The 225778-nt window shown below is 62.8% G+C and carries 211 protein-coding genes, 3 tRNA genes, 1 other RNA gene, 1 riboswitch and 1 other annotated feature (2 of these 217 running past the window's edge); of the genes, 97 read left to right on the forward strand and 118 right to left on the reverse strand.

The window, feature by feature from the left end; genetic code table 11:
• The 4 genes from DEJ54_RS02920 to DEJ54_RS02935 form a co-directional block, all read left to right on the forward strand.
• Window positions 1-81 carry the end of a carboxypeptidase M32 gene (locus DEJ54_RS02920; protein WP_113153247.1) on the forward strand. Its footprint begins 1404 nt before the window's first position, so only the last 81 of its 1485 coding nucleotides appear in the window; its start codon lies beyond the left edge, outside the window; it ends in the stop codon at window positions 79-81.
• 83 nt (window positions 82-164) lie between these two features.
• Entirely contained in the window at window positions 165-878 is a 714-nt protein-coding gene (locus DEJ54_RS02925) for a GntR family transcriptional regulator (RefSeq protein WP_113153248.1), read from the forward strand.
• A 64-nt stretch (window positions 879-942) separates the two neighbouring features.
• Window positions 943-1632 (forward strand): nitroreductase family protein, encoded by a 690-nt coding sequence (locus DEJ54_RS02930; protein ID WP_113153249.1) that lies wholly within the window; start codon window positions 943-945, stop codon window positions 1630-1632.
• A gap of 322 nt (window positions 1633-1954) precedes the next feature.
• Window positions 1955-2443 carry a cupin domain-containing protein gene (locus DEJ54_RS02935; protein WP_204360850.1) on the forward strand — a complete coding sequence of 163 codons (489 nt, stop codon included), beginning with the start codon at window positions 1955-1957 and terminating at the stop codon, window positions 2441-2443.
• A 21-nt stretch (window positions 2444-2464) separates the two neighbouring features.
• On the opposite strand, the gene DEJ54_RS02940 is transcribed toward DEJ54_RS02935, so the two are convergent.
• Complete coding sequence (locus DEJ54_RS02940; protein WP_113153251.1) at window positions 2465-4282, reverse strand: ABC transporter transmembrane domain-containing protein; 1818 nt, start codon at window positions 4280-4282, stop codon at window positions 2465-2467.
• Window positions 4283-4486: 204 nt separating this feature from the next.
• Here DEJ54_RS02940 and rpmE point away from each other — a divergent pair, with 204 nt between their 5' ends.
• Window positions 4487-4708: a 50S ribosomal protein L31 gene (gene rpmE / locus DEJ54_RS02945; RefSeq protein WP_113153252.1), complete on the forward strand. Its 222-nt coding sequence runs from the start codon at window positions 4487-4489 to the stop codon at window positions 4706-4708.
• A 125-nt stretch (window positions 4709-4833) separates the two neighbouring features.
• Here the strand turns inward: rpmE and DEJ54_RS02950 are convergent, their stop codons facing one another.
• On the reverse strand, window positions 4834-5109 hold the full coding sequence (locus DEJ54_RS02950) for a SelT/SelW/SelH family protein (protein WP_113153253.1): 276 nt from the start codon (window positions 5107-5109) through the stop codon (window positions 4834-4836).
• Window positions 5110-5174: 65 nt separating this feature from the next.
• The gene (locus tag DEJ54_RS02955; protein ID WP_113153254.1) at window positions 5175-5924 is read right to left on the reverse strand and encodes a YebC/PmpR family DNA-binding transcriptional regulator; all 750 of its coding nucleotides are present in this window, start codon (window positions 5922-5924) and stop codon (window positions 5175-5177) included.
• A gap of 196 nt (window positions 5925-6120) precedes the next feature.
• On the opposite strand from DEJ54_RS02955, the gene DEJ54_RS02960 reads away from it, so the two are divergent.
• On the forward strand, window positions 6121-6939 hold the full coding sequence (locus DEJ54_RS02960; protein WP_113156040.1) for an MBL fold metallo-hydrolase: 819 nt from the start codon (window positions 6121-6123) through the stop codon (window positions 6937-6939).
• A 2-nt stretch (window positions 6940-6941) separates the two neighbouring features.
• On the opposite strand, the gene DEJ54_RS02965 is transcribed toward DEJ54_RS02960, so the two are convergent.
• From DEJ54_RS02965 to DEJ54_RS02985, 5 genes are all read right to left on the reverse strand, one after another.
• On the reverse strand, window positions 6942-7709 hold the full coding sequence (locus DEJ54_RS02965; protein WP_113153255.1) for a TerC family protein: 768 nt from the start codon (window positions 7707-7709) through the stop codon (window positions 6942-6944).
• 70 nt (window positions 7710-7779) lie between these two features.
• Entirely contained in the window at window positions 7780-8604 is an 825-nt protein-coding gene (locus tag DEJ54_RS02970; RefSeq protein ID WP_113153256.1) for a YmdB family metallophosphoesterase, read from the reverse strand.
• Between the two features lie 113 nt (window positions 8605-8717).
• Window positions 8718-9326 carry a 5-formyltetrahydrofolate cyclo-ligase gene (locus DEJ54_RS02975; RefSeq protein ID WP_245447678.1) on the reverse strand — a complete coding sequence of 203 codons (609 nt, stop codon included), beginning with the start codon at window positions 9324-9326 and terminating at the stop codon, window positions 8718-8720.
• Window positions 9327-9390: 64 nt separating this feature from the next.
• Window positions 9391-9547, reverse strand: a non-coding RNA gene (ssrS, locus tag DEJ54_RS02980) — 6S RNA.
• An 82-nt stretch (window positions 9548-9629) separates the two neighbouring features.
• Window positions 9630-10457 (reverse strand): MipA/OmpV family protein, encoded by an 828-nt coding sequence (locus tag DEJ54_RS02985; protein WP_222474119.1) that lies wholly within the window; start codon window positions 10455-10457, stop codon window positions 9630-9632.
• 196 nt (window positions 10458-10653) lie between these two features.
• On the opposite strand from DEJ54_RS02985, the gene DEJ54_RS02990 reads away from it, so the two are divergent.
• Entirely contained in the window at window positions 10654-11490 is an 837-nt protein-coding gene (locus tag DEJ54_RS02990) for a MoxR family ATPase (RefSeq protein ID WP_113153258.1), read from the forward strand.
• Window positions 11491-11603: 113 nt separating this feature from the next.
• The gene (locus DEJ54_RS02995) at window positions 11604-12050 is read left to right on the forward strand and encodes a GNAT family N-acetyltransferase (protein WP_113153259.1); all 447 of its coding nucleotides are present in this window, start codon (window positions 11604-11606) and stop codon (window positions 12048-12050) included.
• Window positions 12051-12134: 84 nt separating this feature from the next.
• Here DEJ54_RS02995 and DEJ54_RS03000 read toward each other — a convergent pair whose 3' ends face one another.
• A complete protein-coding gene (locus DEJ54_RS03000; RefSeq protein ID WP_113153260.1) occupies window positions 12135-12617 on the reverse strand; it encodes a hypothetical protein in 483 nt (160 codons plus the stop codon).
• On the opposite strand from DEJ54_RS03000, the gene DEJ54_RS03005 reads away from it, so the two are divergent.
• Complete coding sequence (locus tag DEJ54_RS03005) at window positions 12610-13800, forward strand: VWA domain-containing protein (RefSeq protein ID WP_113153261.1); 1191 nt, start codon at window positions 12610-12612, stop codon at window positions 13798-13800. The genes DEJ54_RS03000 and DEJ54_RS03005 overlap by 8 nt on opposite strands.
• Before the next feature lie 16 nt (window positions 13801-13816).
• On the opposite strand, the gene DEJ54_RS03010 is transcribed toward DEJ54_RS03005, so the two are convergent.
• The 6 genes from DEJ54_RS03010 to hemC form a co-directional block, all read right to left on the reverse strand.
• Window positions 13817-14602 carry a glutamine amidotransferase gene (locus tag DEJ54_RS03010; protein WP_113153262.1) on the reverse strand — a complete coding sequence of 262 codons (786 nt, stop codon included), beginning with the start codon at window positions 14600-14602 and terminating at the stop codon, window positions 13817-13819.
• Between the two features lie 4 nt (window positions 14603-14606).
• Window positions 14607-15071 (reverse strand): TerB family tellurite resistance protein, encoded by a 465-nt coding sequence (locus tag DEJ54_RS03015; RefSeq protein WP_113153263.1) that lies wholly within the window; start codon window positions 15069-15071, stop codon window positions 14607-14609.
• Between the two features lie 72 nt (window positions 15072-15143).
• Window positions 15144-16784 carry a heme biosynthesis protein HemY gene (locus tag DEJ54_RS03020; RefSeq protein ID WP_113153264.1) on the reverse strand — a complete coding sequence of 547 codons (1641 nt, stop codon included), beginning with the start codon at window positions 16782-16784 and terminating at the stop codon, window positions 15144-15146.
• A gap of 6 nt (window positions 16785-16790) precedes the next feature.
• A complete protein-coding gene (locus tag DEJ54_RS03025) occupies window positions 16791-18302 on the reverse strand; it encodes a phage tail protein (protein WP_113153265.1) in 1512 nt (503 codons plus the stop codon).
• A gap of 102 nt (window positions 18303-18404) precedes the next feature.
• Window positions 18405-19112, reverse strand: coding sequence for a uroporphyrinogen-III synthase (locus DEJ54_RS03030; RefSeq protein ID WP_204360851.1), 708 nt, complete (start codon window positions 19110-19112; stop codon window positions 18405-18407).
• Between the two features lies 1 nt (window position 19113).
• Window positions 19114-20043, reverse strand: a complete 930-nt coding sequence (hemC, locus tag DEJ54_RS03035; RefSeq protein WP_113153266.1) for a hydroxymethylbilane synthase — start codon at window positions 20041-20043, stop codon at window positions 19114-19116.
• A 93-nt stretch (window positions 20044-20136) separates the two neighbouring features.
• Between hemC and tsaD the strand changes: the two genes are divergently transcribed.
• The 8 genes from tsaD (at window position 20137) to DEJ54_RS03075 (ending at window position 26243) form a co-directional block, all read left to right on the forward strand.
• Entirely contained in the window at window positions 20137-21222 is a 1086-nt protein-coding gene (gene tsaD / locus DEJ54_RS03040; protein ID WP_113153267.1) for a tRNA (adenosine(37)-N6)-threonylcarbamoyltransferase complex transferase subunit TsaD, read from the forward strand.
• Complete coding sequence (locus DEJ54_RS03045) at window positions 21219-22241, forward strand: NAD(P)H-dependent glycerol-3-phosphate dehydrogenase (protein WP_113153268.1); 1023 nt, start codon at window positions 21219-21221, stop codon at window positions 22239-22241. The genes tsaD and DEJ54_RS03045 overlap by 4 nt, the downstream gene beginning before the upstream one ends.
• Window positions 22242-22257: 16 nt before the next feature.
• Window positions 22258-22554, forward strand: coding sequence for a YciI-like protein (locus DEJ54_RS03050; protein WP_113153269.1), 297 nt, complete (start codon window positions 22258-22260; stop codon window positions 22552-22554).
• On the forward strand, window positions 22554-22979 hold the full coding sequence (locus tag DEJ54_RS03055; RefSeq protein WP_113156043.1) for an EVE domain-containing protein: 426 nt from the start codon (window positions 22554-22556) through the stop codon (window positions 22977-22979). The genes DEJ54_RS03050 and DEJ54_RS03055 overlap by 1 nt, the downstream gene beginning before the upstream one ends.
• Window positions 22980-22987: 8 nt before the next feature.
• Entirely contained in the window at window positions 22988-23644 is a 657-nt protein-coding gene (locus DEJ54_RS03060; protein ID WP_113153270.1) for a methyltransferase, read from the forward strand.
• 57 nt (window positions 23645-23701) lie between these two features.
• Window positions 23702-24109: a DUF1761 domain-containing protein gene (locus DEJ54_RS03065; RefSeq protein ID WP_113153271.1), complete on the forward strand. Its 408-nt coding sequence runs from the start codon at window positions 23702-23704 to the stop codon at window positions 24107-24109.
• 102 nt (window positions 24110-24211) lie between these two features.
• Complete coding sequence (locus DEJ54_RS03070; protein WP_113153272.1) at window positions 24212-24484, forward strand: helix-turn-helix domain-containing protein; 273 nt, start codon at window positions 24212-24214, stop codon at window positions 24482-24484.
• A gap of 70 nt (window positions 24485-24554) precedes the next feature.
• On the forward strand, window positions 24555-26243 hold the full coding sequence (locus DEJ54_RS03075) for a SulP family inorganic anion transporter (RefSeq protein WP_113153273.1): 1689 nt from the start codon (window positions 24555-24557) through the stop codon (window positions 26241-26243).
• Between the two features lie 40 nt (window positions 26244-26283).
• Here DEJ54_RS03075 and DEJ54_RS03080 read toward each other — a convergent pair whose 3' ends face one another.
• The 5 genes from DEJ54_RS03080 to DEJ54_RS03100 form a co-directional block, all read right to left on the reverse strand.
• On the reverse strand, window positions 26284-26931 hold the full coding sequence (locus tag DEJ54_RS03080) for a septation protein A (protein ID WP_162742206.1): 648 nt from the start codon (window positions 26929-26931) through the stop codon (window positions 26284-26286).
• 2 nt (window positions 26932-26933) lie between these two features.
• On the reverse strand, window positions 26934-28658 hold the full coding sequence (ftsY, locus tag DEJ54_RS03085; protein WP_113153274.1) for a signal recognition particle-docking protein FtsY: 1725 nt from the start codon (window positions 28656-28658) through the stop codon (window positions 26934-26936).
• Between the two features lie 5 nt (window positions 28659-28663).
• Window positions 28664-29947: a tRNA (N(6)-L-threonylcarbamoyladenosine(37)-C(2))-methylthiotransferase MtaB gene (gene mtaB / locus DEJ54_RS03090; protein ID WP_113153275.1), complete on the reverse strand. Its 1284-nt coding sequence runs from the start codon at window positions 29945-29947 to the stop codon at window positions 28664-28666.
• Complete coding sequence (gene dapF, locus DEJ54_RS03095; protein WP_113153276.1) at window positions 29948-30829, reverse strand: diaminopimelate epimerase; 882 nt, start codon at window positions 30827-30829, stop codon at window positions 29948-29950.
• 101 nt (window positions 30830-30930) lie between these two features.
• Window positions 30931-31092 carry a DUF1328 family protein gene (locus DEJ54_RS03100; protein WP_009450858.1) on the reverse strand — a complete coding sequence of 54 codons (162 nt, stop codon included), beginning with the start codon at window positions 31090-31092 and terminating at the stop codon, window positions 30931-30933.
• A gap of 317 nt (window positions 31093-31409) precedes the next feature.
• Here DEJ54_RS03100 and DEJ54_RS03105 point away from each other — a divergent pair, with 317 nt between their 5' ends.
• From DEJ54_RS03105 to lpdA, 8 genes are all read left to right on the forward strand, one after another.
• Window positions 31410-31931 carry a protease inhibitor Inh/omp19 family protein gene (locus DEJ54_RS03105; protein WP_113153277.1) on the forward strand — a complete coding sequence of 174 codons (522 nt, stop codon included), beginning with the start codon at window positions 31410-31412 and terminating at the stop codon, window positions 31929-31931.
• Window positions 31932-31982: 51 nt separating this feature from the next.
• The gene (gene zapE / locus DEJ54_RS03110) at window positions 31983-33188 is read left to right on the forward strand and encodes a cell division protein ZapE (RefSeq protein WP_113153278.1); all 1206 of its coding nucleotides are present in this window, start codon (window positions 31983-31985) and stop codon (window positions 33186-33188) included.
• Between the two features lie 356 nt (window positions 33189-33544).
• Window positions 33545-34510, forward strand: a complete 966-nt coding sequence (gene mdh, locus DEJ54_RS03115) for a malate dehydrogenase (protein ID WP_113153279.1) — start codon at window positions 33545-33547, stop codon at window positions 34508-34510.
• Between the two features lie 14 nt (window positions 34511-34524).
• Window positions 34525-35721, forward strand: coding sequence for an ADP-forming succinate--CoA ligase subunit beta (gene sucC / locus DEJ54_RS03120; protein WP_113153280.1), 1197 nt, complete (start codon window positions 34525-34527; stop codon window positions 35719-35721).
• A 6-nt stretch (window positions 35722-35727) separates the two neighbouring features.
• Window positions 35728-36630: a succinate--CoA ligase subunit alpha gene (gene sucD / locus DEJ54_RS03125; protein ID WP_113153281.1), complete on the forward strand. Its 903-nt coding sequence runs from the start codon at window positions 35728-35730 to the stop codon at window positions 36628-36630.
• Window positions 36631-36738: 108 nt separating this feature from the next.
• Window positions 36739-39726, forward strand: coding sequence for a 2-oxoglutarate dehydrogenase E1 component (locus DEJ54_RS03130; RefSeq protein WP_113153282.1), 2988 nt, complete (start codon window positions 36739-36741; stop codon window positions 39724-39726).
• A 21-nt stretch (window positions 39727-39747) separates the two neighbouring features.
• Window positions 39748-41283, forward strand: a complete 1536-nt coding sequence (gene odhB, locus DEJ54_RS03135; RefSeq protein ID WP_113153283.1) for a 2-oxoglutarate dehydrogenase complex dihydrolipoyllysine-residue succinyltransferase — start codon at window positions 39748-39750, stop codon at window positions 41281-41283.
• Between the two features lie 32 nt (window positions 41284-41315).
• Window positions 41316-42728 carry a dihydrolipoyl dehydrogenase gene (lpdA, locus tag DEJ54_RS03140; RefSeq protein WP_113153284.1) on the forward strand — a complete coding sequence of 471 codons (1413 nt, stop codon included), beginning with the start codon at window positions 41316-41318 and terminating at the stop codon, window positions 42726-42728.
• 126 nt (window positions 42729-42854) lie between these two features.
• On the opposite strand, the gene DEJ54_RS03145 is transcribed toward lpdA, so the two are convergent.
• The 5 genes from DEJ54_RS03145 to DEJ54_RS03165 all read right to left on the reverse strand — a co-directional run bounded on the left by DEJ54_RS03145 (window position 42855) and on the right by DEJ54_RS03165 (window position 47889).
• Entirely contained in the window at window positions 42855-43073 is a 219-nt protein-coding gene (locus DEJ54_RS03145; RefSeq protein ID WP_113153285.1) for a hypothetical protein, read from the reverse strand.
• Between the two features lie 73 nt (window positions 43074-43146).
• A complete protein-coding gene (locus tag DEJ54_RS03150; RefSeq protein WP_245447680.1) occupies window positions 43147-44226 on the reverse strand; it encodes a TraB/GumN family protein in 1080 nt (359 codons plus the stop codon).
• Between the two features lie 66 nt (window positions 44227-44292).
• Window positions 44293-45234, reverse strand: coding sequence for a tyrosine recombinase XerC (locus tag DEJ54_RS03155; RefSeq protein WP_113156045.1), 942 nt, complete (start codon window positions 45232-45234; stop codon window positions 44293-44295).
• Window positions 45235-45426: 192 nt separating this feature from the next.
• Window positions 45427-47238, reverse strand: coding sequence for an ABC-F family ATP-binding cassette domain-containing protein (locus tag DEJ54_RS03160; RefSeq protein ID WP_113153287.1), 1812 nt, complete (start codon window positions 47236-47238; stop codon window positions 45427-45429).
• Window positions 47239-47241: 3 nt separating this feature from the next.
• The gene (locus DEJ54_RS03165; protein WP_113156046.1) at window positions 47242-47889 is read right to left on the reverse strand and encodes a thiamine diphosphokinase; all 648 of its coding nucleotides are present in this window, start codon (window positions 47887-47889) and stop codon (window positions 47242-47244) included.
• Between the two features lie 93 nt (window positions 47890-47982).
• Window positions 47983-48144, forward strand: a riboswitch (TPP riboswitch).
• A 37-nt stretch (window positions 48145-48181) separates the two neighbouring features.
• On the opposite strand from DEJ54_RS03165, the gene thiB reads away from it, so the two are divergent.
• From thiB to DEJ54_RS03185, 4 genes are all read left to right on the forward strand, one after another.
• Complete coding sequence (thiB, locus tag DEJ54_RS03170) at window positions 48182-49186, forward strand: thiamine ABC transporter substrate binding subunit (protein WP_162742207.1); 1005 nt, start codon at window positions 48182-48184, stop codon at window positions 49184-49186.
• Window positions 49187-49224: 38 nt separating this feature from the next.
• A complete protein-coding gene (thiP, locus tag DEJ54_RS03175; RefSeq protein ID WP_245447682.1) occupies window positions 49225-50823 on the forward strand; it encodes a thiamine/thiamine pyrophosphate ABC transporter permease in 1599 nt (532 codons plus the stop codon).
• Window positions 50820-51581 (forward strand): thiamine ABC transporter ATP-binding protein, encoded by a 762-nt coding sequence (gene thiQ / locus DEJ54_RS03180; protein ID WP_113153288.1) that lies wholly within the window; start codon window positions 50820-50822, stop codon window positions 51579-51581. The genes thiP and thiQ overlap by 4 nt, the downstream gene beginning before the upstream one ends.
• Window positions 51582-51737: 156 nt before the next feature.
• Window positions 51738-53225, forward strand: a complete 1488-nt coding sequence (locus DEJ54_RS03185) for a M48 family metalloprotease (protein ID WP_113156049.1) — start codon at window positions 51738-51740, stop codon at window positions 53223-53225.
• Window positions 53226-53251: 26 nt separating this feature from the next.
• On the opposite strand, the gene DEJ54_RS03190 is transcribed toward DEJ54_RS03185, so the two are convergent.
• From DEJ54_RS03190 to DEJ54_RS03220, 7 genes are all read right to left on the reverse strand, one after another.
• Window positions 53252-54109: an RNA polymerase factor sigma-32 gene (locus DEJ54_RS03190; RefSeq protein WP_113156050.1), complete on the reverse strand. Its 858-nt coding sequence runs from the start codon at window positions 54107-54109 to the stop codon at window positions 53252-53254.
• A 435-nt stretch (window positions 54110-54544) separates the two neighbouring features.
• Complete coding sequence (locus DEJ54_RS03195; RefSeq protein ID WP_113153289.1) at window positions 54545-55120, reverse strand: CarD family transcriptional regulator; 576 nt, start codon at window positions 55118-55120, stop codon at window positions 54545-54547.
• Between the two features lie 484 nt (window positions 55121-55604).
• Entirely contained in the window at window positions 55605-55943 is a 339-nt protein-coding gene (gene fdxA / locus DEJ54_RS03200) for a ferredoxin FdxA (protein ID WP_113153290.1), read from the reverse strand.
• 139 nt (window positions 55944-56082) lie between these two features.
• A complete protein-coding gene (locus tag DEJ54_RS03205; protein WP_113153291.1) occupies window positions 56083-56472 on the reverse strand; it encodes an RNA-binding S4 domain-containing protein in 390 nt (129 codons plus the stop codon).
• Between the two features lie 9 nt (window positions 56473-56481).
• Window positions 56482-59508: a helicase-related protein gene (locus DEJ54_RS03210; RefSeq protein WP_113153292.1), complete on the reverse strand. Its 3027-nt coding sequence runs from the start codon at window positions 59506-59508 to the stop codon at window positions 56482-56484.
• Window positions 59509-60174: 666 nt separating this feature from the next.
• Window positions 60175-60894: an acetoacetyl-CoA reductase gene (gene phbB, locus DEJ54_RS03215; protein ID WP_113153293.1), complete on the reverse strand. Its 720-nt coding sequence runs from the start codon at window positions 60892-60894 to the stop codon at window positions 60175-60177.
• A 106-nt stretch (window positions 60895-61000) separates the two neighbouring features.
• Window positions 61001-62185, reverse strand: coding sequence for an acetyl-CoA C-acetyltransferase (locus tag DEJ54_RS03220; RefSeq protein ID WP_113153294.1), 1185 nt, complete (start codon window positions 62183-62185; stop codon window positions 61001-61003).
• A gap of 383 nt (window positions 62186-62568) precedes the next feature.
• Here DEJ54_RS03220 and phaR point away from each other — a divergent pair, with 383 nt between their 5' ends.
• Complete coding sequence (gene phaR / locus DEJ54_RS03225; protein WP_113153295.1) at window positions 62569-63180, forward strand: polyhydroxyalkanoate synthesis repressor PhaR; 612 nt, start codon at window positions 62569-62571, stop codon at window positions 63178-63180.
• Window positions 63181-63222: 42 nt separating this feature from the next.
• A complete protein-coding gene (locus DEJ54_RS03230) occupies window positions 63223-63645 on the forward strand; it encodes an ACT domain-containing protein (RefSeq protein WP_113153296.1) in 423 nt (140 codons plus the stop codon).
• A 57-nt stretch (window positions 63646-63702) separates the two neighbouring features.
• On the opposite strand, the gene rpmF is transcribed toward DEJ54_RS03230, so the two are convergent.
• A complete protein-coding gene (gene rpmF / locus DEJ54_RS03235; RefSeq protein WP_007007560.1) occupies window positions 63703-63885 on the reverse strand; it encodes a 50S ribosomal protein L32 in 183 nt (60 codons plus the stop codon).
• A 153-nt stretch (window positions 63886-64038) separates the two neighbouring features.
• Complete coding sequence (gene mtgA, locus DEJ54_RS03240; RefSeq protein WP_113153297.1) at window positions 64039-64815, reverse strand: monofunctional biosynthetic peptidoglycan transglycosylase; 777 nt, start codon at window positions 64813-64815, stop codon at window positions 64039-64041.
• 141 nt (window positions 64816-64956) lie between these two features.
• Here mtgA and DEJ54_RS03245 point away from each other — a divergent pair, with 141 nt between their 5' ends.
• The gene (locus DEJ54_RS03245; RefSeq protein WP_113156051.1) at window positions 64957-65865 is read left to right on the forward strand and encodes a polyprenyl synthetase family protein; all 909 of its coding nucleotides are present in this window, start codon (window positions 64957-64959) and stop codon (window positions 65863-65865) included.
• Between the two features lie 271 nt (window positions 65866-66136).
• Window positions 66137-68611 carry a response regulator gene (locus DEJ54_RS03250; RefSeq protein ID WP_245447684.1) on the forward strand — a complete coding sequence of 825 codons (2475 nt, stop codon included), beginning with the start codon at window positions 66137-66139 and terminating at the stop codon, window positions 68609-68611.
• A 66-nt stretch (window positions 68612-68677) separates the two neighbouring features.
• Here DEJ54_RS03250 and ispG read toward each other — a convergent pair whose 3' ends face one another.
• Complete coding sequence (gene ispG / locus DEJ54_RS03255; RefSeq protein ID WP_113156052.1) at window positions 68678-69925, reverse strand: flavodoxin-dependent (E)-4-hydroxy-3-methylbut-2-enyl-diphosphate synthase; 1248 nt, start codon at window positions 69923-69925, stop codon at window positions 68678-68680.
• 198 nt (window positions 69926-70123) lie between these two features.
• On the opposite strand from ispG, the gene DEJ54_RS03260 reads away from it, so the two are divergent.
• On the forward strand, window positions 70124-70921 hold the full coding sequence (locus DEJ54_RS03260) for a 3-hydroxybutyrate dehydrogenase (protein ID WP_113153299.1): 798 nt from the start codon (window positions 70124-70126) through the stop codon (window positions 70919-70921).
• 14 nt (window positions 70922-70935) lie between these two features.
• Here DEJ54_RS03260 and DEJ54_RS03265 read toward each other — a convergent pair whose 3' ends face one another.
• The gene (locus DEJ54_RS03265) at window positions 70936-71553 is read right to left on the reverse strand and encodes a TetR/AcrR family transcriptional regulator (RefSeq protein ID WP_113153300.1); all 618 of its coding nucleotides are present in this window, start codon (window positions 71551-71553) and stop codon (window positions 70936-70938) included.
• Between the two features lie 299 nt (window positions 71554-71852).
• On the opposite strand from DEJ54_RS03265, the gene DEJ54_RS03270 reads away from it, so the two are divergent.
• From DEJ54_RS03270 to DEJ54_RS03280, 3 genes are all read left to right on the forward strand, one after another.
• On the forward strand, window positions 71853-72992 hold the full coding sequence (locus tag DEJ54_RS03270) for an efflux RND transporter periplasmic adaptor subunit (protein WP_113153301.1): 1140 nt from the start codon (window positions 71853-71855) through the stop codon (window positions 72990-72992).
• A gap of 115 nt (window positions 72993-73107) precedes the next feature.
• Window positions 73108-76269, forward strand: a complete 3162-nt coding sequence (locus DEJ54_RS03275) for an efflux RND transporter permease subunit (protein ID WP_113153302.1) — start codon at window positions 73108-73110, stop codon at window positions 76267-76269.
• A 133-nt stretch (window positions 76270-76402) separates the two neighbouring features.
• Entirely contained in the window at window positions 76403-76561 is a 159-nt protein-coding gene (locus DEJ54_RS03280; RefSeq protein WP_113153303.1) for a DUF3309 family protein, read from the forward strand.
• A gap of 11 nt (window positions 76562-76572) precedes the next feature.
• Here the strand turns inward: DEJ54_RS03280 and DEJ54_RS03285 are convergent, their stop codons facing one another.
• The 9 genes from DEJ54_RS03285 to DEJ54_RS03325 form a co-directional block, all read right to left on the reverse strand.
• A complete protein-coding gene (locus tag DEJ54_RS03285) occupies window positions 76573-77739 on the reverse strand; it encodes an MFS transporter (RefSeq protein WP_113153304.1) in 1167 nt (388 codons plus the stop codon).
• 126 nt (window positions 77740-77865) lie between these two features.
• On the reverse strand, window positions 77866-81333 hold the full coding sequence (pyc, locus tag DEJ54_RS03290) for a pyruvate carboxylase (RefSeq protein ID WP_113153305.1): 3468 nt from the start codon (window positions 81331-81333) through the stop codon (window positions 77866-77868).
• Window positions 81334-81595: 262 nt separating this feature from the next.
• Window positions 81596-82696, reverse strand: a complete 1101-nt coding sequence (locus tag DEJ54_RS03295) for a branched-chain amino acid ABC transporter substrate-binding protein (protein WP_113153306.1) — start codon at window positions 82694-82696, stop codon at window positions 81596-81598.
• A gap of 160 nt (window positions 82697-82856) precedes the next feature.
• Window positions 82857-83210 (reverse strand): DUF6867 family protein, encoded by a 354-nt coding sequence (locus tag DEJ54_RS03300; protein ID WP_113153307.1) that lies wholly within the window; start codon window positions 83208-83210, stop codon window positions 82857-82859.
• Complete coding sequence (locus tag DEJ54_RS03305; RefSeq protein WP_113153308.1) at window positions 83210-83944, reverse strand: ABC transporter ATP-binding protein; 735 nt, start codon at window positions 83942-83944, stop codon at window positions 83210-83212. Before DEJ54_RS03305 ends, DEJ54_RS03300 begins: the two co-directional genes overlap by 1 nt.
• Window positions 83941-85536: an ABC transporter ATP-binding protein gene (locus DEJ54_RS03310; protein WP_113153309.1), complete on the reverse strand. Its 1596-nt coding sequence runs from the start codon at window positions 85534-85536 to the stop codon at window positions 83941-83943. Before DEJ54_RS03310 ends, DEJ54_RS03305 begins: the two co-directional genes overlap by 4 nt.
• Window positions 85536-86927 (reverse strand): high-affinity branched-chain amino acid ABC transporter permease LivM, encoded by a 1392-nt coding sequence (gene livM / locus DEJ54_RS03315; RefSeq protein WP_113153310.1) that lies wholly within the window; start codon window positions 86925-86927, stop codon window positions 85536-85538. The genes DEJ54_RS03310 and livM overlap by 1 nt, the downstream gene beginning before the upstream one ends.
• Complete coding sequence (locus DEJ54_RS03320; RefSeq protein WP_113153311.1) at window positions 86927-87850, reverse strand: branched-chain amino acid ABC transporter permease LivH; 924 nt, start codon at window positions 87848-87850, stop codon at window positions 86927-86929. The genes livM and DEJ54_RS03320 overlap by 1 nt, the downstream gene beginning before the upstream one ends.
• A 371-nt stretch (window positions 87851-88221) precedes the next feature.
• Complete coding sequence (locus tag DEJ54_RS03325; RefSeq protein WP_113153312.1) at window positions 88222-89718, reverse strand: CoA-acylating methylmalonate-semialdehyde dehydrogenase; 1497 nt, start codon at window positions 89716-89718, stop codon at window positions 88222-88224.
• A gap of 145 nt (window positions 89719-89863) precedes the next feature.
• On the opposite strand from DEJ54_RS03325, the gene DEJ54_RS03330 reads away from it, so the two are divergent.
• The 3 genes from DEJ54_RS03330 to DEJ54_RS03340 all read left to right on the forward strand — a co-directional run bounded on the left by DEJ54_RS03330 (window position 89864) and on the right by DEJ54_RS03340 (window position 92766).
• Window positions 89864-90745 (forward strand): LysR family transcriptional regulator, encoded by an 882-nt coding sequence (locus DEJ54_RS03330; RefSeq protein WP_113153313.1) that lies wholly within the window; start codon window positions 89864-89866, stop codon window positions 90743-90745.
• Between the two features lie 87 nt (window positions 90746-90832).
• Window positions 90833-92395, forward strand: coding sequence for a serine hydrolase (locus DEJ54_RS03335; RefSeq protein ID WP_113153314.1), 1563 nt, complete (start codon window positions 90833-90835; stop codon window positions 92393-92395).
• A gap of 68 nt (window positions 92396-92463) precedes the next feature.
• On the forward strand, window positions 92464-92766 hold the full coding sequence (locus DEJ54_RS03340) for an alkylphosphonate utilization protein (RefSeq protein ID WP_113153315.1): 303 nt from the start codon (window positions 92464-92466) through the stop codon (window positions 92764-92766).
• 105 nt (window positions 92767-92871) lie between these two features.
• On the opposite strand, the gene DEJ54_RS03345 is transcribed toward DEJ54_RS03340, so the two are convergent.
• The 9 genes from DEJ54_RS03345 to DEJ54_RS03385 form a co-directional block, all read right to left on the reverse strand.
• Entirely contained in the window at window positions 92872-94038 is a 1167-nt protein-coding gene (locus tag DEJ54_RS03345) for a diphosphate--fructose-6-phosphate 1-phosphotransferase (RefSeq protein WP_113153316.1), read from the reverse strand.
• 190 nt (window positions 94039-94228) lie between these two features.
• Window positions 94229-95083 carry a universal stress protein gene (locus tag DEJ54_RS03350; RefSeq protein WP_113153317.1) on the reverse strand — a complete coding sequence of 285 codons (855 nt, stop codon included), beginning with the start codon at window positions 95081-95083 and terminating at the stop codon, window positions 94229-94231.
• 9 nt (window positions 95084-95092) lie between these two features.
• On the reverse strand, window positions 95093-96577 hold the full coding sequence (locus DEJ54_RS03355; RefSeq protein ID WP_113153318.1) for a SulP family inorganic anion transporter: 1485 nt from the start codon (window positions 96575-96577) through the stop codon (window positions 95093-95095).
• A gap of 72 nt (window positions 96578-96649) precedes the next feature.
• Window positions 96650-96705, reverse strand: a sequence feature (sul1 is cis-regulatory element that is thought to sense ions involved in sulfur or methionine metabolism; They are found in Alphaproteobacteria).
• Window positions 96706-96776: 71 nt separating this feature from the next.
• A complete protein-coding gene (locus DEJ54_RS03360; RefSeq protein WP_113153319.1) occupies window positions 96777-98573 on the reverse strand; it encodes a DEAD/DEAH box helicase in 1797 nt (598 codons plus the stop codon).
• Between the two features lie 168 nt (window positions 98574-98741).
• The gene (gene arsC, locus DEJ54_RS03365) at window positions 98742-99140 is read right to left on the reverse strand and encodes an arsenate reductase (glutaredoxin) (protein WP_113153320.1); all 399 of its coding nucleotides are present in this window, start codon (window positions 99138-99140) and stop codon (window positions 98742-98744) included.
• Between the two features lie 75 nt (window positions 99141-99215).
• On the reverse strand, window positions 99216-100295 hold the full coding sequence (gene arsB / locus DEJ54_RS03370) for an ACR3 family arsenite efflux transporter (RefSeq protein WP_113153321.1): 1080 nt from the start codon (window positions 100293-100295) through the stop codon (window positions 99216-99218).
• 12 nt (window positions 100296-100307) lie between these two features.
• Complete coding sequence (locus tag DEJ54_RS03375; RefSeq protein ID WP_113153322.1) at window positions 100308-100817, reverse strand: arsenate reductase ArsC; 510 nt, start codon at window positions 100815-100817, stop codon at window positions 100308-100310.
• A gap of 11 nt (window positions 100818-100828) precedes the next feature.
• A complete protein-coding gene (locus DEJ54_RS03380) occupies window positions 100829-101161 on the reverse strand; it encodes a helix-turn-helix transcriptional regulator (protein WP_113153323.1) in 333 nt (110 codons plus the stop codon).
• Between the two features lie 407 nt (window positions 101162-101568).
• Complete coding sequence (locus tag DEJ54_RS03385) at window positions 101569-102396, reverse strand: ferredoxin--NADP reductase (protein WP_113153324.1); 828 nt, start codon at window positions 102394-102396, stop codon at window positions 101569-101571.
• A 195-nt stretch (window positions 102397-102591) separates the two neighbouring features.
• Between DEJ54_RS03385 and DEJ54_RS03390 the strand changes: the two genes are divergently transcribed.
• Together DEJ54_RS03390 and DEJ54_RS03395 are read left to right on the forward strand one after the other, a co-directional pair.
• The gene (locus DEJ54_RS03390; protein WP_113153325.1) at window positions 102592-104676 is read left to right on the forward strand and encodes a hydantoinase/oxoprolinase family protein; all 2085 of its coding nucleotides are present in this window, start codon (window positions 102592-102594) and stop codon (window positions 104674-104676) included.
• Between the two features lie 118 nt (window positions 104677-104794).
• The gene (locus tag DEJ54_RS03395) at window positions 104795-106552 is read left to right on the forward strand and encodes a hydantoinase B/oxoprolinase family protein (protein WP_113153326.1); all 1758 of its coding nucleotides are present in this window, start codon (window positions 104795-104797) and stop codon (window positions 106550-106552) included.
• A gap of 515 nt (window positions 106553-107067) precedes the next feature.
• On the opposite strand, the gene DEJ54_RS03400 is transcribed toward DEJ54_RS03395, so the two are convergent.
• On the reverse strand, window positions 107068-107985 hold the full coding sequence (locus tag DEJ54_RS03400) for an esterase-like activity of phytase family protein (RefSeq protein ID WP_113156053.1): 918 nt from the start codon (window positions 107983-107985) through the stop codon (window positions 107068-107070).
• 50 nt (window positions 107986-108035) lie between these two features.
• Here DEJ54_RS03400 and DEJ54_RS23135 point away from each other — a divergent pair, with 50 nt between their 5' ends.
• Window positions 108036-108251 carry a hypothetical protein gene (locus DEJ54_RS23135; protein WP_162742208.1) on the forward strand — a complete coding sequence of 72 codons (216 nt, stop codon included), beginning with the start codon at window positions 108036-108038 and terminating at the stop codon, window positions 108249-108251.
• Between the two features lie 113 nt (window positions 108252-108364).
• Here the strand turns inward: DEJ54_RS23135 and cobT are convergent, their stop codons facing one another.
• The 4 genes from cobT to DEJ54_RS03420 all read right to left on the reverse strand — a co-directional run bounded on the left by cobT (window position 108365) and on the right by DEJ54_RS03420 (window position 112540).
• Window positions 108365-110278, reverse strand: coding sequence for a cobaltochelatase subunit CobT (cobT, locus tag DEJ54_RS03405; RefSeq protein WP_371685974.1), 1914 nt, complete (start codon window positions 110276-110278; stop codon window positions 108365-108367).
• Window positions 110275-110622, reverse strand: a complete 348-nt coding sequence (locus DEJ54_RS03410) for a GFA family protein (RefSeq protein WP_113156054.1) — start codon at window positions 110620-110622, stop codon at window positions 110275-110277. The genes cobT and DEJ54_RS03410 overlap by 4 nt, the downstream gene beginning before the upstream one ends.
• Window positions 110623-110833: 211 nt before the next feature.
• On the reverse strand, window positions 110834-111820 hold the full coding sequence (cobS, locus tag DEJ54_RS03415) for a cobaltochelatase subunit CobS (RefSeq protein ID WP_113156055.1): 987 nt from the start codon (window positions 111818-111820) through the stop codon (window positions 110834-110836).
• Window positions 111821-111922: 102 nt separating this feature from the next.
• Window positions 111923-112540 carry a J domain-containing protein gene (locus tag DEJ54_RS03420; RefSeq protein WP_113153328.1) on the reverse strand — a complete coding sequence of 206 codons (618 nt, stop codon included), beginning with the start codon at window positions 112538-112540 and terminating at the stop codon, window positions 111923-111925.
• A 145-nt stretch (window positions 112541-112685) separates the two neighbouring features.
• Between DEJ54_RS03420 and DEJ54_RS03425 the strand changes: the two genes are divergently transcribed.
• Window positions 112686-112967, forward strand: coding sequence for a BolA family transcriptional regulator (locus DEJ54_RS03425; RefSeq protein ID WP_113153329.1), 282 nt, complete (start codon window positions 112686-112688; stop codon window positions 112965-112967).
• Window positions 112968-112976: 9 nt separating this feature from the next.
• Here the strand turns inward: DEJ54_RS03425 and DEJ54_RS03430 are convergent, their stop codons facing one another.
• The 5 genes from DEJ54_RS03430 to DEJ54_RS03450 all read right to left on the reverse strand — a co-directional run bounded on the left by DEJ54_RS03430 (window position 112977) and on the right by DEJ54_RS03450 (window position 116725).
• Window positions 112977-113375 carry a type II toxin-antitoxin system VapC family toxin gene (locus DEJ54_RS03430; protein ID WP_113153330.1) on the reverse strand — a complete coding sequence of 133 codons (399 nt, stop codon included), beginning with the start codon at window positions 113373-113375 and terminating at the stop codon, window positions 112977-112979.
• Entirely contained in the window at window positions 113372-113611 is a 240-nt protein-coding gene (locus DEJ54_RS03435) for a type II toxin-antitoxin system Phd/YefM family antitoxin (RefSeq protein ID WP_113153331.1), read from the reverse strand. Before DEJ54_RS03435 ends, DEJ54_RS03430 begins: the two co-directional genes overlap by 4 nt.
• 107 nt (window positions 113612-113718) lie before the next feature.
• Window positions 113719-114984 carry an HlyC/CorC family transporter gene (locus DEJ54_RS03440; RefSeq protein WP_113153332.1) on the reverse strand — a complete coding sequence of 422 codons (1266 nt, stop codon included), beginning with the start codon at window positions 114982-114984 and terminating at the stop codon, window positions 113719-113721.
• Window positions 114981-116108, reverse strand: a complete 1128-nt coding sequence (aroB, locus tag DEJ54_RS03445; RefSeq protein WP_113153333.1) for a 3-dehydroquinate synthase — start codon at window positions 116106-116108, stop codon at window positions 114981-114983. The genes DEJ54_RS03440 and aroB overlap by 4 nt, the downstream gene beginning before the upstream one ends.
• Window positions 116105-116725, reverse strand: a complete 621-nt coding sequence (locus DEJ54_RS03450; RefSeq protein ID WP_113153334.1) for a shikimate kinase — start codon at window positions 116723-116725, stop codon at window positions 116105-116107. The genes aroB and DEJ54_RS03450 overlap by 4 nt, the downstream gene beginning before the upstream one ends.
• A 156-nt stretch (window positions 116726-116881) precedes the next feature.
• Between DEJ54_RS03450 and DEJ54_RS03455 the strand changes: the two genes are divergently transcribed.
• The 3 genes from DEJ54_RS03455 to DEJ54_RS03465 all read left to right on the forward strand — a co-directional run bounded on the left by DEJ54_RS03455 (window position 116882) and on the right by DEJ54_RS03465 (window position 119017).
• Complete coding sequence (locus DEJ54_RS03455; protein ID WP_113153335.1) at window positions 116882-117031, forward strand: histidine kinase; 150 nt, start codon at window positions 116882-116884, stop codon at window positions 117029-117031.
• An 8-nt stretch (window positions 117032-117039) separates the two neighbouring features.
• Entirely contained in the window at window positions 117040-117966 is a 927-nt protein-coding gene (locus DEJ54_RS03460) for a site-specific tyrosine recombinase XerD (RefSeq protein WP_162742365.1), read from the forward strand.
• A 100-nt stretch (window positions 117967-118066) separates the two neighbouring features.
• A complete protein-coding gene (locus DEJ54_RS03465; RefSeq protein ID WP_113153337.1) occupies window positions 118067-119017 on the forward strand; it encodes an acetyl-CoA carboxylase carboxyltransferase subunit alpha in 951 nt (316 codons plus the stop codon).
• A gap of 107 nt (window positions 119018-119124) precedes the next feature.
• Here DEJ54_RS03465 and DEJ54_RS03470 read toward each other — a convergent pair whose 3' ends face one another.
• The 3 genes from DEJ54_RS03470 to DEJ54_RS03480 are packed head-to-tail and all read right to left on the reverse strand — an operon-like array spanning window position 119125 to window position 121313.
• A complete protein-coding gene (locus tag DEJ54_RS03470) occupies window positions 119125-119859 on the reverse strand; it encodes an amino acid ABC transporter ATP-binding protein (RefSeq protein ID WP_113153338.1) in 735 nt (244 codons plus the stop codon).
• Entirely contained in the window at window positions 119856-120530 is a 675-nt protein-coding gene (locus DEJ54_RS03475) for an amino acid ABC transporter permease (RefSeq protein WP_113153339.1), read from the reverse strand. Before DEJ54_RS03475 ends, DEJ54_RS03470 begins: the two co-directional genes overlap by 4 nt.
• A gap of 39 nt (window positions 120531-120569) precedes the next feature.
• A complete protein-coding gene (locus tag DEJ54_RS03480; protein WP_113153340.1) occupies window positions 120570-121313 on the reverse strand; it encodes an amino acid ABC transporter substrate-binding protein in 744 nt (247 codons plus the stop codon).
• Between the two features lie 447 nt (window positions 121314-121760).
• On the opposite strand from DEJ54_RS03480, the gene DEJ54_RS03490 reads away from it, so the two are divergent.
• On the forward strand, window positions 121761-123011 hold the full coding sequence (locus DEJ54_RS03490; RefSeq protein WP_113153342.1) for a murein L,D-transpeptidase family protein: 1251 nt from the start codon (window positions 121761-121763) through the stop codon (window positions 123009-123011).
• Window positions 123012-123013: 2 nt separating this feature from the next.
• Entirely contained in the window at window positions 123014-123244 is a 231-nt protein-coding gene (locus DEJ54_RS03495) for a sulfurtransferase TusA family protein (RefSeq protein ID WP_162742209.1), read from the forward strand.
• Window positions 123245-123579: 335 nt separating this feature from the next.
• Here DEJ54_RS03495 and DEJ54_RS03500 read toward each other — a convergent pair whose 3' ends face one another.
• Together DEJ54_RS03500 and DEJ54_RS03505 are read right to left on the reverse strand one after the other, a co-directional pair.
• Entirely contained in the window at window positions 123580-124677 is a 1098-nt protein-coding gene (locus tag DEJ54_RS03500; protein WP_113156056.1) for a GTP-binding protein, read from the reverse strand.
• A 4-nt stretch (window positions 124678-124681) separates the two neighbouring features.
• Entirely contained in the window at window positions 124682-125809 is a 1128-nt protein-coding gene (locus DEJ54_RS03505; RefSeq protein WP_113153344.1) for a D-alanyl-D-alanine carboxypeptidase family protein, read from the reverse strand.
• 442 nt (window positions 125810-126251) lie between these two features.
• Between DEJ54_RS03505 and DEJ54_RS03510 the strand changes: the two genes are divergently transcribed.
• Window positions 126252-127415, forward strand: a complete 1164-nt coding sequence (locus tag DEJ54_RS03510) for a M20 aminoacylase family protein (protein WP_113153345.1) — start codon at window positions 126252-126254, stop codon at window positions 127413-127415.
• 114 nt (window positions 127416-127529) lie between these two features.
• Window positions 127530-127606 (forward strand) — tRNA-Arg (locus tag DEJ54_RS03515).
• Between the two features lie 42 nt (window positions 127607-127648).
• On the opposite strand, the gene DEJ54_RS03520 is transcribed toward DEJ54_RS03515, so the two are convergent.
• Entirely contained in the window at window positions 127649-128953 is a 1305-nt protein-coding gene (locus DEJ54_RS03520) for an FAD-binding oxidoreductase (protein WP_113153346.1), read from the reverse strand.
• Between the two features lie 159 nt (window positions 128954-129112).
• Window positions 129113-129694: a helix-turn-helix domain-containing protein gene (locus tag DEJ54_RS03525; protein ID WP_224873555.1), complete on the reverse strand. Its 582-nt coding sequence runs from the start codon at window positions 129692-129694 to the stop codon at window positions 129113-129115.
• Between the two features lie 192 nt (window positions 129695-129886).
• Between DEJ54_RS03525 and DEJ54_RS03530 the strand changes: the two genes are divergently transcribed.
• The 4 genes from DEJ54_RS03530 (at window position 129887) to DEJ54_RS03545 (ending at window position 134277) form a co-directional block, all read left to right on the forward strand.
• On the forward strand, window positions 129887-130669 hold the full coding sequence (locus DEJ54_RS03530) for an ABC transporter substrate-binding protein (RefSeq protein WP_113153348.1): 783 nt from the start codon (window positions 129887-129889) through the stop codon (window positions 130667-130669).
• A gap of 80 nt (window positions 130670-130749) precedes the next feature.
• Window positions 130750-131403 carry an amino acid ABC transporter permease gene (locus DEJ54_RS03535; RefSeq protein WP_113153349.1) on the forward strand — a complete coding sequence of 218 codons (654 nt, stop codon included), beginning with the start codon at window positions 130750-130752 and terminating at the stop codon, window positions 131401-131403.
• Window positions 131400-132134 carry an amino acid ABC transporter ATP-binding protein gene (locus tag DEJ54_RS03540; RefSeq protein ID WP_113153350.1) on the forward strand — a complete coding sequence of 245 codons (735 nt, stop codon included), beginning with the start codon at window positions 131400-131402 and terminating at the stop codon, window positions 132132-132134. Before DEJ54_RS03535 ends, DEJ54_RS03540 begins: the two co-directional genes overlap by 4 nt.
• Before the next feature lie 127 nt (window positions 132135-132261).
• Window positions 132262-134277 (forward strand): DUF4139 domain-containing protein, encoded by a 2016-nt coding sequence (locus tag DEJ54_RS03545; protein ID WP_245447688.1) that lies wholly within the window; start codon window positions 132262-132264, stop codon window positions 134275-134277.
• A gap of 47 nt (window positions 134278-134324) precedes the next feature.
• Here the strand turns inward: DEJ54_RS03545 and DEJ54_RS03550 are convergent, their stop codons facing one another.
• A complete protein-coding gene (locus tag DEJ54_RS03550; protein ID WP_113153351.1) occupies window positions 134325-134801 on the reverse strand; it encodes a MarR family winged helix-turn-helix transcriptional regulator in 477 nt (158 codons plus the stop codon).
• Between the two features lie 222 nt (window positions 134802-135023).
• On the opposite strand from DEJ54_RS03550, the gene ectA reads away from it, so the two are divergent.
• From ectA to DEJ54_RS03575, 5 genes are all read left to right on the forward strand, one after another.
• Window positions 135024-135626, forward strand: a complete 603-nt coding sequence (gene ectA / locus DEJ54_RS03555) for a diaminobutyrate acetyltransferase (protein ID WP_113153352.1) — start codon at window positions 135024-135026, stop codon at window positions 135624-135626.
• 78 nt (window positions 135627-135704) lie between these two features.
• On the forward strand, window positions 135705-136994 hold the full coding sequence (gene ectB, locus DEJ54_RS03560; RefSeq protein ID WP_113153353.1) for a diaminobutyrate--2-oxoglutarate transaminase: 1290 nt from the start codon (window positions 135705-135707) through the stop codon (window positions 136992-136994).
• Between the two features lie 5 nt (window positions 136995-136999).
• Window positions 137000-137392 (forward strand): ectoine synthase, encoded by a 393-nt coding sequence (locus DEJ54_RS03565; protein WP_113153354.1) that lies wholly within the window; start codon window positions 137000-137002, stop codon window positions 137390-137392.
• Window positions 137393-137488: 96 nt separating this feature from the next.
• On the forward strand, window positions 137489-138433 hold the full coding sequence (gene thpD / locus DEJ54_RS03570; RefSeq protein WP_113153355.1) for an ectoine hydroxylase: 945 nt from the start codon (window positions 137489-137491) through the stop codon (window positions 138431-138433).
• A gap of 21 nt (window positions 138434-138454) precedes the next feature.
• The gene (locus DEJ54_RS03575; RefSeq protein WP_113156058.1) at window positions 138455-139939 is read left to right on the forward strand and encodes an aspartate kinase; all 1485 of its coding nucleotides are present in this window, start codon (window positions 138455-138457) and stop codon (window positions 139937-139939) included.
• Between the two features lie 46 nt (window positions 139940-139985).
• On the opposite strand, the gene DEJ54_RS03580 is transcribed toward DEJ54_RS03575, so the two are convergent.
• From DEJ54_RS03580 to DEJ54_RS03595, 4 genes are all read right to left on the reverse strand, one after another.
• On the reverse strand, window positions 139986-140279 hold the full coding sequence (locus tag DEJ54_RS03580; protein ID WP_113153356.1) for a GNAT family N-acetyltransferase: 294 nt from the start codon (window positions 140277-140279) through the stop codon (window positions 139986-139988).
• Window positions 140276-140908: an alpha/beta hydrolase gene (locus DEJ54_RS03585; protein ID WP_113153357.1), complete on the reverse strand. Its 633-nt coding sequence runs from the start codon at window positions 140906-140908 to the stop codon at window positions 140276-140278. The genes DEJ54_RS03580 and DEJ54_RS03585 overlap by 4 nt, the downstream gene beginning before the upstream one ends.
• A gap of 3 nt (window positions 140909-140911) precedes the next feature.
• Window positions 140912-141844 carry a VOC family protein gene (locus DEJ54_RS03590; RefSeq protein WP_113153358.1) on the reverse strand — a complete coding sequence of 311 codons (933 nt, stop codon included), beginning with the start codon at window positions 141842-141844 and terminating at the stop codon, window positions 140912-140914.
• A 172-nt stretch (window positions 141845-142016) separates the two neighbouring features.
• The gene (locus DEJ54_RS03595) at window positions 142017-143093 is read right to left on the reverse strand and encodes a PRC-barrel domain-containing protein (RefSeq protein WP_113153359.1); all 1077 of its coding nucleotides are present in this window, start codon (window positions 143091-143093) and stop codon (window positions 142017-142019) included.
• Between the two features lie 226 nt (window positions 143094-143319).
• On the opposite strand from DEJ54_RS03595, the gene DEJ54_RS03600 reads away from it, so the two are divergent.
• A complete protein-coding gene (locus DEJ54_RS03600) occupies window positions 143320-144237 on the forward strand; it encodes a diacylglycerol kinase family protein (protein ID WP_113153360.1) in 918 nt (305 codons plus the stop codon).
• Between the two features lie 104 nt (window positions 144238-144341).
• On the opposite strand, the gene DEJ54_RS03605 is transcribed toward DEJ54_RS03600, so the two are convergent.
• The 4 genes from DEJ54_RS03605 to DEJ54_RS03620 all read right to left on the reverse strand — a co-directional run bounded on the left by DEJ54_RS03605 (window position 144342) and on the right by DEJ54_RS03620 (window position 146113).
• A complete protein-coding gene (locus tag DEJ54_RS03605; RefSeq protein ID WP_113153361.1) occupies window positions 144342-144851 on the reverse strand; it encodes a Dps family protein in 510 nt (169 codons plus the stop codon).
• Between the two features lie 89 nt (window positions 144852-144940).
• Window positions 144941-145129, reverse strand: a complete 189-nt coding sequence (locus tag DEJ54_RS03610; protein WP_113156059.1) for a hypothetical protein — start codon at window positions 145127-145129, stop codon at window positions 144941-144943.
• A gap of 189 nt (window positions 145130-145318) precedes the next feature.
• Window positions 145319-145765, reverse strand: a complete 447-nt coding sequence (locus tag DEJ54_RS03615) for a hypothetical protein (RefSeq protein ID WP_113153362.1) — start codon at window positions 145763-145765, stop codon at window positions 145319-145321.
• Window positions 145766-145774: 9 nt separating this feature from the next.
• A complete protein-coding gene (locus DEJ54_RS03620; protein WP_113153363.1) occupies window positions 145775-146113 on the reverse strand; it encodes a YqjD family protein in 339 nt (112 codons plus the stop codon).
• 120 nt (window positions 146114-146233) lie between these two features.
• Between DEJ54_RS03620 and DEJ54_RS03625 the strand changes: the two genes are divergently transcribed.
• Window positions 146234-147427: an AI-2E family transporter gene (locus DEJ54_RS03625; RefSeq protein WP_113153364.1), complete on the forward strand. Its 1194-nt coding sequence runs from the start codon at window positions 146234-146236 to the stop codon at window positions 147425-147427.
• Here the strand turns inward: DEJ54_RS03625 and DEJ54_RS03630 are convergent.
• The gene (locus DEJ54_RS03630) at window positions 147357-148106 is read right to left on the reverse strand and encodes a Crp/Fnr family transcriptional regulator (RefSeq protein ID WP_113153365.1); all 750 of its coding nucleotides are present in this window, start codon (window positions 148104-148106) and stop codon (window positions 147357-147359) included. The genes DEJ54_RS03625 and DEJ54_RS03630 overlap by 71 nt on opposite strands.
• Window positions 148107-148260: 154 nt before the next feature.
• On the opposite strand from DEJ54_RS03630, the gene DEJ54_RS03635 reads away from it, so the two are divergent.
• Window positions 148261-148650, forward strand: coding sequence for a response regulator (locus tag DEJ54_RS03635; protein WP_113153366.1), 390 nt, complete (start codon window positions 148261-148263; stop codon window positions 148648-148650).
• An 86-nt stretch (window positions 148651-148736) separates the two neighbouring features.
• Here DEJ54_RS03635 and DEJ54_RS03640 read toward each other — a convergent pair whose 3' ends face one another.
• Together DEJ54_RS03640 and DEJ54_RS03645 are read right to left on the reverse strand one after the other, a co-directional pair.
• Window positions 148737-149288: a sigma-70 family RNA polymerase sigma factor gene (locus DEJ54_RS03640; protein ID WP_113153367.1), complete on the reverse strand. Its 552-nt coding sequence runs from the start codon at window positions 149286-149288 to the stop codon at window positions 148737-148739.
• Between the two features lie 5 nt (window positions 149289-149293).
• The gene (locus tag DEJ54_RS03645) at window positions 149294-149500 is read right to left on the reverse strand and encodes a NepR family anti-sigma factor (protein ID WP_113153368.1); all 207 of its coding nucleotides are present in this window, start codon (window positions 149498-149500) and stop codon (window positions 149294-149296) included.
• A gap of 202 nt (window positions 149501-149702) precedes the next feature.
• Here DEJ54_RS03645 and DEJ54_RS03650 point away from each other — a divergent pair, with 202 nt between their 5' ends.
• The 3 genes from DEJ54_RS03650 to DEJ54_RS03660 all read left to right on the forward strand — a co-directional run bounded on the left by DEJ54_RS03650 (window position 149703) and on the right by DEJ54_RS03660 (window position 151227).
• Complete coding sequence (locus tag DEJ54_RS03650; protein ID WP_113153369.1) at window positions 149703-150497, forward strand: response regulator; 795 nt, start codon at window positions 149703-149705, stop codon at window positions 150495-150497.
• 132 nt (window positions 150498-150629) lie between these two features.
• Window positions 150630-150797 carry a DUF1328 domain-containing protein gene (locus tag DEJ54_RS03655; RefSeq protein WP_113153370.1) on the forward strand — a complete coding sequence of 56 codons (168 nt, stop codon included), beginning with the start codon at window positions 150630-150632 and terminating at the stop codon, window positions 150795-150797.
• 88 nt (window positions 150798-150885) lie between these two features.
• A complete protein-coding gene (locus tag DEJ54_RS03660; protein ID WP_113153371.1) occupies window positions 150886-151227 on the forward strand; it encodes a hypothetical protein in 342 nt (113 codons plus the stop codon).
• Window positions 151228-151310: 83 nt separating this feature from the next.
• On the opposite strand, the gene phoB is transcribed toward DEJ54_RS03660, so the two are convergent.
• The 7 genes from phoB to DEJ54_RS03695 form a co-directional block, all read right to left on the reverse strand.
• Window positions 151311-151997 carry a phosphate regulon transcriptional regulator PhoB gene (gene phoB, locus DEJ54_RS03665; protein WP_204360881.1) on the reverse strand — a complete coding sequence of 229 codons (687 nt, stop codon included), beginning with the start codon at window positions 151995-151997 and terminating at the stop codon, window positions 151311-151313.
• Between the two features lie 36 nt (window positions 151998-152033).
• Window positions 152034-152744, reverse strand: coding sequence for a phosphate signaling complex protein PhoU (gene phoU / locus DEJ54_RS03670; RefSeq protein WP_113153373.1), 711 nt, complete (start codon window positions 152742-152744; stop codon window positions 152034-152036).
• Between the two features lie 34 nt (window positions 152745-152778).
• Window positions 152779-153594, reverse strand: coding sequence for a phosphate ABC transporter ATP-binding protein PstB (gene pstB / locus DEJ54_RS03675; protein WP_113153374.1), 816 nt, complete (start codon window positions 153592-153594; stop codon window positions 152779-152781).
• 14 nt (window positions 153595-153608) lie between these two features.
• Complete coding sequence (gene pstA / locus DEJ54_RS03680) at window positions 153609-154928, reverse strand: phosphate ABC transporter permease PstA (protein WP_113153375.1); 1320 nt, start codon at window positions 154926-154928, stop codon at window positions 153609-153611.
• Window positions 154925-156397 (reverse strand): phosphate ABC transporter permease subunit PstC, encoded by a 1473-nt coding sequence (gene pstC, locus DEJ54_RS03685; protein ID WP_113153376.1) that lies wholly within the window; start codon window positions 156395-156397, stop codon window positions 154925-154927. The genes pstA and pstC overlap by 4 nt, the downstream gene beginning before the upstream one ends.
• 106 nt (window positions 156398-156503) lie before the next feature.
• On the reverse strand, window positions 156504-157541 hold the full coding sequence (locus tag DEJ54_RS03690; RefSeq protein WP_113153377.1) for a substrate-binding domain-containing protein: 1038 nt from the start codon (window positions 157539-157541) through the stop codon (window positions 156504-156506).
• Window positions 157542-158096: 555 nt separating this feature from the next.
• Window positions 158097-161408: a response regulator gene (locus DEJ54_RS03695; RefSeq protein WP_113153378.1), complete on the reverse strand. Its 3312-nt coding sequence runs from the start codon at window positions 161406-161408 to the stop codon at window positions 158097-158099.
• Window positions 161409-161675: 267 nt separating this feature from the next.
• On the opposite strand from DEJ54_RS03695, the gene DEJ54_RS03700 reads away from it, so the two are divergent.
• Complete coding sequence (locus DEJ54_RS03700) at window positions 161676-161945, forward strand: hypothetical protein (protein WP_162742210.1); 270 nt, start codon at window positions 161676-161678, stop codon at window positions 161943-161945.
• 121 nt (window positions 161946-162066) lie between these two features.
• Here DEJ54_RS03700 and DEJ54_RS03705 read toward each other — a convergent pair whose 3' ends face one another.
• The 3 genes from DEJ54_RS03705 to DEJ54_RS03720 form a co-directional block, all read right to left on the reverse strand.
• A complete protein-coding gene (locus DEJ54_RS03705) occupies window positions 162067-162396 on the reverse strand; it encodes a hypothetical protein (RefSeq protein WP_162742211.1) in 330 nt (109 codons plus the stop codon).
• A 550-nt stretch (window positions 162397-162946) separates the two neighbouring features.
• Window positions 162947-163022, reverse strand: a tRNA-Glu gene (locus DEJ54_RS03715).
• 99 nt (window positions 163023-163121) lie between these two features.
• The gene (locus tag DEJ54_RS03720) at window positions 163122-163496 is read right to left on the reverse strand and encodes a fimbrial protein (protein WP_113153382.1); all 375 of its coding nucleotides are present in this window, start codon (window positions 163494-163496) and stop codon (window positions 163122-163124) included.
• A gap of 26 nt (window positions 163497-163522) precedes the next feature.
• On the opposite strand from DEJ54_RS03720, the gene DEJ54_RS03725 reads away from it, so the two are divergent.
• Window positions 163523-164572, forward strand: coding sequence for an RluA family pseudouridine synthase (locus DEJ54_RS03725; RefSeq protein ID WP_113153383.1), 1050 nt, complete (start codon window positions 163523-163525; stop codon window positions 164570-164572).
• Between the two features lie 196 nt (window positions 164573-164768).
• Window positions 164769-165692, forward strand: coding sequence for an RNA polymerase sigma factor RpoH (gene rpoH / locus DEJ54_RS03730; protein WP_113153384.1), 924 nt, complete (start codon window positions 164769-164771; stop codon window positions 165690-165692).
• 110 nt (window positions 165693-165802) lie between these two features.
• Here the strand turns inward: rpoH and DEJ54_RS03735 are convergent, their stop codons facing one another.
• Together DEJ54_RS03735 and DEJ54_RS03740 are read right to left on the reverse strand one after the other, a co-directional pair.
• A complete protein-coding gene (locus tag DEJ54_RS03735) occupies window positions 165803-167269 on the reverse strand; it encodes a hypothetical protein (protein ID WP_113153385.1) in 1467 nt (488 codons plus the stop codon).
• Window positions 167270-167343: 74 nt separating this feature from the next.
• Window positions 167344-168642, reverse strand: a complete 1299-nt coding sequence (locus DEJ54_RS03740; RefSeq protein WP_113153386.1) for an adenylosuccinate synthase — start codon at window positions 168640-168642, stop codon at window positions 167344-167346.
• A 240-nt stretch (window positions 168643-168882) separates the two neighbouring features.
• Between DEJ54_RS03740 and DEJ54_RS03745 the strand changes: the two genes are divergently transcribed.
• Together DEJ54_RS03745 and serA are read left to right on the forward strand one after the other, a co-directional pair.
• Window positions 168883-170058, forward strand: a complete 1176-nt coding sequence (locus DEJ54_RS03745; RefSeq protein ID WP_113153387.1) for a phosphoserine transaminase — start codon at window positions 168883-168885, stop codon at window positions 170056-170058.
• 77 nt (window positions 170059-170135) lie between these two features.
• The gene (gene serA, locus DEJ54_RS03750; RefSeq protein WP_113153388.1) at window positions 170136-171734 is read left to right on the forward strand and encodes a phosphoglycerate dehydrogenase; all 1599 of its coding nucleotides are present in this window, start codon (window positions 170136-170138) and stop codon (window positions 171732-171734) included.
• Window positions 171735-171772: 38 nt separating this feature from the next.
• On the opposite strand, the gene DEJ54_RS03755 is transcribed toward serA, so the two are convergent.
• Window positions 171773-172666 carry a DMT family transporter gene (locus tag DEJ54_RS03755; protein ID WP_113153389.1) on the reverse strand — a complete coding sequence of 298 codons (894 nt, stop codon included), beginning with the start codon at window positions 172664-172666 and terminating at the stop codon, window positions 171773-171775.
• Between the two features lie 265 nt (window positions 172667-172931).
• On the opposite strand from DEJ54_RS03755, the gene DEJ54_RS03760 reads away from it, so the two are divergent.
• Window positions 172932-174296, forward strand: a complete 1365-nt coding sequence (locus DEJ54_RS03760; RefSeq protein WP_245447690.1) for a sugar transferase — start codon at window positions 172932-172934, stop codon at window positions 174294-174296.
• Window positions 174297-174390: 94 nt separating this feature from the next.
• A complete protein-coding gene (locus tag DEJ54_RS03765; RefSeq protein WP_113153390.1) occupies window positions 174391-175314 on the forward strand; it encodes a sugar kinase in 924 nt (307 codons plus the stop codon).
• Between the two features lies 1 nt (window position 175315).
• On the opposite strand, the gene pbpC is transcribed toward DEJ54_RS03765, so the two are convergent.
• The 13 genes from pbpC to DEJ54_RS03830 form a co-directional block, all read right to left on the reverse strand.
• Entirely contained in the window at window positions 175316-177385 is a 2070-nt protein-coding gene (gene pbpC / locus DEJ54_RS03770) for a penicillin-binding protein 1C (RefSeq protein WP_113153391.1), read from the reverse strand.
• 27 nt (window positions 177386-177412) lie between these two features.
• Window positions 177413-182875 (reverse strand): alpha-2-macroglobulin family protein, encoded by a 5463-nt coding sequence (locus DEJ54_RS03775; protein WP_113153392.1) that lies wholly within the window; start codon window positions 182873-182875, stop codon window positions 177413-177415.
• A 133-nt stretch (window positions 182876-183008) separates the two neighbouring features.
• The gene (locus DEJ54_RS03780; protein WP_113153393.1) at window positions 183009-183782 is read right to left on the reverse strand and encodes an aspartate/glutamate racemase family protein; all 774 of its coding nucleotides are present in this window, start codon (window positions 183780-183782) and stop codon (window positions 183009-183011) included.
• Window positions 183783-183786: 4 nt separating this feature from the next.
• Window positions 183787-185103 (reverse strand): TRAP transporter large permease, encoded by a 1317-nt coding sequence (locus tag DEJ54_RS03785; protein ID WP_113153394.1) that lies wholly within the window; start codon window positions 185101-185103, stop codon window positions 183787-183789.
• Window positions 185103-185600: a TRAP transporter small permease gene (locus DEJ54_RS03790; RefSeq protein ID WP_113153395.1), complete on the reverse strand. Its 498-nt coding sequence runs from the start codon at window positions 185598-185600 to the stop codon at window positions 185103-185105. Before DEJ54_RS03790 ends, DEJ54_RS03785 begins: the two co-directional genes overlap by 1 nt.
• A gap of 119 nt (window positions 185601-185719) precedes the next feature.
• Window positions 185720-186733: a TRAP transporter substrate-binding protein DctP gene (gene dctP / locus DEJ54_RS03795; protein ID WP_113153396.1), complete on the reverse strand. Its 1014-nt coding sequence runs from the start codon at window positions 186731-186733 to the stop codon at window positions 185720-185722.
• A gap of 72 nt (window positions 186734-186805) precedes the next feature.
• Window positions 186806-187789 carry a 3-hydroxybutyryl-CoA dehydrogenase gene (locus DEJ54_RS03800; RefSeq protein ID WP_113153397.1) on the reverse strand — a complete coding sequence of 328 codons (984 nt, stop codon included), beginning with the start codon at window positions 187787-187789 and terminating at the stop codon, window positions 186806-186808.
• Window positions 187789-188865: an NAD/NADP-dependent octopine/nopaline dehydrogenase family protein gene (locus DEJ54_RS03805; RefSeq protein WP_113153398.1), complete on the reverse strand. Its 1077-nt coding sequence runs from the start codon at window positions 188863-188865 to the stop codon at window positions 187789-187791. Before DEJ54_RS03805 ends, DEJ54_RS03800 begins: the two co-directional genes overlap by 1 nt.
• Window positions 188866-188924: 59 nt before the next feature.
• Entirely contained in the window at window positions 188925-189365 is a 441-nt protein-coding gene (locus DEJ54_RS03810; protein WP_113153399.1) for a RidA family protein, read from the reverse strand.
• A complete protein-coding gene (locus tag DEJ54_RS03815; protein WP_113153400.1) occupies window positions 189362-189886 on the reverse strand; it encodes a MarR family winged helix-turn-helix transcriptional regulator in 525 nt (174 codons plus the stop codon). The genes DEJ54_RS03810 and DEJ54_RS03815 overlap by 4 nt, the downstream gene beginning before the upstream one ends.
• Before the next feature lie 12 nt (window positions 189887-189898).
• Window positions 189899-191185, reverse strand: coding sequence for a TRAP transporter large permease (locus tag DEJ54_RS03820; protein WP_113153401.1), 1287 nt, complete (start codon window positions 191183-191185; stop codon window positions 189899-189901).
• Complete coding sequence (locus DEJ54_RS03825) at window positions 191185-191694, reverse strand: TRAP transporter small permease (protein ID WP_113153402.1); 510 nt, start codon at window positions 191692-191694, stop codon at window positions 191185-191187. Before DEJ54_RS03825 ends, DEJ54_RS03820 begins: the two co-directional genes overlap by 1 nt.
• Window positions 191694-192719: a TRAP transporter substrate-binding protein gene (locus DEJ54_RS03830; RefSeq protein ID WP_113153403.1), complete on the reverse strand. Its 1026-nt coding sequence runs from the start codon at window positions 192717-192719 to the stop codon at window positions 191694-191696. The genes DEJ54_RS03825 and DEJ54_RS03830 overlap by 1 nt, the downstream gene beginning before the upstream one ends.
• Window positions 192720-192926: 207 nt before the next feature.
• Here DEJ54_RS03830 and DEJ54_RS03835 point away from each other — a divergent pair, with 207 nt between their 5' ends.
• The 8 genes from DEJ54_RS03835 to DEJ54_RS03870 are packed head-to-tail and all read left to right on the forward strand — an operon-like array spanning window position 192927 to window position 201367.
• Window positions 192927-193892, forward strand: a complete 966-nt coding sequence (locus tag DEJ54_RS03835) for a PDR/VanB family oxidoreductase (protein ID WP_113156061.1) — start codon at window positions 192927-192929, stop codon at window positions 193890-193892.
• 36 nt (window positions 193893-193928) lie between these two features.
• Window positions 193929-195260 (forward strand): aromatic ring-hydroxylating dioxygenase subunit alpha, encoded by a 1332-nt coding sequence (locus DEJ54_RS03840; RefSeq protein WP_113153404.1) that lies wholly within the window; start codon window positions 193929-193931, stop codon window positions 195258-195260.
• Entirely contained in the window at window positions 195260-195742 is a 483-nt protein-coding gene (locus DEJ54_RS03845) for an aromatic-ring-hydroxylating dioxygenase subunit beta (RefSeq protein ID WP_113153405.1), read from the forward strand. Before DEJ54_RS03840 ends, DEJ54_RS03845 begins: the two co-directional genes overlap by 1 nt.
• An 11-nt stretch (window positions 195743-195753) precedes the next feature.
• Window positions 195754-197394 carry an AMP-binding protein gene (locus tag DEJ54_RS03850; protein ID WP_113153406.1) on the forward strand — a complete coding sequence of 547 codons (1641 nt, stop codon included), beginning with the start codon at window positions 195754-195756 and terminating at the stop codon, window positions 197392-197394.
• Window positions 197394-198578 carry a thiolase family protein gene (locus tag DEJ54_RS03855; protein WP_113153407.1) on the forward strand — a complete coding sequence of 395 codons (1185 nt, stop codon included), beginning with the start codon at window positions 197394-197396 and terminating at the stop codon, window positions 198576-198578. Before DEJ54_RS03850 ends, DEJ54_RS03855 begins: the two co-directional genes overlap by 1 nt.
• The gene (locus tag DEJ54_RS03860) at window positions 198575-199834 is read left to right on the forward strand and encodes an SDR family NAD(P)-dependent oxidoreductase (RefSeq protein WP_113153408.1); all 1260 of its coding nucleotides are present in this window, start codon (window positions 198575-198577) and stop codon (window positions 199832-199834) included. The genes DEJ54_RS03855 and DEJ54_RS03860 overlap by 4 nt, the downstream gene beginning before the upstream one ends.
• Window positions 199831-200634, forward strand: a complete 804-nt coding sequence (locus tag DEJ54_RS03865; protein ID WP_113153409.1) for a cyclase family protein — start codon at window positions 199831-199833, stop codon at window positions 200632-200634. Before DEJ54_RS03860 ends, DEJ54_RS03865 begins: the two co-directional genes overlap by 4 nt.
• 4 nt (window positions 200635-200638) lie before the next feature.
• Complete coding sequence (locus DEJ54_RS03870; RefSeq protein WP_113153410.1) at window positions 200639-201367, forward strand: SDR family NAD(P)-dependent oxidoreductase; 729 nt, start codon at window positions 200639-200641, stop codon at window positions 201365-201367.
• A gap of 12 nt (window positions 201368-201379) precedes the next feature.
• Here DEJ54_RS03870 and DEJ54_RS03875 read toward each other — a convergent pair whose 3' ends face one another.
• The 3 genes from DEJ54_RS03875 to DEJ54_RS03885 form a co-directional block, all read right to left on the reverse strand.
• Window positions 201380-202282 carry a LysR family transcriptional regulator gene (locus DEJ54_RS03875; protein ID WP_245447692.1) on the reverse strand — a complete coding sequence of 301 codons (903 nt, stop codon included), beginning with the start codon at window positions 202280-202282 and terminating at the stop codon, window positions 201380-201382.
• A gap of 6 nt (window positions 202283-202288) precedes the next feature.
• Window positions 202289-203728, reverse strand: a complete 1440-nt coding sequence (locus DEJ54_RS03880) for an SLC13 family permease (protein WP_113153411.1) — start codon at window positions 203726-203728, stop codon at window positions 202289-202291.
• Window positions 203729-203844: 116 nt separating this feature from the next.
• The gene (locus DEJ54_RS03885; protein ID WP_113153412.1) at window positions 203845-204957 is read right to left on the reverse strand and encodes a DUF418 domain-containing protein; all 1113 of its coding nucleotides are present in this window, start codon (window positions 204955-204957) and stop codon (window positions 203845-203847) included.
• A gap of 202 nt (window positions 204958-205159) precedes the next feature.
• Between DEJ54_RS03885 and DEJ54_RS03890 the strand changes: the two genes are divergently transcribed.
• The 3 genes from DEJ54_RS03890 to DEJ54_RS03900 all read left to right on the forward strand — a co-directional run bounded on the left by DEJ54_RS03890 (window position 205160) and on the right by DEJ54_RS03900 (window position 208021).
• Window positions 205160-205747 (forward strand): TetR/AcrR family transcriptional regulator, encoded by a 588-nt coding sequence (locus tag DEJ54_RS03890; RefSeq protein ID WP_113153413.1) that lies wholly within the window; start codon window positions 205160-205162, stop codon window positions 205745-205747.
• Window positions 205748-206048: 301 nt separating this feature from the next.
• Window positions 206049-206519 (forward strand): hypothetical protein, encoded by a 471-nt coding sequence (locus DEJ54_RS03895; RefSeq protein ID WP_113153414.1) that lies wholly within the window; start codon window positions 206049-206051, stop codon window positions 206517-206519.
• Window positions 206516-208021, forward strand: a complete 1506-nt coding sequence (locus tag DEJ54_RS03900) for a hypothetical protein (RefSeq protein WP_113153415.1) — start codon at window positions 206516-206518, stop codon at window positions 208019-208021. Before DEJ54_RS03895 ends, DEJ54_RS03900 begins: the two co-directional genes overlap by 4 nt.
• A 412-nt stretch (window positions 208022-208433) precedes the next feature.
• Here DEJ54_RS03900 and DEJ54_RS03905 read toward each other — a convergent pair.
• Window positions 208434-208523 (reverse strand) — tRNA-Ser (locus DEJ54_RS03905).
• A 248-nt stretch (window positions 208524-208771) separates the two neighbouring features.
• Between DEJ54_RS03905 and rplU the strand changes: the two genes are divergently transcribed.
• The 13 genes from rplU (at window position 208772) to DEJ54_RS03970 (ending at window position 220630) form a co-directional block, all read left to right on the forward strand.
• A complete protein-coding gene (rplU, locus tag DEJ54_RS03910; RefSeq protein ID WP_113153416.1) occupies window positions 208772-209392 on the forward strand; it encodes a 50S ribosomal protein L21 in 621 nt (206 codons plus the stop codon).
• Between the two features lie 79 nt (window positions 209393-209471).
• Window positions 209472-209741: a 50S ribosomal protein L27 gene (gene rpmA / locus DEJ54_RS03915; RefSeq protein WP_113153417.1), complete on the forward strand. Its 270-nt coding sequence runs from the start codon at window positions 209472-209474 to the stop codon at window positions 209739-209741.
• Between the two features lie 121 nt (window positions 209742-209862).
• Window positions 209863-210456, forward strand: a complete 594-nt coding sequence (locus DEJ54_RS03920; protein WP_113153418.1) for a GNAT family N-acetyltransferase — start codon at window positions 209863-209865, stop codon at window positions 210454-210456.
• 109 nt (window positions 210457-210565) lie between these two features.
• Window positions 210566-211603, forward strand: coding sequence for a GTPase ObgE (obgE, locus tag DEJ54_RS03925; protein WP_113153419.1), 1038 nt, complete (start codon window positions 210566-210568; stop codon window positions 211601-211603).
• A 7-nt stretch (window positions 211604-211610) separates the two neighbouring features.
• Window positions 211611-212765, forward strand: a complete 1155-nt coding sequence (gene proB, locus DEJ54_RS03930) for a glutamate 5-kinase (RefSeq protein ID WP_113153420.1) — start codon at window positions 211611-211613, stop codon at window positions 212763-212765.
• Window positions 212766-214052, forward strand: a complete 1287-nt coding sequence (locus DEJ54_RS03935) for a glutamate-5-semialdehyde dehydrogenase (protein ID WP_113153421.1) — start codon at window positions 212766-212768, stop codon at window positions 214050-214052. It begins immediately after the preceding gene.
• An 83-nt stretch (window positions 214053-214135) separates the two neighbouring features.
• Window positions 214136-214729 (forward strand): nicotinate-nucleotide adenylyltransferase, encoded by a 594-nt coding sequence (locus DEJ54_RS03940; RefSeq protein WP_113156063.1) that lies wholly within the window; start codon window positions 214136-214138, stop codon window positions 214727-214729.
• A 158-nt stretch (window positions 214730-214887) separates the two neighbouring features.
• Window positions 214888-215274: a ribosome silencing factor gene (gene rsfS / locus DEJ54_RS03945; protein ID WP_113153422.1), complete on the forward strand. Its 387-nt coding sequence runs from the start codon at window positions 214888-214890 to the stop codon at window positions 215272-215274.
• Window positions 215275-215333: 59 nt separating this feature from the next.
• On the forward strand, window positions 215334-215816 hold the full coding sequence (gene rlmH, locus DEJ54_RS03950) for a 23S rRNA (pseudouridine(1915)-N(3))-methyltransferase RlmH (protein ID WP_113153423.1): 483 nt from the start codon (window positions 215334-215336) through the stop codon (window positions 215814-215816).
• A gap of 212 nt (window positions 215817-216028) precedes the next feature.
• The gene (locus tag DEJ54_RS03955; RefSeq protein WP_113153424.1) at window positions 216029-217336 is read left to right on the forward strand and encodes a murein hydrolase activator EnvC; all 1308 of its coding nucleotides are present in this window, start codon (window positions 216029-216031) and stop codon (window positions 217334-217336) included.
• Window positions 217326-218651, forward strand: a complete 1326-nt coding sequence (locus tag DEJ54_RS03960; RefSeq protein WP_113153425.1) for a S41 family peptidase — start codon at window positions 217326-217328, stop codon at window positions 218649-218651. The genes DEJ54_RS03955 and DEJ54_RS03960 overlap by 11 nt, the downstream gene beginning before the upstream one ends.
• A gap of 252 nt (window positions 218652-218903) precedes the next feature.
• Entirely contained in the window at window positions 218904-220091 is a 1188-nt protein-coding gene (locus DEJ54_RS03965) for a divergent polysaccharide deacetylase family protein (RefSeq protein ID WP_113153426.1), read from the forward strand.
• Between the two features lie 17 nt (window positions 220092-220108).
• Complete coding sequence (locus DEJ54_RS03970; protein WP_113153427.1) at window positions 220109-220630, forward strand: RNA pyrophosphohydrolase; 522 nt, start codon at window positions 220109-220111, stop codon at window positions 220628-220630.
• Window positions 220631-220652: 22 nt separating this feature from the next.
• Here the strand turns inward: DEJ54_RS03970 and DEJ54_RS03975 are convergent, their stop codons facing one another.
• The 5 genes from DEJ54_RS03975 to atpA form a co-directional block, all read right to left on the reverse strand.
• Window positions 220653-221669: a M23 family metallopeptidase gene (locus DEJ54_RS03975; protein ID WP_113153428.1), complete on the reverse strand. Its 1017-nt coding sequence runs from the start codon at window positions 221667-221669 to the stop codon at window positions 220653-220655.
• Window positions 221670-221760: 91 nt separating this feature from the next.
• A complete protein-coding gene (locus tag DEJ54_RS03980; RefSeq protein ID WP_113153429.1) occupies window positions 221761-222165 on the reverse strand; it encodes a F0F1 ATP synthase subunit epsilon in 405 nt (134 codons plus the stop codon).
• Window positions 222166-222228: 63 nt separating this feature from the next.
• Complete coding sequence (gene atpD, locus DEJ54_RS03985; protein WP_113153430.1) at window positions 222229-223776, reverse strand: F0F1 ATP synthase subunit beta; 1548 nt, start codon at window positions 223774-223776, stop codon at window positions 222229-222231.
• A 23-nt stretch (window positions 223777-223799) separates the two neighbouring features.
• Window positions 223800-224675 carry a F0F1 ATP synthase subunit gamma gene (locus DEJ54_RS03990; RefSeq protein WP_113153431.1) on the reverse strand — a complete coding sequence of 292 codons (876 nt, stop codon included), beginning with the start codon at window positions 224673-224675 and terminating at the stop codon, window positions 223800-223802.
• Between the two features lie 12 nt (window positions 224676-224687).
• Window positions 224688-225778 carry the 3' portion of a F0F1 ATP synthase subunit alpha gene (atpA, locus tag DEJ54_RS03995; RefSeq protein ID WP_113153432.1) on the reverse strand. It continues 439 nt past the right edge of the window, so the window shows 1091 of its 1530 coding nt (coding positions 440-1530); its start codon lies off the right edge, out of view; the stop codon is at window positions 224688-224690.

Genomic DNA, 225778 nt, shown 5'->3' on the forward strand with positions numbered 1-225778 from the left:
GAGCTGATCGAACGGGCCACCGGCGAGCCGCTCAATGCCGCGCATTTCAAGAAACATCTGGAAGCGCGCTACGGCCAATAGGGCCAAAGGTTCGGTCCTGGCTTGAAAACGAACCGGTGAGGTCGGGCTTGTCAGGACCATTGCCTGCGCACACTCTGACGGACATGGAAGAAACCGATTCCCGTTCGACAGTAGAGACCGTGGCCGACGCGCTGACGGAAGCCGTGCGCGACGGGCGTCTGGTTCCGGGCCAGAGGCTGACGGAGAACGCCTTCACCAGCCGGCTGGGCGTTTCGCGCTCCTCGGTGCGTGAAGCCTTTCGACGCCTGACGGCAGACGGGCTTTTGACGGCGGAACCGCATCGCGGCGTGATGGTGCGCCAGCTCTCGCGCAGCGAGGTGGACAACCTCTTCCAGGTGCGCGGGGCGCTGGAAACGCTGGCGGTGAAGCTCGCCCTGCCAGTGCTTCACCAAGCACCCGAAACGCTTGTCGCGCTGCAGGCGGATCTGGACGCCGCAGCCGAACAGGGCGACATGAACCGGTTCTCCGAACTCAACGCCCGTTTCCACCGGCTGTTTCGCGAGACAGCGGACAATCCCCTTCTGAACGAGACGCTGACGCGGCTTTCCAACTCGCTCTACTGGTTGCAGTTTCGCGTGCTGGTGGACCGGCGTGATGTGTTCGACACCAACCGGCAGCACAGGCAGCTGACGGATTGCGTGGTGGCCGATGACACGGCAGGCGCGGAAGCTGCGATGCTCGATCATGTGGAGAATGCGCGGCAGCTCATCCAGTCGCTGCCTGACGATCATTTCGCCGCACCGCCAGCGCCCGCAAAAAGCAAAGCAAAGGGCAACCAGCGCAACGCCAAGGCTTGACGCCGGAACCAGCCCATCTAGATTGTCCGACAATCTTATCGGACAAAATGGAGGAGACGTCCGCATGAGCGAAAATGCCACACAGGAATACCGTCCGGTCCCACTTCCCGATTACAGGGAGCTTCCGGTCGAGGAGATGCGGGCCCGCGCCCAGGCCTTCTATGACGAGATCCGCACACGCCACACCGTGCGCGACTTCTCCACCCGCCCCGTGCCGCGCGACATCATCGAAACCTGCATCAAGGCAGCAGGCACCGCGCCCAATGGCGCAAACCACCAGCCCTGGCACTTCGCGGTGATCGGCAATCCGGCGGTAAAGAAACAGATCCGCGAGGCGGCGGAGGCCGAGGAGAAAGCGTTTTACGAAGGACGCGCGGGTGAAGAATGGCTTCATGCGCTGGCCCCGCTCGGCACCGATGCAAGCAAGCCGTTTCTGGAAGAAGCGCCCTGGCTCATCTGCGTTTTCGGCGAACGCCGCAGCCGCTCGGCCGATGGCGTGAAGCGCAAGAACTACTACGTTCCAGAGTCCGTGAGCATCGCAACCGGCTTTCTGATTACAGCCCTGCACAAGGCAGGTCTGGCAACTCTTACGCACACGCCGAACCCGATGAGCTTTCTAAACGAGCTGTGCGGTCGCGACCCGCATGACAAACCCTATATCCTGATGGTGGTCGGCTATCCAAAGGAGGACGCCACCATTCCCGAACACGCAATGGAGAAGAAGCCGCTGGAGGAAATCGCCACGTTCATCTGAGCGTCGCCTCCAACGCGTACAGGCATCGGACAACAGAGCCATTCGGGGCGTTTCGGCTTTCCCGAAAGGCTCTGAACGAACATGGGTCCTCTCTTTGAGGATGACGAAAAGCGACGTGCAGGCTTCGCATCGAATGGCTGGCAAGGGGCTCGTGCCAGCCGCTCGATGGAACGGTGCACATGCCGCCTTTCGCCATGCCCGGCATGTCCGGGCACCCATGACCTTCTCCAGAAACGGCCAGACACCGGAGCCGATTTCCACTTCTTTGCCCGATGCAATAGGGTCAGCCCGTTTCTACGAAGCAATTCTGGAGGGAATGGTTTTGAGCACGACATATCTCGTTAAAAGCAGCGAAATTGCCGAGATGGAGGGTTTGAAGAAGACCCACTTTCTAAACCCCAATGCGCAGCGTCTGAACAAGTCTCTTGGCGACCTCACGGGTCTGAGCGGCTTGGGATTCCACATCATCGAAGTGGAGCCCGGCTATGAAACGACGGAACACCACTGCCATTACCACGAAGACGAATGCGTGTTCGTGCTGGCGGGTTCCGCCACGGCCTTTATCGGCGATGAAGAGCACGCAATCGGCCCCGGAGACTTCATCGGCTACAGAAAGGGCGGGCTGGCCCATTCAATCAAGAACACGGGAAATGAAACGCTGCGCTGCATCGTCGCTGGCGAGCGGCTTGCGCATGATGTGGGCGATTACCCGAGGCTGGGCAAACGCATTTTCCGCGACAGGCAGATGCCCTGGGGGCTGGCCGACATCGACAGGATCGATGCGGTCGGCGGCAAGGTCGGCAAGAAGTAGAGCCGACCCCGCCCTCCGCGACTATTCCGCAGCGTCTCCGAGAGCCTCTGCGCCCGCCTGGAACTGAAGGCTGGCGAGTTCGGCATAGATGCCGCCCTTTGCCACGAGAGCGGCGTGTGTGCCCTCCTCGACGATGCGCCCCTCTTCCATGACGAGAATGCGGTCGGCCTTCAGAACCGTTGAGAGACGATGTGCGATGACGAGCGTGGTGCGGCCCTTCATCAGGTGCTCAAGCGCCTGCTGCACCAGCGTCTCGCTTTGCGAATCGAGGGCGGAGGTGGCTTCGTCGAGCAACAGGATCGGCGCATCGCGCAGGATCGCGCGCGCAATGGCCATGCGCTGCCGCTGACCGCCCGACAGGGTGACGCCGCGCTCGCCGACCGGCGTGTCGTAGCCTTCCGCCAGATCGGTGATGAAATCATGCGCAAGCGCGGCGCGGGCCGCAGCCTCGATCTCGGCGCGGGAGGCGTCAGGACGGCCAAAGGCAATGTTCTCGGCCGCGCTGGCGGCAAAGATCGTCACGTCCTGCGGAACGATGGCCATGCGTCCGCGCAGCGCCAGCGGATCGGCCTCGCGCGCATCGACACCATCGACGCGCACCGCCCCGGAATCGGGATCGTAATAGCGCAGAAGCAGCGAGAAGACGGTGGTTTTGCCCGCGCCCGAGGGACCGACAATGGCGACCGTCTCGCCCGGTTTTACGGTGAAGGACAATCCATGAAGCGCAGAGCGGTCAGGTCGTGTCGGATAGGCGAAGGAGACATTGTCGAACGCCACTTCGCCGCGCGCCGGCTGCGGCAGCGCCACGGGGCTGGCGGGCGCGGTAATGGCGGGCTCTTCCGACAGGAGCTCGCTCATGCGCTCGGCAGCGCCGGCGGCCTGCGAAAGCTCGCCCCAGACCTCTGACAGGGCGCCGAGCGCGCCAGCGGCCAGAACCGAGTAAAGCAGGAACTGACCGAGCGTGCCCGGCGTCATCTCGCCGGACAGAACGGCCCGCGAGCCGAACCAGAGAACGGCCACGACCGAACTGAAGGTCATGAAGATGGCGAAGAAGGTGAGGAAGGACCGCGCGAAGATGGATGCGCGTGCAGCAGAGAACGCCGTCTCGATGGCATCGGAGAATTTCTTGCGCACCACGTTCTCGCCGGTGAAGGCCTGAAGCGTGCGCACCGCGCCGATCTGCTCGCCCGCATAGGCGGTGGCGTCGGCCAGCGTGTCCTGCGCAAAACGCGAGCGACGGCGCACCGAGCGGCCAAAGGCGACCAGCGGCAGAACGATGACGGGGATGGCCGCCACCACGAGCAGGGAAAGACGCGGGCTGGTGACGACCATCATGCCGACAGCGCCAAGCCCCATGATGACGTTGCGCAGCGCTTGGGAAATGGTGGCCCCGACAGCCGATTTGACCTGCGTGGCGTCGGCCGAAATGCGCGAAACGATTTCACCGGACTGGACCGTATCGAAGAAGCCGGGGGAAAGGCGCGTGACGTGATCGAAGACATCGCGCCGCAGGTCGCTGACAACACGCTCGCCCAGCGTGATGACGAAGAAATAGCGCCCCGCCGAGGCGGCTGCGAGAACCGCAGCTATGACCACCAGCATCGAGAAGTAATTCGCGATGAAGATGGAATCGGAATGGGAAAACCCGTGATCGATCATGCGGCGCACGGCCAGCGGCAGCGTGAGGGTCGCGATGGCTGCGAGCACCAGGAAAAAGGCCGCGCCAAGCGCCAGACCGCGATAGCGGCCGATATAGGGAAAGAGGCGTTTCAGCGGCTTTAACGACCGCCGCTTCGCCGCCTGTTCCCGCTCTTCGGACGCCCTTTGCCTGCGCGCCATCGCCTGCCCCTTCTCAATTCTCGTTCGGGAGCGGCAAAATGTGCGCCGCTCAAGCCTTGTCTTGTCGTCGTACCTGATGTATAGGCTCGCCAACCAATTCCGAAGCCGTAGCCTTCCTTGGCCGCGGCTTCAAGTTTTCAAGATGGGTGCAATTGCCGCAAGTGCGGATCAGATTGCCATCCCGCCAGAACTCAGGACAAGACGATGAAAGCCGAAATTCATCCCGACTACCACATGATCAAGGTCGTCATGACGGACGGCACCGAGTACGAGACGCGCTCCACCTGGGGCAAGGAAGGCGAGACCCTTCAGCTCGACATCGACCCGTCCACGCACCCGGCATGGACCGGCAACCAGCAGTCCCTGATGGACCGCGGCGGCCGCGTTTCCCGCTTCAAGCAGCGTTACCAGGGCCTCGGCATCTAAGGTATCCTGCGGCCGGATGGCGTCATCCGGCATTTGCGGACACCGAGAGGCAGAGCCGACCGGAACGCAAAAGCGTTTTTACAGAGACCCGTCTCATCGAGGCGGGTTTTTTGTTGTCTGCTTGCCTACTTGTCTATGTGGCCAAGATCGCGCTCGGGATCGATCACGTCGCGCACACGCTGCTTCAGCGTCTTGGCGTCAGGAAAGCCGCCATCGTGCTTGCGCTCCCAGATGAGGATGCCGTTGCACGTGATCTCGAACACCCCGCCCGTGCCCGGACGCAGCGCGACTTCCGACAGTTCTGTGGAAAAAGTGGAGAGAAGCTCCTGCGCGAGCCATGCGGCGCGCAGGAGCCATTGGCACTGGGTGCAGTAGGTAATCGCGATACGATGCTGTTTCACGAGAACCTGTCCTTTGTTGCCAGACAGCCAAAAACTGCCGGGCCTGAAGCCCGGCAGAAGCGCAATCAGGCTGCGCTGAGTTTCGCGAGCGTTTCGTCGTCCACCTCGAAATTGGCGTAGACGTTCTGCACGTCATCGTCGTCTTCGAGGGTTGCAACGAGCTTGAGGATCGACTGGGCGCGCTCCTCATCGACCGGCGTGCCGGTCTGGGGACGCCAGATCGCCTTGACGGACTCGGCTTCGCCCAGAGCGCCTTCCAGCGCCGTGGTGACATCGCCGATATCTTCGAAGGCGCAGGTGATGACGTGGCCGTTTTCGTCCGACTGGACATCTTCGGCGCCGGCCTCGATGGCGGCTTCCATCACCGTGTCGGCATCGCCCTTGTCAGCCGGGTAAATGATTTCGCCAACGCGGTCGAACATGAAGGAAACGGAACCGGTTTCGCCAAGCGATCCGCCTGCCTTGGTGAAGGCGGCGCGGATGTTGGAAGCGGAACGGTTGCGATTGTCGGTCAGCGCCTCGACGATGACGGCGACGCCACCGGGACCATAACCCTCGTAACGCACCTCGTCATAGTTCTCCGCATCACCGCCCGACGCCTTCTTGATGGCGCGTTCGATGTTGTCCTTCGGCATGGACTGGGCCTTGGCGTTCTGGATGGCCAGGCGCAGGCGCGGATTCATCGCCGGGTCGGGCATTCCCATCTTGGCAGCGACTGTGATTTCGCGCGCCAGTTTGGAAAACATCTTCGAGCGAACGGCGTCCTGCCGGCCCTTGCGGTGCATGATGTTCTTGAATTGGGAATGACCGGCCATGGGGCTCCTTCTCACGGTCTTTTGAAAGCAATGGAATACCGGGGCCTTATAGTGAAAATGCCGGCCAACGTCCAGAACCCGCGCACTGCAGCGATGGGGGCGGACATGTCGAGAGACATGGGGCCGACATGGGGCGGACATGGCGCAGAGCCGCGCTTTGCCCTACCATGTGCTCTTGCACACACGGGAGATGCCGATGACCGCCTTCCGACTGACCGCAGCCATTCTGACTTTATTGCTCGCTCCGCTGCCTGCAGCCCTTGCACAGACAAACGGGCAGATCGAGCGACCAAGCACCTGCCTCGCCATGGCGCAGGCGCTGCCAGGCGTGATCTACGCCTCGCTGGTGGCACCGGTCGCTGCAAGGGCCGACCCGGTGACCATCACCTATGCGGGCCATTCCACCTATCTGATCGAGACGCCGGCCGGCGTGACCATAGCCACGGACTTCGCGGGCATTTATGGCGCGAACCCGCCACCGCGCGTCGTGACCATGAACAGGGCGCATGGCACGCACTTCACGCGCAATCCCGACCCCGCCATAGAGCATGTTCTGCCAGGCTGGAACGAAGAGGGCGGGCCGGTGAAACACTCTCTGCTGGTTGAGGACGTCTATATCCGCAATGTGACCACCGACATCCGCCGCTATGGCGCGATGGAGCCGGACGCCAATTCGATCTTCATCTTCGAGGTGGCGGGGCTGTGCATCGGGCATCTGGGCCATCTGCATCACCGGCTGGACGACAGCCATTATGCGGCGATCGGCAGGCTCGACGTGCTGATGGTGCCCGTCGATGGCGGGCTGACGCTGTCGCTTGACGGGATGAGCGAGATTGCGCGCCGGCTTTCCTCGTCGGTGATCCTGCCGATGCACCGGCATTCGACACCGCTCAGCGCCTTCACGGGCCGCATGGGCGGTGGGTTCGAACTGGATTTTCGTGAGGGACGGTCGATCACCGTGGCGCTGGATAACCTGCCACGGCGACCGACAATCGTTATTCTCGACGGGGTTTAGGGCTACTTGCCCGCCCCGCCCTGCAGCGCCTTTGCGCGCGCGCGCTTGCGGCGCGCCAGCATGTTGAGCGACTCGACCAGCGCCGAGAAACCCATGGCCGCGTAAATGTAGCCCTTGGGCACGTGGAAGCCCATGCCATCGGCGATCAGCGTCATGCCGATCATCAGCAGGAAGGCGAGCGCCAGCATGACCACGGTTGGGTTGGCCGCGATGAAGCGCGACAGCGGTTCGGCGGCGATGAGCATGACGGTCACGGCCGAGATGACGGCGATGAACATGATGGCGAGCTCGTTGGTCATGCCAACGGCGGTGATGATGGAGTCGATGGAGAACACCAGGTCGAGCAGCAGGATCTGAACGATCGCCGCACCGGCGGACATCGTGACCTGACCCATCATGTTTTCCTTACCATCGTCGGGATCGACCGAATGGTGGATTTCCTTGGTTGCCTTCCACACCAAGAAGAGACCGCCCGCGATCAAGATGAGGTCGCGCCAGGAGAACCCATGGCCGAACAGCTCGAACACCGGCTCGGTGAGCTGGACGATGATCGAGATCGTGCCCAGAAGCGCCAGCCGCAGGATCAGCGCGGCGCTGATGCCGATGCGCCGCGCACGCGCCTGCTGCTCTTTGGGCAGCTTGTTGGTGAGGATGGAAATGAAGATCAGGTTATCGATGCCGAGAACGATCTCGAGCACCACCAGGGTCACGAGCGCGACCCAGGCTTCCGGATGGGAGACAAACTCAAAGTGACCGGCAAGCCATTCCATGGCAGCACCCCTCGCTGGCAATTGTTCAAAATATAGCGTTTTGCAGAGTTATGCGCAGCCGCGCCCAGCGTCAACGCCAGAAGGCGGGAACGGTTTCCTCAAGGCGCGCACCAAGCCTGAGCGGGGCGATCTTCTCGCAGAGGCCCGTGCGGTCGGAGATTTCGAGCCCGACGCCGCAGATCGTTGCAGGACCGCTGGCCGCCTCGAACCGCCCTTTGGGCACCTTGGCGGTGAACCGGTTGAGGGGCTCTTCCTTGTCCATGCCAAGGGAAGAATCGTAATCGCCGCACATGCCGGCATCGGACAGATAGCCCGTGCCGCCGTTCAGGATCTGATGATCGGCCGTCGGCTGATGCGTGTGGGTGCCGACGACAAGGCTCGCGCGGCCATCGACGAAATGGCCAAAGCACATCTTCTCGGACGTGGCCTCGGCATGGAAATCGAGAATGACGGCATCGGCCTGCTCGCCCAGCGGACAGGCGGCCAGCACATCTTCGACACAGGCGAAGGGATCGTCGAGCTCGGGATGCATGAACACCCGGCCCATGATGTTGGACACCAGAACCCGCGCGCCATTGCGCGCGATGTAGACGCCGGAGCCACGACCGGGCGTGCCCTTCGGGAAATTCGCCGGGCGCAGGAAACGCTCCTCGCGCGGCGCAAAGGCCAGCGCCTCGCGCTGGTCCCACACGTGGTTGCCCGTGGTCACCACATCGGCGCCCGCATCCAGCGTGTTGCGGAAGATCTCTTCGGTGATGCCGAAACCGCCTGCCGCGTTCTCGCCATTCACGACCACGAAATCGAGCCGGAAATCAGAAATAAGGCCGGGAAGCTTTTCCCAGACCGCCGTGCGGCCGGCGCGACCGACCATATCGCCAAGAAACAAAAATCTCATGGGCCGCTTCTAGCGCATCGGTCTGAAAATCGGAATCGATTTTCGGGCCGTTTCGCAGATTCAACAAGGTAGAGCGTCCTTTGTGCGTCCGAATGGACGCACGGCGCTCTAGATCAATTTTTCTGCGCGTGAAAACCGGAAATCTGCCGCAGGCCGCTTTCGGTGAGCATCTCGGGCAAACGCTCGTCATGCGGCTCGTCGGGCACGCCCCCGACCTCCTGGCAATCGAAGGCGATGCCGATAAGCCGGGGCGAAAGCCCCCGCGCCTTCAGCCGCGCGATTGCCCGGTCGTAATAGCCCGCGCCATAGCCTATGCGGTGGCCCCGCGCGTCGAAGGCTGCAAGCGGCACGAGCATGATTTCGGGGTCAAGGACCGCCGCCCTGTCATCCGGTCCCCATGTGCCGAACCCCATATCGACCAGAGGCGCGTCGGGGCGGTATTCCCGGAAAACGATGGTGGTCCTGTCGAGGATGGCGGGCAGCGCGATCCGCGCCCCGCGCGCAGCCAGCACCGCCATCAGCGGGCGCACATCCATTTCAGAGCGCATTGGCCAGAAGCCCGAGACGACCGTGCCGGACCTGACTGCGATCCGCTGCGCCTGCGATGCCAGCGCCTCGGCCACTTCCGCACGCCAATCGGGATCGAGCGCGTTGCGGCGGGCCAGCGCCTCGCGGCGCAACTGCTTCTTCTGTGAGGCCTGATCGTTCATCATGTCGCTCATGCGGCTCAATCACCATGAATGAAGCACGGAAGGAAGCGTGCTGACGACATTTGAAAAAAGAAAGCTGCGATCCACGGCGACCGATGGAATGCACGATCCCGGGAACCTACAACGTAGGTGGGCGCCGTGTAACCAAGCCCACGGGCGAGGTCAGGGACAGCTCCCTTAAGGATCGATAAGGCCCCGGGGAAAAAGATTCCTGTCGGGAAGCGCAGATCGCTGCGCGCAATATAGGGACGAGCCCCGGCCCGCGCCAGAGATATTCTGACGCCGGGCGCACAAGTTTCACAACCAAGTGTGACTTCAGTCGAGCGTGAAATCGAAACGGTAGGTGGAGGACAGGCCGATCGTGAACTGGTTGCGCGAGCCGCGCTCGCGAACGAGGCTGGAATCGGCTGCCGCGCCCTTCAGGGAGGCGTATTCGGCAAAGACGCTGGAGGTGAAGGCGTCGGTCACCTTCCACGTCACCGCACCGCCCACACCGAGCGATTTGAGGCCGCCGCCATCAGGCTGGTACTCGCTCAGTCCGGAGGCCGCAGCCTCTCTGGCATTAACGCCGTAATAGGTCTCGAAATAGTCTTTGCTGGCGAACGAGGCGCGCGGGCCACCCGAGATGCGGATATGCGGGGTCACATCGTAGAAGGCGTCTGCCGCCACATCGGCAACGAAACCGCTATGGGCGCGGAAACCGTGGCGCAGCTCGCCACGCACCCGCAACCAGTCGGTCGGGTAGACCTCGGCGAAACCGCCGGCTTCCACGCCCCATTTGACCGGGTCGAGGCCCTTCAGGTCATTGGCGTCGTCCGCGTCGCGCTTGAAGAGAAACTTGCCGGTGAGGCCCGCCTCGAAGCCATAGCCCCCGAACAGGGCGAAGGAGCCATTGTCGTTGCGCGAGGAGAAACGCCTGTCATTGCCCTGACGGCCAACGGAGACCAGCGGCACCAGGCTGAAAAGATGACTCCTGGAGCCCTCGAACTCCGGCCGGAAAGCGCCACTTGCGCCAACGGTCACCGACCAGTCGCCCGACCAGAAATTCTTGCCGGACCCGCCTTCCTGTGCGGAAGCGGGGGCGAGAGCGAGGGACGCCGCAACCAGAGGCGCGGACAGAATGGCGGCTAAATGTGGACGCAACGCAGAACTCCGAGAACCGGGAAAGCCGAAATGCCTAAAATACCCTCTTTTGCGTAAAGACCGGCTTAACGCTCTGTGAACCCTTGTCGAAACCGGCGCGTGCAGCCGGTAGAGCGCACAGATTGGCCGGCCGATGCTTGCGCTTGCCATGCCGCGCCAATAGGTTCACTGCGCACGGGAACAGGGAAGAGATTGCATGCGCTTCGAAGGCACGGCGGATTATGTCGCCGACAGGGATCTGATGGTGGCGGTGAACGCGGCGATTGCGCTGGAGCGGCCGCTTCTGGTGAAGGGCGAGCCCGGCACCGGCAAGACCGAGCTTGCCAAGCAGGTGGCCGCCGCACTGGGGCTGGACCTGATCGAATGGCATGTGAAATCCACCACACGCGCCCAGCAGGGGCTTTATGAATATGACGCCGTGTCGCGCCTGCGTGACAGCCAGCTCGGCGACGAGCGCTTCAACGACATCAAGAACTACATCAAGCGCGGCAAGCTGTGGGAGGCCTTTGCGGCGGACCGCAGGACCGTTCTTCTGATCGACGAGATCGACAAGGCCGACATCGAGTTCCCCAACGATCTGTTGCAGGAAATCGACAAGATGGAGTTCTATGTCTACGAGACCGGCGAGACGGTGCGGGCGATCCATCGGCCCATCGTGATCATCACCTCGAACAATGAGAAGGAACTGCCGGACGCCTTTCTGCGCCGCTGTTTCTTCCACTATATCCGCTTTCCCGACGCCGAGACGCTGGCCGACATTGTCGAGGTTCACTATCCGGGTATCAAGAAGAACCTGGTGTCTGCCGCGCTCAGCCAGTTTTACGAGATCCGCGACGTGCCGGGGCTGAAAAAGAAGCCCTCTACCTCCGAGGCGCTGGACTGGATCAGGCTTCTCGTTTCCGACGATGTGCAGCCGGAGGATCTGCGCGGGGATGCGAAAAGCGCCCTGCCCCGCCTGCACGGCGCGCTCCTGAAGAACGAACAGGACGTGCACCTCTTCGAAAAGCTCGCCTTCATGGCGCGACGGCAATAGACGGGCGGCTTTACCAGGCGCAAAGCCTTCATTTTTCTGGCCCTTGCCGGCGAAACCGCTACGCCGAACAGTGCGGGGCCGGACTGTGCGGGAAAGAGGAGGACGAGACCCGAATGACCGAAATCACCATCCGCCCGCTTGCCAGAAGCGACGAGCCCGAATGGCGCAGGCTCTGGACCGCCTATCTGGAGTTCTACAAGACCAGCGTTCCCGAAGAGGTCTATGCGACCACATGGGAGCGGCTTTTCGACGATGGCGACTATGAGCCGAACGGGCTGATCGCCGAGGTGGACGGGAAACCGGTCGGGCTGGTGCACTACATGTTCCACCGCACGTGCTGGACCGTGGGCAACAATTGCTATTTGCAGGATCTCTATGCCGACCCCGCGATACGCGGCAAGGGCATTGGCCGGGCGCTGATCGAGGCGGTTTACGAGAAGGCGGATGCGGCGGGCGCCGCCAATGTCTACTGGATGACGCAGGACTTCAACGAGACCGCCCGCAAGCTCTATGACCGGATCGCGAAACTGACGCCGTTCATCAAGTACCAGCGGGGCTAGGACGCCGCGACTGGTTACGCTCCAACCCATTGAATCTGCGCATCGTGCTTTCCGAAAATCGATTCCGGTTTTCGGGCCGATGCTCTAGCCTGCAACGCGCCTTGAGCCGCGAGCCTTTTGAGCGATCAATTCGCTTTTTCGGAAATAGGCGAGGCCGGCCACAAACCAGAGATGGGCGAGCGGCCACTGGTTGCGGTGCTTCTTCATTCGTTTCTGATTGAAATATGGCCCCGACAGGAACTCCGGCAGCGACTGCTTACCCTTGGCCTGATTGCACTCCAGACAGCAAGGAAGGGTCAGCAGTCCGCTGGCGTGAACACGCGGAACCACATGATCGCGCGTTGCCTTGGTGGGTGGCAAACGGGTACCCGTTGCCGCCCGACGACGCATGGGAATGCCGCAATAGGCACACCAGTTCCTGCGGTCATCCTGCCACCAGAGACCGATAATGGACTCCGCCGAGCGAACGAGGGAATGCAGTTGGTCTGTTTCCATGACATCCCGTATATGAGAGACATTCCAATAGATCCCAAATGCAATCGGTAAGATTCTAAGCAAGATGTTCATCCCCTTCTTCCTTGAGCTGAAAGCCGCGCGCGTTCCGGTGTCGCTGCGCGAGTATCTTTCGCTGCTGGAGGGGATGGAGAAGGGGCTCGTCGCCTATGACGTGGAGGGATTTTACTATCTCGCGCGGGCGGCGCTGGTGAAGGACGAGCGGCACATCGACCGTTTCGATCAGGTTTTCTCGCAGGTCTTCAAGGGCGTGGAGGCGGTGTCGGGCGGCGATGGCGTCGACCCGCAGGCGATCCCCGGGGAATGGCTGAGGAGGCTGGCGGAAAAACACCTCAGCGACGAGGAGAAGAAGCTGGTCGAGGCCATGGGCGGTTTCGAGAAGCTGATGGAGACGCTGAAGGAGCGGCTGGCCGAACAGAAGGACCGCCACCAGGGCGGCAACAAGTGGATCGGCACTGCCGGCACCTCTCCCTTCGGGGCCTATGGCTACAACCCGGAAGGCGTGCGCATCGGCCAGCACGAATCGCGCCACCGGCGGGCGGTGAAGGTCTGGGACAAGCGCGACTTCAAGAATTTCGATGATGCGGTGGAGCTTGGCACGCGCAACATCAAGGTCGCGCTGAAACGGCTGCGCCGCTGGGTGCGCGAGGGCGCGGTGGAGGAATTCGACCTGCCCGGCACGGTGCAGGCGACGGCCGAGCACGGCTATCTGGACGTGAAGACGCGGCCCGAACGGCGCAATGCGGTGAAGCTTCTGATGTTCTTCGACGTGGGCGGCTCGATGGACGACCATATCCGCATTGTGGAGGAGCTGTTTTCGGCGGCGCGCGCCGAGTTCAAGCACATGGAGTATTTCTACTTCCACAATTGCCTCTATGAAGGCGTGTGGAAGGACAATCGGCGGCGCTATTCCGAGGTGACGCCGACCTTCGACGTGCTGCACAAATACGGGCCGGACTACAAGGTGGTCTTCGTTGGCGACGCCTCGATGAGCCCTTACGAGATTGCCTATGCAGGCGGTTCGGTGGAGCACTGGAACGAGGAAGCCGGCCATGTGTGGCTGAACCGCGTGCTCCAGCAATGGCCGAACGCGGTGTGGCTCAACCCCGTGCCGGAAAAGCACTGGCGTTACACGCACTCGGTCCAGATGCTTCAGGAGATCTTTTCCGGGCGCATGTACCCGATGACGCTGGCCGGGCTTGAAGCCGCCACGCGGGAACTTTCACGCAAGCACTGAGGTGGCGCGGCGTCGGTTAGGCGAGGCCCCGGCGGCCCACCATGCGGCGGCCGGCGGGGTGCTGGCCCGTGGCCTCGTCACCGCTGTGCAGAGCGCCTTTGCATTCGCAATCGAAGATCAGTTCCAGAAAATCGACCAGCCAGGTTTTCAGGTGCCGGTCCCAGATGAGACGGCCACCCAGATGATCGCGGCCCTGCTGTGCGCCGGGCATGACGAAACGCTGCGCGCCGCGCACCACCCAGCGCTGCATCATGGCGCGGGTCAGCTCGGCGTGGAACTGCACGCCCCAGGCGTTTTCGCCATAGCGGAAGGCCTGATTGGGATAGTGTTCGGCAGTGGCCAGAAGGGTTGCGTCCTTCGGCAGCGAAAAACCTTCGCGGTGAAACTGGTAGACCATCTCGGGCCAGTGCAGGAGCTTGCGCCCGGCCTCGGTGGCGCGCAGCGGATACCAGCCGATCTCGACCAGCCCGTCATCATGGCTTCTCACCTGCCCGCCCAGATGCCTGACAAGCAATTGCGCGCCGAGGCAGATGCCGAGAAAGGGCTTGTTCTCCCGCAGGGGAACGGACAGCCAATCCGTCTCGCGCCGCACGAACTCATCATGGTCGTTGGCGCTCATCGGGCCGCCGAACATGACGACGCCGGCGTGATTTTCCAGCGTTTCCGGTAAGGGATGACCGAGCGGCGGGCGGCGAATGTCGAGCGAAAAGCCGCTCGCCTGCAAAACCTGACCAACACGCCCGGCGCTGGACGTTTCCTGATGCAGGACGATGAGGATCTTGCGGCTCGGGTCTGTCTCCATGAGGCTAGGACTTGCTGTACTTCTCTTGCATTTCCTGGCGCAGAACCACCCGGTCGCGATTGTCGACGCCGATCAGCTCCGCAACGCGCCAGACGAGATTGTCTTCCAGCTCGTGCATCTCGCCATCGGCGAAGACGATGCCCCACATGAGACCGATGAAGGACTTGCGCGCATCGGCATCGAGATGCCGCTTCAAAACGCTGGTGAAGGCGTAGAGGTCGATGGCCTCCTGCTCGGCCTTTTCACCGGCTTCAAGGAGGTTTTCCAGCTCCGCGCCCGTGACATTGTAGGTCTGGGAGAGGGTCTCCTTGAGCTTCTCGACTTCGGAAGCCTCGCGGATGCCGTCTGCATCCAGCACGTGGAAGAGCAGCGCGGCAGCGGCGACGCGCGGGTCGTCCTCGGGCCTGAGGGTGGTCTGCCGGCTACCGCCGGGAAGGTCTTTCAGAAAGGACAGAATGCTGTCGAACATGAGCGTGATTGCGATCCGGTGCCTGGGAGAAGCGCGATCCGCCCCGCAAGGGCGAATCGCAGTGCATGATCATTAGAATAGGCGGAAGCGGCCCGACGTCGAGGCGTCCTTGTCATCCGGCTCCACGCCGGGGTCATCCGGGATGGGCGGTTTGACGGGCTCTTCGGCCTCCCCGGGCGCAGCTTTCTGCCCGTTGACCGGCGCTGGCTTTGCAGGCGGTTCGGGGGGCTGCGGCGGGGTTTTTGCCGTTTCCGGGGAAGGTTCCGAGGGCTTTTCCGGTTCCTGAGGCTTTGCGGCGGGTTCCGGCTTTACCGTTTCGGCTTCGATCACCACGGTTTCGGCTTCTGCCGTTTCAGGCTCTTCCTTCGGCGCGGGAATGGAAGGAGCGGGCGAGAAGTCCTCTTCGCTCTCCACGACCTGCGCCAGCCGCTCCATCGGCATGCGCCATTCGAAGGCGTCGAGCTTGCCGGTGACGGGCGAGATGGGCGCCCAGCGTTCGGCCACATAGCCATCGGCCACCCAGGCGGGATCGCGCGGCGCGCGCAGGGCCTTGGCGAGCCACTGGCGCACACGCCCCTGATCACCGGTCTCGGCCTCCTCGATGTCGGCCATCAGCAGATAAACGCTCTCGCGCGGGCCGAGACGGGCTGCGGCCTCGCAGGATTCGCGCGCAAGCTGGAACTCACCGGCATCAAGCGCAGCGCGGCCAACGATCAGCGCCGATTCGACATTGTTGCGCTTCAGCGACTGGAGTTTTTTGGCGCGGGCAAGACGGTCATGCGTGGAATCGCCGGGGCGCGCATGGATATAGACATCCGCGATTTCGGGATGCGGCTCCTTCTTCCAGACGGTCTCCAGAACCTTGGAGCCCTTGCGCAGCTCGTTCTGGCGGAACAGGGCCCTTGCCGCAGTGACAGCCGCCGGCACGAAATCGGGCCGAAGCTTGTGGGCTTCGAGAGCGGCTGTGCGGGCGGTCTGCGGATCGGCGTCAAGCACATCCATCGCCTTGGCGGTGAGGAGCACGGCGCGGCGGCTGGCGACGCTCTCGCGCTCGTCCTTGCCGGTCGCCTTGCGGCTGTCGAGCAGCTTCAGCGCGCCATCCCATTCGCCTTCGCCGGTCTTGCCTTCAAGCGCGGCATTGACGGCCCATTCGAGCTGCGGCGCGGCCTCGACGGCGCGCTCGGCATAGTGGCGCGCGGCATCGCGCTCGCCCAGCCGCTCGGCCTCAAGATAAAGCCCGCGCAGGCCCAGAAGGCGCATTTCGGGATCGTCCAGCATGGCGGTGAACTTGTCGCGCGCCGCCTGTCGGTCGCCATCAAGGAGGGCTGCCTGCGCATCGAGCAGATGGATGAGCGGTTCCTGATCGGCGGAAATGAGCTTGGCGGCCTGCTGGCTCATGCGACGGGCCAGACCGCCATCGCCGGCGCCTGCGGCAATCATGCCGGTGGAAAGCGCCTGATAGCCGCGGTCGCGACGGCGCACCCGGAAATAACGGGCGACGGTGTAAGGGCTCGTCCAGATGCTGCGGATCAGCCACCACAGGATCATCACCGCAGCGACGATGGCCACGATGCCGACCGCCGCCACCATGAGCGAAACCTCATAGCGGTAGCCGGAGAAGGTTATTGCCAGGTCGCCCGGACGCTCGGCCAGCCAGGCAAAGCCCAGCCCCAGAACGAAGACAACGACGAGGTAGAAGAGAATACGGAACATCTGCGCTTATGCTCCCTTCAGCGCATCGGCGAGCGCCTTGTTCAAGATCTGGTCGGCGGCCTGACGCGCCTGAAGCTTGTTGGCGAAATCCGCCGCAGCCTGCTTGCCGGCCTCCGGCAGCGTCTCGTATTCGGCGAGCGCCTTCGCATAATCATTGGCGACAACCGCCGCCTCCATGCGCGCGGCGATGGCGTCCGGGCCTTCACCTTCAACGCTGCCCACCGGGCGCACCACCACGAGCGAGCGGGCGCTGGCCATCAGATTGTCGATGATGCCGCCTCCGCCATCTCCGGCCTCACGGGTGACGGCGGCGACGATGCTGCTCGCCACCGCAGGCGCTTCTGCGGCAAGCGTGGCGCGGCTCGGCACGCCGGATGCGGCGTTCGCCTCAAGCGGCGCAAGCGCCTCGGCCTCGCCCGCCGGCGCAATGGCGGTGTAGGTTTCAAGTTCGCTGGCATAGGGCGTGCCGCGCTCGACCGCCGATTTGAGCGTGGTCGCAGCGATGACGAGCGCCATCCGTGGCGCAGCGTCCGCCTCCTGAACCTGCGCCTTCAGCGCATCAAGCTCGCTCTTGAGCGTGGATAGGGTCGTCGCATTGCCGGACGCCGACTGGTTTGCGGCGCGCGCCGCCTCGGCCGCGCCCTGAACGGCGGTTTCCATGGTGGAAAGCTGCGCGGTCACGCCTTCCAGCGCCGCACCGGCATCGCCGGACGCCGAAAGGCTGGCCGTCTGCTCTTCAAGCGCTGCAAGGCGCTGCGAAAGCGCTTCGAGCCCCGGCCCCTCGCCTGCCGCACCGGACGACATCGATTCGCGCAGGGTCGTGATCTCATCGCCCAGCTCGGCAAGGCGCTGCTCGGTCGCACCGGCGCGCGCACTGGCCTCACTCAAAGCGGCGGTGACGGCTTCGCTTTCGCCACCGGCGGCGGGCTGTTCGTTCAGCTTGCTCTCAAGTGCTGCAACCTGCTGGCGAAGCACCTCGACCGCCGGGTCGGGCGCATTGCTCTTCGTGTCGAGCGCGGGCAGAACGCCAGCCCATTGAAGGCCACCGGCAATGGCCAGCGCAACGACGCCACCGACAACGCCGCCGGCAAGCACGCGACCCGCGCCGCCGCCGCTCTTGGCCGGGGCGGGAGTGGCGGGGGTGGAGGCTTCAGGCTTTGCGGACTGCGCTGCCTGATCGTCTTGCCGTGCACCGGCATTACCGGTTTTCGCGTCTCGACCGAAACCGGCATCCTTCGACGCGGGCTTGTCTTTGGGCGAAGTGGAGGCCTTGTCGTCCTTCGCAGCAGCAGAAGAAGCCGGCTTTGCGGCAGCTTCGACCTTCGCGGCCTCCGGCTTTGCGCTGTCCCTGGCGGCGTCAGAAGGCTTCTGCGCTTCCGGTTTGGCTTCCTGCTTGCTGGTATCGCCGGGCGCGTCGGGCGTTTCCACCTTCTCCCGCTTTACCTGATCGGGATCCAGATCGATGGTCACCGGCTCCTTCTGGGTTTTGGAATGACGCGTTCTCGGCGTTTTGACCATCAGGCAACTCCGCTGCAAAAGGCTGTTCCTGCACTATGTGCAGTGCATATAAGTTCCTATCACACCCGCATGTGGTGAAAACAGGGGCGAGCGCAATTGACGTTACGTCTTTAGCAGAAGCAGCAAACGGTCTTCCGCCGGAAAATCCGCAATTCGGGCGGTTTTTGCGACATCAGGCCCCAAAGCTTCGGCAATGCGCTCGGAGAGGCAATAATATGTCGCAGCCGCTAATTTTTTCCCAACGCCCGACCGCGCCATGAGACGCGCAAGCTGGACGGCCCCATTGGCCGAATAAAGCAGCACATCATCGACCGGACGGTCGCCGATGAGCGACTGAACGGCGGCGTCGGAAGGCTCAAGCGGCAGCGTGTCGTAGATCTCGATCAGGCGCGGCCTGTGGCCGGCTTCCATCAGCCGCGTTTCGAGTACGTCACGGCGCACTCGGCCGCAAAGCACCGTCACATGACAGGGGGCGGCAAAGGCGGCGTCGATGCGCCGGGAAAGCCGTTCGGCGTCGCCCGCCTCATCATCCACCACATGGAGCCCGGCAGCACGTGCGGCATCGCCCGTGCGGCGGCCAACGGCGTAGACGGGCTTGCCCTTCAGCGCGTCGAAAACGGATTGCGGCGCATGGCGGATGGCATTGGGGCTGGTGACGGCCACCACATCCACCGCCTCGGCGTGAATGGCGGCATGAAGCGGCACGGTTTCGGTGAGCGGCAGAACGAGCGGCTCGAACCCCATTTCGGCAAGCCGTCTGGCTGTTTCCGATGCGCCCGGTTCAGGGCGCGTGACCAGCACCCGCCGCATTCTAGAGCCAGCTATCGAAGAACCGCGTGCCCGCCTTTTCGCGCACGGCGGCGCCGGCTTCCGCGCCGAGACGAACGGCATCCGCTGCCCGGCCTTCGGTCTCGATGTCATGCACCTCGCGCCCGTCGGGCGTCAGAACCAGACCGGAAAAGCGCAGCATGTCGCCCTCGATGCGGGCAAGGCCGGCAATGGGGGTGCGGCAGGAACCGTCCAGCGCGCCGAGAAAAGCGCGTTCGCAAAGAAGCGCATCGCCCGTTTGGGGATGATGGATCGCGGCGATCATCGGCCCGATGCGCGCATCGCCGATGCGGCTTTCAATGCAGATTGCACCCTGCCCGAGTGCGGGCGGGAAACGTTCGGGGTCCATGATTTCGGTGGCGATGTGCGGCACGCCCAGCCGGTTGAGCCCGGCAAGTGCGAGAAGCGTGCCCTCGGCAACGCCTTCATCCAGCTTGCGCAGGCGCGTCTGCACATTGCCGCGGAACATGCCGACTTCGAGATCGGGGCGCAGCCGCAGGACCAGCGCCTGACGGCGCAGCGAGGAGGTGCCGAGCTTGGCGCCCTGCGGCAGATCCTCAAGCCTGGCGATGGAGCGGCCGATGAAAACATCGCGCACATCTTCGCGTTCGAGAAAGGCGGAAATTTCGAGCCCGTCGGGCAGAACGGTGGGCATGTCCTTGGAGGAATGCACGGCAAGGTCGATCCGGCCATCGAGCATGGCTTCCTCGATTTCCTTGGTGAAAAGCCCCTTGCCGCCGGCCTGCGAGAGCGGGCGGTCCTGAATCTGGTCGCCCGAGGTGGAGATGACGACGATCTCAAACGCATCTTCGGGCAGGCCATGAGCCGCCATGAGGCGCGCGCGCACCTCTGCCGCCTGAGCCACTGCCAGAGCGCTTCCGCGCGTGCCGATCTTCACCACATCAGTTTGCATGCCGTCATGTCCGTGCTAACCCGCATCCGAACCGGATGCACCACACCCCTAACGGGGATTGGCGGCGACGGCAACATGAGCAGGTAAGGCTGAATGACGCGCATCCTTGGCATCGAGACGAGTTGCGACGAGACGGCAGCCGCCGTGATCGATGATCGTGGCGGCAAGACCGAGATACTTTCCAATGTGGTTTTTAGCCAGATTGCCGACCATGCAGCCTTTGGCGGCGTGGTGCCGGAGATCGCCGCGCGCGCCCATGTGGAAGCGCTGGACGGGGTGATCAAGGCGGCGCTCGATGAAGCAGGCGTATCGCTCACCGAGATCGACGCCATCGCGGCAACGGCGGGGCCGGGCCTGATCGGCGGGCTGATCGTGGGCCTGACGACCGCCAAGGCGATTGCGGCGGCGAGCGGCAAGCCGCTAGTTCCCGTCAATCACCTGGAAGGCCATGCGCTGACGGCGCGGCTGACGGACGGGATCGAATTTCCGTATCTGCTTCTGCTCGTTTCAGGCGGGCACACGCAGATCGTTCATGTGGAAGGTGTGGGGCGCTATCAGCGCTGGGCATCCACCATCGACGATGCGCTGGGCGAGGCGTTCGACAAGACGGCGAAGCTGCTCGGTCTGCCCTATCCCGGCGGCCCCAGCGTGGAAAAGGCGGCAGCAGGCGGCAACCCGAAGCGCTTTGCCTTTCCGCGCCCGCTGAAGGGCGAAGCGCGGCCCGACTTTTCGTTCTCCGGCCTCAAGACGGCCGTGCGGCGCGAGGCCTCTGCGCTGGCCCCGCTCGGCGAGGACGACATTGCCGATATCTGCGCTTCCTTCCAGCAGGCGGTGACGGAAACGCTGAGCGACCGGGTGAAGCGAAGTCTGGAACGCTTCCGTGAAACCCATCCCGACATCGAAACGCCGGCGCTTGTGGTGGCGGGCGGCGTGGCGGCCAATCAGGCAATCCGCACGGCGCTTGACACGCTGTGTGACAAAACCGGCTTCCGCCTCATCGCACCGCCGATCCGGCTGTGCGGCGACAATGCGGCGATGATCGCCTGGGCGGGTCTGGAGCGGCTCAAAGCAGAGCTTGGCGAGGACGATGCGCTCGGCTTCGCGCCACGCCCGCGCTGGCCGCTGGATCAGGCAGCGACACCACTTTTCGGCACCGGAAAACGGGGAGCCAAGGCATGAGCGAGACATCGTCCCAGACGTCATCCAAGTCATCGGCCCAGAAATGGACCATCGCCGTTCTGGGCGCGGGCGCATGGGGAACGGCGCTCGGCGCGACCATGCTGACCGGCGGCCATCACGCCCGGCTCTGGGCCCGTGACGAAGCGCTGGCGCGCTCGATCAATGACGATCACGTCAACAGAAGGTATCTGCCGGGGATCACGCTCGATGCCCGGCTTAAGGCGACAAGCGACATGCAGAGCGCGCTTGAGGGCGCTGACTGCGTGCTGGCGGTGACGCCGGCGCAGACGCTGCGCACGGTTCTCGCCGACGCCGCCCCGCATGTGGTAAAGGGTGTCCCGATTGTGCTCTGCGCCAAGGGCATTGAGCGCGAGACGGGCAGGCTGATGTCCGAAATCGCCGCCGAGGCGCTGCCGGGGAACCCGGTGGCCGCCCTCTCCGGCCCGAGCTTTGCCAGCGATCTGGCAAGCGGCCTGCCGACCGCCGTGACGGTTGCAGCACAGAATGCCGGTCTGGCGGTGACGCTCGCCGAACGGCTCTCCGCGCCGCGCCTTCGCTGCTATTCGACCGACGACCTGACCGGCGTGGAGATTGGCGGCGCGTTGAAGAACGTTCTGGCCATCGCCGCCGGCGCGACCCATGGCGCTGGCCTTGGCGCGAGCGCATCGGCGGCGCTGATCACTCGTGGATTCGTGGAGCTGCGGCGGATCGGCGAGGCTTTTGGGGCGCGGCCCGACACGCTGATGGGGCTTTCGGGCCTCGGCGACCTGATCCTGACCTGCGGCTCGGAACAATCGCGCAATTTTGCCTTTGGGGCAGCGCTGGGACGCGGGGAAAGCCTTGAGGGCCGACCGCTGGCCGAAGGCGCGCATACGGCGGGGATTGCCGCGCGCATCGTGCGCGAACGCGGCCTCGAAGCGCCCATTATCGAAAGCGTGACAGAGCTTCTCAAAGGCAGGCTGACCGTGCAGGCCACCATGGAAGCCCTGCTTTCACGCCCGCTCAAAAGCGAAACATGACACGGAGGGAAACACCATGATCTTCGCCATTATCTGCAAGGACAAGCCAGGCCATCTCGAAACGAGACTGGGTACACGACCCGACCATGTGGCGTATCTGAACGGGCTCAATGAAAACGGCGCGCTGAAGTTTGCCGGCCCCTTCCTCGACGCCGAGGGCAAGCCCTGCGGCAGCCTTGTGGCCGTGGAAGCCGAAGACGAAGCGGCGGCGGAGCTGATCGCCGCAGCCGATCCTTACGCTCTTGCGGGCCTGTTCGAATCCGTTGAAATACGGGCCTGGAACTGGGTCTTCAACAATCCGGAGAACGCATGATGGCCTATTGGCTGTTCAAGTCCGAGCCTTCCACCTGGTCGTGGGAGATGCAGAAGAAAAAAGGCGACGCGGGCGAGCAGTGGGACGGCGTGCGCAACTATCAGGCACGCAACAACATGCGCGAGATGAAGATCGGCGACCGCGGCTTCTTCTACCACTCGGTCAAGGAAACCTCCGTGGTGGGCATCGTGGAAGTGTGTGCGCTGGCGCATCCCGACACGACGACCGATGACCCGCGCTGGGAATGCGTGGACATTCGCGCGGTGGAAGAGATACCCCGCCCGGTGACACTGGCGGAGATCAAGGCCAATCCGATGCTTTCGGAAATGGTTCTGGTCAACAATTCCAGGCTTTCCGTGCAGCCGGTGCAGCCGGACGAATGGGCCGAGATCTGCCGCATGGGTGGCCTCAAGAAAATCCCCTGAGAACGCGCATGAGGCGAATCACTGCGGACAATGCGGCGGCGTTCATCCGCGCCAACACGGCGCTGACGCGACCGCCGCATGTGCCCGAGATCGCCCTTCACCTGGCCGACGAGGCGCACGACCTCTGGCAACGCACCGAAGAGGAGCTTGCCGAAATCGGTCTGCCGCCGCCCTTCTGGGCCTTTGCCTGGGCGGGCGGACAGGGGCTTGCGCGGTATGTGCTCGACCATCCTGAAACCGTGCGCGACCGCACGGTTCTGGACTTCGCCACCGGTTCGGGACTGGTTGCCATCGCCGCTGCAATGGCGGGCGCGAAACGCGTGATGGCGGCGGATATCGATCCGTTCAGCGCACCGGCCTGCGCGCTGAACATGGCGGAAAACAACGTATTGTTCGAAACCACGCAGGACGATCTCGTCGGCGCGGCTGGCGAATGGGACGTGGTGCTGGCGGGCGACGTTTTCTACGACAGGGCCATGACCGAGACGCTGACGCCATGGTTCGAACGGCTTTCACGGGCCGGCTCCACCGTGATTGTCGGTGATCCCGGCCGCAGCTACCTGCCGCGCGAGCGCCTTTCCGAACTGGCCGTCTACACCGTGCCGGTGACGCGCGCGCTGGAAGATGCCGAAGTGAAACACACCACAGTCTGGCAATTCACTTGACCACTCCGGGGGGCATGGGTTCAATCCCGGCTCAAGACATCGGAGGAGGAGGACACGATGGATTTTGCGGGGCTCAATTTTCTTGCCATTTTTGTGGCGGCGGTGGCCGCCTGCCTGTTCGGAGCGCTCTATTATCGCGCGCTGGGAACGGCATGGATGAAGGCCGCACGCATCAAGCCCGAAGAGGCAAAGATGACGCCCTCGCTCGTCATTGCCGCGTTTGTGGCGGAGCTGATCATGGCGTGGGTGCTGGCCGGGGTGATCGGCCATCTGGGCCTGGGCCAGGTGACATTCTGGAACGGCATTATCTCGGGCGCATTCCTGTGGCTCGGTTTCATGGCGACGACCGTGGTCGTCAACCAGCGCTATCAGGGCTTCGGATGGACGCTGAGCGTGATCGACGCCGGCCACTGGCTGGGCGTTGCGCTGATCATGGGCGGCATTATCGGGTTATCGGGCGCCTAGGGCCAGGGCTCCAAACATCATTAATTGATGTCAGAGCATCAAAAGTGATGTACTAGACATCAATAGTGAAAGATATTATATGCATCCCAAGACGGAGCGCCAATGATTACCGCCGCACAAATGCGCGCCGCCCGCGCCCTTCTGGGCATCGACCAGAAACAGCTGGCCGAGTTAGCGGGCGTTTCCCTGCCCACCATTCAGAGAATGGAGGCCAGCGAAGGCAATGTGCGCGGCGTGGTCGACACGCTGTCCAAGGTGGTCGAGGCGCTGGGCGCCGCCGGCATCGAGCTGATCGGTGACCATGCGCCCAGCCTCGGCACCGGACGCGGCGTGCGCTTCAGGGAGCCGACCCCGGCAAAGGTGAAATCCGTCTGAGACGAAATGCAACGGCGACCGCCTGCAAGACGCCGACGGCCTTCCGCTGCCGATGGTATGAGGCTTTCCCATGCAGGCGAGCGCCACGCGCCCCGGTTTCACTGCTCTTTTCACGCCCAAACTGCTGACCGTGCTGCGCGAGGGCTATGGCCCTGCCGCGCTCAAGGCCGACATTGTTGCCGGCCTGACGGTTGCGATCATCGCGCTGCCGCTGTCGATGGCCATCGCCATCGCTTCGGGTGTGCCGCCGGAGCGCGGGCTCTACACGGCCATTGTCGGCGGCTTTCTGGTTTCAGCGCTCGGCGGCAGCCGGTTTCAGATCGGCGGACCGGCGGGCGCGTTCATCGTGCTCGTTTTCACAACGGTGCAGGCGCACGGCATAGACGGGCTGATCCTCGCCACCTTCCTCTCCGGTTTCATCCTGCTTGCCATCGGCTTTCTGCGGCTGGGAACCTTCATCAAATATGTGCCCTACCCGGTCACGGTCGGCTTCACCTCCGGCATCGCCGTCATCATCCTGACGAGCCAGCTCAAGGATTTCTTCGGCCTGACGCTGTCGGGCGCGGAGCCCGGGCCTTTCATCCCCAAATTGCAGGCGCTGGCGGAAGCCGCGCCGACGGTGAACGCCGCAGCACTTTTGCTGGCGCTTGGCTCGGTAGCCGTGATCGTCGGGCTGCGCCGCTGGCGGCCGCACTGGCCGGGCTTTCTGATCGCCGTGGTGGCGGCCACGCTGGTCGCCTGGGCGCTGGGTCTGCCGGTGGAAACCATCGGCTCACGGTTCGGCGGCATTCCGCAAATGCTGCCCGCCCCGCATCTGCCGGACCTGAGCACCGAAAAGATCATGGCGGTTCTGCCCGCCGCTTTCTCATTTGCGCTTCTGGGCGGCATTGAAAGCCTGCTTTCGGCGGTGGTGGCCGATTCCATGACCGGCCGCCGGCACCGCTCCAACAGCGAACTGGTGGCGCAGGGCGCGGCCAATATCGGTTCGGCGCTGTTTGGCGGCTTCTGTGTGACGGGCACCATTGCGCGCACGGCCGCCAATGTGCGGGCCGGCGCACGCGGGCCTGTTTCAGGCATGCTGCATTCGCTGTTTCTTCTGGCGTTCATGCTGGTGGCCGCGCCGCTGGCGCGCTTCATCCCGCTTTCAGCCCTTGCCGCCATTCTGGCCGTTGTGGCGTGGAACATGGCGGAGAAGCACCAGTTTGCAGCACTGCTGCGCTCCTCGTGGGGCGACGCGGTGGTGCTTCTGGTGACGTTCCTGCTGGTGGTGTTCCGCGACCTGACGGAGGGCATTCTGGTGGGCTTCGGCCTCGGCGCGCTGCTCTTTCTGCACCGCATGTCGGAAGCGGTGCGCGTGGAGCACGGCGTTTCATCGCTGAGCGACCAGCCAGACAGCGGCGAAGGTCCCTATTCGGCGGCGAACGCGACGGATGACGATGTGGTCGTCTATCGCATTGCCGGCGCGTTCTTCTTCGGCGCGGCGGCTGCGGTGGGGGCGGCGCTCGACCGGATCGGCGGCCAGCCGAAAGCCTATGTCATCGATATCGGTTCGGTGAGCTTTCTCGATTCCACGGCGGCCGCGACCATTGAAGGTTTCGTGCGCAAGGCGCGCCAGCAGGGAACCAATGTCTATCTCGCGGGGGCGAGCCAGCCGGTGCGCAAACTGCTGCGCACCCACGGGATGCGGCCACCCGCACTCCGGTTCTACAGCCGGCTGGACGACGCCATCAGCGCCGCAAGGCGGGATGCCGCCGGCTAGAGCGCCGTGCTTTCCCCGATTTTCGGGCCGATGCTCTCGCTTACTTCGTGGGTTCTTCCAGCGAGTGCTTCATGATGAGCGGCATCTGGCTCATCGTGAAGAGAATGGTGATCGGCATGATGCCCCACACTTTGAAGGCGACCCAGGTGTCGGTGGAGAACATCCGCCACACCACTTCGTTGACCACCGCCAGGAAGATGAAGAACAGGCCCCAGCGCAGGGTGAGTTTGCGCCAGCCTTCCGCATCCAGCTTGAAAGCGGAATCGAACACATAGCCGAGCAGCGACTTGCCGAAGGCGAGACCGCCCAGAAGCACCACGCCGAACAGCGTGTTGACGATGGTCGGCTTCATCTTGATGAAGATTTCGCTGTGCAGGTAGAGCGTCAGCGCGCCGAACACGAACACCACAACGCCTGAAACGAGCGGCATGATGGGAAGGGTGCGCGTGAGGACCCACGAAACGGCGAGCGCAATGGCCGTGGCGGCCATGAAGAGCGCGGTTGCAACGAACAACGGGCCACCGAGCTCCGCCAGCGCGGGAAAGCGCCCGACCAGCCACTCGCCGCGCGAATTGGCGAAGAAGAACACCATGAGCGGCCCCAGTTCCAGCGCCAGCTTGAGGATCGGGTTGATCTCCTTGCGCTTGGGATCGGCGGGGTCGCGTTCAAAGATGTGTTTCTCGCTCACGCTTACTGAACTCCTGCAATCGCCTTGGCGAAATCACTCGCCGAGAAGGGTTCGAGATCGTCGACCTGCTCGCCGACGCCGATGAAATAGACCGGCAGCTTGTGCTTGGCGGCGATGGAAACAAGGATACCGCCGCGCGCCGTGCCGTCGAGCTTGGTCATGACCAGACCGTTCACGCCCGCAACATTGCGGAAGATTTCGACCTGATTAAGGGCGTTCTGCCCGGTGGTCGCGTCAACCGTCTGGAGGACGGTGTGCGGCGCATCGGGATCATGCTTGCCGAGCACACGCACGATCTTTTCAAGCTCCGCCATCAGCTCCGCCTTGTTCTGAAGACGGCCGGCGGTGTCTATGATCAGCACGTCGGAGCCGGCTTCCTTCGCCTTTTCATAGGCATCGAAGGCAAGACCCGCCGCATCCGCGCCGAGTTTTGATGAAACAACCGGCGAGCCGGTGCGTTCGCCCCAGATCTTGAGCTGCTCGATGGCGGCGGCGCGGAACGTGTCGCCAGCGCCCAGCGTGACCTTGAGCCCGCCCTCGGTGAGCTTTGCGGCCAGCTTGCCGATGGTGGTCGTCTTGCCGGTGCCGTTGACGCCAACCACGAGAATGACATGCGGCTTGTGCGAGAGGTCGAGTTCGAGCGGCATGGCGACCGGCGCCAGGACCTTCTCGATTTCCTCGGCCATGACGGTCTGCACTTCCTCGCCCGACACATCCTTGCCGTAGCGGCCCGACGCCAGCGCATCGGTCACGCGCATGGCGGTCTCAAGGCCGAGATCGGCGCGCAGCAGAACGTCTTCCAGATCCTGAAGCGTGTCTTCGTCCAGCTTGCGCTTGGTGAAGACGCCGGCGATGGAATCGCGCAGCTCGCGCGACGAGCGCGACAGCCCCTCGCGCAGACGCTGAAACCATGGCTTGCGCGGCTGCGGCGTTTCCTGTTCGGGAGCCTTCTCTTCCACGCGCTCGACGGCTTTGGAGACGGCGACCTTGCCGGCGGCAGCGGGTGACGCGGGCGTCGCGTCCGGTTCTTCGGCCTTCGGTTCCGGGGCTTCGTCGGCAACGGTCTCTTCCGCAACCTCAATAACGGGCTCCGCTTCCTTCTCCCCGCCTGCGGGGAGAAGGTGGTCCGAAGGACCGGATGAGGGGCGGGCGTCGTCGGTGGACGGTGTCGGCGCGGTTTCGGCGGCAGGCGTGATATCGTCAGCGTCGCGCTGCCCCTCATCCTCACCTTCTCCCCGTTCACGGGGAGAAGGGGTCGCAGGCGCTGCGTCCGGTTCTTCGACCTTTGGCTCTGGCTCTGGCTCTGGCTCTGGCTCTGGCTCTGGCTCTGGCTCTGGCTCTGGCTCTGGCTCTGGCTCTGGCTCTGGCTCTGGCTCTGGCTCTGGCTCTGGCTCTGGCTCTGGCTCTGGCTCTGGCTCTGGCTCTGGCTCTGGCTCTGGCTCTGGCTCTGGCTCTGGCTCTGGCTCTGGCTCTGGCTCTGGCTCTGGCTCTGGCTCTGGCTCTGGCTCTGGCTCTGGCTCTGGCTCTGGCTCTGGCTCTGGAACAACTTCAGGAGCAGCCGGCTCTTCCGTCAAGGGTTCAGACGGTTCGGAAGCCGGGGCGGCGTCAGCCGGTTGCGCAGCAGCGGCGGCGTCCGGCGTTTCGGTCTCGGTGACCTCTTCTGGCGGTGTCTCCCCGGCCTCTTTCTTGCCGAACGAGAAGACCTTCTTGATAAATCCGAATGCCATGCCTGCTACGCCGCTTCCTGTGTGACAGCGACCGCAGTGAGCCGCTCCCCGTCGTGGCCGGTGATCCGCGCCTCGACAATCTGCCCCGGCTGACCGCCTTCAAGCGCGGCCAGCGTGAAACCCTCTGTGCGGCCAAGCCCTGGCCGCTCGATCAAAATGCGCTGACGGGTGCCGTCAAGCGATGCGAGATGCCGCGCATAGGCGGCGTCGCCCACGGCGCGCAGACGCGCGGCGCGCTCCTTCACCAGCGCGCGGTCGAGCTGCGGCATGCGCGCTGCCGGCGTGCCCTCGCGCGGGCTGAAGGGGAACACGTGGAGATGCGTGAGCCCGCATTCCTCGACGATTTTCAGCGAATTCTCAAACATGGCGTCGGTCTCTGTCGGGAAACCGGCGATGATGTCTGCGCCGAACACCGCGTCGGGCCGGAGCGTGCGCACACGCTCGCAAAATGCAATCGCGTCGGCACGCAGGTGGCGTCGCTTCATGCGCTTCAGGATCATGTCGTCGCCATGCTGAAGCGAAAGGTGGAGATGCGGCATCAGCCGCTCCTCTTCCGCCAGGGCGCGCAGCAGCTCGTCATCCGCTTCGATGGAATCGATGGAGGAGAGACGCAGGCGCTCAAGCTCCGGCACTTCACGCAGAAGCGTGGAGACAAGCCGCCCGAGGCGCGGGCTGCCCGGCAGATCGGCCCCGAAACTGGTCAGGTCCACGCCGGTGAGCACCACTTCGCCATAGCCATTGCCGACAAGCTGGCGCACCTGATCGACCACCGCGCCCATGGGCACCGAGCGGGAATTGCCCCGGCCATAGGGAATGATGCAGAAGGTGCAGCGGTGATCGCAGCCATTCTGCACCTGCACGAAGGCGCGGGCGCGGCCCTCGATGGATTCGACCATGTGCGAGGCGGTCTCGCGCACTTCCATGATGTCGTTGACGCGAACCTTCTCGAACTGGTTCACGCCGAAATCCGGCAGGGCGCGGTAATTGTGGGCCTTGAGCTTTTCCTCGTTGCCGAGAACGAGATCGACCTCATCCATGGCGTCGAAAGTGCCCGGCTCCGTCTGTGCGGCGCAGCCGGTGACGATGATGCGGGCATCGGGGTTTTCACGCCGCGCCTTGCGGATCGCCTGGCGGGCCTGACGCACCGCCTCGCCGGTCACGGCGCAGGTGTTGATGACGACCGCGCCGCCCGCCAGCTCCTCAAGCCCGGCGTCTTTCGCCTCGCGCTTGATGACCTCGGACTCGTAGGCGTTCAACCGGCACCCGAATGTCAGAACATCCACCGCCATTCAGGCTGCTCCCTCGGTCTCGCGCTCCCAGGCCCCGGTGGCGGGGTCGAAACGGCCGGAGAATTCCCATTCGGCGGGGCCGGTCATGATGACGTGATCGTCTTCGCGCCACAGAATGTCGAGCGGCCCGCCCGGCACGGTGACGGTGACATGGCGACCGGTGCGTCCGGTGCGCGCGGCGGACACGGCGGCAGCGCAGGCGGCCGAGCCGCAGGCGCGCGTAAGCCCTGCGCCCCGCTCCCAGGTGCGCAGCGTCAGCGCGTCGTCGGAGGTGACCTGAGCGATGGAGATGTTGGCGCGCTCCGGGAAGATCGGGTGATTTTCAAGAAGCGGACCGAAGCGCGGCAGGTCGTAATCACTGACGTCGCCCTCGACCCAGAAGATCGCATGGGGGTTGCCCATGGAGGCGACGGAGGGCGAATGCAGCACCGGCGCATCAATGGGGCCGACCTGCAACTCGATCATGCGCGTGTCGCGAAACTCTTCGGCGAGCGGAATGTCCCGCCAGCCGAAGCGCGGCTTGCCCATGTCGACCGAGATCAGGCCGTCCTCATGTTCCTCGGCGTTGAGGATGCCGGCAACGGTCTGGAAGGTGAAGACCTTCTGTCCCGTTTCGGCAGCGAGCGCCTGCACGACACAGCGTGTGCCATTGCCGCAGGCCTGCGCCTGACTGCCGTCGGAATTGAGAATTTCGATGTAATTGTGCGTGCCGGCGACGCGCGGATCATGGATGGCCATGATCTGGTCGAACCGGGTCGCGGGATCGGCGTTGAGGGCGCGGGCGGCATCGGGCGAAACCCGGTCCGCGCGCCCGCGCATGTCGGCAACGATGATTGCGTTGCCGAGGCCGTTCATCTTCGCGAATGCTGCCTCAAGCGCCATAGTGGCTCCAAAACCCTGTGTCTCAGGCGCCTATATGGCTGATGACAGGCAAAATTACCAGACGAACGGCCCATCAATCGGCCCATCATTCGCACGCGGCGTCAGGCTATGACGACGATGCCCAACACGGCGAGAAGGAAGAGGATCAGCACCACGGCGATCAAGAGTTTTGCGCCGGTCATGGCTGCGCCCGCCAGGCTGTTCATGCCCAGCAGACCCGCGACGGCGGCAACGATCAAGAGAATGAGAATCCATTTCAGCATTTTCGGCCCTCCTTTTGCAGCGCCGGGCGGTCGCTTTTCTTCATGCGAGACCCGGCCTTCTGGCATGGTGACCGGCATGCAAAACGCTCCAGCGCCTGTTGAGCTGCATCAACGCGGGAAGGCCGGGGTGGTTCCCAGAGGGTTGAAAGAGGCCCGCGGATACTGTTGCCAATAAGAAACAGTTACAAACAGACATGCTCGAAACCGGTTCTTAACCATGGGTAGGCTGTTATAATCGCCAAACTTTGCCACGATCGGGCATTTAGATGGAACCGGTGTGGATGCTCGTGCATTGGTCGCGCAAACGGAGAAACGGAATGCCGCATAACAAAACCGCAATTCTGGCAGTATCGCTGATGGCGCTGGCGCTTGCCGGCTGTCAGAGCGACCGCTTCTCATCCATGAACAGCCCCGCGCCGCAGCCGCTGCCGTCCGCGCCGTCCGGCGTCGTGACGTCGAACCAGCTGCCGCCGCCCTCCGCCACGCAGACGGACCCGTCGCAGTTCCCCGAAGCGCCGCAGCAGACGCAGATGGCCGCGATCGACCCGAACACGGCCGCGGAAGTTTCCACCGGCAGCGTTGCCGGCGTGTGGAGCGTGAATGTGGCCGGCCAGTCCTGCCGCGTGGCCACGCCGCAGACCAAGTTCGGCGCCGGCTACCGCGCCGGCCCGCTGCGCTGCCCCGCACCGATGGACGGTGTGAAATCGTGGAATGTCGAGGGCAAGCAGCTCGCTTTCTACGACGCCAATGGCAGCGTGCTGGCAACGCTCTATTCGTCGGGCGCAGGCCGTTTCGACGGTCAGACCAGCAACGGTCAGCCGATTTCGCTGTCGCGCTAAAGCAAGACCGCCAACACATTTCGGCCGAAAGGCCAAGCTTGAAAGTCTGACATGACATTGCGTGACGGTCTCGTGACCCATCCCTCCGTCACAAAGCGCTACGACCATCTGGTCGAGACCGGTGCGATTGCGCGCGACCCCGCGCAGGAAACCATCGCGGCCGCGCTCGACCAGCTGATCGGCGAAATCAGCGACAAAAGACTGGCGCGCAAATCGAGCGCGCTTGGCTGGCTGTTCGCCAAACGCCGCAAGGTGCAGGAGCCCGTGCGCGGGCTCTATGTCTATGGCGGCGTCGGGCGCGGCAAGACCATGCTCATGGACCTTTTCCACGAGCTCGTGCCCGTGGAACACAAGCGACGCGCGCATTTCAACGACTTCATGGCCGACGTGCATGACCGCATCGGCCGGCACCGCGAGGCGCTGAAGGCCGGCGAGACGCAGGAAACGGATCCCATCCCGCCCGTTGCAGCCGCCCTTGCCAAGGAAGCATGGGTGCTGTGCTTCGACGAATTCACGGTGACCGACATTGCCGACGCGATGATCCTGTCGCGGCTTTTCTCGGCGTTGTTCGAGCGCGGTGTGGTGCTGGTCGCGACTTCCAATGTCGCGCCGGACAACCTCTATCGCGACGGGCTCAATCGCGGCCTTTTCCTGCCCTTCATAGGCATTCTCAAGGATCACACCCGCGTTCTGGAACTCGACATCGATACCGATTACCGGATGCAGAAGCTGAACCGCATTCCCGTCTACATGACGCCCGACGACGCGGCGGCCCGGGAGCAGATGGATGAAGCCTGGAACACGGTGGTGGACGGGCAGCCCGTCGAGCCGGCGACGCTGACGGTGAAGGGACGCGCGGTGGCGGTGCCGCAGGCTTCCGGATCGGCGGCGCGCTTTGCCTTTGCCGATCTCTGCGAAAAGCCGCTCGGCGCACGCGACTATCTGGCCATTGCCGGGGCGTTCGACACGGTCTTCATCGACAATGTGCCGACCATGGACATGAAGCGCCGCAACGAGGCCAAGCGCTTCATCCTGCTGATCGACACGCTCTATGACGCCGAAGCGCGGCTCTTTGTCTCTGCCGAAGCCGCGCCGGAGGCTCTATATACGGCAAGCAACGGCACGGAAGCCTTCGAGTTCGACCGCACGGCCTCGCGCCTGATCGAAATGCAGAGCCGGGACTGGCTTGAGCGGACCACCGCGAAAAGCAGGGAGCGGCCTGAGACGGGCGACGATCAGGCCGGGAAGAAAGACTGACGACCGGTCAGCGCGAAAAGCAGCCAGAAGATCGGCCAGAACACCGGTGAGTCTGCAGATATGCACATTAATCGGGCAAAATTTTTACGTTTACGTAACTCCCAAACTGTCTAAACGATTGAAATTTCTGGCCGTGTAAGAACCGGTTGAATTTTCCTGCCAGTATGCTTATTCCAGAGAGGCTTACAGAGCGGGCCACGCCACGAATTTGCCGCGCCTTTGAACAAAGGTCCGTGGCGGGACGTAGGCCCGAATGCATCGGTGTGACACGGCACAGGCAAAACGCGACGCGCGCATTTTCTCTTTAGACAAATCTCACCACCTATCCTTTCGACACAAGGGGGAATTCTATCCACATGGCACGCGACAAGATCGCTCTAATCGGCTCCGGCATGATCGGTGGAACGCTCGCACATCTGGCGGGCTTGAAAGAACTGGGCGACGTTGTCCTGTTCGACATTGCCGAGGGCATTCCCCAGGGCAAGGGACTGGACATCGCCGAGTCGGCTCCGGTCGAAGGCTTTGACGCAAAGATGGTTGGCGCCAACGACTATTCCGCCATTGAAGGCGCGGATGTCTGCATTGTCACCGCCGGCGTCGCCCGCAAGCCGGGCATGAGCCGCGATGACCTTCTGGGCATCAACCTCAAGGTCATGGAGCAGGTTGGCGCGGGCATCAAGAAATACGCCCCCAACGCTTTCGTGATCTGCATCACCAACCCGCTCGACGCCATGGTCTGGGCGCTGCAGAAGTTCTCCGGCCTGCCGAAGAGCCACGTGGTCGGCATGGCCGGCGTGCTGGACTCGGCCCGTTTCCGCCACTTCCTGTCGGAAGAATTCAAGGTCTCCGTCGAAGACGTGACGGCCTTCGTGCTGGGCGGCCACGGCGATTCGATGGTTCCGCTGACGCGCTACTCCACCGTTGCCGGCATCCCGATCCCGGATCTGGTGAAGATGGGCTGGACCTCCAACGAAAAGATCGACCAGATCGTACAGCGCACCCGTGACGGCGGCGCAGAGATCGTCGGCCTGCTGAAGACCGGTTCCGCCTATTACGCTCCGGCTTCCTCGGCAATTCTCATGGCCGAGAGCTACCTGAAGGACAAGAAGCGCGTCCTGCCCTGCGCAGCGCATCTTGCCGGCCAGTATGGCGTCAAGGACATGTATGTCGGTGTTCCGACGGTGATCGGCGCCGGCGGCGTCGAGCGCGTCATCGAGATCGACCTGAACAAGAACGAGCAGAAGATGTTCGACCAGTCCGTCGAGGCCGTCGCCGGTCTTTGCGAGGCCTGCGCCAACATCGCGCCCAACCTGAAGAAGTAGGAGTAGGCCGCGCCATGAACATTCACGAGTATCAAGCCAAGCAGCTTCTGAAGAGCTATGGCGCACCGGTGGCCGATGGCGTGCCGGTGTTCGAGAAGGGCGAAGCCGAAGCTGCTGCAAAGCAGCTTCCCGGTCCGCTCTATGTGGTGAAGAGCCAGATCCACGCCGGTGGACGCGGCAAGGGCAAGTTCACCGAACTCGGCGCTGACGCAAAGGGCGGCGTGCGCCTGGCGAAGAGCGTCGAGGAAGTTGTCGCTCACACCAACGAGATGCTGGGCAACACGCTCGTCACCAAGCAGACCGGCCCGGCCGGCAAGCAGGTGAACCGCCTCTACATCGAGGACGGTGCGGACATCGACCGCGAGCTCTACCTCTCGATCCTCATCGACCGCACGGTCGGCCGTCCGGCTTTCGTCGTTTCGACGGAAGGCGGCATGGACATCGAGGCCGTTGCGGAAGAGACGCCTGAGAAGATCCTCACGCTCGCCATCGACCCGGAGACGGGCGTGACGGCTGACGACGTGAAGAAGCTCAACGAGGCGCTGAAGCTCGAGGGCGACGCGGCGAAGGATGGCGAGACGCTGTTCCCGATCCTCTACAAGGCCTTCACCGAGAAGGACATGAGCCTTCTGGAAGTGAACCCGCTGATCGTCATGGACAATGGCCGTCTGCGCGTTCTCGACGCCAAGGTCTCCTTCGACGGCAACGCGCTGTTCCGTCACGAGGACGTGGTTGCCCTGCGCGACACGACCGAGGAAGACGCGAAGGAAATCGAGGCTTCCAAATACGACCTCGCCTATGTGGCGCTGGACGGCAATATCGGCTGCATGGTCAACGGCGCCGGTCTTGCGATGGCCACGATGGACATCATCAAGCTCTACGGGGCCGAGCCTGCCAACTTCCTCGACGTTGGTGGCGGCGCCACCAAGGAGAAGGTGACGGCAGCGTTCAAGATCATCACCGCCGATCCGGCAGTGGAAGGCATTCTGGTCAACATCTTCGGCGGCATCATGCGCTGCGACGTCATCGCTGAAGGCGTTGTCGCTGCCGTCAAGGAAGTGGGCCTGAAGGTTCCGCTGGTGGTTCGCCTCGAAGGCACCAATGTCGATCTTGGCAAGAAGATCATCAACGAAAGCGGTCTCAACGTGATCGCCGCCGATGATCTCGACGACGCCGCCAAGAAGATCGTTGCAGCCGTTAAGGGAAGCTGAGCCAAGATGTCCATTCTCGTCAACAAAGACACCAAGGTCCTGGTGCAGGGCCTGACCGGCAAGACCGGCACCTTCCACACCGAACAGGCGCTCGCCTATCACGGCACGCAGATGGTCGGCGGCATTCACCCCAAGAAGGGCGGCTCCACCTGGACCGGCCAGGGCGGTGAAGAGCTCCCGATCTTCGCATCCGTTGCCGAAGGCAAGGACAAGACCGGCGCAAACGCGTCCGTGATCTACGTTCCGCCGGCAGGCGCAGGCGCGGCCATCATCGAGGCCATCGAGGCGGAAATCCCGCTCATCGTCTGCATCACGGAAGGCATTCCGGTGATGGACATGGTCCATGTGAAGGCGAAGCTCGAGAAGTCCAACTCGCGCCTGATCGGCCCGAACTGCCCCGGCGTCCTGACGCCGAACGAGTGCAAGATCGGCATCATGCCGGGCAACATCTTCCAGAAGGGTTCCGTTGGCGTCGTGTCGCGCTCGGGCACGCTCACCTATGAGGCCGTGTTCCAGACGACCAATGCCGGCCTCGGCCAGACGACGGCCGTTGGCATCGGCGGCGACCCGGTGAAGGGCACCGAGTTCATCGACGTGCTGGAGATGTTCCTTGCCGACGACGCGACCGAATCCATCATCATGATCGGTGAAATCGGCGGTTCGGCAGAAGAAGAAGCAGCCCAGTTCCTGCGCGACGAGGCCAAGAAGGGCCGCAAGAAGCCGATGGCCGGCTTCATCGCGGGCCGTACGGCTCCTCCCGGACGCACCATGGGCCACGCAGGCGCCGTGATTTCCGGCGGCAAGGGTGGCGCAGAAGACAAGATTGCAGCGATGGAAGCTGCTGGCATCAAGGTATCGCCCTCCCCGGCGCGCCTTGGCCAGACGCTCGTCGAAGCGATCAAGGGTTGAGGACGATCAATCCCGGCTTGCCACACAAGTGGCAGCCGGGAACAATGTGACTGTCCGGCTTTTATTGCCGGCGACCAAGGAGCCGGAACCGTCGTTCCGGGAAGTGATATGGCACGGCAAGATCAGGCCAACGACCAAATGTCGCTCACCTCGTTCCTGTATGGCGGCAACGCCGCCTACATCGAGGAGCTTTACGCCAGCTATCAGGACAATCCGGCCTCGGTCAGCGAGGACTGGCGGGACTTCTTCGGCGCGCTCAAGGACGACGCAGCCGATGTGAAGAAGAACGCCGCCGGCGCGTCCTGGAAGAAGAAGGGCTGGCCTCAGGCCGCCAATGGCGAACTCGTCTCGGCGCTTGATGGCGACTGGGGCGCGGTCGAAAAACACTTCGACGGCAAAATCAAGGACAAGGCTGCGAAGGCCGGGGCCAAGCTCTCTCCCGAAGAGACGCTGCAGGCGACCCGCGATTCCGTGCGCGCCATCATGATGATCCGCGCCTATCGCATGCGCGGCCATCTGCATGCCGATCTCGACCCGCTTGGCATTGCCAAGCCGCTGGAAGATTACAACGAGCTGTCGCCCGAGGCCTATGGCTTCACCGAGGCAGACTACGACCGCCCGATCTTCATCGACCATGTTCTCGGTCTGGAGACGGCGACCATCCGCGAGATGCTCGACATCCTCAGGCGGACCTACTGCTCGACGCTGGGCGTCGAGTTCATGCACATCTCCAACCCGGCCGAGAAGGCCTGGATTCAGGAGCGCATAGAGGGTCCGGACAAGGGCGTCGAATTCACCGCCAACGGCAAGAAGGCGATCCTGCAGAAGCTGATCGAGGCCGAAGGCTTCGAGCAGTTCATCGACGTCAAGTACAAGGGCACCAAGCGCTTTGGCCTCGACGGCGGTGAAGCGCTGATCCCGGCGCTCGAGCAGATCATCAAGCGCGGCGGCCAGATGGGCCTGAAGGAAATCGTTCTCGGCATGGCCCACCGTGGCCGCCTGAACGTGCTCGCACAGGTCATGGAAAAGCCGCACCGCGCCATCTTCCACGAGTTCAAGGGCGGCTCCTTCGCACCTGACGACGTGGAAGGTTCGGGCGATGTGAAGTACCATCTCGGCGCTTCCTCCGACCGTGCGTTCGACGGCAACAATGTTCACCTGTCGCTGACCGCCAACCCCTCGCACCTGGAAATCGTGAACCCGGTGGTGATGGGCAAGGCCCGCGCCAAGCAGGACCAGGTGTTTGGCCGCAAGCGCGAAGAGATCGTGCCGCCGGAAGAGCGCGCGCGCGTCATGCCGCTGCTCCTGCACGGCGACGCCGCCTTTGCCGGCCAGGGCGTGGTGGCGGAGTGTTTCGGTCTTTCGGGCCTTCGCGGACACCGCGTTGCCGGCACCGTGCACTTCATCATCAACAACCAGATCGGCTTCACGACCAATCCGCGCTTCTCGCGTTCCTCGCCCTATCCTTCGGATGTGGCGAAGATGATCGAAGCGCCGATCTTCCACGTGAACGGCGACGACCCGGAAGCGGTGGTCTATGCGGCAAAGGTTGCGACCGAATTCCGCATGACCTTCCACAAGCCGGTGGTCATCGACATGTTCTGCTACCGCCGCTACGGCCACAATGAGGGCGACGAGCCGGCGTTCACGCAGCCGCTGATGTACAGCAACATCCGCAAGCACCCCACGACCAGCGAAATCTACGCGAAGAAGATGCTGGCCGAAGGCCTCGTCACCGAAGCCGACATCGAAGAGATGCGTTCTGGATGGCGCTCGAAGCTGGAGACGGAGTTCGATGCGGGCCAGGCCTACAAGCCGAACAAGGCCGACTGGCTGGACGGCGTGTGGTCGGGTCTGAAGAAGGCCGACCATGCGGACGAGCAGCGCCGGGGCAAGACCGCCGTGCCGGTGAAGACGCTGAAGGAGATCGGCAAGAAGCTGACCGAAGTGCCGGAGGACTTTGAAGCCCACCGCACGGTCCAGCGCTTCATGAAGAACCGCAAGGGCATGATCGACGAGGGCGCGGGCATCGACTGGGCGACGGCCGAGGCGCTTGCCTTCGGCTCGATCCTGCTCGAAGGCAACCCGGTTCGCCTTTCCGGTCAGGACTCCGAGCGCGGCACCTTCTCGCAGCGCCACTCGGTGCTTTACGACCAGCGCGACGAGAACCGCTACATCCCGCTCAACAATCTTGGACCGCAGCAGGCCTATTACGAAGTCATCAACTCGATGCTTTCGGAAGAAGCCGTGCTCGGCTTCGAATATGGCTTCTCGCTTGCAGAACCGCGGGCGCTGACGCTGTGGGAAGCCCAGTTCGGCGACTTCGCCAACGGCGCGCAGGTGGTGTTCGACCAGTTCATCTCGTCTGGTGAGCGCAAGTGGCTGCGCATGTCGGGTCTCGTGTGCCTGCTGCCGCACGGCTATGAGGGACAGGGTCCGGAGCACTCCTCCGCCCGCCTCGAACGCTGGCTGCAGATGTGCGCCGAGGACAACATGCAGGTCGCATACTGCTCTACGCCGGCGAACTACTTCCACATCCTGCGCCGTCAGTTGAAGCGTGACTTCCGCAAGCCGCTGATCCTGATGACGCCGAAGTCGCTGCTGCGCCACAAGCGCTGTGTCTCGACGCTGGCCGAACTCTCCGGCGAGAGCGCGTTCCACCGTCTGCTGTGGGACGATGCGGAGCATCAGGATGCGAACAGCGTCAAGCTGGTGAAGGATTCGAAGATCCGCCGCGTCGTGCTGTGCACGGGCAAGGTCTATTACGACCTCTATGAAGAGCGCGAGAAGCGCGGGCTGGACGATGTCTACCTGCTGCGCGTCGAGCAGCTCTACCCGTTCCCGGCCAAGGCTCTGATCAACGAGCTTTCGCGCTTCAAGAACGCGGAAATGGTGTGGTGTCAGGAAGAGCCCAAGAACATGGGCGCCTGGTCCTTCATCGAGCCGTATCTTGAGTGGGTTCTGCAGCACATCGAGGCAAAGAACACCCGCGTTCGCTACACGGGCCGTCCGGCCGCCGCATCGCCGGCGACGGGCCTCATGTCGAAACACCTGGCGCAGCTCGAGGCATTCCTCGAAGATGCGCTTGGCGAATAGCAAGCGACGGAGAAAAACGACATGGCGACCGAGATTCGGGTTCCCACTCTGGGCGAGTCCGTAACCGAGGCAACCATCGCCCGCTGGATGAAATCGGTGGGCGACACCATCGCCACCGATGAAGCGATCGTCGAACTGGAAACCGACAAGGTTTCCATCGAGGTGCCGGCTCCCGCAGCCGGCACGCTTGACGAGATCGTGGTCAAGGAAGGCGAAACCGTCGAAGTCGGCGCGCTGCTCGGCATGATTGCCGCAGGCGGTAGCGCCAGCAAAGCAAAAGCAGAAACCAAACAGTCCGGCGAAGCTTCGTCCGGCAGCTCTGAAAATCAGGAGGCAACCATGGCCGGCGGAAAAATCGTCGAGGTGAATGTTCCATCGGCGGGCGAGTCCGTCACCGAGGCCGAGGTCGGCGAGATCTTCAAGAAGGTCGGCGACGCGGTGAAGACCGACGAAGCGCTTCTCGAGCTCGAGACCGACAAGGCAGCACAGGAAGTGATGTCTCCGGTCGACGGCGTGATCACCGAAATGGTGGTTACCACGGGTGATGAAGTTGCAGTCGGCGCACTGCTGCTGCGCATCGAGCAGGGCGCAACCGCTTCTGCCGCCGCTCCCAAGGCCGACAAGCCGGCCGAGGCAGCGCCTGCTGCGAAGAAGGACGAAGACGGCGGCCGCCCGGCTGCGCCTTCGGCCCAGAAGATGATGACCGAAAAGGGCATCAAGGCTTCCGACGTTGCCGGCTCCGGCAAGGGTGGCCAGGTGCTCAAGGGCGACGTGATCGCCGCCATTGAAGGCGGATCGTCCAGCGCCCGCACCGAAGCGCCCAAGGCAGCCCGCCCGGCCTCCCCGGCCGAGGACGAGGTTCGCGAAGAGCGCGTGAAGATGACGCGTCTGCGCCAGACCATTGCGCGCCGCCTGAAGGACGCGCAGGACTCAGCCGCCATGCTGACCACCTTCAACGAGGTGGACATGACGGCCGTGATGGAGCTGCGCAAGAAGTACAAGGAGCTGTTCGAGAAGAAGCACGGCGTCAAGCTTGGCTTCATGGGCTTCTTCACCAAGGCGGTGACCCATGCGCTGAAGGAAATCCCGGCCGTTAACGCCGAGATCGACGGCACGGACATCATCTACAAGAACTTCTGCCATATCGGCGTTGCCGTCGGCACCGACCGCGGCCTCGTCGTGCCGGTGGTGCGCGATGCCGACCAGATGTCGATTGCCGAGGTGGAGAAGGAAATCGGTCGTCTGGGTCTCGCTGCCCGCGACGGCAAGCTTTCCATGGCCGACATGCAGGGCGGCACCTTCACCATCTCCAATGGCGGTGTGTACGGCTCGCTGATGTCGACCCCGATCCTGAACGCCCCGCAGTCGGGCATTCTGGGCATGCACAAGATCCAGGAGCGGCCGATGGTGGTCGGCGGCCAGATCGTCGTCCGTCCGATGATGTATCTCGCCCTCTCCTACGATCACCGCATCGTGGACGGCAAGGAAGCCGTGACCTTCCTCGTGCGCATCAAGGACGTGCTTGAGGATCCCGAGCGTCTGGTTCTCGACCTCTAGGCGATCACCGAGCAGAAAAAGGCAAAAGACCCATGTCCAACACCTATGATCTCGTCGTGATCGGCACCGGCCCCGGCGGCTATGTCTGCGCCATCAAGGCGGCGCAGCTTGGCCTCAAGACGGCCGTGGTCGAGAAGCTGCCCACCCATGGCGGCACCTGCGTCAATGTGGGCTGCATCCCTTCCAAGGCGCTGCTGCACGCCACGGAGATGTTCGAGGAGGCAGGACATGGTCTTGCCGATCTCGGCGTCGAGGTGAGCAAGCCGAAGCTCAATCTCAAGAAGATGATGGAGCACCGCGTCAAGACAGTCGAGCAGAACACCAAGGGTCTCGACTTCCTGATGAAGAAGAACAAGATCGACATCTTTCGCGGCTTCGGAAGCATTGCCGGCAAAGGCAAGGTGACCGTGAAGGCCGATGACGGCAAGGAAGAGACCGTGGAGGCGAAGAACATCGTCATCGCCACGGGCTCGGCCGTGGCCGGCATTCCGGGCGTCGACGTGACGTTCGACGAGAAGGTGATCGTCTCCTCCACCGGCGCGCTGGAACTCTCCAAGGTGCCGGAGCGCATGATCGTTGTCGGCGGCGGCGTGATCGGTCTCGAGCTTGGTTCCGTCTGGGCGCGTCTGGGCGCCAAGGTGACGGTGGTCGAGTATCTCGACACGATCCTCGGCGGCATGGACGGCGAAGTGGCCAAACAGTTCCAGCGCATGCTGGGCAAGCAGGGCTTCGAATTCAAACTCGGCGCGAAGGTCACGGATGTGGCCAAGGCCGGCAAGGGCGCGAAGGTGACCTTCGAGCCGGCAAAGGGCGGCGACGCCGAAACGCTGGAAGCCGACGTCGTTCTGGTGGCGACGGGCCGCAAGCCCTACACCGAGGGTCTCGGCCTCGACACGGTTGGCGTCGAGCTGGACGAGCGCGGCCGCGTGAAGACCGATGGTCACTTCCGCACCAATGTCGAGGGCGTCTACGCCATCGGCGACGTGATTGCCGGACCGATGCTTGCGCACAAGGCCGAGGATGAAGGCGTTGCCGTGGCCGAGATCCTGGCGGGTCAGGCCGGACACGTGAACTATGACGTGATCCCCGGCGTGGTCTACACGAGCCCTGAAGTCGCTTCCGTCGGCAAGACCGAGGAAGAGCTGAAGAAGGCTGGCGTGGAATACAACGCCGGCAAATTCCCCTTCTCGGCCAATGGACGCGCGCGCTCCATGCTGAAGACGGACGGCTTCGTGAAGGTGCTTGCCGACAAGAAGACGGACCGTGTTCTGGGTGTTCACATCGTCGGCTTTGGTGCTGGCGAAATGATCCACGAGGCTGCTGTTCTCATGGAGTTCGGTGGTTCATCGGAAGACCTGGCGCGCACCTGCCACGCCCACCCGACCATGTCGGAAACGGTCAAGGAAGCGGCTCTCGCGACCTTCGCCAAGCCGATCCACATGTGATCCGATCCCGCGCATTTGCGCGAGACAAAGGCCCCGTGGCGCAAGCTGCGGGGCCTTTTCGTTTCAGGTCGGGTTTACGAGTTTTGATGTGTGCCGTGTCAGGCATCTCGCCGGACAGAAAGCGCCTTAGCCGCCATCGCCCATGGGCACGACACCCGCATCGTCGGCAGGCGAAGCGTCTTCCCCGCCGAAAAAGCCGGTGCCGGAAAACGCCATGATGACGAGGATGATGATCGCGGCGCCCACGGCACCGAGCACGAAGCCCCGCGTTCCTTCCGATCCTGTCGCCCGGGCGGACCCGGCAGAATGACGCCCGGGTTTCTCAGTATCATTGTCGTCGCGCATGATCGCACTCCAGATGGCGCTCCCCAGCGCTGGCCAGACGATAACATGCAATTAGTTAGCCGGAACCCTGGAATTACAGAACGGGTTCGACCGCATAGCCCTCGGCGCGGAGCAATTCGATGAGACCTTCCTCACCGGGAAGATGCAGTGCGCCGACGGCGATGAACGCCCTGCCCCGGTCGAGGATCGGCGCGGCCCGCTCGGCCATGGTTCCATTGCGCACCTTGATCATCGCCTCATCAAACGCGGCATAGTCGTCGCCGGCGCTTTCCTCCTGAGGAATGGCGACGCGGATGAGCGGCCAGAACATGCCTGTCTCGCCCTGCGCATAGAGTGCAACCATGGTCTCCATCACGTCATCAAGGCCATCGCCCAGCGCCAGCGTCTCCACCAGACCGCGCATATGCAGGTCGAGCGGCAGCGAAGCCATGGCGTCGAGCTGTTCTACAGCGGATTCGAGGCCAAGCACCTCCTTGCCGGAGGCTTCCGCATCGGCGGCAAGCTTGATGTCGAGGATCGGCATGCCCGCTTCCTTGCGCTCAAGCTCACAGCCCGGCAGGGCGACCAGCGAAATCAGCATCCAGGGTTTCATCTTCTGGACGCTGGAAAAGGGCACGCCGCGCTCGGCCAGCGCCTCTGAAACCGCTTTGCGGTCTTCCTCGCTCAGATGATCGGCCAGCGTTTCGTCGCCGGTGAACATCATCAGTTCGGGCCGCTTGAACATGGCGGCCGCCATTTTGGACTGGTCGAGAATGTCGGTCGTCTCGATCACGACACGCTCGGAGGCATCGAAGGCCGCCTGAGCGTCTTCCGTCAGCGTCACGACGCGCGGATCGCTCATATGCATGGTGCCGAAAAGATAAGAGGGCTCCACGCCCTCCTTTTCGACCCGCCACAGAAGGCCACTGCCATTGGGCGTTTCGGCCGCCTGCCGCCGCACCTCTTCGAGCGCTGCGGGATCGTCCGTTGCGAGTTCGGTCAGAAGGTTCTTGCCCGCGCAGACAATCTCTCTGGACTTCGCCGGGGTGGCCGTGACGAGGCCGACGACAAGCGCGAGAAGGAGAAGAAACGGAAAGGCAGCCGCCAGCTGGAAGAGGCGATCTGCGAACCGTTCGGCCATGGGAATGGCGGTGGCTTTGGCGTGCGTTTTCATGCGGCCACGCTAGACGCAAATCACGGCCAAAGCGTTAATCGAACCGCGCGGTTTCGAGGGAATGTTTCAGGCGCGCGGGTGGGCCGCATCGTAGATTTCCAGAAGCCGCGCCGTGTCCACACCGGTATAGACCTGCGTGGTGGAAAGGCTGGCGTGACCGAGCAGTTCCTGGATCGCGCGCAGATCGCCGCCACGCCCCAGAAGATGGGTGGCGAAGGAATGCCGCAACGCATGGGGCGTCGCCGTTTCCGGCAGATTGAGCGCCGAGCGCATGCGCTTCATCTCGCGCTGAATGATGGCCGGTTGCAACGCGCCGCCCCGCGCGCCGCGAAAGAGCGGCTTGTCGGCCTCACCATGCCAGGGGCAGAGACGCTGATATTCGGCGACCGCCTCGACCGTGACGGGCAGGACGGGCACGAGCCGCGTCTTGCCGCCCTTGCCGGTGATTCGCAGCGCACCCTGGCGCATGTCGGCAACCTGACTGCATAGAAGCCCCAGCGCCTCGGAAATGCGGAGCCCCGCGCCGTAAAGCAGCGTGAAGACGGCTGCGTTGCGCGCGGCGATCCACGGCTCCTCGGCCAGTTGCCCGCTGCCGGAAGCGACCTTGCGGGCATCGACCGCCGTCAGCGGCTTGGGCAATGCACGGGGTGCGCGCGGCGCTTTGAGCGCTGCTGCGGCGGCCGCATTCACAAGCCCGCGGCGCTCAAGGTAGCGCAGGAAGGAGCGGACCCCGGCAAGGCCGCGCCCGAGCGTGCGCGCACCGGCTCCATTGCCACGCCGAAAGGCGAGGAAAGCGCGCAGATCCGCCGGGCGCAGTTCGGCAATATCGGAGAGGCCCGGCGCATCGCCGCAATGGCCGGTCAGGAATTGCAGAAACTGCCGCGTATCGCGCTCATAGGCATCGACGGTGAGCGCGGAGAGACGCCGCTCACCGGCAAGCGCGGAAAGCCATGCGGTGCGGGCCTTTTGAAGGTCGGGCTTTGCGGAAACGAGAAATTCCTGGTTCATGGGAAGCATTGTGAACCAGTCTGGTTAGCAGCCGGTGAAGGCGTGCGGGATGACAGCTTCCTTCTCCCCGCATGCGGGGAGAAGGGGGCCTTGAAGTCGGGGCCAACTCAAGCCGGCTTCATCGCCAGACTTGCCCCCACAATGATGGCTAAGCGAGCGAAGAAGCGAAGCGGAACCCTTCAGCAAAAACCGCTAAGCGCCTTCGATTTCCTCGCGCAGCATTTCGAGTTCCAGCCACTCTTCTTCCATCTTCTCGCTGCTGGCGCGCGCGTCATCCAGCTCCTTGGAAAAGCGCTGAAAGGCGGCGGCATCGCGCGTGTAGAGGTTGGGATCGGCGAGCTTTTTCTCCAGAGCCGCAATTTCGTCAGCCAGCTCATCGAGCTTCTTCGGCAGGGTCTCCAGTGCGAATTTCTGCTTGTAGGAGAGCTTCTTCGAAGCTGCCCTCGGCGCACCTGCATTGCCGGCTGACCTGGCCTTCTGCTGCTCTGCCGTGCGCGCCTTGCGCCGCTCCAGCTCCTCGCCCTTGCGCTGCGCCATCATGTCGGCATAGCCGCCGGCATATTCGATCCAGCGGCCATCGCCGGCCGGCGCAATGGTGCTCGTGACCGTGCGGTCGAGGAAGTCGCGGTCATGGCTGACGAGCAGCACGGTGCCGGGGAAGCCCTCGACAAGCTCCTGCAGGAGATCGAGCGTTTCCATGTCGAGATCGTTAGTCGGCTCATCGAGTACGAGAAGATTGGCCGGGCGGGCCAGAAGGCGGGCGAGCACAAGCCGCGCGCGCTCGCCACCGGAGAGCTCGCGGATGGGCGTGCGCGCCTGCTCGGGCTTGAACAGGAAGTCCTTCATGTAGGAGACGACATGCCGCTCCTGCCCGTTGACCACGACACTGTCGCCACGGCCATCGGTGAGGAAATGAGACAGAGTCTCCAGCGGGTCCAGAGCGCGCTTCTGGTCCAGAATGGCGATTTCCAGATTTGCGCCGAGCCGCAGCGAGCCTTCGTCTGGCTCGAGCTTGCCGGTCAGAAGATTGATCAGCGTCGTCTTGCCGGCTCCATTGGGGCCGACAAGGCCAACACGGTCGCCGCGCAGGATGCGCGTGGAGAAATCCTTCACCACCTGAAGCCCGTCATAGGACTTGGCGAGGCCCTTTGCCTCGATGACCAGCTTGCCGGATTCGGCGGCGTCGCTGGCCGTCATGGTGGCCACGCCTTCCGCACCGCGATGGCTGCGATGCTTTTCGCGCAGCGCATGCAGCTCGCCCAGACGGCGCACATTACGCTTGCGGCGCGCGGTGACGCCATAGCGCAGCCAGTGTTCCTCGCGCTCGATCTTGCGGGCAAGCTTGTGCTGATCGCGCTCTTCCTCCTCCAGCACCTGATCGCGCCAGTCCTCGAAATGGGCAAAGCCCTTGTCGAGCCTGCGCGTGACGCCACGGTCGAGCCAGACGGTTGCGCGGCTCACGCGTTCGAGAAAACGACGGTCATGCGAGATGGTGACAAGGGCTGAAGACGTGCGCTGCAGCTCTTCTTCCAGCCATTCGATGGTGGCGAGGTCGAGATGGTTGGTCGGCTCGTCCAGCAACAGCAGATCAGGCTCGGGCGCAAGCACCCGGGCGAGCGCTGCACGGCGCGCCTCGCCGCCCGACAGCGTTGCCGGGTCTTCATCGCCGGACAGGCCCAGCCGGTCGATGACCAGCGCCACACGGTTGATGTCGTCCGCCGGGCCGAGACCGGCCTCCACATAGGCGCGCACGGTCGAAAAACCCTGCCAGTCGGGTGACTGGGGCAGATAGCGCACGGTCGCCGTCGGCTGGCGGAACACCTCGCCATCCTGCGGCTCCACGAGGCCGGCGGCGATCTTCAGAAGCGTCGACTTGCCGGAGCCGTTGCGCCCGACCAGCGCCAGCCGCTCGCCGGGGCCGACCATCAGCGATGCGCCATCGAGCAGCGGCGTGCCGCCGAAGGTCAGGCGAATGCCATCAAGCTTTAAAAGAGGCGGCGCCATGGATCAGTGTTCTCCGTCGTTGGAAAGATGGGCGACCAGCAGCGCCCTGCCCTCTTTGAGGGTAACCGCGAGTTCGCCATCGACCACATTGGAAAGGGTCAGCGACGAACCGAAAGGAACCTCGACCGCATCGAGCGGCCATTTGGCCCCTTCCACGGTGAGGCCGGAAAGGGCCGAAAAGCCGAGGATCGAAAACAGCGTTTTCTGCGGATAGTCGAAGCGATGGCGCATGCCGGGCAGCAGCGGCACGCCTTCCTGCACGCCGCTTGTCAGCCGCGTCTTAATGCCCTGTTCTGAAAGCTGAAGCGCCTGCGCGAGATGCAGGAACATGTGATCGGGCCGCGCGCCGCCGAAAGCACCCACGAGAACGAGGCTCGTCGCGCCCGCTTCCAGCGCTGCAGCGATGGCGAGTTCCCCGTCCGTCTTGTCCTTGTCGGCGGGAAAGGCGCGGCGCGGCACCCGGGCATAGGCCTCGGCCATGCCGTACGGCTCGGAATCGAAATCGCCGACCCACAGCTCCGGCATAACGCCCAGAAGCGCTGCGTGACGCATGCCTGAATCAGCCGCGATGATGCGGCTGTCGGCGATTTCGGCATCGAGTGCCGGCGTGCGTGTGAGATCTCCGCCCAGGAGAAGGGTAAACAGGCTCATGGTCGAGGCCCATATCATGCCGGCGGGCAAGCGCCAACGGCGTTCGCGCCATTCCGCCTCTTGCGCCGGCCCCTGCCGCGCCCTATTTTCCCGGTCGCTCTAACGGGGTGCCGGCGGATTGCCGGCTGAGAGGCCCAGTGGTTGAAACGGATGCAGCTTTGCCTTGATCAAGGGAAAGCCGCATCAGTGGAACCCGGCCAACCCGCTGAACCTGATCCGGTTTGCACCGGCGGAGGGATTAGACGCTATTCGCACAGCGCCTCATTCCCCAACCAAACGAGAGGAGGCGCAGATGCGCGCGACCACCCTGCTTTCCACCATGGCGCTTGGCACGCTGGCCATGGCCGGCCATGCGGCGGCCGAAGACAAGCTCACCGTCTACACCTATGAGAGCTTCACCTCCGACTGGGGCCCCGGCCCGGCGGTGGAGAAGGCGTTCGAGGCGGAATGCGGCTGCGACGTGGATTTCGTTTCCGTGGCCGATGGCGTGGCGCTTCTGAACCGCGTGAAGCTCGAAGGCAAATCGACCAAGGCCGACATCGTGCTCGGTCTCGACAACAACCTCGTGCACGAGGCCCGCGAGACCGGCCTGTTTGCGCCCCATGGCGTCGAAATGGGCAGGGTGAACGTGCCGGGCGGGTTCGAGGACGACACGTTCGTTCCGTTCGACTACGGCTATTTCGCCTTTGTCTATGACACCGAGGCCATCGAGACCCCGCCGGCAAGCCTGAAGGAGCTGGTGGAGAGCGACAGTAATCTGAAGATCGCCATTCAGGACCCGCGCACCTCCACGCCGGGCCTCGGACTGCTGCTCTGGATGAAGGCCGTCTACGGCGACGACGCAGCGGACGCCTGGGGCAAACTGCAGGACAAGGTGCTGACGGTGACGCCGGGCTGGAGCGAGGCCTATGGCCTGTTCACCAGCGGCGAAGCGCCGATGGTGCTGTCCTACACCACCTCGCCCGCCTATCACCAGATTGCCGAAGATTCCGAGCGCTACAAGGCGGCGGGCTTTGAAGAAGGGCATTATCTTCAGGTGGAAGTGGCAGCACAGACCGTGAAGGGTGCGGAAAACCCGCTGGCGCAGAAATTCCTCGCCTTCATGACCGGCCCCGGCTTCCAGGACGCGATTCCCGAAACCAACTGGATGTTCCCGGCCGGCGAGACATCGGAGCCGCTCAACCCGGTGTTCGACACTCTGGTGAAGCCGGGCGAGACGCTCGAATTCTCATCGAAAGAGGTGGCGGAAAACCGCAAGGCCTGGGTCGATGAGTGGCTTTCGGTGATGAGCCGCTGACCGTTTCGCGCGCGCCCGACATGGAAAGACGCCCCCTCATGGACAGGCGTATCGCAGCGGGACGGCTTGCGCTGGCCGCTGTCGGCCTGCTGATCGGCGGAGCCTTTGCGGGCCTTGCCGTGGAGGCCCTGCAACAGGGTACGGGCGCGTTTGCAGCTTTCGACGCCTATCTGCTGCGGATCGCCCGCTTCACGCTCTGGCAGGCGCTGTTATCGACGCTTTTATCAGTCGTGCCGGCGATCCTTCTGGCGCGCGCGCTGGCGCGCCATCCCGCATTTGTGGGGCGCGCCTTCATCCTGCGCCTGTTTGCCGTGCCGCTTGCGCTTCCCGCCATTGTGGCGGCGCTCGGCATTCTGGCGCTTCTGGGAAGAGCGGGGATTTTCGCGCCTTTCCTGTCCGTGCTCTTCAATGAGCACTGGCCCGGTATTTACGGGCTTTCGGGCATTCTGGTCGCCCATGTCTTCTTCAATCTGCCGCTTGCCACGCGCCTGTTCCTGAACGCGCTGGAAAGCGTGCCCGCCGACCAGTGGCGTCTTGCGGCCCAGCTCGGCATGGGCGCGCGCGCCTCGTTCCGGTTTCTCGAATGGCCGGCCATGCGCGCGGCCCTTCCCGGCATTGCCGGTCTCGTCTTCATGCTGTGCGTGACCTCGTTCACCATCGTCCTGCTGCTTGGCGGCGGACCCCGCGCGACAACGCTGGAAGTGGCGATCTATCAGGCGCTGCGGTTCGACTTCGACCCGGCCCGCGCGCTGGTGCTGACGCTGGTGCAGCTGGCGCTGGCCGGCGGCGTTGTTCTGGCGTTAAGCCGGCTCGGCGCGTCGCTCAGCGGCGATGCCAACCTGCCCGTCGCGCCGCGCCGCATTGTCTGGCACACGCCATTGGAGACGGTTCTCAACACCGTCATCATCGTCGCGGGGCTGCTCTTCGTCGCCGGACCGATGGCTGCGACCGTGGTCGCCGGTCTGAAAGCGGATCTGGCGCGGCTTGCCACCGAGAGCGCGGTGTTTTCGGCCACAGCAACCAGCCTGCTTTTCGCCAGCCTCTCCGCGCTTTTATGCCTGGTTCTTTCGCTGGCGCTGGTGGCGGCACGCCGGGCGCTCGAAATGAAGCGCGGCGCACTGCCTGCGGGCCTTCTTGAACGCGCCACCGACAGCGGGGCGGCGATGGTGCTCATCATTCCGCCGCTGGTGATCGGTGCCGGCTGGTTCATTCTGCTGCGGCATGTGGGCGATGTGTTCGCCTTTGCACCGGCGATGGTCGTCACCGTCAACGCGGTGATGGCGATGCCGTTTGCAATCCGCGCGATCCGCCCGGCCTATGACGCTGCCAGCGCCCGCCATGAGCGGCTCTGCCTGTCGCTGGGCATCACTGGCTGGACACGACTACGCCTCGTCGACTGGCCGGCGCTGCGCCGCCCTGCCGCGACCGCGCTCGCCTTCGCCGCCGCTCTTTCGCTCGGCGACCTCGGCGTGATCGCGCTGTTCGGCTCCGATCAGGTGCAGACGCTGCCCTATCTTCTGTTGCAGCGCATGGGCAGCTATCGCACGGCGGATGCCGCAGGCATTGCCCTTTTTCTGGGGCTTCTTTGTCTGGCATTGATGTTCGTGGCCGACCGTCTCGGCAAGGAGAAGACATGACCAAGGCTGACGCCGCACACGGCGCGGGGATCACACTCGAAAAGCTGCGCTTTGCCTATCCGGGCGGGAGCGAAATGGCGTTCGACCTGACCATCTCCCCGTCCGACATCGTCGCCGTGATGGGCCCGAGCGGCTCTGGCAAATCGACGCTTCTCAGCCTCATCGCCGGCTTCGAGACACCGACCTCGGGCCGCATCATGATCGACGGAAAGGATGTTTCCGGGCTGACGCCGCATCGCCGGCCCGTCTCCATGGTGTTTCAGGAAAACAATCTCTTCGCGCATCTCACGGTCGCGCAGAATGTGGGGCTGGGGCGCTCGCCTGCGCTGAAGCTGACGGAAGAAGACCGCGCCGCGGTCTCCGACGCGCTTGCCAGAACCGGGCTTGCCGGCAAGGAAGACCGGCTGCCACGGGCGCTTTCGGGCGGTGAACGCCAGCGGGTGGCGCTGGCGCGTGTTTTAATCCGCAAGCGTCCGGTGCTCCTGATGGACGAACCCTTCGCCTCGCTCGGACCGGCGCTGCGCGACGAGATGCTGGACCTGATCCACGCCCTGCATGCGGAACAGCAGATGACGGTGCTGATGGCAACGCATGACCCGCGCGACGCGGAACGGCTTTGCAGGACGATGATCTTTGTTGAAGAGGGGCAGGTCGCCGCGACCGGCACAACCGCAGCGTTCATCGCCGGCGATGCCTCAGAAGCCTTCAATCGCTACATAGGCGCACGGCGGGAAATAAATTACTCTACAACAAATTGATTCCACTGTTGCAGCTTATGCGCTAGACCGTGGCTCGGACGGGACATCACGCCATGTTGAGGGAACCAAGTGCGTGACTTGGGCATTAATGACGGTCATGCTTTGGACAAAATCAACCGGAAGGACACGACCCTGTCCAATGAAGCGCCCGCTACCATGAATTTCCAGCCATCAGCGCGAGCCATACCGCGCAAAGCCATTCTCGCCGTAGCGCTCACAGTCCTCCTGTCGGGCTGCCAGATGGTGCCCACGGACACAGGCAGCTTCATGCCGTCGTCGAACCCGGTCACGGTCGATTCGGTGACGCGCGGCAACCGTCTTGCAAGGCTTGCACGCCAGCAGCATCCCCGCATTCTGCAGACCTATGGCGGCGAATACTCCGATCCGAAGCTGGAGCGCATGGTCGCCAAGGTGGTGGGGTCTCTGACGCTGGATGAGCAGAACACCGGCGCGGCCTACACGGTCACCATTCTGAATTCGCCCAACGTCAACGCATTCGCGCTGCCGGGCGGCTATCTCTATGTCACGCGCGGTCTTCTGGCGCTCGCCAATGATTCGGCTGAGCTTGCAGCGGTCATCGCGCATGAAATGGCGCACGTCACAGCCAATCACGGCATCGAGCGGCAGAAGCTCGAAGCGCAGGAAAAGTTCGCCTCGAAAGTGGTGAGCGAGGTGATCGACGGGCGCGATCAGGCGGCGCAGGCAGCGCTGGTACGCGGCAAGCTGAGGCTCGCGCAGTTCTCGCGCAATCAGGAGCTGGAAGCGGACCGTCTGGGGATCCGCACCACAACCCATGCGGGCTATGATGCGTTCGCGGCTGCGCGCTTCCTGCAGGCCATGGACGCCTATCAGGGCTTCCGCAGTGTGAGCGGCGCGACCGACGCCAGCCTCGACTTCCTGGCCAGTCACCCCAATGCGCCACGGCGCATCGAACTCGCGCAGCGCCATGCGCGCGAGATGCAGCAGCCGGACGCCGCAGGCAAGCGCGACCGCGATTCCTTCCTCGCCGGCATTGACGGCATGATCTACGGGGATTCGCCGGAAGAGGGCTATGTGCGCGGGCGCGACTTCCTGCATCCGGGTCTGGGCGTCGCTTTCCAGGTGCCCGAAGGCTTCATCATCGACAATTCCACCAAGGCGGTGACGGCTGTCGGGCCGGACGACATCGCGGTGCGCTTCGACGGGGCGACGGTGCCCCAGCGCACTTCGCTGACGGATTATCTGACAAGCGGTTGGGTTGCGGGTCTGGAGCCCGAAACCATCCGCACGTTCACGATCAATGGATATCCGGCAGCCAAGGGACGCGCGAGCGCCGATGGCTGGCAGTTCGACGTGACGGTGATCCGCTCCGGCGGGCAGGTCTATCGTCTTCTGACGGCTGCGCCTGCGACGAGCAACGATCTGGAACGGGTTGCCAATTCCGTCGGGCAGAGCTTCCGCATTCTCAATCAGGCGGAGCGTGCTGCGCTGAAGCCACTGCGCGTGCGTGTCGTAACGGTTCAGCCGGGGGAGACGCTCGGTTCGCTGGCAGCGCAGATGCGCGGTGTGGACCGCAAGGTGGAGCTTTTCCGGCTCCTCAACGCACTTGGCCCCGGCGCAACGCCCTCGGCCGGCAGCAAGGTCAAGATCGTCACTGATCGCTAAATTACGGCTGGCGCGAAGCCAGCCGTTCAGGCCGTGCTGCCGGACAGCGCGGGATGCTCGCGCGTGAGCACCGTGCGCAGTTTTTCCATGGCCCGCGTCTCGATCTGCCGCACACGCTCCTTGGAGATGCCCAGCGCCGAACCGAGCGCTTCAAGCGTTGCGCCATCTTCTGCCAGACGCCGCTCGCGGATGATCTTCAGCTCGCGCCTGTCCAGGACATCCAGCGCGTCGGTCAGCCAGAGCGCCCGCCGTTCCTCATCGATCATGTGTTCGACCGTCTCGTCGACCGGTGCCTCATCGGAGGGCAGGAAATCCATGCGCTCGGCTGAAGCCTCGCCTTCATCCCGCACCGGCGCGTTAAGCGACAGATCCGGGCCGGAAAGCCGCGCGTCCATCATCGCCACATCCGCAGGCGAAACGCCGAGAAGCTTGGCCGCTTCCTGATGAATTTCGCTGGGTGAGCCCATGCTTTTCTGCAATTTGGCCCTCAGCCGGCGGTATTTGAAAAACAGCGACTTCTGCGCCGAACTCGTGCCGCCACGCACGATGGACCAGTTGCGCAGGACATAATCCTGCATCGAGGCGCGTATCCACCAGGTCGCATAGGTGGAAAAGCGCACACCCCGTTCCGGGTCGAACCGGGCCGCCGCTTCCAGAAGGCCGATATGCCCCTCCTGAATGAGGTCGGCAGCGGGCAATCCGAAATTCCTGAAGCGCGACGCCATGGCAATGACAAGCCGCATGTGCGCCACTGTTAAATGATGAAGCGCCTGCTGGTCCTGCTTCTTGTGCCAGCGCTGTGCGAGGTCCTGCTCTTCCTCCAGCGCCAGATAAGGCGCCTTCATGGCCTTTTCGATGAGTTTGCGTTCCGCCCGGTCTTGCATGATGCTCTCCCGCGTTTCTGGATCGCCACGCGTCCGTCCGGACGCATAAAGGACGATCCAAACCATTGATGGAGCATCGGATGATCCGAAAACCGGTTCCCACTTTTCGGTCCGATGCTCTGGCTTGGCCCCTTTCTTAAGGAGAGGATTCCAAGCCGGTCAGCCCATACGCACAGGCCCAATTGCCGATGCGCGGTTACACGTGTCAGAGCGCCCTGACGCGGCATCTGCTGGTGCAGAAACACGCCAATGACGGACATCCCGGGACCCCGACCAGGCTTTGCAAAAAGCGGTGATCTCGACCGAAGAAACGAGACATCACCTAGAGTAACGAGTCGCAGACGAAAAAAGTTCCAGCCGATTACAGTTTAGTAGCCGGCAATAAAAAACCCGGCTGAAACAGCCGGGTTTTTCAAAACAGATGAGGTGGGAAGCTTATGCAGCTTCTTCCTTCTCTTCGGCTTCCTCATTGTCGGCCTTCGCACCGCGGCGCGGGCCCTTGTTGAGGTTGGTCTCGATCAGGCGGACAGCCTCCGTCTCCGACATGCGGTTGACGGCTGCAATCTCGCGCGCCATGCGGTCGAGCGCGGCTTCATAAAGCTGACGCTCCGAATAGGACTGCTCCGGCTGGTTGTCGGCGCGGTAAAGGTCACGCACGACTTCCGAGATGGAGATCAGGTCGCCCGAGTTGATCTTCGCATCGTATTCCTGCGCGCGGCGCGACCACATGGTGCGCTTCACGCGGGCGCGGCCCTGAACGACCTTGAGTGCGCGATCAACATAATCGGTTTCGGAAAGCTTGCGCATGCCGATGGACGTCGCCTTGGCGACCGGCACTTTGAGGCGCATCTTGTCTTTCTCGAAATCGATGACGAACAATTCCAGCTTGTGACCGGCGACTTCCTGCTCTTCGATCGTAACGATCTGGCCGACGCCATGCGCCGGGTAAACGATGTATTCGCCAGTCTTGAAACCCTGGCGCTGCGCCGATTTTTTCTGCTGGGTGGTCATCCGCCTAACACTCCTGTTCTAAAGGGGTATGTGAGCAACGCCTCGCCTCGGCGATGCCCCGTACCCAAAAACGCCTGCCGGCTTGTCGTGTGCATGAAAGAGTTCAAGCTCCGGAAGATGGTGACTGCGCCTGCACCGAAGGCCCGCCACGCAAACCAAAACATCCTGACCCAGATTGCCCTGGCCTGGATTTGGAGCCCCACCTTTCAGTGATTAGTGTGTGTGCGCCATAATTAGACGTGTTGTCACCGGCATGATTTTGTGAAGCTACCACAAAAAGCCGAAAGAATCAAGATTTTGCCGCATGTGCGAATATGTCGCCGCAGTTTCCTGCGCGACCGCCCCATCTATTCGCATTATGTCCCACGTCAATTTGTGGGCTCAGAGCACCGGACCGAAAAGTGGAATTCGGGTTTCGGGCTAATCCGATGCTCCGTCAATCATCAAGATCGTCGTTTGTGCGCCCCGATGGGCGCGCGGCGATCTAGTCTCCCTCACCGGGTTCCGGCGAGAAGTACTGCTCCAGCTTGTTTTCGACGCCGTCGAATTCCTTGGCGTCTGCCGGAGGCTCTTTCTTAGCGGTGATATTGGGCCATTTTTCGGCATACTCGGAATTGAGCTGAAGCCAGTTGTCCAGACCCGGCTCGGTGTCGGGCTTGATGGCTTCGGCCGGGCATTCCGGTTCGCAGACACCGCAATCGATGCACTCATCCGGATGGATGACGAGCATGTTTTCGCCTTCGTAGAAACAGTCCACCGGGCAGACTTCTATACAGTCCATGTACTTGCACTTGATGCAATTGTCGGTGACGATATAGGTCATGGGTGTTCTCGGCTGACAGCTTCTTAAAATGTCGAGTGGTGAGGTAGCCCCTTTAAACGGCGGTTGCAAGGCCCGTTGTTGCGCGGCAATCGTCGCAGGCGGAATCCCATTCCAATCTCAAACGGCGCAAACATCGCCATCACGGGTCGTCACGCCAGCGATCAAGCGCGCGGCGTTCCTTCTTGGTGGGTCGCCCTGCCCCGGCGTCGCGCCGCGGCGCCGACGCCTTGACGACGGCATCCCTGGGCGGCGCCGGCGGAGTCAGATCCTCGTAGAGCGTGCGGGCCTCCTCAGCCGGGCCGCGCCGCGCCCCCGGAGCCAGAACCCGATAGACGAGCACCTGCCGCTCCAGGGAAATGGTGAGCACGTCGCCCACCTTGATCTGGTAGGCGGCCTGCTCGATCTTGTTGCGATTGACCCGCACACGGCCCGCCTGGGCGAGCTTTGCGGCAAGCGAGCGGGATTTCACCACCCGTGCGAAGAACAGCCACTTGTCGATACGCTGGCGTTCCAGGACCGTGCCGCTCATCGCATGTCGCTACTTCTTCAGCTGATCCTTGAGGGCAGCGAGCTTGGCGAAGGGCGAATCGGGATCGATGCGCGCCGGACGCTCTTCGCGCGGACGGCCTGCGCCACCCTTGCGCTTGAAGCCCTGCTTGTCGCCATCCTTGCTGCGGTTAGGCTTGCCGCGATGCGGTGCGCCTTCACGCTCCTGACGGCCACCACGTCCCTGCTGACGCTGATTGTTGCCCTTGCCGCCGCCCTGACGCTTGCGACCGTCGAAACGGGCCTGACGCCAGATCATGACGGGCTTGGGCTCTTCCTCTTCGTCAGCGGCCTTTTCAGCCGGAGCCTCAGCGGCAGCCGGCGTCTCAACTTCCGGCTTGGCATCAGCTTCCGGCTTCGCCTCGGCTTCGGGCTTCGCTTCCTCGGCTGGCGCTTCAGCTTCAGCAGGCTTCTCTGCATCGGCGGGCGCGTCGTCCGTCTTCGCGGCGGCTTCGGCTTCGGCCTCGGCGGGAGCGGCAGCATCGGCAGCCTGGGCCGGTGCAGCAGCCTTCTCGGCGGCAGCGTCGTCCAGCGACTTCAGATGCGTTGCAACCTCTTCGGCCGGCTTCGCCTCGCCGCGGTAGCCCAGCCCCTTGAGGATGGCTTCCATATCATCGGCGGTCGCGCCGAGAATGGACATCATGGCCGGCGTGACCACAAAGGCCGCGCCATCATAACCGCCCTCGGGACGTGCGCCGGAACCCGGCTTCCACGAAAGTGCAGGACGGATCAGGTCGGCAAGGCGCTCGAGAATATCGACACGCACGGCGCGGCGACCCAGATTGCGATAGCCGGCAAGGCCATAGAATGCCTTTTCGAAAGCCGGATCGGACACGATGGACGTGCGGCCGGCGGCAAGCGCATTGACCACATCGCCATAGCCCGGCTTGTCCTTGGCGTCGTTCTTGAGCGCCCAGAGCAAGGTGAGAAGGCCGGCAGGCGCAGGCTTGATCAGCGCCGGCACGAAAATGTGGTAAGCGCCAAAGCGCACGCCGAGGCGGCGCAGCGAAGCGCGGGCGTCCTGATCGAGCGCACGCACATCCTCTGCCACGGTGCGGCGGTTCAGAAGGCCGAAGCTCTCGACAACCTGAAACGCGATCCCGCGCGCCATGCCCGAAAGGCTCTCGGCATCGCGCAGATCGACCAGCGGCTTCAGAAGCGATTCGATCTGATAGTTCACGAAACGCTCGGCGCGGGCGGCGACCTTGTCGCGCGCCGGGCCGGTCAGCTGCTCGTCGGCCAGAAGCACGACGCGCGGGCGCAGCGCTTCCTCACCGGAAACCAGCGTCGCCACCGGTTGGCCGAGCCAGCGCAGAAGGCCCTCGGAATCCAGCGCCAGATCGCCATTGCCGGAAGCGGCAAAGCGGTCTGCCCGCGTTTCGAATTCGGCAGCGAGTGCTTTCTGGGCGGCAGCCTTGACGGCGCGCGCGTCCTCACCTTCCGCAGAGCGGTCGGCGGTGAAACGGAACCCTAGCATCTCACCAACGTGATGCCCCTCGACAAGGACTTCGCCAACGGGGCTGATTTCTGCTTCCGGCATTGCATTCTCTCTCAGGCGCTTCATGAGCACGGATGTCCTGCGGTCCACAAAGCGTTTCGTCAATCGCTCATGCAACGCATCGGACAAACTGTCCTCTATCTCTCGTGTTTTTTCTTGCCAGTGTGTCGCATCGGCCAGCCATCCGGGCCGGTGCGAGACAAATGTCCATGTTCTGATCTGCGCAATACGCTGCGACAGTGTGTCGATGTCCCCCTCGGTGGACGAGGCGCGCTGAACCTGCTCAGCCATGTAGTCTTCATCGACATGGCCCGTTCGCGCCAGATCAGAAAAGACTGCACCAACAATTTCTGCGTGGTGGGCCGGTGCGATGCGCCGGTAGTCCGGCAGCGCACAGGCGTCCCACAGGAGGGCCACACGCTCGCGGGCATCGGCCAGCGCACGCACATCCCCGTCACGCGACAGGAATTCGAGCACCTTGGCGTCGGCAGCGGGCAGAGCGCGGGTAAGGCCTTCCACGGGGGGCGTGACGTCGAGCGAGGCTTTGAGCGCATCGACGCTGGAGAAATCAAACGCGGCGGAGCGCCATTGCAGCACCTTCACCGGGTCGAAATCATGCGCCTCGATGCGGTGAACGAGTTCATCGGAAAGGGGATCGACCTGGCCGGTGACGCCAAACGTGCCGTCACGCAGGTGACGGCCGGCGCGGCCGGCGATCTGCCCGAGCTCCGCAGGGTTGAGGTCGCGATACTGGAAACCGTCGAATTTGCGGTTCTGCGCGAAGGCGACATGATCGACATCGAGGTTCAGGCCCATGCCGATGGCGTCGGTCGCCACGAGATAGTCCACATCACCCGACTGGTAGAGGGCTACCTGCGCGTTGCGCGTGCGCGGGCTGAGCGCGCCAAGCACGACAGCCACCCCGCCGCGCTGGCGGCGGATCAGCTCGCCAATGGCGTAAACCTCGTCCGACGAGAAGGCCACGATGGCCGAGCGGCGCGGCAGGCGCGTGATCTTGCGCGAACCGGCATAGCTGAGCACCGACATGCGCGGACGGGTGATGACGGAGAGGCCCGGCAGCAGCTTTTCAAGAATGCCGCGCATGGTGCCCGCGCCCAGAAGCAGCGTTTCCTGACGGCCGCGCAGATGCAGAATGCGGTCGGTGAAGATGTGGCCGCGCTCCAGATCGGCGGCGAGCTGCACCTCATCGATCGCCACGAAGGCGGCGTCGGTCTCGCGCGGCATGGCCTCGACCGTGCACACCGAATAGCGCGCGCCGGGCGGCGAGATCTTTTCTTCGCCGGTGACAAGCGCGACATTCTGCTCGCCGACCTTGGCGACGACGCGGGAATAGACTTCGCGCGCAAGCAGCCGCAGCGGCAGGCCAATCACGCCCGTGCCATGCGCAACCATGCGCTCGATGGCCAGGTGCGTCTTGCCGGTATTTGTTGGCCCGAGGATGGCCGTTACGTCACGACCCGACAACACTCTCGGCTTGGCATTCTGTTTTTGGAAATTCATAGGGCCTGAAAAGCCGTCTACCTCAGCGAAAAAAGGCGAGCACACGGGTTAGCATGCTTTGCATGCGCATTCCAAGGCAAGACTGCCGCTCCACCGACAAAGACTGCCAAAAATGACCCAAACCGTTTCCGGCCATTAAGATTTGGAACGAGTCTGGAACGAATCGGCTACGAATCACTGACCTGCGTTGTTTCCCGTTTTGTTCACCACAAGATAGAGTATGACGCAACGTAAAGACACCCAAATGCTGAATCGGGCATGTTCCGCAAAGCCGGAAAACGCGTGGCGCGCGTTAAGGATTTGCGCGGGAAGCGCGACGGGCCTGCCAGGCAACGGTGCAAGCATAAGATTTTGTTAGGATTTTTTGCGAAGCCGTTAACGGGTTACGGCCCCGCCATGCCGCATGGCGTTAACACTTCGACCAAACCCGGAACGAATCGGCTACGAATCACTGATATCCGGATGTTCCCGCTACGTTCACCGCAATATCTGGTGGTTTCCACCGGTTCCGGGCAGACAGCGCACAGTTTATCCACAAACGCGCCCGCGCAGCCTGAACGCCGCGTTAACGAAGTTGTTTCAAATTGATACGCATTTTAACGAAACAGAGCGCTGCGGGTTACCCACAGCGCCCCGAAAAATGAATGCACAGGACGTGGCTTTTCGTCAGATGAAGTACTGACCACCATTGACAGTGAGCGTGGAGCCCGTGACGAAGCCCGCATCGTCGGAGGCCAGGAACAGCACGGACCGCGCGATTTCAGACGCCTCGCCGAGACGCCCCACCGGGATCTGCGAAATGATCTTCTCGCGCACCACTTCCGGCACCGCCATCACCATGTCGGTGGCGATGTAGCCGGGGCAAACCGCATTGACCGTCACGTTGAAGCGCGCGCCTTCCTGCGCCAGCGCCTTGGTGAAGCCAATCTCTCCCGCCTTGGCGGCGGAATAGTTGGTCTGGCCCATCTGGCCCTTCTGACCATTGATGGACGAAATGCTGATGATGCGGCCGAACTTGCGCGAGCGCATGCCGGCGAAGACCTGATGGGTCATGTTGAAGACCCCGTTCAGGTTCACATCCACCACGGCGCGCCAGTCTTCTGGCGTCATCTTGTGAAACATCACATCCCGCGTGATGCCGGCATTGTTGACCAGAACATCGACCGGCCCGAGATCGGCCTCGACCCGGCCCACGCCGTCCGCACAGGCGTCGTAATCGGCAATCGACCATTTGTAGGAGGCAATGCCCGTTTCTTCGGTAAAGCGCGCGGCGGCCTCATCGTTGCCCGCATAATTGGCCGCGACCTGATAGCCCGCCTCTTTCAGAGCCATCGCTATCGCCGCGCCGATGCCGCGTGTTCCACCCGTAACAAGTGCCGTTTTCATGCAGATCGTCTCCCTCAGGTGAGTGTTCCCCGCCGCCTTCGCCCTGTTGAGACCGGGCGATAATCCGGCTGGCGCACGGCACAAACGCCGCGCGCCAGCTCAAAGCCTACAACGCTTCCACGCACATGGCGACGCCCATGCCGCCACCGATGCAAAGCGTGGCCAGTCCCTTCTTCGCGCCACGGCGGCGCATCTCGAAGGCCAGCGTGTTGAAAATGCGGGTACCCGAAGCGCCAATCGGATGGCCGATCGCGATGGCGCCGCCATTCACGTTCACGATATCCGGGTTCCAGCCCATGTCCCTGTTGACCGCACAGGCCTGTGCGGCGAAGGCCTCGTTGGCCTCGACCAGATCGAGATCCTCGGCCTTCCAGCCGGCTTTCTCCAGCGCGCGGCGCGATGCCGGGATCGGCCCCGTGCCCATGATTGCCGGATCGACGCCAGCCGTCGCCCAGGAGGCGATCCGCACCAGCGGCGTCAGACCACGGCGCTGGGCTTCGCTCTCGCGCATCAGCACCACGGCGGCCGCACCGTCATTGATGCCCGACGCATTGGCGGCCGTGACCGTGCCCTCCTTGTCGAAGGCCGGACGCAGCTTCTGCATGCCCTCGATGGTCGCGCCATGACGGATGTACTCATCGTCCGAGACCACGGTTTCGCCCTTGCGGCTCTTCACGGTGACCGGGACGATCTCGTCCTTGAAGCGCCCGGCCTTCTGGGCGGCCTCGGCCTTGTTCTGCGAAGCGAGCGCAAAAGCGTCCTGCTCGTCACGGGTGATCTGGAACTTGCGGGCAACGTTTTCTGCGGTGATGCCCATGTGGTAGCCGTTAAAGGCATCCCACAGACCATCGCGGATCATCGTGTCGATCATGGCATAATCGCCCATCTTCACGCCGGCGCGCAGATAGGCGCAATGGGTGGAGAGCGTCATGGATTCCTGACCACCGGCAACAATGATGTCGGCATCACCGCAGGCGATCTGCTGCATGCCGATGGCGATGGTGCGCAGGCCCGAACCGCAGACCTGGTTGAGCCCCCAGGCGGTGGCTTCTTCCGGCAGACCGGCGGCGACGGCCGCCTGGCGCGCGGGGTTCTGCCCCTGGCCGGCCGTGAGCACCTGACCGAGAATCACCTCGTTCACTTCTTCCGGCGCGACGCCGGCGCGCGAAAGCGCCTCGCGAATGGCGGTTGCACCAAGCTCATGCGCTGGCACGGTGGCGAAAGAACCGTTGAACGAGCCGACCGGGGTGCGGGCGGCGCTGGCAACGACAATGGCTTCGGCTGACGACATGAAAGGCTCTCCCTTGGAAAATTGCATACACGTGCAAATGTGCAGCCCTTGTGACGGACTGCTCTCATTCACATTTGTTGCGGCTAATCAGGGGCGAGTCAAACGGTTGTGTGCAGCGCAACAAAGCTTGCGCACCGCCGAACAGGAGCGCCGCGCTCTTCGCCACTGCGAAAAGCGCTTTCATTCAATGGGATTTTGCGCATATCCTGACACCGGCAAATGCAGGGGGTGCGCGCCGACGGCCCCGGCAGCGGGGCGGTGGAATGGCGCAGTGGCGTCTTGCAAAGCCCTCAGTCCTTGAATCCAAGGCATCGGAAAACCGGACGACGCAGGAGACGTCCGGGCGCGATGCCACAGACAACCGTGCTACGGGGAGGTCAGTAATGCCAGCCAAGGACGACCCGATCGTCATCAAGAAATACGCCAATCGCCGCCTCTACAACACGGGCACCAGCACCTATGTGACCCTGGAAGATCTGGCCGAGATGGTAAAGCGCGACGAGAATTTCGTCGTGCAGGACGCCAAATCCGGCGAAGACATCACCCATGCGGTCCTGACCCAGATCATTTTCGAGCTGGAGAACGACCGCAACGGGCAGAACATGCTGCCGATCTCGTTTCTGCGTCAGCTCATCGCCTTTTACGGCGACCAGATGCAGATGGTCGTGCCGAGCTTCCTCGAACAATCCATGATGGCCTTCTCCAAGGAGCAGGAACGCATGCGAGAGCAGATGGACAAAGCGTTCGGCGGATCATCCATGGACATGATGGGCATGTCGGCCCCGATGAAGATGGTTGAGGAGCAGACCCGCCGCAACATCGAGATGTTCCAGAACGCCATGCGCATGTTCGCACCCACGCCCCCTGCCCCAAATCAGGGCGCAGCGCGCGAAGACAATGCCGGCGAAGAGGCACCGCGCTCCGATGATCTGAAGGAGTTACGTGAGCAGATCGCCGACATGCAGCGCAAGATCAACTCCCTGGGCGGTTCCTGACCGCCCTTCCCCGGAGCGAACACAGACTGAAGCGCCAGAGACATGCCCCGGACCGTTCGTGATACGCAGGCCATGCTGGCAGGAATGACGCCCGTTCTTACGACGGGCGTTTTCGTTTTCTGCTGCGTGGAGCGGGACCGCGCCGCAACGCTTTATGCGGAAGCGGAAGGTGTTTTTCAGGAAGAGGAAGGCACGACGCTCGTGCTGCCGCTGGCGCGCGCAGAAACGCTTGGTTTCGACACGCAGATGCCGATGCGCCGGATCGTCCTTGAAGTCTATTCCGCGCTCGACGGCGTGGGGCTGACGGCCGGCGTGGCGACGGCGCTGGCGGATGAAGCCATCCCCTGCAACGTGGTCGCCGCTTACCATCACGATCATGTCTTCGTGCCGGAAGAGATGGCCGAGAAGGCACTTTCGATCCTGCAGGCGCTGCAGCGACGGGCAAAAGCCGGCAAAACTATCTGAAACAAAAAAAGACCGGTCACTGACCGGTCTTTTTTTCATCCAGAGGAGGAAAGGCGCTTATGCGTCCTTCGGCTCCAGAACCTGGCGACCGCGGTACATGCCGGTCTTCAGGTCGATGTGGTGGGGACGACGCAGTTCGCCCGAATTTTTGTCTTCGACATAGGTCGGCGCCTTGATGGCGTCGGCCGAGCGGCGCATGCCGCGCTTCGAAGGCGTCGTTTTCCTTTTTGGTACAGCCATGGTCCTGCTCCGCTAATCGGTCAAAGGCCGTTGCGGCCCCTTCAATCCAGAGGCCCAGCATTTCGGCCGGGAATTGGAAGTCGGCGTGCCTATACACGTCCAAAGAGGTTTTGGCCAGTGGGGCGCATCGCTTTTTTCAACGAAAGCGCATGATCAGGGCTTCAAACACCCCACATAACCGCCGGCCTTGCGCGCACGCTGTTCAATCTTCGCGGCAAGCCGGTTCAGCCCGTTCGAAGGTTTCGCCGGATTGCGCTCCAGCGGATTGGGCAGCGTGACCGCAAGAAGCGCCGCCTGCCGGCGCGAAAGCTGCGATGCCGGGCGACCGAAATAATGCTGCGCGGCGGCTTCAGCGCCGTAGATGTTCGGCCCCCATTCAACGATGTTGAGATAGATCTCCATGATCCGCCGTTTCGGCAGCACCAGATCCAGATAGATCGCCAGCGGCAGTTCCAGCCCCTTGCGCACGAAGGAGCGGCCCTGCCAGAGATAGAGGTTCTTCACCGTCTGCATGGGGATGGTGGATGCGCCCCGCGTCTTCTCGCCCGAAAGCGCGTCGCTGATGACGAGGTTGAGCGCAGCCCAGTCGATGCCATCATGGGCGCAGAACTGACCGTCTTCCGACATCATCACCGAATGCGGGACCAGATCCCCCATTTCTTCGAGAGACTTCCAGTCGCGGTCATAGCCGGTGAAGGTGACCAGATCGCGCATCATCAATGTCGATACGGGGTGTACCACCGGCACACGATAGAGAAGCGTCAGAAGCGCGGGAATGAGCGCCAGCACCACAAGAACGAGCAGAACACGCCGGGCAAACCAGCCAAGCCACGCCCGACCGCCTGCGCGCCGCCCGGCCGCCCTGCGACCGCGACGCCTGCCACGCCTGTTCGTCGTCCTTTTCTCCGGGTCGACTGTGGGGCCGCTCAAACCTGTTTTTCCCTCAGTGTGACGTTACGCCTCAAAACCAGCCTTTCGCATAGCCGCCAGGGGCTTTCGGCGCAATGGCGCAAACAAACGGACTTGACCCGGACGCCCTTTGACGGCATCGCTCCCGGCATGGACGAGACGATGACACTGCCGTTTGAAGTGAAACTTGCCGCTGGCGCGGATATGGTGGAAGGCGAACTGCGCCGACTGCTCGACACGCGACCGCTGGAAGGCGAACTTTACCGCCCCGACCGCCTTTTGAAAGCCATGCGCCATGGCGTTCTGAATGGCGGCAAACGGCTGCGGCCGTTCCTCGTGCTCGAGACGGCAGCGCTGTTTGAGGCGACGGACGACACGGCTGCGCTGCGCGTTGCGGCAGCGCTTGAGTGCATCCATTGCTATTCTCTGGTCCATGACGATTTGCCGGCAATGGACGATGACGACCTGCGCCGCGGCAAGCCGACCGTTCACCGCGCGTTTGACGAGGCAGCAGCCATTCTCGCCGGCGACAGTCTCCTGACCTATGCGTTCGACATCGTGAGCGCGCCTGAAACGGCAATGCCCGCTGAAGCCAAGATCACGCTGGTCAACAGGCTCGCCCGCGCTTCGGGCATGGGCGGCATGGCCGGTGGTCAGGTGCTGGATCTGGCCGCAGAGGGCAGCAGCCTCAGCGAAGACGAAATTCTTCGCCTTCAGGCGATGAAGACGGGCGCGCTGATCCGCTTTGCCTGCGAGGCGGGCGCCGTGATCGGCGGCGCACAGGACGCGGACATCGAACGCCTCGGCGAATTCGGCGCGGCCATCGGGCTCGCCTTCCAGCTTGCCGACGATCTGCTCGACCTGACGGCCAGCAGCGAAGCGATGGGCAAGGCAACCGGCAAGGACGCCGCCGCCGGCAAGGCGACGCTTGCGAGCCTTCACGGGATCGACTGGACACGCCAGCAGCTCAGGGGGCTTGTTGCCCAGGCCGAGGATATTCTGGAGCCTTTCGGCGAACGCGCAGACACGCTGAAACAGGCCGCGCGTTTCGTCGCCGAGCGCCAGAGCTAAAACAGGTTCAACCCGTTTTTTCTCTTTTACGCCCGCGCGCTCTGCGCCGGGTTGTGCTCTTTTGCGCGCATTTCTTGGCTCAGGCACATCTTAACCGGAGACAAGAGACCACGCATCACCGGGCCTGAACTGCATCTTTTCTTTCTAAACACGCTTCTCTTTGCTTGTGTTGAGCATCAGCAGAATGAAAAACACATCTTTTTAGCGTTAATCGGGCATTAATCCAGATGCTCAATTCTTACGGGAATTGGGGGACGTCTTGGGAAGAGTAATGCCTACAGTAGCTACACAGCAGTATATGCGTGCGCGCCTCATTGTCGTGCTGGTGGGGTTTGTGATGGCAGTCATGGCCGGAACGGGGATCCTGCTATGGCAAACGCAGGCCACGAAGAACCAGGTGCGTTTCAGTGCATTCATCAGCCACATGGCCGATGTGACCAATGATGTGATCCACAATGCGCTGCGCCTCGAACAGGCAGAGCTTCGCCCGCAGAACAGCGCCCAGGCGGACCTCACCCATGACGAACTGGAATACGCCCTCGATCAGCTCAGCGACGCCTATGAGGCGCTGGACTTCGCCATCAGCGGCGAAGTGACTACGATGGAGAGCCAGCGCCTGACCTATCGGCAGGTTGGCGGAACGACGGCTGCGCCGGTGCTGCAGACCGGATCGCTCGCCACCGACATTACCGGCCACGCGGTGCCGGAAACCGTCAGGCGCATCTGGCTTGGCGAAGATGGCGACAAGGCGCTGCGCACACAGATCCGCGATGTCATCTCGCAGGCAAACCGGCTGGAAGTCTTCAACGACTACCAGAACGCCACCGCCCAGCGCGTGTTCAGGGAGCTGCAGGCGCTCGCCAACACACAGGTGCGCCCGGAACTGAAACGCATCTCCGACATGCTCAACGCGCAGATGATCGAAAGCCACGGAACGCTGCAGCTGGGCCTGATCGGCGTCGCCATCGCGATGATCGCAGCGAGCCTTCTTCTGGCGATGCGCATCTTCGTGCCGATGATGTATCGCATTTCGCGTGCGCATCAGGAGCTGCACAGCGCCAATATCTCGCTGGCGGCGGAGAAGATCAAAGCGCAGTCCGCAGACCGCACCAAGTCTGAATTCCTGGCCAATATGAGCCATGAAATCCGCACGCCGATGAATGGCGTTATGGGCATGGCCGAACTGCTCGCGCGCACCGAACTAGACAAGCGGCAGAGCATGTTCGTCGACGTGATCGTCAAGTCGGGCACGGCACTGCTGACCATCATCAATGACATTCTCGACTTCTCCAAGATCGACGCCGGCCAGCTCCAGCTCGACGAGTCGTCCTTCCGACTGGGCGAAGCCATTGAAGACGTGGCAGCACTCGTGTCCTCGCAGGTATCGGAGAAGGATCTGGAACTGATCGTGCGCGTGGACCCGGAACTGCCGAGCTCCTTCATGGGCGATGCGGGGCGTTTCCGGCAGGTCGTGACCAATCTCGTCGGCAATGCGGTGAAGTTCACCGAGCGCGGCCATGTTCTGATCGATGTCTCCGGACGCATCGAGGGCGACATCACGAAAGTGTCCGTGCGCGTCGAGGACACCGGCATCGGCATTCCGCAGGACAAGCTCGATGCGGTTTTTGAGAAATTCGCGCAGGTGGACACATCCTCCACCCGCCGCCATGAGGGAACAGGCCTCGGTCTGGCCATCGCCACGCGGCTTGTCGAACTGATGGGCGGCGCAATGACGGCAACCAGCGAAGTGGGCAAGGGGTCGGTATTCTCCTTCGTCGTGCCACTGACCGTCGACCGCACGGAAGCCCCGCAGGCGACTGCGCCGGTGGACGTTTCGGGTGCGCGCGTCTTCGTCATCGACGACAACCCGATCAACCGCGAGATCCTGCAGGAACAGCTGAAGAGCTGGGACTTTGAGTGCGCCGCAGCCGAGAGCGGCGCGGTGGGCCTCGCCTTCCTGCAGCATTCCGCCAAGCTCGACGCCCGCGTCGACTGCGTGATCCTCGATTACCAGATGCCCGACATGAACGGCGCGGATGTCGCCAAGATGATCAAGGCGGACCCGGCGCTTGCGGACATTCCGCTGGTGCTTCTGACATCCGTCGACCAGAACGATACGGCGCGGCTGGTGAATGAGTGCGGGATCGCCGCGCATCTGAACAAGCCCACCCGCTCCTCCATGCTGCTGGAAACGCTCGTCTCGGTGATGCAACGCAGCCGTGCGGCAAAGGCGAGCCCGGCGGAACCGGCTGCACCCGAACCGGAAATCAGGGTTCCGGCCAAGCCGATCCAGATCCACGCCTCCTCGCCCATCGAACGCGGGCTCTCAAGCTCACGCAGCGCGAATGGCGCGCTGGACGTGCTGGTGGCGGAGGACAATGAGGTCAACCAGCTGGTGTTCAGCCAGGTTCTGGACGGGCTCGGCCTAAAGTACCGGATTGCCGGCAATGGCAAGACGGCCGCCGAGATGCACCGGGCGCTGAAGCCCTCCATCATTCTGATGGATGTCTCCATGCCCGAGATGAACGGCTACGAAGCCACGGCGGCGATCCGCGAGCTGGAAGCCATCACCGGCGACCGTACGCCAATCATCGGCATCACCGCACATGCGCTCAAGGGCGACCGGGAGAAGTGCCTCGAAGCCGGCATGGACGATTATCTGCCCAAACCGATCTCCCCGCAGAAACTGGCGGACAAGATCACCCACTGGCGCAGTTGCGAGCAGAAGCTGGCTGCAACGGCCTGAGGGCAGGCCGAAAAGCGAAGGGCGCACCCGATACGGCGTGCGCCCTCAAGATGATTTCAGCTGAGATTATTCGGCGTCGGTGCGCGCGCCGAAACGCTGCTCGATATAGGCCCCGACCATCTGCTCGAATTCCTCGGCGATGGCTTCGCCGCGCAGCGTTGCAGCCTTCTTGCCGTCGATGAAGACGGGGGCAGCCGGCGTTTCACCGGTTCCCGGCAGCGAAATGCCGATATCGGCATGTTTGGATTCGCCCGGCCCGTTAACGATGCAGCCCATGACCGCAACCTTGAGCGCTTCCACGCCCGGATATTTCTTGCGCCAGACCGGCATGTTCTTGCGCAGATCGCCCTCGATCTTCTGGGCGAGTTCCTGGAACACGGTCGACGTGGTGCGACCGCAGCCGGGACATGCGGCAACGACCGGCAGAAACTGGCGGAAGCCCATGGTCTGCAGAAGCTCCTGCGCCACCTGCACCTCGCGGGTGCGGTCGCCGCCGGGCTCCGGCGTGAGCGAAATGCGGATCGTGTCGCCAATGCCCTGCTGAAGCAGAATGCCCATGGCCGCAGACGAGGCGACAATGCCCTTGGTGCCCATGCCGGCCTCGGTGAGGCCGAGATGCAGCGCATGGTTGGAACGGCGGGCAAGCTCGGTATAGACGGCGATCAGGTCCTGCACCTGGCTGACCTTTGCCGACAGGATGATGCGGTCGCGACCAAGCCCGATCTCTTCCGCCAGCTCGGCGGAAAGCAGCGCCGACTGCACGATGGCCTCGCGCGTCACCTCCTGCGCCGTCATCGGCGCACCGCGCTCCTGGTTCTCATCCATCAGGCGCGTGAGCAGCTCCTGATCGAGCGAGCCCCAGTTGACGCCGATGCGCACCGGCTTGTCGTATTTGATCGCCATTTCGATGATGGCGGCGAACTGCCGGTCCTTCTTGTCCTTGAAGCCGACATTGCCCGGATTGATGCGATATTTCGCAAGCGCTTCCGCGCAGGACGGGTGATCGGCAAGAAGCTTGTGACCGATGTAATGAAAGTCGCCGACGATCGGCACGAAAATGCCGACGCGCTCAAGCCGCTCGCGGATGCGCGGAACGGCGGCGGCCGCCTCGTCGCGATCGACCGTTATGCGCACCATTTCGGAGCCTGCGCGATGAAGCGCGGCCACCTGCGCGACCGTGCGATCCACGTCGGCAGTGTCCGTGTTGGTCATGGACTGCACGACCACCGGCGCATCACCACCGACGATCACATTGCCCACAGCAACGCCAACCGCATCACGCCGCGGAAAGGGCGAAGAAAAATAGCCGCTCATAGATTTGCTGGCCGTGAATGTTCCGGTCATGGGGGAACTGTCCCGTTTTCAGCCGTGTCGCGCTTGAGGTGGCCGACAGCGGCCGGAATGTCAATGGCGCGAACGCCCATTTGCAGCGATCAGCCTGCTTGACAGCACCGGCGCCCATCGCTTTGCTGCGTCGCAACATAACGTCTTGCGATACAAAGGGCCACCTCCATGAACAGCGCATCGAACCAAAAGAACCGGACAGCCGTCATCACGGGCTCCACTTCCGGTATCGGGCTGGGCGTGGCCGAGGCTCTTGCCGCAGACGGCTGCAACATCGTGCTCAACTCGTTTTCCGACACGCCGGAAGACCATGCGGCGGCCGGGAAACTGGCTGCAAAACACGGTGTCGAGGCAGTCTATATCAGCGCCGACATGTCGAAGCCTGAAGCCTGCCGCGCGCTTGTGGAACGGGCGGCAGAGCGTTTTGGCCGCATTGATGTGCTGGTCAACAATGCCGGCATTCAGCACGTTGCGCCGGTCGAGGATTTCCCGATTGAGAAGTGGAACGCCATTCTGGCGATCAATCTTTCGTCATCCTTTCACACCATCGCCGCCGCAACGCCGCACATGAAAGCCGCCGGCAAGGGCCGCATCGTCAACATCGCCTCGGCGCACGGCCTGCGCGCCTCACCGTTCAAGTCGGCCTATGTGGCCGCCAAGCACGGCGTTGTCGGTCTGACCAAGACGGTTGCGCTGGAACTGGCCGAGACGGGCATCACCTGTAACGCCATCTGTCCGGGCTATGTGCTGACACCGCTCGTCGAGGCGCAGATCCCCGATCAGATGAAGGTGCACGGCATGGACCGCGATACGGTGGTGCGCGAAGTGATGCTCGCCAAACAGCCGACGCGTGAGTTCGTCACCGTTGAGGAACTGGGCGCGTTCGTGGTGTTTCTTGCGTCCGACAATGCAAGCCAGATGACCGGCTCCGCCCTGCCGATGGATGGCGGCTGGACGGCGCAGTAACCCGGGCTCTTTCGTCAGATGCGCGCTTCCGGGCGCGCTGCGAGAAGGGAAATCTCCATCACGCGTACAAGCCGGCGCGCACCGTCAATCGCCGGCTTGCCGCAGATGCCGCGCACCCGCATGCCGTCAAGGCCATCGAGCAGGATGTCGGCCAGCCCGCGCGCAGAGAGGCCAAGCGCCTCCAGATCCGCTTTGGAGCGCTCCGCCTCCTCGGCCACCGCAGCCTCGACAATGCCGCTCAGCCTTTCACGCCATTCGGCGATGATGTCTGCGGCAAGCTTGTTCTCGATATCCAGAATTTCCTGACCGTGCGCCGACTGGTCGACCATCTCGATCAGGCCGAAAAGGGCGCGCTCGAGCGACGCCATGATCCGCTCGCCGAAAGTGCCCTCTTCCTTCAACCCCGCACGCGCGCCCTCAAGCGACTGCTCGAGAATGCAGACGCCGATGGCCCGGAAGATATCCGCCTTGTTGCGGAAGAGAAGATAAAGCGCCGGGCGCGAAACCTCTGCCGAACGGGCGATGTCATCCATGGTCGTCCGCGCAAAACCATAGGCGAGAAAGACCTTCATGGCGCCATTGAGGATGCGCTCTCGCTTGGGGTCTTCCGTGCATCCGGCGATCAGATTCATTGCCTGCGCTCTCTCATTTTTCTTTCACTGTTGACATAATTACGAATTTTGTCAACATGTCCCAATTGGTGCGCACCCAGCTCGCCAGAGCTGTCGTGCGCGCGTGCTTTTCGGCTCCAGACCGACGTTCGTTGATGTCAGGAGCAATAGCCGTTTGGCTTTTGTAAAGCCCGTGCGTGCGATATAGGAGCGTGCTTTTGCCGCAAGGAACTGCCTTTGTGAATTGACCTCTGCGCGGATCGTCTCACTATCGCGCCAGTCCTTCATCGACGGGCCGGCTTACCGCATCGGAAAACAACATGCCGAAGTTCAGGTTGCATAAGATTGCCGCGATTGCCGTTCTGGTCGCGACGACAGCATGGGTCGCCACAGGCAAATTCTCGTCGGTCGGCAGCGCAAGCGAAGAAGCACAGACGGTTGCCGAGAGGCCCGAAAACAAACCGGCGGAAGCCCAGGTCGTGATCGTTGCGTCCGCACCGCAGGTCGATCATTCGCGCACCATCCGCATTTCGGGACGGACTGCGGCGGACAAGCGTTCCGAGCTTGCCCTGAGGGCAAGCGGCATTGTTGCCGAACTGCCGGTTTCCAAGGGTGACCTGCTTTCCACCGGCGACCTGATCCTGCGGCTTGAGACCGAAGGCAAGGAATCGGCGGTTGAGTCAGCGCGCCAGGTTCTGGCGCAGCGCGAGGCTGAAGCCGAAGCCGCAGACCGGCTCGCCAAATCCGGCAATCTGGCCCGCCTTCAGCTTGATGGCGCACGCTCTGCTCTGGCCACGGCGCGCTCGCAGCTTGAAGCGGCAGAAGCCGACCTTGCCCGTATCACCGTAAGCGCCCCCTTTGCCGGCATCATCGACAGGGTCGATGTGGAGCTCGGCGCATCGGTTCAGCAGGGGCAGGAGATTGCAACGCTGATCAAGCTCGATCCGGTGATCGCGGTCGGCGAGGTGAGCGAAAACAATCTGGGTTCGGTGGACGTGGGCGATGCAGCCGATGTGCGGCTGGTCAACGGCTCCACGGTCAAGGGAACGGTTCGTTTTGTCAGCCGCGAGGCATCGCAGCAGACCCGCACCTTCCGCGTGGAAGTGGCGATCCCGAACCCCGACAGGAAAATTCCCGCCGGCATGACGGCCGAGATCAGCATTCACGCCGAGCCGGTGCAGGCTGTTGCGCTGCCGCGTTCGGTGGTGACACTGAACCGGCATGGGGAGCTGGGCGTGCGCGCCGTCGATGGGGACAGCAAGGTCATCTTCTATCCCATCGACCTGCTGGACGACACGCCGCGCGCGCTCTTCCTCGCCGGCATTCCCGCCGACGCCAACATCATCGTGTCCGGACAGGATCTGGTGACGGAAGGCGATGTCGTGAATCCCGAGCCGGCGGACAAGAAGCTTATCGAGCAATGGGCGGACGTCCTCGCTTCCGAGATGACCGGCCGTTAGGGCAGCCCCGATGGCGGAGGCAATCTCCGCCCGAGACTGCAGGAACAACAAGACCGGGTGCACCCACGCCGCAGATTGATGGCTGCGCTCCGACGGGACAAGACAGGACTGCCCGATGGACATCGTCCGCATTGCAATACAAAACGCCAGGCTGACTTTATCGATCCTGCTTTTCTTCGTGATCGCCGGCGCGCTTGCCTATGTCAGCATCCCGAAGGAAGCCGAGCCTGACGTTCCGATACCGATCATCTATGTGAGCCTCGGCTATCAGGGCATTTCGCCGGAGGATTCCGAGCGCCTGCTGCTGCGCCCCATCGAAACGCGGCTGAAAAGCCTTGAAGGCGTGAAGGAGATGCGCTCCTCCGCCTTCCAGAGCGGCGGCTTCGTGCTGGTCGAGTTTCAGGCGGGCTACGACTTCTCCAACGCCATCGAGGACGTGCGGGCCAAGGTTGCCGATGCGCGGCGCGAGCTGCCGCAGGGCGCTGACGAACCGTCCGTCCACGAGGTCAACATTTCGGAATTCCCGATCCTCGTCGTGACGCTGGCCGGCAATGTGCCGGAGCGCGTTCTTTCTACGGCCGCCCGCGAACTGCGTGACCAGATCGAGGAAATTCCAGGCGTTCTGGAAGGCACGCTGCAGGGCTCGCGCGACGAGCTGGTGGAGGTGCTCATCGATCCGATGAAGCTCTCTTCCTACAATCTTCAGCTCGACCAGATGATCGCCGGTGTCGGCGCGTCCAACAGCCTTGTTGCCGCCGGTTCGCTGGAAGGTCAGGCCGGGCGCTACGCCGTGAAAGTGCCTTCGCTGATCGAAACGGTGGAAGACGTGGCCAATCTGCCCATCGTCTCCAGCCCCGACGCGGTGGTGCGCGCACGCGATCTGGCGGACATTCGCTCCACCTTCAAGGATGCGAGCACCATCACCCGTCTCAACGGCCAGAACGCCATCGCCATCGAGGTCAAGAAGCGCGTCGGCGCAAATCTGGTGGAGACCGTGGACGCGGTGAAAGCCATCGCCACGACGTTCCAGGAAGGCAGCGACGCCAACATCACCGTGTCTTACAGCCAGGACAAATCGGTGATGATCCGCGACATGCTGAAAGACCTGCAGAACCACGTGCTGATCGCCGTGATCCTGGTCTTCATCGTCGTTCTCTACACGCTGTCGGGGCGGGCCTCGCTGCTGATTGGCCTCGCCGTTCCCGCGTCCTTCCTGATGGGCATCTACGCGCTTTCTCTTGGCGGTTTCACCGTCAACATGGTGGTGCTGTTCAGCCTCATTCTGGCCGTGGGCATGCTGGTGGACGACGCCATCATCGTGACCGAATTCGCAGAGCGGCGCATGTCGGAAGGCATGGACAAGGCGCAGGCCTTCGAGCTGGCCGCCAAGCGCATGGCCGGCCCGGTGATCGCCGCCACCATGACCCGCATCGCCGCCTTCTCGCCGCTTCTGTTCTGGCCGGGCATTGTCGGCGAGTTCATGAAATATCTGCCGATCACGCTGATCGTGACGCTGAGCGCTTCGATGATCTACGCGCTGATCTTCACGCCCACGCTCGGCGCGCTCTTCGCCAAGGCGCATGTCGAGGAAGAGGAGAAGCCGGACGGCTGGTATATGGGTCTCGTCAAGCAGGCGGTGCGCTTTCCCAAAACCGTTCTGCTTCTGACCATCGCGCTGCTTGGCGGCATCATTCACTTCTATGGCGAATACGGTGCGGGCATTGAATTCTTCCCCTCCGTCGAACCCGAATACGGCCTGATGTATATCCATGCGCGGGGCAACATTTCGCTGGAGGAAATGGACCGCCTGACAAGGCCGGCTGAAGAAAAACTGCTCAACTGGCCCGGCATCGAATCCGTCTACACGCGCGTCGGCAAGACACAGGGTGGCGGGCAGGATATCGACGAGGATGTCATCAGCGTCATCCAGTACGAGTTCATCGACTGGCGCGAGCGTGCACCGGCAAGCGAGATTCTCGATGATCTGCGCAAGGAGCTTGCCGGCACGCCGGGCGTCGAGATCGAGGTTCGCGTGCCCGATGCCGGTCCGCCCACCGGTCAGCCGATCCAGATCCGCCTGTCGGCTGCCGATCCGGCGCCCCTGAACGATCAGGCTGCGGAAATCGCGCAGGCCATCGCAAAGGTGCCGGGTGTGATCGACATTTCCGACGGCCTGCCCCCGCCCGGCATCGACTGGGCGATCAAGGTGGACCGGGCAAAGGCCGCGCAATATGGCATCAGCCCCGTCTCGGTGGGCACGGTCGTGCAGCTCGTGACCAATGGTCTGAAGCTTTCGGAATACCGCCCTGCCGGCGTCGATGACGCGGTCGACATTCGCCTGCGGCTGCCGGAAGACCGGCGCACGCTTTCGACGCTCGACCAGCTGCGCGTGCAGACGGCGCAGGGGCCGGTGCCGATTTCCAACTTCGTGACCCGCGAGCCGGAGCGCGCCACCGGCACGCTCAACCGCATCGACGGCCAGCGCACCATCGTGATCAGCGCCAATGTGGCGAGCGGCTATCAGGTCGCTGCCGTGCAGGCGGAGGTGATCAACGCCCTGAGCGACATGGATCTGGGCGAGAGCCGCTGGAAGCTTGCCGGTTCGAACGAAGAAAGCGAAGAGGCAAGCGCCTTCCTCATGAAGGCATTCGGCGCGGCGATCTTCCTGATCTTCGTGGTGCTGCTCGCCCAGTTCAACAAGTTCACCAGTGTTTTCCTGGTGTTGATGACCGTGGTGATGGCGACCATCGGCGTGTTCCTTGGCCTGCTCATCACCGGGCAGCCATTCGGCATCGTCATGTCGGGCATCGGCGTCATCGCGCTGGCCGGCGTCGTGGTGAACAACAACATCGTTCTGATCGACACCTATGACCGGTTGCGGCGCGAAGGCTGGAAGAAGCAGGAAGCCATCCTGCAGACCTGCCGCGAGCGTGCGCGCCCGGTGATGCTGACAGCAATCTCCGCCGTTCTGGGCGTTCTGCCCATCGCCTTCGGGCTTGGGCTTGAGCTGTTCCATCAGGAGGTGACCATCGGCGCGCCCTCGACGCAGTGGTGGGTCTCGCTGTCGAGCGCGATTGTCTTCGGCCTGACCTTTGCAACGGCGCTCACGCTGATCGTCACGCCCTCGGCGCTGATGGTGTTCACGCGCGAAACGCTGCCTGCAGGGCACGAGCGCCGGGGCCTTTTTGCACGTCTCTTCCGCCGCCGGAAGAACGAGGAACACGACCCCGCAAACACCGATATGCCCGGAGAGACATTTACGAAAGCCGCCGAATAGGCAGCATTCAGGGCAGACAGACAGACGGGCCGCCATGCACTGAACCGCATGGCGGCCCGTTTGCATTTTCAGGGAACCAGCACGCGCCAAATGCGTTGAATTGCACGGTTTTCAAGAATGCGAGGAGAACATCATGTCGCTTGGGACAATCCTCATTGTCATCCTGATTCTGATCCTGCTGGGGGCCATCCCGGCCTGGCCCTATTCACGCGGCTGGGGTTATGGCCCATCCGGCATACTCGGCCTTCTCCTCGTGGTCGTGCTCATCCTGATGTTGATGGGCAGTATCTAGGGTCAGGATTTTCAGGTGTGCGCCGCGATGGTGTCTGCCGAGCGAACGAGCCCCGCCATGGAAAGGACAAGGGCGAGCAGAACCGAAAAGGCAAGGAAGATGGGGGCAAAGCCGGTGCGCTCGGCGATGAAGCCGACCAGCGATGGCGCAACCAGCATGCCCGAATAGCCGATCGTGGTGGCCACGCTCATGCCAGCACCGGGCGAAAGGCCCGGCTGATTGCCGGCGGCGGAAAAGACAATCGGCACCATGTTGGCGATGCCCATGCCGCTCAGCGCGAAGGCGATGATGGCGAGAGACGGCGTGGGCGCAAGCCCCGCCCCCAGCATGCCGATGGTCGCCACGATGCCCGAATAACGCAGCGTGCGCACTGCACCGAAACGGTTGCGCAGCCGGTCGCCGGCAAAGCGCATCACCGCCATGGTTCCCGAAAAAGCCGTGAAGGCGAGGCTTGCCTCGGCAATGCCGGCGCCCATTTCCTGCCGCAGATAGAGGGCCGCCCAGTCGAGCACCGCGCCTTCCGGCAGCATGCAGGTGAGCGCCACCAGGCCCGTCACATAGACCATCGGGTTGCGCGGGAACCCTGCCCGCGCGCCACCGGCCTGCCCTGCCACCGGGCGCGCCTCGACGATCAGAAACGGCAGCATGGCGAGCGCGATCACGAAGGCGAACGCCACGACCATGCCCGCATGCGCCATGTAGCCAAAGCGCTCCAGAAGCACGCCGCCGAGCCCTGCGCCGACGAAGCCGCCAAGGCTCCAGAACCCATGCGAAGACGACATGACCGCGCGACCAAGCGAGCGCTCCACCGCCACGGCATTGGCGTTCATGGAGATGTCCATCGCCCCCAGAAACGCGCCAAAGAACAAAAGGGCCGCCACCATCTGCCAGATCTGCGTGGCAGCCACGAGGCCCGCAAAGGAAAGCGCGCAGACGACGGCGGCAACGCGCAGCACCCGGCGCGAGCCAAGGCGGCCGATCAGATAGCCGCACAGGGGCATGACCGACACCGCGCCACAGCCGAAAACGAGGATCAAAAGGCCAAGCGCCGTTTCACTCAGCTCGAAGCGGGAGGCGACAACGGGGATCTGCGGCGCCCAGCTGCCGACCATGAACCCATTGACGAAGAAGCAGGCCGCCACGGCCCAGCGCCCGAGGGACGCATTCTGGAAAGACATAACGGGCTCCAAAAGGAAACGGCGCGACAGGAATGAATGCCCTGACCGCGCCGCAGTTAAATCGGTTTAAGAGAGCCCGTCAATCCTCAGGCCCCGTCATACCATTGGCTCAGTCAATCCATTGGCTCAGTCGCCATCGCCAAACACGACGAGAAGATCCTTCGCGTCGATCTGGTCGCCCGCCTTGACCAGAACTTCGGCAATCGTGCCATCGCGTTCCGCGTGCAGGGCCGTCTCCATCTTCATGGCCTCGATGGACAGGATCACATCGCCGGACTTCACGGTCTGGCCGGGGCTGACCGCAAGCGTGGAAACGACACCCGGCATGGGAGCGCCCATATGCGCCTCGTTTCCGGCCTCGGCCTTGCGCCGGGCGGCGGCAGCGGATGCGCCATGCGCACGGTCCGGCACCTTGACGCGGCGTGGCTGGCCGTTGAGTTCGAAGAACACTGTGACCATGCCCTTCTCGTCCACGTCGCCCACCGCAAGACAGCGGATGACCAGCGTTTTGCCGCGCTCGATATCGACGAAGATCTCGTCTTCCGGCTGCATGCCGTAGAAATAGACCGGCGTGGGCAGAACGCTCACCGGACCGTAATCCTCTGCGGCCGCCGCAAAGTCCGTGAAGACCTTGGGATACATGAGCCAGGAAGAGAATTCGAACTCGTTGACCTTGCGGCCGAGCTTCTCTTCGAGCGCCCTGCGATCCTGCTCCAGATCGGCCGGTTCCAGCAGAGAGCCCGGACGAACGGTGATCGGCTCGCTGTTCTTCAGCACCTTTTTCTGCAACGCCCGGGGCCAGCCCGCCGGCGGCTGACCGAGATCGCCATGCAGCATGGAGACGACCGAATCCGGGAAGGCGATATCCTTGTCCGGGTTCTGGACATCAGCGACCGTCAGATCCTGCGAGACCATCATCAGCGCCATGTCGCCCACCACCTTGGACGATGGCGTCACCTTCACGATGTCACCGAACATCATGTTGACGTCGTGATAGGCGCGGGCGACTTCGTGCCAGCGGGTCTCAAGGCCGAGCGACCGGGCCTGCTCCTTCAGATTGGTGAACTGGCCACCCGGCATTTCGTGCAGATAGACCTCCGAAGCCGGCCCCTTGAGATCGCTCTCAAAGGCGGCGTACTGGTTGCGCACGGCCTCCCAGTAGAAGGAGATGCGGCGCACCCATTCGCGGTCGAGCCCGGTGTCGCGGGCGTCACCCTTGAGCGCCTCGACGATGGAGCCAAGGCAGGGCTGCGAGGTGTTGCCGGACAAGGCGTCCATGGCCGCATCGACGGCATCGACACCGCTTTCCACCGCGGCAAGGACGGTGGCGGCGGAAATGCCCGACGTGTCATGCGTGTGGAAGTGCAGCGGCAGATCCGTCGCCTCGCGCAGCGCCTTGAACAGAACGCGCGCCGCGCCCGGTTTCAGGAGGCCGGCCATGTCCTTGATGGCGATGATGTTCGCGCCGGCAGCCTCAAGCTCGCCTGCAAGACCCACATAATATTTGAGGTCATACTTGGCGCGGTCGGGATCCAGCAGATCGCCCGTATAGCAGATCGTGGCCTCACACAGCTTGCCTTCGGAACGCACGGCATCCATCGCCACGCGCATGTTTTCGACCCAGTTGAGGCAGTCGAACACGCGGAAGAGATCGATGCCGCCTTCCGCCGCCTGTTTGACGAAATGCTGCACCACATTGTCGGGATAGTTGGTGTAGCCAACACCGTTCGCCCCGCGCAGGAGCATCTGTAAGAGCAGGTTCGGCGCGCCCTCGCGAATGCGCGACAGACGCTCCCACGGGTCTTCCGTCAGGAAGCGCATGGAGACATCGAAAGTCGCCCCGCCCCAGCACTCCAACGACAGAAGCTCGGGCAGCGCACGCGCATAGACGCCTGCGATCCGCGCCATGTCGAAGGTGCGCATGCGTGTGGCGAGCAGCGACTGGTGCGCATCGCGCATGGTGGTGTCGGTGACAAGCACCCGCTCCTGTTCGCGCATCCACTTTGCAAAGCCATCCGGCCCCAGCCGGTCGAATGCCTGCCTGGAGCCGTCCGGCACGGGCTGGTCGACATAGGGAACGCTGGGCGCCGCAGCCTCCGCATTGGGCAATGCGCGGCCCCGCGCCTCGGGGTGACCGTTGACGGTGACATCGGCCAGATAGTTCAGGAGCTTTGTCGCGCGGTCCTGCCGCTTCATCTGGGTGAAGAGCTCGGGCGTCTCGTCGATGAAGCGGGTCGTGTAGGAAGCGTCACGGAATTTCGGGTGGCTGATGATCGCTTCAAGAAAGGTGAGGTTCGTGGCCACGCCACGGATGCGGAACTCACGTAACGCACGGTCCATGCGCGCAATCGCTTCTTCCGGCGTAGGGGCCCAGGCAGTGACCTTTTCAAGAAGCGGATCGTAGAACCGGGTGATGACCGCGCCCGAATAAGCGGTGCCGCCATCGAGCCGGATGCCGAAGCCGGTCGCGCCGCGATAGGCGGTGATGCGGCCGTAATCGGGGATGAAGTTCTGCTCCGGGTCTTCGGTGGTGATGCGGCACTGCAGGGCGTCGCCATTGAGGCGGATATCGGCCTGCGCCGGCACGCCTGACGCCTTGTCGCCGATCTTCTTGCCTTCGAGGATGTGGATCTGCGCCTTGACGATATCAACGCCGGTCACCTCCTCGGTGACCGTGTGCTCGACCTGAATGCGCGGATTGACCTCAATGAAGTAGAAGGCGCCGGTGTCGGCATCCATGAGGAACTCGACAGTGCCCGCGCCGATATAGTCGGTCGCCTCGGCGATCTTCAGCGCGTAACCGCACAACTCGGCGCGCTTCTCATCGTTCAGATAGGGAGCGGGAGCGCGCTCGACGACCTTCTGGTTGCGGCGCTGAATGGAGCAGTCACGCTCGAACAGGTGCACGGCGTTGCCGTGGGTGTCGCCCAGAACCTGCACTTCCACATGGCGCGCGCGCTCGACCAGCTTTTCGAGATAGACCTCGTCCTTGCCGAAGGCGGCGCGGGCCTCGCGCTTTGCCTCGGTGACCTCGTTTTCGAGATCGTCGCGGCTGCGGATGACGCGCATGCCGCGCCCGCCACCGCCCCAGGATGCCTTGAGCATGACCGGGAAGCCGACCTCTTCAGCCATCCCGGCAACTTTGGCCATGTCATCCGGCAGGGGCTCGGTGGCTGGCACAACCGGCACGCCGACCTCGATGGCCAGATTGCGCGCGGCAACCTTGTTGCCCAGACGGCGCATGGTCTCGGGCTTCGGGCCGATGAAGGTGATGCCGTTTTCCGCACAGGCATCGGCGAATTCGGGACTTTCCGACAGAAGGCCATAGCCCGGGTGGATTGCGTCTGCGCCGGACAGTTTGGCGACGCGGATCACCTCATCGATGGAAAGATAGCTCTCGATGGGACCGAGATCGCGCTCCAGATGCGGGCCGCGCCCGACCTGATAGGATTCATCCGCCTTGAACCGGTGCAGTGAATATTTGTCCTCTTCGGCCCAGATGGCCACCGTTCGGATGTCGAGTTCATTGGCTGCGCGAAAGACGCGGATGGCGATTTCAGAACGGTTTGCGACGAGGATCTTCTTAATCTGCACTGGCAACGGCTCCAGGGTGGGGAGAGGGAGTGCGGGATTGCCTGACGCGAGCCTCCCCTCCCGCGCCAAAAAGACGCGGTATGATTAGCGTGGACAATGCTGCAGTGCAAACTTTCTTGACGTTGGGAGAGCTGTGCAGGTGCGAAAGCACCATATGGCGCGTCTGATCCTGGCCAGCCACTGGCTTGTCTCATCACCCCTGAAACGAAAAACGGCCCGGCATTGCTGCCGGACCGCTCAAACCTCTCGTCAAGCCAGAAGCTTACTGCTCGAGGTAATCGTACTTGCCGCCCTTCCACTCGTAGAAGACGTAACCCGGCAGCGTGACATCGCCCTTGTCGTCGAAGGACAGGTCACCCAGAACGGTGGCGAAGTCGCCTTCGTTGAGTGCGGCCACAACCGGATCGTAATCGGTGGAACCGGCTGCCTCTACGGCTGCCTTCCATGCCTGGATCGCGGCATAGGTGTAGAGCGCGTAGCCTTCAGCCGTCTTGCCGGCGGCAAGCAGCTTGTCAACGACCGGCTTGGCGATCTCGTTCTTGCGCGGATCGGGCGAGAAGGTCATCAGCGTGCCCTCGCCGGCATCGCCGGTGATGGCCCAGTACTCGTCGGTGACGAGCGCGTCACCGGAAACGAGAACCGTGTCCATGCCCTGCTCGCGCATCTGGCGGGCCATGAGGCCGGCTTCCGTGTGGTAGCCGCCCACATAGAGAACGCCAACGCCTTCCTGCTTCAGCTTGGAGACGAGCGCCGTGTAGTCCTTTTCACCAGCGGTGTAGGCTTCGTACAGAGCCGGCTTGCCGCCTGCTGCCTCGTAGGCCGCCATGGTGGCGTCTGCGAGACCCTTGCCGTAAGCGGTCTTGTCGTGGACGAAGGCCACCTTCTTGTCGCCGAAGTTCTCTACGAGGAACTTGCCGGCAACATCGCCCTGCTGGTCATCGCGGCCGCAAACGCGGTAGACGCCCGGACCCGGACGGTTGTCGGTGAAGGCCGGGTTGGTGGAGGCCGGCGAAATCTGAATGATGCCTTCCTCGGCATAGACCGACGAAGCCGGGATCGAGGAACCCGAGCAGAAGTGGCCGGCCACGAAGGATACTCCGGAACCGGCGAACTGGTTGGCGACCGCGACAGCCTGCTTGGGATCGCAGGCGTCATCGCCCACTTCCAGCTTCAGCATTTCGCCATTGACGCCACCGGCCTCGTTGATGTCGGCCACCGCCTGCTCAGCGCCAGCCTTCATCTGCTCACCGAAGGAGGCGTACTGGCCCGTCATCGGGCCTGCAACGGCGATGGTGATGTCCGCCCATGCGGAACCCGTCATCATCAGGCTGAGTGCTGCGCCAGCCATAAGTGCCTTTTTCATGACTTCTCCCTTTAAAAAACACCAGAAGTTCCCTTGGCTTTCCGGAAATGGTGTTTGGCTTCCCGGTTTTGCCTATGCGGACCATTGTGCCCGCTTAAACGGCATGAAAACCCAATTCCAAAGAGAAATAAAGGCTTCATGCCGCTTAACCATGAATCCGTCAGCCGGAACGTTCCCAGCCGAGCGGTCCACTGCGCCGATACTGAAAACTATACTGTGTCGCCATCTGGCCAGCGCGGGTGATGCGCTTGCCGACGAAGGCGATGATCAGCAGAACGATCAGATCGACGATGTAATAGTGCAGCGACAGAAGCGTGCCGCTGAACAGAGCGAAATGGATGAAGCGCGTGGCTGCCGTCAGAAGCACGATGTAGAACGCCAGATGCGCATCGGCCTGCCAGGTGCGCGCCATGGCGCGTCCCGTCAGATAGGCGGCACTCCCTGCAAGAAGAACCGTGACAAAGAAGAACTCCCAGAAAGAGACTTCCCAGATCAGTCCGTTTGCGTTTTCCATCAGTGCCTCCCGCCTTCCAGATAAGCAGCGCGGACTTCTTCCTTCTTGAGAAGTTCTGCGCCCGTGCCGCTCATGGTCACATTGCCATTGACCATGACATAGCCGCGATGGGCGAGCTTCAGCGCGTGGAACGCGTTCTGCTCGACCAGGAAGACCGTGAGCCCTTCCTTTTCGTTCAGCTCGCGAATGGCGTCGAAGATCTGCTTCACGATCAACGGCGCAAGGCCAAGCGACGGCTCGTCCAGCAGCAGAAGCTTCGGCCGGCTCATCAGCGCGCGGGCAATGGCAAGCATCTGCTGCTCACCACCCGAGAGCGTGCCGCCACGCTGGCTGATACGCTCCTTCAAACGCGGAAACAGCTTGAAGACCTTGGCGAGATCCTCGTCGAAGAATTCGGGATCGACGAGTGCGGCCCCCATCTGCAGGTTTTCCATCACCGTCATGCGCGGAAAGATCCGGCGCCCTTCCGGCGATTGCGCGATGCCGAGGCTGACGATCTCGTGCGTCGGCATCTGGGTGATGTCGACGCCATCATAGACGATCTGGCCGTTGCGGGCGCGCGGGTCGCCGCAGATGGTCATCATCAGCGTCGATTTGCCGGCGCCATTGGCCCCGATCATTGTGACGATCTCACCGCGATGCACATCCATGTCGACGCCACGCAGCGCGACGATGTTGCCGTAATAGGTCTCGACGCCACGCACCGAGAGCAAGGGGTTCTTCTGCTCGCTCATGCCTTGCCTCCCTTGCCGGTGGTCTTCTTGCTGGCCGGTTTGGCGCCGCGTTTGCCAGGCACGCTGGAGGGCACAGCGCCCTTGTCAACGCGTTTGGAGAATTCGGTTTCGCCGCCCTTGGCGAGAACCCTGGCCTGCTTGACCCACTCCTCCCGTTCGATGCGACCGGGGAAGGCAAGATAGGAACCGACCCACTGCACCTCGGCTTTCTTCCACGCCGCGATCTGGTCGAAGTGCCAGACCCCGAGCGCGTTCAGCTTCTTCTCGCTGGCCGGTCCGATGCCCTTCACGCGGGTGAGGTTGTTGGCCCCGCCCTCGCGCGCCTTCCTGAGGCCGTGCGGCTGGCTGCCGGGGTAGTCTCCGGCATTGGCGATCTTCACCTCACTGGCAGCAGGAGCCGGCTTCGCAGCCTTGCTTTTCGCTGCCGCAGGCTTGGCCGCAGCGGATGCCCCGGATGAAGTTTTGGCGGATGAAGATTTTGCCGTTGAGGATTTTGCCGTGGCCGCCTTCGCGCCGGAAGCGCCCGCGGCAGAGGCTTTCTTTGTCGATCCAGCCTTTGAGGTCGCCTTCTTCGCCGCCGCCTTCTTTTTGGCTGCAGGCGCGGCTGCATCGCCCGCCTGCTCGTCCTTCGAGACCCTGGCGATATCCTCACGCACCTCCGGCATGTCGATCTCGTCCTCGTCATCGACGCCCAGATAGGCGGCAATGACCTTCGGATCGTTCTTCACGAACTCGGCCGGGCCATCGGAGATCTTCACACCGTAATCCAGCACGATGACATGGTCGGAGATTTCCATCACCACGCCCATGTCGTGCTCGATCAGGAGAACCGACACTTTGTGCTCGTCGCGAATGTATTTCAGCAGTTCGTTGAGTTCTGCCGATTCACGCGGGTTGAGGCCGGCTGCCGGCTCATCGAGACACAGGAGCTGCGGTCTCGTGCACATGGCGCGGGCGATTTCCAGACGGCGCTGCGCGCCATAGGGAAGATCAGCCGCCGGATCGTCTGCGCGATCCACGAGGTTCGTGTGCTCCAGCCAGTAGACCGCCTTGTCGATGGCCTCCTGCTGCGCGTGCTTGTAGCCGGGCAGCCCCAGAATGCCGCCGATCGAGAAACCGGACGCAACCATCAGCGGATTGTGCTGGGCGACGAGCAGGTTTTCCAGAACGGTCATGCCACCGAACAGGCGGATGTTCTGGAAGGTGCGCGCCACCTTGGCCTTGTGCGAGATCTCGTGATCGGGCATGCGCTCCAGAAGGTAGACCGCGCCGTTGCCGGTGGTCTTCCAGCGCTGGCCGCTATCGGTCAACGCATCCACGTCTTCCTGCTGGCGACCCGGACCGTGACGCATGACGATGCGCCCTTCCGTCGGCTTGTAGAAGCCGGTCACGCAGTTGAAGACCGTGGTCTTGCCCGCTCCGTTCGGGCCGATCAGGGCAGTGATGTCACCCCGGCCGACATTGAAGGAGAGGTCTCCGACGGCCACGAGGCCGCCGAAGCGCATGGTTAGATGTTCGACGCTGAGCACCGGGTCCTTGTCCCAGTTGGGCGTCGCCTGAGCGTTGTTGTTCATGTTCGTCGCCGCGTCCATCAGTGTCCCTCACCCTGAGCCACCATATCGGCGCCAATGCGTTTCTTTTCCTTCAGAGCCACGGACGGTTCGCGGGTCGATATGAGACCACGCGGCTTCCACACCATGATGAGAACCATGGCGAGACCGAAGATCAGCATACGATACTGAACCGGGTCGAAGCCCGAACCGAAGATCTGCTGGAGGAACCCGAGATTGCGCAGCAGTTCGATGCCGCCAATCATGACGATGGAGGCGATGACAACGCCGATCTGCGAGCCGAGACCGCCCAGAACCACGATGGCGAGGATGATCGCCGATTCCAGGAAGGTGAAGCTCTCCGGCGAAATGAAGCCCTGTCGCGTTGCGAAAAAGGACCCGGCGAAGCCACCGAACATGGCGCCGATGGAGAAAGCCGTCAGCTTCGTGTTGCGGGTGTTGATGCCCAGCGAACGGCAGGCGATTTCATCTTCACGCAACGCCTCCCAGGCGCGCCCGATGGGCAGCCTGCGCAGACGCATGGTCACGAAATTGGTGATCAGCGCGAGAACGAAGATGATGTAGTAGAGGAAGATGAAGCGCTGGATCGGATCGTAGGCGATGCCGAAGAAGTCGGCGAAGCCACCCTCGCCCCGCTTCAGTTCCAGACCGAAGAAGGTGGGTTTCGGAATGCCCGAAATGCCATCCGGCCCATTGGTGAACTCATACCAGTTCAACAGCACCACGCGGATGATCTCACCGAAGGCCAGCGTGACGATGGCCAGATAGTCGCCCCTGAGCCTGAGCACGGGGAAGCCGAGCACGATGCCCCAGCATGCGGCGAGAATGCCGGCAAGCGGCAGCGCGAACCAGAAGCCGATGTCGAGATACTGTGCGAGCAACGCGAAGGAATATGCGCCAACCGCGTAGAACGCGACGTAGCCGAGGTCGAGCAGACCCGCCAGCCCCACCACGATGTTCAACCCCCAGCCGAGCATGATGTAGGTCATGATCAGGATCGCCAGATCGATGAACTGACGGTCCTTGTTGGGGAAGAAGGTGATGAAGAAGAAGGGCAGGATCAGCGCGAAAGCGAAGAGCGCCCGCATCATCCATTTGCCGGCGCCGGCGAAGCGGCCATTGCCGGGCATGCTGGAAGCGAATTTCTGCGTGATCGGGCTGTTGGTCTTGAAGACGAACAGGTTGAGCAGAAGCCGACCGGCGAAGACGACGAGGATCGAGACGATCCACGCGCCCCAGCGCATCTTGAGATCAAGACCACCGGGCGCGATGTCGGTGCGCACGCCGATGAAGAAGAACCCGAGTACCGCGACCAGGAACCCGGCGGTGGCCGCATCCTTGACCGAGGCCGCGAAGGAATTCGGGTCGGCCGGCTGCGTGCCGACCGCCTTGTTGGAACCGTTCATCGCCATCAGACCTTCTCCACTTCTGGCTGGCCGAGAAGACCGGAGGGCAGGAAGATCAGCACGATTGCGAGGATCGAGAACGCCGCGACGTCCTTGTACTCGACCGAGAAGTAACCGGACCAGAACACCTCGATGAGGCCGATCAGGAGACCGCCCAGCATGGCGCCCGGCAGCGAGCCGATGCCGCCCAGAACGGCTGCGGTGAAGGCCTTAACCCCGGCGAGGAAGCCGATGTAGAAATCGATCACGCCGTAGAGGAGAAGGAACATCAGGCCGGCCACGGCGGCCAGCGCCGCGCCCATCACGAAGGTCAGCGAAATGGTGCGGTCGACATTGATGCCAAGCAGCGCGGCCATCTTGCGGTCCTGCTCGCAGGCGCGCTGCGCGCGGCCGAGCGAGGTGCGGGTGATGAGAAGCGTAAAGCCCGCCATCAGCACAATGGTCGTCAGAATGATGATGATCTGCATGTAGGAGAGCTGCACGGAAATGCTGTTCGCCCCTCCCTCCATCAGCGTGATGCCGCCCTGGATCTGCGGCGGAAGCGGCTTGACGCGCGCGCCCTGCGTGATCTGAACGAAATTCTGCAGCACGATCGACATGCCGATTGCCGTGATCAACGGCGCCAGGCGGAACGAGCCGCGCAGAGGCCGATAGGCAAGACGTTCAACCGTCCACCCCCAGGCGGATGTGAAGATCATCGCCACGATCAGCACAATGAGCAACACCACGGGCAGGAACACGAAGCCGAACACGGTCGTCAGGATCAGGAACATCGCCAGAGCGATGAACGCGCCGATCATGAAGACGTCGCCATGTGCGAAATTGATCATTCCGATGATGCCATAGACCATGGTGTAGCCAATGGCGATCAGCCCATAGATGGAACCCAGCGTCAGCCCGTTAATAAGCTGCTGGACAAAATACTCCATGAGATATGCAACTCCCCTGAAATGTCGCCAGTAAAGCGCATTTCTTATTGTTTCCCCTTAGGTAGTCGTAGTGGAACGACATTCGATTGCAATGTCAAAGTTCCCACGACCGGTTTCAGACCGAGGCCGGTTTTTCCAGCTCTTCTTGACGCGGGAAGCTAGCACTGGACCAATGCAATGTCATCGCATTGAACGGCGCGATTTTGAAAAAATCGGCGGATCGTCCCGGCATTTACCGTTACCGCGCATCATTATTGCAAGTTTGAGACAAAAATGACCGGATAAAATCGTCTGTTTCAAAATGCAAAAACACCCGCACCGGGAACCGATGCGGGTGTCTTCAAAATCGAGCGATAAACGCGAAAAACAGGCTAATTCATCGTCGGAATGACGAATTCTGCGCCTTCTTTGACGCCAGAGGGCCAACGCGAGGTGACCGTTTTCGTCTTCGTGTAGAAGCGGAATGCATCCGGTCCGTGCTGGTTCAAATCGCCGAATGCAGAGGCCTTCCATCCTCCGAAAGTATAATACGCAATCGGCACCGGAATGGGGACATTCACACCCACCATGCCGACATTGACGCGCGCGGCGAAGTCACGGGCGGCATCACCGTCGCGGGTGAAGATGGAAACACCGTTGCCGTATTCGTGATCGTTGGGCAGTGCGAGCGCTTCTTCATAAGTATTGGCGCGCACCACGGAGAGGACGGGACCGAAGATCTCTTCCTTGTAGATGCGCATGTCCTTCGTGACATTGTCGAAGAGGCAGCCGCCCATATAGTAGCCGTTTTCATAGCCCTGCATCTTGAAGTCGCGGCCGTCGACGACGAGCTTCGCACCTTCCTCGACGCCGAGATCAACATAGCCCTTCACGCGCTCCAGCGCCTGCTGGGTGACGAGCGGACCGAAGTCTGCGGCAGCGTCTGTCGACGGACCGACCTTCAGGCTTTCGACGCGCGGAATGAGCTTCTCGATCAGACGGTCGGCGGTTTCCTGGCCCACCGGAACAGCGACGGAAACCGCCATGCAGCGCTCACCGGCGGAACCATAGCCAGCGCCGATCAGCGCATCGACCGTCTGGTCCATGTCGGCATCGGGCATGATGATGAGATGGTTCTTCGCGCCGCCAAAGCACTGGGCGCGCTTGCCGTTGGCGGTGGCGCGGCCATAGATGTACTGGGCGATGGGCGTGGAGCCGACAAAGCCGACGGCCTTGATGTCCGGATCGTCGAGGATCGCATCGACGGCTTCCTTGTCGCCGTTGACGACATTGAGGATGCCTTCGGGCAGACCGGCCTCAAGGAAGAGCTCCGCAATGCGCATCGGCACACCCGGATCGCGCTCGGACGGCTTCAGGATGAAGGCGTTGCCGCAGGCGATGGCCGGAGCAATCTTCCAGAGCGGGATCATGGCCGGGAAGTTGAACGGCGTGATGCCGGCAACGACACCAAGCGGCTGACGCATGGAATAGACGTCGATGCCGGGGCCAGCGCCTTCGGTGTATTCGCCCTTCATCATGTGCGGCGCGCCGATGCAGACCTCGACCACTTCGAGGCCACGCTGGATATCGCCCTTGGCGTCCGGGATGGTCTTGCCATGCTCGCGGGCGAGCAGTTCTGCCAGCTCGTCATACTCGCGGTGGACCAGTTCGAGGAACTTCATCAGCACGCGCACGCGACGCTGCGGATTGGTGTTCGCCCATCCCGGCTGTGCCGCCTTCGCATTCTCGACAGCGGCGCGCACCTCGGCTGCGCTCGCAAGGGCGACCTTGCCACGCACCGAGCCATCCATGGGCTGCATGACGTCCTGGCTGCGCCCGCTCGTGCCGGCGACGCGCTTGCCGCCGATGAAATGACCGAAATCCTCCATGAGGCTTCTCCCTGGTTATGAAGTCGCCGGCATTGTCTTCACTCGACGGCTGTTTGGCAACGCGATGCAAACAGCAACCGTTGTGCAAAAATTAAAGTCGAAATAGGATATATCGTGCAGAAAACGCCTAACCGGGAGGAATGGCATGAACTGGGACGATGTGCGCGTGTTTCTCGCCGTTGCACGGGCCGGCCAGATACTGGGCGCGGCCAAGCGGCTCGGCCTCAATCACGCAACCGTCTCAAGGCGGGTGGCGGCGCTGGAGGATGCGATTGGCGCAAAGCTCTTTCACCGCCTGACGACAGGCACGGAGCTGACGGCGGCGGGCGAGCAGTTGCTGGCAACGGCGGAACGCATGGAAGCCGACATGATCGCCGCGCGCGCCGAGATTGCCGGCGAGAGCGAAGACGTGACCGGCACCGTGCGGATCGGCGCCCCGGACGGTTTTGGCGTTGCCTTTCTTGCGCCCCGGCTGGGCGCGCTGACCGCGCGGCATCCGGGGCTTTCAGTGCAGCTCGTGCCCGTTCCACGCTCGCTCTCGCTTTCGCGCCGCGAGGCCGACATTGCAGTGACCGTGGACCGCCCGACGGAAGGCCGGCTGGTGGCCGCAAAGCTGGTGGACTACACGCTCGGTCTCTATGCCTCGAAAGACTATGCGCAGGCACACGACCTGCCGAAGCAGGCCGCAGATCTCTCCGCCCACAGGCTGGTGGGATATGTGCCCGATCTGGTTTTCAGCCCGACGCTGGATTACGCCGCCGAGGTCTCCGAAAACTGGAGAACGGACTTTGCCGTTTCATCGGCCATGGGGCAGGTGGAAGCCGTGCGCGCCGGCGCGGGCATCGGCATTCTGCACACTTTCATCGCGCGCAGGCACGATGATCTTGTGCCGATTGACTGGGCAGGCCCGATCCGACGCAGCTACTGGACGGTCTACCATGAATCCATGCGCCCCACCCGCCGCATTCAGGTGGCGGCAGCCTTTATCAGCGAGCTGGTAGAAAAAGAGCGGCATCTGTTCAGCTAGAGGCAGGTTCTAAGCCGGCGTTTTTATTTCGTTAAAGACTTGCCGCCACAACTGGCGGCCCAACCAATTCACACTGGAGATTTCGCCATGGCGTCCCGCATTCTCGCAGCCGCAACCGCGCTGGCCCTGACCGCCGCGCCGGCAGCCGCGCTGGCCAACGATCTGCCGCCGCCCGCACAGACTGCGGGCGTCGCCATTCCCGAAGGCCAGATCGAGAAGGCCGTCGAGGCGCTCGACGCCCTTATCCAGAACGCCATGAAGGAGACCGGCGTGCCCGGTCTCGCGGTTGCCGTGGTGCGCAAGGACGAAGTCCTGTTTGCCAAGGGCTATGGCGTGCGCAAGGCCGGCGAGGAAGCAGCCGTCGACACCGACACGGCATTCCAGCTTGCCTCGCTTTCCAAGTCCGTTGGCGCGACCGTGGTGGCGCAGCAGGTGGGCGAAGGCGTGGTCGACTGGAACACGCCGATGGCCGACATCCTGCCCTGGTTCAAGCTTTCCAATCCCGACAGCACGGCGCTCCTGACCGTTGGCGACCTTTATGCGCACCGCTCGGGCCTGCCCGACCATGCGGGCGATGATCTCGAAGATCTGGGCTTTCCGCGCCAGGTCATCCTGGAGCAGCTCCGGCATCTCAAAGTCGGCGCGTTCCGCCTGCAATACGCCTATACGAATTTCGGCCTGACGGCGGCAGCCGAGGCCGTGGCAGGCGTGGCCGGCAAGGACTGGGCGACGCTCAGTGACGACGCCATCTACAAGCCGCTCGGCATGGAGAGCACTTCCTCCCGGCTGAAGGATTTTCTGGGTCGCGACAACCGCGCCCATGGCCATATGCGCGAGGGCGATGACTGGAAAGTGCTTTACCAGCGCGACCCCGACGCACAGTCGCCGGCCGGCGGTGTGAGCGCCAGCGTGAATGACATGGCGAAATGGCTGCGCATGGTGCTCGGCAATGGCGAATTTGAGGGCCGCAGCATTGTCGACGCCGCTGCACTTCTGCCCGCACTCAGCCCGCAGGTGGTCTCCGGCAAACCCTCCACGCCCGCCGACCGCGCCAGCTTCTACGGCTATGGTTTCGGCGTCGGCGTATCGCCTGCAGGCCGCGTCATGATCAGCCACTCGGGCGCTTTTGCGCTCGGTGCGGCAACCAACTTCATCATGATCCCGTCCGCTGATATCGGCATCGTGATCCTGACCAACGCACAGCCCATCGGTCTGGCTGAAGGCCTCTCCATGAGCTTCATGGATCTTGTCCAGTATGGCGAGGTGCAGCGTGACTGGCTGGCCATGTATCCCATCGCCTTCGGGCCGATGCTGGAGCCATTCGGCGAACATGCGGGACACAAGGCGCCAGCGGACGCGAAGCCCGCGCGCGAACTCGCCGCCTACACCGGCACGTTCGCCAACAACTATTTCGGCAACCTCATCATCGAGGAAGCCGATGGCGGCCTTACGATGAAGGTGGAAGGCACGTCGAGCGCTTTCCCGCTTGATCACTGGACGGGCGATGAGTTCGTTTTCCGCCCGCGCAACGAGAACGCCATGGCGGGTTCGATCTCGTCGGTCACGTTCAACATGGAGGGTGATCTGGCCAAAGAGGTTCGCGTGGAGTATTTCGACCAGTTGAAGGACGGCACGTTCGTTCGGAAGTAGATCCGACGACGCTGCCGCCGGTTAGAGGAAGCGCCGGGCCCGTGGCCCGGTGCGGAAGAAGGCACGATATGACCGACAGCAATGACGACTATGTATATGACGACGTGACCGGCGAATGGATGCCGGCCTCGGAAATGGCCGCTCTTGAAGCACAGCGCGGCGCGGTCGTCGACGCGGAAGGAAACCCGCTGGCGGACGGCGATTCCGTTACGCTGATCAAGGATCTGAAGGTGAAGGGCGCAGGCCAGACGCTGAAGCGCGGCACCGTGATCAAGACGATCCGCCTGACGGACAACAAGGAAGAGATCGACTGCCGCCACGAAGGCATCAAGGGTCTCGTTCTTCGCACGGAATTCGTGCGCAAGCGCTGAAGCATTCGACCGTCGGATCGAACTCCGGAAGCGCAAAATGCGCAGGGTCTACAATCTGGAACAAGAACAGGCGGCTGCAGAAATGCGCCGCCTGCCTTTTTTTCGTCAGACGAAAGGCTTTGCCGGATCGAAGCGGCGCGGCAGGAGGCGCTGCAGATAGGCAAGGCCTTCGTCGGAAAGACGGTTCTCATCCGGCTTGAGATAGCTCTCGGGCATGTGGCGGGTCTTGCCGGCGACGGCGTCGAGATCGACCAGACGGCAGACCGTCTTTTCGTCATCGAACTGCAGCGCGACAGAACCATCGCCCTGTTCCACGGAACCAACGGCAAATGCACCGGCCTCGAAAGCTTCGCGCGCATCGGTCTCGCTGATCGTGGCGATGTTGCCGCGCGGCAGATAGCCGAACGTGTCGACACGGGCGCGCTGACCGGCGAGATCCTCGGCAAGAATGCGCTCGATGGCCTGACCGAGATCGCTGCCGGAGAGCTTGAGATTGCCGTGCGCATCGCGCTCCTGCATTTCGGCGGGCACCAGCGTTTCGATCAGCGAGTGGCCATCGGCGTCCGAAACGCCTTCCGACATGGCGACGACACAGCGGCCATGGCGGGCGACCGTGGCCTTGACGTCTTCGATGAAACGACCGCGCTCGAACGCGCGCTCGGGCACATAGACGAGATGCGGACCGCTCTCCTCATCCAGCGCCCATGCAGCGGCGGCGGCAGTGAGAAAGCCCGCATGGCGGCCCATGACGATGCCCACATAGACACCCGGCAGGGCGCGGAAATCCAGATCGACGCTCAGGAACGCGCCGGCCACCATTTCACCGGCGGAGATGAAGCCCGGCGTGTGATCGTTTTCCATCAGATCATTGTCGATGGTCTTGGGAGCATGCATGAAGGTCATGCCGCCACCCGATGCATCGCGCAGGATGGCCTGTGTGCCGGACGTGTCATTGCCGCCAATGTTGATGAAGGCGTCCGCGCTGACGGCTTTCAGCCCCTTCATGATCTCTTCGCAATAGGCCGCATTCGGCTTGTCGCGGGTGGAGCCCAGCGCAGCACTTGGCGTGGCTGCAATGCGCCGAAGCTCGGTCTCGGAGAGATCGGACAGGGTGACGAAGCGTCCGTCGCGGATGCCGCGCACGCCGTGCAGTGCACCGAGCACACGACAGCCGGGATAGCGCTTCATGGCTTCCAGCGTTGCGCCAACGACGGTCTGGTTGATGACGGCGGTGGGACCGCCGCCCTGGGCGATGACGAAGGTTTCGGCCATGGCTTGCGCCCTTTCCTTGGAATGAAGTTCTGGCATTCATGACATGACGGGCGCGGCGCTGAAAGAGCTGCCGCGCCCGTCATCTTGTTGATCCATGCATTTGTGCGTCCGTATGGACGCAAAGCGGTCTAATTCATTGTCTTACGCAATTCCGGACGGAAAACCGGTTCCCGCTTTTCCTGGAATTGCTTTAGCGGAACAGCATGACCGGGATTTTGCAGGAGCGCAGCATCTCGGTCGTGGTCGAGCCGATGATCAGGCTGCGGATGCGCGAATGGCCATAGGCTCCCATCACCAGAAGGCCGAAATTCTCGCTCTCGACGCGCTCGGAGATGACGGTTTCGGGCTGGCCCGCCACGACCTCGCCCTGCACCGCGACACCGGCGCCGCGCAGAACGGCCTCGGCTTCTGCAAGACGGTTGCGCGCCTCGGTGTTGTCGGTTCCGACCATCAGAAGCTTGACGGTGAGCTCCGCAAACAGCGGCGAACGGGAAATGGCGTCGACCGCCTTGATGCTGCTCGCACCGCCATCATAGGCGACGAGCACCTTTTCGATGGGCTTGAAGGCGCGGGCCGCGACGAGGACCGGCTTGTGACTTGCGCGAACGACACGCTCGAGATTGGAGCCCAGATGAAGCTTGGCGAAATCCGCCGCCTCACCGCGCTTGCCGATGACCAGAAGGTCGGAATCGGCCTCCACCTCGGCGACCGTGTCGACCACATCGCCATGGCGCAGACGACCCGACACAGCCTCGACGCCAGCGGCGCGCACGGCGGCCTCACCGTCTTCGAGGATGGCGCGGCCACGCTTCATGGCGAGACGTGCGCGCTGCTCATCAAGCTCTGAGAGCTCCTTGAGCAGCGAAGAACGCGCGCCGAGCGCGATGTTGCCCGACAGGTCGGACGGCGCTCTGCCGGTTTCGTGTCGGCCCAGCAGATGGAGAAGCTCCACGGAGGCATCGAGCCGTCCGGCAATCCATGCCGCATGTTCGCACACGCTCTGCGAATAGATGGAGCCGTCGATGAATGCAGTGATCTTTGACATCTCTACCTCCTAATGCCCCATCAGTTTTTCAAGCGCACCCGGCTTGTCGTGGATGCCGAGCCTGTCAACGATGGTCTCGCTCGCCCGGTTCATGCCGACAAGTTCGACCTCTGCGCCGTCACGGCGGAATTTGAGCACGATCAGGTCGAGCGCGCCAACACTGGAAATGTCCCAGATGTGCGCGTGAGAGACATCGATGACGACCTTGTCCAGCGCTTCCTTGAAATCGAAGGCGGCGTTGAAGTCTTCCACCGAAGCGAAGAAGAGCTGGCCCTCAACCCGATAGGTGCGCTGACGTCCGTCTTCCGACAGGGTGGAGGTGACACGGAAGATCTGCGCGATCTTGGCGGCAAAGAAGATGCCGGAGAGCAGGACGCCGACCAGAACGCCGATCGCCAGATTGTGCGTGAAGACCACGCAGACGACGGTGGCGACCATGACCACGGAAGACGACAGCGGATGCTCGCGCAAATTCTTGATCGACGACCAGGAGAAGGTGCCGATGGACACCATGATCATGATGGCGACGAGCGCCGGCATGGGGATCTGGCGCACCCAGTCGCCCAGGATCACGATCATGAACAGGAGAAGCACGCCGGCCGCAAAGCAGGAAAGACGCCCGCGCCCGCCGGATTTCACATTGATCATGGACTGGCCGATCATGGCGCAACCGGCCATGCCGCCGATGAAGCCGGTGGCCGTGTTGGCGAGGCCCTGACCGATGCACTCCTGATTCTTGTCGCTCGGCGTGTCGGTGAGTTCATCCACCAGCGAGGCGGTCATCAGCGATTCCAGCAGGCCCACGGCAGCGACGGCTGCCGAATAGGGCAGGATGATCTGCAGCGTTTCCAGATTGAGCGGGATGTCCGGCAGCAGGAAGACGGGCAGCGTGGAGGGCAGTTCGCCCATATCGCCAACCGTGCGCACGTCGAGACCGAAGCCGATGGAAAGCGCCGTCAGCACGATGATGCAGATGAGCGGCGACGGCACGGCCTTGGTGATGCGCGGGAACAGATAGATGATGGCAAGACCGGCTGCGACCATCACATAGGTGAGGTTCGGTACGCCGATCAGCTCGGGCAGCTGCGCCATGAAGATGAGAATGGCCAGCGCGTTGACGAAGCCGGTCATGACCGAACGCGACACGAAGCGCATCAGATAACCGAGCTTGAGCAGGCCCGCGCCGATCTGCAAAAGGCCGGCCAGAACTGTGGCGGCAAGCAGATATTGCAGGCCATGATCCTTGACCAGCGTGACCATGAGCACGGCGGTTGCAGCCGTGGCGGCCGAGATCATGCCCGGGCGGCCACCGGCAATGGCGGTGATGACGGCGATGGAGAAGGAGGCGTAAAGCCCGACCTTGGGATCGACGCCGGCAATGATGGAGAAAGCGATGGCTTCGGGAATGAGCGCCAGAGCGACGACCAGCCCGGAAAGGAGATCGGCCCGGACATTGCCGAACCACTCTTCGCGGTAATGGGAAAGAGAGAACATTGAACCTTCAGAAAACATGACTTCCCAGCCACCGTCAGTCTTCTGCGGCTGGGCAAGACAGGAACTATCAAGGTTGCGCCGGCGGATCAGCGGCCGGCAGAGCCACCCGGAATTTCACCGGGTCCAGAGCGGATGCGCGGTGTTTAACCCGATTTCTTTCCGCGGCGCAACATTCTTGATTCTCTGAAGGAAGGCCCCGTCAGTCCGGCTTCTTGCGGGGCTTCTTCTTGCCGCCGGCGGGCTTGCCGAATTTCGGCTTGCCGTCCTTCTTGGCCCATGGCTTGGCGTCGTCGCGCCACTCGCCGCCACCGCCCTTGCGATGCGGCTTGCCGACCGGCCTGCGTTTTGCGCCAAAGGGCTTTGGCCCGTTGCGCGGCGCAAACTCGGGAACACCATCGAGCTGCACCACGCGGATGCTGCGCTCCAGCAGAGCGTCCGGACCGATGGTCGACAGGAAACGCTGCACGCAGGTCGCGTCGAGTTCCACATAGGTCTCGTCCTGCTGCATCTTGATCGCGCCGATCTCACTCTTGGTGAGTTCGCCGGCCCGGCACAGAAGCGGGATGAGCCAGCGCGGCTCGGCATTCTGCTTGCGTCCGACGGACAGCGAGAACCAGGTGCTCTGGTCGAAGTCCTCACGGCGCGGCTTGCGCTCTTCACGCGCGCTGCCGGAATCGAAAATCGTGACTTCCGTTACATCTTCGGGCGCGGAAAGCTTGCCGCGATGAAGGCGCACGAAAGCCGCCGCCACCTGCTCCGCGCCATGTTTGGCAAGCAGCGCCTCGACGAACTCGGTCTCGTTTTCCTGGATCGGCTCATCAAGGTTCGGATCGGCCATGAGACGTTCGTCGTCGCGGCGCAGAACCTCTTCAGCGGAGGGCGGGCTGCCCCATTCGAGGCGCACCTTGGCGTCGCGCAGAAGGCGCTCGGCGCGGCGGCGGCCATTGGGGGCAACGATGAGCGCGCTGACGCCCTTGCGCCCGGCACGGCCGGTGCGGCCACTGCGGTGCAGAAGCGTTTCGGTGTTGGTGGGCAGGTCGGCGTGAACCACCAGCTCCAGATTGGGCAGATCGATGCCACGGGCGGCAACATCCGTCGCCACGCAGACGCGGGCGCGTCCGTCGCGCATGGCCTGCAGCGCATGGGTGCGCTCGCTCTGGCTCAGCTCACCCGACAGGGCGACGACCGAGAAGCCGCGATTGTTGAAGCGCGCGGTCAGATGATTGACGGTGGCGCGCGTGTTGCAGAACACCAGTGCGTTGCGCGCCTCATAATAGCGCAACACGTTGATGATGGCGTTCTCGCGCTCCTGCGGCACGGCCAGGAAGCCACGATAATCGATATCGACATGCTGCTTCTGCTCGGCGGCGGTGGTGATGCGCACCGCATCGCGCTGATAGTTCTTCGCCAGATTGGCGATGGTGCGCGAAACCGTTGCCGAGAACATCAGTGTGCGACGCTCGGCGGGGGCTGCGTCGAGAATGAATTCCAGATCCTCGCGGAAGCCGAGATCAAGCATCTCGTCGGCCTCGTCCAGCACGACGGCGCGCAGATCCGACATGTCGAGCGCGTGGCGGCGGATATGGTCGCACAGGCGTCCCGGCGTACCGACGACGATATGCGCACCGCGCTCAAGCGCACGGCGCTCGGTGCGGATGTCCATGCCGCCGACACAGGAAGCGATGACGGCGCCGGTCTCGGCGTAAAGCCATTCCAGCTCGCGCTTGACCTGAAGCGCCAGTTCGCGGGTCGGCGCCACAGCGAGACCGAGCGGAGCGGCAGCGCGATCAAAGCGCTCCCCGCCATCGAGCAGGGTGGGCGCCAGCGCGATGCCGAAGGCGACGGTCTTGCCAGAGCCGGTCTGTGCGGAAACGAGCGCATCCGCACCAGCGGGCTCCAGTTCCAGCACAGCCTTCTGCACCTGGGTCAATTCGGTATAGCCGCGTTTATCCAACGCCCGGCCAAGCGCCGGCACAATGCCTTCGAACTCGGTCATTCATCTTCTTTCGGAAATGAGCGCGCTCTAAGAGATCATCTGATGCAGATAGCCTGGCAGGCGCGCAGCGCGGCCATTCTGCCAACGCTTTTGCGCCGTACTACGCGCGTCGAAGACAAATGTACAGCGGTGAAGAGAGGATTTCGCGCGGTTACCGAACCTTCCGCGCTACTTCACCACCTCGCCGTCTTCCTTGGTGAAGGATTTCACCGCGTCTTCCGGCAGGAGTTCCAGCACGGTTTCGGACGGGCGGCAGAGCTTCGTTCCAAGCGGGGTTTCAACGATCGGACGGTTCATCAGGATCGGGTGTTCGACCATGAAATCGATCAGTTCGTCATCGCTCCACTTGTCTTCGCCAAGACCAAGCTCGTCATAGGGCGTGCCCTTCTGGCGCAGGATCGCGCGCGGGGACACGCCCATGGCGGCGATCAGGGAGACCAGCTTTTCACGGCCGGGCGGCGTCTTGAGATATTCGATCACCACCGGCTCTTCACCGGCTTCGCGAAGCATGGCCAGCACGTTGCGCGAGGTGCCGCATTTGGGGTTGTGATAGATGGTTGCGGTCATTGTTTTCTCGCTCCGCTCTCGGGGGTTTTCTCGCTCGGCACTCGGGGGGCTCGCTCGGCTCTCGGGTTTTCTCGTTCAGCTTTTGGGGAACCAGTCCTGGGTGCGGTTGGCAAAGGCGACCAGCGACAGCATCACCGGAACCTCGACCAGCACGCCCACCACCGTGGCAAGTGCGGCGCCGGAATTCAAGCCGAACAGGCTAATGGCCACAGCCACCGCAAGTTCGAAGAAGTTCGACGTGCCGATGAGGGCGCAGGGCGCGGCGACATTGAACGGCACTTTCCAGATGCGGGCCGCGAAATAGGTCAGGAAGAAGATGCCATAGGACTGGATCAGAAGCGGCACCGCGATCAGCACGATCAGAATGGGCCGTTCGACGATGACATGGCCCTGAAAGCCGAACAGCAGAACCACGGTGACCAGAAGGCCGATCACGGAAACGGGTTTCAGCGACGCGGTGAAGCTTGAGACCGCCTTTTCAGCCTCTGCGCCAGAGGCGCGGCCCGTCAGCCATTTGCGCGTCAGGGCGCCGGCGACCAGTGGAATGACCACATAGAGGCCTGTGGCCAGTAGCAGCGTCTCCCAGGGCACGACGATGTCCGTCACGCCGAGCAACAGGGCGACGATGGGCGCGAAGGCGAAGATCATCACCACATCGTTGAGCGACACCTGCACCAGCGTGTAGGTGGCGTCGCCGCGGGTGAGCTGGCTCCACACGAAGACCATGGCCGTGCAGGGCGCTGCGCCCAGAAGGATCAGGCCGGCAATGTATTGCTGCGCATCGGCGGGCTCGATCCACGGGGCAATGACATATTCGAAGAACAGGACGCCGAGCGCGGCCATGGTGAAGGGCTTGACGAGCCAGTTGACGAAGAGCGTCAGAACGAGGCCCTTCGGCCGGTCGCCAATGTGGCTGAGGCTCGCGAAGTCGACATTGACCATCATCGGGAAGACCATGGCCCAGATAAGCACGGCAACGACCAGATTGACCGAGGCGTATTCAAGCCCGGCAAGAAAGCCGAACAGGCCGGGCATCAGATTGCCGAGCGCGATGCCGGCAATGATGCAGAGCGCCACCCAGACGGAAAGATATTTTTCGAAGAAGCCGATCCCGCCAGCCGGTTTGCCCGCGCGGTCCAGGGTTTGGTCAGTCATGGTTCTTGGATCCTATTGGGAATGCGCCGGGGTGCGGCCGATATCATCAAGGCGGCGCTGCAGGGAAAGCCGGTCGAGCGAGGCGAGCGGCAGCACCGTAAAAATGGAAATGCGGTTGTTGAGCATGCGATAGGCATCGGCAAAGGCGAGATGCTTCTCAGCCTCGGTGCCGGTGGCTGCCGCCGGGTCCGGCAGGCCCCAGTGCGCCGTCATCGGCTGGCCCGGCCAGACCGGACAGGCCTCCTCGGCGGCGCTATCGCAAAGGGTGAAGACAAAATCCAGCTTCGGCGCATCGGGCGTTGCGAACTCGGCCCAGTCCTTCGAGCGCGCGAAGGAAACGTCGTGGTTCATGTGCTCCAGCAGTTCCAGCGCATAGGGATGCACCGCACCCCTGGGCTGCGAGCCTGCCGAGTAGGCCTTGAAGCGGCCTGCGCCAACCCGGTTCAGGACCGCTTCCGCAAGGATCGAGCGGGCCGAGTTCCCGGTGCACAGGAAAAGCACGTTGAAGGGCTGATCACGCATGGTCTTGCCTCCTAGCAATGGCAGGTCGCCGCCTCGATGGCGGGGCGGCAGAGATCCGGATTTCCGTTGCAGCAGTCTTCCATGAGGAAGGACAGGAGATCGCGGAAGCCGGTCATGTCCGCCTTGTAGCGAATGACCCGCCCTTCCCGCTCCGCACGGATCATGCCGGACTGAGCCAGAACCTTGAGATGGGCGGAGGCGGTGTTCTGCACCACACCCAGCCGCGCTGCGACCTCGCCCGCCGGCAGACCTTCAGGCCCGGTCCGAACAAGCAGACGAAACACGTCGAGACGGGTTTCCTGCCCAAGAGCAGCAAGCGCGTCGATGGCCTCTGACTTTTGCATTATCCAAATATCCGGATTTATCGATATTATGAATTTGCTTTTGTCATGGCTGATGCGTGAGGTCAAGGGGTGACGGGTTGGGGAGCAGGAGGTTTGTTTGCCGGCGATGTGAAGGGTGACCTGCTTGACAGCCGGCTGGCTTTCTCAACGGATCTGTCCACGAAGCATGTGGTCAAAGCAGCGCCAGGCTGTGTAACTGCGCGCGGCGCATATGCCCCTTCTCCCCGTGCATGGGGAGAAGGTGAGGATGAGGGGCCAGCGCACGGGCTCAAAGAAGAAGAAGCTTCAATGCAGACAGAGGGCCGACTGAAGCCGGCGCACGCCCCTCATCCGCCTGCCGGCACCTTCTCCCCGCAGGCCGAGACAAGGAGGATATCAGTCATGCTGGCAGTACAGCAGACGAGGACTTAGCCGACGAAGGCGCGTTCGACGACGAAATCGGCCGGCTCAGCATTGGAGCCTTCCTTGAGGCCCGCCTTCTCGGTCAGCGCCTTGACGTCCTTCAGCATCTCCATCGAACCGCAGATCATCACGCGATCGTTTTCGCGGTTGAAGGGTTCGGTGCCGAGCGCCTTGAACAGCTCGCCATTCTCGATCAGCGTCGTGATGCGGCCCATGACAGGCGAGGTCTCGCGCGTGGTGGAGGTGAAATGCGTCAGACGTCCCTCGACCAGCTCGCCGATCAGCGGATCGTCCTTGAGCGCGGCCACCAGCTCCTTGCCATAATCCAGCTCCGCCACTTCGCGGCAGGTATGGGTCAGGATGATGTTCTCGAACTTGTCGTAGGTCTCCGGATCGCGGATCAGGCTTGCGAAAGGCGCAATGCCCGTGCCGGTGGAGATCATGTAGAGGTTTTTCGCCGGCGTCAGCGCATCGTTGACCAGCGTGCCGGTGGATTTCTGGCGCATCAGCACCGTGTCGCCCGGCTGGATCCTCTGCAGGTGCTGGGTCAGCGGACCATCCGGCACCTTGATGGAGAAGAATTCAATCTCTTCATCCCAGTTGGGACTGGCGATGGAATAGGCGCGGAACACCGGCTTGGCGGCATTGGGAAGACCGATCATCACGAACTCGCCGGAGCGGAAACGGAAGCTCTGCGGCCGCGTGATGCGGAACGAGAACAGCTTGTCCGTGTAGTGTTTCACCGACGTCACGCGCTCGGCATAACAGCCGGCGGGAATCGGGAATTCGGTTGTCTTTTCGGCCTCGGCCTCGCGGAGCGCAGCGCTGTCCATCGGTACTTTCCTCGTTCGGTCGGAAGTCTCTATGCCTGTTTCGAGTGCGGATGCAAACTCAAATCACGGCATTAATGGCGGCTCTTGCCTGCCGAGATTATTAGTATACAAATGAATTTGACGTCAAGTTTCCAGCGTTCGACACCTATTTCATATCGTCGGGTCAAAAAAGGTTTCGCATTCCGGATTTTCCCAATGGTTGAGAAAAATGGCATCAATTCGGGTTCTGTGGTCGCCGGCATCGATGTGGGCGGCACCTTCACTGACCTGATCCTGATCGACACACGTTCAGGCACCGATATGGGCCCCCGGGTGCGTGTCGCCAAGACCCCGACCACCATCGAGAACCAGGCCTTCGGCGTCGTCAACGCCATTCGGGAGACGGGCGTACCGGCCTCCGAAATCGGCCTGATCGTGCATGGCACGACCACCACGACCAATGCGGTTCTGGAGCGGCAGCTTGCGCGAACCGGCATGATCACCACCGCCGGTTTCCGCGACATCATCGAGCTTGGCCGCCGCACGCGGCCGCAGGCCTATGGCATGACGGGCACGTTCAAACCCGTTGTGCCGCGCAATCTGCGGCTGGAGGTGGGCGAGCGCATGGACGCTGCCGGCAATGCGCTCACCCCGCTCGACGAGGATGGCGTGCGCGAAGCAGTCAAGGCGCTGCTCGATGCGGGCTGCGTTTCGCTGGTGATCCATTTCCTGCATGCCTATGCGAACCCGGCGCATGAGAGGCGCGCAGCCGAAATCGCCGCCGAACTCTGGCCCAACGATTACATCACCACTGGACACGCCCTGCTCTCGGAAGCGCGCGAATTCGAACGCGGCGTGACCGCCGCCGTCAACGCCTCGGTGCAGCCGATCCTTGAGCGCTATGTCGCCCGGCTTTCGAATGAGCTGCGGGTCCTCGGTTATGCGCGCGACTTCCTGGTGATGAACGGCAATGGCGGCATGATCTCCGCCGCCCATGTGGCCCGCGAAGCGGCCAAGACGGTGATGTCCGGCCCGGCCTCCGGCGTGATGGCCGCCGCCTTTACCGCGCGGCGGGCGGGCGTCGACAATCTCATCACCTACGATATGGGCGGCACGTCCACAGACGTGGCGCTGGTGCGCGGCGCACGGCCCGCGGTCTCCAACGAGATCGAAGTGGAATACGCGATGCCGATCCACGTGCCCATGGTGGACGTGCATACGGTGGGTGCGGGCGGCGGCTCGATCGCGCGCGTCAACGATGCGGGGCTTCTGGAGGTGGGACCGCAGAGCGCGGGCGCAAAGCCCGGCCCGATCTGCTATGGCCGTGGCGGTGTGGAGCCGACCATTTCCGACGCCAATCTTCTTCTGGGCAGGCTGAACCCCAAAAAGCTGCTCTCGGTCGACAATCCGGTTTCCGTTGCCGATGTCGAAGAAATCTTTGCCGAAAAACTCGGGTTTGATCTCGGCCTTTCGGGCGTGGAAGCAGCCGGTGCGGTGCTGAAAATCGCCGACATCAAGATGGCCGGCGCGATCCGCATGGTGTCGCTCGGCAAGGGACACGACCCGCGTGACTTTGCGCTGTTCGCTTTCGGCGGTGCGGGACCGTTGCACGCGGCAGCGCTTGCCCGTGAACTGGGCATTCCGCGCGTGATGGTGCCGGCGCGCCCCGGCATCACCAATGCGCTTGGCTGCGTGGTGGCCGATCTGCGGCACGATTTCGTGCGCACGGTGAACCGCCCTGTCGCAAGCCTCGATGTGGCGCTGGTCAGAAGCGTGCTGGATGAACAGCGCGCCGAGGGCGAAGCGCTGATCGCGCAGGAGACCGTTCAGCCGGAGCGCATCGAATGCGTGCACACGGCGGACATGCAGTTTGTCGGCCAGACGCACCTCATCAACGTGCCACTGCCCGGCCCCGAAATAGACCGCGACACACTGCAGACGCTGTTCGAGGACGCCTATTACAAACGCTTCAGGGTGCGCCTGCCCGAGATCCGCGCCAATCTCGTCAATCTCAACACGTCCGTGATCGGTGTGCGCGCGGATATCGATCTCGCCAGCCTGATCGATCCGGCCGGACGGGTGGCGACACTTGCCCAAGCGCTGAATGAAAAGCGGCAAGTCTGGTTTGCGGGTGCCTGGCATGACACCCCGGTCTATGCCCGCGAAAAGCTGCCGCTCGATGCGGAGATCGAGGGGCCGGCGATCCTCGAACAGCTCGACACGACAACGGTGATCGAACCCGGAGACCGGGCGGCATCCGATGCGGATGGGAACATCATCATCACGGTGGGAGCGAGCTGATGAACGCGGAGCCCGCCCCTCATCCGCCTGCCGGCACCTTCTCCCCGCCTGCGGGGAGAAGGATGCGCAGCACGCAAGGGGATGAGGGGCGTGGCGGCAACGCAAAAGGGAGGCACGGATGACCGACACGAACACCCCCGCCCTCGACGCCATCACGCTTTCGGTCATTCAGGCCGCGCTCCAGCAGGTTTGCGACGAGATGGACCTGACCTTCTCGCGCGCCGCCTTCTCTCCCGTCATCGCCGAGGCAAACGACCGTTCGGATGGCATCTACGCCGCCGAAGACGGCGCGCTGATCGCGCAGGGCTCGGCCGGGCTGCCGGTCTTTGTCGGCGTGATGCAGTATTCCACGCGCACGCTCATCGAGCGCATCGCGGGCGGCGAGACGGCGGCGCCCGAACCCGGCGACATCTACATCGTCAACGACCCCTATCTGGGCGGCACGCATCTCATGGATGTGCGCTTCGCCATGCCCGTGTGGCGCGATGGCGAGATCTTCTGCTGGCTCTCCAACACCGGCCACTGGCCGGACATTGGCGGCGCGGTTCCCGGCGGCTTCTCCGCCTCTGCCACGGCGGTGGAGCAGGAAGGTCTGCGCCTGCCGCCGGTGAAGCTTTTCAAGAAGGGCGAACTCGACCCGGAAATCTACGCGATCATCTGCTCCAACATCCGCGTTGCGGACCAGCGCATCGGCGATATCCGGGCGCAGGGCGCGGCACTGGAAGTGGGCGCGGAGCGTCTGGCGCAGGTGCTCGACCGCTATGGCGACGACACGGTGCGCCAGGCCATTGCGGAGCTGCGCAGGCGCGCGGCCACACAGATGCGCGCACTCATCGCGCCGATCCCCGACGGGGTCTATCGCGGCGCGGCTTTCGTGGATTCAGACGGCGTGGTGGACGCCCCGCTGACCATCGCGCTCGCCATCGAAAAGAAGGGCGACACGCTGACCTTCGACTTCGAGGGATCGAGCCCGCCCTGCGCGGGACCGATGAACAGTGTGCTCGCCACCACGCTTTCCTCCGTCTATCTGGCGATGCGCCACATTTTCCCGGAAGTGCCGCTCAGCGCGGGCGCGTTCGAGCCGCTGATCATCAACCGGCCGGAAGGCACGTTTCTCGACGCGCGCTATCCGCGCCCGGTGTCGGGCTGCGCGGCCGAGGTCTCGCAGCGCATTGCGGAGGCCGTGTTCGCCGCCATGGTGAAGGCGCTCCCGGAAAAGGTCACCGCAGCCCCCGCCGGCTCCAGCGGAAATTTTGCGCTTGGTGGGCACGATCCGGCCCGCGGCCGCGATTTCGTGATGTACCAGATTTCCGGCGGCGGCTATGGCGGCAATGCCGACCATGACGGCCTGACCAATGGCTGCTCCACCATCGGCATCTCCAAATCGCCCCCGGTGGAGGTGATGGAACAGGCTTTCCCCGTGCTTTACCGCCGCTACGCGCTGCGCGAGGGCTCGGGCGGCGCCGGCGAGCATCGCGGCGGGTTCGGCCTTTCCTACGAGGTGGAGCTTCTGCGCGGCAACGCACGCGCCTCCTTCGTGATGGACCATGGCCGCACCGGCCCGCAGGGCGTGCTTGGCGGCCGGGACGGCAAGGTGAACGCGGTGACCGTCTGGCAGGACGGCGCGGCCCATGTCCCGCCGCACCTTTCCAAGGAACAGGACATTCCGCTCAAAGCCGGCGACCGTGTTGCGGTGGGAACGCCGGGCGGCGGCGGCTATGGCGATCCGCTGCGCCGCGCGCCAGATAGCGTGCTGCAGGATGTGGCGCTGGGGTATTACACGGCGGCGGAAGCCGAAGAGCTGTTTGGCGTTGTTCTGAGCGCAGACGGGATGACGGTGGACGAAGCAGCGACGCAGGCGAAGCGCGGCGGTTGAGAGGGCAGCGCCAAGCGCCCTCGCCCTTCGACAGGCTCAGGATGAGGGCTGTTTTGCTGATGACGCCAGCAAGAAACTACCCGGAATGAACCAATCCGCAGGCTCAGTAGTCCTCATCCTGAGCTTGTCGAAGGACGGGGGCGCCAGGCACCAACAACAGCAACGCTCCCTTCTCCCCGCTTGCGGGGAGAAGGTCCCGGCAGGGGGATGAGGGGGCGTTCGCCAGCGTTCAAACCCGACAGTGAGACGTTGAAGAAGCACAGCGGCTGAGAGGGCAGTGCCGAGCGCCCTCGCCCTTCGACAGGCTCAGGATGAGGGTTACTGAGCTTGCGGGTGCTTCATTCCGAACCGTTATTTGCGGGCGTGATCAGCAAAACAGTCCTCATCCTGAGCCTGTCGAAGGGCGAGGACGCTCGGCACCGAACAGCGGCAACGCTTCCCTCTCCCCGCGAGCGTGGAGAGGAGGGCGGCGGCGTTGGAGCCTAAGCTCTCCGTGGCAGAGCAACAGCCGCCTCTCACTCCCCAAGCAGCCGGAATTCCAGATAGAGATTGCGCTGCAGGAGCGAATGGTTGTCGTCGGACATGAGCGACACCATGGTCGCGCCATCGGCGCGCTGCCAGACATCCAGCGCTTCCATGTTGTCGATCTGATAATCCATGCCGGCGGTGAAGAGCACCGGCCCGTCGGCGACACTGCCCGGCGCGATGGTTGCGCCGTCGATGCGGCGCAGGCGCATGGCGACGCCCTGGGCGAGCGTGAAACGCCGCTCCAGCAAAAGCAGATCGCCATCAGGCAGGAATGCGCCATCCGTGATGTCGAACCCGTCCGAGCGGGCGACGGTGAAGACGCCCTTGTGCGGCCCTTCCAGAATGGCCGCGAAGCAATTGCCGTTCTCGTCGATGCTGCGCTCGGCCACGACGACACGCGCACCGTCGAGCCGCCCTGCCGGGGGCGCGTAAGCGATGGTCTCGAAACCGCGATTGTTGCGCAGTTCGTGGCGCGGCACGAGGAAGTCGAGATCGCGGATCGCGGCCCCCATGGCTCCGCGCTCGATCCCGAATTCCGCAATGCGCTGCACGCGCTCGAAGCTGACCGTCGCCAGATCATCCTTCACCGCAATGCCTTCGGCATCGGTGGTCCATTTCTCGCGCGTGGAACTGCCTGCGCCGTCCACCATGGGCTGCATGCTGAAATCGGCAAAGCCCGCTGGCCGCCCCTCGGCGTCACGGGTGAGCGTTCCGAAGAACCAAAAGCCGGTGTCGGAAACGCCGATGACATCAGCGCCAGGCGAAATGAAGCGGAAGGAGGAGAATGCGCCGAAGTGGTCCACCGGCGAGGTCATGGAAAGACCACCGGCAAATTCCAGCGGGCCAAAACGGGTTTCGTGGGAGCCCACCGCGAAGTGACGGATCGGGGTCGCCTTGACCGGCACGGAGATGGCTGGCTCCTGAGCGGAGGCCGGCGCAGCGAGGGCAAAGACCAGTGCCACAAGGAAGAGGCGCAGGCCGTGCCACAGCCCTTCACCCCGCCCCCGTGGTTCGACAGGCTCACCATGAGGGCTATGTGGGCGCTCACCATGAGGGCCGTGTGGGCACGCGCTATGAGGGCTGTGTAGGTGCGCGCCATGAGGGCCGTCTGGGCGCGCGCACTGCACCGTCAAACCGAAAGATCGCAGCCACGCAGGAAACAGGCGGCTAGAAGCGGACAGATTGGTTGGCCGTGCGCCAATCCGGGCGCACAAAGGATGATCTACGCGCGTGATGGAGCATCGGAATGACCGAAAACCGGGTTCCGCTTTTCGGTCAGACGCTCTAGCCCGCACGCCGCATCGCACCGCCGCTACGGCGCGCGCCCTCTTCCTCGAAGAGCGAGGCGAGCTGCTCGGTCATCGCACCGGCCAGCTCTTCCGCATCGACGATGGTGACGGCGCGGCGGTAGTAGCGCGTGACGTCGTGGCCGATGCCGATGGCCAGAAGCTCGACCGGCGAGCGGGTCTCGATCAGGTCGATGACCCCGCGCAGATGCCGTTCCAGATAATTGCCGGGATTGACCGACAGGGTGGAATCGTCGACCGGCGCGCCATCGGAGATCATCATCATGATCTTGCGCTGCTCGGGCCGCGCCATCAGGCGCTGGTGCGCCCACAGAAGCGCCTCGCCATCGATGTTTTCCTTCAGAAGCCCCTCGCGCATCATCAGGCCGAGATTGCGGCGGGCGCGACGCCAGGGGGCATCGGCGCTCTTGTAGATGATGTGGCGCAGATCGTTCAGGCGGCCCGGGTTGGCGGGCTTGCCTTCCTTGAGCCATTTCTCGCGCGCCTGCCCGCCCTTCCACGCACGCGTGGTGAAGCCGAGGATCTCGACGCGCACGCCGCAACGCTCAAGCGTGCGGGCCAGAATGTCGGCGCAGGTGGCGGCCACCGTGATCGGCCGGCCGCGCATGGAGCCCGAATTGTCGAGCACCAGCGTCACCACCGTGTCGCGGAAATTGGTGTCGCGCTCCTGCTTGAAGGAGAGCGGCTGCATGGGATCGATGACCAGACGCACGAGCCGCGCCGTATCGAGCACGCCCTCTTCTAGATCGAAATCCCAAGAGCGGTTCTGCTGCGCCATCAGGCGGCGCTGCAGACGGTTGGCGAGACGCCCGACCACACCCTGCAGATTGGCAAGCTGCTTGTCGAGGAACGCGCGCAGACGGTCGAGCTCTTCCTCGTCGCAAAGATCTTCGGCGCCGACCGTTTCATCAAACTCGGTGGTGAAGACCTTGTAGTCGATATCGCGGGCGGCCTGATCGAACGGGCTGTCGGGACGACGCGCCTCGCCGGGCGTCTCCGAATCCAGTTCGTCATCCTCGGAAACATCGTCGGCGGTCGTGTCGCCGGCCTCGCTCTCGCCGGTCTCGGTGTCCTCGCTCTCGCCCGTGGACTCCTCGCCCTCGCTTTCCTCACCGCCGGACTCGTCGTCCTCGCTCTGCTCGGCCTGTTCCTGGGCCTCGGGCGCGTCGCTGTCTTCCTCGCTATCCTCGGTCTGCTCTTCCTCGGCAAGCTCCTCGCCGAGATCGATGGACGAAAGGAGATCGCGCACGGCGCGGGCGAAGCCGTTCTGATCCTCGATCTGCCCGGCAAGCGCGTCGATGTCGGCCCCGGCCTTGCCCTCAACCCAGTCGCGCCAGAGTGAAACGAGCTTTTCGCCGCTCTTCGGCACGGGCCGGCCGGTCAGCTTCTCGCGCACCATCAGCGCGATGGCTTCCTCAAGCGGCGCATCGGCCTTTTCGGAAACCCCGGCCAGATTGGCGCGCTCATACTTGTCCTCGAGCATGGCGGCGATGTTGTCGCCCATGCCCGGCATGGCAATCGAACCGATGGCCTCGACGCGGGCCTGCTCGACGGCGTCGTAAATGGCGCGCGCCTCATTGCCTTCCGGCGCGAGGCGGCGGTGCAGATCGATATCGTGACAGGCGCGGCGCAGCGCCATGGAATCGCCGATGCCGCGCGTGACGGTCAGCGCTTCGACCGTCGCCCGCTTGGGCAGGTCCGGCAGGCGCGCGCGGCTGCCCGTGAGCGATGGCTTGTCCTTGGAGAAGGAGACCTCAAGCTCGTGATCGCCGGCAACGGCGCGCATGCATGCTGTGGTCGCCCGCTTGAAAGGATCAAGCGGTGCGTCTGCGGGTTGTCCGGGCTTGCGGTTGGTCTGGCTCACGGGTCCGTCTTTTCTCGGCCGGCTCAGCGCGCCCGGCCGTCATATTCCTGCGGATCGAGCCCCGCCAGGTCGACACCGTCGAGGCAGCGCACATTCACGGCCACCATCTTCGTGCCATCCGGCATCGCGCCGCGCGCGAAGGATTCCATCCCACAGGTCGAGCAAAAAAGATGCTCAATCGTGTTGGTGTTGAAACGATACGCCGTCAGGGTTTCACCGCCCTTCTCGAGAGAGAAGTTGTCCAGGGGCGCAAAAGCGAGAATGCTGCCTCGCTTGCTGCAATAGGAGCAATTGCAGGTGATCGGATTTTCGAGATCGACATCGACGCTGTAGCGCACGCCGCCGCAATGACATCCACCCTGATAATGCATCATCCCTCCTAGACCGCCGTGCATCCATCCGGACGCATAAAAGACAATCCAAACTGTTGATGGAGCATCGGAACAACCCGAAAACCGGTTCCCACTTTTCGGTCCGATGCTCTGGAGCGGCTCATCGTTTCATGGAAACGCTGTTCCGCTCCAACTACCTGTCTTCCGCATTTCTGCGGGCGTCAGGTATCTCCACCTGACTGGAATAGCCTTAGCTCAGCGCGACGTTGGCAGCGCTCTCCGGCAGTTCCTCGCCAAAGGCGCGCTGGTAGAACTCGGCGACCAGCGCACGCTCCAGCTCATCGCATTTGTTCAGGAAGGTGAGACGGAAGGCGAAGCCGACATCGCCGAAGATCTCGGCGTTTTCGGCCCACATGATCACCGTACGCGGGCTCATGACGGTCGACAGGTCGCCATTCATGAAGGCCGAACGCGTGAGGTCGGCAACGCGCACCATGCGCGAGATCGTCTCGCGGCCCTTCTCGTTCTGGAAATGCTTGTTCTTTGCCTGAACGATGGCGACTTCGTCGTCATGCGGCAGATAGTTGAGCGTGGTAACGATGGACCAGCGGTCCATCTGCGCCTGGTTGATCTGCTGCGTGCCGTGATAGAGGCCGGTCGTGTCGCCAAGACCGACGGTGTTGGCCGTGGCAAAGATGCGGAAGGCGGGATGCGGACGGATGACGCGGCTCTGGTCGAGCAGGGTCAGGCGGCCGGACGATTCCAGAACACGCTGGATGACGAACATCACATCCGGGCGGCCGGCGTCATACTCGTCGAATACGAGCGCGACATTGTGCTGATAAGCCCACGGCAGGATACCGTCCTTGAACTCGGTGACCTGCTTGCCGTCCTTGACCACGATGGCGTCCTTGCCGACGAGGTCGATACGGCTGACATGGCTGTCGAGATTGATGCGGACACAGGGCCAGTTGAGACGCGCGGCGACCTGCTCGATATGGGTCGACTTGCCGGTGCCGTGATAGCCGGAAACCATCACGCGGCGATTGTGCGCAAAGCCCGCCAGAATGGCGAGCGTCGTCTGCCTGTCGAACAGATAGTCGGGATCGACGTCCGGCACGTGGGAATCGGCCACGGAATAGGCTGGCACAACCATGTCGGACTCAAAGCCGAACGTGTCTTTCACCGAAACGGTCGTATCGGGCAAATTGGCGATATCGCGGTCAATCTTGTTCATCATGCCTCCAGCGGCCAGGCCCTTGCCTGCATCGCTTGAACTGTTCGTTTTTCCGGAGCGTCTCATCAGACTTTGTTCAACGCGTCTTATCAGACGCCCGCTTTAACAGAAACCCGCCTGTTTCAACAGACGGTATGCTTCAAGCACGCTTCTGAGCCGGCCTTCAGAACCCCGGTCGCCACCATTCGCATCGGGATGGTGCTGCTTCACCAGGTTCTTATACCGCGACTTGATCTGTTCGCCAGTCGCTTGTGCGCCCAGGCCCAGTGTTTCGAGCGCCTTGGCCTCAAGCGGCTTCAACCGCTTTTCGCGCGGCTTGCGCGCGGCCTGCTGCTCGCCAAACATGTTGAACGGGTCGCCCACCCGGTTGTGATAGGCCGCGCGGCCCGACCGATAGGTGGAGAAATCAGCCGCAGCCCGTGTCTCTCCGCTGCCACCCATTTTCCAGGTCGGACGGTGGCCGGTCAGCGCTTCCTTCTGATAGCGCGCGACCTCGGAATCGCTGAGACCGGAGAAATAGTTGTAGCCCTTGTTGTATTGCCGGGCGTGATCGACGCAGAAGCGGAAATACTGCCCCTCCGCGTGACGCCCGACAGGCGCGCGATGCATGCCCGGCTCATCACAGCCATCCCACTGGCAGCGTGGCGCGCGAGATTTCGCCTCCGCCTGCGGGTCGGGTCGAATGCGAATTTTCTCGAAATATTTCGAGTAGGGTTTCATATCGGACTGCGTGTCACCAAATCAGTGTGGAAGTATGGCCGCTCAGCGCCGGGATACAAGAATTGACTTTTGGCCAAAGTTCGACCTAGCGCTTGAATCGAACGTGAATTTGGGGATAGCCCCCATATGGTGTGAGGAGACGTCATTGTCCATCCAGTCGACGATAGAAAGCAAGCTCACGGATGCATTTTCGCCGGAGCGGCTTGCCGTGATCAATGAGAGCCACCTGCATGCGGGCCATCAGGAACATTTCGACGGCACGGGCGAAACGCATTTCCGCGTGCGCATCGTCGCCGATGCGTTTGCGAAGATGAACCGCGTCGAGCGCCACCGCGCCGTCAACGAACTGCTCGCCGAAGAGCTGAAAGACAGCGTGCACGCACTCGCCATCGAACCGGCAGCGCCGGGCGAACCGACGCGCTGGTAAGGCTCGCTGTCACCAGATTGTGGTGAGATGCGGGTATCGCCTGATTTTCTCATCGGCTGTAACCAGAGGCACCGCAAGCTTCTGGCATGTCGCCACGATAAAACGGTCTGCGGGATCGCGGTGGAAGCCATCCCCGAGGCGGGTGCCCAAAACCGCGATCTCATTGTCGACGGGCACAAACTCGACGGCAGGGACCTCCGCGACCACATCCAGCCAGCGGCGGACATCTTCCGATAGAAGGAGCCTGCCGCGGGCGGCCAGCACGGCGATTTCCCATGCCGTGATGGACGACATGAAGATTTTTCCGCCCGACAGAGCAGCATCAAGCGCATCAAGCGCCGCCGGGCTTAGTCTGTCGGTGTCGCCATTGGCCCACCAGACAAGCACATGCGTGTCGATCCCGATCAATTCAACGCATCCCAGTCAGCCTCATCGACGGGCTCGAAAGGGCGCTCGTAGGATTTCACCGATCCCCTGAGGCGCTCGAGCGCGTCGCGCGCACCTGTCTTTTTCTCAAGCGCGCGGATTTCCAGTGTCGGCCTGCCGTGATCCGTAATGGTTATCGGCTGGCCGGTTCTTTCCACCTCGCGGAAATACTCAAGGGCACGCGCCTTGAAACGGGATTTGGATATCTCAACAGTCATATCGATACTCCAGCGTCTGCTGTCGAAAGATAGAAACGAAAATGACCATAGGCAATGACTATGGTCATTTTAGGAGCAGCGATCACTGACAGGTCCAATCGCCCGGATCAGGCGAGCGGCCTGATCCGAAGTCTCGTGATGCGGTTCTTGTCGCGCTTCATGACGATGAAGCGCTTGCCGAAGAAGGTGAAGGCCTGCTTCTCGTCGGGAATGGTCTGCGTCTCGTGGATGACGAGACCGGCAATCGTGGTTGCCTCCTCGTCCGGCAGGTTCCAGTCGAGCGCGCGGTTCAGGTCGCGGATCGGCACGGAGCCTTCCACCACGATGGAGCCATCGGCCTCCTGCTTGACGCCCTGAACCTCCACATCGTGCTCATCGGCAATGTCGCCGACGATTTCCTCGATGATGTCCTCAAGCGTGACCAGGCCTTCCACTTCGCCATATTCGTCGACGACGATGGCGATGTGCGCCTTGCGCCGCAGGAAGGCGTTGAGCTGGTCTTGCAGGGTTGTCGTGTCGGGCACGAACCACGGCTTTGAAGCGACCTTGGCAATGTCGATCCTGGAATAATCGTTCTGCACATCGCCCAGCGCGCGCAGGAGATCCTTGGCGTGGACGACGCCGACGATGTTTTCCGTGGAGCCCTTCCAGATGGGAATGCGCGTATAGGGGCTGCGCAGGATTTCACGCACCACCACTTCCGGCGCTTCGTCGGCATTGACGGAGCGCATGTTGGTGCGGTGGATCATCACGTCGGAAAGTTCCAGCTCGTGCAGGTCGAGCAGACCGCCAACGCGGTCGCGATCCTGCTTCACCACCGCGCCCTCGCGGTGCAGAACCTCGACGGTGCCGCGCAGCTCCTCATGGGCGGAAAGCATGGATTCGCGGCTTTGCAGATCGACCCCGAAGATGGACAGGAGCAGCCGTACAATGCCGTTGGCGAGCGACGACAGGAGGCCGAACATCATCACCACGACGCGCGCGAAGGGCGACACGGTGAGCGCGAACTGCTCCGGCTTCGCAAGCGCCCAGGACTTGGGCAGGATTTCCGCGAAGATCACCAGAAGCACGGTCATGATGATGGTGGCGTAGACCACGCCGGCATCGCCGAAGAGCTTCAGGAACAGGCTGGTGGTGAGCGCCGAGGCAAGGATGTTGACCAGATTGTTGCCGATCAGCAATGCGCCGACAAGCCGGTCGCGACGCTGGATCAGGCGGTCGACAAGACCGGCGCGCGCGTCGCCATTGGCCTCCATGGTGTGCAGCCTGGCCCGCGAGACAGCGGTCATGCCGGTTTCGGTTCCTGAAAACAGGAAAGAGAGCGCGATCAGGCCCAGAATGATGCCGCCGGTGATCCACATCTCTGGTGTCATTGGGGAAGAGACTCCTCAAGGAAGGAAAGAACCTGGCTGGTCGGCACGTCTTTCGCCACGAAAGACTGGCCGATGCCGCGAGTGAGAATGAAGGTGAGCGCGCCGCGCGACACCTTCTTGTCCTGCGCGATATAGGTCAAAAGCTGCTCCGCGCCAGGGAGGCCGCCGGGAACATCGGAAAGCCGGGTCGGCAGGCCAACGGCTGAAAGATGCGCCTCGACGCGCCCGGCATCGTCGGGGCTCGCCAGATTGAGCCTGGCCGAGAAGCGATGCGCCAGCGCCATGCCGATGGCCACGCCTTCGCCATGCACCAGACGCGCGCTGTCATAGCCCGTGGCCGCTTCCAGCGCGTGACCGAAAGTGTGGCCGAGATTGAGCAGCGCGCGGTCGCCCATCTCCAGCTCGTCGCGCGCCACCACATCGGCCTTTGCCTGACAGGACTGCGCAATGGCTTCCACGCGCTCAGGCCCGCCATCGAACACCGCCTGCCAGTTCTTCTCCAGCCAGGCGAAGAAATCCGGCCGGTCGATCAGCCCGTATTTTGCGACTTCGGCATAGCCGGCGCGGAATTCGCGCGGCGGCAGCGTGTCGAGCACCGCCGTGTCGGCGATGACCAGCTGCGGCTGATGGAAGACGCCCACAAGGTTCTTGCCATGCGCCGTGTTGATGCCGGTCTTGCCGCCGACCGAGGAATCCACCTGTGCGAGAAGCGATGTCGGGGCCTGAACGAAGTGCATGCCACGCCGCACGATGCCTGCGGCGAAGCCCGCGAGATCGCCGACAACGCCACCGCCCAGCGGAATGACGATATCGCCGCGCTCCAGACGGGCGTCGAGAATGCCGGACACCACCTCTTCAAGCGTGGCGAAACGCTTCGAGCGCTCGCCGGGCGCAACGGTGATGGCGGTCGCCTCGATGCCGGCGGCTTCAAGCCCCGCCTGCAGCGTGGCGAGATGACCTTCCGCGACATTGCTGTCCGTCACAATGGCGGCGCGCACGCCCGGAAGGCGGCGTGCAATTTCCTCACCAGCGCTCTGCAGAAGGCCAGGCCCGATCAGGATGTCATAGGCGCGCGCACCAAGCGAAACATTGACGGTGGCAAGCGCCTTCGTGGCATCGTTCATGACCGGCTTTCCTTCTGTTTTTCTTCTTCCCGTCGCCTTGCCTGCTCGCGCAGATGCTCATCGAGCGCGACGATGACCTCGCTGACGATGACATCCTTGGCCTCATCGCGCGAGTGCACGGTGATGTCGGATTCCTCGTAGAGTGGATAGCGCTCTTCCATGAGACGCCGCATCACGCCTTCGGGATCGCTGTTGTTCAGGAGCGGCCGGTGGGAACGGCGGCTGACCCGCTCCATCAAAGTGGGCAGATCGGCCTTGAGCCAGACGGAAACGCCCCGGCGCGCAACGGCACGGCGCGTCAGCGGGTTCATGAACGCGCCGCCGCCGGTGGAGACCACGCGCGGGCCGCTTTTCAGAAGCCGGGCGATCACGCGCCGCTCCAGCGAGCGGAACTCGGCCTCGCCATAGGTGGCGAACAGATCCGGCACCGTCATGCGGGAGACCGTTTCGATCTCGTGATCGCTGTCTATGAACGGAAGTTTCAGCGCATCGGCGACGCGACGGCCGATCACCGTCTTGCCGGCGCCCATGAGACCGACGAAGACAAGCGACCGCCTGCCCAGCCGGCGGGCCAGTTTCTCGGGATCGGGAACGGAAGGGTATTCGGTGACTGTCATACTCGCGCCTCTGTGCGCCGGTTTCGACACAAAAGCCGTGATCCGTCAAGCGATTGACAGGCTGGCGGTCCAGATACTTTCCCACATGCTTGCAATGAATGGGCCGGCACCCCATAAAACGCGCAGGGGCAGAAGAAACAGATCGGGTCTTGATGCATGCCGACACTTTTTCGGCTTTTGGTTATCGTGGCGATCCTGGTTGGCCTTGTTTACGGCGCCATGATTGCACTTGCGACATTCGTTGAACCGGAGACCGGCGAGATGAGCGTACGCGTTCCCGTGGACAGGCTAAACCCCACGCAATGACAATGAAGATCGGCAGCGGCGCGCGCATCGAAGCCTTTCTGGAAATGATGGCGGCCGAACGCGGTGCGAGCGACAACACGCTGGCCTCCTATCGCCGCGATCTGGAAGACGCCGCCCTGCACATCGCCGCCGGTGGAAACGCCCTGCAGGATGCGGGCGCGGACGAACTGCGCGATTTTCTGGGCGCGCTTTCGGCACAGGGGTTTGCCGCCACGACGCAGACGCGAAAGCTCTCCGCGTTAAGGCAGTTCTTTCAGTTCCTCTATGCGGAAGGTCTGCGCGGCGACGACCCGACGGGCGTTCTGGACAGCCCGAAAAAGGGGCGCGGCCTGCCAAAGACGCTGAGCGAGGAAGAGACCGGCCGCCTGCTCGAACAGGCCGAGACCGAAGCGCGCGAAGCCGCGAAAGGCGCGCCGGAGCATCTTGCCGCCGTCAGGCTGCATGCGCTTCTGGAAGTGCTCTATGCCTCGGGTCTGCGTGTCTCGGAGCTGGTGAGCCTGCCGGTAACCGTTGCGCTGCGCGACGAGCGCTTCTTCGCCGTGCGCGGCAAGGGCGGCAAGGAGCGCATCGTGCCCCTTTCGGGAAAGGCCCGCACCGCAATGCAGGCCTGGCTTTCCGTTAGGGCTGAAAAACCGGCCTGTGCGGAAAGCACCTGGCTGTTTCCGGCAAGCTCGGAAAGCGGGTATCTGCCGCGCCAGGTCTTTGCGCGGGAGTTGAAGAAAGTCGCCGCGCGCGCAGGCATAGAGACCTCCAAAATCTCTCCGCATGTGTTGCGTCACGCCTTTGCAAGCCATCTCCTGCAGAATGGCGCAGATCTGCGCGCAGTACAGGAATTGCTCGGCCATTCGGACATATCAACGACGCAAATCTATACGCATGTGCTTGAAAAACGCCTTGCCGAGCTGGTTCAAAAGCACCATCCGCTTGCCGATTAGCTTCATCAACGTTATGTGGAGCGTCACATTACCGGCGGCAGGCCGTGTTCAACCTAGAGATGCCTTTATCGCAGTGTCTCGTGTTCGATTTGGCGAGTGAATGTACAACTATCTCGATTTTGAAAAGCCCGTTGCCGATCTCGAAGGACAGATCCTCGAACTGAAAAAGCTCGCCGAAAGCGGTGAAGCGGTGGACGTTGCCGACGAGATCGCACGCCTTGAGAAGCGCTCCAAGGATGCGCTCATAGAAATCTACCGCTCCCTGACGCCGTGGCAGAAGGCCCAGGTGGCGCGCCATCCCGACCGGCCGCATTGCCTCGACTATGTGCGCGGCCTGTTCACCGATTTCACGCCGCTGGCCGGTGACCGCGCCTATGGCGAAGACAATGCCGTCATCGCCGGCTTTGCCCGGTTCAACGGCGAGTCCGTTGCGGTGCTCGGTCAGGAAAAGGGCAATGACACGCAGAGCCGCCTGAAGCACAATTTCGGCATGGCCCGTCCCGAAGGCTACCGCAAGGCGGTGCGCGTGATGGACCTGGCCGACCGCTTCGGCATTCCGCTGATCAGCATCGTGGACACGACCGGCGCTTATCCCGGCATTGGCGCGGAAGAGCGCGGCCAGGCCGAAGCCATCGCCCAGTCGACCTCCAGGTCCCTTGGCCTCAAGGTTCCGAACATTGCCGTCGTCATCGGCGAAGGCGGCTCGGGTGGCGCGATTGCCATCGCCACCGCCAACCAGGTCTACATGCTTGAGCATTCGATCTATTCGGTGATCTCGCCCGAGGGCGCGGCCTCGATCCTGTGGCGCGATGCATCGCGCGCCAAGGATGCGGCGACCAACATGAAGATCACTGCGCAGGATCTCATGAACCTGAAGGTGATCGACGGGATCATCCCCGAGCCCATCGGCGGCGCGCATCGCGGACCGGAGAAGGTGCTCGAGGCGACGGCTGCCCAGATCGAGAAGGGCTTCGCCGAGCTTTCGGGGAAAGAGATGGACTACCGCGAGCACCGCCGCGAGAAGTTCCTCGCCATCGGCCGCACGCTCTAAAGCATCTGGCGGTCAGGCAGGTTCATCTGCCAACCGCGTGACTGCGAAATTGACAGAACGGGCCGCGTTTCATGGAAACGCGGCCCGTTCTGGTTTCGGGATCGAGGCTATCGCAAAACCTTGCGCAGGAATGCGCGGGTGCGTTGGTCTTTCGGGTTGCTGAAGATCGCCCCGGGCGGCCCCTGCTCGACGATCCGCCCGCCATCCATGAACAGAATGCGGTCTGCAATGTCGCGGGCAAACTGCATCTCATGCGTGACGATCAGCATGGTCTGGCGCGCATCGGCGACGCGTTTCAGAAGCTGAAGAACTTCGTCCACCCACTCCGGATCAAGCGCCGATGTGGGCTCATCGATCAGCATGATCTCGGCTTCCGCCGCCATGGCGCGGCCGATGCCGACGCGCTGCTGCTGGCCGCCTGACAGGGAGGCCGGATAGCTCTGCGCCTTGTCGGCAAGACCGATGGTCGCGAGGATTTCTTCGGCGCGGGCATAGGCCCGCGTCTTTTCCCAGCCGCGAACCGTGATCAGTCCCTCGGCGATATTGTCGCGCGCGGTCTTGTTGGCAAACAGCGCGTAGTTCTGGAACACGAAGGATGTCTGCCGCCTGAGGGCGAGCCTGTCGGCAGGCTTTGCGCTGGCCGCATCCACCGTGACCGGCCCCACCGTGATCGTTCCCGCATCGGGCGTTTCCAGAAAATTCAGCGAGCGCAGCAGGGTGGACTTGCCGGTGCCGGACGGGCCGATGATGGCAACCCGTTCACCCGCCTGGATATCGAGATCGATGCCATCGAGAACGGTGTTCTCGCCGAAACGCTTGGTGAGCCCCTTGACCGAAATCATCGCGCCACCGCCTTTCCGAGCCGCGCCTCAAGCTGCCGCTGAACGATCGTCAGAGCCTCGACAATCACCCAGTAGATGAGCGCCACCAAGATGAAGGCCTCGAAATAGAGAAAGCTGCCGGCGGCCTCTTTCTGCGCCGCGCCCATCAGCTCCGTCACGCCCAGCGTGAAGGCAAGCGATGTGCTCTTGATGATATCGACAAAGTAATTGACCAGCGTGGGCGCGGCGATGCGCGCGGCCTGCGGCAACACGATGCGGCGCATCATCTGCGGCGTGGTCATGCCCACGGACAAAGAGGCTTCCCACTGCGAGCGGTCGACGCCGAGAATGGCGGCGCGGATGCTCTCGGCCATGTAGGCGGCGAAATGCAGCGTGATGCCCATGATCGCAGCCGTGACGCCATTGATCGCGGTCAGCGACGAGAAGACCTGCGGCAGGCCGTAATAAAACAGGAACAGCTGCACCAGTAACGGCGTGCCGCGAAAGAAGCTGATGAAGAACTGCACGAAACCATCGAGCAGCGGCACACGCATGACGCGGACAACGGCCATGAGCGAGGCAAGCACCAGCGCGAGGATCATGGCCACCGACGCCATGGCAAGCGTCAGCGGCACATATTTGAGAAGCACGGGGACAAGCCCCAGCATGTATTCGAGATCAAGCGGCCTCATGGTCCCCGCCTCTCATGCTCTATAGACAGGCTTGATCGCCTATCGGGTGATGTCGGCGGCAAACCACTTTTGCGAAATCTCGGTGAGCTTGCCGTTCTCTTTCAGCGTGGCGATGGCCGCATTCACGCGGTCGCGCAGGGCCTTGCCCTCATCGTCATTGCGGAAAGGAAGCGCGTTGCGCAGTTCGGAGAAGGGCTTGCCGGCGAGCGCCAGCGGCAGCGGCGTTTCCTTGATCACCTGGGTGGCGCTGACCCGGTCCATGACGAAAGCGTCGACACGGCCAAGCGCCGTCTCCTGCTCGAGATTGCTCTCATAGGTCTTGATGTCGATCTCGTCGGCATAAGGTAGCTCGCGCAGAAGCGCCTCGAAATTCGAACCCAGGTTGACGGCCACGGTGCGCCCCTTCAGGCTTTCCGGTCCGGTGATCTCGGTCTCGTTGCCCTTCTTCACCACCACCTGCGCACCGTCGATCACATAGGGCTGCGAGAAGGCAAACCTGGCCTCGCGCTCCGGCGTGATGGTGATCTGATTGGCGATGGTGTCGATCCGGTTGGATTCGAGCGCACCGATCAGACCCGAAAAGCTCATCGTGACGAATTCAACTTCATCGCCCGTTTCCTCGGCGACGGCGTTCAGCACATCGACCTCGAAGCCCTGCAGCTTGTCCTGCTTGACGAAGGTGAAGGGGAAATAGCCGCCGGACATGCCGACGCGGATCGTCTCGGCATGAGACGCCGAAACGGTGGCGGCGAGGACGGCTGCTGCAAATGCCAGTTTACGCATTGAGTTCTCCAGGGCGCGTTGCGCGCCAATCCGATTGATGAGTGCCGGGAAAATAGGGATTGGAGAAGATTTTTCTATGGGTCGCCGATACAGCGAAATCAGAAAGCAAAAATTTTGTCGAAAGCTTCAAAATGGAGAAAAACACATCCAACCACGCGCGGAGTGGCGAGCATATTTTCAACGTCAGAATAGCGACGCAAACCCGCAGACAACCGGGCTTCCGCACAACCGTCGGCTAACGACAAGGCTTGCACGGAGGCCTTTCCTCGCCTAAAAGCCGCGAAAAGGCCATAAATACAGACAAAATGCCGCGAAATGGTCACAGCATGGCTTCATTGCATGGTGCGATCGGTAATCTTTTAGAAAGCATAAGGCTTCATTTTCTATAAGCAGAATGCCAATCTAAGTTCTCCGCGCGGGGGCCAATAGGCGGGACACGAAATACCCATGACACGCCTGATCAAATATGCCTTTCTCATGTCGGCAGCGATTGCGCTGACCGCCTGCAACGAAACGCTTGAAGACATCGCGCCCAAGGCCGAGCGGCAGCTGCCGTCTCGCGTCGTTCAGACGATGAAGGCCAAGGGGATGAGCAAGACCTCTCCCGTGATGATGCGCATCTTCAAGGAAGAGGGAAAGCTGGAAGTCTGGAAGGCCAAGCAGAATGGCCGCTACGACGTCATCGCCAGCTATGACATCTGCAAATGGTCGGGCCAGCTCGGGCCGAAATTCACCGAGGGCGACCGCCAGGCGCCGGAAGGTTTCTACACCGTCCGTCCGGGGCAGATGAATCCGAAATCGAGCTATTACCTCGCCTTCAACATCGGCTTCCCGAACGCCTATGACCAGGCGAACGGCCGCACCGGCAAGCATCTGATGGTGCATGGCGCCTGCTCTTCGGCCGGTTGCTATTCGATGACCGACGAACAGATTTCCGAGATCTACGCGTTTGCCCGCGATTCCTTCAAGGGCGGGCAGCGGGAGTTTCAGGTTCAGGCGTTTCCCTTCCGCATGACGGCGGAAAACATGGCGCGCTACCGCAACGACCCGAATTACGATTTCTGGAAGATGCTCAAGGTCGGCTACGACCATTTCGAGCTGACCAAGGTTCCGCCAAAGGTGGATGTCTGCGGCAAGCGCTACGTGTTCAACAGCGAGCCCGCAAATGGCGGCAAGTTCTCGCCGGCGGCATCCTGCCCGCCGATGAGCCAGCCGGAATCGCTTCTGACCGCCTACAAGCAGCATCAGGCAAAATACGACTTCGCCTTCAATGCAGCGCTCAAGAAGCAGTCCTCGTCCGAGCAGTCGGAGACGATTGCCGGACACAGCGAGGCGCGCCTCGTGGCTGACTGGAGCAAGCGCCGCGCGCGTGGCGAGAAGGTTTCGCGCCTGCCGCCGAACATTCCTTCGCCAACCGCCGTTGCCGAAGCACCGGAAGCAGCGCCCACACCAGCCGTTGCCGCAACGGCCTCTGCCTACACGGCCGAGCCCGCCTCGCGGCTTCAGACGGCTTTGGAAGCCGTGGCAGGAGAGCAGCAGGAAGAGACGGCGACCGAGACGCCGGCTGCGGGCACGGTTCCAAGCCCCGCACCGCGACCGAACACCAGCCCCGAACGCACGGCGTCCGTGCCGGCTCCCGAAGCGGGCAGCCAGGGGACCTCGCTGCGCCGGCGCATCCAGAACCTGTTCAGCCGCTGAGCGTGACGGTCATCGCCGAAACATACGACCTCAAGGGGCTGAATTGCCCCTTGCCGGTGCTCCGCGCCAGGAAGCGCCTTGCCGGCATGGCGACGGGCGAACAGCTGTGGCTTGAAACCACCGACCCGCTGGCCGTGATCGACATTCCCGCCTTTTGCAATGAGAGCGGGCACCTGCTGGTGGAGAGCGAAGCGACGCCGGACGGGCATCGCTTTCTCGTCGAGCGGGGCTAGAGCGTTTCCGCTTTTGCTGGAATTGCGAAAACGCTCTGATTTATTGTTTTTGCGCAATTCCGGACGGAAAACCGGTTCCCACTTTTCCTGAAATTGCTCTAAATCGCCGTGCGTGGTTCGACAGGCTCACCATGAGGGATGGAGAGCCTGACAGAGCGTCTCAACCAGAGGCGTCGCCGCAGGTTTCACAACCAGCGCCATCCCTCATCCAATGCCATCCCTCATGGTGAGCCTGTCGAACCACGCACGACATCACTGTATCAGCTGTCGCGCACCGTCTCCCCCACGGGGGACGATCAGCGCTTAATCGGGCATCGAAGGCGAGAGCGCGTCTGTCAGCGCCGGAAACCGGCGATGGCGAGAGGGTTGTCTTCCAGCGCGGCCCTGTCGGGAGTATCCACCCTTGCCTCGCCCACAAAGGCTGAGAACAGCCCGCGTATATAGCGCTCGTCCAGTCCGGCTCCGATGATCACCAGGCGCACGCCGCGTGTCTCGTCGGGCCAGGCAGGCAGCCAACGCGGCTCGTGCAGCACCTGACGAACGCCCTGCACCACGAGCGGCCTTTCCGGATTTTCAACCAGCTCGACAAGTCCTTTCAGCCGCAGGATCTGCGCCCCGCACTGGCTGCGCAGGAGGTCGAGAAAACCTTCAAGCGCCGCGCCGCCGATAGGCCGGTCATGCGTGAGCAGGATCGTGTCGAACGCCGCGCTGTGCGCGTGATCATGGTCGTGGTCGTGGTCGTGGTCGTGATGATCATGGCCATGGTGATGGTGCTCATGGGTATGATGATGTTGCATCGCCTCGGCGGCGCGCGCACCGATATCCAGCGCGCTGCAATCGATGACCGCCACCGGCTCCAGCTCGGCGGCAATGAGCGGTTCGAGCCCGGGCGCAAGCGTGGCGAGCTGCGCCTTCAGGCGAGACAGGGTCGCGGCATCGGCCATATCCACCTTTGTCAGGAGCAGCCTGTCAGCCACCGCCACCTGATGGCGGGCCTCTTCATGCGCTTTCAGTGTTTCCAGCCCATGCACCGCATCAACCAGCGTCACGACGCCATCCAGCCGGAAGCGCGCGGCCAACGCCGGATGCGCCGCCAGCGCCTGCAGCACAGGCACCGGATCGGCAAGGCCGGTGGTCTCGATCACCACGCGCTTCAACGCATCCGCGCGCCCGTCCGACAGGCGCTCATCAAGCCCGAGAAGCGTGTCCACCAGCGCCCCGCGCACGGTGCAGCACAGACATCCATCGGAGAGTTCGATGACACCGTCGGACGCTTCTTCCACCAGCAGGTGATCGATGCCGACTGCGCCGAATTCATTGACGATCACGGCGGTATCGGAAAGAGCCGGATCGCGCAGCAACCGGTTGATCAGGGTCGTCTTGCCGGCCCCGAGAAAGCCGGTGACCAGCGTGAGCGCTATTTTTGCGGCCATCGCCTCAGCCACCCTGCACCGTTTCGGCCGTGGCGCTCTTGAACGGGTAATCGGGCCGTGGCGTGGGGATGGGCACATCTGCAAAGCGCGGCACCGAAGGCGCAGGGCCGGTCGCTCCGCCCAGACCGATCGTCACGGCGCGCGGCTCATGATCCATCGCCGTGAGATAGGGCGAACGCTGCACAAGCATGCCATCATCATCACCGCGCTCATAACGGGCCTTCACCGCAGCTTCCGAGCAGATCTGCGGTCGCAGGTCGACAGCGACGTTCCGGCCATTGCCATAGGGTGCGAAATTCTGAAGCGAGGGCGCAACCGCGCCCTGAATCTGGAACCCTTCAGCCAGAAGGCGTGCAGCCTCCTCGCCACGCTCCACCTGGGAAGGCGCGCCAAGCACGATGGTCGCCAGTGTGCGCCCGTTGCGCGTGGCCGTGGCTGCCAGATTGAAACCGGACGAGCAGATATAGCCCGTCTTCATGCCGTCAGCGCCGGGGAAACGGCCAACCAGCCAGTTGTAGTTCGGCAGAATCTTGTCGCCAGCGCGCACGGCTTCCATCGAGAAATAATGCGCATGCTGCGGAAACTCGGTGCGAATGGCGCGCACCAGAAGGGCGAGATCACGCGCCGTCGTGTATTGCTCGGTGGAGAACAGGCCGTGCGGGTTCACATAATTCGTGCCGGTCATGCCCAGCTTGCGGGCGGCGGCGTTCATGCGCTCGGCAAACGCGCCCACCGATCCGCCGACATTCTCGGCAATCGCCGTCGAAACGTCGTTGGCGGACTTCACCATGATCAGCTTGATGGCGTTGTCGAGGGTCAGAACCGAGCCCGCAGGATAGCCCATCTTGCTCGGGGGCTCGCGGGTGGCTTTCTTGCTGATGGTGATCGGCGAGTTGAACTGCAGCTCGCCCTTCTGCACCGCCTCGAAAGCCACATAGGCCGTCATCAGCTTGGTAATGGAAGCCGGGTACCAGCGCTGGAACGCATCTTCATGCGACAGAACCCTGCCACTGTTGACGTCGATCACGATCGTCGGCCCGGCGGATGCCGGTGCGACTGCCGCCACCATCCCCATCACTGCCCCGGCCACAGTCCCGACCACGATCGGCGTGACCACCCTTGAGAAACACATGCGCTTTATCCGAATTTCATATCCGCCTACATCGTCAGGCGCTCTCGTTGTCCTACGTGCCGATGACACTTTTTCGACGGGCGGCGTCAATCCTGTCCGGCCTGTCCAGATCAGCCCGGCCATTTAACGCGAAGCTGAAGCTTATAGCAAAAAACCGTGCATCCCGTCGCCCGAAATGCCGATGCCTGCGATACCCGCCCGTGGTACCCGCCCGTGATACCCGAATACGCAAAGCCCCGTCTGGTCCAAACGGATCGGCTTGCAATCAGGCATCGCCACATCTTACCTATTCCCGATCTCGGAAAGACGTCCCGGCAGGGCGCGCCGCCATCCGACAACCACGCCACCGCAAAGCCCGCCATGCGGCATTCCAACGGAACGACCACAATCGGCCGACAATGAAATCCGAATGCAGGCAAAATTTTGAAGGGAACCGCAAGTCATGCCCATTTTGAACCGTTCTGCCGAATTGCAGCCGGAAATCGCCGAATGGCGGCGCGATCTCCATCGCAATCCCGAGCTTCTCTTCGATGTGCATCGCACCGCCGCCTTCGTGGCGGAGAAGCTTGCGGAATTCGGCTGCGATGAAGTGGTGACCGGGCTCGGCCAGACGGGCGTGGTCGGCATCATTCAGGGCGATCTCGGCGAAGGCCCCACCATCGGCATGCGCGCCGACATGGATGCCCTGCCGATGACCGAGATGACGGGCAAGCCCTGGGCTTCCACCGTGCCCGGCAAGATGCATGCCTGCGGCCATGACGGGCACACGGCCATGCTTCTGGGCGCAGCAAAATATCTGAGCGAGACGCGCAATTTCAAAGGCCGTGTGGCGGTGATCTTCCAGCCCGCCGAAGAGGGCGGCGGCGGCGGCAACGAAATGGTGAAGGACGGGATGATGGACCGTTTCGCCATTGAGCGCGTGTTCGGCATGCACAATCTGCCGGGCCTGCCGGTCGGCGAGTTCGCCATCTGCCCCGGCCCGATCATGGCGGCGACGGCCGAGTTCGTGATCACGGTGAAAGGGCGCGGCGGACATGCCGCCATGCCGCACATGGTCGTCGACCCGATCCTGGCGGCCAGCCAGATCGTGACGGCGCTGCAGAGCATCGCATCGCGCAATGTGCATCCGCTTGATTCGGTCGTCGTGTCGGTGACGAAGTTCCATGCCGGCGATGCGCTGAACGTCATCCCCGACACGGTGGAGCTTGCCGGCACCGTACGCACCCTCAAGAAAGAGGTGAACGCGGACGCCGAAAAGCGCATGCGCACCATCTGCGAAGGCGTTGCCGCGGCCCATGGCGCGGAGGTGGATGTCTATTATGATTCCAACTATCCCGTGACCTTCAACCATGCAGAGGAAACGGTTTTCGCCAGCGGCGTCGCCAGCGATGTGGCGGGTGCGGCGCAGGTCGACACCAATGTCACCCCGACCATGGGCGGCGAGGATTTTTCCTACATGCTGGAGGCGCGCCCCGGCGCGTTCATCTTCATCGGAAACGGCGACAGCGCAGCGCTTCACAACACGCGCTACGACTTCAACGACGAAGTGATCCCCCATGGCGTGAGCTATTGGGTGCGCCTCGCCGAAAAGGCGCTCGCGGCCTGAAGCTCCTGAAAAGCGCATGGCCATAAAGGCTGTGGCAGGCAATGCCTGCCACAGGGGGATCATGCCATTTCATTCTTGGCGAAGCGGCCTCATCGCGTTATGAGAGGCGTCAGCGGTCCCGTAGCTCAGCAGGATAGAGCATCAGATTCCTAATCTGAGGGTCACAGGTTCGAATCCTGTCGGGATCGCCAGTCCTCCCTTGCACAGCCCCCGCGTTTTCCGGTGAAACCCTTTTAGCGCCCCAGCCCGTCGCGCAGCCGCGCCCAGGCCACGGCCGCCGCGACCGCGTAGCGGCGCATGAAGTAGAAGGGGATGGGCTTTACCTGCGTCACGGGGAAATCAAGCTCCGCCTCCGGCACGCCGCGCGCGGCATCCGCGATCACCTTGCCCAGCGCCGTTGCCATCGCCACACCGCGCCCATTGAAGCCACAGGCCGCCCAGACATTGTCGTCCATGCGCAGAAGCTGCGGGTAATGGCTCACCGTCATGGCGACATAGCCACCCCAGTGATGCACCCAGCGCGCCTCCGCCAGCCGGGGGTAGAGCCTGACGCTCGCCTTGCGCAGCACCTCGAACTGATGCTCCGTTCCGCCCTGCGAATAGTCGCCGCGTCCGCCCATCACGAAGCAGTCGCCCGGACCTTTGCGGAAATAATGAAGGAGCCGCCGCGTGTCGGAAGCCGAATGCCCCTGCGGGAAGATCGAACCGGCAATCTCCGCCGGCAGCGGCTCTGTCGCCACCTGGATGGAGCGGATCGGCACCACCGTCCGGCCAATCGCGCCGGAAAACCCATCGGCATAGCCATTGGTGCAGACGAGAACCTTGCCGGCACGCACCTGCCCCTTTGCGGTATGAATGCGCACACCGCCGCCTTCATGCTCCCAGCGCTCCGCGCGGCTGTGACCGTGGATGCGCGCACCGGCGCGCGCCGCAGCCTCGGCCAGACCAAGCGCATAATTCAGCGGATGCAGATTGCCGCCGCGCTGATCCAGCATGCCGCCAAGATAGGCGTCGGTTCCAAGAAGTGCGGCGGTTTCCTCACGGTCGAGCATGCGCATGGCGGCATCGCGCCGCCGCCACTGGTCGAAGCGCTTGCGCACGGTGGTGCGGGCTGCCTCGCTGTGGATCGGCTGGATCCAGCCGGCGCGCGATGCGCCGCAATCAATGCCAAGACGCTCGATCAGATCGAAGACGAAATATCCTGCATTGCCAGACAGCCGCACCATGCGCCCGCCGAGTTCGGAACCGAAGCGCCGCTCGATCTCATCGGGGTCTTCCTTGAGGCCCGGAACCACCTGTCCGCCATTGCGGCCCGATGCGCCCCAACCGGGCGTCTCGGCCTCCAGAAGACAGACGCTTACCCCCGCCTCCGCCAGATGGAGCGCTGCGGAAAGCCCGGCAAACCCGCCGCCGATCACAGCCACATCGCATTCCTGCTCGCCGACAAGCGCCGGATAGTCTTGCGACGGATTTGCCGTCGCATTCCAGAGCGAGCGTGAAATGAAACCCTGTTCGTTGGCGATCACGGCTTCGGTCATGAACTTCCCCTCCTCAACCTTTCCGCAGCATTTCGCGAAAACCGCCGCTGCATCATTAATCTGGATTACCCATGTGCATCCGGACGGACGCCTGGCGATCCAGAGCGCTTTTGCGCAATTCCGGACGGAAAACCGGTTTCCACTTTTCCTGGAATTGCTCTAGTAAACCGCTGGCGTGACGATCCAGAACGCTTCGGTTTCCTCCTGCCCCTCACACCAGAACCGGATCAATGCGCTTGCCGGAAAGGCGAAGCTGTCGCCCGGCTTCAGAAGCACGGTGCGGCCGTCAATCTCCAGTCCCAGCGTTCCGTTCAGCACCGTTCCGCATTTGGCGCCCGTCTCGTGGCAATAGGGCGTGTCCCCCGTCGAGCCGCCCGGCTGGATGATCAGCCGCATCATCTGGATGCCGGTGATGTCGTCCGGCGTCATCAATTCCTTGCGCATGCCCTTTGCGCCAAGATCAAGCACACGGCGCTGGTGCGCGCGCACGACATACCGCTCCTGCGGATTGCCGCCCGGATCGAACAGCCAGCTGACGGGCATTTCGAGCGCATTACAGATCGCGCTCAGGGAATGCACCGAGGGCATGGTGAGGCCGCGCTCGATCTGGCTGAGAAGCCCGATGGAGACATCGGCGCGTCCGGCCACGACCTGCAGGGAGAGACCACGCACCTTGCGCCTTTGCCGCAAACGAGCGCCGATCGCATCGCTGCTCCATTCGGTCGTTTCCGCTCCGCCCACGGGCTTCTCCCCTGTTTGCTTATCGTCTGAAACTCTCGACTGAGCCGCCGCGCGATCTCCGACTTTATCGATCATGCCGTTGACAAGCCTCCGTTTCTTCAAGCATCATGAAATAATGATCCAAAAATTTCAATCCGAGAGTAAAAAAATAACGACTGCCCTCGGATTGGCGCTTCAGGAGAGGAGAGTAGCATGAGCTTGAATGGCTTTTTCACCAACCGTCGCGGCCTTATCGGTCTGGGCGCGGCCGCCCTTATCGCGGCATCGGCAGCATGGGCGCCGGCCAGCGCAGAAACCCCGACCTACAAGGTGGGCTCGACCCCGACGGGCGTTCCCTTCACCTTTCTCGACGTGAAATCCAACAAGATCTCGGGCGTGATGGTCGACATCATCACCGCCATCGGTGAGGAGGAAGGTTTCACGCCGGATGTGAAGGCAACCCAGTGGTCGGCGCTGATCCCGTCGCTGACCAGCGACAAGATCGACATCATCGCCGCCGCGATGTACGCGACCGAGGAACGCGCCAAGGTCGTCGATTTCACCGACACGGTCTATTCCTACGGCGAGGGCCTGTTCGTCTCCAAGGATGACGAAACCGAATACAAGACACCGCAGGATCTTGAAGGCAAAACGGTCGGCGTGCAGGTCGGCACCGCCTATATCGAGCCAATGAAGGCGCTGGGCGTCTTCAAGGAAGTAAAGATCTACGACAGCATCCCCGACATCATGCGCGACGTGCAGCTCGGCCGCATCGATGCGGGCTTCGGCGACCGGCCCATCGTCGCCTACCAGCTCTCGCAGGGTGCTGCGAATGTGCGGCTGGTGAAGAGCTACGACTCCACCATCACCGGCGATGTGGCGATGTCGGTGAAACCGGGCAATGACGAACTGCGCGCCTCGCTCAATGAGGGGCTCAAGAAGATCAAGGCTTCGGGCAAGCTCGACGAGATCCTCACCAAATGGGGCCTGAACTGATTTCAGGGCAATTGATCTGAACGGCGCGGGAGTTCGTCTCCCGCGCCATCCGTTTCTTCGAACATTACGCAGGAAATACCATGTCCGAGGCTCTCTCACGTGCCGCTGACTATCTGCCAGTCCTGATGGAAGGTGTCTGGGTCACCATTGCGGTCACCGTTCTGTCCCTGCTCGTCAGCACGGTTCTGGGGCTCTTCTGGGCCATTCTGGGCTGGACCAGGGTGCGCGCATTCCAGATGATCAGCCGGACCTTCATCACGGTCATTCGCGGCATTCCGATCATCGTCCAGCTTTTCTACATCTATTTCGTGATGCCCGATATCGGCATCAACCTGACGGCCTTTCAGGCCGGTGTGATCGGCATGGGCATCGCCTATTCCGCCTATCAGGCAGAGAATTTCCGGGCCGGCATCGAGGCTATCGACCGGGGGCAGATCGAGGCCGCCCAGTCCATCGGCATGAGCGACAATCTGATCATGCGACGCGTGATCCTTCCGCAGGCCTTCCGCATCGCCCTGCCGCCCTATGGCAACACGATGATCATGATGCTGAAGGACAGCTCGCTGGTGTCGACGATCACCGTGGCCGAACTGACCCGTCAGGGCCAGCTCATCGCCTCGTCCACCTTCGACAACATGACTGTCTTTACGCTGGTTGCGCTCATGTATCTGGTGATGGCGCTGCCCCTCACCTACCTCGCCCGCCAGCTTGAGAAGAGGTACAAAAACGCATGATTGAGGTCAGGGACATCCACAAGAGCTACGGCCCGGTCGAGGTCATCCGCGGCATCAGCTTCGATGTCGAGCCGGGTGAAGTCGTCTGCATTATCGGTCCGTCGGGTTCTGGCAAATCCACCATCCTGCGCTGCCTCAACGGGCTGGAGACCTACCAGAAAGGCGACATCCGGATCGACGGGCAACGCGTCGACCCCGAGGACAAATCCATTAAGGCGATCCGCCAGCGGGTCTCCATGGTGTTTCAGCGCTTCAATCTCTTCCCCCACCGCACGGCCATCGAGAACGTGATGGAGGGGCCGATCTACGTGAAGGGCATGTCCCGCGCGGAAGCCCGCGAGATGGCCGCCGGCTACCTGAAGAAGGTCGGCCTCGAAGACAAGATGGAGAGCTATCCCGGCAATCTTTCGGGCGGACAGCAGCAGCGTGTGGCCATTGCCCGGGCGCTCGCCATGCAGCCCGAGGCCATCCTGTTCGATGAACCGACATCGGCGCTCGACCCCGAACTGGTGGGCGACGTGCTCAGCGTGATGCGCCAGGTGGCAGAGGAAGGCATGACGATGGTTGTCGTCACCCATGAGATGGGCTTCGCCCGCGAGGTGGCGGACCGGGTGCTGTTCCTCGAGGGCGGCGTGATCGTCGAACAGGGCTCTGCGGAAGAGGTGCTGCGCAATCCGCAGGAGCCGCGCACCCAGAGCTTCCTCAAGCGGGTGCTCAATCCGCTGATCTGACGACAGCTATCCTGAGCGGATGGGAGACATTTTTCCCATCCGCGCCACGATCCGATCCATTTGCGTTGCTATCGAGATCTCGTTTTGAGACCTTCCCTGACAAAATCAGGCAGCGTGGAGACGGACCGTGACATCGAAGAAACCCCAGAATGTGACCCGCGAGATCGCACGCGCCGCCCTGTTCGGCGCGTGTTTCGCCTTTGCATCAGCCGCTCAGCCGGCCTTTGCCGAGGTGGCTGACAGCGGGCGAATCGAAGCGATCACGCTCTCCTCCGGCGGTCTGGCCGAAATCCGGCGCACGGCCCGGATTGATGGCAACGGCACGCTGCGCATCGAAATCCCGCTCGACCAGGTGGACGATTTTCTGAAAAGTCTCGTGATCCGCGACCCGTCGGGCACAATCGATGCGGTGACGCTGGACGGCCTCTCCCCCGTCGAGGAAACATTCCGTCGCCTGCCCTTCAACGCAAGCGAAATGGGCTCCGTGCCGGCGCTGGCAGCCGCGCTTCAGGGCGTTGCCGTGCGCGCCACATCCGGCGGGCGCACGGTGGAAGGCATGATCCTGGGCGTCGACACGCAACAGGCCGGCAGCGAAACAGCACCACGCAACGAGCGCGTTCTCTCCGTCATGACCGAAGCCGGCACGGTGGAGATGCTGAAGCTTGGCACAGACACCGAGCTCGACATTCGCGACGAGGCCATGCGCGAGAAGCTGCGTCAGGCCGCAAAGGTGAGCGGGCGCGGGCGCACCGACACGATCCGCTCCGTGGCAATTGATCTTACGGGAACCGGTGCGCGCGACATCACGCTTTCCTATGTGGTGCCCGCACCGGTCTGGAAATCCGCCTATCGGCTTGTTTCAGGCGAAGGTGAAAAGGCGCGACTGCAGGCCTGGGCGGTGATCGAAAACGCCACTGGCGAAGACTGGAGAGGCATCGGCCTGACGCTCTCGTCCGGCGCGCCCGTGACGCTCGCGCAGCGCCTGCACCAGCGTTACTGGAACGAGCGACCGGAGATCCCCGTCGCCGTGGGCAATGCCGCGCCACCCCGCCCGGACGATGCCAGCGCCATCGAAATGTCCGAGATGGACGCAATGCCGCTGCGCAAGCGCGCCTTTGGCGCAGCACCCGCGCCGGCCATGATGGCCGACATGGCAATGCCCATGCCTTCGGAACCGACCGACCGCAGCCTGCCGCGCGAGGGCGAAACCAGCGCCACCTATCGCCTGCCGAACGCCATCGACCTCGCCGCGGGGAAAAGCCTCTCCGTGCCCTTCGTGGATGCGGAAATCCGCGCCGAGCGCGTCTCGCTCTTCCAGCCGGAGGGCCGCAGCATCCACCCCGTTGCAGCCGTGTTCCTGAGCAACGATACGGAAGCGAGCCTGCCGCCCGGCATTGTCACCGTCTACGACACGGTGAGCGGCTATGTGGGCGATGCGCAGCTCACGGGCATTCCTGCCGGTGAAAGCCGCATGGCGAGCTTTGCCAGCGACCGCAAGGTCGAGATCGCAACGGAGACCAATCCGGACGAACGCGTGAGCGAGGTCTCCATCGTCGATGGCACGCTGCACACGACCACCGTATCGCGGATCACCACCAGCTATGCGATCAAGGGCGCACCGGACGCGCCGCGCACGATCCTGATCGAGCACCCGCGCCGCGACGGCTGGAAGATGGCCTCGACCGCCCTCGACAGCGCCACGCCGTCGCATTATCGCCTGCGCGCCAAGGTGGACGCCGGCGGCAAGGCCAGCGTGAAAGCCGTGATGGAACGCAGCCGCACGGAGAGTTTTGCCCTCTTCGACGCCAGCGCGGACGCCGTCTATGTCTGGGCGGGAACGGCAGCCGACACGACGACGACAGAGCGGCTGAGAACGCTTGCAGCCATGAAGCGTGAGGCCGCAACGGCGGAGCGCAAGGTGGAGAACATCCAGCGCGAGCTGGAGCGCACGACCAGCGATCAGGCCCGCATCCGCGACAATCTCGGCTCGGTTCCCGGCGAAAGTGCGCTCGGCCAGCGCTACATGCGCATGCTGGAAGAGCAGGAAAACCGCATCGCCGGGCTTTCCGACAGGAGAAGCGACGCGGAAGCAGAACTCCAGCGCCTTGAAAAAGACATGCGGGATTTCATCGCCAAGCTTTAGAGCATCTTAGGGTCAGGACCTGGGATGAGGGGCCGTGCAGGATCGCGCTATTTGCGATCCACCGCCCCGACATCCAGCAGCGGTGCGGCGTCCAGCGCGCCTGCGTTGAGCATTGCGCCGACGCGTTCCAGCGCGGCAACGATCATGCCCTGCTCCCAGTCGGGCAGGGCCTGAAACTGCTCGGAAAAAGTCTTCTGAAGCGGGTCGGGCGCGGCTGAAAGAAGAGCCTTGCCCTCCTCCGTCGGCGCCACCCAAACAACGCGCTTGTCGCGCTCGCTGCGCGTGCGCGTCACCAGCTTGCGGGCCTCCAGCTTGTCCACCAGCGATGTCGCGGTGGCCTGCCCGACACCGGCCTTGCCGGCAATGTCCTTGGGCGTGGCGCGACCGGCGGCCACGACGATTTCAAGAACGATGAGCTGCGGCGTGGTCAGCCCCGTGGCGCGCGCCAGCGTGCGCGCGTTCAGCTCGGTTGCGCGCAGGATGCGCCGCAGCGCGATCAGGCTTGTTTCCGTACGGTCTTCCATGCCGCCATTCCCCAAAAAACGCGGTGGCCACTCGGCGATTCTCTGTCGCCCACCCCATCAGCACATGGATAGCAGAGAAAATATAATTTGATTAGCGAATAAAACTTCGCCGCAAATTCCCATGTAATTCAATTATTTGCGGATCACACGGAACCATTTTTGATTCCGGCGGTTGAAATATCCTTCGATAGTCATAATATCCGGCGCGCTATGAGGAGACCAATGGCCATCACTGACATCAAGCTTGTACGCAAGCGATCGCCCGAAATTGTCTATCGTCCGCCTGCCAAGGAAGACGGCGCGGATGTGTGGCGGCTCATCCAGTCCTGCGAGCCGCTCGACGAAAATTCCCTCTACTGCAACCTTTTGCAGTGCGACCATTTCGGCGACACATGCATCGCCGCCGAAAGAACCAGCGACGGAGCGCTGGTTGGCTGGGTATCCGGCTATCTGCTGCCTGACGAAGACAACACTCTGTTCGTCTGGCAGGTCGCCGTGGACCAGAGCGTCCAGGGTCAGGGCGTCGGCAAGAAGCTGCTCGCCGCGCTGCTCCAGCGCGATGCCTGCGAGAATGTGCGGGCGCTGAAAACCACGATCACCTCCGACAACAAGGCGAGCTGGGGACTTTTCAACTCGCTTGCGCGTTCCCGGGGCGGCGAGCTCAGCCACGAGCCCTACTTCCGCAAGGATGCGCATTTCGACGGCAAACACGCCACCGAACATATGGTGACGATTGCATTCGCAGACGACGCGTCTGCGGGCATGCGCGGAAACTGGGTTTCCCTGCGCAACGCCGACGAGGCCCGGAGCGACGATGCCGCCTGATGGCGGCATCACAATTTGCCTCCCCCAATTCGCCCCTTGCTAATTCGCACGACCGAACAAAAATCCGAAGGAAAACAGATGACGACCGTTACGACGGACGACAAGCAGATTTTCACGCGACGCGAATCCGAAGCGCGCAGCTATTGCCGCAGCTTCCCCAGCGTGTTCGCCAAGGCCCAGGGCGCGACCCTGACCGACGCCGAAGGGCGCGACTACATCGATTTTCTGGCCGGCTGTTCGACCCTGAACTACGGCCACAACGACCCGGACATGAAGGCCGCGCTGATCGAGCATATCGAGCGCGATGGCGTGACCCACGGGCTCGACATGCACACCGACGCCAAGGCCGACTTTCTGAAAGCCTTCGAGCGCATCATCCTGCGTCCGCGCGACATGGACCACCGCGTCATGTTCACCGGCCCGACCGGCGCGAACGCCATTGAGGCTGCGCTGAAGATCGCCCGCAAGGCGACCGGCCGCCAGAACGTGATCTCTTTCACCAACGGCTTCCATGGCGTGACGCTCGGCGCGCTGGCAGCAACCGGCAATGGCTACCATCGCGGTGGTGCAGGCGTGCCGCTGAACCACGTCACGCGCATTCCCTATGACGGTGCGATGGGCGGCGACATCGACACGGCGGATCTTCTGAACCGTATGCTCTCGGAGCCCTCCAGCGGCGTCGACAAGCCGGCGGCCATCATGTTCGAGACCGTGCAGGGCGAAGGCGGGCTGAACGCCGCGTCGCGCGAATGGGTGCGTCGCGTCAGCGAGATCGCCAAGGCGCATGGCGCGCTGCTCATCATCGATGACATTCAGGCGGGCTGCGGCCGCACCGGCCACTTCTTCTCCTTCGAGGAGATGGGCATCTCGCCGGACATCGTCACCATGGCGAAGTCGCTGTCGGGTTATGGCCTGCCCTTCGCAGCGCTGCTCGTGAAGCCGAAATACGACGTGTTCGGCCCGGCCGAGCACAACGGCACGTTCCGCGGCAACAACCACGCTTTCGTCACCGCGCGCGTGGCGCTGGAGAAGTTCTGGGCAGACGACGCGTTCCGCGCCACCATCGCCGAGCGCAGCGCCTATCTGGAAAAGCGCCTCAACGAGATCGCAGCGCTCCTGCCGGAGGCCCGCGTGAAGGGCCGCGGCATGATGATGGGCGTCGATGTGGGCTCGGGCGAAACAGCAAGCGACATCTGCAAGCGCTGTTTCCGTGACGGCCTCATCATCGAGACCTCCGGCGCCTATGACGAGGTCGTGAAGATCCTCTGCCCGCTCACCATCGAGCAGGACACATTTGCGCGCGGACTGGACATCCTCCAGTCTGCCGTCGCTGAGACAACTCAGAATACGAAAATTGCAGCGGAGTAACGAACATGATCGTGCGCGACCTTAACGAAGCGAAGAACACCGAACGTCACGTCCATTCGGAAGGCTGGGACAGCGTCCGCCTTCTCCTGAAGTCGGATGAGATGGGTTTCTCCTTCCACATCACGACCATCCATGCCGGCGCCGACCTGACCATGCATTACAAGAACCATCTTGAGTGCGTCTATTGCGTCGACGGCACCGGCTCGATCAAGGATCTGGCCACCGGCGAAACGCACCAGATCAAGCCCGGCGTCATGTATGCGCTCGACAAGCACGACAAGCACATTCTGCGCGCCGACGCCGACAAGCCGATGATCATGGCCTGCGTCTTCAATCCGCCGGTCACCGGCAATGAAGTGCACCAGGCTGACGGCTCTTACGCGCTGGAGGACGCCTGATCCAATACGGACGAAGCGCCGCGCCCGCTCATGAGGCGCGGCGCTTCGGACGCTGCATCCGCCGGCGAAAACCCTGAAAACAGAAGGAGACCGACCATGACAGCGATGTCAAAGGAACGTGACCCGAAGGGCGAGCGACGACAGGATCCCTATCCAAGCAGGCTGCCGAAAGAACATTGGCTGCCGCGCCAGGACAGAACCGTGTGGAGCCAGTGGCGACCCGACGCGCCGCTCACCGCACAGCAGGCCGACCAGTTCGACCGCGACGGTTTTCTTGTTCTGAAGGACCTCTTCACGCCGCAGGAAGTGGAGGCGCTGCAAGCCGAATCCGCAGCCCTGCGTGGCGGCGAGCGCGCGCTGATGGATGACAGCGTCATTACCGAGCCCGGCTCCAGCGAAGTGCGCACCATCTTCAAACTGCCGGAGCAGAGCCCTCTTTTTCACCGTCTCGCCAGCGACCGCCGCATTGCCGGCATTGCGCGCTTTCTTCTCGGTGACGAGGTCTACATTCACCAGTCGCGCCTGAACTACAAACCGGGTTTCACCGGCAAGGAATTCTACTGGCATTCGGATTTCGAGACCTGGCACGCGGAAGACGGCATGCCGCGCATGCGCGCCGTATCCGCCTCGCTTCTCCTGACCGACAACGACGCCCTCAACGGCCCGCTCATGCTGATGCCGGGCTCGCACAAACATTTCATCGCCTGCGCCGGCGAGACGCCCGAAGACAACCACAAATCCTCGCTGAAAAAGCAGGAAGTGGGCGTCCCTTCGCATGAGGCGCTGAGCAGCCTCGCCAAAGAGCACGGCGTAACCGCAGCCACCGGCAAGGCCGGCACGCTGGTTCTGTTCGATTGCAACACGATGCATGGCTCCAACGGCAACATCACGCCGTTTGCCCGCTCCAATGCGTTCTTCGTGTTCAACGCCGTGTCGAACCGGCTGCAACAGCCCTTCGGCGCCGGCAAGGCGCGGCCCGACTTCCTCGCCGACCGTGGCGAACCAAACCCCGTGGCCATTCAGACCGGGAAACTGGCGTAAGCCAAAGAAACATTGGACATCATGACTGACCGACAAAAAGAGGGTGCGGCCGATAACGGCCGTACCAACCAGCAACCGCTTGGCGACCACACCGTAGAGAAGATCGGCGGCACCTCCATGAGCCGTGCCCGCGAACTGCTCGACACGATCCTCATCGGCAAACGCCGCGAGGACGCGCTCTACAACCGCGTGTTCGTTGTGTCCGCCTTCGGCGGCATCACCGACAAGCTGCTGGAGCACAAGAAGTCGGGCGAGCCCGGCGTCTACGCGCTGTTCTCCCATGCCGACAATGAGCATGGCTGGATGGAGGCGCTGAGCGCGGTGAGCCGCGCCATGTACGCCATCAACGAGAAGATGTTCGACGAGGCCGCCGACCGCCACGCATCCGACGACTTCGTGCGCGAGCGCATCGAGGGCGCACGTGGCTGCCTGATCGACCTGCAGCGTCTCTGCTCCTACGGGCACTTCCAGCTCGGCGAACACATGCAGACGATCCGCGAACTTCTGTCCGCCCTTGGCGAGGCGCACTCGGCCAACAATCTGGCCCTGCTGCTGCGCCGCGAAGGCGTCAATGCGCGCTTCATCGACCTGACCGGCTGGCGCGACGAAACGCAGCCAAGCCTCAATGAGCGCATCGAGCAGGCTTTCGACGAAATCGACCTGACGCGCGAACTGCCCATCGTCACCGGCTACGCCCAGTGCCGCGAGGGCCTGATGCGCGAGTTCGACCGGGGCTATTCGGAAGTGACATTCGCCACAATCGCCGCGCTGACCAGCGCGCGCGAGGCGATCATTCACAAGGAATTCCACCTTTCGAGCGCCGACCCGCGCCTTGTCGGCACGGAGAATGTGCGCAAGATCGGCCGCACCAATTATGACGTCGCCGACCAGCTCTCCAATATGGGCATGGAAGCGATCCACCCGAAGGCCGCGAAGAAGCTGCGCCAGGCCGGCGTGCCGCTGCGCGTCGCAAACGCCTTCGAGCCGGAGGATCCCGGCACGCTGATCGACGCGGAACCGGCCACCGCCGCCGGCGTCGAGATGGTCACCGGCCTGCCCGTCACCTCGCTCGAACTGTTCGAGCAGGACATGGTGGGCGTGAAGGGATACGACGCGGCGATCCTCGAATCGCTGACGCGCCACAAGGTGCGCATCGTGTCGAAAAGCTCGAACGCCAATTCCATCGTGCACCATCTGGAAGCGACGCTGAAATCGGTTCGCCGCGTCGAGCGCGATCTTGCCGAGCGTTATCCGGCCGCCCGCATCACGGCGCGCCGCGCCGGCATGGTGTCCGTGATCGGCCGCGACCTGACCGGGCTTGGCGTGATGCTGGAGGGCCTCAAGGCGCTGGATGAAACGGGCGTCGAACCGCTCGCCTCGCAGGAGACGGGACGCGGTGTGGATGTGCAGTTCCTCGTGCGGAGTGAAGACCTGGAAAAAGCCGTTAAGACGCTGCACCGGGCCTTCATCGAAGAGGGGGAGGAGACGTTGAAGGCAGCGGCCTGAGCGTCGCTTCCTTCAACGTCACCCAAGCCCGCCTGCCCCATCCACTTCAGCGGGCCAGAACGTCGCTCCACTCGGGATGCCGGCGAAACTGGGCCGCAGCGAAGGGGCAGAGCGGTCTCACCTTCACGCCATTGCGGCGCGCGTCCTCAACGGCGCGCGTCACCAGCGCGAGCCCCACACCCTGCCCGCGAAAAGCGTCGGGCACGCCGGTGTGATCGATGATGATCTGGCTCGTTCCGACCTTCGAAAAGGTCATCTCGGCCTCATGGCCTTCCGCACGATAGACATAGCGCCCCTTGCTGCCTTCTTCCTCCAGCATGATCGGCCCGATGTCGCTCATGCCTCATCCTTTCCACGCGCGAGGAACGGCGCAAGAAACCGGCCTGCCGCCGTGACTTCGTCGGGCCGCAGCTCGTGCCCGCCCGTGTGCCATTCGATCTGCGTGTCAGCGCCAGCCGCCTCCAGATAGCTCAACAGGCGCGCCGTAAGCTTTTCCGGGCAGATGGGATCATGCCGCCCGGCGGTAACGAGAAAACGCGTCATCACCGCGCCCTCGCCCCAGTCGGGCTCGAAGGGGATGAGCGGATGCATGAGCACCGCCGCATCGAAAAGCTGCGGTGCAGCGAAAGCGACCGACGCCAGAATGTTTGCGCCATTGGAATAACCGAGCCCCAGAACGGCGCTCGGCTTTTCGCGCTCCACATGGGCCGCCACGAAATCCCGCATGCGTCCGGTGGCGCGGGCGAGGTCGTCCATGTCGTACACGCCCTCGCCGGTGCGGCGAAAGAAGCGCGCCGCGCCCTGTTCGTTCACATCGCCACGCGGCGACACCAGACCGGCGCCGGGCGCCAGCTCCGCACCCAGCTGCAGGAGCTGACGCTCGTCGCCGCCTGTTCCATGAAACAGGAACAGGAGCGGCTTGCCCGGCCCCACAGAGGCCAGGTGATGCACATAATTGTCGACTGCCATCGATCAGCCTCCGATTTCCGGCAATGCCTTTTCGAGCTGTGCGCGCAGATGCGCATGCTGTTTCGGCAGTTTCAGCGCCTCGCCCAGATGAGCCATGTCCTCGTCATTGTCGAAGCCCGGCACATTGGTCGCGATCTCGAACAGGACGCCGCCCGGCGCACGGAAATAGATCGAATGAAAATAGTCGCGATCGATCACCGGCGTGACCCGGAAGCCCTCGGCCTCCAGCGCCGCGCGCACGGCAAGCTCGGCCGGATCGTCTGCGACGGCAAAGGCGATGTGATGCACGGAGCCCGCGCCCTGTCGCGCCACCGGCGCATCGGGGCTGGTTTCCAGATCGATCAGATCCGCACCATTGCCGCCCTCGCGCTTCATGCGCAGGACGCCGCCATCTTCCGCAACCGGCGTGTAGCCCATCAGCGACAGAAGCGCCTTCGAGCCGCCGTTATCGCGCAGGACGAGCGATGCCGAGTGAAAACCACGGATCGCGACATCCGCGTCAATGCCCGCACCGTCCCACGGCGCGCGCGCATCATCCTTCGTCTCCACCAGCGCGAAGCCATCGCCATCGATGCCGTCGAAGCGCAGGCGCGTTTCGCCGAAGCGGGTTTCGCGCGCAACGCCGGTGACATTGTGCTCATCGAAACGTTTCGTCCAGTAATCGAGACTGCCCTCGGGCACGGCGTAGACGGTTGTTCCCACCTCGCCAGCGCCGCGGCTGCCCGCCACGATGTTGGGGAACGGGAAATAGGTCATCACGGTGCCCGGCGCGCCAACGCCATTGGCGTAATAGAGATGATAGACATCCGGCGCGTCGAAATTAACCGTCTTCTTGACGCGGCGCAGGCCGAGCGTTCCGGTGATGAAGCGGTCGGTTGCCTGCGCATCCCGCGCCATGGATGTGATGTGGTGAATGCCTTCGATCTGGGTAAGCATGACAAATCCCTTTTTGAGTTTGCCGCAACGTCTCCACGGCTGAGTGTAGCACCAAGATGGCGATGCGTGAGCGTCCATGAAAGCGATGACGGGAAGACGCATTGTCAACGCTGCATAAACAAAGAGCCCCGCGCTTGGCGCGAGGCTCCTTTATCGATGCGGTACGCGCAGATTACTGAACCTGCATCCGCATATCGTCACGCTGCTCGCCATAGACCGCCTCGTCATAGGCCGGCTGCTGCTCGAGCTCTTCCTGCGTGAACTCGGTGTAGAGATAGAACGAGCCGCTGCCGTCGGTCATGAAGGCGAGATTGTCCATGCCAATGGCAACCTCTTTCTCGCCAATGCCCAGGAAGCCGCCGACATCGACGATGATGGCGTCGACCTGACCGTCCTGCGTGACGATCACGTCACCGATCTCGCCAATGTTCTCCTCATTCGCGCCGTAGACGGTGGTGCCGGTCAGCTGCTCCGTGCTGATCTGGTCGGTTGGCATCTCGTCAAGGCTCGAACGGTCGATGGCCGAGGTCATCGTGTCGTCGGTCATCGGCGCTTCAGCGTCCGGAGCCTGTGCGGTCTCGTCCATACCGGCGGCCGGGGCTTCCGTGCCTGCCATCTGGTCGTCAGAGCCGGAAGCATCCGGCGCGGGTGCAGCCGCCATACCGTCGCCGCTCGCCGCATCGCCCATGGCATCTGTAGTCGTGTCGGACGTCGGAGCCATGGCTGTTTCGCCAGCGCCTTCCTCGCTCTCGACCGGCGCATTGGCCAGATCATCCTTGGAAGCAGGCTTGGTCATCGACACATCGGCGTCTGCCGGCATCGGACGATAGGCCGAACGGTCAAACTCTTCCTGAGCCTTCAGAGCGTCGGCGCTGGTTTCGATCACCAGCCAGCGGTCGCCATCCTGCTCGGCCCACTCGGCCATCTCATATTCGAGCGCAACTTCCTTCTGGCCAATGCCCAGGAAGCCGCCAACGCCGACAACCAGCGTGGTAACGTCACCATTCTCATCGAGAACCAGATCGGTCACCTTGCCGATGTTCTCGGCATCTTCGCCGGCGCCGTTATAGACCGACTTGCCGATCAGATCGGTGGCCAGATGGCCATCGGCGCGCACCACCATTTCAGTGGGCTGCTCGGTGGGGGCCGCAGCCGGTGCGCCGGTTGCGGGGGCCGTGGATGTCTGAGCGACCGCACCGGTCGCGACAAGCGTTGCAATTGCAGTGGTCGCCAAAAGGTTGCGGAACATGATAAGCTCTCCGTGTGCAGTGTTTCTGTACAGGCCGCGCTCCGAACCGAACTTGCCAGGGAGGATCGGTGCGTGGCCGTTTGCACCCTTAAAACGCGCCGCCCTCATTCTTGTTCCGCGTTTTTCCGAACGCATTGCCAAACTTTGCCCGGGAACCTTTCGACCAGCCGCTCCTTAACGGTCGAGCACAACACAATCGCGCAGCAAAACCTCAGGGAACCCTCCAATGCATGTTCTGGCTGTCCTAAACTGCAATGGGGGAACCCTGCGCAGCCTTGATACCGAAGCGCTGGCGCGCGAGATGAAGGGCATCTTCGAGGCGGCTGACCATACCATAGACATCAGCCTGTGCAGGGGCGACGAACTCGTCGCAACCATGGAAGATGCCGCGCGCGACGAGACGGCGGACATCATTCTGGCCGGCGGCGGTGATGGCACCATCTCGCTGGCGGCGGGCCTGCTTGCCCATTCCGACAAGGCGCTCGCCATTCTTCCCGCAGGCACGATGAACCTCTTTGCGCGCAGCCTCGCCATACCGCAGGATCTGCGCATGGCGATGGAAGCGCTCGCCCATGGCGACATCAAAAATGTCGACATTGCCGATGCCGACGGACACTATTTCGTGCATCAGCTTTCCATCGGCATGCATCCGAAACTGATCCGGCTGCGCGAACGGATGACCTTTCGCTCGCGGATCGGCAAGATATTTGCCTCAGTGCGTGCCGCGATGGCGACAATGATCCGCCCGCCCAAACTGGACGTGGAGCTGGAGCTCTCGGAAACGAAAGTCCGCACCACCACGTCAAACCTGGCGATCACCAACAATCTCTATGCAGAAGGCCAGCGCCTTCCCTTTACCGACCAGCCCGATGGCGGGCAGCTGGGCGTCTACATCACCCATGCCCGCACCCGCAGCGAACTGATCCTCTGGCTTCTCAACATGGGGATCGGTCGCTGGCGGCAGAACGAACAGATGGAAATTCACGAGGCGACGGACGTGACCGTGCGCATCTGCTCGCGAAGGCGACGCTTCAAATGCGCCATTGATGGCGAGCTGCGGCCTTTGCAGCGCGAGACCCGCATCAGGCTGCATCCGGGCGCGCTCCGCGTGGTGATGCCCCGGCCGGCCGACCAGAGCCTTTGACCCTTCTAGGCGCAAGTCCAGAAACACGCAGGCGCAGAACGACAAAAGCCCCGACCAATCTGGCCGGGGCTCTTTTTTTTTTGATGCCGCGCGTTTCTCACACGTTAGTCGGCGATGATCGAGCGCAGCATCCACAGCGCCTTCTCGTGGAAGGTCAGGCGCTCGGTCAGCATGTCGGCGGTGACCATGTCACCCTTTTCATCTGCGGCAGCGCCGATGTCGCGCATCTTGCGAACGGCTTCCTCATGGTCCTCGACCAGATCCTGCACCATCTCAAGGGCCGAGCGGCCCGAGGCGCGAAGCTCGATGGACGTGTCGACACCCTTGCCCGCCAGAATGGGCGCGTGATGGCCCAGCGCACGAACCCGCTCGGCGATGATGTCCGTCGCTTCAAACAGGGCGTTGTACTGCTCCTCGGTCAGAACATGGATCGAATGGAACAGCGGGCCGACGACATTCCAGTGATAGATGTGGGTCTTGATCAGGAGCCTGTAGGTGTCGACGAGGATCTCCGAAAGCCCTGCGGCAATTTCCCTGCGGTCCGCATCGGAAATGCCAATGTCCATCTTGTCGGCATGGGTCTTGGGTTTGAGAACTTCAGCTGCATCGCTCATTGGTCTCTCCTTTCATTGAGTATCTTGAATACGGGAATCTCATGAAGCTGGGAAAACAAGCTGGTGAAACAATTGCGCGGTAAGCCGCGTCATCCAGTCGGCCCGTCTTCGGCGGCGGGCATCTCTATGGCCTGTTCTTCATCGAGCATCAGGCCGTAGACCTCGACGCCCCACCAGACGACAGCCGCCAGCAGAAGACCGAACACCAGAACCATGAGAACCGGGAAGCCGCGCCGTCCCTGGCGCGCCTCCTGAGAAGTCGTCTTGTTTTCAGGCATGATCACTGCTCCTGTCTTCTTCCCTCGACCAATGCCGTGGCCGAGGGAGAGTTCCATTGCAGTGCAAAAAAGTGAGCCGGATTGGCCGGCTCAAACCCGGCTGGAGCGGCTTATCGTTTCGTGGAAACGCTGCCCCACGCCAACCGCCTTTGGTCCGCATTCATGCGGACGTCAGGTGTTCCCACCCGACTAACCGGCGTCGCCATCCGGATCGCCACCGCTGTTCTCGCGGTAGATTGCGTAGCCAACGGCCACGAGCACGGGAAGGGCGAGCGCACCGAACTTGCCGGTGCGCGAGAGGAGCGAGGGAAGCAGCGTCAGTGCCGCCGTTCCAGCCAGAACGCCCGCATCGGAAACGCGGCGCTCACGCGCGCGGCGCTGTTCGGCACGGGTCCAGATCCTGAGGCTGACAAGCACGACAAGCGCCATGGCCACAAAACCAAGGCCGAAGCCAAGCGCGGCCTCGAGCGTGCCCCATTCGTCCGCAGCGGCAATGAACCCCGCCAGAACGAGAAAGCCAATGCCGAACAGACCCAGAAACGCGGCGAGCGCATAGAACATGGATGCGACCCGCGCGCGCTTGAGCGAGGCCGACACTTCTCCGGTCGCAACGGAGGCAAGCAGTCTTGCCAGCATCACAGCGGCCTAGCGGCGCGTGGCGAGAGCCAGCAGGAAGCCGGCTCCAACGGCCAGCGCCAGCGAGGTGAACGGGCGCTCGCGAACGGTGCGGGCCAGCTCTTTCTCCAGTTCCTGCGAGCTGTCCCTTACGCTGTTGAAGGCTGCCTCGCCCTGTCCGCGCAGCTGCTCGATGCGCTCGCCGGCCGCCTTGCGCGCCGCTTCGCCGGACTGGCCACCCATGTCCTTGAGATGGCTAATCAGTTGAGCCATGTCGGAGCGCAACTGCTGGATGTCCTTTTCCAGATCGCCTGTGGTCACTTCGTCGTTTTTCTCGGTGCGTGCGGATTTCGCTGCCGTGGTTGCCATCTCAGCATTCTCCAATGTTTCAGTTCCAAGCCAACGCCAAACAATATGTGAAGTTCCATTTAGCACGGAACCAATTACCCGGCGGTCTATTTTCTAATGAAACATTTCGGGAAAAGTTGCATGGATCAATCACAAAGCAGCCCGGGGGGCAAACGCTCCCACATCATGACACTGGAAACCGCACTCACCGCGAGCGCGCAGACTTCGGTCATCCTTCTGGGGCTCATCGCCTTTGTCGTGATGCTGCATTACGGGCGCTTTCTGCTTGCTCCCATGACCCTTGCCATCTTCATCGGCCTGATGCTCGGCCCCATCGCAACGCGGCTTGAGCGCATGGGCGTCTGGCCTTCGATTTCGGCTGTCGCGGTGGTGCTGATCTTCATTGCGCTGGTGGGCGGCTTTCTCGTCGCCATCGCCACACCCCTGACCGCATGGGCCGACCGGCTGCCGCAGATATGGAGCCAGTTGCAGCTTCAGCTCTCCAGCCTCCGGCAGCCGCTCGACACGATCAAGGGGCTGCAGGAGCAGATCCGTTCAGTGACCGGCGGTTCCAGCGTGACGGTGTCGGTGGAAGAAGGCTCCACGGTCGAAAGCGTTGCCGTGCTTGCGCCATCGCTTCTGGCGCAGCTGCTCATCTTCTTCGCCAGCCTCTATTTTTTCGTGGCGACGCGCCATGAAACCCGCGCGACGATCCTGCGCCTGTGCTTTGGCCGGCGTCTGCGCTGGCGCGTGGCGCACATCTTCCGCGACGTGGAGAATGCGGTGTCCGACTATCTCCTGTCGATCACCATCATCAATATCGGGCTGGGCGTCGCCGTCACCGTGGCGATGTGGCTTCTGGGCGTTCCCTCCCCCGCGCTCTGGGGCGCAATGGCGACCCTGCTCAACTTCGTGATCTATATCGGCCCGGCAGTGATGGCCATCATTCTGCTGGGCGTCGGCCTTGCGACCTTCGACACGCTGACGGCAAGTTTCCTGCCGCCGCTCATCTATCTGGCCGTCAACGCCACGGAAGCCCAGTTCGTGACGCCGACCGTCATTGGCCGGCGAATGACGCTCAACCCGTTCATCGTGTTTCTGTCGATCGCATTCTGGCTGTGGATGTGGGGGCCGATCGGCGGCTTCATCGCCATTCCCGTACTCCTGACGATTTACGCCATGGCCGGCAACATCATCCCCGGCATCGAACCGCCGACACCCGCCAAAGCCCATCGCCACAGGGCGAAGGCGATACCGCCAACGCCTATAGAAAAGGCCGCTTCCCCCCTGAGCCGGGAGTCCAGCCCGCCAGTTCGGCCAAGGCCTCCTGATTGAGGATCTTGCAGCCGCCATCCTCCCATTTCAGGTGATTGCGGCTGGCAAGGCGGGCGATCGTCTTGTTGGTGTGCACCAGAGAAATGCCCAACGTGTCGGCCACGTGCTGCTGGGTCAGGGCAAGCGTCCCGTTCCTCGAGAGCCCGCTTTGCCGCGCGCGGTCCAGAATGAAGACAAGCAGATAGGCGACTTTCTCCAGCGCCGTTCGCCGGCCAACGGTCAGGAGATGGTCGTCGAGCATGCATTCCTCACGCGAAGCGATCCAGGTGATGTCGTAGGCGAGTTCGGGAAACTTCTTGTAGAGCGAAAACAGCTCGGCCTTCTCGAACACGCATAAGGACATCTGCGAGAGCGCCTCGACCGAGTGCTTCATCTCGCCCATCAGACTGCCCTGCAACCCGACGAGATCGCCCGGCATCACATAATTGACGATCTGGCGACGACCGTCTTCCAAGAGCTTGTAGCGAAAGCCCCAGCCGGAAAGTACCGTATAGAGATGCGGATTGTGCGCGCCTTCCACCAGAACGGTCGCCCCCTTCTTCACCGCCAGATCGCCCTTCTTGAAACGACCGACGAACTCCAGTTCATCCCCCTCGAAATCGCGAAAGACCTCGCGCTTTCTCAAGGGACATTGCTGGCAGGGGAGACTCTTGTGGGTGAATTCCTGTTCTTTTGTCACTGACTGGCCCCCGGTTCATTGCTGAATAGGAAAGCCGCATCCAGTGCGAGCGGTTCCCGCAAATCGTACAGACACGTCTTTTTTTAATGACAATCTACACGGGTAATGAGATGGCAAAGAGGAACGAATTCTCTGGCGTCGGAAGGATGTCTGCTTGAAGAAACCTCTGGAGGGCGCCCGCGTCCTGCTCGTCGAAGACGAAGCCATGATCGCCATGAGCATCGAAGAACTGTGCAAGGAGCACGGCGCAACGGACGTGTTCACTGTCGGCACCTTCGATGACCTGGGACCCGACGTTCTGGAAAGCCGGGGAATTTCGACAGCGATCCTCGACATCAAGCTGTCCGACAACTGGACAGACGAGTTCGCCCGCCTGCTTCAGGCGCGGCGCATCCCCTTCATCTTCGCCACCGGCTACGCCTCAAGCCACCAGGTGTTCGAGGCGTTCGGTGGTATCAGGATCGTTGAAAAGCCTTACAGGGACAGCGACCTTATCGACGCGCTGTCCCAGGCGATTGTCGGCTCAAGCGCCGGGAAGGACTGAGAGCGGTCAGACCCGATTGCCCTATGTGCGCCCTAAGGGACGCACGGCAATCCTGGCTCAGGACCTAGGCAATCCTGGCTCAGGACCTAGGCGATGAAGGCCGTATTGGTGATCTGGGTCGAGATGGCGTCCGGCCCGAAATCGCCCTCACCTGAAATCTCGAGGATTTCCTGCAGGCGCGTTCTGGCGCGGCTCACGCGGCTCTTGATCGTGCCGACCGCGCAATCGCAGATCTCCGCCGCTTCCTCATAGGAAAAGCCGGACGCGCCGATCAGAATGATCGCTTCACGCTGGTCTTCGGGCAATTGCTCGAGAGCGCGCCGGAAGTCCTTCAGATCGACCGAACCCTCCTGCGCCGGGTGCACCGACAGACGTCCGGTGATCGCACCGTCCGCGTCTTCGACCTCGCGCTTGCGCTTGCGCATCTGCGAGTAGAACTCGTTGCGAAGGATGGTGAAGAGCCAGGCTTTCAGATTGGTGCCCGGCTGATAGCTGTTCTGTTTGTCCCACGCCTTGACCAGCGATTCCTGCACGAGATCGTCCGCCCGGTCCGCACTTTTTGAAAGCGAAACGGCGAAGGCGCGCAGGCTTGGCACAGCGGCCAGTAGATCGTCACGAAAGCCCGGATAAACACTCATATATATCAGTCCTTGTTTCCGGCCGTTTCAGCGCCGCTTTTCTGCTCAAGCTGATTGAGAAGGTCGCTGAACCGATCCGGAATATCTTCCGTTACCAGGTCGTCGTAATATTGCCTGAGCTTGCGTCCGATCTCTGAGTTTGCGCCGAGCGGGTCTTCATCCTTGCCGCGCCGGGTCAAGCTTCCTCGGGTGTTTGGTTTGCCGTAATTCATGCCCTGTCTTTTTCCATCAAATCTGGTCTCCCAATGACCCGAAACCGTCCGCATCGCCCGGGCCACAACTGTCTCGTCTGCTTTCAAACGCCATTGAGCGGAATTCGTTCCCTCCGACGGGAACATTTTCGCATATGGGGCGTTTCACCCGTCACAAATGCACTAATTCTCATTGCCATGTCTTGAGGGAGACTTGAAATCCATGACCCTGTCAGCGCGTATCGCTCCGCACCTTCCTTACCTGCGGCGCTTTTCCCGGGCCGTTTCCGGCTCCCAGTCCAGCGGTGACGCACTGGTGGCTGCGACGCTTGAAGCGTTGATCGCCGATACGAGCATCTTTCCCGAGGCATCGACCGACAAGATCGCCCTCTTCAGGCTCTTCACATCGCTGTTCGAAACGCTGGACGTTCCGGTCCCCGAAGGCATGCCGAGCTCGGCATGGGAAAAGCGGGCCATGAGCAACCTTTCTTCGCTCGCGCCCCGTCCGCGTCAGGCCTTCCTGCTGGTGGCCGTCGAGAATTTCCGGCCGGAAGAGGCTGCGGAAATTCTCGAGACGGATATGAAAGGCATCAACACGATGCTGCGCGAAGCCAGCGAGGAGATTTCCCGTCAGGTGGCGACAGACATCCTCATCATCGAGGACGAGCCCCTGATCGCCATGGACATCGAGGAAATGGTCGAAAGCCTCGGGCATCGCGTGGTCGGCACGGCCCGCACCCACAAGCAGGCGGTCGAAATGTTTGCCAAGACGCAGCCGAAAATGGTGCTGGCCGACATTCAGCTTGCCGATGGCAGTTCAGGCCTTGATGCGGTGAACGAGATCCTCGACGCGGCCACCGTACCGGTCATCTTCATCACCGCCTTCCCCGAGCGGCTTCTGACGGGCGAGCGCCCGGAACCGACCTTCCTTGTGACCAAGCCGTTCAGCCCGGAAATGGTCAAGGCGCTCATCAGCCAGGCGCTCTTCTTCGATCAGCAGGCGCACGCGGCGGCCTGACACGCCCCCGCTTCTTCACGCGTTTCTCAAAAAAGCCGCCTCCGGGCGGCTTTTCTTTTGCCCAAAATCTCTCCGGCGGAACCAAATCCGAGTGCCAGACGTTTAACCGGCATAACTAAACGGAGAGACAGAATGCTATACTGGGCCCTGATATTCCTTGTCGTCGCGATCATCGCCGGCGCACTCGGTTTCGGCGGAATTGCCGGCGCTTCGGCAGGCATTGCGCAGATCCTCTTCTACATCTTCCTCGCCCTGCTCGCGATCTCGCTGATCATGGGCCTTCTGAAACGCGGTCGCTAAACGGCGACGCACACATAAACGAATGCGGCATAAGCGAACCGGACCATCCATGGCTTCCGTTTCGTGAAGACAATGAAAGGAGAAAGCCATGGAACACATCGCTGCACTTCTTTTGATTGTCGGCTGCTCAGGCAATGTGGGGGCCGGCGACACGCGCGAATGCCAGGAACTGCCCGCCCCCACCCCGGTCTACGAGACGTTTGAGGAGTGCGAGGCGGAGAAGCCGGTTGCAATGCGCGAGCTGGAAACCGAAGCGCCGCAGGTTCTCGCCACCTGTGTCTATGTGGATCCCGCACTTGTCTATGACGATGCGATCCTGGAGTGGGACATCACCAGCAATGGCGAGCTGACCGCCTCCATCGAGCCGGTGACGAGCTTTGCCGTGGCGCAGAACGAGCATGCCCGTCCCGGACACGCCGCCACGAAATAACGGGCCACGAAATAACGGGCGAAGAGCTTCAACAAAAAAGCCCCGGTCGAACCGGGGCTTTTTTAATGACTGTATCGCGTCTGTCAGGCTTCGCGGATCGCATAGCCCGCGCCGCGAATGGTGCGGATCACATCGGGCAGACGCCCGTGGTTCACGGCCTTGCGCAGCCGGCCCACATGCACGTCCACGGTGCGCTCGTCGATATAGATCGTCTCGCCCCAGACATTGTCGAGCAGCTGGCTGCGCGAGAAGACGCGGCCGGGATGCTGCATCATGAATTCCAGGAGGCGGAACTCTGTCGGTCCAAGACGGATCTCGTTCTTGCGGCGATAGACACGGTGCGATTCACGGTCGAGTACGATGTCCCCGACCGAAAGAACCGTCGAGAGCACTTCCGGCTTCGCGCGCCGCAGAAGCGCGCGAACACGCGCCACGAATTCCGGCGTCGAGAAAGGCTTCACCAGATAGTCGTCCGCGCCGGTTGAAAGGCCGCGCACGCGGTCGCTTTCCTCGCCACGGGCGGTGAGCATGATGATCGGCAGGCGCTCCGTTTCGGGGCGCATGCGCAGCCGGCGGCACAGCTCGATGCCGGAAACGGCCGGAACCATCCAGTCCAGAACGAGCAGATCGGGTACGTTTTCCTGCAGGCGCACTTCGGCTTCATCGCCGCGAGAGATCATCTCGACCTGATAGCCTTCGGCTTCCAGATTGTACTTGAGCAAGACGCAAAGCGGTTCGTCGTCTTCAACGACCATGACCTTGGGGGCAATCATGGCAGGCATTCTCCTCGGGCAGTCTACGACCGATTAGACATCGGATTCGACCGTCATCTGTGTTTCGTCAAGCTTCGGCCGCTGGACCGGAAGCTGGGACCCCGTCACCACATAATAGGCATTTTCGGCGATATTGGTCACATGGTCGCCGATACGCTCAAGATTTTTCGCACAGAACAGGAGGTGCGTGCAGGCCGTGATGTTGCGCGGGTCTTCCATCATGTAGGTGAGGAGTTCGCGGAAAACCGACGTGTACTGAATGTCGATTTCCTCATCCTCGTCGCGCAGCCGGATTAACGCCTCGGCATTGCGCGCCACATAGTGCTCGACCACCGAATTGACCTGTTTCAGCACGAGGCCGGCCATCGCGTCGATGGAATGCGCAAGCGTGCGCGGCGTGGCGCTTTCGCCCACGGCGCCGACGCGCTTGGCAATGTTCTTGGCCAGATCGCCGATGCGCTCGAGATCAGCCGCCATGCGGATGGCGCCCACGACGCTGCGCAGATCCTGCGCCATCGGCTGGCGCTTTGCGATGAGCGTGATGGCGCGCTCATCAAGGTCGCGCTGCTTGGCATCCATGATCGTGTCATCGGAGATGATGCGCTGTGCAAGCGCCGTATCGGAGTGCAGCAGCGCCCTGGTGGAAGCGCGCGTCATCTCGCCGGAGAGATCGCCCATGTCGCGGATGAGGCGGTCGATTTCACCGAGTTCCTCATCGAAGGAGCTGACTGTGTGCTCGCCCATGGTCTGGTTCCTTATCTGTGCGTTTGCCGCGCCGTCAGCCGAAGCGTCCGGTGATGTAATCCTGGGTGCGCTTGTCATCCGGATTGGTGAACATCTTGTCCGTCGGGCCTTCCTCGACCAGATTGCCGAGGTGGAACATGGCCGTGCGCTGCGAGACGCGGGCCGCCTGCTGCATGGAGTGCGTGACGATCACGATCGTGTAGTTCTCGCGCAGCTCGTCAATCAGCTCTTCCACCTTGGCGGTGGCGATGGGATCGAGCGCCGAGCAGGGCTCGTCCATCAGGATCACTTCCGGCGACACGGCAATGGCGCGCGCGATGCATAAGCGCTGCTGCTGACCACCGGAAAGACCGGTGCCGGGCTCATGCAGGCGGTCCTTCACCTCATTGAAGAGGCCAGCCTTCTGGAGACTCGCTTCCACGACCTCGTCGAACTCCGACTTCTTCGTCGCCAGACCGTGAATGCGCGGACCGTAGGCGATGTTCTCGTAGATCGACTTGGGGAACGGATTGGGCTTCTGGAAGACCATGCCGACCCGGGCGCGCAGCTCCACCACATCGATGCGGGGATCGTAGATATCCTCGCCATCGAGCGTGATCTTGCCGGTGATCCGGGCAATGTCGATCGTGTCGTTCATGCGGTTCAGGCAGCGCAGGAACGTGGATTTGCCACAGCCCGAGGGGCCGATCAGCGCGGTCACCTGGTTTTCGCGCACGTCGAGATTGACGCCGAACAGCGCCTGTTTCTCGCCGTAGAAGACGCAGACGTCTTCACCGCGCATCTTGAGGGTGTCCGAGTTCTGGCTCGCATCCAGTGCTTCTTCAACAGCAGCATCAGTGAGCATGTTCATGTCCTTCCACTCCGTTACCAGCGACGCTCGACGCGCCGCCGCAGAATAATGGCGGTAATGTTCATCACGGCGAGGAACAGCAACAACACCATGATAGCGCCCGAGGTGCGCTCGACAAACGCGCGTTCGGCCTCATTCGCCCACATGTAGATCTGAACCGGCAGCGCCGTAGCGGGATCGAGCGGCGTGGTCGGGTAATCGGCCACGAAGGCCACCATGCCGATCAGAAGCAGCGGTGCGGTTTCGCCAAGCGCCTGCGCCAGACCGATGATCGTGCCCGTGAGAATGCCGGGCGCGGCCAGCGGCAGCACATGGTGAAACACCGTCTGGGTGCGCGAAGCGCCGAGGCCGAGAGCTGCCGCACGGATGGAGGGCGGCACGGCCCGCAGCGCTGCGCGCGTTGCGATGATGATCGTCGGCAGGGTCATCAGCGTCAGCACGAGGCCGCCCACCAGAGAGGCGGAGCGCGGCAGATGCATGAAGTTGATGAACACGGCCAGGCCCAGAAGACCGAAGACGATGGACGGCACAGCCGCCAGATTGTTGATGTTGACCTCGATAAGATCGGTCAGCTTGTTCTGCGGTGCGAACTCTTCAAGATAGATCGAAGCGGCAACGCCAATGGGCAGCGCCAGAAGCAGCACGATCATCATCATGTAGAGCGAACCGACGATGGCCACGCCCATGCCGGCCGTTTCAGGACGGCTCGATGCGCCACGGGTGAAGAGACCGGTGTTGAAGCGCTGCTCCAGAACCCCGTCCGCTTCCATCGTGCGTATCCATGTGAGCTGCTGGTCGGAAACCTTTCGGCGGCTTTCGTCCACCTCGAGATTGACCTGCCCCTTCACGGCGGAATCGACATCGCCGCTCGCCAGCACCCACACATTCCGTGTCGTGCCGATGATCGCGGGATCGGACACCACCATGTCGCGCAGCTGCGTGCGCACGCCATTGGAGATGAGCCCGCCCACTTCGCGAACCAGCTTGCGGTTTTCGGGATCAACTCCGAGTTTCGCCACAAGCGCTTCGGTCGCAAGCTTGGGATAATTGGCCGTCAGGAGCTTGTTCGGATCGGTCGCGCGCTCGCCATTCGGGTCGATCACGCTCTCGGCGAAGTTGACGTCCAGATTGATCGAGGTCTGCCAGAAGGCGGTGTAGCCATTGGAAACCACCGACCACAGGAGCGCAGCCAGGAAGAAGAGGCCGACGGCGATGGCCGCCACGCCATACATCCGGAAGCGCTGCTCTGCCGCATAACGCTTCTTGATGCCGATGTCGCGCCGCGCGGCGGCTGCGCGGGGGGCGTTGCCCCCTTTGTATACAGCGTCGCTCATTCGTATTGCTCCCGGTATTTGCGCACGATGTAGAGCGCGAAGACATTCATGCCGAGCGTGAGCACGAACAGGGTCATGCCCAGTGCGAAGGCCACCAGCGTCTGCGGAGAGGTGAACTCCAGGTCGCCGGTAAGCTGGTTGACGATCTTGACGGTGATCGTCGTCATCGCTTCGAACGGGTTGAGCGTGAGATTTGCGGCAACGCCGGCGGCCAGAACCACGATCATGGTCTCACCGATGGCGCGTGACGCCGTAAGCAGAAGCGCACCGACAATGCCCGGCAGAGCCGCCGGCAGGATCACGCGCTTGATCGTCTCGGACCGCGTTGCGCCAAGACCGAGCGAACCGTCGCGCATGGCGCGCGGAACGGCGGTGATGATGTCATCGGACAGCGAGGACACGAACGGGATGAGCATGATGCCCATCACGAGGCCGGCCGTCAGAACGCTCTGCGCCTGAATGAAGCCCGGACCGCCGGCAATCGCCGCGCTGATGTCGCGCAGGAACGGGCCGACCGTGACCATGGCGAAGAAGCCGTAGACGATGGTCGGGATGCCGGCCAGAACCTCAAGCAGCGGCTTGACCACCGAACGCACACGCTTGGACGCATATTCGGCCATGTAGATCGCCGCCATGAGACCGACGGGCACGGCAAACAGCATGGCCACGAAGGCGATGTAGACCGTGCCGGCAAGAAGCGGGATGAGGCCGAACTGGCCTTCCTGCGCCTCTGCGCCTGCGGCCGCAAAGCGCGGGTCCCAGACCGTTCCGAGGAAGAAGTTGCTCAGCGAAACCGAGCGGAAGAAATGGATCGTCTCGAACAGCATCGAGAACACGATGCCCACCGTCGTCAAAATGGCGATGGTGGATGCGGCCAGAAGGCCCCAGGTGATGACGCGCTCGACATTGTTGCGGGCGCGGCTGCGCGGGCGAACGCTTCTCAGGCCCAGATAGGCGCCACCCAGTGCGATGAGGATCGACAGCACGGTGCCGATCATCGCCGCATTGTCCTGCATCGCATTCAGATCGAGCGCGATGGGGATCATGTAGTCCTGCGTGTCGGAGGCAAGCGCCACACCGCGTTCGGCGAGGATCGGACGCAGCTCTTCAAAGCTCTGCGGCACCTGGGCGAAAGCGGGGTCGCCTTCAATCCGGCGCAGGCCTTCGGCAAGATTGTGCACCATGCCCAGCGCCAGCGAACGGCTCGCAATCGCGCTGTCTTCGGTCTGCGCAGGCAGTTGTTCGCTTACCGCGCGGTCCACATAGGCATAGCTGCCAGCCGACCAGGCCGCCATGAAGAACAGCGCCGGCAGAACCGCAAGAAGAAACACCCACCAGCCATGGTAGTGCGCCCGCGAATGCGGCTTTTCGGTCGCGGTTGCGATCTGGTTCTTCGCGCGCGCATTGCCGAGCACATAACCGACAACGCCAATGAACACGATGATCGTAAGGAGAAGTCCCCAGGACACAAAGCCTCCTCGCCGGCAGGTACCGGCAGCGTCATTCAGACCAATTTCGCAGAGACGAAAACGCAGGCGGCCAATGAGCCGCCTGCGTCGTCATGCGAAAACCGGATTACATGGTCTCGCCAGCGGAGAAAGCTTCGCGCTGTGCGTCGCGCTCTGCATCCGGAGCCGGAACCAGGCCGTAATCGGCAAGCGGGCTCTCCGGGCCGACCATCTGGTCGTCGAGGAAGAACTCAACATATTCCTTGAGGCCCGGAACAACGCCGATGTGCGCCTTCTTCACGTAGAACTGAAGCGGACGCGACACCGGATACTCACCGGTCGAGATGGTCTCGACGGTCGGCGTGACACCGTTGATCGTTGCGACCTTCAGCTTGTCGGCATTGTTCTCGTAGAAGGAGAGGCCGAACACGCCAACGCCGGTCTTGTTGGCGTCGATGCGAGCGAGGGTCTCGGTGTAGTCGCCGTCGATATCGACCGCGCCGCCATCCTTGCGGACCGCGATGCAGGCGTCTTCAGCGGCGTCTTCGTCCAGGCCAGCCTCTTCAGCAGCCTTCAGACCGCCAGCAGCTTCACAGCCAGCAGCGAGAACCTTCTCTTCGAAGACTTCGCGGGTGCCGTGCTTCTCACCCGGGATGTAGGCAGCAATGTCCCACTCCGGCAGGTCCGGATTGACTTCGTTCCACTTCTTGTAGGGGTTGTCGACGAGCTTGCCGTCAACAGCAACCTTGGCAGCCAGCGCCTTGTAGACGTCGATCGGCTCGAGCGCCCAGTCCTGGCCCTGGATGTCGGTGGCGAAGACGATACCGTCATAGCCGAACTGGACTTCCTGGATTTCCTTCACGCCGTTTTCGGCGCAGGCAGCAACTTCCTTTTCGCGGATTTTGCGCGAAGCGTTGGCGATGTCGATCGTGTCTTCACCGACGCCCTTGCAGAACTCCTTCAGGCCAGCGGAGGAACCGCCGGACTCGACAACAGGCGTCTTGAAGCTCGGGAAGGTCTCGCCGAAGTTCTCGGCAACGATCTTCGCGTAGGGGAGAACGGTCGACGAACCGGCAATCTGGACCTGATCGCGGGCCGCAGCCGCACCGACCGCACCGACAAGGGCGATCGTGGCCGCCGAAGCGGTGAGGAGGAATTTGTTCATTGGAGACAGCTCCCTGTTCGGAATTCGGTCAGACGCCCTCTCGGCGTCGGGGAGCGGAATAACAACTCTGTGTAACAGTTCCATGACACTTACATGTCAGCCCGATTACGTATGAGAAAATCGTTATTTCTCAGACTATTCGCCCATCAGGACGACAGAAGGCGCAGATCGGACAAGACAGACGCCGTCGCATGGAAACTGTCATATGAAGGGAAGAAACGGGTTCTGGCCGAGGGGCAAGGAGCCTGGTCCAGACTTGGCCGAAGGCCTATTGGACCCGCTTAAAAAAGCCGGGCGGGGGAAAGCCTGAGAAAGGCAAATCACACTTGGCTGGGTTCAAAACCCGGATAGATCCTGTTGGGGCTCGTTTGGACCACCCATGGCCCTGTGGATCTCCGCCCGCCCGGAAGCCTGATAGGTCAACCAGCGACCAATCATTTCAACTTTAATGAGAGGTTTAAGTTTATTATATGGCGCGATCACGCCAGTCGGCGTCGCTTTCAGAAAATTTGAATAAAAATGTTACCCTACAGGCAGTTAGCAATCAAAGCCGGCTCATTTCAAGATTGAATTCCTGCGCGGACATTTCACCCAGGAGTTGATCTTATCCATCAGCGCGCGCGGACTGATCGGCTTGGAAAGATAATCGTCCATCCCGGATTCCAGGCACAGATCACGATCACCTTTCAGGGCGTGCGCTGTCACACCGATAATGGGAACGCGCGTTCGCGCGACCTTTTCGAGCCGGCGGATCTCCCGCGTTGCCTCCAGCCCGTTCATCTCCGGCATTGAGACATCCATCAAAACCAGGTGCGGCTGGCTGTGCTCCCACGCCTCAACCGCCAGCCGCCCATTGTCGACGATCTCGAAGGAAAGCCCCGCTTCGCTCAGGATCTGGCGGAAGACGAGCTGGTTCACCTCATTGTCTTCGGCAACGAGCACATCGATGCCGCCCATTGCGGTAACCGGCGGTTCCGGCTCGGAGATGACGGTTGCGGGCTCCACTTCCTCGGACCGGACTTCCGGCTCCGCAGCGACTTCCACGCCGCCATCCCCCTCTTCTTCTCGCCCGCCATGAATGGCCTTGACCACGGCATCCAGAAGCGCCGAGGCGCGCGCCGGCTTGATGAGATGCGAGGCGATGGACAGGTCGCGCGCGCCAAATCCGGACAGAGACTGATCAACGGAGGTGAGCAGCACCACCGGCGTGTGCGCAATTTCGGGTTCGGCGCGGATGACCTCCACCATGTCGAGCCCGTTCATGCCCGGCATCTGATAATCCACGACCACACAGTCGACCCGCAGCCCGAGCTCCGTGGACACTCTCAGAACGTTCAGCGCCTCCTCTGCCCCTTCGGCAACGCAGGCATCGAAGCCCCAATGGGCCATCTGCTCGCCGAGGATCATACGGTTGACGGCGTTGTCATCGACCACGAGGACACGGGCGTGGGAAACGTCGCCGGGGGCCGAGGGCTGCGGCGCCGCATCCGTCGCCTTCGGCAGCGTCAGGGTGAACCAGAAGGTCGAGCCACGCCCTTCGACGCTCTCGACGCCGATTTCGCCGCCCATGAGATCCACAAGCCGCGACGTGATCGCAAGCCCCAGCCCCGTGCCTTCGTGACGGCGGGTGGAAGACGCATCCACCTGGCTGAACTTCTCGAACACCAGTGCGAGCTTTTCCCTCGGAATGCCGATGCCCGTGTCCGTCACCGAGAATTGCAGTTCGACCCTGCCGTCCTCCGTCTCCTGACCGCTGACATTGACGAGAACATGCCCCTTCTCGGTGAATTTCACGGCATTGCCGACGAGATTGGTCAGGATCTGCCGGATGCGACCGACATCGCCCACGACCGCGCGCGACAGCCCCGGCGCCACACGCACGATCAGCTCCAGATCCTTTTCCTTGGCCCGTGACGACATCAGGGTCACCACATCGCCGACGGCCTCCCCCAGATGGAACGGACCTGCATCCAGAACAATGTGCCCGGCATCGATCTTCGAGAAGTCGAGAATATCATTGATGATGTTCAGCAGCGCATTGCCCGACTTCAGGATAATGTCGGCGAATGTCTTCTGCTTCGCCGAAAGGTCCGTCTTGGCAAGCAGTTCGGCCATGCCGAGAACGCCATTCATGGGCGTGCGGATTTCATGGCTCATATTGGCCAGGAACTCAGACTTCGCCCGGTCCGCGATGATCGCTTCCTCACGGGCGTTGCGGAGTTCTTCCTCGCGCTGCTTGAGTTCGCTGATATCGACGCGCACGCCGACAAATGTGCCGTCTTCCGTGCGGGTATCGATCGCCTTGAACCAGCGGCCATTGGCATGGCTGCGTTCAAACACACGGTGACGAACCTGATAGGACTGGAGATAGCCTTCGATCCAGGCTTCGGGATCAACATCGTAAAGCGCATCGAGGTCCGGATCGCCGCTCTGGCGGAAATATCCCGCCTCATGTGCAAGCAGCACCGCATCGCGCAGGGTCTTGCCGGGCTGCATGGCCGGGATCATCGCCGGCAGGGCCTCATGCAGCTTGCGATTGGCCAGCACATAATGATCATCACGGTCATAAATGACGACGCCTGCCGGCAGGGATTCAAGCACTTCTGCAAGCTGCCGCCGCGCGTCTTCAGCGTCATTCTCGCGCTTGCGGATATCAGAGATGTCGAACAGCGCGCCGACCACATAGGGCTTGCCGCTCTGCGTTTCGACACGATGCTTCCGCACGATGCGGTAATTGCCGATGCCCGGCTGCTCGAAATCTTCTTCGACTTCGTAATCTTCGCTCGTGTCGAGAACGCGCTGCTCGCTTTCCTCGAACGCACTTGCCAGTTCCGGGGAGACGAAATCGATCGCCCGTTTGCCCAGAATGTCCGGCACATCATCGCCGAGCGTCCGCTTGAACGCGCGGTTCACCAGAACGAAACGCAGGTCCTGATCCTTGGCGAAAACCGGATTGGGCAACTCGTTGAGAATGGCCTCGGCGAGTTTCGCCTTCTCAAGGGCGTCGGCGAGGGCATCTTCATGCCGCTTGAGCCTTGTGATGTCTGTGCAGATGCCGATCCTGCCACCATCCACCAGCCGCTTCTCGCGGTGCATGATCCAGCGGCCGTCATGGAAGCGGAGCACGCTTTCGAAGGCCTCTTCGCTCTGCCGCAGGTCAAGCACCTGCCGTATCCACGCATCCGCCCCCAGCCCTTCGGTTGACCAGATCTCCCGCGTGACGCCAGCCCACAGAAGCGCCTCGAACGAGGTTCCGGGCCGGATCACATCTTCCAGCCCGGCATACATCTCGATCATCGCCCGGTTGCTGAGCACCAGACAGTCATCGGCATCGTAATAGCAGAAGGCGTCATGAGTAACGTCAAGCGCCGCCATCAGCCGGGTCAGATGCCCATCCGCGCCGCTGAAGCGAAATGGCAGCGACGCCCCGTCGCCCTCATCATCATTCGCCCCGTTTCGCAGGCAATCCATGGTCGACGTCACATTGTGCGCGACGCCCCGGTAACCCAGAAATTCTCCCCGCTCATCGAAGCGCGGAAAACCGGAAACGGAGATCCAGCGGCACTGCTCCGCGCCGCCCACGAGATCGTAGATGAACTGGCTGAAGGGTTTACGCGCGGCCAGCAGGGCTTCATGCGCCTCAACATCGCTGACCGGATGGAAGGCATTGCGGGCAAGCGTGATGCGCGAACGGCCGAGAAAGCGCTCCGGTTTCAGCCCCGTGACGCTTTCGAATTCCCCGGAGATCCAGACAAGCCGGTGCTGCCGGTCGGTTTCCCAAACCCAGCCGGCAGCCGACCGAAGCAGTTCGGTCAGCTCATCACCGGAAAATCTCTGCGCGAAACCTGCGCCTTCGCCGGTCTCCAAACTCAGTTGCTCCCTTCAGAGGCACATAGCGATAGATATGCGCATGCACCACGTATGCTCAGCCTGACGGTCAAGCCCTGACGATATGCTAACCATAAAGTCGATTCGCACCAATATGACAGGCGGAGCTTGCCTCTCGCTGGAGTGTGCGCCCACCAGATCATGCCTTGAGCTGGATCTGAACCGGGAGTGAATAGCGATTACAGTACACGTTCAGGTGAATTCGGCTTTTCTACCTGCAGGGGCATAAAACTTCTGGAGGACTTCATGAAAAGCGTAATGCAAAAACTCGCTATGGCGCTGGTCGCCATCGGCGCAATGGCCACCACCGCACAGGCTGCCACCGGCACCAAGCATTATGGAAAATGCTACGTGAAGGAAATGTACGGCGGCCGTGAAGTAACCAATGCCTATAGCTGTCAGGCTGCAAATGTCAGTTGCCCGAACCCCGAATGGGGCGGCGAATGTACCGTCGACGGCAAGCTGGGCACGTTCAGCGATGGCGAGCGCGCGCGCCGCAACGACAAGGCACTATAGAGCTTGCACCGACGCAATACGTCTCCGCTTCCTGAGGAGCGGAGACGACACGTCAGATTGCCCCTGCGTTTTGCTCACCCAGCCGGGCCGCATTCGGCAGAGACAGCTTCCCTTCCGGGCCTTACGCCCAGATTGCAAGCAGCAGCGACACCGCTACACCTATGCCCAGATTGAAGATCCAGAACATCTTGCTGGAGACTGCCTCGCGAAAGGGCGTTCCCCGGGTCATTCGCCAGCCGATCCAGCCTCCGGCCAGAAAAGCCTGCAGCATCAGATAAACGACCAGCACAAAGGCTCGAAGATCCAGCCAGCCTCTGGAAGGAACCAGTTCGGTCAGCAGCGGAAAACTCACGAGCATGGTGGCGAACGACCAGCCCGCGCCCATCAACAGCACGATCAAAAGCGCCTTGACCCAGCCAAGCACCGCCACCCCGTATTGCCCCGCACTCATCCGCCCACCTGTTCAATGCTGCATGCTCGCCTGCAAACGCAATCGCGCATCCGCCGGCGATTCGCCCTGAGGGGCAAGATGTATTGATGATTTTCAGGCAATTGTGCTGGAAATGCGGTGTGATGTTCTTTTGCCCGCAACACAAAATACGGACCGGAAAGGATCAAAGCCGACACGCGCGCCGGGAAACTCTGACGTTGCTTCGGTCAGCCCGGGATCTGCGCCCTCAGCGCCCGATCATAACCTCCGACTTCCTCAGCCCCGGGCGAAGCACCCGCATTTCCGGCACGGTTCTTTTCGCTGAGTTGCGCGGGCGATTGATCGTCTTTCACCGTCTGATCATCTCCAGACGCCACCTGATTGTGGGCACAGCCCGCAAGAAGAGCGAGAACAGGCAAGGCGACGCATAAGCGGATCATGGCAATATCCTTCGGCTTTCACCCAATGACGCAGCGTAAGACGAACGCACGGTTTGGGTAAATGGCTGAAGCATCAGACAGACAACTGCCCGACCGCACCGTTAATGAAAGATTATGCTGAAAAAGAGAAGTGGCACTCCCAAGGGGACTCGAACCCCTGTTTCCGCCGTGAGAGGGCGGCGTCCTAGACCGCTAGACGATGGGAGCGCAGCGATTGCGGCGATATAGGCGCGTTCGCGGCCGAATGCAACAGCCGTTTTGCGATCTTTGTGAATTCGGCCAAGTTTTTTTGGCCGAACCCGATCATCAGGGCTGCAACGTAAACCGCGCAGCCATGTTACCGTTCGAAAGATCGTAAAGACGAAGCTCTTCACCGCCATCAGCCAGACGCACATGCAGGGAGATCCGCGCGCCGTCGAGCGACTGCGAAAGAACCCGTGCGCCCTCAGGCAGATCGATCACGCCTTCCATGGCGTCACCCGGCAGGGCAATCGCGGCCGCCGGCTCCTCCGGCTTCTCGCTCAGCGTCTTGTAGACAAAGGCGAGCACGACCGCCATAACCGCGGTGAACAGAATGGCCAGATTGATGCCCATGAAGCGGACCATCTTGCGGCGCACTCGCTCGGCTGCCGGATCGAGCGTCTCCTGCTCCGGGGTTTCCTGTTCTTCTGGCGTGGCCATGTCTCACCGTTTTGAAAGCAATCTCAATGCGCGATCCTGATACCGAAGACCACAACGAATGGGAAGACGCAGACGCAAGCAAAGCGTTCACCGTTGACCCCGAAGACGCCGGAGAGCGGCTGGATCGCTGGCTTTCGGGCCGGCTGGGCGCGGCGGTTTCACGCAGCCGCCTGCAGTCGCTCATTCGCGCAGGCGCCGTTCGCTGCGACGAAATCCCGGTCACCGAGACCAAGCACAAGGTCGCGGAAGGCGAGGTTTACGCCCTCATCGTGCCCGAGGCGGAGCCGGCGGAACCGGAACCCGAGCCCATCCCGCTCGATGTTCTCTATGAAGACGCCTCGCTGATCGTCATCAACAAACCGGCTGGCCTCGTGGTGCACCCCGCCCCCGGCAACTGGTCGGGCACGCTGGTCAATGCGCTGCTTCACCATTGCGGCGACAGCCTTGCCGGCATTGGCGGCGTGCGCCGCCCCGGCATTGTTCATCGCCTCGACCGCGACACGACAGGCGTGATGGTCGTCGCCAAGACCGACAATGCCCACCGTATCCTGTCGGAGGCCTTTGCCGATCATGGTCGCAGCGGCGACCTGGAACGCGCCTATACCGCCCTTGTCTGGGGCGCGCCGGAGCGCATGGCAGGCACGATCGACGCGCCGCTCGGCCGCCATGCGCAGAGCCGCACGCTGCGCGCCGTGGTGCCCGCCGGCCGCAGTGACGCACGCCACGCCGTCACCCGCTACAGGGTGCAGAAGCGCTATGGAACCGACGGCGCGGGCAATGCATTTGCTGCACGGGTGGAATGCCGGCTGGAGACCGGACGCACGCACCAGATCCGCGTGCACATGGCGCATATCGGCCATCCGCTCATCGGCGACCGGGATTACGCCCGCGCCTTCCGCACCAAGGCCAACAGGTTACCCGAGGAGATACGCCCCACAGTCGCCGCTTTTCCGCGTCAGGCTCTGCATGCTCACCTCCTCGCCTTCCGGCATCCGGAAACCGAAGAACTGATGCGTTTCGAGGCCGATCTGCCCGCCGATCTGCTGGCATTGACAAAGGCACTTGATATTTTGTAATAGTCGGTACAATAATAGTGTCCACCATCTGGTGACACAATGTTGACAGCAGAGTGAGACTTTAACTGTCAGGAATCGTTCCTATATGGGATATGGTGCGGTGCATCAAAGATGATCGCGCTGTTTCCCATTCCAGCAAACGCCAAGACATAAGGCGTCCCCGCATGAGGGCGGATCCGGCAAAGGAGGGTGCTTAATGGCCCAGACATTACCCAGCGTCGCCACGGGCGAAGGCGGTCTGACCCGCTACCTGGAGGAAATTCGCCGTTTCCCCATGCTGCAGCCCGAAGAAGAGTACATGCTTGCGAAGCGCTATTCGGAGCATGACGACACGGCGGCTGCGCACAGGCTCGTGACAAGCCATCTGCGCCTCGTGGCCAAGATCGCCATGGGGTATCGCGGCTATGGTCTGCCGATCGGCGAAGTCATTTCCGAAGGCAATGTCGGCCTCATGCAGGCCGTCAAGAAATTCGAACCGGAGCGCGGCTTCCGTCTCGCCACCTATGCGATGTGGTGGATCAAAGCCTCGATCCAGGAATATATCCTGCGTTCGTGGAGCCTCGTGAAGATGGGCACCACGGCCAACCAGAAACGGTTGTTCTTCAACCTGCGCAAGGTGAAGAGCAAGATTCAGGCGCTCGATGACGGCGACCTGAACCCCGAGCAGGTTTCCGAAATCGCCACCCGCCTCAAAGTGAGCGAGGAAGAAGTCGTGTCGATGAACCGTCGCCTGTCGGGCGATGCGTCCCTCAACGCGCCGATCCGCGCTACGGAAGGCGAGTCCGGCGAGTGGCAGGACTGGCTGGTGGATGACGGCGAGAGCCAGGAAGACATGCTGGCCGAACAGGATGAGCTGGAAACACGCCGCCAGATGCTTGGCGACGCCATGTCCGTGCTCAACGACCGCGAGAAGCGCATCTTCCAGGCACGGCGTCTTTCCGAAGACCCGCTGACGCTGGAAGAACTGTCGGGCGAGTTCGACATCAGCCGCGAGCGCGTTCGCCAGATCGAGGTCCGCGCCTTCGAGAAGGTGCAGGAAGCGGTGCAGAATTCGGCCCGCCAGCAGGCGCTGGCCGCAAAGACGCTGGCCGCCGAGGCCCATCGACAGGCAGGCGCCTGAACGCGCCTTGCGCAATTGAGAATGAAAAAAGCCGGCGGTGATCCCGCCGGCTTTTTTGTTTCATGAAACTTCAGCCAGCCGTCAGACAGACCGCCTGACTGCAAGAGGCTCTAGCCGCTCGTCGCGTTCTGCCAGGCTGCCAGAACATCGTTGAAAACCTTCTCGCCCGGAATGCCCTTTTCGAGGGTGATGAGCGCGCGCCGTCCGGACTTGTAGACGATGGGAATGTCGATCCAGCGCTGGCGACGCAGCAGCAGAAGATTGGTCTCGATATCGGCCGCGCTGTCGCTGAGCGCCACGAGGAAGAAGCCATCTGCAATCTTGGCCGGAATGCCAAGCAGCGGATTGCCCGTATCCTGCTCGGAGCGCTTCAGGGAAACGCGCAGCACATTGTCGATGCTGCCACCCTCGAAATCGTCGGGCGTCAGGAAAATCACTTCCATGATGTGGCTTGCCGGCAGTGATTCATCCGCATTGCGGCGGATCGTCATTTTCAGCTGCAGGTTCTTCTGGGGAATGGTCGCCTCGGCGCGAATGGCCGGCTCCGGCGGCAGATCATTGCCCGGCGATTCCTGCACCACGGACCAGACCACGGCGCCGACATCGGCAGACCCCTGCGAAACGCTGGTGCGCTCTTCATAGAAGATCGCCTTCTGGCCAACCGGAAGCGCCTGATCAGCGCCGGCATCGCCATTCTGGGCAGGTGCGCCCTGCGAAGCCTCGTCACCTGTCTGGGTCGCCTGCGCGACCGAAGTCCCCTCACCCAGTCCCGGCTGCCCGCCAGCTGGCCCGTCATCCACCTCGCGGCCATCGGGCAGGAGGCGCTGCGTAAACTTGCGCGCCGGTTCGGGCGCTGCCGGCTCGGCAGTGGCGTCTTCGCCGCCTGCGGCCGCAGTGTTTGCGCCGTCGTCTCCGGAACTCTCACCAGCGGCAGGCGTAGCCGCCTCACCGCTATCGGACGCAACCTGCTCCCCGCCGCCACCGACGAGACCTGCAAGATCGTCCTTGTAGAACCAAGCACCCACGGCAATCGCCACAAGCAGCAGAAGCGCCGCGATCAGACCGCCGGAAACGCCCTTGCGCCCCTTGGCGCGCGGCGGCGGGGGCGGCGTTTCCAGCCCCGCTTCCGGTCCATCGACGCCACGATCCCTGTCGGACGCCTGCTCTTCCGCACTGGCGACGACAGTGTCTTTCGCGCCGTCATCCGCCTTCGCGGCATCGCCGGCCTCACCGGAGGCCGGAGACTTTTCATCAGGCCGCGCAGCAAAATCGCCATAAAGCGGGTCGGCCGGTTTCACCGGGTCGACGTCCAGCTCTGCAAAGATCTGGTCCAGCTCGTCCTGATCAGGCTCTTCGGGCGCAGGTGGCGGTGCGTATTCAGCCTCGACCTTGGCGATGGCGTCTTCGAGCAGCTTGCGCTGACGTTCCACCACCGCCGCAGAGGGCGCCGGCTGCACGCTGGCAAGCTTCTTCTCGATTGTCATTCGGGCTTTCTGATAAACGCGCTCACGCGCTTCCGGAGAATTCTCCGAAAGCGCATCGATCGTTTTCTTCAGAACCGCAGAAAAATCCGCCATGCCTTATCAAACCTGTTTTACTTCTTGATCGCGCAGCCGCCCCACGGACACGCAAAGCAGTTCTGCCCGCGAAACTAGTCCTGAAAAGGATCGGTCACAAGTATGGCGTCTTCGCGTTCGGGGCTGGTGGAAAGAATAGCCACCGGCGCGCCGATCAGCTCCTCGACGTGACGCACATATTTGACAGCCTGTGCCGGCAGGTCCGTCCACTTGCGCGCGCCCTTGGTCGTGCCCTTCCAGCCTTCCAGCGTTTCATAGACCGGCTCGAGACGCGCCTGTGCGCCCTGGCCCGCCGGCAGATAATCGATCAGCTCGCCATCGAGCTTGTAGCCCGTGCAGATCTTGATCTCATCCATGCCGTCCAGAACGTCGAGCTTGGTCAGCGCGATGCCGTTCATGCCATTGGTGACAACGGCCTGGCGCACGAGAACCGCATCGAACCAGCCGCAGCGACGCTTGCGGCCCGTGACGGTGCCAAACTCATGACCGCGCGTTCCGAGGAACTCGCCGACCTCGTTGTCCTGCTCGGTCGGGAACGGACCTTCGCCAACACGGGTCGTGTAGGCCTTGGTGATGCCGAGCACATAATCGATGGAGCCCGGCCCGAGACCGGAGCCCGTGGCTGCCTGACCGGCAATCGTGTTGGAGGAGGTCACGAAGGGATAGGTGCCATGATCGATGTCGAGCATGGTGCCCTGCGCGCCCTCGAACAGGATGCGCTGGCCAGCGCGGCGCGCGTCCTCGAGGATCTTCCAGACACGATCCACATAGGGAAGGATCTTGTCGGCCACGGAGGTCAGCTCTTCCATGATCGCCTCATGCGTCACTTCTTCATGGCCGAGGCCACGGCGCAGCGCATTGTGGTGCGTGAGCAGACGGTCGATCTTCATCGGCAGCGTGTCGGTGTTGGCCAGATCCATGACCCGGATCGCACGACGACCGACCTTGTCTTCATAAGCCGGGCCGATGCCGCGGCGGGTGGTGCCGATCTTCGTGCCGGAATTGGATGCGGCGTCCTCACGGAAACCGTCGAGTTCACGATGCAGCGAGAGAATGAGCGCCGTGTTCTCGGCGATCTTCAGGCGGTCGGGGGTGACATTCACGCCCTGCTCGGCGAGACGCCCCATCTCGGCGACAAATGCATGCGGGTCGAAGACCACGCCATTGCCGATGACCGAAAGCTTGCCGGGACGAACGACGCCGGAGGGCAACAGCGAAAGCTTGTAGCTCACACCATCGATGACCAGCGTGTGGCCGGCATTGTGGCCGCCCTGAAAACGCGCAACCACATCGGCGCGTTCCGACAGCCAGTCAACGATCTTGCCCTTGCCTTCGTCGCCCCACTGCGAGCCGACAACCACCACATTTGCCATGAAAAAGTCCTTCCCGGCGCAACGTCCGGCGGGTCCCCCGCCTGGATGATTAAGAAAACGAATGGCCTCTATAGAGCCTCAAGGCTCCCATGGAAACCATGCTGGCATTGTCGCTGCATGTTTTAACGCCGCATCGGGCGATCATGCCGCACTTGACTGGAAAAACGGATCGGCGTAACTCCGTCCGTGGGCCACCTCTCCCCACCGAGAGGCGTGCTATCTGTAAGGATAGGATATATCATGAGCGCACTCCCCACGCCGGACAACCGTCCGGCCAATACCCATTTTTCTTCAGGTCCCTGCACCAAACGTCCCGGCTGGTCGCTTGACGCGCTTGCCGACGCTCCCCTTGGCCGGTCGCACCGTTCGTCCGTCGGCAAGGCGAAACTGGCAGAGGCCATCGACCTTACCCGTGAAATTCTGCAGGTGCCGGCGGATTACCGCATCGGCATCGTGCCCGCATCCGACACCGGCGCCGTCGAAATGGCGCTCTGGTCGCTGCTCGGCGAACGCGGCGTCGACATGGTTGCATGGGAATCCTTCGGCGCCGGCTGGGTGACGGATGTCGTCAAGCAGCTCAAGCTCGAAGACGTGCGCCGCATCGAAGCCGACTACGGCGACCTGCCCGATCTCGGCACAATCGATTTCGACCGCGATGTCGTTTTCACCTGGAACGGCACCACTTCGGGTGTCCGTGTTCCCGATGGCAATTTCATTCCCGCCGACCGTGCGGGCCTGACGATCTGCGACGCCACCTCGGCTGCATTCGCCCAGCGCCTGCCCTTCGACAAGCTCGATGTCGTCACCTTCTCCTGGCAGAAGGTTCTGGGCGGAGAAGGCGCGCATGGCGTCATCATCCTGTCCCCGCGCGCCGTCGAGCGCCTGGAAAACTACGCACCGGCATGGCCGCTGCCGAAAATCTTCCGTCTCACCAAGGGCGGCAAGCTGATTGAAGGCATCTTCCGCGGCGAGACCATCAACACGCCGTCCATGCTTTGCGTGGAAGACTATATCGACGCGCTGAACTGGGCGAAGTCCGTCGGCGGCCTCGACGGTCTTGTCGACCGCGCCAATGCGAACTTCGCCGTGATCGACGAGTTCGTGCGCAGGAGCGACTGGCTCGATCATCTGGCCAAAGTGCCTGCCACGCGCTCCAACACCTCGGTCTGCCTGTCGATCGTCGATCCCGAGATCGCCGCACTCGATGCGGCCGATCAGGCGGCCTTCGCCAAGGGCATGGTTTCGGCTCTCGCCAAGCAGGGTGTCGCTTACGATATCGGCCATTACCGCGATGCGCCTTCGGGTCTGCGGATCTGGGCCGGCGCGACTGTCGAGGCATCCGATCTGGAAGCCCTGATGCCGTGGCTCGACTGGGCATTCCAGTCGCAGAAGGCCGGCCTCAAGGCCGCAGCCTGACAGGCTCACGCTGAATTTGCGGCTCCGCGCGCGGAGCCGCCACCCCTGATTTCATTGCAAAGCAACAGGAGGCCCTGATGGCGCCCCGCGTACTCGTATCCGATAAACTTTCGCCCACCGCCGTTGAAATCTTCAAGGATCGCGGCATCGAGGTGGATTACCTGCCCGAGCTCGGCAAGGACAAGGAAAAGCTCCTCTCCGTCATCGACCAGTATGACGGTCTCGCCATCCGCTCCGCGACCAAGGTCACCGAAAAGCTGATCAACAACGCCACCAATCTCAAGGTTGTCGGCCGCGCCGGCATCGGCGTCGACAATGTCGACATTCCGGCTGCCTCGCGCCGTGGTATCATCGTGATGAACACGCCTTTCGGCAACTCCATCACCACCGCCGAGCATGCCGTCGCCATGATCTTCGCCGTTGCGCGCCAGATCCCGGAGGCCAACACCTCGACCCACGAAGGCAAGTGGGAAAAGAACCGCTTCATGGGTGTCGAGATCACCGGCAAGACGCTGGGCGTGATCGGCTGCGGCAATATCGGTTCCGTGGTCGCCATGCGCGCCATCGGGCTCCGGATGCACGTCGTTGCCTTCGATCCGTTCCTTTCGGCAGAGCGCGCGGCAGAGCTGGGCGTCGAGAAGGTCGAGCTTGAAGACCTCTTCAAGCGCGCCGATTTCATCACGCTGCACACGCCGCTCACCGACAAAACGCGCGGCATCATCGACAAGGACGCCATCGCCAAGATGAAGAAGGGCGTGCGCATCATCAACTGCGCGCGTGGCGGTCTGGTCAACGAAGCCGATCTGGTGGAAGCACTCAAATCCGGCAAGGTCGCAGGCGCCGGCATCGACGTGTTTGAGACGGAGCCGGCAACGGAAAACCCGCTCTTCAACATGCCCAACGTGGTCTGCACCCCGCATCTGGGCGCATCGACCAGCGAGGCTCAGGAGAACGTTGCCATCCAGGTGGCCGAACAGATGTCGGATTACCTGACGAAGGGCGCGGTCACCAACGCGATCAACATGCCCTCGATCAGCGCCGAAGAGGCGCCGCGCCTGAAACCCTTCATCAAGCTCGCTGAAGTGCTCGGTGCGTTTGTCGGCCAGGTGACCGACGAAGCCATCGAGGAAGTCGAGATCCTGTTCGACGGCTCCACCACGGAGATGAACCGCCGCGCGCTGATCAGCGCCGCCCTCGCCGGTCTGATCCGTCCGCAGGTGGCCGACGTCAACATGGTGTCCGCACCGGTGATGGCCAAGGAACGCGGCATCATCCTGTCGGAAGTCAAGCGCGACAAGTCGGGCGTGTTCGACGGCTACATCAAGCTGACCGTCAAGTCCTCGAAGAAGACGCGCACCATTGCCGGCACGGTGTTCTCCGACGGCAAGCCGCGCTTCATCCAGATCAAGGGCATCAACCTCGACGCCGAGGTCGGCCAGCACATGCTCTACACGACCAATTACGACGTGCCGGGCATCATTGGTCTGCTGGGCTCGATCTGCGCCAAGCATCAGGTCAACATCGCCAACTTCCAGCTGGGTCGTAACCGGCCGGGCGGCGACGCAATCGCTCTCCTCTATCTCGACGCGCCGTTCCCGGCAGATGTCCTGAAAGAGCTGCGCGCAACCGACGTCATCCTGTCCGCCAAGCCGCTCTCGTTCGACGTGGCCGGATAAGCGACCGGTTTCAGAATCGGGAAGACAGAATGCCGGCGCTATGCGCCGGCATTTTTGCGTCCGCTGTGTTCTGCCAGCCAGATGCCGCCGAGCACCAGCGTCAGCGCAACGGCGTGATAGGCAAAGAAGTCCTCGCCAAGAATGACGATGGAGAGAAGCGTCCCGAATATCGGAACGAGATTGATGAACAGCCCGGCACGGTTGCCGCCGATCAGTTCATTGCCGCGAATATAGAGGCTCTGGGCGAGGAGCGACGGGAACACGACCACATAGCCCACCACCATCCAGCCCCGTGCATCCGGCACGATCAACCGGTCCGTCGCCGCCTCCCAGGCGACCAGCGGGAACGAGGCGAGAAGGGCAAACAGCGACAGCACGAACATCAGGCTCAGCCAGTGGATGTCGGGCTTGAGGCGCAGGCCGACCGTATAGGCCGCATAAAGCAGGACCGCGACAAGCATCAGCGCATCGCCGAAATTCACATCCAGATCGAGCAGACGCGCGAACTCGCCGTGGCTCGCAACAATCGCCACGCCCACAAGGGACAGCATGAACCCGGCAACCTGCAGAGCGGTCACGCGGAGCCGGAAAAGAAGGAAATTGACGACGAAAATCACCATCGGGATCGCCCCCTGCTCGATGGCGATGTTGATTGCCGAGGTGAATTGGGCGGAGCTGTAGAACAGCGCGTTGAACCCGGTGAAGCCCATCATGCCAAGAAACGCCAGCAGCGGAAGCTTTGCGCGAATGGCCGGCCAGTCACGCTTTAGATGCGGCCATGCAAAGAAGATGAGCAGTGAGGAGCTGAGGATCCAGCGCAGCGTTGTCAGCATCATGGGTGAAACATGGCCGACAGCAAGGCGACTGGCCACGGCATTGCCGCCCCAGAACAGGGTTGTCAGACACAGAAAAATATAGGCTTGGCGATACATGAGACGAAACAACCTGCTGAAACGCGGGCTTGATAGGACCTCAGTGGCCAAACGTAAATGCCAGTGTCACAATTTGTCAGCCGCACCATTGCATAAGGGGCGTTGCTGAGTTCAGAAACCGGGGCAAAGCGAATCGGCGTTTTTCATGAATTACTTGCTTCCAACTGGTTGTAAATAAAACATAACCAACTGAAGATTGCGAAGGTGATCAACATATGGCAAAGCGCAATGATAGTAGCTTGTGCATGCTGGACAGGAACAAGATTTGAACGACGCCTCCAAACCAACGGGAAAAAAGTCCGCTCCCGTTGAGGACAAGGCCAGACGCGCTGCGAAGCGCAGCCCGTCTTTGGAGGCAACGCCCGATCTTGAAGATGTTCTCGATTGCGGAGCATCCCTGCGCAAGCGCCGGCTGCTGCGCAACCTGCGGCCCATGCTGCCGGAAATCCTCGCGGCGGGCGTTCTTCAATGCCTTGTCTATACGGCCTTCATCCTGAATGCCTCGCGCAGCGACTGGGGCAATCTCGCCATCGTCTGCGCGATCCTGTTGGCGCTGCCTTTCGTCATAGCGCTCGCCTTGCTTGGTTTTCGCCGGCAACGAAACACGTTCACGATCGCCATCTTCATCACATTCGTGGTCTTCACAACGGCCGTTGCCTTTCTCTCGGGCCTGCGCATTCGGATCAGTTATTCTGCTTTGCTGGTCGCCTATCTGGTCGCGAACGTATTGATGTCGATTGCCAATCTGCGTCTTCACCGCTCGCTGGAAGATCACATTGCGCTTCTGGATTTTCCAGGCGCAAGGCAGGTGGCCTCCCGCCTTTCAGGCAAGGTCGCCGTCATCACCGACAAGAATGCCGATATCGGCGCTTACGACCGCATCCTGATCGACAGCAAGACCCATCACAATCCCGAATGGTCCGGCTTTCTGACCAAGGCCTATATGGTCGGCGTCGATGTCACGCCCTGGTTCAATTTTCTCGAACTGCGCGATGGCCGGGTTGATGTCGATGCATTCGACGTCTCCCATCTCGCCTACTCGCCCAGCCAGATCTATTATTCCAAGGCCAAGCGCGCGCTGGATCTGTTTGCCGTCATCATCACAGTGCCGCTCACCGTGCCGCTGGGCTTTGTGATCTGGCTTTACATCCGCATGCTGGATGGCGGCACTGCCATCTTCGTGCAGCAACGCCGGGGCTATGGCGGCCGCTCCTTCAACATGCTGAAGTTCCGCACCATGCATCATGGCCGCCAGGGCGGCTCAACGCAGGTCAATGACGACCGCATCATCAGGGGGTGCCGTTTTCTGCGCCGGCTGCGGCTCGATGAACTCCCCCAGCTCCTCAACATCTGGCGCGGCGAGATGAGCCTAGTGGGCCCACGCCCCGTGGCCGAATACGTGGCGCAGGCGAGCGAGGCGGAAGAGCCCAAATTCATTCACCGCACCATGGTTCTTCCGGGCATCACCGGCTGGGCACAGGTGAATTCCGGCTATGCAAGCACGACCCGGGAAGAGATCACCAAGCTCTCCTACGACCTCTACTACATCAAGCACCTGTCGTTTGATCTGGACATGCTGATCATCCTTTCGACGATCAGAACCGTCCTGTTCGGGCGCGGCGCACGCTGAAGCGCCCCCGTACACGGCACAACATTCCACCCGCAATAAAAATGCTCTAAAGAGAAGCCCGCGCACGCTGCGACAACAGGAGGAGACTGCCGATATGAGCCATCCGAAGATCATCTGCATGGGCGAACCGCTGATCGAGTTCAACCAGGTGGACGACACGGGCCGTTACCTCTTCGGCCATGGCGGCGACACCTCCAACTGCGCCATCGCAGCCGCGCGCGCCGGCGCATCGGTCGGGTTCTTCACCGCGCTCGGCGCAGACGAATTCGGCGACAGCCTGATGCAGCTCTGGGCAGACAATGGCGTGGACGCCCGCCATGTCCTGCGCAATCCGGATGCCCATACGGGTGTCTACTTCGTCAGCCATGGCGAGAGCGGCCACGTCTTCTCCTATCTGCGCAAGGGTTCGGCGGCGAGCCGCGTCGCCCCGCGCGACCTGCCCCGCAGCGCCATCGAGAATGCCGACATCCTGCATGTCTCGGGCATCTCCATGGCCATCAGCGCCGATGCGAGCGATGCGGTTCTCGAAGCGATCGACATTGCCCGCGCCGCCGGCGCCAAAATCTCGTTCGACACCAATCTGCGCCTGAAACTGTGGCCGCTCGAGCGCGCCCGTGCGCTGACCGAAGCCGCCATGCGCAAGGCCGACATCGCGCTTCCCGGTCTGGAAGACGCCGAGCAGCTCGTCGGCATAAGCGACCCGGACGCCATCGCCGATCATTATCTGGGCCTTGGCGCAGGCATCGTCGCGCTGACGCTCGGCAAGGATGGCTGCCTCGTCGCCACGCCCGACGAGCGCCGCCGCGTGCCCGGCATCAGGGTCAGCGCCGTGGACGCCACGGGTGCGGGCGACACGTTCGATGGCAATTTCCTCGCCGAGCTCAATCGCCATGGCGACCCGTTCGAGGCAGCGCGCTACGCCAATGCGGCCGCTGCCCTTTCCACACAGGGCTTTGGCGCAGTCGCTCCCATGCCCATGCGCGAAACAGTTTTGAAGGCGCTCGCGGAAGCCGCCTGATCTATTCCAGGAAAACATCGACGCTGGCGGAACGTCCGGCCGCGTCGATCACCGTCAGGGTCGATGCGCCGCCGCCATCGGGCACCCAGCTTGCCCTGCGCCGCCGATAGGCGTCCGGCAGCGGCTCGCCATTGGCCAGCCAGCGGAACGGCGCGCGCCCGCCATTGATCTTGAGCGCCAGCGGCATGACCCGCGCCCCACGCGCAAGCCCCACATCGATGCGCGCACCCTGCGGCGGGAACACGATTTCCGGCGCGGGCTCCACCGGTGCACCGGCGCGAAACCCGCCGCCCGAGACGGAGAACCGCCGCATGGGAAACGGAAGATCGGACGCGGCAAGCCGGATCGCGCCTGCCGGTGCAGGCGGGAATGGAACGATGCCCACGCCCGAGCGTGAGAATGCCTCGAACAGGATGGGAGCGGCAGCCAGATAGCCGGTCAGCCCCGGCACCGCGCCGCCATCGGGCCGCCCGGCCCACACGCCCAGCACATGCCGCCCGTCATAGCCCACCGACCACGCATCGCGGTAGCCATAGGACGTGCCCGTCTTGTATGCGATGCCGAGACGCGGCGCGGCGCTGGGCGGCGCGACACCGGACAGGATGTCCGCGACCTGCCATGTGGCCTGTGGCGTCAGCACGGAAGGGGGATGCGCGGCAATCTCTGCATCGTCCAGATAGTGCAGCGGGCGCACCCGCCCCCGATTGGCGAGCCCGCCATAAAGCTGCACCAGCCCTTCCAGCGTCAGCCCCGCACCGCCAAGCCCGATGGCAAGGCCCGGCGTCTCTCCGGGCGGCAGAGCGGGCGGCACGCCAGCGCGTCGCATGCGCGCCACCAGCCGCACCGGCCCCAGCGCATCGAGCAGTCGGATCGTCGGCACGTTGAGCGACATCTGCAAGGCCGTGCGCACCGAAACATCGCCCTGATAGGCCATGTCGAAATTGCGCGGACGATAGCCCGAGAAATTGCCGGGCCGGTCTTCGATCATGGTTTCCTGCATCACCAGCCCCTCCTCGAAGGCAAGGCCATAGATGAAGGGTTTGAGCGTGGAGCCCGGCGAACGCTCTGCCACGCTCATGTCGATCCAGCCGGCGCGCGCGGCGTTGAAATAGCCTGCCGACCCGACCCGCGCGAGCACCGCGCCGGTCTGCGCATCCGCCAGAACCATCGCCACGGAAACGCGCGGCCCCAGCCCGCGCGCCGCTCTGGCGGCAACTTCCTCAAGGCCCGCCTGCGCGCGCCGGCTGATGGTCAGGTGATGCACACGCTCATCCGGTTCCGCTTGCACCACCGCATCGGCCAGATGCGCGGCATAGGCAGGCATGGGTAGACGACGCCCGGCAAGCTTCGCCTCAGACGCGCGCGCGACCTCGCTTTCGATGATGACGCCAGCCCCCGCCATGCGCGCAAGCACCCGGTCGCGCGCGGCTTTTGCCGTCTGCGGATGCCGGTCAGGCCGGCGCGCTTCCGGCGATTGCGGCAGGGCGACCAGAAGAGCAGCCTCCTCCAGCCCCAGCTTGAGCGGCTCCTTGCCGAACCAGGCGAGGCTCGCCGCGCGCACCCCTTCAAGATTGCCGCCATAGGGCGCGAGCGTCAGGTAGCGCTCCAGGATCTCCCGCTTGGAAAGCCTGCGTTCGATCTGAAGCGCGCGCGCGATCTGCCGAAACTTGGCGCTGAAGCTGCGCGCCGCGCGTGGCTCGGTGAGGCGGGCAAGCTGCATCGACAGTGTTGAACCGCCCGAGACGATGCGCCCGTTCCGCAAGAGCTGCAATGCGGCGCGGCCAAGCGCGCGCATGTCGACACCCGGATGCGACCAGAAGCGCTTGTCCTCATAGGCGACCAGCATCTTGAGAAACTGCGGGTCGAGCGTGTCGATATCCGCCGGCAGACGCCAGCGCCCGTCAGACGCCGCATAGGCCCGCAGCAGCGCCCCGTCTCGGTCGAGCACCTCCACCGAAAGCGGGGCGGGATCAAGCGGCGGCGGATAGGCGGCGTCCAGCCGGTCGAGCGTCACCGCCCCGCCAATGGCGAGCAGGGCCGCAAGGCCAGCGGCCATGGCAACCCGGCGCATATGTCGACGCGTTTTCATCGCCGCCGCCTACTGCCCCACGATCTCCATGAAGCCCGTGGCCGTGCGGGCGGAGAGCTGCGGACGGTACATGTCTTCCACGCTCGCCGCCGGATGCGTGTAGACGCCCGGAGTCACCGCACGCACCACATAGGCGAGCCGGAACTTGCCGCCGCCATTGCGGTCGAAGGCGGCGATGAAGCGGTCGTCACGGAACTCGGTGTGAACCGCATCCGTCTCGCCAAGCCACTCGAAATTCGCCAGTTCGGCGCTGCCCACCAGGCGCGGATTGTCGATCTCGAAGCCCGCCGGCAACAGGTCGGAGACCAGAACGCGTGAAGGCCAGGCGTTCTGTTCCATCATCTCCAGCACCACCACATAGCGCTCGTTCTGGCGTGCGTCGGAGACATTCGCCTCTTCACCGTCCAGCGTGTAGTAGCGCCGCTCAATGGTGAAGCCCTCGCCGCCCGCCGGCAGCGGCTGCTGCGGCGCGGCCACGGTGGTGATCACCGCATCGACCGGCTCGTTGCCCTGATTGGCCACCGTCAGCGGCGCGGCCTCGATCTCCAGTCCCGAAAGCCGCCGCGAGAATGCGCCCGCATGGGCGTTGCCGTCCACGGTCAGGCGCAAATCGTCGCTCGACTGGCTCAGCGCACGGGCGGCCAAAAGCATCCACGCCTCGTCCTGCGTGCTCATGTAACGCGTGTCACCGCGCACATCGGCCACCAGATCGATCATCTGCGGCACCAGCGCCGGTTCGGGCCGGCTTTCCGCCGCCAGCGCCAGCATCGCCGCACCATCGCGCAGACGCGATCCGTAATCGGAGCGCGCCGTGTAACGCCCGCTCATGCCCTGAGCGAGACGGAAGGCGGAGGCAAAGCCCCGTTCCGCACGTTCCGCATCGCCATAGAGAGCGAGACCCGCAGCAAGCTGCGCACGGGCCAGCGGCGTGGAGAACTCATCGAGCCGCGTGTCGAGATAGTAGCGCAGGTCACCGGCCGAAGCCTTGCGGTTGCGCGCCAGCACATAAAGCGCATAGGCGATCTCGCTGCCGCGCGAGGAGACATCCGTGTCATAGGCGAGCGTGTTCGAGAGGTTCTGCAGCGCCTGGCCCATCGCCGCCTCTGGCACGGCAAAGCCCTGCTCGCCGGCGCGGGTGAGGAAGTCCGTCACATAGGCGTCGAGCCACAGATCGCCCGATCCCGGTCCCCAGAGACCGAAGCCGCCAGACGAAGACTGCGCGGCAAGCACGCTTGTGATGGCGTCCTCAATGCGCCCCTTCAGCGCCGGATCCTCTTCCAGCCCCGCAGCCTTTGAAAGCTCGCTCACATAGAGCAGCGGCAGCGCGCGGCTCGTGGTCTGCTCCGTGCATCCATAAGGATAGCGGTCGAGCGACATCAAAAGTGCCGGAATGTCGAACCCGTCGGCCCGCGAGATGTTGAGGCTCACCGACGCGTTCTCGGCAAAGCTGTCTTCCAGAAGCGCGCCGTCCAGCGTGACACTGCCGCCATTGGCTGCAAGCGTCACCACGCTGCGGCTGGCAACCGGCATCACACCAGGCCGCACCGGCAGGGGCACGCTCTTCTCCACGGCAAGCCCGCTCTCATGCGCAAGCGCCACCGTCAGCGCGCCCTCGCCCGTCTGGTTCGTCGCCGAAACAGGCACGGAGAGCGTGGCCTTGCCGCCCGCCTCAAGCGTCACCGTATCGGAGAGCGACCGCAGATCGGCGTCCACCGGCCCTTCGGCCATCACCGTGAGGCGATAGTCACCGGCCGGGCCATCCGTGTTGGCGATTTCAAGCAGAAGCCGCGCCTCGTCGCCCGGCGCCAGGAAGCGCGGAAGGCTGGTGGTCAGCACAACGGGATCGCGGATGATCACATCCTGCTGCGCGCTGCCCACGCCCTTCTTCGACCAGGCGACCGCCATGATGCGGGCCGTGCCGTTGAACTGCGGAATCTCGAAGGAGACCTCCGCTTTCCCGTCATCGTCCACCTTCACGATGCCGGAGAAGAAGGCGACCAGCTTCTGCGTCGGCGCGCTGCCGGTGGGCGCCATGCCGCCGCCATCGCCGCCGGTGCGCAGCCGGCCCATCGCGCCGAGCGAACCGTCGATCAGCCGCCCGTAAATGTCGCGCATTTCGATGCCCAGCATGCGCTGGCCGAAATACCAGGCGTCCGGCTGTGGCGGCTCGTAGCGCGTGAGGTTGAGAATGCCCACATCGACCGCCGCAACGGTCACATAGGCTTCTTCGCCCGGTTCCAGCCCGCCAACGCTGACGGGAATTGAAAGGGCAGCATCGGGGCGCGCCTGTTCCTCCACGCCAAGTTCAACCGAAAGGTCACGCTCACCCGGATCGACCTTGAGCCAGCGCACGCCGATGGCGCGCATGGGCAGGCGGTTTTCGGCATCGTCGCCGGGGCGGAACAGCGTTGCGGTCACATAGGCCCCGGCCCCCAGTGCGTCGGTCACCGGAATGTCCACGGTCGCGCCGGCTTCCGGCACCTTTGCGGTGAAGGTTTCAAGCAGGCTCTCGGAACCCACCGTCACCAGAACCTCGCCGGCAAAGCGGGGCGAAATCTTCAGCTTCGCCGTCTCACCCACCGCATAGGCGTCGCGGTCGAGCGCCACTTCCAGCCCGTCCGGCGTCTCGGTGGAACCGGCCTCCACATACCAGCCGGAATCGAACGCCGCGCTGGTAATCGGCCCGCCCGCATCCGGGCTTTCCACCTCGAGGCGATAGCGCCCCCAGTCCACGGAAACGCCAATCTGCGGTTCGCTGTCGGCCTTCGTGTCCACCGTTCCCTCGCGCACGAGGCTCGTCGTGGTGATCGGCTCATAGTTCCAGGAACCGCCATCGCGATACCACTGATAGTGCCGCTCCACCTTCAGCAGTTTCCATTCGAGGGCGTCCATGGCGATACGCTCGCCCTTCGGATCAACCGCGATCACGCGGAAATTCGCCGTGGCACCCTCGGCAACGCGACCGCCGGTGAATTCCGGCTTCAGGCCGATCATCGCGCTTTCCGGCTCGACACCGATCTCCAGCGCGCGCTCCACGGCGCGGCCGCCGGCCTCGCGCATACGCACGCTGACATCCGCCTTCAGGAGACGCGTGGTGGATGGCGCGCCATCCAGCGCCACCGGGAACTGCGCCTGCCCTTCCGCATCGGTCTCCGGCAGACCGGGCAGCGAAACGCGCAGCGCCTCCACATCCTCCTCGTCATCGAGGCCGAAGACATAGCCGGGGAAGGCTTTCCATTCGCGCGTCGGCGCGACCGTCAGTTCGCCTTCAAGCGCAAGCCCCGCCGCCGGTGCGCCATAGAGATAGCGGCCATCGACGGTCACATCCGTCACACCGCCGACCGGCACGGTCTCATCCGCGCTCGCAAGTTCGAACTCGGTGCGGTCGGGCACGAAATCCTCGACCAGAAAATTCTTTTCGGCCAGCGGCGGCTTTTTCGGATCGGCATAAATGCCGAGCGCCCAGGTGCCGCGCATCGCGCTTCCGGGCAGATCGAGCGCCACCGCATGACCGCCAAGCGCCGCGCCATCAGAAACGACGCGCCGATCCTCCACGCCGTCGGGGCGGCGGAAGATGAAGGTCAGCGGCAGATCCTCCACCGCATCCGAAGCGGGATTGCGCGTGAGCGCGCTCGCATGCACCGTTTCGCCGGCGCGATAGATGCCACGCTCCGTCCAGGCGAACACGTCGAGCGGTCCGGGCGAAGGACGCCCCGTCACGCCACGATCCGAAAGATCGAAGCCCGCGCGCGTCATGTCGAGGAAGACGAAATCCTCAGTCCCGTTTTCAGCGATGATCGCCGCCGGCGCGAGACCGGAAGAACCGCGCGCCAGACCGGGATCAAACCGCGCATGGCCATCGCCATCGGTCTCCGCCTCGCCAAGCACCTCATTGTTGCGCGCCACCAGCCTGAGCTTCAGACCGTCGAGCGGCTTCGCACTCGCAAGCGAGCGCGCGAAGACCGAAAGCCCGTCCTCGCCGGCAAAGGTGGAAAGCCCGATATCGGAGACAAGGAACCACTGCGTGGCGCGGTTGTCCCAGTTCTGGCTCCGGTCGCCCTCCGGCACCGCCGTCATCATGTAGACGCCGGGCTTGCGCTCCGGCACCGCCTCATCGACGGGAATGCTGGTGACGACATCCTTGTTCAGTTCGGCGTCCACCTCGATCATGCCTTCGAAGACGGGCGCGCCCATCTGGTCGGCCACCTCGTCCACCGCATATTCGTTGAGCTGGCGCAGGAACTGCCCCTCGCTCAGAAGACGCGCCAGCGCACGGTCACCAACGCGGTAGACGGACAGCGTCGCGCTGTCGGCATTCACGGAAACAAACGGGATGCCCCGGCGCGCCGAGGACGGCAGCACGAAATTGTCGCCGGTAAAGCGCAGCGAAGGCGCACGGTCCCGCACGTAGATTTCCAGCGGCACCGGCTCGGCAATCACCTCGCCAATGGCCGCCGGCAGGCCCTGCCGGATGACGATGCGGTACTGCTCGCCATGCTTCAGACCGCTGACGCAAAGCTCCTTGTCGCTGCGGTCAACGGCGAAGGAGCGCAGATTGTCGACGGTCACGAACTGGGCGTAGTCGACGCCGCTCTTCACCAGCTCCTCGGAAAACTGCACGCAGGCGCGCGGCGTGGCGCTGTCGGAATCGACCGAATGATCGATCACGCGGAACCCCTTGCGGCGCTTGAGATCGGCATAGGCCTCCTGCACATCGCGCGCGGTCCTGAGCGCCAGGCTCGCCTCATAGGCGCTGAGTGCGGGGCGGAAGAGATTGCGCCGCTCAAGAGCCGGCGCAAGAACGGCCAGCGCCTCGGCGCGGTCATCGGTGCTGCGCGACAGATTGTAGGCGTTCACGGCCGCCCCCGTGCCGGCGCGCTGCAGACGATAGAGGTTCATGTCGCCGGCTGGCTGCGCCACCGTCGCGGCGCGCGCGAGCCGAGACCACAGGCCCGCATTGTCAGGCTCCACCACAAGGGCTGCGGTATAGGCCCGGATCGCATTGAGCGGATCATTGTTCGCAAGCGCCTGCCCGCCTGCGGCGGTCAGGGCGGCGAAGCCGGCATTGACGGCATTCTGCGTGCGCAGCACCTCGTCACGATATTGATCAGCCTCGCGCAGCACGTGGTCGGGCACGAAGCGCAGCGCCGGCGGCGCGCCAAGATCGGCAGCAGCGCCGCTCACCACCACCTTGCCGGCCACCGCGCCCTCGAACGGATCGAGGCGGTTGAAATCCGACTTCAGGAAGCACCATTGCGCGCTGGTGTTGTAGGTGAAGGCCCGGCACTGCGGATCGGCAAGGCACACTGCCTTGCACTGGTCGAGCGTCACATCCTTTTCGGTGCGCAGGTCGAAGCCGAAATAATCGGCATTCTCGCTGGTCACGATCCGGCGCGCATCCTGCGCGGCAGCCATTGCTGCAAACCCGAAAACAAAAATGAAAAACAGGGAGAGTCCGCGTGCCGCACGCATAGCAATCCTCCAGGCGCTGCCGATATCGTCCCTTTGATATTGGGACAGCTTTGCAAAAGCCAGTCAACAGGCCCGGAGAATTATTGTCCAAAGGCGCGAAGACGCCCTCTTATGCTTACAGACCCTTTTATGCTTACAGACCCCTGGGATGGGTCATGAACTCTTCGATGATCTCTTCCGGCGGTTTGACGAAATCCGAAGTGCGGCTGACGCCAAGGCCGGTCAGCCCCTTCAGCTTCACGGCCATTTCCGCCAGCTTCACGACAATCGGAATGCCGTTGATCACCGGCGCGCCATCCACCCGGTGCGCCTGCAATTGCGAGAACAGCAGCATGGGAATGCCGCCGCCGGGAATGAGCACATCCACGCCCTCATCCACGAGCGGCCGGGCCTGCTCCTCAAACAGGGCGCGTACGGTTTCAAGCCGCTCATCGGAACCGAAGGCGGCAAGGATCTGCCCCGGCTCGAAATCCATGGCGTGCACGCCGGTCACGCGTTCGCCGAGACCGTATTTGCCGATCTGGTGGTGAAACCAGGGAATGTAACGCCGGTTGATGGTGACGATGCCCGAGCGCTGGCCAAGCTGGCAGGCATGCAGCATGGACGCCTCCCCCATGCCCAGCACCGGAATGTCGACCACCGACCGCGCCTCATAGAGGCCGGCATCCTGAAAATGCCCGATGATGAAAGCGTCATAGCCCTCGCGCTCGGCCCGCACCGCATTGCAGATCACCTCGCGGGCGCAGCGAAACTCCACGATGGCGTGGGCGTAGCTGTCATGCGGGGTGATGCCCTTGATGTCGATCTCAGTGCCGGGGTCCACAATGGCATCGAGATGCTTTCTCAGTTCATCCCAGTAGCCCGCGCCATTCTCGTAATCGACATAGCTTTGATACCAGATCTTCATGACGTCAGCTCCTGATGAGGCCCGGCAGCCAGAGGGCCAGCTGCGGGAAAAGCGCAAGCAGCACGACCAAAAGCAGCGTGCAGGCGATGTAGGGCAGCGCGGCCCGCGCCACCTGCCCGATGGTCGTCCCCCTCGGGCTCACGCCAACCATGACGAAGAGCAGGAGACCGAAGGGCGGGGTCGCAAGGCTGAGTTCCAGCGCCAGAAGCATCACCACGCCGAACCAGATCTGGTCGAACCCGTAGAGCCCGACCAGCGGCATGAAAATCGGCAGGGTCAGCATCATGATAGAAAGCTGATCCATGAACATGCCGAGAAGCAGAAGCACGAGGAACATGACCGCGAGCACCACATAGGCGTTGAGCTCGAAACTGGTGGCAAACGAGATCAGGCCCGAAGACGCGCCGGAGAAGGCGAGGATCTGCGAGAAGGTGGTCGAGCCGACGATGATCATCAGCATCATGGCCGACACTTTGAGCGTGCCGGTCAGCGAGCGCACCACGGCCTGCCAGCTCAGCGTGCGATAGCACGCCGCCAGCACGACGACGGACAGCGCGCCGAAGGCCGCGGATTCGGTCGGCGTCGCCCAGCCGAGCAGGATCAGCCCGACCACCGCGAACACGACGATGCCCATGGGCATGACGTCCACCAGAACCGCCCGCATGATCTCGGAAAGGCTCGCCCGTTCCGCCGCATAGCCGGGGGCGGCATCCGGATCGAGTGCGATCTGTATGCGGATCGTGGCGATGAACAGCGCCGCCAGAAGCAGCCCCGGCACCAGCCCCGCGATCAGCAGCGCACCCACATCGATCCGCGCCAGCGAACCAAGCAGCACGGCCAGCGAGGATGGCGGAATGATCATGGCCAGACCGCCGGTCGCCAGGATCGGCCCCATGATCATGTGCGGCTTGTATCCGCGCTTGATCATGTCGGGCATCAGCGTCGTGCCGAGCATCGCCGTGTTGGCCATGGACGATCCCGACAGTGTGGCGAAGATCGTGCCGCCGCCCACGGTCAGATAGGAAAGCCGCCCCTTGATGCCGCCAAAACACTTGTCGAGGGCATCGAACACGCGAATGGCAAGTCCCGTGTGGAACAGAAGCTCGCCCATGATGAGAAACAGCGGCACCGGCACCAGCGCGAAACTGGTGACGGATGTGGAGGCATTGGCGACAAGCTGGTCGATGCCGATCATGCCGCCCATGAAGATGTAGACGCCGACAATGTTGATCGCCAGAAACGCGATGGCCACCGGCATGCCGAAGAACATCAGGAACAGGAGCCCCCCGATCATCAGGAGGGCGGATTCGTACCAGACCATCAGTGTGCTCCCCCGCTGCCGGTATAGGTTTCGCCGCGAAGCAGCATGCGCAGGAACTCCAGCGCCATCAGGCCGAAGCCCATGGACAGCATGGCGTAAAGAACCCAGGAGGGAATGTTGATGGAGCGCATGTCGACCGCGCGCGACTGCACCATTTCCAGCCCCACCGCCGCCGAGCGCCAGCACAGGAGGCCAAGCGTCAGGATGGCGAGAACCAGCACGACCCGCCCCGCCAGAAGGCGCGCGCCGTCAGGCATCGCTCCCACGAAAGACGAGATCGCCACATGCCCGTTGTTGCGCACCAGCCAGGGCGCGGCCGCCATGGTGGAGAACAGCATCACATATTCGACGATGGCGCTGGTCGACTGGAACGGCCGGAAACCGGTGTTGCGCAGCACGACGTCGACAATGATGGCGGCAGAAATGAAAACGAGACTGGCTGCACCCAGCACAGCCAGTCCGTTGATGATCCAGTTGTAGATGCGTAGCAGAAACATGGCGCGCGGCTTTTCAAAAGTGGTGCGGGGGAATGCCCTGCGGGCAACCCCGGAGCGATGTGAAACGCCTCTCCGGGATCGCCCGTCAGGGGAAGCTCAAGGCTTCCGCCGGCACGGGATCAGCGGTCATAATACGCTTCGCGCAGTGCGTCGTAATACTCCGACCCGGAATCCTTCATGCGCTTCCAGGCGCTGTCATAGGCGAGGTCCAGGAACGTCGCCTGCGCATCGCCCTCCAGCTCGATGACCTCCATGCCGTTCTCCCGAACCGCCTTGTCGGTCTCCTCGATCACCTTCTGGAAATTGTCGTAGGACGTCTGCTCATATTCGGCAGCGGCGTCGTTCAGGATCTTCTTTGCCTCATCGCTCAGGCCATCCCATTTGGCCGGGTTCACCACCACGGCGAGATCCGTCTGGAAGAAGCCCGGATCGATGCGATAGCGCAGGAACTTGTCCCAGGAGAGATCCTGAATGCCGACAATGGGCCAGCCCGAACCATCGAACGTGCTGCGCTCAAGGCCGGTATAGACATCCGGCACCGGCACGGAGACGGGAATGGCCCCCAGCGCCTCGAAGAAGGCGTTGTAGATCGGCTGCGAGCGGATGCGCTGGCCATCGAGATCGATGCCGCCATCCTCGGTCCGCTTGGGCTCGTTGATCGTGTAGATGTAGAATTTGACGCCGGTGTCGAGATGGGCCAGCAGGTTCACGCCCAGCTTCTTGGTGAACGCCTCCTGCATGATGCCGAAGCCGCCATTCTCGCGCGCCTCGGCGGCCGTGACGGTGGACGCCACCCATGCATCCGCCTCCGGCATCGTGCCCAGATAATAGGAGGCCGGGCCATACTGCATGTCGACCACGCCACGGCGCACCGCGTCTACCTGCTGGTTCGGCGGAAACATCTCCGGCCCGCCCGCATAGTTGATCTGGATGACGCCCTTGCCGCGCTCGTTCACGAGATCGACAAAGCCCTTGAAGCTCTGCGAGAAGGCAAGTGATTGCGGGAAGGCGGAAATCGCCTTCAGCGTTTCTTCCGCACTGGCCTGCCCGGCAAAGGCAACGCTGGTCAGCGCCGTTGCAAGAAGGCCGCGTCTGATGGTCCTGGCGATCGATCTGGTCGTTGCTTGGTTCATGTCATCGTCCTCTCTGGTTTTCCGGACTTGTTCCGTCCGGTCTGGTTTCACACCCTGTTTCAGGCACCGGGCCTAAAGCACGGGTGGCCGCACGAGCCCCGCATTGTCGAGCGCCTTCAGGAAAGCCGCCATGCGGCGCTGGCGGTAAGCGTCGACGTCCACATCGGCGTAATCGAAGAAGCCGGAGCCCGTCTTCAGGCCGATACGCCCTTCCTCCATGTTGCGACTGATGATGCCGGGAGCCGCATAGCGCTCGTCATCGAAAGCCCCGGCGAGATAGCGGCTCGCATAGTAGAGAATGTCGCCGCCGCCCCAGTCGATGAACTCCAGAAGGCCCAGCACGCCGAAGCGCAGGCCGAAACCGTAGGTCACCGCCTTGTCGACATCCTCGGCGCTCGCAACGCCTTCCTCGACGATCCGCGCAGCCTCGTTCATGGCGAGCGCCTGAATGCGCGGCACGATGTAGCCGGGCGAAGCCTTGCAGACGATCGGCACCTTGCCGATACCTTCAAGATAGGCGCGCACGAAAGCGGTGGTTTCCGCATCCGTCTCATCGGCCGGGCTGAGTTCCACCAGCGGCATCAGAAAGGCCGGGTTCAGCCAGTGCGCATTGAGAAAGCGCTCGGGCGCAGAGGTGAAGCCCGCCAGCTCCGTCGACAGCATGGTCGAGGTGGTCGAGGCCAGAATGGCGTCGCCATCGGCATGGGCGTCGAACAGCGCAAACGCATCGCGCTTGGCGTCCGTCACCTCGGGCACACCCTCGAACACGATGCGCGCCCCGGCAAGACCTGCCGCCGCCTCGCCGCGCGGCACGATGCTCACCCGGTCCATGATCTGTGGAACGGCGTCCACCCTGAATGCGCCAAGCGCGGCGATGGAGGCCAGCGCCGTGCGGATCTCATCCAGCGCCTCATCGCGCAGCTTTGCGAAGGCGTCGGCGTCACGCTCCTTCGCATCGATCAGCCGCACCGCGTGGCCGGCATAGGCGACGCATTGCGCAATGCCCCGCCCCATGCGTCCGGCGCCGATGCAGGCGATGGTCACCTCGCCCGTCATCACAGGCCCTCACGCAGCATGGTCTGCACCGCCTCGCGGCTTTCGCCGGCAAGACCGATCTGCTCCATCGTGCGCCCCTCGGCGCGGAAATCGCGCTCGGCCACCGCGCCGGCAATCGCCAGGAGGCCGGTCGCCACCGGACAGGGCACGCCGGCCCAGTCGCCCACCGACACCATGAAGGCGAGGCCCATGCCCACATCCTCCAGCATGTAGCGGTGCGACTTCAGGTCCAGCTTCTCATGCCAGTCGCCGGAATCCACCAGCTTGTCATGCGCGAGATTGCCGTACATCCAGTCGCTGGTCTCGTAGTGATCGGCCAGCGGAAAGTGTGGCGCGCCATAGCCCAGCGCCTCGCGGATCGCCATGCGCTCATTGTCGAGCGCGGTGTGCGTGCGGCGGATGGAAGCCTGCGTGCCCTCATTGTGAATGTCCCAGCGGTCGAAATGCTCGATGGGACCGGCATTCATGAGGATCAGCGGCGGGTGAATGATCGGGCCGGCGTTCATCAGCGCGCCCGACAGCGCATCCTCCACCGGCTCGATGGAGGCCGGGAAGACCGCCGCAATGGCCTTGATCGCATGATCCGTGTGCCGCGCGGGCAGCACGCCGGTCGGCAGCCGCGAGGCCCGCGTCGTCACGCGCACTTCGAGTGGCCCCTGCTTGCGCGTCAGCCATGGCAGCGTGCCCGTCTCGGCAATCGCGATGTCGGCCTTCGAGCCCGCTTCACGAATGCGCTTCATCATCAGGTAGGAACCGAACGTGCCCGGCGGCAGGTAGATCACCTGCCCGTCTTCCAGATGCGGTGCGAGGCGGGTAGCGATGTCCTCTTGCGCGAAGGCCGGCGTCGGCGCAACGATCAGCTCCGCGCCTTTCAGCGCCGCAGCGAGATCGTCGGTCGGCACGACCGCGATCTTCCGGCTGCCCTCGTGGTCGGTGAGGGTAATGCCGCCGACCTCCTCGACATCGGCGAAACTTGCCCGGTCGCGCCGCCACCAGCGAACGTCATGGCCCGCCTCGGCGAAATCCGCCGCGGCTGCGTATGACCCGTTGCCTCCACCCAGAACAGCTACTTTCATGTCTGCACTCTCCTCCTCGCCCGCACACAGTCACGGGCATTTATGTCACTCACATTGGTTCAACCCCGGGGCAAAACCGCCGTCGCCTCGATTTCCACGACCGCCTCCGGCTCCACCAGACGCGTCACCTCCACCGTGGCCATGGCCGGGAAACAGCGGCCGAACACATCGCGATAGGCTCTCCCCAGCCCTTTCGGATCGGCCAGATAGTCCTCGACACTCGTCACGTACCAGGTGAGGCGCGTCAGATGTTGCGGCCCAGCGCCCGCCGCTTCGAGCACGTCGCGGATGTTGCGAAACGTCTGGTGCGCCTGGGCGACGAACCCTTCCGGGAAGCGGCCCTCGCGATCCCAGCCGACCAGCCCGCCCGTGTAGATGATGCCGCCATCGGTCATCACGGCATTGGCGTAGCCCTTCGGCTGCGGCCAGCCCTGCGGGCACACCGCCTCGTGCAGGAGCCGCGGCTCGTCGGGTTTCGGGGTTTTCTCCAGATCGCTCATGTCGGTCTCGTCTCCAGTTTCACGGGCTCGCGAACCGGCGCAGGCGTGATGCCGCTGCCGGCGCGATAAAGCGCGTGAACATGCTTGAGGGCGCTCTTCAGAAGCGCTGCTTCGCCGGGGCGCAGCCGCGCGATGATCTCTTCTTCATGCGCCTGCGCTTCATCAACGAGGCGCGCGCCAAGCGCGCGGCCTGCAGCAGTCAGGAACACGCGCACGCGACGCCGGTCGCGCTCGTCGCTCCGGCGTTTCACCAGTCCCTTCGACGCCATGTGATCGATGATCTTGGTCAGATGCGACTGTTCCATCAGCGCCAGCTGGGCAAGCTGCGTCACCATCTGACCGTCCTCATCGCTCAGGCAGGCGAGGATGCGCCATTCCGGCACGCGCAGCCCCTGCTCGCGCACATGGGCATGAAAGTCCGTGCTGGCCGCATCGCTGGCGGCGGCGAGCAGATAGAGCAGGTAGTCGCCGACAAACCCGGCATTGCGGTCGATCTCGATCCTGTCTTCGTCTTTCGCCATCATCTCTTCCGGTCACATGGAATTGGGTATCAGAAGCGCCATCGCCGGCAGCGCGATCAGAAGCGCGAGCCGCAGCACATCCATGGCCACGAAAGGCAGGATGCCGGCGAAGATGCGCTCCAGCGGAATGTCGGGGGCCACCGTGCGCATGACGAAAACATTCATGCCGATGGGCGGCGTGATGAAGCTCAGCTCGGTCGCGATCACCACGAAGATGCCGAACCAGATCGGATCGAAGCCAAGGCCCGTCACGATCGGGAACAGGATCGGCACGGTCAGCGTGATCATCGAGATGCTCTCGAGCAGGCAGCCCAGCACCAGATAGATCAGCACGATCATGAAGATGACCTGGTACGGGCCGGCACCAAGCGCATTGATCCAGGTGCGCAGGTCGCCCGTCAGGCCGGAGAAATTCACATAGTTCAGGAAATAGAGCGCCCCGAACAAAATGAAGAACATCACCGCCGTCGTCTTCGCCGTGTCGAACAGCGTGGACAGCGTGGCGCGCAGGGTCAGCCGACCGCGCATGAAGGTCAGAAGGAACGCACCGCCTGCGCCCATGCCAGCCGCCTCGGTGGCGGTGAAGACGCCCATATAAATGCCGCCCAGAACGAACACGAACAGCGCCAGCGCCCAGACCACGCCACGCAGCGCCCGCACGCGGTCGATCAGCGGCAGTTTGGGCTGCGTCTCCAGATGTTCGCGATAGACGACGAGCGACAGGCGCACGGCGATGATGTAGCCGATCACGCCGATCAGCCCCGGCAGAAGGCCGGCCAGAAACAGCTTGCCGATGTTCTGCTGTGTCAGGATGCCATAGATGACGAGAATGACCGATGGCGGAATGAGAATGCCGAGCGTTCCGCCCGCCGCAATGGACGAAGCGGCCAGCCGGTCGGAATAACCGTATTTGCGCATGGCCGGCAGCGAGATGCGCGCCATGGTCGCGGTGGTGGCGAGCGACGAGCCGCATACTGACGAAAACCCGCCGCAGGCGACGATGGTGGCCATGGCGAGCCCGCCCTTGCGGTGACGCAGCCAGGCATTCGCCGCCGCATAAAGATCGCCGGCCACGCCGGACTGCACCACGAGATTGCCCATCAGCAGGAACAGCGGCACGACGGAAAGCGTATAGCTGCGGCCGCTGTCGAAAAAGACCTGCCCGAGCATGGCCAGCGCCGGGTGCCAGCCAACGATGGACACGACACCGACAAGCCCCACGGCCGTCATGGCGAAGGCGATGGGCACGCCGGCAAAGATCAGCGCCAGAAGCAGCGCCATTCCGATTGGCCAGGCCATTACACGCCCCCGCCGTCGCTTTTGGGCAGTCTGAGCACCGCCATGACAAAGGTGATGATGGCGCTAATGCCGGCAATCACCGCCGTCGCCCTGGCGAACGGCCCGAGCGGCGCACGCAGATAGACCGTCACCTCGTTATAGCTTTCAAGCTGGGCTCCGTGCTTCCACAGCTGCCAGGAAACGAGCCCCAGAACCACGGAAACCAGAAGCCGACCAAGGTTGAGCTGCACCTTCGCAGCCATGCCCTTGAGGCTCGCCGTAAGCAGATCGACGCTGATATGCCCGTCATCCAGACACACGGCCGGCAATCCCATGAATACAATCGCCATAAGCAGGATTTCGGTGTACTCGGCTGCGCCCGGAAGCGGCGACGAGAGGAGATAGCGGCCAATCACATCGGCCACCGTCACCAGTGTCAGCGCAACCAGAAACGCTCCGCAGAGCACGGCGGTCGCAAGTCGTAACCACCGCCGAGCCCGCATTGCGATCCGCTCGGAGGGGGCGGCCATTATTCAGCCGCCACCGCTTTGATTTCGTCCTTGAGCTTGCCCAGGACAACGTCGAAGTCGAGCGCCTTGGCCTCATAGGCCTTGGCGAGTTCGTCGAACATCGGCCCGGTCTTCTCACGCAGTTCGGTGAGTTCGTCCTCGGTGGCGTCATGGAATTCGACGGTCGACTGGATGACCTCCATGCCCGCCGCGTCGGCCGCGTCCCAGGCTTGACCGGCCATGCGCGAGAACGCCTCGCCGGAAACCTTCTCGATGGCCGCCTTGTCTTCATCCGACAGGCTGTCGAACTTCGCCTTGTTCATCACGAAGAAGAACGAGACATTGTAAAGCCCACCGGGAACCCTCAGTGCCTTGTCGACCAGAGATTCCAGCTTGAAGAAGGGCACGGATTCCACGGGGAAGAAGATGCCGTCGGCGATGCCGCCCGACAGGATTTCATAAGACTGTGGCGACGGGGCCTGGATCGACACCATGTCCATCGCTTCGGCAAGCTTGTTGGTGATGTTGCCCGCAACGCGGATCTTCGCGCCCGACAGGTCCGACAGCGGCGAAACCGCCTTGCCCTTGGTGAACAGGAGCCCCGGCCCGTGCCCGAACACGCCCAGCACCTTGGTGCCGCGATGTTCATCGGCCTGCGCCAGATCGCTTTCGAACACCCGCCAGAACGCAACCGAGAGGCTCTCGGACGTATCGGCCAGGAACGGCATTTCGGCGATTTCCGTCAGGGTGAAGCGGCCCGGCGTATAACCATGCACGCCGAATGTCAGATCCACCGCGCCATTGGCAGCCAGATCGAAATGCGCCGGCGGCGGCCCGAGCGGCGCGTCGAGGATCTGCACTTCGATCCGTCCGTCACTCGCCTCTTTCAGCTGTTCCGCCCAGGGAACCATCATGTCCTTGACGATGGGGTGAGACGGCGGCAGCCAGTTGGACATGCGCAGAACCGTCTCCTGCGCCATGGCGCTCAGACCCATGGCAGTCGAGAAAATAGATGCAGATACAAGCGTTTTAAAAATGCGCGTCATCGTTTTCCTCCCGTGACGGCCTCCTCCAACTACGAAGGCTTCCACAAGTTTCAACGCGCTTCAAGCTTAAAAAGATGAAATTTCACTTTTTGAGGCTTGAAGCTTGACAGGCAAAAATATGCGAATTCATATTATTCAGACACTGCGGATGACAGCTCGCCTGCCGATGAGCTGATGGAGGCGCCGCAGAGGGAGGAGATATCGGCGATGAGCGAACTGAAGCTCAGGGTGCGCGCCAACGAGGCGCTGACCCCGAACATCCGCACACTCGAACTGGAGGCCGCGGACGGCTCGGCCCTGCCCGGCTTTTCCGCCGGTGCGCATATCCGCGTCGTCCTGCCCGATGGCAGCGACCGGCACTATTCGCTCGTCAACGCCGAAACCGAGCCCGGCGCCACCGACGCGCCCGATCATTACCGTCTCGGCGTGCGCCTCGAAGAGGACAGCAAGGGCGGCTCCCGCTTCATGCATGGGCTGAAAGCAGGCGACATCATCGAAACGTCAGCCCCGCGCAACGACTTCGCGCTGGTCGACGCGGAAGCCCCGGTGCTTCTCATCGCCGGCGGCATCGGCGTCACGCCGCTCATCTCCATGGCCGCCGAACGCAAGGCGAAAGACCGCCCCTTCTCGTTTCACTATGCCGGCCGGTCGCGCACGCTTCTGGCCTTCGTCGACGCGCTTGAGGCCATCGAGACCACCGCGCTCACCATTCATTGTGACGACGAGCCCGAAACCTGCATCGACCTGAAGGCGCTGATCGGCAAGGCCCCGGCCGAAGGCCACATCTATGTGTGCGGCCCGCGCGGCATGATCGAGGCGGTGCGCGAGATCGCCCATGCCCGCGGCATCGCGAAAGACCATGTGCACTTCGAACTCTTCGAGGCGCATGAAGCCGAAGCGGGCGACAAATCCTTCGAGGTCGAGATCAGCTCCACGGGACAGGTCTTCACCATCCCGCCGGGCAAGTCCATCATCGAGGTGCTCGAAGAAGAAGGCGTCGACCTGATCTATGATTGCCAGCGCGGCGATTGCGGCATCTGCCAGACCAGCGTTCTGTCCGGCATTCCCGACCACCGCGACGTCATCCTCACCGATGACGAACGCGCAGCAAACGACGTCATGCAGATCTGCGTGTCACGCGCAAAATCCGACCGGCTCGTCCTCGACCTGTAGGAGGCAGGGCGGCGGCCAGCAAGGGAGTAGCAAGCCATGAGCCGTTACGCGAACAACCCGCAAGCCATCAGCAACCTGATCCGGCCAACGGAAGTCCACCGCGACGTCTACATCGATCAGGAAGTGTTCGAGCTGGAGATGAAACATCTCTTCGCCAACACCTGGGTCTTTGTCGGCCACGAAAGCCAGACGCCCAACAAGGGCGACTACTTCACCACCGAGATCGGCACCAAGCCGGTCATCATGGTGCGCCACTCCGACAACGAGATCTACGTCCTGCACAATCGCTGCCCGCACAAGGGCACGAAGATCGCCATCGACCGTTCGGGCAACACCGGCAAGTTCTTCCGCTGCCCCTATCACGCCTGGTCGTTCAAGACGAATGGCTGCCTGCTCGCGATCCCGCTGCGCAAGGGCTACAAGGATACCGGCCTCGAAGAGAGCGAATCCGTGCACGGCCTTGCCTCTGTCGGCGCGGTGAAAAACTATCGCGGCTTCATCTTCGCCCGCCTCAATGCGGAAGGGCCGGACTTCGAGAGCTTCTTCGGCGAGGCGCTGAGTTCCTTCGACAACATGGTCGACCGCTCTCCCGAGGGCCGTCTGGAAGTGGCCGGTCCGCCGCTGCGCTACATGCATCGCTGCAACTGGAAAATGCTGGTCGAGAATCAGACCGACACCTGCCATCCCATGGTCGCGCATGAAAGCTCCGCCGGCACGGCCATCGATCTGTGGGAGAAGATGGACAAGCCCGAGGGCACGCAAAAGCCCATGGCCATGGAAGTGATCGCCCCCTTCATGAGCCCCTATGAGTTCTTCGAGAACATGGGCATCCGCACCTGGCCGAACGGCCACGGCCACACCGGCGTGCATCACTCGATCCACTCCGATTATTCGGCCATCCCCGGTTATTACGAGCAGATGGTCGAGGCCTATGGCGAGGAGCGCACAAAGGCCATCCTCGGCGAGAACCGGCACAACACGGTTTATTTCCCCAACATCATGATCAAGGGGCCGATCCAGCAATTGCGGCTGTTCACCCCGATCGCCGCCGACAAAACCCTGGTCGAAAGCTACATTTACCGGCTGGTGGGCGCGCCCGACATGCTTCTGGAGCGCACCGCCATGTACAACCGCATGATCAACGCGCCCACTTCCATGGTCGGCCATGACGATCTGGAAATGTATGAGCGCGCGCAGGAAGGCCTGCACTCCGATGGCCTCGAATGGGTCAACGTCCAGCGCCTTTATCAGGAAGGCGAGAATTTCGACGAGATCGCCGTCGAGAACGGCACCACGGAACGGCAGATGCGCAACCAGTTCCACGCATGGGAAAAATACATGACGATGACGATGGAAGGAGACGCGTGATGAAGGCCCCCACCCGCGATGACCTGATCGATTTCGTCTATGAAGAAGCCCGCATGCTGGACGATGGCCGGTTCGACGAATGGCTCGATCTGTGGACCCATGACAGCTTCTACTGGATGCCGCTCGACTACAATCAGCAGGACGAGAAACACGTTACCTCCCTGCTGCATGAAGACGCCTTCATGCGCAAGCTGCGCGTCGAGCGCTTCAAGGGCGAGCGCACCTTTTCGCAGAAGCCGAAGACCCGCTGCCACCACGTTCTGAACCGCCCCTTCATCGACCTCATGGACGAGGAGAAAGGCGAATACGCGACCCACACCGCGTTTCACTATGTGGAGACGCGGCTCGACGACCAGATCCTGCTCGCCGCCACCGCGCGCCACGAGCTGAAGCTCATCGACGGCAGGCTGAAGATCACCCACAAGCGCGTCGATCTGCTCAATTCCCACGCCGCCTTCGGCAATATCCAGATGTTCCTTTAAAGGCGCAGCAGATGAAATCGCAGATCCCGCCGTTCGACACCGTGTTCGCGGCCTTTGCCGACACCGCCGGGCGCTGGCCGGACCGCCCGTTCCTGCACGTGCTGGAGGAAACGGCCACGGTCTACGACATTCCCGCCGGCGAACTCTCCTATGGCGCAGCCCTCGCCGGGATCGAGCGGTTGAGGAACGCCTATGCTGCCGGGGGTTATCGCGCCGGCATGCGCGTCATGCTCCTGATGGAAAACCGGCCGGGCTTCTTCCTGCACTGGTTCGCCCTCAATGCGCTCGGGCTCTCGGTCGTGCCGGTCAATCCCGACCTGCAATCAGCGGAACTGGAATACATGGCCGGGCACGCGCGCCCGGTTCTGGCGGTGGCGATCGCCAGCCGCGTGGCGGATCTCGAACAGGCGGCTGCCGCCTCCGGCGTCGGCTTTCCGGTCGTTACGCCCGAGGCGGACACCCCGCCGCTCGATTCGCGCTTTGCCGACATGGAGACGCCGCAGGGCGCATCGCTCACCCGCGAAGCGGCGATGCTCTACACCTCCGGCACCACGGGCAAGCCCAAGGGCTGCGTCCTGTCGAACCTCTATTTCCTGCATTCGGGCCGCTGGTACGCGAAATCGGGCGGCCTTTGCGCCATGAACGAAGATTGCGAGCGCATGATCACGCCACTGCCCATCTTCCACATGAACGCCATGGCCTATTCGCTGATGGCGATGGTCACGGTCGGCGGCTGCCTCATCGCGCTCGACCGTTTTCACCCGCGCAGCTGGTGGCAGAGCGTGCGTGACAGCCGCGCCACCTGCCTGCATTATCTGGGCGTCATGCCGTCCATTCTCATGAAGGCCGAACCCACGGAACAGGACAGGGCGCACAATGTGCGCTTCGGTTTCGGCGCGGGCATCGATCCCAAGCTGCACGGCCCGTTCGAGGAGCGCTTCGGCATTCCCCTGATCGAGGGCTGGGCGATGACGGAGACGGGGGCCGGCGCGGTCATCGTCGCCAATCACGAGCCCCGCAAGCGCGGCACAAACTGCCTCGGCCAGCCCGGCCCGGACATCGAGGCCCGCGTGGTCGCGGACGATGGCAGCGAGGCAGCCCCCGGCGCGCCCGGCGAACTTCTGGTGCGCCATGCGGGCGAGGATCCGCGTTTCGGCTTCTTCTCCGAATATTACGCCAACCCAGAGGCCACCGCCGAAGCGTGGGAAGGCGGCTGGTTCCACACCGGCGACATCGTCATGCGCGATGCCGATGGCGATTTCTTCTTCGTCGACCGCAAGAAGAACGTGATCCGCCGTTCCGGCGAGAACATCGCCGCCGTGGAAGTGGAATCCTTCCTCATGCAGCATCCCGACATCAAGGCCGCTGCGGTTGCCGCAGCACCCGACGAACTGCGCGGCGACGAGGTCTTCGCCTGTCTCGTGGTCGAGAGCGGCGAACGCGATGAGGCGCGCGCCCGCGAGATCGCCGAATGGTGTCTGGACCGCGTCGCCTATTACAAGGTTCCCGGCTACATCGCCTTTGTCGACGCCCTGCCCCTGACTTCGACACAAAAGATCCAGCGCGGCGAACTGAAAACACTGGTCGCCCGGCTTCTCACCGATCCTGGAACGGTCGACACGCGCTCCATGAAGAAAAGGCGCGCGGCCTGATGGCGGGCCGCACCTCAAAACGGATGGGCTATGAGGGCGTGGTGCTCGCCGCGCCCGCCACCGCGCCCTATCAGCGCTTTTCCAAGGAAACGGCGCATTGGTGGATCGCCCGCGCGCTGCGTCAGTCGCTTCAAAGCGCCGGCCTCAGCCCCCGCGATGTCGACGGCTTCTCGGTGGCAAGCTTCACGCTCTTTCCCGATACGGCGGTGGGCCTGACCCAGCATCTCGGCCTCACGCCACGCTGGCTCGATCACATCCCCATGGGCGGGGCAAGCGGCATCGTGGCGCTCAGGCGCGCAGCCCGCGCGGTGCAGGCGGGCGACGCCGACATCGTCGCCTGCGTTGCCGGCGACACCAATCATGTCGACAGTTTCCGGCGCATGCTCTCAAGCTTCAGCCGCTTCGCGCAGGACGCCTCATACCCTTACGGAGCAGGCGGACCGAATGCCTGTTTCGCGCTCCTGACCGACCACTATATGAGCGCCTATGGTGCGACCCGTGAGGATTTCGGCCGCATCTGCGTCGCCCAGCGCGACAATGCGCTCCGGAACCCGCATGCGGTGATGAAAAAGCCGCTCACCATGGATCAGTATCTCGGCGCGCGCATGATCTCCGATCCCATCGCGCTGTTCGATTGCGTCATGCCCGTCAGCGGCGCAGAAGCGTTTCTCGTGATGCGGGAGGAGGACGCCCGCGCCGCCGGCCTTCCTTACGCACATATTCGCGGCAGCATCGAACGCCACAACGCCTTTCCCGAAGACCCGATCCAGATGCGCGGCGGCTGGGCCATGGATATCGACGAGCTTTACGCCATGGCAGACGCCACGCCCGACGACATGGACCTGTTGCAGACCTATGACGACTACCCGGTCATCTCCATGATGCAGTTTGAGGATCTGGGGTTCTGCGGGAAAGGCGAGGGCCCGGCCTTCGTGCGCGAGCGCGATCTCACCATTGCCGGCGATTTTCCGCACAACACGTCGGGCGGTCAGCTTTCAGCCGGACAGGCAGGAGCCGCCGGCGGCTTCATCGGCATGGTCGAGGCCATCCGCCAGGTCACCGGCACAGCCGGCCCCACACAGGTGAAAGGGGCGGCGACCGCCATGGTCTCGGGCTTCGGCATGATCAATTACGACCGTGGCGTCTGCTCCAGCGCCGCCATCATTTCGGGAGCTGGCACATGACCGACGCCATCCTGCCACCGCCGAAGAAAGACCCACAGAAGCGCACCCGCACACAGACACTGCCTTCGGGCCTCAGGAGCCGCGCAGCGCTGGGGCTCACGGCGGCTGCCGCCGAGGGGCGCTTCATGCTGCAGGTCTGCGGCGAATGCGGCGCGCTGCAATATCCGCCGCGCGACGCCTGCTCCACCTGCCTGTCGACCGACCTGCCATGGCGCGACATCGACCCGGCGGGCGAACTCATCGCCGAAACGACCGTGCGCACCAGCACCAACACCTATTTCCGCGAACGCACCCCATGGCGTGTCGGCACCGTCCGGCTCGACGCCGGCCCCTCCGTCATGTGCCACGTCCATGGCGACGCGCCACGCGGCGGCAGGGTGCGCATCATCAACCGGCTCGACAAGTCGGGCCAGGGCGTTCTCTACGCCCTGCCTCCCGAAGGGACGCCCAACATGGAAGACGATCCGCAACTGCGCGAAATCACCGCCGATCCGAAATTCCGCCGTGTGCTCATCACCGACGCACGCAGCGAAAACACACCGGCGCTGGCCGAGGCCTTTGCGAAGGCCGGCGCGTCGATCATCTTCATCGGCGAGCCCGAAGGCTGGCGGCCCTATCCGCACCGCGCCGCGCTCGAAACGATCCCCAATGTCCAGATCGTGCCGCTCGACGTCACCGACACCGCGTCGGTCGCCGAGCTTGCCGGCGAGATCGGCGGCAAGACGGACATTCTCGTCAACAATGCCCGCTTCGTGCGCCCGGGCGGCATCATGGACCGTGGAGACACCGTGTTCGCCCGCGACGAGATGGAAGTGAATTATCTCGGCCTGATGCGGCTTGCCCAGTCCTTCTGCCCGGCCATGCGCGGGCGCGGCGCAGACGGCGACAACAGCGCCGCCGCCTGGGTCAACATCCTGTCGGTCTACGCTTATTCCAACATGCCGGCCTTTGGCGCGTTCTCCGCGTCCAATGCCGCCGCCTACTCGCTGTCACAGTGCCTGCGCGCGGAGATGCGGCCCGGCGGCGTGCGCGTGATGAACGTCTATACCGGCCCGACGGACGACGCCTGGCACCAGCCCCTGCCGCCACCCAAGGTCGCGCCCGCAGCACTTGCCCGGGCCATCGTCTCCGGCCTCAAAGACGGGCTGGAAGACGTGTTCGTCGGCGATGTGGCGAAGGACCTGATCGAGCGCTGGCGCGCCGGCGCAAAAGTGCTGGAGCGCGAGATGAGCGAAACCGACGGAGGCGGCGCATGAACGTCCACGCAACCGACCCATCCGCCCTTCTGGGCAATCTCGCGGAGGCGCTCGCCACCGGCGCAATCGAGGTGGTGGACCTCACCCACACGCTCGATCAGGATTTTCCGGTCATCGTGCTGCCGCCCGAATTCGGCCAGTGCGCCCGCTTCCGCATGGAAGAAGTGTCCGCCTATGACCATCGCGGCCCGGCGTGGAAATGGCACAACTTCACCTGCAGCGAGCACACCGGCACCCATTTCGATGCGCCTTCGCACTGGATCTCCGGCCGCGACGTGCCCAATGGCAGCGTCGACGAGATTCCCGCCGAGCGCTTTATCGGCCCGGTCTGCGTGATCGACTGTTCTGACGGCGCTGCCACGGACGAGGATTTCGAGCTGACGCCGGAAATCATCGAGGCGTGGGAGGCCGAGCACGGCCGCATTCCCGCCGAGAGCTGGGTTCTGATGCGCACCGACTGGTCGAAGCGCCGGGGTGCGGCCTATCTCAACATGCGCGAGGACGGCGCACATTCACCCGGCCCCACGCCGGCGGCGATCCGGCTTCTGGTGGAGAAACGCGGCATTCGTGGTTTCGGCACAGAAACGGTCGGCACCGACGCCGGTCAGGGATCGCACTACACGCCGCCCTACCCGGCCCATTACTATCTTCACGGCGCAGGCCGCTACGGGCTGCAATGCCTCAACAATCTCGACCGGCTGCCGCCCACCGGGGCCATGCTGATCGCAACCCCGCTCAAGATCAAGAACGGCACCGGCAGCCCGCTGCGCGTGGTGGCGCTCGTGCCCGGCAGGAACTGACACGATGGATAAAGAGCTGACAGCCGTCATCACCGGCGGCAACAAGGGCATCGGCGCGGACCTCGCCCGGACCATGCTGGATGCGGGCTACCGCGTCGTCTCGGTTGCGCGCCGCGCGCCGGAGTTCTCGCATGAACGTCTGAGCTCGGTCGAAGCCGACCTGCTGGACGACACAGCCGTCAGCGCAGCCGCAGCCGAGATCGCCGGCAGGCACGACGTCACCCATTTCGTGCAGAATGCAGGCCTCATCTGGCCGAACCTCATCGAAGACGCCAGCGCCGAAGACATTACCGGCCTCGCCCAGCTTCACCTGGGTTCCGCCCTCACGCTCCTGAAAGCCTTCCTGCCTGCCATGAAGGAACGCCGCTTCGGCCGTGTTCTCTTCAACGGCTCGCGCGCAGCACTGGGCGCACAGACCCGCACCGCCTATGGCGCATCCAAGGCCGGCATGGTGGGCATGGCGCGCACCTGGGCGCTGGAGCTCGCCCCCCACGGCATCACCGTCAATGTGGTGGCGCCGGGGCCGATCCAGACCGACAATTTCTGGGGCATCATCCCGAAGGGCAGCGAGCGGGAAGCAGAGCTTGCCAAACGCATTCCCGTTGGCCGGCTCGGCGCGGTGGAAGACGTCACCAACGCCTTCATGTTCTTCGCCGATCCGAAGGCAAGCTTCGTCACCGGGCAGACGCTCTATGTGTGCGGCGGCGCAAGCGTTGGCAGCATGCAGCTCTGACGCACCCTGTCGTCAGAGCGTGGCGATGACGATGGCGTTGGCCGCGCGCAGAAGCGGGTCGTCCACGCGCTCCCCGAGGCAGGCGAAAAAAAGCCGCGTCGCAGCCTGCGCCTCGCAGATCAGCTCCACCTCGCCAGCCGCCTCGGCCTCGCGCGCGGCGTCCGCATGCAGGAGCCCTACCCCCACCCCGCCGGCGATCAGCGTCCGCGTGACCTGCTCCCGGTCAACGCTGATGATGCGCTCGGGGCGAAAATTGTGCCGGCAAAAGAGCGCTTCCGCCGCCTCGCCGCAACATGTGTCCGGGGCCGGGCAGATCCACGGCAGATCCGCCAGCCTGCGCCAGTCGGGACCGTCTTTCGCCACCGTTCCCGGCGGGCCCGCAAGATAGATGGCGAACCGCGAAATCTCGACAACGCTCAGATCTTCTTCCGGCTCACCCGTCTCATTGTAGAACCCGGCATCGAGACTTCCATTGCGAACCCCCTCGGCAATCGAGCGCGATGTGCCGTGCCGCAGCACCACATCCACCTGCGGATAGCGCTCGGCAAACCCCGTCATCAGCTGGCCAAGCGCTTCCGTGCCGGAATTGCACCCCATGCCAAGCCGCAAACGCCCGGTCAGGGTGCTTTTGATCCGCGCCGCCTCCTCGAGAAGCGCACGATGCGCGGCCAGCGTCTGCTCGGCCCTTTCCAGCAGGCGTTCGCCGTCACGCGTCAGATCCATGCCGCGCGGGGTCCGCTCGAACAGCGCGAGCCCCAGCGTATCCTCCATCGCCTTGATGTGAGCGCTGACGGCAGGCTGGCTGAGATGAACCCGCTCCGAGGCGCGCGTGATGCTTCCCTCGCGCGCAACGGCGACAAATGTTCTCAGCTGCTGAATGTCCATCACCGCGCCCTGCGCCCAATTGGTCTGCATTCATTCCTATACCAGCCCGAGCACATGCCACCACACAAGATCAAGCGGCAGGAGCACGACAAGGCCGATGACGAACAGGGCAAGACACAGGCGCGCGACGGCCCCCGCCGGCAGATTGCCCAGCTGCATCGCCATGATCAACGGCGGCGCCTGATAGGGCAGGAACACGTTGGAGAAGGCGAGAACCTGCGTCATCAAAACCGTTGTCAGCGGCAGTCCCGTCAGCACGGCCAGTTTCTCCGCCATCGGCGTCATGACTGCGGGAACCCCCGGCAGATTGGTGATCATCGCCACCACCGTCGAGATGCCGGTCAGCATCACCACATTCCAGACGGGCCGGTCGACCGAGAAGTCCGCATGCCCGCTCAGCCCCGCCACCACCGCCTCGCCAAGCCCGGTGGACGAAATCACCGCGCCAAGTCCCAGAATGCCGGCAACGAAGAAGAGCGATGCGTAATTCACCTCTTCATTGATGCACTTTTTCGATGTCAGCCCTGAAGCAGGCCACAGGCAATAAAGAGCCGCCGCCAGCGCAATCCAGCCAGGCGATATCTGATGAAGCGCATCCGTGAGCCACAGCGCGAGGCACGCCGCCAGCACCAGCGCAAGCCGCTTTTCCGCTGGCGTCATGGCAGCCGCCCGGTCATGCGCCACCGGCTGGCGTTGCGGATCGGCATCGGGAAACATCTTCAGGATCAGCACCACAAGCACCCCGGTCTTGAGCAGGCCAAGCACGGGAAAATGCGCCAGCAGATAGCCCCAATAGGAAAAGCGCGCGCCATAAAGCGTTTCCGCCATGCCGGCCATGATCATGTTCGGCGCGTTTGCAGGCAGGATCGTGAAGGCTGGCAGAAACGTGCCGAAGGCCGCAGCCGCAATCATCCCCGTGCGCCCGTTCGCGCCCGCGCCATAGCCCATGTGATCGGCAAGCCCGATGACGATGGGCAGAAGCAGCACGATCCGGCCAATGGAAGACGGCATCACGAAGGCCAGCGCCAGGCTGAACGCCGTCACACCCATGATCACCGTGGAATAGCGCGTTCCAAGCATGCCCGAGAGCGCCGCCGCCATGCGCGCGCCAAGCCCCGTGTAACGGATCGAGGCCCCCAGAATGATCCCGCCGAACAGCAGCCAGAAGGTCGATGAATAAAACCCGGAAAACACCGTCCGGGGCGGCGCGACGCCCGACAGCACCGCCACCAGAAAAAACACAAGCGCGGTCCAATATTCCGGCGCAGCCGCCGTCGCCCACATGCCGATGCAGAAGACGGCGAGCGCCGCCGCAAGCGCCATCGGAACCGGCAGGGAGGAAGCGGCCAGCAGCCCCACAGCGCCCGCCGCAACCGCGATGCCGATTGCTTTCAGGGTGTTCCGCGCGGGTCCGCCACCCGGCTGCGCCGCTGCGGGTGATCGCCCGCTCGCCCGCGATAAAGTCTGCTCCGACATGGAATGAACGTGCCTCGTGAAAATACAACGCGGCGACACTGCTCATTTCCGGCCCGCTCAATCCAATCGATTGTTCAGAGGGCTGCCCTCACGAAAACCGAACGCCCGGCCTCAGCCTATCCGGCAACCCACCGCATCAGCGTCTCCACCGGCCCGCGTTTGAAGGCGCGCGACCAGACAAAGGCGAACACCGCCGAGGCCGCGCAGAAGATCAGCGCCGCCAGAACCGCCGCCCCCGGCGTCTGCCCGCCCAGCATGCCAAGCGCCTCCAGCGCGCCCATGCCCACCACGATATGCGCGATGTAGAGCGTCAGCGTCTGCCGCCCCGCCGGCACGACCGCCCGCATCACCGGAGCCATTGCCGGCCGCTCGGCCAGCGAGAGGCAAAGCCCGATGACCAGGGACGCCACGCCCATCCCCGCCAGCGTATAAAGCGGCATGGGCGGCACCGGCCCCGTGGTGACCAGATAGGCAAGCTCCGGGTCGATTGCGCCCAGAAGCGGCTGAAGCCGCGCCGCCAGCACTTCCGCCAGAAGAAACGCCGCCAGCCCGCCCAGCGCAAGCGCATTGCGGACGCGCCTTTCGCCAAGATCAAGCCGGCTCAGGATCACGCCGAACAGCAGAAAACCAAGCCACGGAATGACCGGATGCCAGCCATTGAAGAAGAGGTTTCGCACAAAGCCCGCCGGCGTCCAGAAATCGGCATAGCTGTAATCCACCCAGTCGCGCCCGGTATCGTAATCCAGCACAAAGTTCATCCCCACAAAGGCGATGTTGAGCGCCACGATCACCCAGACCAGCGTCCATGTGCGCAATGGAAGAAGGAAGACGCCGAACAGGAAGTAGAACGCGTAGTAATGCAGAATGTCCGCATCGAAGATGAGGCTGTTCAAGAGGCCGACGACCAGCAGAAACAGCGCCCGCCTGATCGTGTCGGAAACCGTGCGCTCCATGCCCCGCGATGCGGCGAGCCCCAGTCCCAGCCCGGCGAGCACCACGAAGGTCGCCGCCGCCCGCCCTTCCAGCAGCAGCGTCATTCCGGCCAGAAGACCGCCACCGCCTTCAACGCCGGCCCCAGCCCCAGCCCCAACCCCGGCCCCAGTCTCAGCCCCCATCACAATCGTGAAATTCACGATCACCATGCCGACAAAGGCCAGAAAGCGCGCAAGGTCGAGCCCTTCGAAACGGGCGCGCGACCGCGCCGTCCCCACCACAACTGCGTCAGCCATGCCCCGCCACCCCTGCGCCCTGCCGCCACAAGCCCAAAAGACCCATCACCGCTCTCTCCCGTCTGCCTGGAACCGATGCACTGCCGAAATTCTGTGGCTATCGCCCCGGATCCCTTGCCGGATCCCTTGCCTCGCCCCCCGTCATCAACCAATATATGAACGGTCGTTCGTTCAATTATAGATCAAAAGCAGAGATGGCAAGATGGCCGAGAAGACAAAACCCGCCGCACATCCGCGCAAGCTGCAGATCGTGGAGGCCGCGCTGGCCTGTTTTCTGGAAGCCGGCTACCACCAGACGGGCGTGCGCGACATTGCCCGCCGCGCCGGCATCAGCCTTGGCAATCTCTACAATCACTTTTCGGGAAAAGAGGCCGTTCTGGCCGAGATCGCGCTGCTCGAAGCCGATGAGCTTCGGCCATTCTGCACGATTTTGACCGAGGGGCGCGATCCGCACGCAACGCTCAGGCGTTTCGTCACCGACTACGCCGCCTATGCGTCACGCCCGGAGAATGCGGTGCTTGGTCTGGAAATACTGTCAGAAGCCATCCGCGCCCCCCGGATCGCCGCTCTTTTCTCCGACAACCGCGCAGCGCTTGTAACGGCCCTGGCCGACCTGCTCGCCCGCGGCTCCAAGAGCGGCGCGTTCCGCCCCTTCGACACCCCAAAAGAAACCGCCCGCCTCCTTCTGGATGTCATCGAAGGCCGCGCGCTCAGAACCCTGCTGGAAGAAAAGCCCCAAGCCGGCAAGGCCGCGCTCTGGAGCTTTATCGAGGGGGCGGTGGGTGTTTAGGCGGAGAGCGAAACCTGAGCTGCGCTCCTCCAAATTAAGAGAAGGGCGAATGGCTCCTATGGGCGGGAAACAGAAGCTCGCTGCAGGCGCGAACATATCGTTGCAAAGTAGGCCGAGCGGACATCCAGACGCTTCTTGTCTTCATGCTTGGCTCGCCGACCGAGCCCACAAAAAAGTGGTTCAGGCGCCTAACCTATCATTCTAACTTTTCGGTGGTTTTTCGGATCGTAATGGGTACTATCTCGTTACATGAGAAGAGTGACCGGATTTGCACAGAGATTTTCTAAAACTTGGTAATCCGATGAAGTTGGTCGGAATTCTTGACGGCCTCATCGAACCCGATCAGATCGAGCTAATAAACGAGCAGCAAAAGCTGCAGGCGCAAGCGATGTTTTACCTTGGCGTGAAGCACTATCGCTTCGCTAAAGTCCAGAACCATTCTCACTGGCGGCAGCGAGTTTCCCGTTTCTACTATGGCGCTTACAACGGGTCCAAGGCGATAAGATACTTGGTTCAGGGAACTCACTCAACCGATTCGTCAGACCATAAAAAGATCGGCGACCTGCCATCAGATTTTAACAATCGAGCGACCTACAGCACGCGATTGAAAGAGCTTAGGGACGACCGAAACAAATGTGATTATGACCATAGCGCCAGAGCTCAAGATCTATTCATCAGACAAGTCGATGCGGAAACTCTCACAAGAGACTTCCTCAGAGAAACAAAAGCGTATCTGGAAAGGCGCGGATTGAATCTTAGGGGGCAAATATGAATATCGGAATCCCAAAGCTTCTTGAGATAAAAGCAGAATTCGAAAAGCTGTCTGGGCTAAGGGGGCTTGATCACCAATTCAAGCCAACTTCACAAGGGACTGCAATCGTCATTTTCGTAAGTAGCCCAGAAGACCGGCTTTTTGACGACCTCTCCAGAGCAACGACGAACGTACTCGGCTCTGAAAGCGAATATATCATCGCCACTTTGAAGCAAGTCTCCAGAGATAAGATCGTTTCTGGGCCAGAAGTGAGATTGCTGCTCAAGCTGCTCTCTGAGAGCCAAACTGTGCATAAGCACAGTTTTGGAGACGAACTATTTTCTCGCTACATTGAAACGGTTTCTGGCGCTGAGGAGCAAATTGTTTCTAACGCAAATCACATCGTTTTTGGCCGGCGCGGTGCTGGAAAATCGATGCTCCTCTTGTACAGCCTAACTTCAAGGGAGCGAGAGAATCGACCTTCAGTTTGGCTAGATTTTCAAGCGTATTCGAGACGGAACGATGATGGAGTTATTGGAGATGTGCTCTCCGATCTAGTTTCTGAAATTGAAGCCAAATTTGGTCAGAGCAATCGCCTGACCGAACTACAGAACCTAGTAGAAAGATGCGCACCAGAATTTCTCGAGTACAAAAAATTGGCCGTAAGACTACGGCGCGAACTCGGAAAACTGACAAGGGAATCAGAAATTTTCCTGTTCGTTGATGATATACATGTTCTTGGCCGCGCACTCCAATCAAGAATACTTGATATTCTTTACTCGATCGCAAGGGGAAACCAGATTTTTCTAAAGATCAGCGCGATTGAGAACCTTACAAGAACTTATGACACCACCGAACGAATTGGACTCGAGCTACCGCATGATGCGCAAGCCATACATCTAGATTACAACCTGACGACACCAGAGAAAACAACGAGCCACATTGAAGCGATTCTCGATGCCCACGCTCGGTTTGCTGGGCTTTCATCAATCAGACGTCTGTGTAGTTCTGCTGAGGTTATACCTCGATTGACATGGGTTTCAGCAGGTGTCCCACGCGACGCAATTTACCTATTCTCCCAGGCAATACAGAAGGCTAACATAGAAAATAGGGGAAGAGTGACGGTTTCCAATGTCAATCAGGCAGCATCGGAAGCCTTAACTATCAAGCACCGCGATTTGGAACAGGACGCATCGGAGCAAGCCGATGACCTTAAGGCTGCCTTGGAGGTTATCAAAAACTTCTGCATTAAGGAGAAAAGGCAGAACGCCTTCCTGATTGAGATCGACAACTCATCCAATCTGTTTAAGCAGGTAACTAGCCTAGTTCAACTGCGCTTTCTCCACGTTATCAGTGAAGGAATTACGCCGCATGAAGCGGGGCGAAAGTACTTGGCCCTGATCCTGGATTATGGCTTGTACATTGGCATAAGGGCTGCTCAAAGCGTAGAGCTGTTTAACAAATCTTTTGAAGATTCATCATCTGCAGCCTTGAGAAAGCTCCCAATTCTTCGCGAGAAATGAGCGCTGACGCCCCCCCCCCCCTGGCCCATGGTGATTAGGTCATAAGAAGTGCATCAACCAGAAAGTCTTTGCGCCCCTCCCTGCAATTATGGCCGATTTGATTTGGAATCTTCCGATTGGGTTTGATTGCAGGGATGCTTTTCAGCGATCTCAACCAACCGCAGTGCTTATTTTTTGCAAGCACAGCGAAGGTCCGCCTCCGGCACTGCTTATGTCGATAGATGGGTGCCCCAGAAACGACAGCTTATGGGAAGCCGCAGTGACCATGGGATGAAAGAATCAGTATCGACTGCGTCGCCCCTAAACCTCAAGACAGACGATGTGCATCGCAGAAACCCCAGCTCTCTGCGTCACTTGAAGGCGGCAAGATGATCAATGACAGCATCGCGCCCCGAAGGGCATCAGCGATGTATGGCGGAGAGGGAGGGATTCGAACCCCCGATACCCTTGCGAGTATGCCGCATTTCGAGTGCGGTGCTTTCAACCACTCAGCCACCTCTCCGCGAGATGCTGGTCTGCTGTTGCCAGCGCGGCGCACTAGATAACCGGTCATCGCCTCCGACACAAGAGCCAATCTGCGGCATTTTCAACCCGTCAACTTGACCTTGTGGCAAGCTTCCGTTATGGACACGCGTCCTGCGACGTGGGAAAGCCCTGCGCCGCATGGCGTTTAACCCTCAGGACTGACAAAAAGACGGCAGGCCACAAAGTCGTGGACCAAAGCCGGACCGGACACCGAAAGGAAAAAAGATGTTCGCAGTCATTAAAACCGGCGGCAAGCAGTACCGCGTTTCCGCCAACGACCTGCTTCAGGTCGAACTCATCGCCGGCGAGCCCGGTGAGATCATTCAGTTTGCAGACGTTCTCGCCGTTGGCGAGGGCGAAGACGTGGCGTTCGGCGCGCCGCTCGTTGAAGGCGCCAGCGTGGCTGCCGAAGTCGTCGAGCAGGGCCGCGGCAAGAAGGTCATCGCGTTCAAGAAGCGTCGCCGCCAGAATTCGCGCCGCAAGCGCGGCCATCGTCAGCTTCTGACCACCGTGCGGATCTCCGAGATCCTGACGGGCGGTGCGAAGCCGTCGAAGAAGGCAGCCGCCAAGAAAGAAGCCGCGCCGAAGAAGGCCGAAGCAAAGACGGAAGCGCCCGCAGCGGCAGCGCCGCTCTTCACCGCTCCGGCAGGCGAGCCCGACGATCTGACGAAGATCAAGGGCATCGGCCCGGTCGCAGCCGGCCAGCTCGCCGAGCAGGGCATCACCACCTACGCTCAGGTGGCCGCCCTCACCGACGAGGACGTGGTGCGCATCGATGAGGCCATGCCGTTCAGCGCCGACCAGATCAAGGACTGGCGCGAGCAGGCCGCAGAACTGGCGAAATAATCGCCGCAGGGTTGAAATCGGGCGCCTGACGGCGCAATAGGAATACGAGCGCTCTCAAGGGCGCAAAGGAGCAAGCGAAATGGCACACAAAAAAGCTGGTGGTTCGTCGCGCAACGGTCGCGATTCCGAGTCCAAACGCCTTGGTGTGAAGAAGTTCGGCGGCGAGCAGGTTCGCGCCGGCAACATCATCATCCGTCAGCGCGGCACGAAATGGCATCCCGGCACCAATGTCGGCATGGGCAAAGATCATACGATTTTTGCGCTTGAGGCTGGTTCCGTGTCCTTTGCCAAGAAGGCAAACGGCCGAACGTACGTATCTGTAAACCCAATTCTGGAAGCCGCGGAATAGCCGGTCCGCGCACCAAACACCGGCGACCCATCTCGGGGACCGGTGTCTGGACATTCCGGAAATAGGTTCAAAAAGGGGAGATGGGTCGCCATCTCCCCTTTTCTATTGTCCGGAGGAAAAAATGGTCGCCGAAAGTGAAGATATCGAGGGTGAAAGTCCCGGCGTCAGCATAGATTGTCCCGTTCTGGTCACGGAACGCCTCGTCCTGCGCATCCCGCGCGATGACGATGTGACCGAGCTGGTGGAGCTCGCCAACAACCGGCATCTGGCCGAAATGCTCGGCCGTCTGCCCAATCCCTATCGCGTTGCCGACGCACACAGTTTTCTGTCCAGCATTCGCGCCGGCGCGATCAGCGGCTGCACCTATGCCATCACCCTGTCCGAAAGTGGCGCTTTCATCGGCTGCGCGGGCCTGGAAAACCGCGCCCACGGTCTTGAGATGGGATACTGGATCGGCGAACCCTACTGGGGGCGCGGCTACGCAACGGAAGCGGCCCACGCCCTTGTGGACCTCGCCTTCCGCGCCACGGATATCGACCGGCTCAATGTTTCCTGCCGCGTCACCAACACCGCCTCGCGCCGCGTCATTCACAAATGCGGTTTCCAGTTTGCCGGTCAGGGCATGATGGATTCCGTGGTGGCCGGCCGGGTGCCCGTCGAGCGCTACCAGCTCGACCGCCGCACCTGGGTCAGCCTCAGGAGCTGGGGCGCATAGAAAATTGAGACGAGAGCAGGCAGGCACGTGCGCCCTGTCTGCTCTCGCACTTCAGCGCGCAATGCTGTAGACGGTTCAGCGCAACGTTACGGAAAGACGGTCCAAAACCATGAAATTTCTCGATCAGGCCAAAGTCTATATCCGCTCCGGCGATGGCGGCGCGGGTTCCGTTTCGTTCCGACGCGAGAAATATATCGAGTTCGGCGGTCCCGATGGCGGCGATGGCGGGCGCGGCGGCGATGTCTGGGTGGAGGCCGTTCAGGGCCTCAACACGCTCATCGACTATCGCTACCAGCAGCATTTCAAGGCCCAGACCGGCGTGCACGGCATGGGCCGCAACCGCACCGGCGCGAAGGGCGGCGACGCCATCCTCAAAGTGCCGGCCGGCACCCAGGTCTTCGAGGAAGACAATGAAACGCTGATCTGCGATCTGACCGAGATCGGCCAGCGCTTCAGGCTGGCCAGCGGCGGCAATGGCGGCTTCGGCAACCAGCACTTCAAATCCTCCACCAACCAGGCGCCGCGCCGGGCCAATCCCGGCCTGCCGGGTGAGGAAGCGTGGATCTGGCTGCGCCTCAAGCTCATCGCCGATGCCGGGCTCGTCGGCCTGCCCAATGCCGGCAAGTCCACCTTCCTGGCCACCGTCACGGCAGCCAAGCCGAAGATCGCCGACTATCCGTTCACGACGCTGCACCCCAATCTCGGCGTGGTGCGCATCGACGCGCGCGAATTCGTCATGGCCGACATCCCCGGCCTGATCGAGGGCGCGCATGCGGGCGTCGGCATTGGCGACCGATTCCTCGGCCATGTGGAGCGGACCCGCGTTCTGCTGCATCTCGTTTCCGCACGCGAGGAAGACCCGGCCGCCGTCTACAAGACCATTCGCGGCGAGCTTTCCGCCTATGGCCACGGCCTCACCGACAAGACCGAGGTGGTCGCGCTCAGCCAGGTGGATCTTCTGGACGAAGACGCCCGCGCCGAGAAGCAGGCCGCCCTTGCAGAGGCCTGCGGAAAGACGCCGCTCCTCCTGTCTTCCGCCACCGGCGAAGGCGTGCAGGAGGTGCTGCGCACCCTGATGAAGATCATCCAGGACGCCCGCGCCGAAGAAGAAAACGCCGATGCGGTTGATGAGCGCTGGCAGAAATAGGCAGACCATGACCCGCCCCGCGCTCAACAGTCACCGTCGCATCACGGTCAAGATCGGCTCCGCCCTTCTGGTGGACCGCAAAAAGGGTTTGAAGCGCGAATGGCTTTCCGCGCTCGTCGATGACATCGCCAATCTCAATGCCGATGGCGTCGAGGTTCTGGTGGTGTCGTCCGGCGCCATCGCGCTTGGCCGCACCATCCTCGGCATTGAGCGGCGCACGCTGAAGCTGGAAGAAAGCCAGGCTGCGGCTTCCGTGGGACAGATCGCGCTCGCCGGCGCATGGGACGAGGAGCTGCGCAAGCGCGGGCTCAAATCGGGCCAGATCCTCGTCACGCTCGGCGACACGGAAGAGCGTCGCCGCTATCTCAATGTGCGCGCCACCGTCTCCACCCTTCTCAAGATGGGCGTCGTGCCCGTCATCAACGAAAACGACACGGTCGCCACCAGCGAAATCCGCTATGGCGACAATGATCGCCTGGCCGCGCGCGTCGCCACCATGCTCGGCGCTGACCTTCTGGTTCTGCTCTCCGATGTGGACGGGCTCTACACCGCGCCGCCGGCCAGCGATCCCGATGCGCAGTTCATCCCCGTGGTCGACGCCATCACGCCACAGATCGAGGCCATGGCCGGCGCTGCTGCTTCCGAGCTTTCGCGCGGCGGCATGCGCACCAAGCTCGACGCCGGGCGCATCGCCACGGCAGCCGGCACCTCCATGATCATCGCCTCGGGCACGCGGCTCAATCCGCTGTCCGCGATCGACAGCGACGCCCGCTCCACCCTGTTCAGGGCAAGCACGACACCCGTGCGCGCCTACAAGACATGGATCGCCGGCCAGCTTGAGCCCGCCGGCACGATCGGCGTGGATGCCGGCGCGGTTCTGGCGCTTGCCGCCGGAAACTCGCTTCTGCCAGCGGGCGTCACACAGGTTTCGGGCAGTTTCGCCCGTGGCGACACGGTTGCCATTCACGGCCCCGACGGGCGCGAGGTCGCCCGTGGACTGGTTGCCTATGATGCCGCCGATGCCGTAAAAATCGCCGGTCTGAAAAGCGGCGACATTGCCGAGGTGCTCGGATACGAAGCGCGCACCGCCATGGTGCATCGCGATGACCTGGTCACGACGCCGCATGTGCGCCAGAACCGGATTGAAAAAGCGGAGGGTTGAATGCTGATGGAAAACAGGCAGGACAGTGCGGACATCGCCGCGCTGATGAACGATCTCGGTGCGCGCGCCCGCGCCGCCGCCGGCCCGTTGTCCATCGCCACGCCAGACGAGAAGAACGCCGCGCTGGAAGCCATGGCCGATGCGCTCACGCGCAATGAAGCGGCGATCCTTGAGGCCAACCGCGAAGACATGGCGCGCGGCGAGAAAACGGGCCTGTCGCCGGCCCTCCTCGACCGGCTGAAGCTTGATCCCGCGCGCATCGCCGCCATTGCAGAGGGCATGCGCGCCATCGCCGCGCTGAAAGACCCGGTCGGCAGCGTGATCGCCGCATGGGATCGCCCCAACGGTCTTCAGATCGAGCGCGTGCGCACGCCGCTCGGCGTCATCGGCGTCATCTATGAAAGCCGCCCCAACGTGACCGCCGATGCCGGCGCGCTGTGCCTCAAGGCCGGCAATGCGGTGATCCTGCGCGGCGGTTCCGATTCCGCGCGCTCCTCCGCCGCCATCCATGCCTGCCTCGTCGAAGGACTTGAGAAGGCGGGCCTGCCCGCCGACGCCATCCAGCGCGTGCCGGTCACCGACCGCGCCGCCGTTGGCGAAATGCTGAAAGGCCTCGGCGGCAATGTCGACGTCATCGTGCCCCGCGGCGGGCGCAGCCTCGTCGAGCGCGTGCAGAGCGATGCGCGTGTCCCCGTGTTCTCGCATCTGGAAGGCATCTGCCACCTTTACCTCGACCGCTCGGCCGACACCGACATGGCCGTCTCCATCGCCGTCAACGCCAAGATGCGGCGCACCGGCATCTGCGGCGCGGCTGAAACACTGCTCGTGGACCGCGCTGCGGCCGACCGCCTTCTCACGCCCGTTCTGACCGCGCTGCAAGAAGCCGGCTGCGCCATTCGCGGCGATGAAGAGGTCTGCGCCCGCTTTGCTTCGGCAACACCTGCGACAAACGAGGACTGGGGCACGGAATATCTCGACGCCATCATTTCGGTGAAGCTGGTCGATGGGGTCGATGAAGCGATCCGCCACATCGGCACATGGTCCTCGCACCACACCGAGGCCATCGTCGCGGAAGATGCGGCAGCCGTTGAGCGCTTCTTCAACGAGATCGATTCCGCCATTCTGCTGCACAACGCCTCCACCCAGTTCGCCGATGGCGGCGAGTTCGGCATGGGCGCGGAAATCGGCATTGCCACCGGCAAGATGCACGCGCGCGGACCGGTGGGTGTCGAACAGCTCACCTCGTTCAAATATCGCGTTCGCGGCTCCGGCCAGACCCGGCCCTGAGCGGCCGCTTCGCGATGCAGCAGTCCGACGAGAACAGCACGATCAGCACGCCGACGCCATCGGTGCCGGCGCGCTATCTGCGCATGCCGCATGTGGAACGCGGCATGGCGGTCGGCCTGTTTGGCGGCTCTTTCAACCCGCCCCATGCCGGCCATACGCTGGTGGCTGAGATCGCCATGCGGCGGTTACGGCTCGACCAGCTCTGGTGGATCGTCACCCCCGGCAATCCGCTGAAGAGCCATCGCGAACTCGCACCTCTTGCCGAACGGATCGCCCTTTCGGAGAAATGCACCACCGACCCGCGCGTTAAAGTGACGGCATTCGAGGCCGGCCACCGCGTCCGCTTCACGGCGGATACGATCAAGCTGGTTCAGGCGCGCAATCACGGCGTGAACTTCGTCTGGATCATGGGGGCGGACAGCCTGCGCGACTTCCATCGCTGGGAGCGCTGGCGCGATATCGCGCAGTCCATGCCCATCGCCGTGATCGACCGTCCGGGCGCAACGCTCGCCTTTCTCTCATCCACCATGGCGAAGACATTCGACCATGCCCGCATAGACGAGGACGACGCGCCGATCCTCGCCAGAAGCAAGCCGCCGGCCTGGACATTCATCCACGGTCCGCGCTCCCCGCTCTCCTCGACCGCAATCAGAAATGCGGCAAAAGGGGCGCAATAACCGCCAAAGCTCGCAAAACATGTGATCGGCGGATGTCTTGAAACTGTAAGGAGACTCTGCCTATCTATTGGATACCGCAGGACATGCGTCCACGGTGAGCTTGTTCTTATTGGAAAGGAAAGACACTGAGAACAGCAACCACGAAGAAGGCCGACAGCGTGCCTTCGCCGGCCGAGGCCAGCCGAAACCTGGTTTCCCAGGCCGTTGAAACAGCCCTCACGAGTCTTGAAGACTCGAAGGCGGAAAACATCGTCTCCATCGACATTCAGGGCAAGTCCCCGCTCGCCGATCACATGATCATCGCGTCGGGACGCTCGCATCGACACGTCGCTGCGGTCGCGGATCACCTGATCCGTGCCTTGAAGGAAGCCGGCTGCGGCAACGCAAAGGTCGAAGGCCTTGCGAGCGCCGACTGGGTTCTGGTCGATACGGGCGACATCGTTGTTCATGTCTTCCGTCCGGAAGTTCGGGAATTCTACAACATCGAAAAGATGTGGCAGACGCCCGATCTTGAGCCCGGTCTTGAGGATGAAACGGTTCACTGACCGCCGTCTTTGTTGACGGCGTTTGTGGGCTCCTCCGCCCACCGGGCAGAGAGGCTGGAATGCATATTGGGATTTGCGCCGTGGGCCGGATGAAAGCCGGCCCCGAGAGGGATCTGGCGGACCGTTATCTGGACCGCTTCTCCAAGGGCGGCCCGGCCATCGGGCTCGAATTTTCCGGCGTCAGCGAGATCGCTGAAAGCCGCGCCAAATCCACCGACGAAAGACGGCGCGAAGAGAGCCGCAAGATCGCGCAGATGCGCCCGGAAGGCTCGGCGCTCTTCCTGCTCGATGAACGCGGCAAGAACCTCACCTCCCGGGAGCTGAGCCAGGCCATCGCGGATCTGCGTGATGAAGGCCGGCGGCATCTTTCCATCGTCATTGGCGGGCCGGACGGGCACGATCCCGAGTTGCGGCGCATGGCAGACCGCACCATCGCGTTCGGCGCGCAGACATGGCCGCACCAGATCGTTCGGGTGATGCTGGCCGAACAGATCTACCGTGTTTCCACCATTCTTTCAGGCCATCCCTATCATCGGGACTGAACGGCTTCACGAATAGTTCGGTGCGGCCGGATGGGCGCTCAGACGGACGCACGGCGATCAGGCAAGCCGGCGCAACCCGCCTGCATTGACAATAGGGAAAACACAACCAAGAATTGTGCAGCAATTCCCGTATGGTTGATGCTTCCTTAAGAAAGCGTCGCCTATACTGCCCGAATGCGATTTCCCGACCGCGCGAAAACAGCAGACCAAGGATGATGAAAGCGCACATGCCGCGCCCGCCCTTTTCCAGGATCAGGACAGCAGCAGCCGCTGCGACCTGCCTTTGCGTCCTGACCGCCTACGCCGCCGCGCAGGACGGCATAGAGGTTCTGGAAACGCAGCATGGCAAGACGCAGACCGAATTTCAGGACATCAATCGCGAGATGGCGCTGACCGAACAGCGCCTCGCCGAAATCGCATCCGAAATCGACGCCATCAAGGATGACAATGCGGCCATCACCGCAGCCCTCATCCAGGCCGCCAAGACCGAGCGCAAGCTCAGCGAAGACATCGACGCCATTTCGCTGCGCCTCACGGAACTGCGCCATCAGGAAGGCTATCTGCGCGAATCGCTGCAATCGCGCCGCGGCGTTCTGGCCGAGGTTCTGGCAGCCCTTCAGCGCATGGGCCTGAACCCGCCACCGGCAATTCTCGTGCGCCCGGAAGATGCGCTCGCCTCCGTGCGCAGCGCCATCCTTCTCGGCGCGGTCGTGCCGGAGCTGCGGGTCGAGACGGAAATCCTCATCGGCGACCTGAAAGACCTCTCGCGCATCGTCACATCCATCGAAAGCGAGCGCGACAAACTTCAAAAAACCGTGACCGAACAGGTCGAGGAAAAGAAACGCCTCTCGCTTCTGCTCGATGAAAAGAAGCGCCTGCAGCAGGATGCCGAAAGCCGCATGGCCACCGAGCAGCGCGAAGCCGAGGCGCTGGCCGCCCGCGCCACCAGCCTGCAGGAGCTGATCGGCTCGCTGGAAACCGAGATCGCATCGCTGCGCAAGGCCGAGGCAGAGCGCGCAAGGCGCCTTAATCAGCCGACTTCGCCGGAACACCGGCTAAGTGCGGGCGCATCCTTTGCCAAGCGCACGGGCGGCGTGGCCCTGCCCGTGTCCGGCCAGTTCGCGGCGCGATTCGGTGAAGATGACGACACCGGGGCGCGCCTTCAGGGCGACATTCTAAGAACACAATCGGGCGCAATCGTTACCGCGCCTGCGGGGGCGACGGTTCTGTACGCGGGACCGTTCCGTTCCTATGGTCAGCTATTGATACTCAACGCCGGCGACGGTTATCATATCGTGCTTGCCGGCTTAGAGAAGGTAAGCGTGACGCTGGGGCAATCCGTTTTGGCGGGCGAACCAATCGGCATGATGGGGGATGCTCGCCTGGCAAGCATCGCAGGACCGGGGACTGAGAACGTCACACCGGAGCTGTATGTGGAGTTCAGGAAGAACGGAAAACCGATCAATCCTAAACCCTGGTGGGCTCCGGGACACTCTGGAAGGACAGGAAATGAAACGTAACTTGTCGCTATTGTTTGCCGGCGCCCTGATGGGCGCATCTGCGGTCTCGCTCCTTCACGGTACGAGTGGCTTCTCTGCGAACGCCGCCGGTTCCGAGACCTACCGGCAACTCGCGATCTTCGGCGACATCTTCGAGCGTGTGCGCGCCCAGTATGTGACCCCGCCGGATGACAAGAAGCTGGTGGAGAGCGCCATCAACGGCATGCTCACCTCGCTCGACCCGCATTCGTCCTATCTCGACGCGGACGCCGCCAAGGACATGCGCGTGCAGACCAAGGGCGAGTTCGGCGGCCTCGGCATCGAAGTCACCATGGACAGCGAGCTGGTCAAGGTGGTTGCGCCCATCGATGACACGCCCGCCGCACGCGCCGGCGTTCTGGCCGGCGACCTGATCTCCGCCATCGATGGCGAGGAAGTGCGCGGCATGTCGCTCAACGACGCCGTCGACAAGATGCGCGGCGCGGTCAACACGCCCATCGAACTCACCATCATTCGCGAAGGTGCGGACAAGCCCATCGATCTCACCATCGTGCGCGACATCATCAAGGTGAAGGCGGTCAAGTACCGCGTCGAAGAGGATGTCGGCTATCTGAAGATCACCTCCTTCACGGAGAAGACCTTCGATGACCTGATGACCGCCATCGACACGATCAGCGAAGAAGTGCCGGACGATCAGCTCAAGGGCTATGTGCTCGACCTGCGCCTCAATCCGGGCGGCCTGCTTGATCAGGCGGTCAGCGTTTCCGACGCCTTCCTGGATCGCGGCGAGATCGTCTCCACCCGCGGCCGCGAGGCCAATGAGATTGCCCGCTTTGATTCGCGGCCCGGCGATGTTCTGAATGGCAAGCCGGTCATCGTGCTCATCAATGGCGGCTCGGCCAGTGCTTCGGAAATCGTTGCCGGCGCGCTGCAGGACCACCGCCGTGCGACGGTTCTGGGTACCCAGTCCTTCGGCAAGGGCTCGGTCCAGACGATCATCCCGCTCGGCGAGAACGGCGCTTTGCGCCTCACCACCGCGCTCTACTACACGCCGTCCGGCGAATCGATCCAGGGCAAGGGCATCACGCCCGACATCAAGGTCGATCAGCCCCTGCCCGAGGAATTACAGGGCCGGGATCTGCGCCGGGGCGAGTCCGACCTGCGCGGTCACATCAAGGGTGAGGAAGAAAGCGACGAGGGGTCCGGCTCCATCGCCTATGTGCCGCCGGAGCCCAAGGACGACATGCAGCTCAAGGCAGCCCTTGAACTGCTGCGCGGCGAGAAAACCGATCCCGCTTTCCCGCCAAATCCCGACAAGGCGGTCATGAACCGCTAGAGCCATTTCAGGAAAAGTGGAAACCGGATTCCACTTTTCCGCCCGATGCTCTAAACATCTTTTGTCACCGCCGGTTTCTCGCAAACCGGCGGTGACATTCTGGCGACACAGACCGTCAGTAACACGAATTTCGCGCATGGCTGCCTTCCGGCCGCCCTACGTTTGGAAAGACAGAATTTTGACGCCGCGTCCGCCTTCTTAGAAGACGAGGACCGGTCTGGTTTCTGGCCTCGGCCATCGTGACGGGTGGGTATGACTTCCGGGAAAAAAGACATCGATCGCCCGCTGGGCCACGACAAGCGCCCGAACAAGCGCCCAGACAAGCCTAAGCGCCGGGGCACCTTCACCACCGGCCGCATCGTCACCGCTCTCGCCGCCATTGCGGTTCTCGGCACGTCCACGGCTGTCGCATTGCGAGACCGCCCTTTCCGCAGCCCTTCTCCTGTCGCCGTCACGTCACCCGTAGAAGAGACCGTCGCGCGGTCCTCCGGGTCTGACACGGCAACGGCCACGCCCGCATCCGGCGCGCCCGATGCATCGATCACCCGTCTTCAGCCGGAAGCCCCGTCCGAAAACGGCGTCATCATCATTCGCGATCCTTCGGCCATGGGCCAGCATCCGCGTCTGGCGCATCTGCCCGACCGGGCGCTGATCGAGGAGTCCGAGACAGGCCCCCTGCCCGTGCGCGATGCCGGCGGCCGGCGGCCCTTCGATGTTTATGCCCGCTCCTGGTCGGGCACGCGGGGCGCGCGCATCGCCATCATCATCGGCGGGCTGGGCCTTTCGCAGACAACCACGGAATACGCCATCGAGACGCTCCGCCCGGAGATCACCCTGGCGTTCGCACCGGCGGGCAACAGCCTGTCACGCTGGATGCAGCAGGCCCGCAAGGAAGGCCATGAGGTCATTCTGCAGGTGCCCATGGAGCCCTTCGGTTATCCGACGCAGAACCCGGGCCGCAACACGCTCACGCTGGATGCATCCCCCAGCCAGAACATGTCGCGCATGCGCTGGGCGCTTTCCCGCCTCACCAACTATACGGGCGTCATGAACTATATGGGCGGACGCTTCACGGCCGATGACGAAGCCATGGGCGATGTCATGGCGGAGCTTGGCCAGCGCGGCCTGATGTATATCGATGATGGCACATCCGCGCGCAGCGTCGCGCAGGATCTCGCCCTTCAGGAGGGCGTGCCTTTTGCCGCGTCCGACGCGCTCATCGATCCGACCGGCAAGAACCGTCGCCCCGAGCGCGCCGAAATCCTCAAGAAGCTTGATGAACTCGAGCGCATCGCACGCGCCAGAGGCTACGCCATCGGCACAGGCTCTGCATTCGACGAGACCATCGACGCCGTAGCGTCATGGTCCAATGAAGTCACCGGACGCGGAATCGAGCTCGTTCCCGTCTCGGCCGTCGCCGCCGATCCTCAACCACGATAGAAACGGAAATCGTCCGCATGGCCGAGAACACAAAGAACGCAGCCGATCTGCCCTATCGCCCCTGCGTGGGCATCATGGTGCTCAACGACAGGGGCCTTGCCTGGGCGGGCCGCCGCATCGTTCAGCCCGAAACGGATGAGTTATCCGGCGCAACACAACTCTGGCAGATGCCCCAGGGCGGCGTCGACAAAGGCGAAGAGCCCCGCGAGGCGGCCTATCGCGAACTCTATGAAGAGACCGGCATGAAGTCCGTGTCGCTTCTCGCCGAGACGCCCGACTGGATCACCTACGAACTGCCCGAACATCTCCTTGGCATTGCCCTCAAGGGAAAGTATCGCGGGCAGAAGCAGAAGTGGTTCGCCTTCCGCTTTGAAGGCCCCGATTCGGAGATCGCGATCAACCCGCCGCCCGGCGGACATGAAGCCGAGTTCGACATGTGGGAATGGAAGCCGATGACCGATCTGCCCGGTCTGATCGTTCCCTTCAAGCGCAAGGTCTATGAGAGCGTCGTCTCCGCCTTCCGCCACCTCGCACCCTGAGGCGTCCCGGCACTTTCGCCGGCTATTTCAGGATATCTTCAACGGCGATCACGGTCTGCCCGCGGACCGGTTCGCCGCGCAGCTTCAATGCTCCATTGGCGCGATAATTCTGAAACTGCGCCGGCAAACCCTTTCCCGCACCCAATTCCGGTGTCGTCTGCATATGCACGTGAAGGTGGGGCTCTGACGAGTTCCCGCTATTGCCGCAGCGGCCAATCTCCTGCCCCTCATCGACATGCTGCCCGCCGCTCACGGCAACCGAGCCGTTGCGCAGATGCGCCAGGAAGATGAACTCTTCATTGCCCAGGTCGAGCACCACATGGTTGCCCGCCGGCCGGTCTGCATTCATCTCGCCCAGAGGCTGGTCCGGCAGCCCGTCAACACGGGCAACGACCGTGCCCTCTGCCGGTGCCAGAATGGGCTCGTCCCAGCAGTAATAGTCCGTGAGCGCCGTACCATCCCCCGTGTGGGTTTTGCCCGCGCGCTGGATTACGAAGTCATAGGCAAAGCGCTGGCCCGCATCTGCGGCATGGTAGTTTTCTTCCACCGTGCGCCCACCCCAGAAGACCTTCCAGTAGCCGGCGAAGGGCAGACGCAGCGCAGCCTGTGTCTGATAGTCGAGATAGGCAGAATCCGCCTCCACGGGCACACGCCGCACGTAAAAGCCCTCGATCCCGTCATCCTGACCGAAGCTCCATTGCCAGATGAGATCCGAACCGTTCTCGTGCCCGGCACGGCGGCGGTAGGTCCGCAGTCCGTCTTTCTCTTCCGTCAGCTCTTCATGAACCGACACTTCGGGGCCGTAGGCGCTGTTGATGGACGCCTGAAACCCTTTCAGATGATAGAGATCGCCAAGCGCCGACTGCATTCGCTCCGACATGTGCTGCCAGACCTCTTCAGCGGACCCTTTCTGGAAGATGTCGGTAAATTGCCGGCCAAGCGTGGCCGTTTTCGGATCAAGTTCCTCCGCCACGCCCGGGCTCGCAGCCACAACGACCATGAGCCAGCAAAGAAACCGCGCCACCCTGCGCAATGCCATGAAGTATACCCCTGCCTTTCACAATAGAAAGCAGGCTAACAAAAAAGCCGGGCATTGGCCCGGCTGTTTTCGCACCATATACGCCTGCCGATCAGGCAGGCAGAATGGCACCCTCAAGGGTCGTCAGCTGATGCAGGAAGTCTTCGGCACGCAGACGCGCCTCGTGATCCCCGGCATCTTCCAGATCCTCGCGGGCCTCCTGAATGCGGCGCGCGATATCTTCGCGGTTGATGTCATCCACATGCACAGCCGATTCGGCGAGAACCGTGCAGCCATCGGGCAGAATGTCGGCAAAGCCGCCAAACACCACATAGCGTTCGGTCTTGCCGCCAGCCGTCACTGCAACGACGCCCGGCTTGATGCTGGTCATTGTCGGCGCATGTGTGGCCATCACGGTCAGTTCGCCCTCAGTGCCGGGAATGACAACCGATTCGACGTCCTGGGAAACCAGGAGCCGCTCGGGCGAGACCAGATCGAATTTGAAGGATTGAGCCATCGTGTCCTACCGGTTTGGCATGAAGGCGGGAGGCCCGAACGGACCTCCCGGTCATTGCCTTGATCAGGCCGCTTCGGCGGCCAGCTTCTGGGCCTTCTCGACGGCCTGCTCGATGGTGCCAACCATGTAGAAGGCAGCTTCCGGCAGGTGATCGTACTCACCGTCACACAGACCCTTGAACGAGCGGATCGTGTCTTCCAGGTCCACGAACAGACCCGGCGCGCCGGTGAAGACCTCGGCCACGTGGAAGGGCTGCGACAGGAAGCGCTCGATCTTACGGGCGCGGGCAACCGTGAGCTTGTCCTCTTCGGAAAGCTCGTCCATGCCGAGAATGGCGATGATGTCCTGAAGCGACTTGTAGCGCTGGAGGATCTCCTGGACCTGACGGGCCACGCGGTAGTGCTCCTCACCGACGATCATCGGGTCAAGCATGCGCGAGGTGGAGTCCAGCGGATCCACGGCCGGGTAGATACCCTTTTCCGAGATGGCGCGGTTCAACACGGTCGTTGCGTCCAGGTGGGCGAACGAAGCTGCCGGCGCCGGGTCGGTCAAGTCATCGGCGGGCACGTAAATGGCCTGCACCGAGGTAATCGAGCCCTTGGTGGTCGTGGTGATGCGTTCCTGCAGGGCGCCCATGTCGGTCGCCAGCGTCGGCTGGTAACCCACGGCCGAAGGAATACGGCCGAGAAGAGCCGACACCTCGGAGCCCGCCTGCGTGAAGCGGAAGATGTTGTCCACGAAGAACAGAACGTCCTGGCCCTGGTCGCGGAAATGCTCGGCAACCGTCAGACCGGTCAGAGCAACACGGGCGCGTGCACCGGGCGGCTCGTTCATCTGGCCGAACACGAGGGCGCACTTGGAGCCTTCGGTGGAGCCGTTGTTCTTTGCCGGGTCCTGGTTCACGCCGGACTCGATCATCTCGTGGTAGAGATCGTTGCCCTCACGGGTACGCTCGCCAACGCCTGCGAACACGGAGTAACCGCCGTGCGCCTTTGCGACGTTGTTGATCAGTTCCTGAATGAGAACGGTCTTGCCAACGCCGGCGCCGCCGAACAGGCCGATCTTGCCGCCCTTCGCGTACGGTGCGAGCAGGTCAACGACCTTGATGCCCGTGACCAGGATCTCGGCTTCCGTGGACTGATCCACATACTCCGGAGCCGGCTGGTGAATAGCGCGAACGCCGTCGCCCTTGACCGGGCCGGCTTCGTCGATGTCTTCGCCAACCACGTTCATGATGCGGCCGAGCGTTGCGTCGCCAACCGGCACCGAGATCGGGCTGCCCGTGTCACGGACTTCCATGCCGCGCACCAGACCCTCGGTGGAGTCCATGGCGATGCAGCGAACCGTGTTTTCGCCGAGATGCTGAGCCACCTCAAGCACGAGGCGCGTGCCGTTGTTCTCGGTCTCAATTGCGTTCAGGATCGCCGGCAGGTGATCTTCGAACTGCACGTCGACAACGGCGCCGATAACCTGGCGGATCGTGCCGGCCGAGCCGGTTGCTTTCGTTGCTGCGCTGGACGATGCCGAGCGGGTGGAAGCCGCCTTGCGCGCCGGGGCCGCCTTCTTGGCGGCGGTCGCGGACGCCGTCTTCGGGGTCGCTGCTTTGGCCATTTTCGTTTAACCTCTTCGGTCCGTTAGAGCGCTTCCGCGCCCGAAATGATTTCGATGAGTTCCTTGGTGATCTGCGCCTGGCGCTGGCGGTTGTAGGTGATCGAAAGCTTGTCGATCATCTCGCCTGCGTTGCGCGTCGCGCTGTCCATGGCGGTCATCTTGGCACCCATCTCGCCGGCCGCGTTCTCCAGGAGCGCGCGGAAGATCTGAACCGCGATATTGCGCGGGATCAGATCGGCAAGAATGGCGGGCGCGTCAGGCTCGTACTCGTAGACTGCGTCAGAACCCTGGCCCTCGTCCCCGGCGGGAACGGCGGCCGGGATGATCTGCAGTGCGGTCGGCACCTGCGACATCACCGATACGAACTCGGAATAGAACAGCGTGCAGACGTCGAACTCGCCCTTTTCGAACAGGCCGATGACCTGACGGGCGACGTCGTTCGCGTTGTCGAAACCGATCTTCTTGACCTCGCGGAGATCCACGCGGTCCATGATCAGATCGCCATGATCGCGACGCAGGACATCATAGCCCTTCTTGCCGACGCACAGCACTTTCACTGTCTTGCCTTCGCCAAGCAGCGCGCGGATATGCTCGCGCGCCTTCTTGGCGATCTGGCTGTTAAAGCCACCGCAAAGACCACGCTCGGCGGTGCAGACCACCAGAAGATGCGTTTCGTCCTTGCCGGTACCTGCCATCAGCGGCGGCGCGTCGTTGCCCGACACGGCGCCGGCGATGTTGGTGAGCACGGCCCCCATGCGTTCCGCATAGGGCCGCGCAGCCTCGGCCGCCTCCTGGGCGCGCTTCAGTTTCGCCGCGGCGACCATCTGCATCGCCTTGGTGATTTTCTGCGTCGCCTTGACCGAGGCGATTCGGTTGCGAAGTTCCTTAAGGGAAGCCATGCTCGCTTAGCCTCAGGCGAAGTTCTTGGCGAATGCGTCGATCTGTGCCTTGAGCTTCTCACGCAGATCGTCGGAAAGCGCCTTTTCCTTGCGGATCGCATCAAGCACGTCCTTGCCGTCCGCACGCATGTGCGAAAGCAGGCCCTGCTCGAAACGGGTGACATCGGCAAGCGGAAGCTTGTCGAGGTAGCCATTCACACCGGCAAAGATCACGGCAACCTGCTCTTCCGTCTTCAGCGGCGAGAACTGCGGCTGCTTCAGGAGTTCGGTCAGGCGTGCACCGCGGTTGAGCAGGCGCTGGGTCGAGGCGTCGAGGTCAGAACCGAACTGCGCGAACGCAGCCATTTCACGGTACTGGGCGAGCTCACCCTTAATGGAGCCGGCAACCTGCTTCATCGCCTTGATCTGGGCTGCGGAGCCGACGCGCGACACCGACAGACCGACGTTCACGGCCGGGCGGATGCCCTGGAAGAACAGGTTGGTCTCGAGGAAGATCTGACCGTCGGTGATCGAGATCACGTTGGTCGGAATGTAGGCCGACACGTCGTTCGCCTGCGTCTCGATGACCGGCAGAGCCGTGAGCGAGCCGGAGCCCTGCTCGTCGTTCATCTTCGCCGCGCGCTCGAGCAGGCGGGAGTGCAGGTAGAAAACGTCGCCCGGGTAAGCTTCACGGCCCGGCGGGCGGCGCAGCAGGAGCGACATCTGACGGTAAGCAACGGCCTGCTTGGACAGATCGTCATAGGCGATCACGGCGTGCTTGCCGTTGTCGCGGAAGTACTCGCCCATGGCGCAGCCGGCGAACGGAGCCAGGAACTGCATCGGAGCGGCGTCGGAAGCGGTGGCGGCGACGATGATCGAGTATTCGAGAGCGCCGCGCTCTTCCAGAACCTTCACCAGCTGTGCAACCGTGGAGCGCTTCTGGCCAACGGCAACATAGACGCAGTAGAGCTTCTGGCTCTCGTCGTCACCGTCGTTGAGCGGCTTCTGGTTGAGGAAGGTGTCGAGAACGATGGCGGTCTTGCCGGTCTGGCGGTCGCCAATGATCAGCTCGCGCTGGCCGCGGCCAATCGGGATCAGGGCGTCAACGGACTTCAGACCGGTCG

Source organism: Nitratireductor sp. OM-1 (genome assembly GCF_003296175.1).
Taxonomy (GTDB): domain Bacteria; phylum Pseudomonadota; class Alphaproteobacteria; order Rhizobiales; family Rhizobiaceae; genus Nitratireductor; species Nitratireductor aquimarinus.

What these genes read in the sequence shown, in the direction of transcription:
- DEJ54_RS03325 (WP_113153312.1), bottom strand. Translation starts at nt 89,718, where the DNA reads ATGGAGGATTTCGGTCATTTCATCGGCGGCAAGCGCGTCGCCGGCACG.
- DEJ54_RS03055 (WP_113156043.1), top strand. Translation starts at nt 22,554, where the DNA reads ATGGCCTATTGGCTGTTCAAGTCCGAGCCTTCCACCTGGTCGTGGGAG.
- DEJ54_RS03470 (WP_113153338.1), bottom strand. Translation starts at nt 119,859, where the DNA reads ATGATTTCGGTCAAGGGGCTCACCAAGCGTTTCGGCGAGAACACCGTT.
- DEJ54_RS03190 (WP_113156050.1), bottom strand. Translation starts at nt 54,109, where the DNA reads ATGCAAGACCGGGCGGAACGCAAACTCATCGAAAAGGCCATGAAGGCG.
- DEJ54_RS03395 (WP_113153326.1), top strand. Translation starts at nt 104,795, where the DNA reads ATGACCGACACGAACACCCCCGCCCTCGACGCCATCACGCTTTCGGTC.
- DEJ54_RS03900 (WP_113153415.1), top strand. Translation starts at nt 206,516, where the DNA reads ATGAATATCGGAATCCCAAAGCTTCTTGAGATAAAAGCAGAATTCGAA.
- DEJ54_RS03705 (WP_162742211.1), bottom strand. Translation starts at nt 162,396, where the DNA reads ATGAGTGCGGGGCAATACGGGGTGGCGGTGCTTGGCTGGGTCAAGGCG.
- DEJ54_RS03920 (WP_113153418.1), top strand. Translation starts at nt 209,863, where the DNA reads ATGGTCGCCGAAAGTGAAGATATCGAGGGTGAAAGTCCCGGCGTCAGC.
- DEJ54_RS03700 (WP_162742210.1), top strand. Translation starts at nt 161,676, where the DNA reads ATGAAAAGCGTAATGCAAAAACTCGCTATGGCGCTGGTCGCCATCGGC.
- DEJ54_RS03660 (WP_113153371.1), top strand. Translation starts at nt 150,886, where the DNA reads ATGGAACACATCGCTGCACTTCTTTTGATTGTCGGCTGCTCAGGCAAT.
- proB (WP_113153420.1), top strand. Translation starts at nt 211,611, where the DNA reads ATGACCCGCCCCGCGCTCAACAGTCACCGTCGCATCACGGTCAAGATC.
- livM (WP_113153310.1), bottom strand. Translation starts at nt 86,927, where the DNA reads ATGGCGATGAACGGTTCCAACAAGGCGGTCGGCACGCAGCCGGCCGAC.
- odhB (WP_113153283.1), top strand. Translation starts at nt 39,748, where the DNA reads ATGGCGACCGAGATTCGGGTTCCCACTCTGGGCGAGTCCGTAACCGAG.
- DEJ54_RS03875 (WP_245447692.1), bottom strand. Translation starts at nt 202,282, where the DNA reads ATGCAGACCAATTGGGCGCAGGGCGCGGTGATGGACATTCAGCAGCTG.
- DEJ54_RS03520 (WP_113153346.1), bottom strand. Translation starts at nt 128,953, where the DNA reads ATGACCGAAGCCGTGATCGCCAACGAACAGGGTTTCATTTCACGCTCG.
- rplU (WP_113153416.1), top strand. Translation starts at nt 208,772, where the DNA reads ATGTTCGCAGTCATTAAAACCGGCGGCAAGCAGTACCGCGTTTCCGCC.
- DEJ54_RS03785 (WP_113153394.1), bottom strand. Translation starts at nt 185,103, where the DNA reads ATGGTCTGGTACGAATCCGCCCTCCTGATGATCGGGGGGCTCCTGTTC.
- DEJ54_RS03410 (WP_113156054.1), bottom strand. Translation starts at nt 110,622, where the DNA reads ATGCATTATCAGGGTGGATGTCATTGCGGCGGCGTGCGCTACAGCGTC.
- DEJ54_RS03285 (WP_113153304.1), bottom strand. Translation starts at nt 77,739, where the DNA reads ATGTCTTTCCAGAATGCGTCCCTCGGGCGCTGGGCCGTGGCGGCCTGC.
- DEJ54_RS03690 (WP_113153377.1), bottom strand. Translation starts at nt 157,541, where the DNA reads ATGAACAAATTCCTCCTCACCGCTTCGGCGGCCACGATCGCCCTTGTC.
- DEJ54_RS03565 (WP_113153354.1), top strand. Translation starts at nt 137,000, where the DNA reads ATGATCGTGCGCGACCTTAACGAAGCGAAGAACACCGAACGTCACGTC.
- dctP (WP_113153396.1), bottom strand. Translation starts at nt 186,733, where the DNA reads ATGAACCAAGCAACGACCAGATCGATCGCCAGGACCATCAGACGCGGC.
- DEJ54_RS03440 (WP_113153332.1), bottom strand. Translation starts at nt 114,984, where the DNA reads ATGACACCAGAGATGTGGATCACCGGCGGCATCATTCTGGGCCTGATC.
- DEJ54_RS03805 (WP_113153398.1), bottom strand. Translation starts at nt 188,865, where the DNA reads ATGAAAGTAGCTGTTCTGGGTGGAGGCAACGGGTCATACGCAGCCGCG.
- DEJ54_RS03490 (WP_113153342.1), top strand. Translation starts at nt 121,761, where the DNA reads ATGACACGCCTGATCAAATATGCCTTTCTCATGTCGGCAGCGATTGCG.
- DEJ54_RS03310 (WP_113153309.1), bottom strand. Translation starts at nt 85,536, where the DNA reads ATGGACGCGGCGACGAACATGAACAACAACGCTCAGGCGACGCCCAAC.
- DEJ54_RS03835 (WP_113156061.1), top strand. Translation starts at nt 192,927, where the DNA reads ATGAGCGAACTGAAGCTCAGGGTGCGCGCCAACGAGGCGCTGACCCCG.
- DEJ54_RS03955 (WP_113153424.1), top strand. Translation starts at nt 216,029, where the DNA reads ATGATGAAAGCGCACATGCCGCGCCCGCCCTTTTCCAGGATCAGGACA.
- DEJ54_RS03810 (WP_113153399.1), bottom strand. Translation starts at nt 189,365, where the DNA reads ATGAGCGATCTGGAGAAAACCCCGAAACCCGACGAGCCGCGGCTCCTG.
- rpmA (WP_113153417.1), top strand. Translation starts at nt 209,472, where the DNA reads ATGGCACACAAAAAAGCTGGTGGTTCGTCGCGCAACGGTCGCGATTCC.
- DEJ54_RS03535 (WP_113153349.1), top strand. Translation starts at nt 130,750, where the DNA reads ATGTCCGAGGCTCTCTCACGTGCCGCTGACTATCTGCCAGTCCTGATG.
- DEJ54_RS03815 (WP_113153400.1), bottom strand. Translation starts at nt 189,886, where the DNA reads ATGGCGAAAGACGAAGACAGGATCGAGATCGACCGCAATGCCGGGTTT.
- DEJ54_RS03990 (WP_113153431.1), bottom strand. Translation starts at nt 224,675, where the DNA reads ATGGCTTCCCTTAAGGAACTTCGCAACCGAATCGCCTCGGTCAAGGCG.
- DEJ54_RS03550 (WP_113153351.1), bottom strand. Translation starts at nt 134,801, where the DNA reads ATGGAAGACCGTACGGAAACAAGCCTGATCGCGCTGCGGCGCATCCTG.
- DEJ54_RS03720 (WP_113153382.1), bottom strand. Translation starts at nt 163,496, where the DNA reads ATGGCCACGCCAGAAGAACAGGAAACCCCGGAGCAGGAGACGCTCGAT.
- dapF (WP_113153276.1), bottom strand. Translation starts at nt 30,829, where the DNA reads ATGGCGCTTGAGGCAGCATTCGCGAAGATGAACGGCCTCGGCAACGCA.
- DEJ54_RS03645 (WP_113153368.1), bottom strand. Translation starts at nt 149,500, where the DNA reads ATGAATTACGGCAAACCAAACACCCGAGGAAGCTTGACCCGGCGCGGC.
- DEJ54_RS03295 (WP_113153306.1), bottom strand. Translation starts at nt 82,696, where the DNA reads ATGAAAAAGGCACTTATGGCTGGCGCAGCACTCAGCCTGATGATGACG.
- DEJ54_RS03450 (WP_113153334.1), bottom strand. Translation starts at nt 116,725, where the DNA reads ATGACAGTCACCGAATACCCTTCCGTTCCCGATCCCGAGAAACTGGCC.
- DEJ54_RS03020 (WP_113153264.1), bottom strand. Translation starts at nt 16,784, where the DNA reads ATGTTCCGTATTCTCTTCTACCTCGTCGTTGTCTTCGTTCTGGGGCTG.
- DEJ54_RS03965 (WP_113153426.1), top strand. Translation starts at nt 218,904, where the DNA reads ATGACTTCCGGGAAAAAAGACATCGATCGCCCGCTGGGCCACGACAAG.
- DEJ54_RS03735 (WP_113153385.1), bottom strand. Translation starts at nt 167,269, where the DNA reads ATGGCGGATTTTTCTGCGGTTCTGAAGAAAACGATCGATGCGCTTTCG.
- DEJ54_RS03275 (WP_113153302.1), top strand. Translation starts at nt 73,108, where the DNA reads ATGGACATCGTCCGCATTGCAATACAAAACGCCAGGCTGACTTTATCG.
- DEJ54_RS03935 (WP_113153421.1), top strand. Translation starts at nt 212,766, where the DNA reads ATGCTGATGGAAAACAGGCAGGACAGTGCGGACATCGCCGCGCTGATG.
- DEJ54_RS03640 (WP_113153367.1), bottom strand. Translation starts at nt 149,288, where the DNA reads ATGAGTGTTTATCCGGGCTTTCGTGACGATCTACTGGCCGCTGTGCCA.
- DEJ54_RS03650 (WP_113153369.1), top strand. Translation starts at nt 149,703, where the DNA reads ATGACCCTGTCAGCGCGTATCGCTCCGCACCTTCCTTACCTGCGGCGC.
- DEJ54_RS03870 (WP_113153410.1), top strand. Translation starts at nt 200,639, where the DNA reads ATGGATAAAGAGCTGACAGCCGTCATCACCGGCGGCAACAAGGGCATC.
- serA (WP_113153388.1), top strand. Translation starts at nt 170,136, where the DNA reads ATGGCGCCCCGCGTACTCGTATCCGATAAACTTTCGCCCACCGCCGTT.
- obgE (WP_113153419.1), top strand. Translation starts at nt 210,566, where the DNA reads ATGAAATTTCTCGATCAGGCCAAAGTCTATATCCGCTCCGGCGATGGC.
- mtaB (WP_113153275.1), bottom strand. Translation starts at nt 29,947, where the DNA reads ATGGCGGTGGATGTTCTGACATTCGGGTGCCGGTTGAACGCCTACGAG.
- DEJ54_RS03585 (WP_113153357.1), bottom strand. Translation starts at nt 140,908, where the DNA reads ATGGCAGTCGACAATTATGTGCATCACCTGGCCTCTGTGGGGCCGGGC.
- DEJ54_RS03610 (WP_113156059.1), bottom strand. Translation starts at nt 145,129, where the DNA reads ATGCCTGAAAACAAGACGACTTCTCAGGAGGCGCGCCAGGGACGGCGC.
- DEJ54_RS03755 (WP_113153389.1), bottom strand. Translation starts at nt 172,666, where the DNA reads ATGTATCGCCAAGCCTATATTTTTCTGTGTCTGACAACCCTGTTCTGG.
- DEJ54_RS03360 (WP_113153319.1), bottom strand. Translation starts at nt 98,573, where the DNA reads ATGACCGAGTTCGAAGGCATTGTGCCGGCGCTTGGCCGGGCGTTGGAT.
- thpD (WP_113153355.1), top strand. Translation starts at nt 137,489, where the DNA reads ATGACAGCGATGTCAAAGGAACGTGACCCGAAGGGCGAGCGACGACAG.
- DEJ54_RS03745 (WP_113153387.1), top strand. Translation starts at nt 168,883, where the DNA reads ATGAGCGCACTCCCCACGCCGGACAACCGTCCGGCCAATACCCATTTT.
- DEJ54_RS03740 (WP_113153386.1), bottom strand. Translation starts at nt 168,642, where the DNA reads ATGGCAAATGTGGTGGTTGTCGGCTCGCAGTGGGGCGACGAAGGCAAG.
- DEJ54_RS03510 (WP_113153345.1), top strand. Translation starts at nt 126,252, where the DNA reads ATGCCCATTTTGAACCGTTCTGCCGAATTGCAGCCGGAAATCGCCGAA.
- DEJ54_RS03160 (WP_113153287.1), bottom strand. Translation starts at nt 47,238, where the DNA reads ATGGCGCCGCCTCTTTTAAAGCTTGATGGCATTCGCCTGACCTTCGGC.
- DEJ54_RS03880 (WP_113153411.1), bottom strand. Translation starts at nt 203,728, where the DNA reads ATGTCGGAGCAGACTTTATCGCGGGCGAGCGGGCGATCACCCGCAGCG.
- DEJ54_RS03100 (WP_009450858.1), bottom strand. Translation starts at nt 31,092, where the DNA reads ATGCTGAAATGGATTCTCATTCTCTTGATCGTTGCCGCCGTCGCGGGT.
- DEJ54_RS02990 (WP_113153258.1), top strand. Translation starts at nt 10,654, where the DNA reads ATGCGCTTCGAAGGCACGGCGGATTATGTCGCCGACAGGGATCTGATG.
- DEJ54_RS03060 (WP_113153270.1), top strand. Translation starts at nt 22,988, where the DNA reads ATGAGGCGAATCACTGCGGACAATGCGGCGGCGTTCATCCGCGCCAAC.
- DEJ54_RS03075 (WP_113153273.1), top strand. Translation starts at nt 24,555, where the DNA reads ATGCAGGCGAGCGCCACGCGCCCCGGTTTCACTGCTCTTTTCACGCCC.
- DEJ54_RS03890 (WP_113153413.1), top strand. Translation starts at nt 205,160, where the DNA reads ATGGCCGAGAAGACAAAACCCGCCGCACATCCGCGCAAGCTGCAGATC.
- DEJ54_RS03015 (WP_113153263.1), bottom strand. Translation starts at nt 15,071, where the DNA reads ATGTTCGACAGCATTCTGTCCTTTCTGAAAGACCTTCCCGGCGGTAGC.
- DEJ54_RS03300 (WP_113153307.1), bottom strand. Translation starts at nt 83,210, where the DNA reads ATGGAAAACGCAAACGGACTGATCTGGGAAGTCTCTTTCTGGGAGTTC.
- DEJ54_RS02965 (WP_113153255.1), bottom strand. Translation starts at nt 7,709, where the DNA reads ATGGAATGGCTTGCCGGTCACTTTGAGTTTGTCTCCCATCCGGAAGCC.
- DEJ54_RS03005 (WP_113153261.1), top strand. Translation starts at nt 12,610, where the DNA reads ATGTTCATCCCCTTCTTCCTTGAGCTGAAAGCCGCGCGCGTTCCGGTG.
- DEJ54_RS03790 (WP_113153395.1), bottom strand. Translation starts at nt 185,600, where the DNA reads ATGTTTCTGCTACGCATCTACAACTGGATCATCAACGGACTGGCTGTG.
- DEJ54_RS03540 (WP_113153350.1), top strand. Translation starts at nt 131,400, where the DNA reads ATGATTGAGGTCAGGGACATCCACAAGAGCTACGGCCCGGTCGAGGTC.
- DEJ54_RS03420 (WP_113153328.1), bottom strand. Translation starts at nt 112,540, where the DNA reads ATGAAACCCTACTCGAAATATTTCGAGAAAATTCGCATTCGACCCGAC.
- cobS (WP_113156055.1), bottom strand. Translation starts at nt 111,820, where the DNA reads ATGAACAAGATTGACCGCGATATCGCCAATTTGCCCGATACGACCGTT.
- DEJ54_RS03465 (WP_113153337.1), top strand. Translation starts at nt 118,067, where the DNA reads ATGTACAACTATCTCGATTTTGAAAAGCCCGTTGCCGATCTCGAAGGA.
- DEJ54_RS03335 (WP_113153314.1), top strand. Translation starts at nt 90,833, where the DNA reads ATGGCGTCCCGCATTCTCGCAGCCGCAACCGCGCTGGCCCTGACCGCC.
- rlmH (WP_113153423.1), top strand. Translation starts at nt 215,334, where the DNA reads ATGCATATTGGGATTTGCGCCGTGGGCCGGATGAAAGCCGGCCCCGAG.
- DEJ54_RS03615 (WP_113153362.1), bottom strand. Translation starts at nt 145,765, where the DNA reads ATGCTGGCAAGACTGCTTGCCTCCGTTGCGACCGGAGAAGTGTCGGCC.
- DEJ54_RS02955 (WP_113153254.1), bottom strand. Translation starts at nt 5,924, where the DNA reads ATGGCCGGTCATTCCCAATTCAAGAACATCATGCACCGCAAGGGCCGG.
- rpmE (WP_113153252.1), top strand. Translation starts at nt 4,487, where the DNA reads ATGAAAGCCGAAATTCATCCCGACTACCACATGATCAAGGTCGTCATG.
- DEJ54_RS03260 (WP_113153299.1), top strand. Translation starts at nt 70,124, where the DNA reads ATGAACAGCGCATCGAACCAAAAGAACCGGACAGCCGTCATCACGGGC.
- DEJ54_RS03625 (WP_113153364.1), top strand. Translation starts at nt 146,234, where the DNA reads ATGGATCAATCACAAAGCAGCCCGGGGGGCAAACGCTCCCACATCATG.
- DEJ54_RS03435 (WP_113153331.1), bottom strand. Translation starts at nt 113,611, where the DNA reads ATGACTGTTGAGATATCCAAATCCCGTTTCAAGGCGCGTGCCCTTGAG.
- DEJ54_RS03025 (WP_113153265.1), bottom strand. Translation starts at nt 18,302, where the DNA reads ATGGTCAAAACGCCGAGAACGCGTCATTCCAAAACCCAGAAGGAGCCG.
- DEJ54_RS03940 (WP_113156063.1), top strand. Translation starts at nt 214,136, where the DNA reads ATGCCGCATGTGGAACGCGGCATGGCGGTCGGCCTGTTTGGCGGCTCT.
- phoU (WP_113153373.1), bottom strand. Translation starts at nt 152,744, where the DNA reads ATGGGCGAGCACACAGTCAGCTCCTTCGATGAGGAACTCGGTGAAATC.
- DEJ54_RS03050 (WP_113153269.1), top strand. Translation starts at nt 22,258, where the DNA reads ATGATCTTCGCCATTATCTGCAAGGACAAGCCAGGCCATCTCGAAACG.
- DEJ54_RS03975 (WP_113153428.1), bottom strand. Translation starts at nt 221,669, where the DNA reads ATGGCATTGCGCAGGGTGGCGCGGTTTCTTTGCTGGCTCATGGTCGTT.
- DEJ54_RS03800 (WP_113153397.1), bottom strand. Translation starts at nt 187,789, where the DNA reads ATGACGGGCGAGGTGACCATCGCCTGCATCGGCGCCGGACGCATGGGG.
- DEJ54_RS03375 (WP_113153322.1), bottom strand. Translation starts at nt 100,817, where the DNA reads ATGCGTGATCAGCCCTTCAACGTGCTTTTCCTGTGCACCGGGAACTCG.
- DEJ54_RS03165 (WP_113156046.1), bottom strand. Translation starts at nt 47,889, where the DNA reads ATGAGCCTGTTTACCCTTCTCCTGGGCGGAGATCTCACACGCACGCCG.
- DEJ54_RS03070 (WP_113153272.1), top strand. Translation starts at nt 24,212, where the DNA reads ATGATTACCGCCGCACAAATGCGCGCCGCCCGCGCCCTTCTGGGCATC.
- DEJ54_RS03780 (WP_113153393.1), bottom strand. Translation starts at nt 183,782, where the DNA reads ATGAAGATCTGGTATCAAAGCTATGTCGATTACGAGAATGGCGCGGGC.
- DEJ54_RS03590 (WP_113153358.1), bottom strand. Translation starts at nt 141,844, where the DNA reads ATGCTTACCCAGATCGAAGGCATTCACCACATCACATCCATGGCGCGG.
- DEJ54_RS03380 (WP_113153323.1), bottom strand. Translation starts at nt 101,161, where the DNA reads ATGCAAAAGTCAGAGGCCATCGACGCGCTTGCTGCTCTTGGGCAGGAA.
- DEJ54_RS02930 (WP_113153249.1), top strand. Translation starts at nt 943, where the DNA reads ATGAGCGAAAATGCCACACAGGAATACCGTCCGGTCCCACTTCCCGAT.
- atpD (WP_113153430.1), bottom strand. Translation starts at nt 223,776, where the DNA reads ATGGCCAAAGCAGCGACCCCGAAGACGGCGTCCGCGACCGCCGCCAAG.
- DEJ54_RS03845 (WP_113153405.1), top strand. Translation starts at nt 195,260, where the DNA reads ATGAAGGCCCCCACCCGCGATGACCTGATCGATTTCGTCTATGAAGAA.
- DEJ54_RS03340 (WP_113153315.1), top strand. Translation starts at nt 92,464, where the DNA reads ATGACCGACAGCAATGACGACTATGTATATGACGACGTGACCGGCGAA.
- DEJ54_RS03205 (WP_113153291.1), bottom strand. Translation starts at nt 56,472, where the DNA reads ATGAGCGGCACGGTCCTGGAACGCCAGCGTATCGACAAGTGGCTGTTC.
- DEJ54_RS03220 (WP_113153294.1), bottom strand. Translation starts at nt 62,185, where the DNA reads ATGTCGTCAGCCGAAGCCATTGTCGTTGCCAGCGCCGCCCGCACCCCG.
- DEJ54_RS03455 (WP_113153335.1), top strand. Translation starts at nt 116,882, where the DNA reads ATGCCGACACTTTTTCGGCTTTTGGTTATCGTGGCGATCCTGGTTGGC.
- pstB (WP_113153374.1), bottom strand. Translation starts at nt 153,594, where the DNA reads ATGAACATGCTCACTGATGCTGCTGTTGAAGAAGCACTGGATGCGAGC.
- DEJ54_RS03350 (WP_113153317.1), bottom strand. Translation starts at nt 95,083, where the DNA reads ATGTCAAAGATCACTGCATTCATCGACGGCTCCATCTATTCGCAGAGC.
- DEJ54_RS03010 (WP_113153262.1), bottom strand. Translation starts at nt 14,602, where the DNA reads ATGGAGACAGACCCGAGCCGCAAGATCCTCATCGTCCTGCATCAGGAA.
- DEJ54_RS03980 (WP_113153429.1), bottom strand. Translation starts at nt 222,165, where the DNA reads ATGGCTCAATCCTTCAAATTCGATCTGGTCTCGCCCGAGCGGCTCCTG.
- DEJ54_RS03305 (WP_113153308.1), bottom strand. Translation starts at nt 83,944, where the DNA reads ATGAGCGAGCAGAAGAACCCCTTGCTCTCGGTGCGTGGCGTCGAGACC.
- DEJ54_RS02995 (WP_113153259.1), top strand. Translation starts at nt 11,604, where the DNA reads ATGACCGAAATCACCATCCGCCCGCTTGCCAGAAGCGACGAGCCCGAA.
- DEJ54_RS03960 (WP_113153425.1), top strand. Translation starts at nt 217,326, where the DNA reads ATGAAACGTAACTTGTCGCTATTGTTTGCCGGCGCCCTGATGGGCGCA.
- DEJ54_RS03155 (WP_113156045.1), bottom strand. Translation starts at nt 45,234, where the DNA reads ATGAACCAGGAATTTCTCGTTTCCGCAAAGCCCGACCTTCAAAAGGCC.
- DEJ54_RS03330 (WP_113153313.1), top strand. Translation starts at nt 89,864, where the DNA reads ATGAACTGGGACGATGTGCGCGTGTTTCTCGCCGTTGCACGGGCCGGC.
- rpoH (WP_113153384.1), top strand. Translation starts at nt 164,769, where the DNA reads ATGGCCCAGACATTACCCAGCGTCGCCACGGGCGAAGGCGGTCTGACC.
- DEJ54_RS03150 (WP_245447680.1), bottom strand. Translation starts at nt 44,226, where the DNA reads ATGAAAACGCACGCCAAAGCCACCGCCATTCCCATGGCCGAACGGTTC.
- DEJ54_RS03280 (WP_113153303.1), top strand. Translation starts at nt 76,403, where the DNA reads ATGTCGCTTGGGACAATCCTCATTGTCATCCTGATTCTGATCCTGCTG.
- DEJ54_RS02975 (WP_245447678.1), bottom strand. Translation starts at nt 9,326, where the DNA reads ATGAGCGACATGATGAACGATCAGGCCTCACAGAAGAAGCAGTTGCGC.
- DEJ54_RS03825 (WP_113153402.1), bottom strand. Translation starts at nt 191,694, where the DNA reads ATGGCCGCCCCCTCCGAGCGGATCGCAATGCGGGCTCGGCGGTGGTTA.
- DEJ54_RS03970 (WP_113153427.1), top strand. Translation starts at nt 220,109, where the DNA reads ATGGCCGAGAACACAAAGAACGCAGCCGATCTGCCCTATCGCCCCTGC.
- DEJ54_RS03250 (WP_245447684.1), top strand. Translation starts at nt 66,137, where the DNA reads ATGCCTACAGTAGCTACACAGCAGTATATGCGTGCGCGCCTCATTGTC.
- DEJ54_RS03605 (WP_113153361.1), bottom strand. Translation starts at nt 144,851, where the DNA reads ATGAGCGATGCAGCTGAAGTTCTCAAACCCAAGACCCATGCCGACAAG.
- DEJ54_RS02960 (WP_113156040.1), top strand. Translation starts at nt 6,121, where the DNA reads ATGACCGCCTTCCGACTGACCGCAGCCATTCTGACTTTATTGCTCGCT.
- DEJ54_RS03245 (WP_113156051.1), top strand. Translation starts at nt 64,957, where the DNA reads ATGACACTGCCGTTTGAAGTGAAACTTGCCGCTGGCGCGGATATGGTG.
- DEJ54_RS03320 (WP_113153311.1), bottom strand. Translation starts at nt 87,850, where the DNA reads ATGGAGTATTTTGTCCAGCAGCTTATTAACGGGCTGACGCTGGGTTCC.
- DEJ54_RS03865 (WP_113153409.1), top strand. Translation starts at nt 199,831, where the DNA reads ATGAACGTCCACGCAACCGACCCATCCGCCCTTCTGGGCAATCTCGCG.
- ectA (WP_113153352.1), top strand. Translation starts at nt 135,024, where the DNA reads ATGGCCATCACTGACATCAAGCTTGTACGCAAGCGATCGCCCGAAATT.
- DEJ54_RS03840 (WP_113153404.1), top strand. Translation starts at nt 193,929, where the DNA reads ATGAGCCGTTACGCGAACAACCCGCAAGCCATCAGCAACCTGATCCGG.
- rpmF (WP_007007560.1), bottom strand. Translation starts at nt 63,885, where the DNA reads ATGGCTGTACCAAAAAGGAAAACGACGCCTTCGAAGCGCGGCATGCGC.
- hemC (WP_113153266.1), bottom strand. Translation starts at nt 20,043, where the DNA reads ATGCAAACTGATGTGGTGAAGATCGGCACGCGCGGAAGCGCTCTGGCA.
- ispG (WP_113156052.1), bottom strand. Translation starts at nt 69,925, where the DNA reads ATGAGCGGCTATTTTTCTTCGCCCTTTCCGCGGCGTGATGCGGTTGGC.
- DEJ54_RS03105 (WP_113153277.1), top strand. Translation starts at nt 31,410, where the DNA reads ATGCCGCATAACAAAACCGCAATTCTGGCAGTATCGCTGATGGCGCTG.
- DEJ54_RS03505 (WP_113153344.1), bottom strand. Translation starts at nt 125,809, where the DNA reads ATGTGTTTCTCAAGGGTGGTCACGCCGATCGTGGTCGGGACTGTGGCC.
- DEJ54_RS03500 (WP_113156056.1), bottom strand. Translation starts at nt 124,677, where the DNA reads ATGGCCGCAAAAATAGCGCTCACGCTGGTCACCGGCTTTCTCGGGGCC.
- DEJ54_RS03000 (WP_113153260.1), bottom strand. Translation starts at nt 12,617, where the DNA reads ATGAACATCTTGCTTAGAATCTTACCGATTGCATTTGGGATCTATTGG.
- DEJ54_RS03065 (WP_113153271.1), top strand. Translation starts at nt 23,702, where the DNA reads ATGGATTTTGCGGGGCTCAATTTTCTTGCCATTTTTGTGGCGGCGGTG.
- tsaD (WP_113153267.1), top strand. Translation starts at nt 20,137, where the DNA reads ATGACGCGCATCCTTGGCATCGAGACGAGTTGCGACGAGACGGCAGCC.
- DEJ54_RS03655 (WP_113153370.1), top strand. Translation starts at nt 150,630, where the DNA reads ATGCTATACTGGGCCCTGATATTCCTTGTCGTCGCGATCATCGCCGGC.
- thiB (WP_162742207.1), top strand. Translation starts at nt 48,182, where the DNA reads ATGCGCGCGACCACCCTGCTTTCCACCATGGCGCTTGGCACGCTGGCC.
- ftsY (WP_113153274.1), bottom strand. Translation starts at nt 28,658, where the DNA reads ATGGCATTCGGATTTATCAAGAAGGTCTTCTCGTTCGGCAAGAAAGAG.
- DEJ54_RS03390 (WP_113153325.1), top strand. Translation starts at nt 102,592, where the DNA reads ATGGTTGAGAAAAATGGCATCAATTCGGGTTCTGTGGTCGCCGGCATC.
- DEJ54_RS03775 (WP_113153392.1), bottom strand. Translation starts at nt 182,875, where the DNA reads ATGCGTGCGGCACGCGGACTCTCCCTGTTTTTCATTTTTGTTTTCGGG.
- arsB (WP_113153321.1), bottom strand. Translation starts at nt 100,295, where the DNA reads ATGACTGACCAAACCCTGGACCGCGCGGGCAAACCGGCTGGCGGGATC.
- phaR (WP_113153295.1), top strand. Translation starts at nt 62,569, where the DNA reads ATGCCAGCCAAGGACGACCCGATCGTCATCAAGAAATACGCCAATCGC.
- DEJ54_RS03765 (WP_113153390.1), top strand. Translation starts at nt 174,391, where the DNA reads ATGAGCCATCCGAAGATCATCTGCATGGGCGAACCGCTGATCGAGTTC.
- DEJ54_RS03210 (WP_113153292.1), bottom strand. Translation starts at nt 59,508, where the DNA reads ATGAATTTCCAAAAACAGAATGCCAAGCCGAGAGTGTTGTCGGGTCGT.
- DEJ54_RS03475 (WP_113153339.1), bottom strand. Translation starts at nt 120,530, where the DNA reads ATGAGGCCGCTTGATCTCGAATACATGCTGGGGCTTGTCCCCGTGCTT.
- DEJ54_RS03185 (WP_113156049.1), top strand. Translation starts at nt 51,738, where the DNA reads ATGAATTTCCAGCCATCAGCGCGAGCCATACCGCGCAAAGCCATTCTC.
- DEJ54_RS03030 (WP_204360851.1), bottom strand. Translation starts at nt 19,112, where the DNA reads ATGCGGCGGGTGCTGGTCACGCGCCCTGAACCGGGCGCATCGGAAACA.
- DEJ54_RS03345 (WP_113153316.1), bottom strand. Translation starts at nt 94,038, where the DNA reads ATGGCCGAAACCTTCGTCATCGCCCAGGGCGGCGGTCCCACCGCCGTC.
- DEJ54_RS03885 (WP_113153412.1), bottom strand. Translation starts at nt 204,957, where the DNA reads ATGGCTGACGCAGTTGTGGTGGGGACGGCGCGGTCGCGCGCCCGTTTC.
- DEJ54_RS03895 (WP_113153414.1), top strand. Translation starts at nt 206,049, where the DNA reads ATGAAGTTGGTCGGAATTCTTGACGGCCTCATCGAACCCGATCAGATC.
- DEJ54_RS03480 (WP_113153340.1), bottom strand. Translation starts at nt 121,313, where the DNA reads ATGCGTAAACTGGCATTTGCAGCAGCCGTCCTCGCCGCCACCGTTTCG.
- sucD (WP_113153281.1), top strand. Translation starts at nt 35,728, where the DNA reads ATGTCCATTCTCGTCAACAAAGACACCAAGGTCCTGGTGCAGGGCCTG.
- fdxA (WP_113153290.1), bottom strand. Translation starts at nt 55,943, where the DNA reads ATGACCTATATCGTCACCGACAATTGCATCAAGTGCAAGTACATGGAC.
- phbB (WP_113153293.1), bottom strand. Translation starts at nt 60,894, where the DNA reads ATGAAAACGGCACTTGTTACGGGTGGAACACGCGGCATCGGCGCGGCG.
- lpdA (WP_113153284.1), top strand. Translation starts at nt 41,316, where the DNA reads ATGTCCAACACCTATGATCTCGTCGTGATCGGCACCGGCCCCGGCGGC.
- zapE (WP_113153278.1), top strand. Translation starts at nt 31,983, where the DNA reads ATGACATTGCGTGACGGTCTCGTGACCCATCCCTCCGTCACAAAGCGC.
- sucC (WP_113153280.1), top strand. Translation starts at nt 34,525, where the DNA reads ATGAACATTCACGAGTATCAAGCCAAGCAGCTTCTGAAGAGCTATGGC.
- DEJ54_RS03850 (WP_113153406.1), top strand. Translation starts at nt 195,754, where the DNA reads ATGAAATCGCAGATCCCGCCGTTCGACACCGTGTTCGCGGCCTTTGCC.
- mdh (WP_113153279.1), top strand. Translation starts at nt 33,545, where the DNA reads ATGGCACGCGACAAGATCGCTCTAATCGGCTCCGGCATGATCGGTGGA.
- DEJ54_RS03230 (WP_113153296.1), top strand. Translation starts at nt 63,223, where the DNA reads ATGCCCCGGACCGTTCGTGATACGCAGGCCATGCTGGCAGGAATGACG.
- DEJ54_RS03830 (WP_113153403.1), bottom strand. Translation starts at nt 192,719, where the DNA reads ATGACGCGCATTTTTAAAACGCTTGTATCTGCATCTATTTTCTCGACT.
- arsC (WP_113153320.1), bottom strand. Translation starts at nt 99,140, where the DNA reads ATGACCGCAACCATCTATCACAACCCCAAATGCGGCACCTCGCGCAAC.
- DEJ54_RS03355 (WP_113153318.1), bottom strand. Translation starts at nt 96,577, where the DNA reads ATGTTCTCTCTTTCCCATTACCGCGAAGAGTGGTTCGGCAATGTCCGG.
- DEJ54_RS03270 (WP_113153301.1), top strand. Translation starts at nt 71,853, where the DNA reads ATGCCGAAGTTCAGGTTGCATAAGATTGCCGCGATTGCCGTTCTGGTC.
- DEJ54_RS02970 (WP_113153256.1), bottom strand. Translation starts at nt 8,604, where the DNA reads ATGAGATTTTTGTTTCTTGGCGATATGGTCGGTCGCGCCGGCCGCACG.
- DEJ54_RS03600 (WP_113153360.1), top strand. Translation starts at nt 143,320, where the DNA reads ATGCATGTTCTGGCTGTCCTAAACTGCAATGGGGGAACCCTGCGCAGC.
- DEJ54_RS03820 (WP_113153401.1), bottom strand. Translation starts at nt 191,185, where the DNA reads ATGGCCTGGCCAATCGGAATGGCGCTGCTTCTGGCGCTGATCTTTGCC.
- DEJ54_RS03860 (WP_113153408.1), top strand. Translation starts at nt 198,575, where the DNA reads ATGACCGACGCCATCCTGCCACCGCCGAAGAAAGACCCACAGAAGCGC.
- DEJ54_RS03145 (WP_113153285.1), bottom strand. Translation starts at nt 43,073, where the DNA reads ATGCGCGACGACAATGATACTGAGAAACCCGGGCGTCATTCTGCCGGG.
- DEJ54_RS03195 (WP_113153289.1), bottom strand. Translation starts at nt 55,120, where the DNA reads ATGACCACCCAGCAGAAAAAATCGGCGCAGCGCCAGGGTTTCAAGACT.
- ectB (WP_113153353.1), top strand. Translation starts at nt 135,705, where the DNA reads ATGACGACCGTTACGACGGACGACAAGCAGATTTTCACGCGACGCGAA.
- DEJ54_RS03130 (WP_113153282.1), top strand. Translation starts at nt 36,739, where the DNA reads ATGGCACGGCAAGATCAGGCCAACGACCAAATGTCGCTCACCTCGTTC.
- DEJ54_RS02925 (WP_113153248.1), top strand. Translation starts at nt 165, where the DNA reads ATGGAAGAAACCGATTCCCGTTCGACAGTAGAGACCGTGGCCGACGCG.
- DEJ54_RS02940 (WP_113153251.1), bottom strand. Translation starts at nt 4,282, where the DNA reads ATGGCGCGCAGGCAAAGGGCGTCCGAAGAGCGGGAACAGGCGGCGAAG.
- DEJ54_RS03620 (WP_113153363.1), bottom strand. Translation starts at nt 146,113, where the DNA reads ATGGCAACCACGGCAGCGAAATCCGCACGCACCGAGAAAAACGACGAA.
- DEJ54_RS03725 (WP_113153383.1), top strand. Translation starts at nt 163,523, where the DNA reads ATGCGCGATCCTGATACCGAAGACCACAACGAATGGGAAGACGCAGAC.
- DEJ54_RS03530 (WP_113153348.1), top strand. Translation starts at nt 129,887, where the DNA reads ATGAGCTTGAATGGCTTTTTCACCAACCGTCGCGGCCTTATCGGTCTG.
- DEJ54_RS03575 (WP_113156058.1), top strand. Translation starts at nt 138,455, where the DNA reads ATGACTGACCGACAAAAAGAGGGTGCGGCCGATAACGGCCGTACCAAC.
- DEJ54_RS03580 (WP_113153356.1), bottom strand. Translation starts at nt 140,279, where the DNA reads ATGAGCGACATCGGGCCGATCATGCTGGAGGAAGAAGGCAGCAAGGGG.
- DEJ54_RS03595 (WP_113153359.1), bottom strand. Translation starts at nt 143,093, where the DNA reads ATGTTCCGCAACCTTTTGGCGACCACTGCAATTGCAACGCTTGTCGCG.
- DEJ54_RS03045 (WP_113153268.1), top strand. Translation starts at nt 21,219, where the DNA reads ATGAGCGAGACATCGTCCCAGACGTCATCCAAGTCATCGGCCCAGAAA.
- DEJ54_RS03265 (WP_113153300.1), bottom strand. Translation starts at nt 71,553, where the DNA reads ATGAATCTGATCGCCGGATGCACGGAAGACCCCAAGCGAGAGCGCATC.
- pbpC (WP_113153391.1), bottom strand. Translation starts at nt 177,385, where the DNA reads ATGCGCCGGGTTGCCATGGCCGCTGGCCTTGCGGCCCTGCTCGCCATT.
- thiQ (WP_113153288.1), top strand. Translation starts at nt 50,820, where the DNA reads ATGACCAAGGCTGACGCCGCACACGGCGCGGGGATCACACTCGAAAAG.
- DEJ54_RS03385 (WP_113153324.1), bottom strand. Translation starts at nt 102,396, where the DNA reads ATGGACAGCGCTGCGCTCCGCGAGGCCGAGGCCGAAAAGACAACCGAA.
- pstA (WP_113153375.1), bottom strand. Translation starts at nt 154,928, where the DNA reads ATGAGCGACGCTGTATACAAAGGGGGCAACGCCCCCCGCGCAGCCGCC.
- thiP (WP_245447682.1), top strand. Translation starts at nt 49,225, where the DNA reads ATGGACAGGCGTATCGCAGCGGGACGGCTTGCGCTGGCCGCTGTCGGC.
- DEJ54_RS03855 (WP_113153407.1), top strand. Translation starts at nt 197,394, where the DNA reads ATGGCGGGCCGCACCTCAAAACGGATGGGCTATGAGGGCGTGGTGCTC.
- aroB (WP_113153333.1), bottom strand. Translation starts at nt 116,108, where the DNA reads ATGAACGATGCCACGAAGGCGCTTGCCACCGTCAATGTTTCGCTTGGT.